Source organism: Sodalis sp. RH21 (assembly GCF_047324175.1).
In the GTDB taxonomy this organism is placed as follows: domain Bacteria; phylum Pseudomonadota; class Gammaproteobacteria; order Enterobacterales; family Enterobacteriaceae; genus Acerihabitans.
Window position 1 is genome coordinate 2590103 of record NZ_CP178732.1, and the last position, 230686, is coordinate 2820788.

Sequence of the window (230686 nt, forward strand, 5' to 3'; positions counted from 1 at the left end):
AATGCAATGCGCGCTACTTTGTGCTGGCGCTGACGCCGCTATCCGTCTCGTCGCGGTTTCATGAGGTGATGTCCGAAAAAGAGGGCACCTGGATCTTTACCTCCGCGACCCTGTCGGTAAACGACCGCCTGGAGCATTTTACCCAGCGTATCGGCCTGGATGACGCCAAAACGCTGCTGCTGCCCAGCCCGTTCGATTACGCCACCCAGGCCCTGCTGTGCGTGCCGCGGTTTTTACCGGAGCCCAACCAGCGCGGCATTGCCGTGCAGCTGGCGCGGATGTTGCTGCCGGTGATCGTCGCCAACCGCGGACGCTGTTTTTTCCTGTGCACCTCCCATCAGATGATGCGCGATTTGGCGGCCGAGTTCCGCGCGTCACTGACCCTGCCGGTGCTGCTTCAGGGCGAAACCAGCAAACGCCAGCTGCTGGATCAGTTCGTCACCGCCGGCAATGCGCTGCTGGTGGCGACCAATAGCTTCTGGGAGGGGGTGGATGTGCGCGGCGAAGCGTTGTCCTGCGTGATCATCGACAAACTGCCCTTCACCTCGCCGGACGATCCGCTGTTAAAAGCCAGGAGCGAGGATTGCCAGCTGCGCGGCGGGGATCCTTTTGCCGAAGTGCAAATCCCCGAAGCGGTGATTGCCCTCAAGCAGGGCGTAGGCCGCCTGATTCGCGACGGCGAAGATCGCGGGGTGCTGATTATCTGCGATCAGCGGCTGGTTACCCGGCCTTATGGCCAGATCTTCCTCAAAAGCCTGCCGCCGGCGCCGCGCACCCGGTCCATACAGCGGGCCATCGATTTTCTGCAACGCCGCTGACCGTACGGCGTATCCCTTTGCCGCGGCGGGTATGCTATGATAGCGGCCCGTTTTGGCAACACATTTTCTTCCTGCCTGAGGTTTGGCATGTCTACGCGAATTTTAGCCCTTGATACCGCAACCGAAGCCTGTTCCGCGGCGCTTTGGATTGACGGTGAAATCAGCGAACGTTTCGATATTTGTCCCCGCGAACATACCCGGCGTATCCTGCCCATGGTCGACAGCCTCCTGGTGGAGGCGGGCATCGGCCTGACCCAGCTTGACGCGTTGGCCTATGGCCGGGGACCGGGCAGTTTTACCGGCGTGCGCATCGGCATCGGCATCGCCCAGGGGCTGGCGCTGGGTGCCGGATTGCCGATGATGGGCATCTCCACCCTGGCGGCGCTGGCGCAGGGCGCCTGGCGCCGAACCGGCATTGACCGGGTGCTGTGCGCCATTGATGCCCGCATGGGCGAGGTGTATTGGGCGCAATACCGGCGCGCCGGCGACGGCGGCTGGCTGGGGGAGGAGAGCGAAAAAGTCATCAAACCCGGGCAATTGGCGGCGATCGCCGGCGAATTCACCGGGGCGTGGGCCTATGCCGGCACCGGTTGGGAAACCTATCCCGCGCTGATCGGCCATGACGATATTGTGCTGACGGCGGGCGATACCTTGCTGCCGGCCGCCCGCGATATGCTGCCGCTGGCGGTGCGGCGCTGGGCGGAAGGCGGGGCGCAAGCGGTGGAATCAACCGTACCTACCTATTTACGTAATGAAGTGGCGTGGAAAAAACTGCCCGGGCGCGAATAGTCGGCAACTTATGCCGCCTGCGCGGGTCCAAGATATACCCTCTATAATTAATTTGGTGGGGTTTTACCTGATGGCAAATCGACCCGATGGCAACAGGTCTTATGGCAGCGGATCTACTGCCAATGTATTGGGGTAACTGTCTATCGCAAGGCTGTGTCGAACCAAGCGTGATGTATCAATATGGGAAAAGATCGCAGCATGTCTATACGTCGTAATCTCAGCGGCGCCCGCCGCCGGAATCCGTGGTGGCCGGTCCTGGCCGTGGTCCTTGCCTTATCAGGCTGCGCAACGGTGCCGGACGCCGTGCGCGGCACCTCTCCCACGCCGCAGGAAGATTTGGTGCGCGTGCTCAACGCGCCTTCGCTATATGTGGGCCAGGAAGCCCGTTTCGGCGGTAAAGTGGTAAAAGTCACCAATCTGTCCGGCCGCACCCGGCTGGAAATCGCCAGCGTGGCCCTCGACGAATCCGCGCGTCCGCGGCTGCGCCAGGTTTCCAGCGGCCGCGTGGTCGCCTATGTTAACGGCTTCCTCGAACCGGCGGATTTCAACCAGCAGTGGGTGACGGTGGTCGGTCCTATTACCGGCACGGAAAAGGGCGCAATCGGCCAGGCAAATTATACGTTTGTGGTGATACGCGCCGACGGGTATAAGCGCTGGCAGCTCACGCAGCAAGTGGTGGCCCCGATGGGGCCGCCCATGTCGCCCTGGGGCTGGGGCGGGCGCTATGGCCGCGGCTGGGGGCCGGGCTTCGGCATGGGGTACGGTTATGATTATGGCCCCGCCCAGGTGCAAACCATCCTCGAATAACGCGGTGTTGTCAGCCAACGCAGGCGGCTATTAGTTTAGTCGCCTTTTTTGTGAACGGCGCTCGGGAATGGTGATGTATCGCCCAAGCCCGTTATTCCAGCGATTTCCAATGCAATACCATTATAGTTGTTGAGCACCGTCAACCAGCCAGGCCATGGGGAACCTCGATGAAAATACCAGACGCCGCCGGGCAGGCCATGCGCAGAGTATGGGCCGGGCGTTACCCGGCCGCCGTACCGCCGGAAATCGACCCGGACCAGTATCCGTCATTACCGGCGCTATTGGCGAATGCGGTGCGGCGCTTTCCCGATCTGCCCGCGTTTATCAACCTCGGCCAGCCGCTGACCTTTCGCCAGCTGGATGAGCAAAGCCGGGCGTTTGCCGCTTATTTGCAACAGGGGCTGCGCCTGAACCAGGGCGATCGTATCGCCCTGATGATGCCCAACATCCTGCAATACCCCGTGGCCCTGTTCGGCATCCTGCGAGCCGGTATGGTAGTGGTTAACGTCAATCCCCTTTATACCCCGGTGGAGTTACGGCACCAGTTGGCCGACAGCGGCGCCAGCGCCATTGTCATCGTGGCCAATTTCGCCCATACCCTGGAACAGGTGGTGCGGGATAGCCCGGTCAGGCATGTGATCCTGACGCGCCTGGGCGATCATTTTCCGCTGCTTAAACGCCTCGTCGTCAATGGGGTGGTGAAATATATCAAACGCAAACAGCCCGCGTTCCATTTGCCGTCGGCCATTGCGTTTCGCCGGGTATTGCAGCAGGGGCGGCGGATGTCCTTTACCCAGCCCGCCATTGACGCCGGCGATTTGGCTTTTTTGCAATATACCGGCGGCACCACCGGCCTGTCGAAGGGGGCCATGCTGACGCATCGCAATATGCTGGCCAACCTGGAACAGGCAAAAGCGGCCTATGGGCCGATCCTGACGCTGGGCGGCGAACTGATGGTCACCGCGCTGCCGCTGTACCATATTTTCGCCCTGATGGTGAATTGCCTGCTGTTCGTGGAAATGGGCGGCTGTAATTTGCTGATCGCCAATCCGCGGGATATCCGGTCGATGGTAAATGAAATGCGCCGGCACCGTTTCACCGCCATTTCCGGCGTCAATACCCTGTTTAATGCGCTCTTGCATAACGAGGCGTTCCGCCGGCTCGATTTTTCCTCGCTGCACCTGTCGGTGGGCGGGGGCATGTCGATCCAGCAGGCGGTAGCGGATGACTGGCAGGCGCTCACCGGCCAACACCTGCTTGAAGGCTACGGTCTGACGGAGTGCTCTCCGCTGGTATGCGGCAATCCCTACGACCTCAAACAGTTCAGCGGCAGCATTGGCCTGCCGGTGCCGTCCACGGATATTCGCCTGGTGGACGCAGGCGGGGAAAATGTGCCCGCCGGGCAGCCCGGCGAGCTGTTAATCCGGGGACCGCAGGTGATGGCGGGCTATTGGCGCCAGCCGGAGGCGACCGCTGAGGCGCTCAAAGACGGCTGGCTTTCTACCGGCGATATCGTTACAGTGGACCAACAAGGCTTTGTCCGCATCATTGACCGTAAAAAAGACATGATCCTGGTGTCCGGATTCAATGTCTTTCCCAACGAAGTCGAGGACGCGGTCGTCCGGCATCCCAAAGTTCTGGAAGCGGCGGCGATAGGCGTTCCCAGCGATGATTCCGGCGAAGCGGTCAAAATTTTCGTGGTAAAAAAAGAGCCTTCCCTTACGCGCGAGGAACTCCTGCACCACTGCCGCCAATATCTGGCCGGTTATAAAGTGCCCAGGCTGGTGGAGTTCCGCGATGAACTACCCAAATCCAATGTCGGTAAAATCCTGCGCAAGCAATTGCGCCATGAAAACCGGTGAATTCAACACCGGTGAATCAGGTTTTGCCGCCATGACAAAATCAAGAGAATGCAGTGTCAAACTACCAATTAATAACCAATGACGATGATTTACAGCAAATATGCGAACGCGCCCGCCAACATGCCCAGGTTGCGCTCGATACCGAATTTGTCCGCACCCGGACTTATTACCCGCAGTTGGGGTTGATTCAATTATTCGATGGCGAAACGCTGTCTTTAATCGATCCGCTGGCTATCGGCGAGTGGCGGCCCTTCAGGGAACTGCTGGCCGACCGCCAGGTGGTGAAAATCCTCCATGCCTGCAGCGAAGATCTTGAAGTGTTTTTGCACTCCTTCGATCAGATGCCGGCGCCGATGATCGACACGCAGGTGCTGGCCGCGTTTAACGGCCGTCCGCTGTCCTGCGGCTTCGCCACGCTGGTGGCGGAGTACCAGCAGGTGGTGCTGGATAAAAGCGAATCCCGCACCGACTGGTTGGCCCGGCCGTTAAGCGAAAAGCAGTGCGACTATGCGGCGGCGGATGTGTTCTGGTTATTGCCGATGGCCGGCCAGCTTATCCAGGAAACCGAGCAGGCGGGCTGGACCGCTGCCGCCGGCCAGGAGTGCGATGCGCTATGCCGGCGTCGCCAGGAAATCGTCGACCCCGAACTGGCCTATCGCGATATCGGCAACGCCTGGCAGTTGCGTACCCGGCAGCTGGCCTGTCTGCAAAAACTGGCCTCCTGGCGGCTGCGCAAAGCGCGGGAACGGGACATGGCGGTAAATTTCGTGGTGCGCGAAGAGAATCTGTGGCAAGTGGCGCGCTATATGCCCGGCTCGCTGGGTGAGCTGGATAAACTGGGCCTGAGCGGGCCGGAAATCCGCTACCACGGCAAAATATTGTTGGCGCTGGTGCAGGAAGCCGAAGCGATGGACGAAGATGCGCTGCCGGAACCGGTGGTCAACTTGATCGATCAACCCGGTTACCGCGCTTTGTTCAAAACCATCAAGGAGCATATCGCTATCGCCAGCCAGCAATCCGGGCTCGGCGTAGAATTGTTGGCCTCTCGCCGGCAAATCAATCAGCTACTTAATTGGCATTGGCGCTTGACGCCGATGCGGCGTACGCCGGAGCTGCTCAGCGGCTGGCGCGAAGCGCTGTTTGGCGAGGCGTTGCGCGGGATATTGAACGGCGATGCGGTCGGTAAAGCGTCAGTGACGTTGTAACAGGCGCGGTAATATACCGGCCATGCGGAATGCGGGGTGAAAGGGGGTGCCGGATACCGGAACGAGTGACATCATCGCGCAGGCGCCGCGTTAAGTATGTCCCCCTGCATAACGCAGGGGGTTTATGGACTTGCGATCATTTCGGTGTTTCTTCCGCTTCCGGCAGCGTCACGTTCAATTCAAGAATAGAGATATCTCCCTCGCGCTGCTCCAACTGGACGGAGACCATTTCCGGGTCAATTTGCACATACTTGCAAATCACCTCAAGGATATCCCGTTTCAACTGAGGCAGATAGTGGGGCTCGCTATCGCCCCGCCGGCGTTCCGCAACGATAATTTGCAGCCGTTCCTTGGCTATATTGGCTGTCGTTTTTTTGCGGGAGAGAAAAAAGTCGAGTAATGCCATGGTTTATCCCCCAAACAGGCGTTTTAAGAAACCCTTCTTCTCTTCTTCAATGAAGCGGAAGGGCCGTTCTTCTCCTAACAGGCGGTCAACCGTATCCGAATAGGCTTGGCCGGCATCGGACTGCGCATCGAGAATCACCGGCTCACCCTGGTTGGAAGCCCGTAAAACCGATTGATCCTCGGGGATCACGCCCAGCAGGGGAATTCTGAGTATTTCAATCACATCTTCCATGCTGAGCATATCGCCACGGTTTACGCGGCCGGGGTTATAGCGGGTCAGCAGCAGATGCTCTTTAATCGGGTCCTGGCCGTTTTCAGCGCGGCGGGACTTGGACGACAATATCCCCAGTATCCGGTCGGAGTCCCGTACGGACGAGACTTCCGGGTTAGTGGTGATGACCGCCTCGTCGGCAAAGTAGAGCGCCATCAGCGCGCCGGTTTCTATCCCGGCCGGAGAATCGCACACCACAAAATCAAAATTCATATCGTTCAGGTCGTTGAGGATTTTTTCCACGCCTTCACGGGTCAGGGCATCTTTATCGCGGGTTTGCGATGCGGGCAGGATATACAGGTTGTCGGTACGCTTATCTTTGATTAACGCCTGGTTCAGGGTGGCGTCGCCCTGGATGACGTTAACGAAGTCGTACACCACGCGCCGCTCGCAGCCCATGATCAAATCGAGGTTACGCAAGCCGATATCAAAATCGATCACCACGGTTTTTTTACCTTTCCGGGCCAGGCCGGTGGCAATGGCCGCGCTTGATGTGGTCTTGCCAACGCCCCCTTTGCCCGAAGTAACAACTATAATGCGTGCCATAAATGGATTCCTTGTCAAGGGCTTAATTTAGAGGTTGAATGGTTAGCGTATTATCTTGCAGGCTGAGTCGGGCGGCTTTGCCCGCATATTCAGCCGGGATTTGATCGCTTAACCAATACTGACCGGCAATTGAAACGAGTTCAGGCGACAAATGCGTACAGAAAATCTGGCACTGCGCGTCCCCGGACGCACCTGCCAAAGCCCTGCCTCGCATCATGCCGTAAATGTGGATATTGCCGTCGGCGATAAGTTCAGCCCCGGCGCTGACGCTGCTGGTCACAATCAAATCGCAGTCGCGCGCATAAATCTGCTGGCCGGAACGTACCGGCACATCAATGCGTTTGGTCTTTAATGCCGCGGCCGGGGGAGCAATCGCCGCCGGGGCGGCGGTGCGTTTTTGCGCCTTGCCTTCGTTCAAAAGGGGCAAACCGCTGCGCACGATGGCCTGTTTGAGCCGATCGTCTTTACACCCGCTGACGCCGACCACGTGCAGGCCGGTGGCGATAAACGCCTGGCGCAGCTGCTCCCAGTCGGTGTCCCGTGTCAGTGTGGCGACGTTAATCACCACCGGCGCGTCCTTCAAAAAGGCGGGCGCCTGTTCGATTTTTTCCTGCAATGCCTGACGAATATCCTCAGGTTGGGCGTCATGAACGTGAATTACCGATAAAGTAAAACTACTGCCTTTTAACTCAATGGGCGTCTGTGACATCTATCCTGACTCAGTCATAACTCATGTATTTTCCCGGTAAGCTACCGGTAAGCGATATTACGAAGCACTGCATGCATGTTATAGTTACTACTATATTCAGGCAAGATAACAAACCACGTAAACCGAGTAAAAAATATGTTTTGTGTGATCTACCGAAGTACCAAACAGGACCAGGCGTATCTTTATATCGAGAAAAAAGACGATTTTTCCCGGGTTCCCCCTGATTTAATGGCCCGTTTTGGCAAACCGGTGCTGGCAATGCTATTCCCGTTAAATGGTAGCAAAAAACTGGTCGCCGCGGATATAAATAACGTAAAACAAAGCCTGAAGGATCAAGGTTTTTATCTGCAATTGCCGCCACCGATTGAAAACTTAATGAAGCTTCACCAAAACGCCAACCAAAAATAACTGATCATTAATCCACTATTTGCGGCGCGTCTCGCTAAACGTATTTAAAAAACGTTACCGGATGACGCAACCCGAAATAATTCGCCCGTACCGGCGAATCGAGGGATAAATGGTGCCCTGCAAATAATCCGTTATGCCGAAGGAAACGCCACGTGAAATTATCTGCCGTCAGTCTCATGGTTTCCGGTTTATTACTTGCCGGCTGTAGTCATCATACCACCGGCCCGCGGGCCGAGCCCGCGGCGGTCGAGCCCCAGGCCGCGGCAGGCCAGGCGAGCGCGCCGCAGCAGGGTAAAACCATGTTGTCGCAGCAACAGCGCGATCCCGCCCAGTTCCCGGCTTATCTCGATCAATTGAAATCCGATGCGCTGGCGCAGGGCATCAATGCCGGGGTGGTCGAGCAGGCGTTCGCCCAAACGCATTTTGTCGATCGGGTCGTGAGCGCCGATCGCAATCAACTGGAAAACAAAGTCACCCTGGACGATTATCTCCAGCGGGTGCTGCCGCCCTGGAAAATTGCCCAGGCGCAGGAAATGTACCAGCGCTATCAGTCCCAGTTGGCGCAGGTCAGCGCCCGCTATGGCGTACCGGCGCGCTATATCGTGGCGCTGTGGGGCATGGAAAGCGGTTTTGGCAAAATCCAGGGCCGCGAAGACGTGATTTCCGCCTTGTCCACGCTGGCGTTTGAAGGGCGGCGCGAAGCCTTTTTCAAGAGCGAGCTATTTGCGGCGCTGCGCATATTGCAACAAAATGAAGTCGGCATCGACCAGCTTAAAGGCTCATGGGCCGGCGCGATGGGGCAAAGCCAGTTTATGCCCAGTTCCTATTTGCGCTATGGCGCCGACGGCGACGGCGACGGCAAAATCGATATCTGGAATAACGTCATGGACGTGTTTGCCTCCACGGCCAACTATCTGGCTACCGAGGGCTGGAAGCCTGGACAGGGTTGGGGCCAAGAGATCCGCCTGCCCGCCGGGTTCGCCCCCGAACTGGCCGGCCTGAAAGATCCCCAGGCGAAAACCGTCGCCGCGTGGAGCGGGCAGGAGATCGCCGCCCTTGACGGCAGCCCGCTGGCGGCGTCCAGCCAGCGCGCCTGGGTGATTATCCCGGATGATAACCAGGGCCGCGCCTTCCTGGTTTATGATAACTTCCGCACCATCATGCGCTGGAACCGTTCCTATTATTTCGCCATCAGCATCGGCACGTTGGCGGACGCCGTGGAAAAAACGTCGCCGCAGTGAAGCCTGATTGCGGATCGGGTATGATAAAGTTGACTAATTGTTATTCGGCTAATTTAATGGCAGGAGATATATCACATGTATCAACATCGAGATTGGCAAGGGGCGTTACTGGATTTTCCGGTAAACAAAGTGGTCTGCGTCGGCAGTAATTATTCCGATCATATCAAGGAAATGGGCAGCGCCACACCAACCGAACCCGTGCTGTTTATCAAACCGGAAACCGCGTTATGCGATATCCGCCAGCCGATAGTCATCCCCACCGATCAGGGAGAAGTGCATCATGAGGTGGAACTTGCCGTGTTGATCGGCATGTCCCTCAAGCAGGCTGATGAGGATCACGTGGCGCGCGCCATTGCCGGCTACGGGGTGGCGCTGGATCTGACGCTGCGCGAACTGCAGGCGAAATTTAAAAAAGCCGGCCAGCCTTGGGAAAAGGCCAAAGGCTTTGATGGTTCCTGCCCGATCTCCGGTTTTATCCCGGTGGCTGAATTCGGCGACGCCCAGCAGGCCTCCCTGACCCTCAAGGTTAATGACGAGGTCCGTCAACAGGGCAATACCCGGGATATGATTACGCCGATCCTGCCGTTGATTGCCTATATGAGCCGTTTTTTCACCCTGCGTCCCGGTGATATTATCCTGACCGGAACCCCGCAGGGCGTGGCGAAATTGCAGCCAGGCGATAAGCTGTCGGTGTCGTTTAATGATTTAACCATCGATACGCGTATTATTTAATACCTGGCGGCGGACCGGCCGTCTTGCCCTGGCGCGGGACGGCAAATAAAGTTGCATCCTGGCGCTGAACGTTTTATAAAGCCCGCCCCTGAGCTAACTGGACCCCATGATGACGACACGCCCTTTCTGGCAGGACAAGACCCTTGCCGAGATGACCGACGAAGAGTGGGAATCTCTGTGCGACGGCTGCGGCCGCTGCTGCCTGCACAAGCTGATCGACGAGGACACGGACGAAATCTATTTTACCAACGTGGCTTGCAACCAGCTCAATATCAAAACCTGCCAGTGCCGCCATTACGCCACGCGCTTCGAGTACGAGCCGGATTGCATTAAATTAACGCGGGAAAACCTGACGACCTTCGATTGGCTGCCGCCCACCTGCGCCTATCGCCTGCGGGAAGAGGGCAAACCGTTGCCGCAGTGGCATCCATTAATTACCGGCTCCAAGGCCGCCATGCACGGCGAGCGAATCTCGGTACGCAATATTGCGGTCAGGGAAAGCGAAGTAGTTGATTGGGAAGAACATATCCTTAACAAACCCGATTGGGCGCGCTAAAGGCCGGCGGCGAAACGGCCAAAAAATAGCCCGCGTTCCGCGAGCCTAAACAGGGTAGATCCACGGCAAGTTTGTACTTGCCTGTAATGATGGTAGTTCAGCCCAGGGTATCCGCTGGGTTAAACATGCTAAACGTGATATTGCCAAGCAAAATAATGAAAATATTAGTTGTGCTTATTATTTTCGTTTTAACGCAAGCTTTCTCCGCTATACACCCCCCACAACGGATTTACCGATCGAATTGCTGCAGATACAATGCAAGCATACCCAAAGTAACGGCGACGGCGACAAGTATGTCGTACCAACCAGCGTACATAACCACTCCTTATATATTGATATAAAGCATGGTCTGCTTTGACAAAATTTGTTGTGACAAATGTTCACTTTCCCTTAAGTTTTTTCCCTGGGTGGAAGAAAGGTTCGGTAATGGGGGCGAATTCTGCGTAGTGCAAACCGGCGGACTCCCGGCTTGATGAACAAGTCTGGCGCACGAAGGGGGCGCCAGACTTGTTCATCGCACGGAAAACCCGGATTTAGCGGTTGAACAGGTCGCGTTTTTTAGGACGAAATGGCTGGGCAATCAATACCAAGATCCCCACCAGCAGATAGGCGCCAAAAATCACGATCATCCACTGCGGCATTTCAAGCGACATAAAATGCCATTGTCTTACAGCGCAATCGCCCGTGGCGCTGAAAATCGAAGGCAGCCATTTATCCAGCGGCAGCCAGGAGGGGAAACTCACGAAGAAATCACAGGTGACGAACGGCGAAGGGTTAAGCTGGATATCAGTATGTTTCATTGCCAATAGCAGGCCTTCCCAGGCGCTGTAGAGCCATATCACCAACGCACCGTAACGCAAGGGGGTGGACGGGGCGATGGCGCCCACGATGCCGGCTCCCATGACGCCATATAACGCACAGCGCTGGTAAATGCACAATACACACGGTTTTAATAACATCACATGCTGAAAATAAAGCGCCACCAGTTCAAGAGCCAATGCGGTGAGCGCCAACAATAACCAGGCACCACGACCCCTAGAGCAGCGGTTAAGAAATTGCAACATACATTATTATCCAGGCCAGTTGCTTTTAAACACGCAGTTTAAATCAATTAAAGGCAGATGCCAGCCTCTTTTTTACGTTATGTGCAGGTTGATATCAGACTTGTTTCCGTTTTATTCAATATCATGCCGAGAATGGTATTATTCATGGGATCTTTTCAGCCGGCGGCGGCGATGGGGCAAGCCGGGGCATGGCATTATGCGCAAGACCGCCGGACCGCCGCCGGGCGCGGCAAGATAGGCGGCAAGCGTGACATTTTATTGCCATCGTTAACAAGGTTTTGCCGTTACTCTCTTCAACTCCCTATATCGGTCCCGCGTGTTCTGCTATCATTAAGCCGTTTTTAGCTAACATACGCATGCTGCTACGGAACATACAATTATGGTCATTAAGGCGCAGAGTCCTGCCGGTTTTGCGGAAGAATATTTGATTGAAAGCATTTGGAATAATCACTTCCCGCCTGGTTCTATTTTGCCCGCGGAGCGTGAGCTTTCCGATGTGATAGGCGTGACGCGCACTACGCTTCGAGAGGTGCTGCAACGCCTGGCCCGTGACGGCTGGCTGACCATTCAGCATGGCAAGCCCACGCGCGTGAACAATGTATGGGAGACGTCGGGACTGAATATTCTGGAAACCCTGGCCCGTCTCGACCACGACAGCGTACCCCAGCTCATCGATAACCTCTTGTCGGTGCGTACCAATATCGCCTCGATTTTCATCCGTATGGCGGTTCGGTTTTATCCCGACAAAGCGCAAAACGTATTGGCCCAGGCCAAAGACCTGGAAGATCAGGCGGATGCTTTCACCGAAATGGATTACCGCATTTTCCACGAGTTGGCCTTCGCTTCGGGCAATCCGATTTATGGTTTGATCTTTAACGGCCTTAAAGGATTATATCTGCGGGTGGGGCGCTATTATTTTTCCAATCCCCAGGCCCGCGAACTGGCGCGCAACTTCTATACCCATTTGGCGGCGCTGTGCCGGGACGGTTTGTACGACCAGGTGATTGACCTCGTGCGCCATTACGGTAACGAAAGCGGCGTCATCTGGAACAGCATGCAGTCAGCCATTCCCCACGATATCGCCGAATTGAGGAAGTAGCCGCGCCGAAGGCCGGTGAAAGCCGGCGGGGCTGACTTTCACCGGTTTGGTTGACTGCCCCGGTAGGCTACAGCGGCATGGTGCGGGGCGGGCAGCGCTCGATCAGCTCCACGTTGCCATCCTCATTCACCTGCTCCATATACACATCGAAATTCCACAGCCGGTGAATATGTTTCATCACCTCACGCCGGCTTTTAGCCAGCGGCGCGCGATTTTGCGGGGTATAACGCAGGGTCAGCGAACGGTCGCCGCGCAGATCCACATTCCAGATTTGAATATCCGGTTCCAGATTACTTAAATTATATTGGGAAGAGAGCTCTTGGCGGATGGCCCGGTAACCTTCTTCATTATGGATGGCGGCGATTTCCAAATAGTTGTTGTGATCGTCATCAAGCACGGTAAACAAACGGAAATCACGCATAATTTTTGGGGACAGGAACTGGCTGATAAAACTTTCGTCCTTGAAATTATGCATAGCGAAGTGCAGCGTTTCCAACCAGTCGCTGCCGGCGATATCCGGGAACCAGTGCTTATCCTCTTCGGTCGGCGACTGGCAAATGCGCTTGATATCCTGGAACATGGCGAAACCCAGCGCATAAGGGTTGATGCCGCTGTAATACGGGCTGTTATACGGCGGTTGGTAAACCACATTGGTATGACTGTGCAGAAACTCCAGCATAAAACGATCGGTGACTTTCTTTTCGTCGTACAGGTGGTTCAGGATGGTGTAGTGCCAGAAAGTCGCCCACCCTTCATTCATCACCTGGGTCTGCTTTTGCGGATAAAAATATTGGCTGACTTTGCGGACTATACGCAAAATCTCACGCTGCCAGGGTTCCAGCAGCGGCGCGTTTTTCTCCATAAAATACAGCAGGTTTTCCTGCGGTTCATGGGGATAGCGGCTGGCCTGGGCCGGCGCTTCTTCCTTTTCGCGCCGGGGAAGCGTGCGCCACAGTTCGTTTACCTGGCTTTGCAAATACTCTTCGCGGCTTTTCTGACGGGATTTTTCTTCCTGCAAAGAGATTTTCTGCGGACGTTTATAACGATCGACCCCGTGATTCATCAGGGCATGGCAGGAATCGAGCAATTGCTCTACTTGTTCGACGCCGTAGCGCTCTTCGCATTTGGTAATGTAATTGCGGGCGAAAATAAGGTAATCAACAATGGAACTGGCATCGGTCCAGCTGCGGAATAAATAGTTATTTTTGAAAAAAGAATTATGGCCGTAGCAGGCATGGGCAATGACCAGCGCCTGCATGGTCATGGTGTTTTCTTCCATCAAATACGCGATACAGGGATTGGAATTTATGACAATTTCATAAGCCAGTCCTTGCTGGCCCTGTTTATAACGCTGTTCGGTCTCGATAAATTTCTTACCAAACGACCAATGGGTATAATTAATGGGCATCCCGACGCTTGAATACGCGTCCATCATCTGTTCGGAGGTGATTACTTCTATCTGGTGGGGATAAGTCTCCAGCCGATAGAGCTTTGCAACCCGGTCAATTTCTTCCAGGTACTCCTGTAGCAGTTCAAATGTCCAGTCGGGTCCATCGCTAAGACAAGTGGTATCCTTAAAACTTTCATCAAGAGAAATCGTCATCAGCGCACCTCATCGTTACAGACAGCACTTCATCATGCTGGCTTATAATTAATCGTAGTGCAAGATGAAATTCACGCGGCCGCCTTTGATGGATATAATCGACGGACGCAGTCAGGACCAGCCGCGTTTCTCCCGGTTTACGGCGGGGAAATCAAAAAAATTAGGATCATATCATCATGCGGGTCATCATTTTAGGAAGTGGCGTGATAGGCGTGGCAAGCGCCTGGTACCTTGCCAAGGCGGGACATGAGGTGCTGGTGCTTGACCGCCAGCCGGGGCCGGCGCAGGAGACCAGCGCGGGCAACGCCGGACAAATATCCCCCGGTTATGCCGCGCCCTGGGCGGCGCCGGGGGTTCCGCTTAAAGCCGTGAAGTGGATGTTCCAGCGCCATGCCCCCCTGGCTATCCGGTTCAAGGGCAGCGATCATCAACTGCGCTGGATGTGGCAGATGCTGCGCAACTGCGACAGCCACCATTATTATATTAATAAAAGCCGCATGGTGCGTCTGGCGGAATATAGCCGCGATTGCCTTAAGTCATTGCGCGCCGATACCGGCATCCAATACGAGGGGCGCCAGGGGGGCACCCTGCAATTGTTCCGCACCGAGCAGCAGTATGCCAGCGCCGCCAAGGATATCGCGGTGCTGCGCGACGAGGGCGTGCCGTACGAACTGCTGGAAGCCGGGCGGTTGGCGTCTGTCGAGCCGGCATTGGCCGGGGTGGCGCATCGGCTGAGCGGCGGCCTGCGGCTGCCTAATGATGAAACCGGGGATTGCCAGTTATTCACGCAGCGGCTGGCCGCCATGGCGGCCGAATTGGGGGTAACCTTTCGTTACCAGAGCAACGTCGCGGGCCTGATGCGTTCGGGTAACCTGATTGCCGGGGTGAAATGCGACGGCGAGCTGTTGCAGGCGGACGCCTATGTGATGGCGTTGGGATCGTATTCCACCGCCATGCTGCGGGATATTGTCAACATCCCGGTTTATCCGTTAAAGGGCTATTCGTTGACCATACCCCTGGCGGATGAGGAGGCGGCGCCGGTGTCCACGGTGCTGGACGAAACCTATAAAATCGCCATTACCCGCTTCGACCGGCGCATCCGCGTGGGCGGCATGGCCGAAATCGTCGGTTTTAATACGCAATTGGAAAAGGCCCGCCGGGATACGCTGGAAATGGTGGTGCGCGATCTTTTCCCCCGCGGCGGCCATATCGAACAGGGAACATTCTGGACCGGGCTGCGGCCGATGACGCCGGACGGCACCCCGATTGTGGGCGGGACGCCGCTGAAAAACCTGTATCTCAATACCGGCCACGGCACTCTGGGCTGGACCATGGCCTGCGGTTCGGGCCGGCTGCTGGCGGATGTCATCAGCGGCCGTCAGCCGGATATTCCCTATGACGACCTGTCCGTGGACCGTTATGCGGATAACTTCAGGGCCGCGATCGAGCCAAGCGTGTCCAGGATGTAGCGGCGGCCCTATGGCCGGGCGGTCCAGGAGGTCAGCCTGCCCGACAGCCGGCGCGTATGCGCCCGGGCGACGCCGGCCAGCACCGCACCCAGCAGCATTACCAGCGCCAGCGCCAAATGCGGCGACAGGGGCAGGGCGATAACAGCCAGGCTAATGGCGGCCGCGCCCGCCATCTGCACGAAGCCGCTGAGCGCCGAGGCTACGCCCGCCTGGTCGGGATAGGGCTCCAGCGCGTAGCTGGCGGCAGGGCCCATCAGAAACGCCAGGCCCGAGCAGGCCACCGCCACCGGCAGCATATAGCCGAGCCAGTGGGCTTGCCAGGGCGCGGGCAGCAGCAGCACGTGCGTCAGCAGCAGCAACCCGCCCAGTCCCATTAACGCCGTGCCGATGGTCAGGCAGGCGGGGCGGCCCGCTTTGCGGATAACCCGGTTGGCAATCACGCTGACAAACATAATCCAAAAACCGTTGCAGCCAAAAGCCACGGAAAACTGCAGCGGCGTCAGTTGCGCATCGCCCATCAACACCTGGGACGACAATGAAACATACGTCAGCGCCATGGCCATGGCGCCGGTATTCACCAGGGAAAACACCAGAAAGCGCCGCTGCCTGAGGATCGCCCAGTAGGCCTGCAGCGGCAGGCCCAGGCTGCGTCTGGTTTGGACGGGCCGGGTTTCGGGCAGCCCCAGCGCTATTAGCGTCAACACGATGAACGAATAGATCGCCAGCGTCCAGAAAGGCGCGCGCCAGCCCAGATCCGCGGCCAACAGGCCGCCCGCCAGCGGGGCCAGCGCGGGAACGATATTCAGCGTGCCGTTAAGAAAGCTGAAAGCGCGCGCGGCGTCGTCGCCGTTAAGCCTGTCCCTGACGCAGCTAAACAACGCCACGGTGGTGCAGCATACCGCCAGTCCCTGCAGGATACGCGAACTGATAAACCATGCCGGCGACGGCGCCAACGCCGCCATCATCGCCCCGAGGCCATACAATGCCGCACCCGCCATGGCCATGGGCCGGCGGCCGAAAAAATCCACCAGCGGGCCGGTAATCAACTGGCCGACGCCCATCACCAGGATAAATAACGGAATAGTGGACTGAATCAAGGATTCGTTACTGCCCAGTCCTTTGGCAATCAGGGGAATGACCGGCAGATAAAGATCGATTCCCAGCGGCCCCAGGAGCACCAGGAGCAGCAACAAAAGAAGAAATTTTCGCATCGATAACCAAATTATTTATAAAGGTCGTAAGAATAATGGCTGGCAACGGGCGTTGTCAGGCGTAAAATGCCCTTTTACCCGCTTATGCCGTTTTTTTTCCGCCAGGGCTGATTTTTTGGCCAATTCCCCCCGTGACGCCCGTTATGGCGGGCGGATTATCCCGCTTTTTAGGCGCCCGTCATTGGTTTTCAGCGGCAATATATGATAATTTTCGTCATATTATTTCTGGGTTGTTGCATCTAAATGAATACTGATTATAAAAATTTCTCAAAATTATTGCACCTGACTTCCCGCGCGTTGCGCATGGCCATCGACCGGCGGCTAAAATATCTCGGCCTCAGCCAGGCAAGCTGGGTCGCCGTAGCGGCGATCGCCAGCGCGCAGGCGCCTTTATCGCAAAGCGAGCTGGCGCAGCTGTTGGGCGTGGAAGGCGCAACGATCGTCTCGATGGTGGACCGGCTGGTCAAGCTGGACCTCGTGCAGCGCGTGCCCACTCTGGCCGACCGGCGCAAAAAACTGCTGTTGGTTACCGCCGAAGGCAAAGCCTTATACGAAAAAGTGCGCAGCGAGGCCGACGCCATCGGCAAAGAAATCCTGGAAAACATCGCCGAGCAGGATATGCAGATTGCCATGCAGGTATTGTCTAAAATCTACGCCGCCACTGATTCCCTGTCCTGAGATCCCGCCAGGGAACCTTGCGGCAGCCCTCTCCACCGGGGACTCCGGGAAAATAGCTAGATGTGCTCTTCGTCGATTTTAATGCCGATTTTACTGACTTGCTGATCTTCTTTTTCGGCGATGGTCCAGACCAACCCTTCCGACACCACGGTATCGCCCACCACCGGCTCACCGCCGCCCAGCAGTTGCATCACAAATGCGCCCAGCGTCAGGCCGCGGTCCTCGCGTTCATCGAGATCAAGTCCATAAATAGCCGCGACATCTTCCAGCTTGGCATTGGCTTCCAGAATAAAATCGCCGAAAAAGCGCTGATCCAGCGCTACCGGCGGGGATTGGCTGAATAGTCGGCCCAGCGCCGGTAAATCCCGCTCGCGCCCGATAACGCACAGGACGTCCCCTTCTTTGAGCCGGGTATTGCCGGTCGGGTGCAGCATGACGTTATCGCGAAACAGCGCGGCGATACGGGTATTCTTCGGCATTTTCATATCGCGCAGCGCGGCGCCGACGCACCAGTTTTCCTTGCCTAATTGATAGATAAATTGTTCCCAGGGGTTTTCCGGATGGATATCCATGCCGACCCGGCTGATAGGCGAAGCGGTGGGCGGTACCACCACCCTGGCCAACTTGGCCGCGTAGCCCAGGGAAGTCCCCTGGAACAACAGCGAGATCAGCACGATAAAAAAGGCGAGGTTAAAATAGAGCCGTGCGTGATCCAGTCCGGCCATCATGGGAAATACCGCCAGAATGATCGGTACCGCGCCGCGTAAACCGACCCAGGAGAGAAAGACCCGTTCGCGGGCGGTAAAGTTGCGAAAGGGCATTAAACCCACCCAAATGGACAGCGGCCGGGCAATCAGCATCAGCCACAACGACAGGAGCAGCGCCGGCACGGCGATAACCCACAAATCGCTGGGGGTGACCAGCAGGCCCAGCACTAAAAACATGCATATCTGGCTGAGCCAGGCCATGCCGTCAAAGGTTTGCAAAATCCCGTGGCGGTTGCGTATCGGGCGATTACCCAATAAAAACCCGCACAGATAGACGGCTAAAATGCCGCTGCCTTCCAGGGCGGTGGTCAGGGCGAAAATCATGATGCCGCCGCTGACGGCCAATAGCGGATACAGGCCGGGCGCCAGGGAAATCCGGTTGATGGTTTGCTGCAGCAGCCAGCCGCCGCCCAGGCCGAACAGGACGCCCAGGCCGAATTGCTGCACCAGATGCACCACGAACATCCAGCTTAAATGGGTTTCATGCCCTTGAATCATCGCGATGAGGGTGATGGTAAGAAACACCGCCATGGGATCGTTGCTGCCCGATTCGATTTCCAGCGTGGAATTAACCCGTTCGTTTAATCCTTTATCCCCCAGCAGGGAGAATACGGCGGCGGCATCGGTGGACCCGACAATGGCCCCGACCAGCAGGCCTTCAATTAAATCCAGATGAAACAGCCACGCCGCCACCATGCCGGTAAGCCCGGCGGTGATCAGCACCCCTACCGTGGCCAGGGAAAGCGCGGGCCACAACGCCACGCGAAAAGAAGAAGCGCGGGTACGCATGCCGCCATCCAATAAGATGACCGCCAGCGCCAGGTTGCTGATTAAATAGGCTACCGGGTAATTATCAAAGCCGATGCCGCCGATACCGTCCACGCCGGCCAACATGCCGATTGCGAGGAATATGACCAGGATAGGAATGCCCAAACGGGAAGAAAAGGAGCTCAGCAGGATGCTGCCGCCAACTAATATGGAGCCAATAATAAATAAACTGATGATAGTGCTGCTGTCCAAACCGAGCTCTCCTTTTTTGATCGTTCTCTGGCCCCGTTCCCACCGATAAAGGTTAAGGCTTATATTCATCCGCTGCCTGAACATAATTTTAGCCGCCGCAAAGGCGAAGAGGGGGGTTTTCTAATCCCTTGCCGACGAAACAGCCTGCCAGAAGCCCGCGCGCCGCGCGTATGAGGAGTGCAAACCTTGTAGACATTTCCAAACCGGACTAAGACAAACTACCCTTTTTTACGCCAATAAAAAAGGCGTTTTTCACAAAAGCTGTGTTTTTAACGATTTGACGACGTTGGGTAGGGATAACCCTCAAAATAGCGGTATTTCCAGTGCGGCTACCCGCGTCCCCCATTTATGGTAATATAAAATCTTGCTAATAATGAGTTTTGGATTGTCATTTCGATGAAATTAAATGAGCAATATTACGACGTTTTGATTATGAGCGAATGGCGCGGACTGATAGCCATTACCAGTGATACCGCTCATAGCTTATTGATTTCATTATCAGATCCCGACATCAGTTTATTGGCCGATGATTTTTACGAATATATGCTGGGGGATGACGACGCCGCGCTGTTTTTATCAAGCCAGCAGGTAAGCGAACGGCTGCACGCCACGCTGTCCCAATGGATAAAGGGCGTGCTAAGCAGCTCAACCGCCGATTTAGCGGCGCTTATCACGCGCCAGCGCAAAATCGGCGATGTGCATGCCCGCATCGGTATTCCCATCGATTTGGTGGCTCGCGGGGCCAGGCGGCTTAAACACACCCTGTACGGTCGGCTGCGACGCGATATTACCGATCTGGCGTTATGCTACGATGCCCTGCGTTTTGCCTCACTGGCCTTGGATATGGCGATTGAGGTCATGACCACGTCCTACTCCCGCGCCCATGAAAGCACGACTAAGGATAAAGAAAATTATCGCTTATTTTCTATTCTGGATAACGTCCACGTCGAGCGCGAACGGCAGTTAGCCGCGCTGCTGAATTGGGAAAACCGCTTTATCTATAATGTGGCCACCGGTTTGCCCATGCTGGAAATCCAGGAATTGGCGGAGTCTGAATTCGGCTTGTGGTTTCAGCATAAAGGGCGGCATGTTTTCGAATCCGTGGACGAAATCGCCATTATCGAGAGCCTGCTGGGCGGCACCGATGAATTTATCGCTTCGTATACCGCCGAGCAGGTGGCGCAGGCCGAGCAACGCTACCTCCTGCTGCGCACGGTGCATAGCCGGTTGCTGAAAATCGGCATGCTGCTGGCGACGCTGTTTGATGAGTTGTCCAAATTCGAGAACGGCAAAGATCCGTTAACCAATCTATTGAACCGGCGCTTTATCCCCACTATCTTGCGGCGGGAAATTGCCCTGGCCATGCGCAGCTCGTCACCGTTTATTCTTGCCATGGTGGATATTGATTATTTTAAGCGGATTAATGACACCTTTGGCCATGATACCGGCGATCGGGCGATAAAAAATATTGCCGCCATATTATATGAAAGCATACGGAGCAGCGATTATGTGTTCCGCTACGGCGGCGAGGAATTTATGTTGCTGCTGGTGGAAACAACGGAAAGCCAGGCGATCAATATCATCAATAATATTCGCGATAAAATCGCGAGCCAGCCCGTTGATCCCTCCCAGGACGAAAAGGTCGACCTTACTATTAGCGTGGGCCTGTGCTTATTCGACGGACATCCCGACTATGAGCGGTTAATTAAAAAAGCCGATAGCGCCTTATACCAAGCCAAACAAAACGGCCGCGATCGCACGGAAACCTATCGCGAGGGGCAGGCGAAATAGCCCAGGGGCAAGAGAGGTGAACGATGAAAGGTAACGAAGGGGATTTCCCCGCAATCAGCCAGAAAACATCCGCCGTCTGGCTGATTTGTCCTTAAGTAACGCCGTTTTTTTGCCAACCTTGCTGTTACGCACCCGGTGGTGCGTTAACCTTATCTTTCATTAACCTGTTTGTGGAACAGTTCGCGGAATACCGGATAAATATCCTCCTGATCGCGTATATGCTGCATGGCGAAATTTTCATATTTGTCCTGCAAATCCTCATATTCGCGCCATAGGGTTTGATGCGCCCGGCGGGTGATTTCGATATAGCTGTAATAACGCACCATGGGCAGCAGGCGATTGGCCAGCAACTCATGGCACAAGGGGGAGTCATCCGCCCAGTTATCGCCATCGGAGGCCTGCGCGGCGTAAATATTCCATTGCGCCGGGTCATAGCGATCCTTGACCACATCTTCCATCAGCTTTAAGGCGCTGGAAACGATGGTGCCGCCGGTTTCCTGGGAGTAGAAGAATTCATGTTCGTCCACTTCCTTGGCCTGGGTATGATGGCGGATATAAACCACCTCGACGTTTTTATACGTGCGGCTAAGGAACAGATATAGCAGGATATAAAAACGTTTTGCCATATCTTTAGTCGCCTGATCCATCGACCCCGACACGTCCATTAAACAGAACATTACCGCCTGACTCGACGGTTCTGCCCGGCGTTCAAAGTTTTTATAGCGCAGATCGAAGGTATCGATAAACGGAACCCGGGCTATTTTCTGCCGCAGTTCCGCAATCTCCTTGTGGATACGCTCTTCTTCCAGCAATTGAACCGGCTCGCTGTTGGCCAGCAGCGCCAGTTCTTCTTCCAGCTCACGGATGTTGCGGCGTTTACCGGCGGTCATGGCGGTTCGCCGCACCAGCGAATTCTGCAACGACCTTACCACGCTGATATTAGCCGGCACCCCGGTCGAAGTATAACCGGAACGATGCGTTTTAAATTCGTTCAGCTGCTTATGCTGGTTTTTTTGCAAATTGGGCAGCGCCAAGTCCTCGAACAGCAGATCGAGGTATTCGTCTTTCGAGATCTGAAAAACAAATTCATCCTCCCCTTCGCCATCCTGGCTGGCATTCCCCTGGCCGCTACCGCCGCCGCCCCCCGCAGGCGGTCGCTCGATGCGATCGTTTTGGATAAAGTGATCGTTCCCCGGATGCACACGATGACGCAGGCCTCCCCGTCCCTGATGGAAAACCGGCTCATTGATATCGGTGTTTGGAATTGACACCGATTCTCCGCTCTCTATATCGGTAACCGAACGCTTATTGATGGCCCCGGCAATCGACTGTTTGATTTGCGACTTATAGCGGCGTAAAAAGCGTTGGCGGTTAACCATGCTTTTGTTTTTGCCGTTAAGTCGTCGGTCAATAAAGTAGGCCATATTTCTCCTCCAGACGACGGTGTCCTCGCGCCGTAGCGTTAATACTCCAACGCTGCGCCAACGGCGGCGGCAGCGTCGACAGCACTTCTACTACGGTTAAGACGATTTCCTGACCCGCAGATACCATTCACATAACAGGCGTACCTGTTTGCGGGTGTAGCCTTTTTCCATCATGCGATCCACAAAGTCGTCGTGTTTTTTCTGCTCATCAGTTGATGTTTTCGCATTAAATGAAATAACAGGCAACAACTCTTCCGTATTGGAGAACATTTTTTTCTCAATTACGGTCCGAAGTTTTTCGTAACTGGTCCAGTTCGGATTGCGGCCGTTATTGTTGGCCCGGGCACGCAGTACGAAATTTACAATCTCATTACGGAAATCTTTTGGATTGCTGATGCCGGCAGGTTTTTCGATTTTCTCCAATTCGGCGTTCAACGCCTCGCGATCGAATAACTGTCCGGTATCGGGATCTCGATATTCCTGATCCTGAATCCAGAAATCAGCATAGGATACATAACGATCAAATATATTTTGCCCATATTCGGAATAAGATTCCAGATAGGCGGTCTGGATCTCTTTGCCAATAAATTCGGCATATTTCGGGATCAGATAACCCTTTAAATGCTCAAGATATTTTTCGGCAATATCCTGCGGGAATTGCTCACGCTCGATTTGCTGTTCCAGGATATAGAATAAATGCACCGGATTAGCGGCCACTTCGCCGTGATCGAAGTTAAATACCCTGGAAAGGATTTTAAAGGCAAAACGGGTGGACAAGCCGTTCATCCCTTCGTCTACGCCCGCGTAATCCCGGTACTCCTGATATGACTTGGCCTTGGGATCGGTATCCTTAAGGCTTTCGCCGTCATAGATCCGCATCTTGGAATAGATACTGGAGTTTTCCGGTTCTTTCAAGCGCGAAAGAATGGAGAAGCGCGCCAGCGTTTCCAGGGTGCCGGGGGCGCACGGGGATTCCGACAGTTCACTATTGATAAGCAGTTTGTCGTAGATTTTGATTTCCTGCGAAACCCGCAGGCAATAAGGCACCTTGACGATATAGACACGGTCAAGGAACGCCTCGTTGTTTTTATTATTGCGGAACTGCACCCATTCCGATTCATTGGAGTGAGCCAGAATAATGCCGTTAAACGGCAGGGCGGCAATGCCCTCGGTTCCGTTATAGTTTCCTTCCTGGGTGGCGGTCAGCAACGGATGCAGCACCTTGATGGGCGCTTTAAACATTTCGACGAATTCCATAATACCCTGGTTGGCGCGGCACAAGGCGCCCGAGTAGCCATAGGCGTCGGGATCGTTTTGCGCGTGATCTTCCAGTTTACGGATATCGACTTTACCCACCAGGGCGGAGATGTCCTGATTGTTCTCATCGCCCGGTTCGGTTTTGGCGATGGCGATTTGTTCAAGAATCGACGGCCAGACCTTTACCACTTTAAAGCGGGTGATATCGCCGCCGAATTCATGCAGGCGCTTGGCCGCCCAGGGCGACATGATGGTACCGAGATAACGACGGGGGACACCGTATTCTTTTTCCAGGATAGTGGCGTCTTCCAATGGATTGAACAGACACAGCGGATGATCGTTGACCGGGCTGCGTTCGCCGTTGGCGCTCAGGATGTAAATCGGCACTTTTTGCATCAATGCCTTGAGCCGTTCGGCCAGCGATGACTTACCGCCGCCCACCGGGCCCAGCAGGTACAGGATCTGTTTCTTCTCTTCCAGTCCCTGGGCGGCATGTCTCAGGTAAGAGACAATTTGCTCAATGGCTTCTTCCATGCCGTAGAATTCTTCAAAGGCAGGGTAGCGTGCGATGACGCGATTGGAGAACAGACGGGAGAGCGGCGGCTCCTGGGCGGTGTCGACCATTACCGGCTCACCGATAGCCATTAATAGTCTTTCCGCCGCGTTAGCGAACGCGCTGCGATCCTGACGACAGATAGTGAGGAATTCCTGCAGGGTGAACTCTTCGTCCTTGGCAGCTTCGTAGCGCTGACGATATTGGTCAAATATGTTCATGGCGATGCCCGTCCTTCGTTATTAGCACAGGTTAAAAAGGAGCCAAGATAAGTATTAAACAGCTCCTGAAAAAAACGGTCTCTCCTTGGGTAGCAACTACATTACAGCAACCACTATGCCAACTTTCTTCGCTGCCAGTGCTACCGCTCGCGGGAAAAACCTTTCTCTATAATAAAGTTTAGTTGGCATCTGGCAAATGTCATTTATGTGTTACAGCTTTTTTTAAGATATATCAATGACTCACTTAACGTTTTTACACTAAAGCCATGTGTGGCGCGGCCTGTAGCGGTGTCAACGTCCTTCGGGCCAGTTTATATAAAATTAGGATATAATTTAGACGTTAATTGTTTGTTTCTGTAAATAATCGGCAAAGCCGGTGGGTTTCCTTTACACTTCACGTTTATATATAGCCAGTACACTCTTTTTTTTACACTACGGGAAGCATCCATTGTGAAAACTCATACCTTTACATTACTGAGTCTCGCGATTACGTCGGGCCTTTGCATGCCGGCCGCCGTTGCCGGTACCTGGTCTTTGGGCGCCTCGGCGCTGCATGCAACCACCCCTTATAAAGGTGCTGACGATAGAACCATACCATTCCCCATCGTGAACTATGATGGCGATAGTGTCTACCTCCAGGGGCTGAGCGCCGGTTATTATCTCTGGAAAGATCCGCAAAACCAGCTGTCCTTAACCGCTGAATATTCTCCGTTCGGATTTAAACCCGGCGATAATGATTATGGTTATATGAAACAATTGGATAAACGGCGCGGCACGGTGATGGCGGGCTTGCGTTATAAATATACCTCTGACTGGGGTATTGTCCGCGCGGCCTACCTCGGCGATATATTGGATAACAGCGATGGCTTCACCGCCGATTTGGCGTACCTCTATCCTTTTACCTTCGATCGCCTGACCTTGCTGCCCGGCATTGGCGCCAATTGGGCCAGCGATAATCAAAACGATTATTACTATGGCGTCAGCGGCCATGAGTCCCGACGCAGCGGGTTAAATGAGTACCAGGCCGACGACGGCTGGTCGCCGTACGTCGAGCTTACCGCCATTTACGCCCTGAACGCCAATTGGAACGCTTCGCTGATGGCGCGCTATACCCGCTTGAACGATGAAGTTAAAGACAGTCCGATGGTTAACGCTAATTCCACGACGCTTATCGGCGTGGGCATGACTTACCGCTTCTAAAGGGTGCGCGCCCCGAACCGGCTTGGTGCAAATGGCTTCGTTTGCACCAATATAGTGCGTTAGCGGTAATTTAGCATAACGAGGAGGAGTAATGGCCAGCAAACAGGTATTTTTCCCCGACGGGCAGGGCGTGCCGGCGATAGGCCAGGGCACGTGGTATATGGGCGAGCGATCCGGCGATAACGCCAGCGAAGTGCGCGCCCTGCGATATGGCCTTGATCTGGGCCTGACCCTGATTGATACGGCGGAAATGTATGCCGATGGCGGCGCGGAAAAAGTCGTCGGCCAAGCCATCAGCGGACGCCGCGCTGAAGCGTTTCTGGTGTCGAAAGTGTATCCGCAAAATGCCGGCGGCCAAAAGGCGATAACCGCCTGCGAAAATAGCCTGCGCCGCCTGCAAACCGATTATCTCGATCTTTATTTGCTGCATTGGCGCGGCGGCATTCCCCTGGCCGATACCATCAGCGCCATGGAGCGGTTGCAACAGGCGGGGAAAATCAAACGCTGGGGTGTGTCGAACCTGGACGTGGCCGATATGGAGGAGCTGTGGTCGCTGCCCGGGGGAAGCGCCTGCATGACCGATCAGGTACTTTATCACTTGGCGTCGCGCGGGATTGAATATGATTTGCTGCCATGGTGCCAGCGCCGCTCGCTGCCGGTAATGGCGTATTGCCCGCTGGCGCAGGCCGGCAAATTACGCAACGGTTTGATGGAAAGCCAGGTCGTGTCGCGTATTGCGCAAGATCTTGGCATTAGCGCCGCGCAGGTGCTATTGGCATGGGTAATCAGTAAACCCGGCGTGATAGCCATTCCTAAAGCCGGCAGCCAGCCTCATGTGAAAGAAAACGCCGGCGCGCTGGCAGTTGAACTGAGCGAAGCGCAGTTGCAGGCGTTAAATCAGGCGTTCCCCGCGCCGCAGCGTAAAACCCATCTCGATATAGTGTGATCCGCTGAGGCGTTGGGCTAAACGGGAGTGGCGTCGGTATCGTTCTCCGGCCCACGCCCGTAATCGCCTGCCTTATCAGGCTTTGCGTACGACAATCTTCTGGGACAGTTTGGCCGGCGCCGATGGGGCGGCCACCAGCAGTTCGTTCACGCGCGCGGTTTCCACGCAAACGTAGGTTTTGTACCCCTCATCGGAAACGTCGCTCATTTTACGGGCTAATTCCGCACCCGGATTCCAGGCCACCACATCGCTGTGGTTGTGATGATGGACTTCAATGATGCGCTTATTGCCCCGATCGTGAATCAGGCTGACGTCCTGCGGCTGGGTATAGACCCGATCCACTTCCCCATTGAATGTGACATCGCCTTCCTGGTGCGCGGTAACGCCGCCGTTGACCTTATCGATATAGCTATCGCCCAGTCCGCCCACGCTGATATCGGCAATATCGGCGATATTAAAATAGCTGTGCAGGGCGGTGGTATTTTGGAAATCACCCTGGGCTTCAATCTCAATGCTACAGGTTTTGCCCAGGATATACGTGGCGCTCAGGGCGAAGGGTTTTGGCCAATATTGCTCGGTGACGGCGCTGTCGCGCAGGGTCAGGCTCAGGGTGACCTGCTGGTCATCTTCCTCATGCGCCGCCAGTTGCCAAGGTAAAATACGGGCAAAACCGTGATTGGGGCTGGCGACTTTGCCAAACCAGGGCCAGCAGATCGGCACGCCGCCGCGGATCGCCACGCCATCTTTAAAATCACTGATATCACTTAACCACAACACCGCTTGTTCACCGGCAGGTTGCCAGGCAATCAGATGGGCGCCCTGTAACGTAACGGCGGCTTTTACCTTGGGGTGATCGATAACGATAACCGGCAATTCATCCAGTTGACGCAGGCTGATCGCAGGGGACAGCTGCTCTTTGACGGGTAACGCAAAAACAGAGTCGTGCATGGTTGGGCCTTCTTGGGTTGTTAATGTGAGTCAAAAAAAAGGGCGACATTGCTGTCGCCCCATCAGTCACTTTTTATCGAAATTATTTCTTGGTGATATGGGAAATCAGATCCAATACTTTATTAGAATAACCGGTTTCGTTATCGTACCAAGCTACCAATTTTACAAAATTCTTGTTCAGCGCGACGCCGGCTTTGGCATCAAACACGGAAGTCAGTTTTTCACCGTTAAAATCGGTGGAAACGACGTCTTCATTGGTATAACCCATAACGCCTTTCAGTTCGCCTTCGGACGCTTCTTTCATTGCCGCACAGATTTCTTCGTACGTTGCGCTTTTTTCAATGCGCGCAGTCAGATCGACAACGGAAACGTTAGGGGTCGGAACACGGAAAGCCACGCCGGTCAGTTTACCGTTCAGCTCAGGGATAACTTTACCCACGGCTTTGGCGGCGCCCGTTGATGACGGAATGATGTTCTGGGATGCGCCGCGGCCGCCGCGCCAGTCTTTGTGAGACGGGCCGTCGACGGTTTTCTGGGTAGCCGTGGTGGCATGAACGGTGGTCATCAGCGCTTCAATGATGCCGAATTTGTCGTTCAGGACTTTGGCCAGCGGCGCCAGGCAGTTGGTGGTACATGAGGCATTGGAAACGATATCCTGGCCATCATAGGAATTGTGGTTGACGCCCATGACGAACATTGGGGTGTTGTCCTTGGAAGGACCGGTCAGGACCACTTTCTTCGCGCCGGCGGCGATGTGCTTACGCGCGGTTTCGTCGGTCAGGAAGAGACCGGTGGCTTCAGCTACCACGTCAACGCCGACGTCGCCCCATTTCAGGTTAGCCGGATCTCTCTCTGCGGTAACACGGATGGTTTTGCCGTTTACAACCAGATGGCCGTCTTTTACTTCCACGGTGCCGTTGAAACGGCCGTGAGTTGAATCATATTTCAACATGTACGCCATGTAGTCAGCATCTAACAGGTCGTTGATGGCAACGATTTCTACATCGTTACGTTCCTGCGCGGCACGGAAAACAATACGGCCGATACGGCCAAAACCGTTGATACCTACTTTGATAGTCATATATTCCACCAGCTATTTAATAGTGAATAAAAGGTTGCTTGTAAACTTACAAAAACCTCACGCAGCGTCAAGCGGAATCGTGTCAATTATTGCTAAAAATCAAACCCAATCACACCTTTTGAACGTTAATTGTTCGTTCCGCTACCCGCGGTGCTGCAAATTATATGGGGGCGATGGCCCGCCATGTAAACCGCACCTGGCAGCTAAATGTGATGTGTATCACACTTACCGCTCACGTTGTTTCTCGTCACCTAGTTTAAGCTAAAAATCACTTCAGCGTTGTTAATTATTTGTTATAATAAGCTGTTTTAAACCTGTATTTATTCATCAATCGGCAGAGAATCGCACTTATGGCTAAAAATGATCCCACCACGTTCACGCCCGATTCCTTAACCGACATGCAGCGCCACGTCACGCAGGAGAGAGGCACCGAGCCGCCATATAGCGGTAAGCTATTGGAAAATAAGCGCACCGGCCAATATCATTGCCTGTGCTGTAATGCACCGCTGTTTTTTTCTGCAACAAAATATGACTCCGGATGCGGTTGGCCGAGCTTTTACGAGCCGATAAACGATACCGCCATCCGCTACCTGGATGACAATTCCCACGGCATGCACCGCGTGGAGATTCGCTGCGGTAATTGCGATGCGCATTTGGGCCATGTGTTCCCAGACGGCCCGCAGCCCGGGGGCGCGCGCTTTTGCGTAAACTCCGCCTCGCTGCGCTTTAAAGATCAGGATAATGGCGAAGAAATCGCCGGTTAGCCGGTCGGTCCGGCCCGCTGCGCCGGTGATGGCATGGGCGAAGGCGGCCGTTTTGCGGCACATGGCGCTTTAACGATTCAGCAAATTATTCGTCCGTATGGAATTTATTGGGGGATGTTATCGTGGAATTTATCGTGACCGGTTCTTGTGGATTCTGTATTTATGGATATTGATGCGCTGATGGCGAATCTGACGCCGGACATCTATGAACGGTTAAAGAGGGCGGTGGAGCTGGGAAAATGGCCCGACGGCGTGGCGTTAACCGCGGAGCAGCGGGAGAATTGCCTGCAAATGGTGATGTTATGGCAAGCGCGCCATAATCATCAGCCGGAGCATATGAGCATCGGCACCGACGGCCAGATCGTCATGAAGAGCAAGCGGCAACTGCTCGATGAGCTTGACGGACAGCCGCAGCCGGTGGCGCGCCTTAAACCGCAATAAAACGCCGCCGGCGCCCAGCGTGCCGTGCTTAGGTCCGGGCCAGGCTGGCGGCGAACTCATCCGCAGTCATCAGCGTAGCCCCGCGATGATGCATGTCCTCCAGCGCCTGGTCGCTATCGGCGGGCGCCAGATTTACCCCGCGGCACCCGTCGGTAATCACGTCGGCGGCATAACCCAGCGACAGCGCGTCCAGCACGGTAAATTTCACGCAATAATCGGTTGCCAGCCCCATCACCGTTAAATGGTCGACGTCCCGCGCGCGCAGCCAGTCGTTCAATTCGGTTTGCCGGCGGTGCCCGTTATCGAAAAAAGCGCTGTAGCTGTCGATTTCCGCCCGCAGGCCTTTATAGACGCGTTTGTCGATCCCCCCGTGGTTAAGCCGGGGATGCAACTGCGCCCCCGGCGTGTGCTGGACGCAGTGCACCGGCCACCATATCTGGGGCAGGCCGTCGAGGGTGCCCGCGCCGCCCGCTTCATGGCCGGCATTGACGGCGAAACTGCCGTGATTGCGCGGATGCCAGTCAAGGGACGCCACTACGGGAATGGACGCCTGCCGGCAGCATTCCATCGCCCGATTGGCCACCGCGATAACCCTGTCGCCTTCGGGCACCGCCAGGGCCCCGCCGGGACAAAAATCATTTTGTAAGTCGATCAGCAATAAAGCTCTGCTCATGGGATGCTCCAGCTTAGTCGTTTGCGGTTAACTCCCCGCGTAAATCCTGCTGCATTAGCCGGCGGATATCGTCGGCGGTCAAGGTCTGGTCCGGCCGCGGCGGCTCCAGCGGCGGCTGGTTCGCCAACGGCGTTCTCGGTAACTGTTTACTGAGTAGAAAGTGCAGCTTGGTCAGCGTCGCCTCCACCGTCATATCAAAGCCGCTGATTACCCCCGCCCGCGCCAGGGCGTTGCCGGTGGCATATCCTCCCATATCTACCCGGCCGGAAAAACATTGAGTCAAATTCACCACCACGCTGCCGCGATCGACGGCCTGTTTAAGTTCGTTAAGCAGCGCCGGATGCTGGGGGGCATTCCCCACGCCATAGGATCGCAGGATCAGCGCCTTAACCGGCTGGCGCAAAAAGTTACCCACCACATCGGCGGAAATGCCGGGATAGAGCGTTACCACTCCCACCGGCTGCGGGGTGATGGGGTGGACAATCAGTTCTTCCCCTTCGTGATGGGAAATCGGCGGGACGATGCGGCGGATATGAATGCCCGCTTCCAGCAGCGGCGGCAAATTGGGCGACGCAAAGGCGTCGAAGCCGTCGGCGTGCGCTTTGGTGGCGCGGTTGCCGCGGAACATTTTATTATTGAAAAACAGCGTTACTTCGTTGACCGGATAGTTTGCCGCCAGGTAGAGCGCGTTAAGCAGGTTGGTCTGGCCATCCGAGCGCAGCTGTTCCAGCGGGATCTGCGAACCGGTGACAATAACCGGTTTGTTGAGGTTTTCCAGCATAAACGACAGCGCCGACGCGGTGAACGCCATGGTATCGGTGCCGTGTAAAATCACGAAACCGTCGTAGAGGTGGTAGTTTTCGGCCACATCCTGGGCGATATGCCGCCAGTCGTCGGGGGTCATGTCGGAGGAGTCGATGAGCGGCGCATATTCGTGCACGGTAAAATCGGGCATTTCCGGCCGGTAAAATTCGGGCATCAGCGCCAGTTGGCGTTGTAAATGTCCCGATACCGGAACATAGCCGTTATCAGAGCGTTGCATACCGATGGTGCCGCCGGTATAGGCTACATAGATGGATTTCTTTGGCATGGGAGGATGGGGTTGACGGGGCAATAGGGGTAATTATACGGCTTAATGACAATAAAACCAGTTGGGTTTGTCATCGGCCGCGGGGCCCGGTTACCGACCTGGACAAGACGGTAACCGGGGAGCGCTTAGCCGCTTGGCTTATTGAATGTCCCCGCAGGACAAACAATAGGCATAGCGGTTTTGCGGGTCATTAAGGTGAGCGAACAGGCCGGGCTGCGCGTTGAACAAGGCGGAGATCTGGCTGGAGGGCACCGGCAGGAACGCCTGGATCATCGACGGCAGGCGGGCATAGATCGACGCGCTGGTTTGGGACAAGACCAGATCGATCAGGCTGGGTTCCTCGATATACCAGTTCAAATGGTATTGATCCAATTTCGCCAGTTCGGCGGCCTTGGTCACGGCATCGTCAAAATCGCCGAGCTGGTCCACCAACCCGTTGGTTTTGGCATCGCTGCCGACCCAGACATGCCCCTGGGCGATTTTATCCACGTCCTCCGGCGATTTATTCCGGGCTTTGCCCACCAGCGTAATAAAGTTTTTATAGCCGTTTTCGATATTGAGCTGCATCATTTGCGAAAACTCAGGCGGCAAGGCCTTGGTTATCGATAAGTCGGCCAGCGGCGAGGTGGCGACGCCGTCGGTATGGACGCCGACGCTGCCCAGGGTATCCTCGAAGGTATTGATCACCCCGAAGATGCCAATCGAGCCGGTCAGGGTGCTGGAACTGGCGATAATATAATTGGCCGGCGTGGAGATCCAATAGCCGCCGGACGCGGCCATGCCGCCCATGGAAACCACTACCGGTTTGCCCGCCGCGCGGGCCGATTCCAGCTCGGAACGGATAAGCTCGGAGGCGCTGACGCTGCCGCCGGGGCTATTGACGCGGAAAACAATGGCCTTGATGGCCGGATCGAGCCGGGCATCGCGGATTTGGCCGGCGGTAGTGTCGCCGCCGACCGATCCCGGGGTTTCCGGCCCGTCGATGATGGCGCCGTTAGCAAAGATTACCGCTATTTCGCCGCCTTTTTCCGGCTGCGGTTTCATAGGGTAGTCATAGATGCTGACCGCGTTGAACGCATTTTTCTGTTTGTTCCAGCCGAACGCCTTGGTCATTTCGGTTTCTATGGAGAAACGCGAGGCCACGGTGTCCACCCACTTATTATGCAGGGCGAACTGGGCCGTGTCGCCGTCCACCGCTTGCAGATCCGCCAGCATGGTTTGCGCGCCGGGGAATAGCTGTTGCGGGGTGATTTGCCGATTGGCGGCGACGGTATCGAGATAGTGCTGCCACAGCTGGCCGAGCCAGCGGGTATCCGCGTCCCGGGCCGCGGGCGACATATCATCGCGCAGGAACGGTTCCACTGCGGATTTATAGGTGCCGACCCGGAAAATATGGGTATTGACTTTTAATTTATCCAGCAGTGATTTGTAGTAAAGATTATTGGTGGCCAGCCCGTGCAAATCCACCGCGCCCTGCGGGGTGAGATAGATTTTGTTGGCGAAGCTCGCCAGATAGTATTGCGCCTGATTGTAGCTGTCGCCCACGGCATAGATGGGTTTGCCGCTGTCGCGGAATTCGCGCAGGGCCTTGCCGATATATTGCAGCGAGGTTTGATCCGTGCCCGCAAAATCCTTCAAAGAGAGTACCAGGCCGGTGATATTGTTATCGGATTTAGCCTGGCGCAGCATGTCTACCACATCAAACAGGGAGTTTTCCTGTAAGCGATTACTGGAAGCTCCCAGAATTTCGCGGCCGATCTGCCGGACTTTATTATTGACCGAAGGCTTTTCCACCACCACGCCGGTCAGATCGACCAGCAGGGCGCCTTTCCCCGGTTCGGGTGCGGAACGATGCACCTGTAAATAAATGCCGACGCAAACGATAACGATGAAAATCATGAAAAGGTTGAGGATAAATTCGCGGATGAAATTCAACAAACGCCAGCACCACCTGAAGGGGCCGGATATTATTCGCCACAATGTGCGCATGTGCTCTCCATAAAAACTACGTTTGCAGGAATCATAATGTAAAATCTACCCGACGCGCTTATTCATCCACGCGTGGGCGGCTAATTATTCGCCATAATGCCGATGAGATAGCAATGTCAGGTATCCTAAAGATCCCCCCGGCAAAAGTCAGCATTAAAGATAATAAAAAAATGGGTTAAAACGCGTCATACTGTTTCCAACATTGGGCATCAATTAACGTGTTCGCAGCCCTCGACCAGCGCCAAAGAGTGCTTAACTTCAGGAGTAAGGTAATGGATGCATTAGAACTTTTATTAAACCGTCGTTCCGCCTCAAGGCTCACCGAGCCGGCTCCCGCCGGCGACAGTCTGGATAATATCATTCGCGCCGGCATGCGCGCGCCCGACCACGGGACGCTGCAGCCCTGGCGATTTGTGATTATCGAGGGGGAAGGCCGCACGCGTTTTAGCGAGCTGCTGCATCAGTGCGCGTTAAGCAACGGCATGGACGAGAAGGGTATTGAAAAAGCCAAAAAGGCGCCTTTTCGCGCGCCTATGATTATCGCCGTCCTGGCATGGTGCGACACCCAGACCAAAGTGCCCCATTGGGAGCAGGTGGTATCCGCGGGATGCGCGGTGCAGGCGATGCAGATGGCCGCCCTGGCGCAAGGGTTCAACGGTATCTGGCGCACCGGTCTTTGGGCGACCCAGGCCGAGGTGAAACAAGCCTTCGGCTGCCGCGAGCATGATGAGATCGTCGGCTTCCTGTATCTGGGCACACCGCAGTTAAAAGCCTCCACCACGCTGATTCCCCCGGCGACGGAACCTTTCGTGCGCCATTTCTGAGCCTTTTCGCCCGGCATGTCCCCGGGGCCACCCCCCGGGTCGTGCCGAATAGCGCGTAAATGTATTGCCCGCCCCGGCCCGTGGCCGGACAAGCGCAACGATGGTATCCTGTTGCCCGCTGATAAAGACCTGCCGAAGAGGTATAGGGTGAAATTTGATGGTGCGTGATGCAGCTTTATATCGCTGAAAAGCCCAGTCTGGCGCGAGCCATTGCCGATGTGCTGCCGCAACCCCACCGCCGTGGCGACGGGTTTATCGCCTGCGGCGCGGATCATGTCGTGACCTGGTGTATCGGCCATCTGCTGGAGCAGGCGCAGCCCGATGCCTATGACGGGCGTTATGCCCGCTGGTCGCTGGCGGACTTGCCCATCGTGCCGGAAAAATGGCAATTGCAGCCGCGGCCGTCCGTTCTCAAACAGCTTAACGTGGTAAAAAAGCTGCTGGCCGAGGCCACGGAAGTGATTCATGCCGGCGACCCCGATCGCGAGGGGCAGCTGTTGGTGGATGAAGTGCTCGACTATCTGGCCCTGGCCGGGGATAAGCGCCGCAACGCCAAGCGCTGCCTGGTTAACGATCTTAATCCCCAGGCCGTGAGCAAGGCTATTTCGCGCCTGCGTGAAAACCGCGAATTTATTCCCCTGTGCGTATCGGCGCTGGCGCGCGCCCGGGCCGATTGGCTATACGGCATTAATATGACCCGCGCCTATACCCTGCTCGGGCGCAATGCCGGATATCAGGGCGTATTATCCGTGGGGCGGGTGCAAACGCCGGTGCTGGGGCTGGTGGTCAAGCGGGACGAAGAGATTGAAAATTTCGTCCCCAAAACCTATTTTGAAGTCAAGGCCCATATCGTGACGCCGGCGCAGGAACGTTTCGTGGCGCTGTGGGTGCCCAGCGAGGCCTGCGAATCCTACCAGGACGAGGAAGGGCGGCTGCTGCATCGTTCGCTGGCGGACCACGTGGTCGCCCGTATCGCCGGACAGCCCGCGCGGGTAACGTTGTATCAGGATAAGCAGGAGGCCGACATTCCGCCGCTGCCGTTCTCGTTGTCCACCCTGCAAATCGAAGCGGCCAGGCGTTATGGGCTCAGCGCGCAGCAGGTGCTGGACGTCTGCCAGCGCCTGTACGAGACGCATAAATTAATTACCTATCCCCGTTCGGACTGCCGCTATCTGCCGGAAGAACATTTCGCCGGGCGCCAGGCGGTATTAAACGCCATCAACGCCCATCAGCCCGATTTGATGGCGCAGGCCGCGCTGACCACCACCCAGAAAAATCGCTGCTGGGATGATAAGAAAGTCGACGCCCACCATGCCATCATTCCCACCGCCCGCGCCGGTAAAACGTCGCTGACCGAAAATGAACAGCATGTGTACGGGCTGGTGGCGCGGCAATATCTAATGCAGTTTTGTGCCGATGCGGTTTTCCGGCGCTGCACCATCAATTTGGATATCGCCGGCGGCAAGTTTGTCGCCAAGGCCCGTTTTTTGGCCGAGGCCGGCTGGCGCAGTTTGCTGGGCGGCAAAGAGCGGGATGAAGAAAATGACGGCACGCCGCTGCCGGTGGTGGCGAAAGGGGATGTATTGCTGTGCGAGTCCGGCGAAGTGGTTTCCCGCGAGACCCAGCCTCCCAGACCTTTCAACGATGCCACGCTGCTGTCCGCCATGACCGGCATCGCGCGTTTTGTCCAGGATAAAGAACTGAAAAAAATCCTGCGCGCCACCGACGGCCTGGGCACCGAAGCGACCCGGGCCGGGATTATCGAATTGTTGTTTACCCGCGGGTTTTTGTATAAAAAAGGCCGGAATATTCTTTCCAGTGCCACCGGCCGCGGACTGATCCATGCGCTGCCGGAGAGCGCGGCCCTGCCCGATATGACCGCCCATTGGGAGGCGACCTTAACTAAAATCAGCGAAAAGCAGTGCCGCTATCAGGATTTTATGCAGCCGTTGACCGACACGTTGCATAGCCTGATCCAGCAGGCGCGCCGGCAACCGGCGCCTGCGTCGCTGCGCGGGTTGCCGCCGGCGGCATCTGGCACCGGCGCGGGCAAACCCAAGGGCGCCAGAAATAAGCGGGCGGGGCCCAAAGCGCCGCGTAAACCGGCCGCCGGCGGATAACGCCGGCGCCGCATTGGCCCGCCATGCCTTTTGACCGCCATATCCTACCGCCACGCGAGCAGGGGGCATGGCGCCGCGGAAAATCAGGCCCGCGGCCGGTATCCAGGCGTTGCCGGTTTTGTGACGCCGTCACTTAAAGTTGAGGAAGGCCCGGAGTAAAGGCTGGTCCGCCGGAGCCAGCGCATACCCCATGGCGGCTGCGGGCAATAGCCAGCGATACTCGCTGTGACAGTGTAACATGATCTCGCCGGTAAACGACGGCACATGCCAGGCATGCAGCGCTATCCGCCGGTCGTTCAGCACAATATCCTGGCTGGCGATGTAGTCGCCGATGCGGGCGGTGATGGCCAGCTCTTCTTGCAGTTCCCGACTCAGCGCTTCAGGCTGGTTTTCGCCGGGTTCGACTTTGCCGCCGGGAAATTCCCACAGGCCGGCCTGATCGCGCCGGTTGTCCCGGCGCGCCAGAAAAATCTCGCCCTGGCGCTCAATGATGGCGGCCACCACGACAACGACGGGCAACGGCCCCGTCATAGCGAGAAGTCGGCCCATACCGGCGCATGGTCGGACGGTTTTTCCATCGCCCGGATGTCATAATCGATGCCGGTGGCGGTGCAGGCCTGCGCCAGAAGCCGGGAAGCCAGCAGCAGATCGATGCGCAGGCCGCGGTTTTCATCAAATCCCCGGGAACGGTAATCAAACCACGAGAAACGGTCGGCGCTGTCGGGGAAGCGTGCGCGGAAGGTATCGACCAATCCCAGGGATTGCAACTGCGCCAGCCACTGCCGTTCTTCCGGCAGGAATGAGCATTTGCCGGTACGCAGCCAGCGTTTGCGGTTCTCTTCGCCGATACCGATATCCAGGTCGGTGGGGCTGATATTTAAATCGCCCATAATCAGCAGCAACGATTCCGCATGATGATTTTGCTCAACGTAGTGGTGCAAGTCCTGGTAGAAGCGTTGTTTGGCGGGGAATTTGGTCGGGTGATCGCGGCTTTCCCCTTGGGGAAAGTAGCCGTTAACCACCGTCAGGATGCCTTGTGGGGTGGCGAAATCGGCCATGATGATGCGGCGCTGGGCGTCGATATCGTCGGTGGAGAACCCCCGGCGGATGGCCAGCGGCTTATCGCGGCTCAGCAGCGCCACGCCGTAATGGCCTTTTTGGCCGTGGTAATAGACGTTATAACCATGTTTTTCCACGTCTTCAAGGGGGAACATATCATCATGGACTTTGGTTTCCTGCAGGCCGATGATATCGGGCTGGTGCTGGTCGATTATCGCCGCCAGCTGATGTGGTCTGGCTCGCAGGCCATTGATGTTAAAGGAGACAAACTTCATTTTAGCCGCCATCGAGGGGAAGGTTGAGTGATGGTAGCAGAAATGGGAATGCTTTCAAACGGAGCCGGGGCAGAGTAATAGATGCTGGCGCATCGTTGCCTCGCGTAGCTCGGCTCGAACCTTGGTCGAAGGTTCTCGTCCTTCCCCTGATGGGAAGTCTGTGAACTTGTCTTTTTGGGGAAATACGGAGGAGCTGCTTGAAATGGTGGTGGGGGAAGGATTCGAACCTTCGAAGTCAGTGACGGCAGATTTACAGTCTGCTCCCTTTGGCCGCTCGGGAACCCCACCTGGCCTACAACAATAATCGCGTTAAGCGGGGCGCATCATATCAAATAAAACGGCGGTGTAAAGAGCAAACTCCCCTGGAATGATTCACTTGCCGCTTTTTTCAACATAAGGCGGCAAAAGCTGCCCCCGGACGCCGGCAACCCGGCGCTAACGCGCCCCTCGACGCGGAATTTACCCACAAGTCTATAAAATAATGGTGCGGTTGCCGTAAACAAACACCCGCTGCGCCAAAACGCGGTATAACGCCCGGCTCAGCACGTTTTTCTCCACGTCGCGGCCCGCGCGCATCATATCCTCGGCCGTATAGGTATGATCGACATTAATCACGTCCTGGCTGATGATCGGCCCCTCGTCGAGATTATCGTTAACATAATGGGCGGTGGCGCCGATGATTTTAACGCCGCGCTCATAGGCCTGATGATAAGGGCGCGCGCCGATAAACGCCGGCAGGAACGAGTGATGGATATTAATCAGCTTGTTGGGGTAATGGCGCACAAACGTTGGCGTCAGCACCCGCATATACTTCGCCAGAACCACATAATCCGGCGCATAAGGGTCGATGTGCTCCGCCATACGCGCATCGTGTTCTTCCCGGCTGAAACCCTCATGGCTGACCAGATGAAACGGAATATCAAAGCGCTCCACCAGGGTGCGCAGGGTTTCGTGGTTGCCGATGACCGCGGCGATATCCACATCCAGCCCGCCGTAGGCGCTTTTCATCAACAGATCGCCCAGGCAGTGGGCCTCTTTGGTCACCAGCACCACAATCCGCCGGCGGCCGGCCTGATTGAGCTCGCGCACCGTGCCCGCCGGCAATACCCGATCGAGATCGGCCAGGAGGCGTTCATCATCGAACACGCCTTCCAGCTCGGTGCGCATAAAAAAGCGGCCGCTGCGGTGATCGACATATTCATTATTCTGCACGATGTTCAAATGATGACTGAAGCAAATGCTGGTGATTTGCGCGATCAAACCCTGCGCATCCGGGCAAATAGTGCGTAATATTTTTCTCTGTATCGTTTGCGACTGCATTAACGTGCCGATCCTGTCCAGGCTGATGATAACAATTGAAATGTGTCCCGGCATACACCGGGCGGGTTATTGTCCGCAACACTTCTTATATTTTTTACCCGAACCGCAGGGGCAGGGGTCGTTTCTCGCGGGCTGCTTATGCACGCCATCCATATAATACCAGCGTTCGGCACTGCGGACAAAGCGCGAGCGCTCATGAATAAACCCCGGCCGCTGCCGCTGCTGGTCAAAAAAGCGGGCGATAAACTCCACATACCCTTCATCGGCATTTTTCCCAGCGGTTTCCTGTAATATTTCCAGGCCGCGCCATTGCGTAGCGGCGAAATTGGCGGCAATCTCGCCACGCCAGCGCGCGGCGTCGCACGCCGGGTGCCAGGTGGCGATCAGGTAATCGACATCATGGCGGGCAAATGCGGTATAACGGGAACGCATCAGCGCCACCGGGGTCGGCGGGACGCTAACGCCGCTGATAAACGGGCCGCAGCAAACGTTCAAGTTCAGGCCGCTGCCGCATGGGCATGGATTTTCCACATCACCTCTATTGATAACTGCTGTTGATGTAAGCGCCGCCGGGGGGAGGCGCGGTTTCGCATAACGGCGCCGTTCATCCCTCCGGCGCGGGTTGCCGGCACCTCTCGCCATAGCGATTCGGCACTAATCGGCACGATCCGAGCCGGCATGAAGAATAAAATATTTACACCCAACCGGGCTAAATGCGGCGCAGACGCAGAAAAAGTTGTCTATCCGGCTCTGGACTGAAGTTTAAGGAAAAAATCAATGATTTTGAACAAATAATGATACGGATTTTCAATGAAAAGGCTATTTATCCTTGTCAAAGGGACGCTAAACCTCCATCATTTTGCCCGGATAAGATGCATTTTTGCCTAATGACGACTACGCTCCTTACTTAAGTAACATCATTTTAACGCTGTCGTTGAGGCGCTCCGGCGGGTTAAACAGGGTATCAGGGGGTCGTCAGAAGAACGGCGCGATATAGGGTGAAATATACGTCAGAATGAATAATAAGCAGCACTAATCAGCCCCTGAAATTTCTTAAAAGTAAAAGTGGCGTGACTGAGCCACTGTTTAGCCGATCGGGAAAAGGGGTCTTTGATGGCAAAGCCGTTAGTAAACAAACAAATTTTGATTGTGGAGGACGAGGCTGAATTCCGGTCCGTGCTGTCTCGATTTCTCAAGTCCCTGGGGGCCGTGGTACACGAAGCGTCCCACGGGGGCGAAGCGTTGAATATGCTGCCATCCGCCAGACCGGATCTGGTGATTTGCGACCTTGAGATGGCCGAAATGAACGGCCTGACTTTCGTGGAACGTTTTCGGGCGGTGGACGCCACTACGCCGGTGCTGGTGGTTTCCGGCACCGATCAAATGACCGATATCGCCAAAGTGCTGCGCCTCGGGGTGCAGGATGTCTTGCTAAAACCGGTGGATGATTTCGTCAGGTTGCGCGAAACGGTGCTCGCTTGCCTTTATCCCGATATGTTCACCTCGCAGGTGGATGAGGAAGAACAACTCTTCCAGGACTGGGACGCCCTCAGCCAGCATCCGGGCGCCGCGGCCAAACTGCTTAAACAGCTCCAGCCGCCGGTACAGCAAAATATTGCCCGCTGCCGGGTGAACTACCGGCAATTAACCATGGCCGAACAGCCGGGCATGGTGCTGGATATCGCCGCGCTGTCCGAACACGATCTGGCCTTTTATTGCCTGGATGTCACCCGCGCCGAGGAAAAAGGCGTACTGGCGGCCTTACTGCTGCGGGCATTATTCAACGGTCTATTGCAGGCGCATTTAGCCAACCGGGCGCATCGGCTGCCTGAATTATCCACTTTGCTCAAGCAGGTTAACCAACTGCTGAGGAAAGCTAACCTGGACGGGCAATTTCCATTATTGGTGGGATATTATCACCGCGGCCTCAATAACCTTATTCTGGTTTCTGCGGGCCTTAACGCTACCCTGACCGCCAATAACCAGCAAATCCAGCTAAATAGCGGCGTGCCGCTAGGCACCATGAATAATGCCTACCTCAACCAGATCAGCCAGCATTGCACCGCCTGGCAATGCCAGGTTTGGGGCGCGGGCGGCAGGCTGCGCTTAATGTTATCCACCGACTGATTTCCTCCCGGTTGTACAAGCAACCGGTTGCCCGTTATTTGACCAGCCAAGTTATTAATTTATAACCCGTTATAAAATGGGTAATTGTCCTAATTTTTTAGCAAACACCTCCTTTCATCAAGCGCCACGCGCGTAAGCTGGTATACTTGATAGGTTTAAAATTAGATAAATAAAATTTATTATCTTGATGATAAGAGAGAGGTGGTTGATGTCTGCTATTAATAATGTAAAAGTCCGAAAAGCGGTAATCCCCGTCGCTGGACTGGGTACGCGTATGTTGCCGGCAACTAAAGCCATTCCCAAAGAAATGCTGCCGCTGGTTGATAAGCCGTTAATTCAATACGTTGTAAATGAATGTATTGCTGCCGGTATCAACGAAATTATTCTGGTCACCCACTCATCGAAAAACTCCATTGAAAATCATTTCGACACCAGCTTCGAACTCGAAGCCATGCTGGAAAAACGCGTAAAGCGCCAACTGCTGGCCGAAATCCAGGCAATTTGCCCGCCGCATGTCACTATCATGCAGGTACGCCAGGGCTTGGCCAAAGGTTTGGGCCATGCGGTAATGTGCGCGCATCCGCTGGTTGGCGATGAACCTGTCGCGGTCATATTGCCCGACGTGATTATCGATGAATTCGAATCCAACCTGAAAACCGAAAATCTCAGCGAAATGCTGGCTCGCTTCAGTGAAACCGGCCGCAGCCAAATCATGGTCGAACCGGTGGACGACGTGACCAACTACGGCGTAGTGGATATCCAGGGCCGCGATTTGCAGCCGGGCGAAAGCGCCCCCATGGTTAACGTGGTGGAAAAACCCGAGGCCGATGAAGCGCCATCCAATCTTGCCGTGGTGGGCCGCTATGTTCTGTCCGCCGATATTTGGCCGCTGCTCGAAAAAACCCCTCCCGGAGCCGGTAATGAAATCCAGCTTACCGACGCCATCGCCATGCTGATGGAGAAAGAAACGGTGGAGGCTTATCACCTCAAAGGATTGAGCCATGACTGCGGCAACAAACTGGGTTATATGGAAGCTTTTGTTGAGTACGGCATTCGCCATGAAAGCCTGGGAGAAGAATTTACTCAATGGTTAAAAGAAACCATCGTGGACTAAAGGCTTTTTTTATTTTTCAGGGGCAATTTTAAACCGGGAACTTCAACATGAAAGTGACTGTATTTGGTATCGGTTATGTGGGTTTGGTACAAGCGGCGGTGCTGGCGGAGGTCGGTCATGACGTGCTTTGCGTAGACGTTGACGAGCGTAAAGTCGAAGACTTGAAAAACGGCAATATCCCTATTTTCGAGCCGGGCCTGACTCCGCTGGTCCAGCAGAACTACGAATCCGGCCGGCTGCAATTTACCACGGACGCTAAAGCCGGCGTCAACCACGGTATTATGCAATTCATCGCGGTAGGTACGCCTCCCGACGAAGATGGTTCAGCGGATCTTAAGTATGTCACCGCGGTGGCGCGGACCATCGCCCAGTATATGGACGATCATAAAGTGGTGCTGGACAAGTCCACCGTACCTGTGGGCACCGCGGAAAAAGTGCGGGCGGTCATGCAGGAAACCCTGCGCGATCGCAACAGTTCGTTGACCTTCGACGTGGTATCCAATCCGGAATTCCTTAAAGAAGGCGCCGCCGTTGCCGACTGCATGCGCCCGGAGCGGATCGTGGTCGGCACCGATAACGACGACGTAGTCGAACTGCTGCGCGAATTATACGAACCCTTTAACCGCAACCACGACCGGATGATCCTGATGGACATTCGCAGCGCCGAATTAACCAAATATGCGGCGAATTGCATGCTGGCCACCAAAATCAGTTTTATGAACGAGATATCCAACCTGGCTGAATTATTGGGTGCGGATATTGAAAAAGTGCGTCAGGGCATCGGCTCCGATCCGCGCATCGGTTACCATTTTATTTATCCCGGCTGCGGCTACGGCGGCTCTTGTTTTCCGAAAGACGTGCAGGCTCTGATTCGCACCGCCGAGCATATCGGTTATCAGCCGAAACTCCTGCAGGCCGTGGAAGACGTCAATTACCAGCAAAAAGACAAACTGCCGCAGTTTATCAAACGCCATTTTGGCGACGACCTGCAGGGCAAGACCTTTGCCGTATGGGGACTGTCATTCAAGCCCAACACCGACGACATGCGCGAGGCTTCCAGCCGCGTCTTGATGGAAACCTTATGGCAGGCCGGGGCGCAGGTGCAGGCATTCGACCCGGAGGCGATGGACGAAACCCAGCGCATCTACGGCCACCGTACCGATCTGAAATTGATGGGCACCAAGGAAGCCGCTTTGCAGGGCGCCGAAGCGCTGGTGATCTGCACCGAATGGCAGAATTTCCGGGCGCCGGATTTTGATACCATTAAAGCCGCCCTGAAGCAGCCGGTCATTTTCGACGGACGCAATTTGTATGATCCCGAGCGCATGGCTTCCCGCGGTATCACCTATTACGGTATCGGCCGTGGTGCCTCTCTCACTTCTTACAAGTAAGGGGGCAGCATGAAACTATTGGTAACCGGCGCCGCGGGATTTATTGGTTATCATGTCAGCGAGCGGCTGCTCGCTGACGGTCATGAGGTTGTCGGTATCGACAACCTCAATGATTATTATGATGTCAATCTCAAACAGTCCCGCCTTGACCGCCTGCAGGAAACCTCCGGCTTTAGCTTCCAAAAACTGGACTTGGCCGATCGCCAGGGAATAGCCGATCTGTTCGCCAGGGAGCAATTTCAGCGTGTCATCCACTTAGGCGCGCAGGCCGGCGTTCGTTATTCGCTGGAAAACCCTCTGGCGTATGCGGATTCAAATCTTATCGGCCATTTGAATATCCTGGAGGGATGCCGCCATCAGCGGGTGCAGCATTTGCTTTATGCCTCTTCCAGTTCCGTATATGGATTAAATCGCAAACTGCCGTTTTCCACCGATGACTCGGTAGATCATCCGGTTTCATTATATGCGGCGACCAAAAAAGCCAATGAGTTAATGTCTCATACTTATTCACACCTTTACCAACTTCCTACCACGGGGTTACGTTTTTTTACCGTTTATGGCCCGTGGGGGCGACCGGATATGGCACTGTTTAAATTCACCGAGGCCATGCTGGCCGGACGCAGCATTGATGTTTATAACCGCGGCGAAATGCGGCGCGATTTTACTTATATTGATGATATAGCCGAAGCCATTATCCGTTTACAGGATGTCATTCCCCAGGCTGATACCCAGTGGATGGTGGAAACGGGGTCGCCCGCCACCAGTTCGGCGCCTTATCACGTATATAATATAGGCAATAGTCAACCGGTTAAATTGATGGAATACATCCAGGCGTTGGAAAAGGCGCTTGGCATTAAGGCCGTGATGAATTTATTGCCCATGCAGCCGGGGGACGTTCTGGAGACCAGCGCGGATACCGGCGCGCTGTATCAGGCTATCGGTTTTAAACCGCAAACGGCGGTTCCCGAGGGAATCCAGAATTTTGTCGACTGGTATCGCGGTTATTATCAACAGTGATTTTTTGCCGCCTTGCTGAGGTGAACGGGCAGGGGATTATGGGATAGCGGTGGAAAAGGGTGGCCTGGGCCGCCTTTTTTTTGCCTACACTATCCGTGGGGATTAGCAGCGGTTATTGGCGGTGATTATTGGTTATGGCATGATGCTAATTATTTGCTCATAATTTATACATATTATCTATGTTGCCAGCAATTGAGCGCAAAAAAATACCCGCTGAGTATTCATACGGGCATTTTATAATAGCGGTATTAATTGGATTACAGCAGGAAATCGTCCAGCGTCTTGCCTTCATCTTCGATCGACTTCTTGATGACGGCAGGAGTACGGCCCTGGCCGGTCCAGGTTTTGCTTTCACCATTTTCGTCGGTGTATTGATATTTAGCCGGACGGGCTGCACGCTTGGTTTTACCCGTCGCTTTAGAAGCGCTCATGGTTTGCAGCAATTCATTCGGATCGATACCGTCAGCAATCAGCATTTCACGATATTGCTGTAATTTGCGCGTACGTTCTTCGATTTCAGCCTGTGCTTGGCTGTCTTCCTCACGGCGTTCGTTGACAACGACCTCAAGTTTCTCCAGCATTTCTTCCAGAGTTTCAAGGGTGCATTCTCTAGCTTGCGCACGCAGAGTTCGGATGTTGTTAAGAATTTTAAGTGCTTCGCTCATTGTCCTAATCTCGAATAATATAAATGGGGCGTCGTGGTAATAATAGAGCGGTAGTTTCTTTTCTGCAATAGCTAGTTTGTAAGTTAGGTAAAAAATAATCTTTTTTTTAAACCCCCGTCACTCCCGCGGCGGTAAATATAAGGGAGGCGCCGGGTAATGACAAATTGATTCGCTTTGTTGCATTTTTCACGCCGCATGCTTTTGGGAGCACATATTGTACCTAGCGTTTCATTATGAGCCGTGTTTATATCCGATGAAAATTGCGGGTTTATAACATCATGATTAAAGCAGGGCGGCTAATGGCGGTATGCCCAATGGACCGGATGCCTTATGGGCAACAAATGGCTAGCGGGTGAATGGTAAACAGGCATAGAAATGATTCAGTAAAATTACTGTGTTAAATTTAGTGCGTTTTTATTCGGCCCCCAGGGCGGCGTTATTAGGCGGCCCGCGGAGCGGCAGGGGCAGGCCGGGCCTTGAATCCGCCCACGAGGAATCGGGGTCTTGGTGTTAAAGAATATGATACACTTATGGTCATATTTATTATGTCGATGGCTTTTGCCGGAGTGACGGGCTGATGGCTCAACTATATTTTTATTATTCTGCAATGAATGCGGGTAAATCCACCGCGCTACTCCAATCTTCGTATAATTATCAGGAACGCGGCATGCGGACCTTGGTATTTACCGCTGAAATAGATAATCGTTTCGCCCGCGGCCAGATCCGGTCCCGCATCGGACTTTCCTCGCCGGCGCGGCTATTCGGCCCGGATACCGACTTACTGGCCGCCATCGCCCATGAGCATCAGCAGCAAACCCTGCATTGCGTGTTAGTGGATGAAAGCCAGTTTTTAACCCGTGAACAAGTGGACGGGCTGTCGGATGTGGTGGACCGTTTGGATATTCCGGTATTGTGTTATGGATTAAGAACGGATTTTCGCGGCGAGTTATTCCCCGGCAGCCTTTACCTCCTGGCTTGGGCGGATAAGTTGGTTGAGCTTAAAACCATCTGCTACTGCGGGCGCAAAGCCAATCGGGTATTGCGCCTGGATGAGGCGGGCAAACCCCTGCATGACGGCCAGCAGGTCGTTATCGGCGGCGACGATCGCTATGTCTCGGTATGCCGCAAACATTACAAACAGGCCCTAGAGCAGGACACCCCCGTGCCGGGATACATCCGCCTGTCGCCGGCCAACTAAAACCCGCTGCGCTTTCCCCAAGCTCCAAGGAAGAATATCCTGCGCCGCGCGCAACCCGGGCGCCAATAGCGTTCATGCCCGCATACGCGGCTTATCACCGCATTGCAGGTCTCGCACCTATATTGGTACCTGCCTTGAGGGCTAAACGCTTACCGGGTCTTTACCAGCTTCTAAGTGGCCATGCCTAAAACCGCCTCTGCGGCGCTGCACGCCCCGGAATCTACTTTCCTGGCCCCTTATAGCGGTAAAATGCAAAAAGCCCCGCTAGGGGCTTTTTAAGACTTCCCCGCCGCGGCGGGGAAGGTTATTCCAGAACAGGGCATCGCCCTGTTCCGTAATTAACGCTATCAGATGGTGACTTTCTTGCCTTTTTTCTCGGCTTTCGCTTCCTGCAGGGCCGCCTTGATATTACCGACCGGAGCCGGGGCAACCGACGCCGCTACGGCATTCTCGAAGGGTTCGACGAATTTGCGTCCATAATACGTATCCAGCAGAATCTGTTTCAACTCGGCAATCAGCGGATAACGCGGGTTGGCGCCGGTACATTGGTCATCAAACGCATCTTCGGACAGTTTATCCACCTTGGCGAGGAAATCGGCTTCCAGCACCCCGGCTTCACGGATAGACGTCGGAATACCCAAATCGGCTTTGATTTCGTCCAACCAGGCCAGCAGGTTCTCGATCTTCTGCGCGGTGCGGTCGCCCGGTTTGCTCAGTCCCAGATGATCGGCCACTTCGGCATAACGACGACGCGCCTGCGGACGGTCATACTGGCTGAACGCCGCCTGTTTGGTCGGGTTGTCGTTGGCGTTGTAGCGGATCACGTTGGAAATCAGCATGGCATTGGCCAGGCCGTGGGGGATATGGAACTCTGAACCCAATTTATGGGCCATGGAGTGGCATACGCCCAGGAAGGCGTTGGCGAACGCGATGCCGGCGATGGTGGCGGCATTATGTACGCGTTCGCGGGCTACCGGATTCTTGCTGCCTTCATGATAGCTGGCGGGCAGGAACTCTTTAAGCAACTTAAGCGCCTGCAACGCCTGGCCGTCGGTAAACTCCGTGGCCATGATCGACACATAAGCTTCCAGTGCATGGGTCACCGCATCCAGGCCGCCGAAGGCGCACAGGGATTTCGGCATGTTCATCACCAGGTTGGCATCGACAATCGCCATATCCGGCACCAGCGCGTAATCCGCCAGCGGATATTTCTGGCCGGTGGCGTCGTCGGTCACCACGGCGAACGGCGTGACTTCCGAACCGGTGCCCGAGGTAGTGGTTACCGCGATCAGCTTGGCTTTAACGCCCATTTTCGGGAATTTATAAATACGTTTACGGATATCCATAAAGCGCAGGGCCAGTTCTTCGAACGGGGTGCCCGGATGTTCGTACATTACCCACATGATCTTGGCGGCATCCATCGGGGAACCACCGCCCAGCGCGATAATCACGTCGGGTTTAAACGACATCATTTGTTCCGCCCCTTTGCGAACAATAGTCAGGGTCGGATCGGCTTCCACTTCAAAGAACACTTCGGTCTCGATGCCGTGGTTTTTCAGTACGGAAGTGATCTGGTCGGCGTACCCGTTGTTGAACAGGTAGCGGTCAGTCACGATAAAGGCGCGTTTGGCACCGTCGCTGGCAACTTCGTCCAAAGCGATCGGCAATGAACCACGACGGAAATAGATGGATTTGGGAAGCTTATGCCACATCATATTTTCAGCTCGCTTGGCCACGGTTTTTTTATTGATCAGATGCTTGACCCCGACGTTCTCGGAAATCGAGTTACCGCCCCATGAACCACAACCCAGCGTCAGGGACGGCGCCAGTTTGAAGTTATACAGGTCGCCGATACCGCCTTGCGATGCCGGGGTATTGATCAAAATACGCGCGGTCTTCATTTTGTCGCCGAAGAAGTTCACGCGTTCCGGTTGGTTATCCTGGTCGGTATACAGGCAGGAGGTGTGGCCGATACCGCCCATTTCCACCAGTTTTTCCGCTTTGATGACCGCGTCTTCAAAGTCCTTGGCGCGATACATGGCCAGCATCGGGGACAGTTTTTCATGGGCGAAAGGTTCGGACTCGTCAACCACGGTCACTTCACCGATCAGCACTTTGGTATTGCCAGGCACTTTGATGCCGGCCATTTCGGCAATTTTCGCCGCGGGCTGGCCAACGATACCGGCATTGAGCGCGCCGTTTTTCAGGATAATGCCCTGGACCGCTTTCAACTCATCGCCTTGCAGCATATAACCGCCATGGCTGGAGAAGCGTTCACGTACCGCGTCATATATTTCGTCAACCACGATAACCGACTGTTCGGACGCGCAGATTACGCCGTTATCGAAGGTTTTGGACATCAGGATGGACGCCACCACGCGTTTGATATCAGCGGTTTCATCCACTACTACCGGGGTGTTGCCGGCGCCGACGCCGATCGCCGGTTTACCGGAGCTATAGGCTGCTTTAACCATGCCCGGTCCGCCGGTGGCGAGGATCAGGTTGACCAGCGGGTGATGCATCAGCTGGTTGGACAATTCAACCGTCGGTTCGTCGATCCAGCCGATAATATCTTTCGGCGCACCGGCGGCTACTGCGGCTTTGAGCACGATTTCCGCCGCACGGTTAGTGGCGTTCTTGGCGCGCGGGTGCGGGGAAAAAATAATGCCGTTACGGGTTTTCAGGCAGATTAGCGCCTTGAAAATCGCCGTTGAGGTTGGGTTGGTGGTGGGCACGATACCGCAGATGATACCGATGGGTTCGGCGATGGTGATGGTGCCGAAGGTATCGTCCTGGGCCAGGATGCCGCAGGTTTTTTCATCTTTATAGGCGTTATAGATATATTCGGAAGCAAAATGGTTTTTAATCACTTTATCTTCCACAATGCCCATGCCGGATTCAGCGACGGCCATTTTGGCCAGGGGGATGCGTGCATCGGCCGCTGCCAGGGCCGCAGCGCGGAAAATCTTATCCACCTGCTCCTGGGTAAAATTGGCATATTCGCGCTGCGCTTTCTTCACGCGTTCTACCAAAGTGTTAAGTTCAGCGACATTAGTAACAGCCATAATGCTCTCCTAATTAATGTTAAATTTTGGGTTAAATTGTTAAACTCTTTAAGTAAAAAGCCTGCTCACATATGAGTATAAGACCTATTTTATACTGAGTAGTCTATCTGCCCAATGGGCTATATGCATAGGCACAAAAGGCTTTTTACTTAACGAGTTTCTTCAATCATTTACCGCAACAAAAAATTTGGTGAAAAATATCGTCTTAAACTGGAACCAAGGTGACTAATTACAGAAATCTTAAAGTGTATTGTAGCAGTTATATGTGATATGCATCACAAATTAGGGATGCTGACTCCATTCAGCTAGCATGATTTGGCGTAAACGTTACAAATTGTCCGTTATTACGTTAACCGATGAAATGCCGGGATAAATCAAAGAACAATTTATTAACATTTAAACTGCGGAACGAAACAAATATTTTACCTTGAGACTATGTTACGGGTTATTCCCGCACCGCACAATGCGAATAATCCGGGTTGCCCATATGGACAAAATAACGCCATTTAATGGCGGCGCCGGGATGCCGGACGGGATAAATTATTATCCGCCGACCTAGGGCGCCAACGGACCCGAGAAAAACGGCCGGAAGGAGGGGGCAGGCTTGTCGATCCTCAGCGGCGCCGGAAGAAAAGGGGGGAACCGAACCGGCCGGATTCCCGCCCCGCAGACGTCTGCCCGCGCGCAAGCATTATTATATGGCAAAACCTGCACTGCTTGGGACAAACCGCACCATTATGCGTCAGCGGTTTATTAACTGTTCACGCGCTTTTCACCGCGACATTCAAGTGAAAACTTCGATAAATAGTTAATTTATTCATGGAGATATAAGCGATGTGAAAAATGGTCCGAATTTTTTTCAATACTATTCTGCAAAGGCTCTTGTCACGATGCAACACAGATGTTATTAGTGTTTAATCATGCATCATTAGGGATTTATCCTCTTTACAGGTGATATATTGACCTTATGTGTTTTAGTGTAACAAATTATTAATTACGAACTATTTTTCTTGTAAGGCCGATATTCCTTGATTTCATTATTATGGTAAATAACTTCTGTCAGGGCCGGCGTCCCGCCCTATTAACATTCCTGTCGGTCCCGGACGGTCTGTTTCCCATGTTTCTTATCTATATTTTCTATATAGATACCGAAAATAAAGAATATCGCTCCTTTACCTTGCGGTTTCGTTCACCGCAATTGGTGGGGGAGTTGTCATACCCGTTGATCGGGAACCTGCGGGCCGCTTGACGCTGCCCTGCAATAATAAAAAAACTGGAGTGCATTAATAATGACCAACATCACGAAAAAGACTCTGCTTGCAGCGGGCGTTATCGCCGCGCTGGGAGCGGTGTCGGTAGGGACTTCCTTCGCCGCTGACGTTCCGGCGGGCGTACAGCTTAATAATAAACAGGAATTGGTGCGTGGCAACGGCGCCGAACTCCAATCATTGGACCCCCATAAAATAGAAGGGGTGCCGGAAAGCAACGTCAACCGCGATGTGCTGGAAGGGCTAACCATTAACGATCTCAATGGCCATACCCAGCCGGGTGTTGCAGAAAGTTGGGAGACCAAAGATTCCAAAGTCTGGATTTTCCATTTGCGCAAGGATGCCAAATGGTCCAATGGCGACCCGGTTACGGCCCAGGATTTTGTCTATAGCTGGCAGCGGCTGGCCGATCCGCAGACCGCGTCCCCCTATGAAAGTTATCCGCAGTATGCCCATATCGTCAATATCGATGAAATCATCGCCGGCAAAATGAAACCCGATACGCTGGGTGTCAAAGCCATTGACGCCAATACCCTCGAAGTCACCCTGAGCCAGGCGGTTCCTTATTTCCCCAAATTGCTGAGCAACCCCGCCATGTCGCCGGTGCCGCAGAAAATCGTGGAAAAATTCGGTGAAAAATGGACCCAGCCGGCTAATTGGGTGGGCAACGGCGCCTTTAAACTTAAAGATTGGGTTGTTAATGAACGCATAGTGCTGGAACGTAACCCGCTGTATTGGAACAATGCGAAAACGGTAATTAATCAGGTTACCTATCTGCCTATTTCTTCCGAGGTCACCGACGTAAACCGCTATCGCGCCGGCGAAACGGATATGACCTATAACAACCTGCCCATTGAGCTATTCCAAAAACTTAAACGCGAAATTCCGAAAGAAGTACATGTCGATCCTTATCTATGTACTTATTATTATGAAATTAATAACCAAAAAGCGCCGTTTAATGACGTGCGCGTGCGCACCGCGCTGAAATTGGGCCTGGACCGCGATATTATCGTCAATAAAGTCAAGGCCCAGGGCGACCTGCCTGCCTTTGGTTTTACTCCGCCTTATACCGACGGCGCCAAATTAACGCCGCCGGAATGGTTTGGCTGGAGCCAGGACAAACGTAATGAAGAAGCGCGCAAGCTGCTTGAGCAAGCGGGCTATACCAAAGATAAGCCGCTGACCTTTGATTTACTCTATAATACGTCCGATCTGCACAAAAAGCTGGCGATTGCCGTTGCGTCTATTTGGAAAAAGAACCTGGGCGTGAATGTGAAGCTGGAGAACCAGGAATGGAAAACCTTCCTGGATACCCGTCATCAGGGAACGTATGACGTTGCCCGTGCCGGCTGGTGTGCGGATTATAACGAACCGACCACGTTCCTGAATATTATGCTGACCAATGGTTCCAGCAATACCGCCCATTACTCCAACCCTGCATTTGACAAGCTGATTGCCGACGCGGTCGATGCCACATCGGAAGAGGCGCGCACCGGCTTGTATCAGCAAGCTGAACAACAATTGGATAAAGATTCCGCTATCGTGCCGGTGTATTACTATGTTAACGCCCGTCTGGTAAAACCTTATGTTGGCGGTTATACCGGCAAAGACCCGTTGGATAATGTCTATGTGAAGGATCTTTACATAATCAAACATTAACCACGCGTAAAGGACGATAACAGGGCATGGCCGTCATCGGCCGTGCCCTGTTTTTCCTGTTCAGTGTGAACGAGATAAGAAGCGTAAGTCATAGGTATCAGGCATGTTAAAGTTCATTATCCGCCGGTTTCTGGAAGCGATTCCGACGTTATTTATTCTGATCACGATTTCATTTTTTATGATGCGGCTGGCGCCCGGCAGCCCATTTACCGGCGAGCGCGGTTTGCCGCCGGAAGTCATGGCCAATATCGAGGCCAAATATCATCTCAACGATCCCATACTGAAGCAGTACGGCGCCTATTTGGTGCAGTTGGCCCATGGCGATTTCGGCCCCTCCTTCAAGTATAAGGACTACTCGGTCAACGATTTGGTGGCGAACTCCTTCCCGGTGTCGGCCAAACTCGGCTTAGCGGCCTTTATCGTAGCCATGGTGCTGGGGGTGTTCGCGGGCGTGATGGCGGCGCTGCGGCAGAATACCAAATGGGATTATCTGGCCATGGGGTTCGCCATGACCGGCGTGGTGATTCCAAGCTTTGTGGTGGCCCCGCTGCTGGTGCTGGTTTTTGCCATTACCCTCAAATGGCTGCCCGGCGGCGGCTGGAACGGCGGCGGCATACGCTTCATCCTGTTGCCGATGATCGCCTTGTCGCTGGCCTATATTGCCAGCATCGCCCGCATAACCCGCGGGTCGATGATTGAAGTGCTGCATTCCAACTTTATCCGCACCGCGCGGGCCAAGGGCTTGCCAATGCGGCGCATTATTTTCAGCCATGCCCTGAAGCCCGCTTTGCTGCCGGTTATTTCTTATATGGGGCCGGCTTTCGTGGGCATTATCACCGGTTCCATGGTGATTGAAACCATCTATGGCTTACCTGGCATCGGACAATTATTTGTTAACGGCGCGCTCAATCGCGACTATTCGCTGGTACTGAGCCTGACCATCCTGGTCGGTACCCTGACTATTTTATTTAACGCGATTGTCGATGTGCTGTATGCGGTTATCGACCCGAAAATACGTTATTAACGCTGGAGCGCTCATATGATCGTAGGAAATAAAAATAGCGAGGCTCTGGAGAAATTCAGCGAAACATTGGAAATAGAAGGCCGCAGTCTTTGGCAAGATGCCCGCCGGCGTTTTATTCACAATAAAGCGGCCCTTACCAGCCTCATTGTATTGGCTTTCATTGTGCTGTTCGTTGCCCTGGCGCCTTCATTATCGCAATTCAGCTATTACGATACGGATTTCGCCATGATGTCGGTTGCGCCGGATATGGCATCGTCCCATTACTTCGGCACAGATTCCTCGGGCCGCGACCTCCTGGTGCGCGTGGCCATCGGCGGGCGCATTTCCCTGATGGTCGGCGTCGCCGCCGCGCTGGTGGCGGTGGTGCTCGGCACTCTGTATGGCGCCATGTCGGGTTATCTCGGCGGGAAAATCGATTCCGTGATGATGCGTTTGTTGGAGATTCTCAATTCATTCCCGTTTATGTTTTTCGTTATTCTGCTGGTGACTTTTTTCGGCCAGAATATCTTTTTGATTTTTATCGCCATCGGAATGGTTTCCTGGCTGGATATGGCGCGTATCGTACGCGGCCAGACCCTGAGCCTGAAACGCAAGGAATTTATCGAAGCGGCGGTGGTGAGCGGCGTGCGGACCCGCAATATTATTTTGCGCCACATCGTGCCCAATGTGCTGGGGGTGGTGGTGGTTTATGCCTCGCTGCTGGTGCCGAGCATGATACTGTTTGAGTCCTTCCTGAGTTTCCTCGGCCTGGGCACGCAGGAACCGCTGAGCAGTTGGGGCGCATTGCTCAGCGACGGCGCCAATTCCATGGAAGTGTCCCCCTGGTTGCTGATGTTTCCCGCCCTGTTCCTGGTGGTTACGCTGTTTTGTTTTAATTTTATCGGCGATGGCCTGCGTGATGCCCTCGATCCGAAAGACCGTTAAGGAGTGCCGTTATGAGCATAATCGACAGTTCCACGCAGGCCGCTGACCGGCCGGCCGGAACCCATGAACCGGCATTGCTGGACGTGAAGGATTTACGGGTCACTTTCGCCACGTCCGATGGCGACGTCACCGCGGTGAACGATCTGAATTTTAACCTGCGCGCCGGCGAGACCCTCGGCATCGTGGGGGAGTCCGGCTCCGGCAAGTCGCAAACCGCGTTTGCCCTGATGGGATTGCTGGCCGCCAATGGCCGCATTCAGGGCTCGGCGATGTTTAACGGCCGCGAAATTCTTAATCTGCCGGAAAAGCAGCTCAATAAACTGCGCGCCTCTGAAATCTCGATGATTTTCCAGGACCCCATGACTTCGCTTAATCCGTATATGCGGGTAGGCGAGCAACTGATGGAGGTGCTGAGGCTGCATAAGAATATCAGCAAGCACGATGCGTTCGAAGAATCGGTGCGCATGCTCGATGCGGTGAAAATGCCGGAAGCCCGTAAGCGGATGCGCATGTATCCCCATGAGTTTTCCGGCGGTATGCGCCAGCGGGTGATGATTGCCATGGCGCTGCTGTGCCGCCCGAAATTGCTGATTGCCGATGAGCCCACCACCGCGCTGGATGTGACCGTGCAAGCGCAGATTATGACGTTGCTTAACGATCTCAAACGGGAGTTCAACACCGCCATTATCATGATCACCCACGATCTCGGGGTGGTGGCCGGTATCTGCGATCGGGTGCTGGTGATGTATGCGGGACGCACGATGGAATACGGCCGCGCGCGGGATATTTTTTATCGCCCCAGCCATCCTTATTCCATCGGCCTGCTGTCCGCGGTGCCGCGGCTGGACGCCGACGGGTCGGCCATGATGGTGACCATTCCCGGCAATCCGCCTAATTTACTCCGTTTGCCCAAAGGGTGCCCGTTCCAGCCGCGCTGCCCTTATGCCATGGATATTTGTTCTACCATGCCGCCCCTGGAGCTATTTGACGACCAGCGCCTGCGCGCCTGCTACAAGCCTTTGGAGGAATTGGTATGAATGCCATGGCCGAGAATAGAAAAGTGCTGCTTGATGTCGAAAATCTGAAGGTATATTTCGAGGTCAAGGGCGATAAGCAGTGGTTCTGGCAGCCGGCCAAGAATCTCAAGGCGGTGGATGGCGTATCCCTGCGGCTGTATGAAGGGGAAACCCTTGGCGTGGTGGGGGAATCGGGCTGCGGCAAGTCGACTTTCGCCCGTGCGCTTATTGGCCTGGTTAAATCCACCAGCGGGCGGATTGCCTGGTTGGGTAAGGAGTTGCAGGGGATGAATAGCGAGGAGTGGCGCGCGACCCGCAATGATATTCAGATGATTTTCCAGGACCCGCTGGCCTCGCTGAATCCGCGGATGACCATCGGCGAGATTATTGCCGAGCCGCTGCATACTTATCATCCGAAAATGCCGCGCCAGCAGGTGAAGGATAAGGTGAGGAATATGATGTTGAAGGTGGGATTATTGCCTAACCTTATCAACCGTTATCCTCATGAATTTTCTGGCGGGCAGTGTCAGCGTATCGGTATTGCCCGGGCGCTGATCCTGGAACCCAAGCTGGTGATTTGCGATGAGCCGGTGTCGGCGCTGGATGTTTCCATCCAGGCGCAGGTAGTGAATTTATTGCAGCAGTTGCAGCGTGAGATGGGGCTGTCGCTGATTTTTATCGCGCACGATCTGGCGGTGGTAAAACATATTTCCGACCGGGTGTTGGTGATGTATTTGGGGCATGCGGTTGAGCTGGGGACTTATGATCAGGTTTACCACAATCCACAGCATCCCTATACCAAGGCGCTGATGTCGGCGGTGCCGATTCCCGATCCGGATAAAGAGCGCAATAAGGTGATCCAGCTGCTGGAAGGGGATTTGCCGTCGCCGATTAATCCGCCGTCGGGGTGCGTGTTCCGTACCCGTTGTCCGATTGCCAGCGAGGAGTGCGCGCTGACCCGGCCGATATTGCAGGGGAGCTTTCGGCATGCCTGCTCATGTATTAAAGTGGATGTGAGTCAGTTGGCGCAGTGAGCGGGGCGCGCTTGCCCTTTGACAGGACCCGCTGCGACCCCTGCCGCACGCCTGCCCTTTAACAAGGCGCGCTGCGGGGGCCCGGTGTTAACGGGCTTGGCTAACGGGCTTAGCGCGCCAAGGGGATGGTGGTTATGCTGGTTATTCTTTCCAGAGGATATGGCAGATTTTTTCTGATTTATCCCGGCAGATTAGCATGCGGGCAAACACATCGTTGACTTCCATGCCGTCCTCTTCCGCCAGGCCTATGACCACTTCAGCGAAAAAATCCGGGTTGAGGTCGAAATCCACCTGTTGGTGCCATTCCTCCGAGGGGTCGAACAGCTCCGCCGCGCCGCGTTGTTCAAATTGCAGGTTAAACAGAATCAGGTCGGCTTGATCGAGATTATCCGGCGCCAGCTCCAGGAAAATATCGTAGGCCTGTTCCAGCGTTTCATCATCCGTCAGGCGATTGTCTAAATCCATAACCCTTGTCCCGTGGTGTCCGTAATCTTGGCTTAAAAAAGATAATGGTGAAATTTGCGCGGCCCCCGTTCGGGGCCACGCCATTACATCATGCCCACCGGCAAAATTACAGCAATGGGCTGAAAAAATAGAACAGGCGTTCGACTATGCGCTGCCAGTAGGGCCGTTTGGCCCATTTGGCCGGGTCGATCAGCCGCGAGCGGGCGATATAATCTTCCTGTACCCGCGCCAGGTCGCTGCCGAAGTCATCATCATCGATCACCAGGGTGATTTCAAAGTTCAGCCACAGGCTGCGCATATCCAGATTGACGGTACCGACCAGGCTGAGTTGTCCGTCTACCAGTACGCTTTTGGTATGCAGCAGGCCGCCTTCGAACTGATGGATATTGACACCCGCTTCCAGCAGCTCGGCAAAAAAAGCCCGGCTGGCCCAGCCGACCAACATTGAATCGTTATAGCGCGGTACGACGATATGCACTTCCACCCCGCGCTGGGCGGCGGTGCAGATGGCGTGCAGCAAATCATCGCTGGGCACCAGGTACGGGGTGGTCATGATCAATTGTTCATGGGAGGCGTAAATCGAGGTGAGCAACGCCTGGTGAATCACGCCTTCAGGAAATCCCGGGCCGGAGGCGATGACCTGGATGGTATGGCCGGTCGCTTGTTCAAACGGCATGATATTGACATCCGGCGGAGGCGGCAGTACCCGCTTGCCGGTTTCGATCTCCCAGTCGCATGAGTAGATAATCCCCATGGCGGTGGTGACCGGGCCTTCCATTCTGGCCATTAAATCGATCCATTGGCCCACCCCGGCGTCCTGCTTGAAAAAGCGGGGGTCGACCATGTTCATACTGCCGGTATAAGAAATATAATTATCAATCAAGACCATTTTGCGGTGCTGGCGCAAATCCATGCGGCGCAGGAATACCCGCAGTACGCTGACATGCAGCGCTTCCACCACATCGACCCCGGCGTTACGCATCATGGCCGGGTAGGGGCTGCGGAAGAACTTTACGCTGCCCGCTGAATCGAGCAATACGCGGCAGCGTACGCCGCGCCTGGCGGCCGCCATTAACGCTTCCGCCACCTGATCCACCAGGCCGCCGGCCTGCCAGATGTAAAACACCATCTCGATATTGGTCTGCGCCAGCCCGATATCTTTGATCAGGGCTTTCAAGGTGTCCTCGGTGCCGGTCAGCAACTGCAGCTGGTTGCCCTTGAGCCCGCCCATGCCCTGGCGATGTTCGCAGAGCTGGAATAATGATTGGGCGACTTCGCTATTTTCCGTGGCGAAAATCCGCTTGCACTGCTTGAGGTCAAGCATCCATTTTGCCGTAGAGGGCCACATGGCCTTGGCGCGTTCGGCGCGCTGCTTGCCCAGATTCAGTTCACCAAACAGCAGATAGGTGATGATGCCCACCAGTGGAATGATATAGATCACCAGCAACCAGGCCATTGCGGAGGGAACCGCGCGCCGCTTCATTAACACTCGCAGGGTGACGCCTGCGATTAGTAACCAGTAGCCGAAGACGAGTAGCCAATTGATTACAGTATAAAAAGTTGTCATAGAGGCGAAAAATCCTGTTCGCAAGGCATTAAGCATGAGTGTACGCATAAGGGGCGAAAAGAGGAAATTGTTTTGCCTCTGCGGCCGGTTTCAGGCATGCGCCGCGGCGGTTTAGCCGATGAATAAAAAAGTTTATAATGGCGTTTTTTAACGCTTAGGCAGAGTTAGTCCGCGCATGAAAAGAAGCAGGAATGAAGTCAGCCGCTGGCGCATGCTAAGGCAAGCGCAGCGCCGGCGCAGCCAGTGGGTGGAAGCCCAGTCCCGCACTTACCGCCATCTGACCCGTTTGCGGCATCTTCAATTGAAACAGCAACGCCGTTCATTGCTGTTTGCCACCACCTACGAACTCTGATCGGCGGGCGGGGCGAATTGGGGGATTAAAAAAACCGGCTTTAGGCCGGTTTACTGTATTTGAATTCCCTGATACAGATTAAATAGGATGATCCCTGTCCTGATGATGTTTACGTCACTGTGTGGCGGTGGTCGTTGACGTTGATGTCGAGGTGGACGACCCGCTATCCTGTGGATCGCTGGCCGATGCCACCGCTGCCACCGATCCGGAAACAAAACCCGGATCGCTGGTAGTCGCGGCGCCGGAAGCGCTTTGCGTGGCCGCTTCGGTCGTTCCCGCCGCACCCGCTGCAAACGCAGCAGTGGCGCCAGCGGCATACACTACGAGTCCTGCCATAAAGATTTTCTTAAACATACATACCTCCGGTTGTTAACTTCTTAACGGGGAGTACAGCATTTACAAGGTATTAGATTATGGAGTGAGCCACAAATGCGGATGTTAAGGCGCATAAGGGATTTAACGGCCTATGTGCGCGACCGAGGTTTTTAAGCCGTTGATTGCCGGCTGCTTATTTTTCATACTAAGAAAAATCCTAAATGATATTTTTCTTTTATATCCGTCACGGTAATATTTTTTTCATATCAGATTTATTTACTTTCCAAAGGGCTATTTTCCCGGCGAATAATAATTTTTACTTAAGTATTATAAATATGCGTTTTTATTATTGATAAGCTTTGCTGTTTAAAATGGCCCACTGAACAATCATGCACTGCTCAATTATTGGCGTATTAAAGCCTGTTTATGTAAATTTGGCGATAAATCACTTCAATCGAGGGAGCGAAAGTTAAGCCGCGTGAATTTATTTTCCGTCGCCAGGAAAAGTTTTCTTGCGCGTGGTTCATTATAAAGTTAAGTAAAAATGATGAATGCCATTTTTCTGCTAAGCTTACTTTGACATTTCGTCGTATAAGGAGACAACCGATGAGTTTATTGAGTTTTGTGAAAGAAGCGGGCGAAAAAGTCTGGGATACCCTGTCTGGACACTCTGTCGACCAAAGCGCGAAATTGAAAGAGCATATCCAGAAAATAGGATTACCTGGGGCGGATAAAGTCGATATCAACGTGGCTGACGGCAAGGCCACCGTATCAGGGGATAATATCAGCCAGGAATTAAAAGAAAAAATTTTGGTGGCCATAGGCAACGTGGCCGGCATTAGCGGCGTTGAGGATAAAATAAACCCTGCTGCGGCACCAGGCGCAGCGCAAACGCCCACCGCGACCGACGCAAAACCCGCCAGCAAATTTTATACCGTGGTTTCCGGGGATACGCTGAGCAAAATTGCCAAGGCGCAATACGGCAATGCCAACGAATATATGAAAATTTTCGAGGCGAATAAGCCCATGCTGAGCCAGCCGGATAAAATTTATCCCGGACAGACATTGATTATTCCGCAATAAATTGAGTCGGGCATTAAAAAAGGTCGCGTTATGCGACCTTTTTTAATGCCCGAAGCGCCGGGATCAAAACGTTTTGCGGTAAGGTTTTACCGATACGGTTTTATACACCCCCGCGGCCACAAAGGGATCGGCATCCGCCCAAGCCTGCGCGCCTTCCAGGGAATCGAATTCGGCAATAATAGTCGAGCCGCTAAAACCCGCGGCTCCCGGATCATGACTGTCTATGGAGGGCATCGCTCCTGCCGTAAGCAAACGCCCCTGATCGCGCAGCAATTGCAGACGCGCGATGTGCGTGGCCCGTACGGATTGACGTTTTTCGAGGGAATCGGCTACGTCTTCAGCATAAATTACATAGAGCAAGTGCATTACTCCCGAAGGATTGGATTCGCATAAAGTAATTCACGTTAAGACATTGACCCCACAAGCGCAATGAAAAATTTTATTCGGCGCCGATCGGCGGCCCGGGCGGGGATGGGGCGGTTTTTTTCACTGCGGATGAACAAGAGTTTGTTTTGAGTTATTGAATATGATTGCTATTTGCATTTACACTTCACCCTTATGAAAATTTTTGTTGAAATGGCGTAGATAATTTTGAATCCGACTCGTCGATTTTCGTGGTCATTTGTCCTGTCAGCAGGACTGCATACATCGTTGGTGGCGGGTTTGCTATATGCTTCGGTTAATCAGATCTCCACTCCGACCGCGATCGAACAGCCTATGAGCGTCACGCTGGTGGCCCCGGAACCGGAACCGGCCGTTGCTCCCCAGCCGCCCGTGGAGCCCCCTAAAGCAGAACCGGTGGTCGAACCGCCGCCAGTGCAACCGGAAACACCGCCGGAAGTCCAGCCGGAGCCGGAACCCATACCCGAGCCTCCGGCACCGGTCCAGCAGCCCAAGCCGCAACCCAAACCTAAGCCCAAGCCGGTGCATAAACCGGTGGTCAAACCGCGGCCCAAAGAACCGGTGGCCGATCCTCAGCCGGCGCCCGTCGCCAGCGTGCCCCGTGAGGCCCCCGTACGGCCCGCCGTGGCTCCGCCCGCGGCCGCGGCCGCCCCCAACGTCAATACCGGGCCAAAAGCGGTTAGACGCGATAACCCGCCTTATCCGGAGCGGGCCAGGGCCCTGGGCATTGAAGGAACCGTAAGGATTCAGTTCGATGTGAACAACGACGGCCAGGTTGAGAACCTGCGGGTGATCTCCGCCACGCCGCGCAATATCTTCGAGCGCGAAATCCGCCAGGTGACCCGGCGCTGGCGCTACCAAAGCGGTAATCCCGGCAAAAATGTCAATGTGACCATCCAGTTTAAGCTCACGGGCGTCAGCAGTAACGCCGAATAGCCCGTAAAAGATGCCAGGAGGGCGCTGGCAAAGTGGCGCCGTCATTCGCTTTATGTAATGGAATGATGCGCTGGATGGTGACGAGGCCGTAAATGCATCCCGGCGGGGGCGCTTACGGCGCACCCGCGGAGTTAAACGGTTTATCGATAACGGGTCAAAGGACGAGACCAGGGAGAGGCTACTTTTTCAGACGCTGCCGGGGGCGAAATGTCGCTTGCCGTCGGGCAGCGGCCGGGCTTTGCCGTCGTCGTCCACCGCGACATAGGTGAATGCCGCCTCGGTAGCGCGATAGCGCTGCCCTATGGGGGCGGAAGAGACCTTTTTCACCCAGACCTCCACAAAAATATTCAGCGAGCTGTTGCCGGTACCGGTGCAGCGGGCATAACAGCAGACCACATCGCCCACCGCCACCGGCTTAAGAAACGTCATGCCGTCGACGCGCACCGTGACCACCCGGCCTTCGGCAATCTCTTTAGCCAGGATCGCGCCGCCCATATCCATCTGCGACATCAGCCAGCCGCCAAAGATATCCCCGTTGGCGTTGGTATCGGCAGGCATCGCCAGGGTACGTAACACCAGCTCGCCGGTGGGTAATATCGAACTTTCAGTCATAGCGTCTTTCACCGTCCAGGGTTACGGCCCGCGCCTTCGGCGTGGCCATGGGGAGCAAAACCGTCGGGATCAATGGGAGTTCTTTTGATCTTCCGTCATGTGACGGTAAACATAAACCCCGCTCAGCAAGGTAAAGACGAGGGTCAGGCCGGTGAGGCCGAATACCTTGAAATTAACCCAGACGTTTTGCGGCAGCCAGAACGCAATATAAATATTGGCCGCGCCGCAGATTAAAAAGAACAGCGCCCAGGCGACATTAAGGTTGTTCCAGACGTGCGGCGGCAGGGTGAGTTCTTTGCCCAACATGCGCTGGACCAGCGGCTTGCCCATAATGAATTGGCTAACCAGCAGCGCGATGGCAAACAGCGAATAAATGACCGTGACTTTCCATTTGATGAACTCGGCATTGTGGTAATACATCGTCAGCGAGCCGAAGATAGCCACCATAACGAACGTCAGCAAGGTCATTTTTTCGACTTTGCGGTATTTGAACCAGGTATACGCCAGCACCAGCGCCGACGCGGCAATCAGCGCGCCGGACGCGACATAAATGTCGTATAACTTATAAACGACGAAAAACACCACTAACGGCAGAAAATCAAGAAACTGCTTCATAGAAAAATCCGTGGTTGGTTAAGTGGCGCCTATACGTGCTTCAGGCCTGACGCAGCAACATGTATAGACGATACAGATAAATCAGTAATAAAGCGGAAATAACATTACTTAACCCATTAAGCAATACCGCGGCTACCAAAGATGACACCTGGGTAAATTGCGCCGCCAGCAGCAGCACCGCCGCCTTGGCCAGCAGCCATATCAATACGGCCGGCATAATCAGCCGCAAATTGGCGAACGCCAGTTTGCTACTCAGGCGCATGGACTTGAATACCCCCAGGTTTTCGCTGGCGGTAATCACCGGCGCCAGGCATAGCGCAATGGCGATGAGAATGCCGGGTATTACGATTAATATTAGTCCCAACTGTACCAATAGCGTGGTAATGAAAATTAATAATAACAGCCGCGGCAATATCGGCGCGGACAGGCCGATAGCGCGCAAAACGCTCACCGGCTGCCGGTCGGAAACCAAGCGGATCATGGTCAGCAGCGCGCCGGCCAGCAATACATTACCCACCAGCCCTGCAAAGGTCCCGGCGGCGGAAGCCTTCAACAGCACCCGCTGCTGTTCCGGCGTCATTTGTTGCACCAATTCCTGCAGGCTCATGGTAGACGCATCCGCTACCTCCGCACCTTCACCGCTGAGGATCACCAGTTGGTCGCTACTGGGCGACAGGGCGTGGCCCAGCGCTACGCTGACCAGCGCCGCCAATAAGGCCAGCAAAATGATGCTGGTAAACTGATTACGGGTAAAATTCAACATATCGCGGTACAGGGTACTTGCCATAATTGGCATGAGGGCTCCTTGGCAAAGCGTTCTAAAATATCAGCCCGGTATTCTACCCTGTTAATCGGCCGGTTGGCACCCCGGCGCGGCATCATGGCGCATTTCAGACACAATTAATCCATTTGCGCGCCGCCGGGTGGCAGCGGCGCCAGCCCATAATGCGCCCTGGCGCGGTCGCAGGCCGCATTGGGCCGGCCGTCTTCGCCGGACTTATCGAATTCCCGGCAGGTGGAGGGGCGTGCGGCGTAGATAGAACACGCAACGGTTTTCCCCACCTCTCCGGATAATGCGTTGCAGCGCGGCGATCGCTGGTTGGTGCCGATCATACAGCGCAGGAAAGGGGATAGGGGTTCGGTTAATTCAACGGGCACCGCGCCGCCGCCATCGGTACCTTCCGCCCAATAGAAGGACACGCGAAAGCAGGCGCAGCAAGCGCCGCAACTCATGCAAGGATTGTCATTTCCGCTCATTCGGATACCCGCCGACGCTACGGCTTCAACCAGAACCCACCTGAATCGAACTTACGCCAGGCCCGGCCAAAAGCAATCGGAATTCGCCGGCTGCGTTTTTTTTGTACTCATTCAGGCCTGATTGATATGGATCAATCCTTAATATCCCTCCCTTGATATAAAAACACCTTAAACAAGTTTCAGCTCAATTTTACCCTACGCTGTGGCAGAGTCGTAGTTGTAATCGGGATCAACTTTGCGACGGCAAAGATACTATCTCAACAAGGAGCAGGGAATGAAAGCATTATACATTGGCATGGCGGTAGCCGCCGCGCTGCTGTCGGCGACGGCGCAGGCGCATCAGGCGGGCGATTTTATATTTCGCGCGGGCAGCGCGACGGTGCGGCCGGATGAAAGTTCCGGCAATGTCCTGGGACTGGGCGGGTTTAATGTGGATAACGATACCCAGCTGGGATTAACCTTCACTTATCTGGTGACTGATAATATAGGGGTGGAGTTGCTGGCGGCGACGCCGTTTCGCCACAACGTCGGCCTGAAAAGCACCGGTGATATCGCGTCGATAAAACATTTGCCGCCGAGTCTCATGGCGCAGTATTACTTCGGGGATGCGCCGGATAAATTCAGGCCCTATCTGGGGGTAGGGATTAATTACACCACATTCTATGATACCCATTTTAATCAAACCGGTCGCGACGCCGGGCTGAGCGATTTGAGCCTGAAGCATTCCTGGGGCATCGCCGGCCAGGCGGGACTTGATTATAACGTGGATGATAACTGGCTGGTGAATATGTCGGTATGGTATATGGATATTGATACCGATGTGCGATTTAAGGCGGGGGGACAACAACAATCGGTGCATACCCAAATCGATCCCTGGGTCTTTATGTTTGGCGTCGGCTACCGTTTTTAACGCGCTAGCGGCACAGGCGCCAAGGCGCCTGTGCCGCTATGGACCGGCAGTGCTTATTTGATGCTGATATCGTTTTCCACCGAGCGTACGCCCTTCACGCCGCGGGTGAGGGTCACGGCACGGCTGGCTTCGGCCGCCGAACTGACAAAGCCGCTCAGCTGAACGCGCCCTTTAAAGGTTTCAACGTTTATTTCTCGGGCTTTCAGATGGTCGTCTTTAAGCAATTCGGCCTTGACCTTGGTGGTCACCACCGTATCGTCGATATACCCGCCCGTGCCTTCGGATTTGGCGGTGGGCGCGCAACCGGTAATGGCCACTGCCAACATTGCGGTGACCGCCAGGGCGGTAATGGCTTTCAATAATTTCATTTTATCACTCCGTTATTTTAATCTAATTATCATCGTTTTTTATGTCACAGCCGACCTGAAAGCATCGGCGTCATTACGCCTGCCCAGAGAGTGTTGACGATAAAATGAATTTTATCAACGTCAACCGCGCGTCGCGGCCTTCATTTTACTGACGAAAGCGCCGAGCCGGGTCAGCATAAGCGCCGGATCCGCCAGATTTTGTTCAATGATCTTAACGATGGCCGAACCGGATATCGCCCCGGCCGCGCCCGCCGCCAGCGCTTCGCGTACCTGCGCCGGCTCGGAAATACCAAATCCCTGCAGCGACGGCGCGGCGTTGAATTCCTTGAGCGCCGATACCAGGTGGCCCAGCGGCACGTGGCCGTGATTTTCGCTGCCCGTTACCCCGGCGCGGGATAATAAGTAGGTATAGGCGCGGCCGAAGGAAGCGATTTCCCGCAGCAAATCCTGGCTGGCGTTGGGCGGACAGATAAAGATCGGCGCGACGCCGTGGCGCATCGCCGCAGTGCGAAACGGCAGGCTCTCTTCCAGCGGTACATCGGCCACCAGCACCGAATCCACGCCCACCTGCGCGCAGCGGGCGTAAAATTCATCAATGCCCTTGTTAAACACCAGGTTGGCATACATCAGCAGGCCAATGGGAATATCCGGGTATTTACGGCGAATGGCGGCCAGCATATCAAAACAGCGATCGGGCGTGACGCCTGAGGAGAATGCCCGCAGGGTGGCGCTTTGGATGGTGGGGCCGTCGGCCAGCGGATCGGAAAACGGAATGCCGAGCTCCAGCGCGTCGGCGCCGGCTTCGATCAGGGTATCGATAATCTGCAGCGACAGTTCGGGGTTCGGATCGCCCAGGGTGACGAACGGCACGAATGCGCCTTCTTTGCGCTGGCGCAGCGTAGCGAAAAGGTGTTGATAGCGTTCCATTAGATCTCTCCTCGCGCTTTCAAAATATCATGAACGGTAAAAATATCTTTATCGCCGCGGCCGGAAAGATTCACCACCAGAATCTGCTCTTTTTCCGGTTCCGCTTTGATCATTTTCAGCGCATGCGCCAGCGCGTGGGAGGATTCAAGCGCCGGAATAATCCCTTCATGGCGCGACAGCTCTTTAAAGGCTTCCAGCGCTTCATCATCGGTAATCGAGACATATTCCGCCCGGCCGATGCTGTCCAGATAGGCGTGTTGCGGTCCTACCGACGGAAAATCCAACCCCGCGGAAATAGAGTAGGACTCTTCAATTTGGCCGTCCGACGACTGCATCATCGGCGATTTCATGCCGAAGTAAATGCCGATGCGGCCGTGCTTGAGCGACGCCCCGTGCTGGCCGGATTCAATGCCCAGCCCGCCGGGTTCGACGCCGATCAGCCGCACCGATGGCTCATCGATAAAATCGGCGAACATGCCGATGGCGTTGGAGCCGCCGCCGACGCAGGCCAGAACCGCATCCGGCAGGCAGTGTTCACGCTCTTGCATCTGTAGTTTGGTTTCTTCGCCGATCATGCGCTGGAATTCGCGCACGATAGTGGGGAACGGATGCGGACCGGCGGCGGTACCCAGCATATAGTGGGCTTTCTCGTAGCTGCCGGACCAATCGCGCAGGGCCTCGTTGCAGGCATCTTTCAGGGTTGACGAACCGCTGTGTACCGCAATGACCTCGGCCCCCATCAGGCGCATGCGAAAGACGTTCGGCGACTGGCGTTCGATATCCTTGGCGCCCATGTAAATACGGCATTTCAGCCCCAGCAGCGCGGACGCCAGGGCGGAGGCCACGCCGTGCTGGCCGGCGCCGGTCTCGGCAATGATTTCGGTTTTGCCCATGCGTTTGGCCAGCAGGGCCTGTCCCAATACCTGGTTGGTCTTATGCGCGCCGCCGTGCAGCAAATCTTCGCGTTTGAGATACAGCTTGGTTTTGGTGCCGGCGGTGAGATTGCGGCACAGGGTCAGCGGCGTGGGCCGGCCGGCATAGTTGGTCAGCAGGTCGCTGAATTCCGCCTGGAATGCCGGGTCGCTCTGGGCGCTGACGAAGGCCTCTTCAAGCTGCAGCAAGGCCGGCACCAGAATTTGCGGCACATACATGCCGCCGAATTCGCCAAAGTAGGGATTAAGTAATGTCATGCTTTCCAATCTCTTAGTTGTCTGGACGGTGAATCAATAGGCGCGCAGCGTCTGGAATACCGTTGCCAGTTTATGATGATCTTTAATACCCGGGGCGCTTTCCACGCCGGAGTTGAAATCCAGTCCGAGGCAGCCCAGCTGTGCGGCGTCCACGCAATTATCCGCCGCCAATCCCCCCGCCAGCATCACATTGTCCAGCGTCTGGCCGGCCAGCAGCGACCAATTAAAGGGTTGGCCGCTGCCGCCGCCGTTATCCAGCAGGTAACGGTCCACGTCGGCTAAATCGCGGCGCGGGGAATGGGTGCGCATATCCAGCGCTTTCCAGATCCGGCAGCCGGCCGGCAGCGCTTGGCGCAGGGCGGTAATATAGTCCTGGTCCTCATCGCCGTGCAGCTGCACGGCATGCAGGGATAGCGCGGCGGCGCTGGCGGCCACATCGGCGGCGGGGGCGTCGCGAAACACGCCCACGTAACGCAGGGCGGCGCCCGCCATTACCTCACGGGCGCGGGGAATATCCACCCGGCGCGGCGAGCCATCGACGAAAATCAGTCCGCCGTACAGCGCGCCCGCGTCTTTAGCCGCCCGGGCATCCTCGGGGCGCGTCAGGCCGCAAACTTTGTTGTCGCCCAGTAATACCCGGCGTACCGCGTTGTCCAGATCCGGCTCGGACATCAGCGCGCTGCCGACTAAAAACCCGTTGGCGAAGTGGCTGAGTTCGCGGACGTGGCGATAAGCGGTAATACCCGACTCGCTGATTACCGTTACCCCCGGCGGCAACAGCGGCGCCAGTCGTCGGGTGCGGTTCAAATCGATGGATAAATCGCGCAGGTCGCGGTTATTGATCCCTACCACTTTGGCTCCCAGCGCCACGGCGCGCCGGCACTCTTCCTCGGTAATCGCCTCGGTGAGCACTCCCATGTCCAGGCTGTGCGCCACGGCGGCCAGCTCGCGGTATGTCTCGTCGTCCAGTACCGACAGCATCAGCAAGACGGCATCCGCCTGGTGATACCGGGCCAGGTAAATCTGGTATGGATCGATAATAAAATCTTTGCACAGCACCGGCTGAGTAATCACGGCGCTGATTTGGCGCAGGAAATCGAAACTGCCCTGAAAATATTTCTCGTCGGTGAGCACCGACACCGCGGCGGCATACTGCTTATATACCCCGGCAATCGCCGCCGGATCGAAATCCGCGCGGATCAGGCCCTTTGACGGCGACGCTTTTTTGCACTCCAGGATAAACACCGTGCGCGTGCCCTCCAGGGCATGGTAGAAACTGCGCGCGCTCGGTTCGATCGCCGCGCTGAATCCGGCCAGCGGCTGGCGCTGTTTTCGCTCGTCCACCCAGATTCTCTTATCGGCGACGATTTTTGTCAGTACCGTATCCTGCATGTCTTATCCTCTTGCTGCCAATGCCGTAACCCGTTCATAAGCGCTGCCGCCGCGAATGACCGCCAACGCGCGTTGGGTATTGTCCCGCAGATCTTCCTGGCCGAATAATTTCAGCAGCAGGGCCACATTGGCGGCGACGGCGGATTCATGGGCAGGCTCTCCTTTACCTTGTAACAACCGTGCCAGAATGTCACGATTTTCTTCCGGCGAGCCGCCCAGCAGCGCTTCCACCGGCTGGCTTTCCAGTCCGAAATCGGCCGGGACGAGCTGGTAGCTGGTGATGTCGCCGTGATTCAGCTCCGCCACCTGGGTCGGCGCATGCAGCGCCACCTCGTCCATGCCGCCGCCGTGGATCACCGCGGCGCGCTCATAACCCAGCACCCGCAGCGTCTGGGCGATGGGCAATACCAGTTCCGGACTATAGACGCCGATCAGCGCCAGCGGGGGGCGGGCGGGGTTAATCAGCGGCCCCAGGACATTAAACAGGGTGCGGGTTTTCAGCTGTTGGCGTACCGGCATGGCATGGCGAAAACCGGTGTGGTATTGCGGCGCGAATAAGAAGCAAACGCCCAGTTCGTCGAGTGCCTGGCGGGACTGCTCCGGCGGCATATCCAGCCGGATGCCGAAGGCCGCCAGCAGATCCGACGACCCGGAACGGCTGGACACGCTGCGATTGCCGTGTTTGGCGACCCGCGCGCCGCAGGCGGCGGCGACGAACGCGCTGGCGGTGGAGATATTAATGCTGTTCGAGCCGTCGCCGCCGGTGCCGACAATATCGGCAAACGGATAATCAGGACGCGGAAACGCCACGGCGTCGGCCAGCAGGGCGCTGGCGGCCCCGGCGATTTCATCGGGGTGCTCGCCGCGTATTTTCATACTGATTAATGCCGCCGCCAACTGTACGGGTTCCAGCCGCCCCTGGATAATGGCGCTGAACAGCTGTTCGCTTTCCTGACGGCTGATGCGCTCGGCCCGGTATAATTTGTCCAATATCTGTTGCATGGTGATATTCCTGTAAATTAAGCCAGCGCCCAGGCCAGGGTTTGGTTGAGTAAACGCGCGCCCTGGGTGGTCAGAATGGATTCGGGATGGAACTGGAAGCCGCAGACGCGATCGGCGTCATGACGCACCGCCATCACCATCTCGTTAAAGTGCGCGTTGATGGTTAATCCGGCCGGGATCTGGCTGCCCACCAGCGAATGATAACGGGCCACCGGCAGGGGGTTGGGCATGCCGGCGAACATGCCGACGCCGTCATGGGTCACCAGCGACGCCTTGCCGTGCAGGATTTCGCCCGCCTGGCCCACATATCCGCCGTACGCCTCGACGATGGCCTGGTGCCCCAGACAGATGCCGATGATCGGCATCTGTCCGCGCAGCTGCGCCAGCAATTGCGGCATGCAGCCGGCTTCGGCGGGCGTGCCCGGCCCCGGCGACAGCATCAGGATGGGATTTTCCATTTCCCGCAGGCGGTCGATAATGGTTTGCGCCGCAAGCTGGTTGCGGTAGACCACGACCCGGTGTCCGGTGGCGCGCAGTTGATCCACCAGATTGTAGGTAAAGGAATCGATATTATCGAGTAACAGGATATCGGCCATCAGAACACCTCCCCGGCATGATGGGCGCTGGCGATGGCGCGCAGTACCGCGCGCGCTTTGTTGCGGCTTTCATCGGCCTCGGCCTGGGGAACGGAGTCCAGCACCACGCCGGCGCCCGCCTGTACGGTGGCGATGCCGTCCTCCACATAGGCGGAGCGGATCACGATACAGGTATCGAGCATGCCGCTGCCGGTGAAGTAGCCGATGGCGCCGCCGTAGCTGCCGCGCCGGGTGCCCTCGGCCGCGGCGATCAGCTGCATGGCGCGCACTTTCGGCGCGCCGCTCAGGGTGCCCATATTCATGCAGGCGCGGTAGGCGTGCAGCACATCCAGATCGGCGCGCAGGGTGCCCACCACCCGGGATACCAGATGCATCACAAAGGAATAGCGGTCCACTTTGGTCAGGTCGGCGACATAGCGGCTGCCCGGTTCGCAGATGCGCGCCAGATCGTTACGCGCCAGGTCCACCAGCATGAGGTGCTCGGCCAGTTCTTTATGATCGGTGCGCATTTCCAGCTCGATGCGGCTGTCGAGATCGGCGTCCAGGGTGCCGTCCGGCCTGCGGCCGCGCGGCCGGGTGCCGGCGATGGGATAGATCTCGATTTGCCGGTTGCCGGCATCGTATTTCAGCGAGCTTTCCGGCGAGGCGCCGAACAGGGTGAAATCATCATCCTGCATAAAAAACATATACGGGCTGGGATTATGCTCTTTGAGCGTGTGGTAAGCGGCCAGCGGCGACGGGCAGGGCAGCGAGAAGCGGCGGGACGGCACCACCTGGAAAATTTCTCCGGCCCGGATCGCCTGCTGCATCTGGCCGACCACCCGGCCGAACTCTTCGTCGCTTTGATTGGTTTCAAGGGTCATATGGCTGATGGCCTGGTGGGGAATGGGGCCGGGCGCCTGCTGCAACTGATGCTGGAGCTGTTCGATACGGGCCTGCAACCGCTGTTTTTCCGCGGCGATGGGGGTAAACAGGCTGCCCTGGAGCAGGCAACTGCGCTGTTGATGATCGATAATCAGCAGGGTTTCCGCCAGATAGAAACAAAAATCCGGGCAGCGTTGGCCCTGGCTCACCGGCGGCAGGGACTCGAACCCGGACACCAGATCGTAGGCGAACAGGCCGCCGAGAAACAGCGCCTGCGGATGCTCCGCGGGAAAGGGCACCAGCGTCAGCAGCAATCGCAGGCAATCGAACACCGACAGGGCGCGCAGACGGGCATCTTCGTCCATTTGATCGCCGCCGGCCGGGAACAGCAGCTCGCGGCGGTTGGGATGCGTTTCAATCGCCACTTCCGGCGGCAGGGCGGCGTCCAGCAGCGGCAGCAGCGCCGCGCCGTTGACCGTTAATGCCTGGATGGTGACCCGCTGCCCCAGGGCGGTAATGCGCAGGGCGCTGTCGAGCACCATCAGGCTTTGCAAATCGCGCTTATTGTCGATTTCGGCGGATTCCAGCAGCAGCGTGGCCGTACGGGCGCCGCACAGCTGATTGAACAGCGCGGTGGGGTCGCCGCGATAGGTGGCCGTGGCCTGCAGAACTTCTAACTGTGGTTGTGTGGCTTGCATGATTGTTTCCCTGATTATCGCCCATAAAAAAGCCCGCTTGAAAGGCGGGCTGCTGGGATCTTGCTCTGTCTGACGACAGCGACGCATGATAACACCACCCGCTAAAGGGAAGTGCGCCACCAGCGAAGCGTTACCACGGTTAAGGTTATCATCAGCAGATTCTCATTGGTTGTATCGATGCGTACTAGTAAACTAGTTCAGCAATGAAAAGTCAACAGCCGGCGCTTAAAAACCGTTAATTATTTAACAGGTTCGATTAACGCGCGTTTGACGTTATGATAGGGACGTTGATTCTTTATAGGTAACTTACCGTTGACCGGCACTTACGTTAAATCATCGCTGCTGACCATTTACGACCTGCACAGCCACACCACCGCCTCGGACGGGGTGTTTTCGCCGGCCGAACTGGTGGCGCGCGCCGTGGCCATGGGCGTGGACGTGCTGGCCATTACCGATCACGATACCGTCGCCGGGCTGCCTGCCGCGCGGCGGGCGGTGAGCGACGGCGCGCTGCCGTTGACGCTGGTGGCCGGCGTGGAGATTTCCACCCTGTGGCAAAACCATGAAATCCATATCGTCGGACTCGGCATTGATGCCGAACATCCGGCCATGGCGGCGCTGCTGGCCGCCCAGCGCGAAAAACGGCTGGCGCGGGCCAGAACCATCGCGGCGCGCCTGGAACATGCGGGCATCGCCAACGCCTGGGAAGGGGCCAACCGGCTGGCGGAGGACGAACTGGTGACGCGCGGCCATTTTGCCCGTTATCTGGTCAGCATCGGCGTCGCCGACAACGTGGCCAAGGTATTTAAAAACTATCTTTCCCGGGGTAAAACCGGCTATGTCCCGCCCCAGTGGTGTACAATCGAAGAAGCCGTTCGCGCCGTCCAACAGGCGGGCGGGCAGGCGGTGGTGGCCCATCCGGGGCGCTACCGGCTCTCCGCGAAATGGCTGAAACGCCTGCTGGACCATTTTGCCGCGGCGGGCGGGGACGGGATGGAAGTGTCGTTATGCCAGCAAACGCCGCAGGAAAAAACCGTGCTGGCGGGTTATGCGCGCGAGCGCGGCCTGCTGGCATCGCAGGGGTCGGATTTTCACCAGCCGTGCGCCTGGATCGAGCTGGGACGCAAACTCTGGCTGCCGGGCGGCGTGGAGCCGATATGGCGCGACTGGCCGGTCGCGCGCGATCCGGCACCGGTAATGTCTTCAGAAGGATAATGCGGTTTGCCGGGGGCATCCCCCGATAGACGATATAAGGAGTATTAATGAGCCAGTTTTTCACTATTCACCCTGAAAATCCGCAGCCGAGATTGATCAACCAAACCGTCGATTTGCTGCGCAAGGGCGCGGTCATCGTCTACCCGACCGACTCGGGTTATGCCCTTGGCTGCCGCCTGGAAGACAAGACGGCCATGGAGCGGATTTGCCGCATCCGGCAATTGGACGGCAACCATAACTTCACGCTGGTCTGCCGCGATCTGTCCGAATTATCCACCTACGCCCACGTGGATAATCAGGCATTCCGCCTGATGAAAAACAATACCCCGGGCAAATACACCTTTATTCTTAAAGCCACCAAGGAGGTCCCCCGCCGCCTGATGAGCGATAAGCGTAAAACCATCGGCCTGCGCGTGCCGTCCAACGCCATCGCCCTGGCGCTGCTGGAAACGATGAACGAACCGCTGATGTCCACTACCCTGATGCTGCCGGGCAATGACTTTGCGGAATCGGACCCCGAAATGATCAACGATCGCCTGGGCAAGCTGGTGGATTTAGTGATTCACGGCGGTTTTCTCGGACAACAGCCCACGACGGTTATTGATTTAACCGATGATACGCCGGTGGTGGTGCGCGAAGGGGTGGGTGATATCTCGCCGTTTCTTTAAGTTCGGTGCGGCTGCCGCGCCCGGCGTGGCCCGGGCCGGCAGGGGCCATGGCGCCATTATGCGCGCCGGATAAACTATGGATTGTTATACGTCCGGGCATAGTGTAAAATACCCAGATAGCTTTCAGTTAAGTTACTGATAACACTGAAAAAATATGGCGAAAGCCACCATTCGACGCCTGTGAAGGCGACAGCCGAGGTTGCTCAATGAGCGAAAAGCTGCAAAAAGTCCTGGCCCGCGCCGGGCATGGTTCCCGCCGTGAAATTGAATCCCTGATCGAGCAAGGCCGCGTCAGCGTTGATGGCAAAATCGCCACGCTGGGCGATCGGGTCGATGCCGTCAGCTCAATGAAAATCCGCGTTGATGGCCGGGTAATCTCCATCACCGCGTCCAGCGAGTCGGTATGCCGGGTACTGGCCTATTATAAACCGGAAGGCGAACTCTGTACCCGCCGCGACCCCGACGGCCGGCCGACGGTATTCGATCGCCTACCCAAACTCACCGGCTCGCGCTGGATCGCCGTGGGCCGCCTGGATATCAATACCTCCGGCCTGCTGCTGTTCACCACCGACGGCGAACTGGCCAACCGCCTGATGCACCCCAGCCGCGAAGTCGAACGCGAATACGCGGTCCGGGTCTTCGGCCAGGTGGACGACGAAAAACTGCGCCTGCTGACCAAAGGCGTCACCCTTGATGACGGCACCGGCGCGTTTCGCACCCTCAGCTTCCAGGGCGGCGAAGGCCTCAACCAGTGGTACAACGTCACCCTCACCGAAGGCCGTAACCGCGAAGTCAGGCGCTTATGGGAAGCGGTGGGCGTGCAGGTCAGCCGCTTGATCCGCACCCGCTACGGCGCCATCCCGCTGCCGAAAGGCCTGCCGCGCGGCGGCTGGGCCGAACTGCCGCTGGCCGAGATCAACTACCTGCGCGAACTGGTGGAAATGGCCCCCGAAACCGTCACCAAAGTACCGGTGGAACGCGAACGCCGCCGCATGAAGGCCAACCAAATCCGCCGGGCGGTCAAACGCCACAGCGTAGTCACGCCGACCCGCCGCGGTGGCCAAAGCAGCAAACGCAACTCAGGATCGTAACCGCTCCCGGCCCCTCACCCTACTGACACCGGGCAGACGCCATGCCCGCCGGTGCGGCGGCGATGCCAAATGGCGGGGAAGCGTGCCGTGGGGGTTGAGGCGGCCATTTCCCTGGCCGTCCGAACGCCCCCAGGTGCGGTAAACCCGCCTTTCACCCTACTGACACCGGGCAGACGCCATACCCGCTGGCACGGTAACAATGCCGACTGGCGGGGAAGCGTGCCATCACAATTACCAATCCACTCCCTGCTGCGCTTTAATCCCCGCATCAAACGCATGCTTCACCGGCCGCAGCTCGCTCACCGTATCCGCCAACTCCAGCAACTCCCGGTGACAGGCGCGGCCGGTAATAATCACCGTCTGCTGCGCCGGACGCTGCTTCAGCGCCTCGATCACCTCGGGCAAATCAATATAATCATACGTAATCATATACGTCAGCTCATCAAGCAACACCAAATCCAGCCGCTCATCCCGCAACATCCGCAAACCGTGTTGCCACACTTCCTGGGCCGCCGCCCGATCGGTTACCCGGTTTTGGGTATTCCACGTAAACCCGGTAGCCATCACCTGAAACTCCACGCCGTGCTGCTCCAGCAGATTTCTCTCGCCGTTCGGCCACTGCCCCTTAATAAACTGGATCACCCCGGCATGCAACCCGTGTCCGATGGCCCGGGTCACGGTGCCGAAACCGGCGGTGGTTTTACCCTTGCCATTACCGGTAAATACAATCACGATGCCGCGCTGCTCATTGGCCGCGGCGACCCGGGCGTCCACTTGTTCTTTTAATCGTTGCTGGCGCTGCTGGTGGCGATCTTCACTCATGGCGTTCATCCTGGTTTAATAGGCCGGACCGGGTTTACGGTGCGGCTGGGCATCAAAACTGATACCGGTTTTGCGGCGACTGTCGTCACCCATCAGATAAAGATAAATCGGCATAATATCCGCCGGGGTCTTGAGCTTTGCGCTGTCCTCCTCCGGAAAAGCATGGGCGCGCATGCCGGTGCGCGTACCGCCGGGGTTGATGCAATTCACCCGCAGCGTGGCGGCCGGATACTCCTCGGCCAATACCTGCATCATGCCTTCGGTGGCGAATTTCGACACCGCGTACACCCCCCAGTTGGCCCGACCCTGGCGCCCGACGCTGGAACTGCTGAAAATCAGGGACGGCCGCTCCCCCTGCAATAGTAGCGGCAGCAGCGCCTGGGTCAGTAAAAATGTGCCATTCACATTTACTTCCATCACCCGGCGCCAGCTGTCGGGGGATTGCTGCGCCATCGGCAGCACCTCGCCCAGCAGGCCGGCATTGTTAAGCAGCCCGTCCAGCCGGGGAATCTCGGCTGTCAGATAAGCCGCCAGCCGCCGGTAATCCTCATCGACGGCAGAAGATAAATCCAGGGTATAAATCCGCGCCGGCTGGCCGCCCTCGGCGGCAATCTGCTGCTGCACCGCGGCCAGTTTGGACTCGGTTCTCCCTAACAGCAACAACGATGCGCCGTGGCGGGCATAGGTCAGCGCCGCTTCACGCCCGATACCGTCTCCGGCACCGGTGACCATGATAATGCGCTGTTCCAGTAAATCATGCTTGGGCTGATAGTACACGGGAGACTCCTTTGTTAACCTAAACGGTCACCCCGGGATGATAAGTGATGGCTATTTTACCCGTCGGCCCCTCATTTTATGCATGAAACGGACCTCGTTTTCAATCCGTAACTCTTCCCCGGGCGGCCTTGGCGCTATTCCCTGCGGTGTCGCGGCCGGCAAGGGGTGAAAACCGGGCCTTTCTCCCAATTCGCCGGCGTAATATTCTGATTTATCAGGCGACGGAAACCCGGACCTTAGCTAGAATAGAGCGTAACGGAAATCACTTTCAGCAAGGCGGCAGCGTGGAATTTATTACTCTATATGGGCTATTTCTGGCAAAAACCATCACCGTGGTGTTGGCCATCGGCGCGATACTGCTGTTGATTATGGGATTACGCCAGCGGCAGCGCCGGCGCAAAGGCGAAATCCAGATAACCGACCTGGGTAAACAGTACCGTGAAATGCAGCGGGAAATGAAACTGGCCCGCATGGGGGAGGCCGAGCAGCGCATCTGGCACAAACGTTATAAAAAGCAGGAAAAAAGCGAATCCAAAGTGGCCCGCGCCCGGGCGAAAAATGGCGAAAAATCGCCGCAAAAATCCTGCCTTTACGTACTTGATTTCAAAGGCAGCATGGATGCGGGCGAAGTCACGTCCCTGCGGGAGGAAATCACGGCGGTGCTGGCGGTAGCCAAACCTGAAGACGAAGTATTGCTGCGCCTGGAAAGCCCCGGCGGGGTGGTGCATGGTTACGGCCTGGCCGCGTCGCAGTTGCAGCGGCTGCGCGATCGGGGCATTCGCCTTACCGTCGCGGTGGATAAAGTGGCTGCCAGCGGCGGTTATATGATGGCCTGCGTCGCCGACCGCATCGTCGCCGCGCCATTTTCCATTATCGGTTCCATCGGCGTAGTGGCCCAGATTCCAAACTTTAACCGTCTATTAAAGCGCAACGACATTGATATGGAGCTGCACACCGCCGGCGCCTACAAGCGCACCTTGACCCTGTTCGGCGAGAACTCGCCGGAAGGGCGGGAAAAATTCCAGCAGGACCTGAACGAAACCCATGAGTTGTTTAAACGGTTCGTCCATAAAATGCGGCCTTCGCTGGATATCGAAGCGGTAGCCACCGGCGAGCACTGGTACGGCACCCAGGCGCGGGAAAACGGACTGGTGGACGGCGTAGGCACCAGCGACGATCTGCTGATTGCCGAAATGGATAACCATGAGGTAATTAGCGTGCGTTTCGCGCGGCGTAAACGATTGCTTGCGCGTTTTACCGACAGCGCGGCGCTAAGTATCGAACGGCGGATGCTTTATTGGTGGCAACGGGGGGAGAAGCCCCTGCTGTAATAAATGTGCGTGAGACGGGCCCGCAACCCGCGATGACGATAATGGGTTGCCGGTCTGGTCAAGTTGTCCTATACCTTAATCTTCTAAATGGTATTTGTCCGACAGCACGACGGCGAGATGTTTAAACATATTAAACACCGCCGTGGTTTTCCGGGTGGGTATTCCATCCTGGTCAAAAAAGAACTCGCCGCGGAAAATCAGCACGCCGCCTTTTTGTTCCACTTCGGTCGCTTCCATACCGTGTAAATATTCATCATGCGCCCGAATAATCCTATTTGCTTCGATGAGCAGGCTCTGGCGATCAATGGGAATGGTGTTACCTTGCATAAGTTTTGCTCCTGGTTGGCTATGGGGACTATTGTAATCCCCGGTTGTGTTTGGCTGCAAACAGACTAAGGTTTATTCGGTCAGCGGCCGGTTTTTAAATTGCCCGGCGGGCCGGGCTCGTTCTTTGTGCCGCTAATAAGTTGCGCCAACTTTTTTATCATGTAGAGTGTGGGCCTTCGTAAGTCCGGGGGGTAAGTACACCCGAAACAATAGTTGATTTATCAATATTTAATAGCAATATTGATAAATTTATATTATTTTTCAATGGGTTGTTCTAATGGTGAAAGCGAAAAAGCAGACTGGCTGAAAAGAGGTTGATTTTTGACGGTGCTGCCGCAATATAAAATTAGAGTATGCCCAGCCAGGGTCTGGCGCACAAAAAGCTTCTTATTACAGAAGACATCATTCAGGTAAAGGTAAAAATGGGTAAAGCTCTCGTTATCGTTGAATCCCCGGCAAAAGCCAAAACGATTAATAAATATTTAGGTAATGACTACGTCGTTAAGTCAAGCGTAGGTCACATCCGCGATTTGCCCACCAGCGGTTCAGCCAGCAAAAAAAGCACCGACGCGCTCAAAAAGAAAAAAGTGAAAAGCGATGCGCAAACCGCGTTGGTCAATCGCATGGGGATCGATCCCTACCACGGCTGGGACGCCCATTACGAAATTTTGCCCGGCAAGGAAAAAGTCGTCAACGAACTGAAAGCGCTGGCGGAGAATGCAGACCATATTTACCTCGCAACCGACCTTGACCGCGAAGGGGAAGCCATTGCCTGGCACCTGCGGGAAGTGATTGGCGGCGATGATAAACGTTTTAGCCGGGTGGTGTTTAACGAAATTACCCGCAATGCCATTGCCCAGGCGTTCAAGCAGCCGGGCGAGCTCAATATCGACCGGGTCAACGCCCAGCAGGCGCGGCGTTTTATGGACCGCGTCGTGGGCTATATGGTGTCGCCGCTATTGTGGAAAAAACTGGCCCGCGGCCTGTCCGCCGGCCGGGTGCAGTCGGTTGCGGTCCGCCTGGTGGTCGAGCGCGAACGGGAAATCAAAGCCTTTGTTCCCGAGGAGTACTGGGAATTGCATGCGGATCTCAACGTCGCCCCCAAAACGCAGTTGCAGATGCAGGTCACCCATTACGCCGACAAGCCGTTTAAGCCGGTTAACCAGCAGCAAACCCAGGCCGCGGTCGCGCTGCTGGAAAACGCCCGCTACGTCATTGCCGATCGCGAGGACAAACCGACCAGCAGCAAGGCCGGCGCGCCGTTCACCACCTCGACCTTGCAACAGGCCGCCAGCACCCGGCTGGGCTATGGCGTCAAAAAGACCATGATGCTGGCGCAGCGCCTGTACGAGGCGGGGCACATCACCTATATGCGTACCGACTCCACCAACCTGAGTCAGGATGCGCTGACCATGGCCCGGGATTATATCGGCGCGGAATTCGGCGCCAAATATCTGCCCAAGCAGGCCAATGAATATGCCAGCAAGGAAAACTCCCAGGAAGCCCATGAAGCGATCCGTCCTTCGGACGTGGGCAACCTGGCCGAACAGCTGAAAGATATGGAACCGGACGCGCAAAAGCTCTATCAGCTGATTTGGCGCCAGTTCGTCGCCTGCCAAATGATGCCGGCGCAGTACGATTCCACTACCCTGACGGTAAAAGCCGGCGATTACTCGCTGCGCGCCAAAGGCCGCATCCTGCGCTTTGACGGCTGGACCAAAGTCATGCCGGCGCTGCGCAAGGGCGATGAAGATCGCACCCTGCCGCCGGTTGACGTGGGCCAGACGCTGGAACTCAATAAGCTGCTGCCCAGCCAGCATTTCACCAAACCGCCGGCCCGCTATAGCGAAGCCTCGCTGGTGAAAGAACTGGAAAAACGCGGCATCGGCCGGCCGTCCACCTATGTCTCTATCATCTCCACCATTCAGGACCGCGGTTACGTGCAGGTGGAAAACCGCCGTTTCTACGCCGAAAAAATGGGCGAAATCGTCACCGACCGCCTGGAAGAGAATTTCCGCGAACTGATGAACTACGATTTTACCGCCCGCATGGAGGATAAACTCGATCAGGTGGCCAACAACCAGGCGGAATGGAAAGCGGTGCTGGACTCGTTCTTCGAAGAATTCAGCCAGCAGCTTGAGACGGCGGAAAAAGATCCGGAAGAGGGCGGCATGCGCCTGAACCAGATGGTGATGACCAGTATCGATTGCCCCACCTGCGGACGAAAAATGGGCATTCGTACCGCCAGCACCGGCGTATTTCTCGGCTGTTCGGGGTATTCCCTGCCGCCCAAAGAGCGCTGCAAGACCACTATCAACCTGATTCCCGAATCGGAAACCCTCAACCTGCTCGAAGGCGAGGATGCCGAAACCAACGCCCTGCGCGCGCGCCGCCGCTGCCCGAAATGCGGCACCGCCATGGACAGCTACCTGATCGATAATGGCCGTAAGCTGCACGTGTGCGGCGCCAATCCGCTGTGCGACGGTTATGAAATCGAGCAGGGCGAGTTCAGGATCAAAGGCTACGACGGGCCGGTGGTCGAGTGCGAGAAGTGCGGCGCCGATATGCACCTCAAGCTGGGGCGTTTTGGCAAATACATGGCCTGCACCAACTGCACCAATACCCGTAAAATCCTGCGCAACGGCGACGTGGCGCCGCCGAAGGAAGACCCCGTGCCGCTGCCGGAGCTGCCGTGCGAGAAGTCCGATGCCTATTTTGTCCTGCGCGACGGCGCCGCCGGGGTATTCCTGGCCGCCAATACCTTCCCCAAATCCCGGGAAACCCGGGCGCCGCTGGTGGAAGAGCTGGCCAGGTTCAAAGATCGCCTGCCTGAGAAACTGAGCTATCTGGCCGATGCGCCGGCTAAAGACCCCGAGGGCAATAAAACCCTGGTGCGCTTTAGCCGCAAGACCAAGCAGCAATACGTCTCGTCGGAAAAAGACGGTAAAGCCACCGGCTGGACGGCGTTTTATATCGACGGCAAATGGCAGGTTGCCAAAAAATAAGCGCCGGCTGCGGCCAATTGAAACCAACCTTTGCGGTTGGTTTTTTTTTGTCTTATAAATAAGTTATATATAGCGATTTTTTATGATTAAATAGTATTAATTGCAAGATATGCTTTCCCGTCGCTAAATGCCGGGGAACGCCCGCTGCCTGCCGACAGCGACCCGGAACAGCGCTTTAATGCCCTGTTCATGCCAGGATGACAACCAATGAAATTGCAGCAACTTCGTTATATTGTGGAAGTGGTTAATCATAATCTTAACGTTTCTTCCACCGCCGAAGGGCTTTATACCTCCCAACCTGGCATCAGCAAGCAGGTACGGATGCTGGAGGATGAGCTGGGGATTCAGATCTTCGCCCGCAGCGGCAAACATTTGACGCAGGTGACCCCGGCGGGGCAGGAAATCATCCGTATCGCCCGGGAAGTCCTGTCCAAGGTGGACGCCATCAAAGCCGTGGCCGGCGAGCACACCTACCCGGACAAAGGCTCGCTCTATGTCGCCACCACTCATACCCAGGCGCGTTACGCGCTGCCTGAAGTGATTAAGGGCTTTATCGAGCGCTATCCGCGGGTGTCGCTGCATATGCACCAGGGCTCGCCCACGCAAATTGCCGAAGCGGTATCCAAAGGGGTGGCGGACTTCGCTATCGCCACCGAAGCGCTCCATCTGTATGACGATTTGGTGATGCTGCCTTGCTATCACTGGAACCGGGCGATTGTCGTGCTGCCCACGCACCCGCTGGCGGGCAAGCATCACATTACCATTGAAGAACTCGCGGCCTATCCCCTGGTCACCTACACCTTCGGCTTTACCGGCCGTTCGGAGCTGGATACCGCCTTTAACCGGGCGGGGCTGACGCCGCGCATCGTGTTTACCGCCACCGACGCCGACGTGATTAAAACCTACGTGCGCATGGGGCTGGGGGTAGGGGTCATCGCCAATATGGCGGTCAGCGAGGAGGCCGATCCGGATTTGGTGAAAATCAATGCCGACGCCATGTTTGCCCTGAGCACCACCAAAATCGGCTTTCGGCGCAGCACCTTCCTGCGCAGCTATATGTACGACTTCATCCAGCGCTTTGCGCCGCATTTGACCCGCGATGTGGTGGATACGGCCATCGCCCTGCGTTCCAATGAAGATATCGAAGCGATGTTCAAGGATATTAAACTACCGGTTAAGTGACGGCGTCACGCGGCGGGCGCCAATCCGCCGCTAACAACACGATATGTTATAAAAAAGTTACCTTTTCTTGTATATTGTTTACAGCAATGCCTCAACCTATATAGGGTTATGACTATAATGAAATAAAAGTCTGGAGGAATTATGCCGTTTACTATTCGAGAAGCCAGTAAAGATTCCCTTGTCGTGCTGGATAAAACCTACCGCTATTACAGCCTGCCGTTAGCCGCCCAACGCCTGGGTTCCCTTGACGCCCTGCCCAAATCCATGAAAGTCCTGCTGGAAAACCTGCTGCGCAATCAAGACGACGAGATCGTCACCGAAGCGGATCTGCGCGCCCTGGCCGGCTGGCTGGAGCATGCCCATGCGGAAGGGGAAATCGCCTATCGTCCGGCGCGGGTGCTCATGCAGGACTTCACCGGCGTACCGGCGGTGGTGGATTTGGCGGCGATGCGCGAAGCGGTCAAACGCCTGGGCGGCGATGTGAATAAAGTGAACCCGCTGTCGCCGGTGGATCTGGTAATCGACCACTCGGTAACCGTCGATAATTATGGCAATGAGGACGCCTTCGCCGAAAACAACCAATTGGAAATGGAAAGGAATCTCGAACGCTATAAATTTCTGCGCTGGGGGCAGCAGGCGTTCAGCCGTTTCCGCGTCGTGCCGCCGGAAAATGGCATTTGCCATCAGGTTAACCTGGAGTATCTGGCGCTGACCGTGTGGCATGAACAGCAGGACGGCGAGGCGGTGGCCTATCCCGATACCCTGGTCGGTACCGATTCCCACACCACCATGGTCAACGGCCTGGGCGTCCTGGGCTGGGGCGTGGGCGGTATCGAGGCCGAAGCGGCCATGCTCGGCCAGCCGGTGTCGATGCTGATACCCGACGTGGTCGGGTTTAAGCTGGTGGGTAAATTGCATGAAGGCATTACCGCCACCGATTTGGTGCTCACCGTTACCCAGATGCTGCGTAAACACGGCGTAGTAGGCAAGTTCGTGGAATTTTATGGCGATGGGCTGGACGACCTGCCGCTGGCGGACCGGGCCACCATCGCCAATATGGCGCCGGAATACGGGGCCACCTGCGGCTTTTTCCCGGTGGACGCCATTACCCTGGATTATATGCGTCTGACCGGGCGCAGCGAGGAACAGATCGCCCTGGTGGAAGCCTATACCAAGCAGCAGGGATTATGGCGCCAACCGGGGGAAGAGCCCCGTTTTACCAGCACCCTGACCCTGGATATGGGGACGGTGGTGGCAAGCCTGGCCGGCCCGAAACGGCCGCAGGACCGGGTAGCCCTGCCGGGCGTACCCGCCGCGTTTCGCGCCAGCGACGAACTGGACTTCACCCGCCGCACGCATCATCCCGATTTCCAGAATGTCGAGCAGGACGGCCAGCAGTATGAACTGCATCAGGGGGCGGTCGTCATCGCCGCCATTACTTCCTGCACCAATACATCCAATGCCAATATCTTGATGGCCGCCGGCCTGCTGGCCCGTAATGCGGTCAACAAAGGCTTGCGCACCAAGCCCTGGGTAAAAACCTCCCTGGCCCCGGGGTCCAAGGTGGTTACCGACTATCTGGCCGCCGCCGGGCTGACGCCTTACCTGAATCAACTGGGGTTTAATCTGGTGGGGTATGGCTGTACGACCTGTATCGGCAACTCCGGCCCGCTGAAAGAGTCGATTGAAGCAGCGATAAAATCCGGGGATTTGACGGTGGGCGCGGTGCTGTCCGGCAACCGCAACTTCGAGGGGCGCATCCATCCGCTGGTGAAAACCAACTGGCTGGCCTCGCCGCCGCTGGTGGTGGCCTACGCCCTGGCCGGGAATATGCTGATCAACGTCAGCGAAGATCCCCTCGGGACCGACCCGCAGGGCCAACCGGTCTACCTGAAGGATATCTGGCCCACCTCGGCGGAAATCGCCGATGCGGTGGCGCTGGTCAACAGCGCCATGTTCCATAAAGAATACAGCGAAGTATTTAACGGTAACCAGGAGTGGCAAAATATCGAGGTTAACCGCACTCCCACCTATGATTGGCAGGACGACTCCACCTATATTCGCCTGACGCCGTTTTTCGAGCAGATGCAGCACCAGCCCAAACCGGTGGAAGATATCAGCGGGGCGCGCGTGCTGGCCATGCTGGGCGATTCGGTGACCACCGACCATATCTCCCCGGCCGGCAACATCAAAGTGGATAGCCCCGCGGGACGTTACCTGCGTGAAAACGGGGTCGAGGCCGGCAATTTCAACTCCTATGGTTCACGCCGCGGCAACTATGAAGTGATGATGCGCGGCACCTTCGCCAATATCCGTATCCGCAATGAAATGGTGCCCGGCGTCGAGGGCGGGATTACCCGGCATATTCCCTCCGGGGAAGAATTGGCCATCTACGATGCCGCCATGCGCTATCAGCAGGAGAAAGTGCCGCTGGCGATTATCGCCGGCAAGGAGTACGGGTCGGGTTCCAGCCGGGACTGGGCGGCTAAAGGGCCCAGGCTATTGGGTATCCGGGTGGTGATCGCCGAATCTTTCGAGCGTATCCACCGTTCCAATTTAATCGGCATGGGTATCCTTCCCCTGGAATTCCCGGCGGGGGTGACCCGCAAGACCCTGGGGCTGACCGGCGACGAAAGTATCAGCGTCAGCGGCCTGAGCGAACTGGCGCCGGGCCAGACGGTCATGGTGAGCATTACCTATGCCGACGGCCGCAGCGCGGGGGTGCCGGCCCGTTGTCGCATCGATACCGGCAATGAGCTGACCTACTATCGCCATGACGGCATCCTTAATTATGTGATCCGCAAAATGCTGTAATCCGCGGCGCTCTTCGTTCTCCTACGGAGACGAAGAGCGCACGGGAGTAAAATGTTCGTGACAATAAAACGCTCAGGTATATTATTTAACGGGCATAAATAATACCGCACCGGCGGAATGATGAAATGCATTGGTCTTTAAGCGTAATTCTGTTATTATTGCCGAATATAAAGTATCAATATAGAAACCTTATAAACAATGAGAGTTAAAATATCATTATTGATGTTTTAATTTTAAATAACTTTCCCGCCGTTATTATTAATCCCTCCATTTTTGTGATCCCTACAGGGTTCTTATTATTTTTGTTTGATATAGAATGCCGCCACTGCAAAGATAGCGTCACAATGAAAATACGCACATATTTTCGAAGAGGGTTATTGTTAACCTTCACGCAATATCTTTAACAAAATTTGGTTTTTATTTAAGCGTCCCCTTAGGAGAACACAATAATGAATAGCATGACTGAGAGTGCGTCGGTAATCGAGGCGTCCTCCGTATCCACCTGGCACAAAAGCGATACGATGTGGATGTTGGGTCTCTACGGCACGGCCATCGGCGCGGGCGTACTGTTTTTGCCGATTAACGCCGGCATAGGCGGCATCATCCCCCTGATCATCATGGCACTTATCGCCTTTCCGATGACGTTTTACGCGCACCGCGGATTATGCCGATTTGTATTATCCGGCAAGAATGGTGGCGAAGATATAACCGAAGTGGTCGAAGAACATTTCGGCGTTGGGGCGGGTAAATTAATCACCGTACTGTATTTTTTTGCAATATATCCCATTTGTTTGGTTTATGGCGTGGCCATTACTAATACCGTTAACAGCTTTATTACTCATCAGCTCCATTTGAATGCGCCGCCGCGCGCCATATTATCGCTGATATTAATTGTCGGCCTGATGACCGTGGTGCGTTTCGGTAAAGAAATGATCGTCAAGGCAATGAGTGTGCTGGTGTTTCCGTTTGTGGCAGCGTTAATGTTGTTGGCGTTTTATTTAATTCCCAACTGGAGCACCGCTATTTTCGATAGCGCCACCGTGGCCAGCAGCATGACCGGCAATAGTTTGATGGTCACTTTGTGGCTGGCGATTCCGGTGATGGTGTTTTCTTTCAACCATTCGCCGATTATCTCTTCGTTCGCGGTGGCCAAGCGCCAGGAATATGGCGTGGGCGCCGAGAAAAAATGCTCCCGCATCCTGGCCTATAGCCATGTGATGATGGTGGTGACGGTGATGTTTTTTGTCTTCAGCTGCGCGCTGAGCCTGTCCACCGTCGATCTGATGGAAGCCAAGGCGCAAAATATTTCCATCCTGTCTTACCTGGCGAATCATTTTAACAACCCGCTGATTGCCTGGATGGCGCCGATAATTGCCACGGTGGCTATCAGCAAATCCTTCCTCGGCCACTATCTTGGCGCCCGTGAAGGTCTCAACGGCATCATGCTCAAATCCTTGCGCAGCCGGGGTAAAACCGCCTCGGAAGAACGGCTTAACCGCATTACCGCCATCTTCATGCTGCTGACCACCTGGCTGGTGGCGACGCTTAATCCCAGTATCCTGGGCATGATCGAAACGCTGGGCGGCCCGATTATCGCCATGCTGCTGTTCCTGATGCCGATGTACGCCATCCAGAAAGTACCGGCCATGAAGAAGTACAGCGGAAAAGTCAGCAACGTGTTTGTCGTGCTCATGGGCCTCATCGCCATGTCGGCGATTATCTATAGCCTGATGGGGTAATCCCTTCGGACCAACCCGCTTTATGCGCCGGTGATTGCAGGGTAAATGACCGGCGCAGTACTCTAAGGATATGGTTATGGTTAGCGTTTTTGACATCTTTAAAATTGGCATCGGGCCTTCCAGCTCACATACCGTCGGCCCCATGAAGGCCGGGAAAATGTTTACCGACGACCTGATGGCCAAAGGATTGGCCCCCGCCGTTAGCCGTATTGCGGTAGATGTCTATGGTTCACTTTCATTAACCGGCCGCGGCCACCACACCGATATCGCGATTATCATGGGCCTGGCCGGCAATCAGCCCGATACGGTGGATGTCGATGCCATTCCGCAATTTATCAACCAGGTGCGCCAGCTCGGCCGGCTGCCCCTGTCGGACGGCCATGAAGTGAGTTTTGCCGTGGCGTCCGCCATTACCTTTCGTGATGAAAACCTGCCGCTGCACGAAAACGGCATGATGTTCAACGCCTACGACCAGGACGCCCTGGTGTATAGCAAAACCTATTACTCCATCGGCGGGGGATTCGTGGTCGATCGCGAAAGCTTCGGCCAAAAAGAAACCACCGAGCAAACGGTGCCGTTTCCGTTCTTCTCGGCGCAGAACCTGTTGCGCCATTGCCGCGATAATTGCCTGTCGCTGTCGGCGGTGGTGATGAAAAATGAGCTGGCGCTGCACAGCCGCGAGGAGATTGAAAGCTACTTCGGCGCGGTGTGGAGCACGATGCAAAGCGCCATGCGGCGCGGCATGAATACCGAAGGCGTACTGCCGGGACCGATACGGGTACCGCGCCGGGCTTCCAGCCTGCACCGGCTATTGTTCACCGGCGACCGCTTTTCCACCGATCCCATGAACGCCATGGACTGGGTCAATATGTTCGCCATGGCGGTAGCGGAAGAAAATGCCGCCGGCGGGCGGGTGGTTACCGCGCCCACCAACGGCGCCTGCGGCATCATTCCCGCCGTACTGGCCTACTATGACCACTTTATCCAGCCGGTGACGCCCGAAGCCTATCTGCGTTTCTTCCTGGCTTCCGGGGTAGTGGGGGCGCTGTACAAAATGAATGCCTCGATTTCCGGCGCCGAAGTCGGCTGCCAGGGCGAGGTGGGGGTCGCCTGCTCCATGGCGGCGGCGGGGCTGGCGGAACTGCTTGGCGGCAGTCCGGAACAGGTATGCATCGCCGCGGAAATCGGCATGGAGCATAACCTAGGCCTGACCTGCGATCCGGTCGCGGGTCAGGTGCAGGTGCCTTGCATCGAGCGCAATGCCATCGTGGCGATGAAAGCGATAAACTCCGCGCGCATGGCGATTCGCCGTACCACCGAACCCCGGGTCTCGCTGGATAAAGTGATTGAAACCATGTATGAGACCGGCAAGGATATGAATGCGAAGTACCGCGAGACGTCGCGCGGCGGGCTGGCGATAAAAGTGGTGTTGTGCGAATAAACGGCCTACCGGCGGGCTGACGCCGCCGGTCACCAGATAACGTTGTTTTCCGCGGCGGAGATATACCAGTCCACCGCCGTGGAATCGGCGCTTTTTTCCAACAGCGGTTTTTCCGTCCCGTCGGCCGCGGCGGTGACGGCTTTTTTCCGAATGCGCAGGGGCGCGTTTTGCCGATCGCCGCTAATCTGCGCGTTAAATGACCGGACCTCCGCGTCAAACAACACCCCTTCAAGCTGATGCAGGCGATTTAACCCGCGCAGGATGCAGATCAACGTACTCAAGGTCACCGAACCGCCCATTTCGGCGCGTTTAATGGTGGCGATGCCCAATCCCGCACGTTCGGCCAGGTCGATTTGCGACAGGCGCTGCTCAATGCGCGCGTCTTTGATTCTGCAACAGAGATCGGCGATGATTTCACTGTCGCTCATGGTACTGAACTTCATGGCGTATGACCCTATAAAATAAAAGGCTATTGTAGCCTATCACCCCCGCGCGATCTCCGTTACCGATCGCACCACGATCACGTTTTGCTCATATATCGATCAAAAAAGGGGGATGGACAGGTTTATTTAATATCCAGCAAATGGCCCATTTTGGCCGCTTTGGTATCAAGGTAACGGGCATTGAGCGGATTGCGTCCGACGATCAGCGGCACCCGCTCGGTAATATTGATGCCGGCCTCGGTAAGGATTTCCACTTTTTGCGGATTATTGGTCAGCAAACGCACCGCCCCGACGCCCAGCAGCTTGAACATATCGGCGCATAACGTGAAATCCCGCTCGTCGGCGGCAAAACCCAGCTGATGGTTGGCTTCCACGGTATCGGCCCCTTTATCCTGCAGGGCATAGGCGCGAATCTTGTTGAGCAGACCGATATTGCGCCCTTCCTGGCGGTGATAGAGCAATATGCCCCGGCCTTCCTCGGCGATATGCGTCAGGGCCGCTTCGAGCTGGAAGCCGCAATCACAGCGCAGGCTAAACAGGGCGTCGCCGGTCAGGCATTCGGAGTGAACGCGCGCCAGCACCGGCAGTTCGCCGGTAATATCGCCGAATACCAGCGCCAGATGATCGTGTCCCGTGGCTAATTCCTCGAATCCGACCATCAAAAAGTCGCCCCAGGGTGTTGGCAGTTTGGCCTCTGCCACACGTTTAAGCTGCATGTTTCTCTCCAAAACCGAAATAACGACGCACCGCCTGCCGTCGGTAAAGCTACCGCCGGTATAACCGCTGCCGGTATGGCTGATAGGCAGACCGATGCGCAAAGATCCATTAATAGGGTATTTTGCCATAACTTTACCGAAAACTGACGGTTGAAAATTCTGTTCAATGGCAAAATAGTCATTTGATTGTCACAATTGCTTACTAACGCGCACTTTGCGTTTGGCGCTATCCAAGCCGTATCGAGGGTAAACTCTTCAGCGGTAATGGAAATTTAACGGAATGGCTATTCATGTTCGAAATCGCAAAACGTACCGGCCTGGGCGCGATGGTGCTTATGATAATACCACTTTTGGTTTGGGTCAGTGGCTGGCAGTGGCATCCGCAAAATGAAGCCGACTGGTGGCAGGGCATGTTTTGGATGACCCAGACCGTGACCTCGCCCTGGGGCGCCTTGACCAGCGCGCTATTATTAAGCTGGTTTCTCTGGTGCCTGCGCTTTCGCCTGAAACCGGCGGTGGGCCTGGCCTGCATCCTGGGCGCGACGCTGTTTATCGGCCAGGGGCTGAAGTCGGTTATTAAAGACCGGGTACAGGAACCGCGCCCCTACGTGTTATGGCTGGAGCACGCTTACGACATCGATGACCGGGCTTTCTACTCCCTGCCGCGTAAACAGCGCGCGCAGCTGGTAAAGCAAGAATTGCAGGACCAGGCCAATATTCCCCCGTGGCTGCGTAAACACTGGCAGCACGAAACCGGCTTTGCCTTTCCCTCCGGCCATACGGTTTTTGCCGCCAGCTGGGCGCTGCTGGCCCTGGGGCTGCTTTGGCCGCGCCGCCACTTCGCTTCGGTGGCGATTATCATGGCCTGGGCGATGGTGGTCATGGGTAGCCGCATGATCCTGGGCATGCACTGGCCGCGGGATCTGATTGTGGGCACTATCCTCAGCTGGCTGATTATTACCCTGGCCTGCTGGCTGGTACAGCGCTGGATCGGCCCGCTAACCCCCAAACCCGACGAAGCCCGGGATATTAAATCCCGCGCCTAGCGACCCCGCCCGGCCTGGCGGCGCCATAACGCAGCGGATGCCGCCCGGAGAATTTCTTTCCCGAACATTACCCGCCGCGCAACGCGGCGGGTAATGCCCGCCCCCGATGTAATCACTTTGTTGCTTTTTGTGACAGCACTCGCTATTCCCAATAATCTCCATGGACATTCAGCCGGGGACTTGCGACACTCAGGTTGAATATAAAATCAAAAGTGAATATATATTCATACGATGTATTCATCCTGGAGAATAACAATGAACAACTTCCTAGTGAAACCCTGTCTCGCCGCCGTTCTGTTATCCCTGTCGCTGGCTTCTTTCGCCGCCGACAAGGGACTGATCGCCATTATCACGCCGTCCCATGACAACCCATTCTTCAAGGCGGAAGCCGATGCGGCCTCCGCTAAAGCCAAAGAACTCGGCTACACCACGCTGGTGGCGTCCCATGACGATGACGTCAGCAAACAAAACCAGCTGATTGAAACCGCCATTGCCCGCAAAGCCAAAGCCATCGTGCTCGACAACGCCGGCTCCGACGCTACCATCGGGCCGTTGAAAAAAGCCAAAGAGGCGGGCATTCCCGCTTTTCTGATCGATCGTGAAATCAATGCCACCGGCGTGGCGGTAGCGCAAATCGTCTCCAACAACTATCAAGGCGCACAGCTCGGCGCTGAAAAATTCGTCAAACTGATGAACGGCAAGGGCAAATATGTCGAACTGCTGGGCAAAGAATCGGACACCAACGCCCACGTTCGTTCCCAGGGCTACCACGACGTCATCGATGAATATACCGACCTGAAAATGGTTGCCCAGCAAACCGCCAACTGGAGCCAGACCGAAGCCTTCAGCCGCATGGAGTCCATTTTGCAGGCCAATCCGGATATCACCGGCGTGATCTCCGGCAACGACACCATGGCGCTCGGGGCGGAAGCGGCGCTGAAAGCCGCCGGCCGCAAGGACGTGATCCTGGTGGGTTTTGACGGCAGCGACTATGTGCGCGACTCCATCATCGCCAAAGGCAATATCAAGGCCACGGTGCTGCAGCCGGCCGCGGCGCAGGCGCAAATGGCGGTAGAGCAGGCCGACGCTTACCTGACCACCGGCAAGGCGCAGAAAGAAGAGAAACAGCTGATGGACTGCGTGCTGATTGATGAAACCAACGCCAAGAACCTGAAAATGTTCGACCTGAAAAAATAGTCATCCACACCGTGAAGGGGCCGCAGGGCTCCTTCCACCAGGAGAAGATATGCAGCTCAGGGTAATTCGTAAAGCGGCAATAGGGTGCCTGGCCATTCTGCTGGCGGCCTGTACCGTGGTCGATCTGGACAGCGACGGCAATCCCATTATCCCCGCCGATCCGTCGGCCGGGCCCGACTATTCCAACCAGACTCCGGCGCAAATCGCGCAAAGCCTATGGGCAAGCAAAATCCTGCCCGCCGCCCATGCCCAGGCGCTGGACTGGACGGCGCTCAAACAGGCCCAGGGAAAGCTCAATCCCACGGAAAATAAAAGCGTCTATGGCAAATTTACCGGCAAAATCAGCGCGCTGGATAAAGAAGGGCTGGAGCGCAATCTGACGGTGGTGGTCAACGGCGAACCGGTGATCCTGCAATTGGGGCCGATTATCAAAGGTAATGCCGTGCGCGATGCCGCCGGGTTTATCCGCTTTGAAGATTTTAAAAATCAAGTGCAGTTCGCGCAGGTGGCCAGGGCGCTGAACAAACAGGCGTTAAGCGGTCTGCCGGCGCTGGACGCCGGGTGGATCGGCCAGAACGTCGAGATAGTGGCGGCCTTTACCCTGCGCCCGGACGGCCTGGCCGACGGCGTGGCGCTGGAGATTAAACGGGGAGCGGCGCAATGAGCGAAAAACCTGACATCATCCTGCGCGCCACGGGCATAACCATGCTTTATCCGGGCACGTTGGCGCTGGATAATGTGGATTACAACGTTTATCGCGGCAAAGTAAATGTGATTATCGGCGAAAACGGCGCGGGCAAATCCACCCTGATGAACGTGCTGGCCGGGGTGCAACGGCCGACCTCGGGCCAGATACTGCTCAACGGGGAGCCGGTCAGCTTCGGCAATACCCGCGAAGCGGCGGCCAAGGGCATCGGCATGGTGCACCAGGAGTTGAATCTCTCGGAAAACCTCAACGTGGCGGAAAATATTTTTCTGGGCCGTGAGCTCCAGTCCGGCCTGCGGCCTATCAATCAGGCCGAGCAGGAGCGTATCACCGCCGAATTGATGGCCAGGCTTGATCAGCCGATTTCGCCCCGCGAACTGGTTTCCAACTTGAAAGTAGGCCAGCAGCAGCTGGTGGAAATCGGCAAAGCCCTGGCGGAGCAGGCCGATATCCTGATCCTGGACGAACCCACTTCGGCCCTAAGCAAAACCGAAGTGGACGTGCTGTTCCGGGTGATCCGCGAACTGACCCGCCAGGGCGTATCGATTATCTATATTTCGCACCGCCTGGAAGAGCTGATGGCCATCGGTGATTACATTACCATTTTGCGCGACGGCCGCTTTCAGGCCGAGGCGGTGGTGAGCGACATCGACGTGCCGTGGATCGTGCGGGAAATGCTTGGCGGTGACCCTGTCACGACGTTTCTCAAGCCCGGGCGCGTCTTCGGCCTTCCGGTGCTGCAGGCGGACCATATCACCTGCGTCAACGACGCCGGCCATCCGGTGGTCAACGACGTCACCTTCAGCGTGCGTGCCGGCGAAATCGTGGGCATTTATGGCCTGATGGGCGCCGGGCGCACCGAGCTGTTTGAATGCTTGCTGGGCACGCAGAAAAATTATCTGGGCAAAATCTGGCTGGGGGATTTACCTATTTCCACCGGCATGTCCACCGCCAATCGCATCAAACTCGGCATGAGCCTGGTGCCGGAAGATCGCAAAAAAGCCGGCATTTTCCCCGCCTCGTCGGTGGCGATCAACCTGACCATCGCCAGCCTCTGGCGGCGCTTGCAGCACGGCGTAAGCATTATGCGCAGCCAGGAAGAGCAGGTCGTGGCCTCCACCATCGGCGATCTCTCGATCAAAGTGTCCTCGCCGGATGTGGAAATCCAGGCGCTGAGCGGCGGCAACCAGCAAAAGGTGGTTATCGGCCGTTCGCTGCTGACCAGTCCGAAGCTGCTGCTGCTCGATGAACCGACGCGCGGCATCGACGTGGGCGCCAAGGCCGATGTGTTTGAAATGATGGTGGCGTTATCCGAACAGGGGATCGGCGTGCTGTTTTCCACCTCGGATTTGAAAGAAATCATGGCGGTCTCCGACCGTATTCTGGTGATGTCGAACGGTCAGTTGACGGCGAATGTCGAGCGTCAATCGGCCCAGGAGTCGGCATTGGTCTCGGCGAGTGCAAAAGGGTTTTGATATGAAAGCAACCAACACCGCGACATTGGCGCCCCTGACCCTAGGACAGCGTTTCCGTTCGCGCGAAAATCTGCTGCTGATGCTGCTTAAACTGCGCACTTTTATCGCGCTATTCCTGATCCTGGGTTTTTTCACCGCCACGGTGCCCGGGTTTCTCGATACCGGCAGCATCATCATCATGATGAAACATATTTCCATCAACGCCTTCCTGGCGCTCGGCATCACGTTTGTGATCATTACCGCCGGGATTGACCTGTCCATCGGCGCCACCCTCGGCCTGTGCGGCATGTTCGCCGGCTGGATGATTGCGCACGGCATCGTGCTGCCCATGTTCGGCATCGCTATTTTCCCCAGCGTCTGGGTCATTATTCCCCTGGTGCTGTTGCTGGGCGCGCTGATCGGCGCCATCAACGGCTGGATTATCACCCGCTACAACGTCGCGCCGTTTATCTGCACGCTCGGCACCATGTACATCGTGCGCGGCGCGGCGATGCTGTTGTCCAACGGCGAAACCTTCCCCGGCCTGGACGGCAATCCGCGCCTGGGCAATACCGGCTTTGACGCCATCGGGGCCGGATCGCTGCTGGGGGTACCCTACAGCATCTGGATGATGTTTGTGCTGGCGCTGGCCATCGCTTATGTGGCCCGGCGCCTGCCGTTCGGCCGCCATGTCTACGCCATCGGCGACAACGAACGGGCCGCCGAGCTGTCGGGCATTAAAGTCAAACAGGTCAAGGTGTGGGTCTATATCATTTCGGGTTTGTGCGCCGCCGTGGCGGGGATCGTGGTCTCCTCCCAGCTGGTCGCCAGCCACCCGGCTACCGGCACCGCCTTTGAAATGAACGCCATCGCGGCGGTGGTACTGGGCGGGACATCCCTGGCCGGCGGGCGCGGCACCATTGTCGGTACGCTGATTGGCGCGTTTGTCATCGGTATTTTGGCCGACGGCCTGGTCATGATGGGCGTCAGTGAATTTTGGCAGATGGTGATTAAAGGCATGGTGATTATCGTGGCGGTGATTATCGATCAGATGCAAAACCGCATGCAGCACAAGGCCGCCATCGTGTCGCAGAAAATCATCAAAGAGGGAACGACGGAGTAATATCCCGTTGGGGTCGCAGGTATGCACGGCCCATTTTTTGGGCCGGATATGAATAAATATTCTTTTGTGAGTAAAAATTCAAAATTGAGAGAGGTGAAGTCATGAATCCCTATGCATTGTCCGTGGATGAGCTGGTCAGTAAGGCGCGCCAGATCCGCCGCCGCATTGTGCTGCTGAACGCCGGCAGCCCGGCGGGGGGCCATACCGGCGCCGACCTCTCCGAGGTGGAAATTTTGACGGCGCTTTATTTCCGGGTGCTCAACTGTGCGCCCGACCGGCTCGATAGCCCGGAGCGCGATATCTATATCCAGTCAAAAGGCCATGGCGTCGGCGGATATTATTGCACGCTGGCCGAAGCGGGGTATTTCCCCGTTGACTGGCTGCCGACCTACCAGCACGCCAACTCGCATTTGCCCGGCCATCCGGTGCGCCACAAAACGCCGGGGATTGAACTCAATACCGGCGCCCTTGGCCACGGCCTGCCGGTCGCGGTGGGCATCGCCCTGGCGGCCAAACGCGACCACAGCCCGCGGCGGGTGTTCGCCCTGACCGGCGACGGCGAACTGGCCGAGGGCAGCAACTGGGAAGCCGCGCTGGTGGCCGCCCACTATGGCCTCGATAACCTGATCATCATCAATGATAAAAACAAACTGCAATTGGCCGGCTTGACCTGCTCGATCATGAATACCGATCCGCTGGCGGAAAAATGGCTGGCGTTCGGCCTGAATGTTACCGAATGCGCCGGCAACGACATGCAGTCGGTGGTGAATACGCTGGAGAATCTGCCGGCCAACGGCAAACCCAACGTGATCATCGCCAATACCGAAAAGGGCGCGGGGATCTCGTTTACCCAGGGACGTGCCGAGTGGCACCACCGCGTATTTAAAGGGGATGAAATCGCCCTGGCGTTGGAGGAATTAAAAGATGAGTAATGCTGAACACTTGGCCAGCGTAATGGTTGAACGGTTTATCAAAGCGGTGGATGACGGCATGGATCTGGTGCCGGTGCTGGCGGATTCCACTTCGACGGCGAAGATTGGCCCATTCGTGGCCCGCTTCCCCGATCGTATCGTCAACGTCGGCATCGCGGAGCAGACCATGGTCGGCACCGCCGTCGGCCTCTCCATCGGCGGCAAGATCGCCGTGACCTGCAATGCGGCGCCGTTTTTGATTTCCCGCGCCAACGAGCAGGTGAAAATCGATGTTTGTTACAATAACTGCAATGTAAAACTGTTCGGACTCAACGCCGGCGCCAGCTATGGGCCATTGGCCAGCACCCATCACAGCATCGATGATATCGCGGTGCTGCGCGGTTTTGGCAATATCCAGATTTTTGCGCCGTCTTCACCGGAGGAATGCCGCCAGATGGTGGATTACGCGCTTTCCCATGTGGGGCCGGTTTATATCCGGCTCGATGGCAAAGCATTGCCCGCGCTGCATGATGCGGACTATCGCTTCGCGCCGGGACAGATCGATATGCTGCGCCAGGGCGGCGACGTGGCGCTGGTGGCCATGGGGTCGACGGTGCACGAGGCGGTTGACGCCGCGGCGCTGCTGGCGGAGCAGGGGATTTCTGCTGCGGTCATCAACGTATCGTCGATACGGCCATGCGATACTCGCGAATTACTTGCGCGGCTAAAAGAGAGTAAACAGGTGATCACCGTGGAGGAACATAATATCAACGGCGGGTTGGGCAGCCTGGTGGCGGAAGTGCTGGCCGAGGGGGGCAGCGGCATTCCCCTGGTGCGCTTGGGCATCGGCGACGGCGAGTACGCCATTGCGGCGGATCGGGCCGCGATGCGCGCCCATCATGGCTTTGACGCCGCCGGGGTGGTGCGCACCGCGCTGCGCGTCTGCCGGGGAGAGCTATCATGACCACGCCCATAATCCTGGCGATTGACGAGGGAACCACCAACGCCAAGGCGATCGCCGTGGATCGTGAAGGACGGATTATGGCCAAGGCGGCGGTGCCGCTCACCCTTGAACATCCCCGTCCCGGCTGGGCCGAGCAGGACCCGGCGGCCATTTGGCAGGGGGTATGCCGGGCCATTGACGAGTGTTTGGCCCAAATGCCCGATGCCGAGGTGGCGGGGCTGGCCGTCAGCAACCAGCGCGAATCGGTCTTGATCTGGGAGCGCGCCACCGGCCGGCCGCTTACGCCGGTGGTCAGCTGGCAGTGCCGGCGATCGCAGGATTTTTGCCGCGAACTGGCCCAACGCGGCCAGGCGGCGCTGATTTACCAGGCCACCGGCCTGCCCATCGATCCGCTGTTTCCCGCCGCCAAAATCCGCGGCATGCTGGCGGCGCTGCCCGCGGGCTATGAGCGCGCTTCCCGCGGCGAACTCTGCGTCGGCACGGTCGATAGCTGGCTGAACTGGCAATTCACCGGCGGGCGGGCGTTCACCACCGATTATGCCAACGCCTCGCGCACCCAGCTATTCAATATTCACCAGTGCCGCTGGGACGAGGCGCTGCTCGCCCTGTTCCAGGTACCCGAAGCCTGCCTGGCGGAAGTGAAGCCGTCGGCAGCGATACACGGCGTAACGCTTGCCGGCCAGGTGCCCCAGCTTGCCGGCGGCATCCCCATCGCCGCCATGATTGGCGACTCCCATGCCGCCCTTTACGGCCAGGGCGGCAATCAGGCCGGGGATGTCAAAGCCACCTACGGCACCGGTTCTTCCCTGATGCTGGCGGTGGACCGGGCGGCGGCGCAGGGGCAGGGGCTGGGTTCCACCTTGGCCTGGCACGACGGGCAGATCCGCTATGCGCTGGAGGGTAATATCACCCATACCGGCGCGGGCCTCTCGTGGGTGGCGCGGCTGCTGGGGGTTTCGTCCCTGGCGCGGCTGTCCGAAATGGCGCTCACACAGTCGGGCAATCAGGGGGTGTTTTTTGTCCCGGCGTTATCGGGCCTGGGCGCGCCCTATTGGGACAGCCAGGCGCGGGGCCTGATCTGCGGGTTGACCGATGCCGCTACCCCGGAGGTGCTGGCACGGGTCGGGCTGGAATCCATCGCCTATCAGGTGGCCGACGTGTTTTTCGCCATGGAGCGGGCGGCGGGCCGCACTTTGCCCGCGCTGCGGGTCGACGGCGGCGCCACGCAAAACCGCTGGCTGATGCAGTTCCAGGCCGACTTGCTGCAGCGCCGGCTGATCCGCAACCTTAATGCCGAAGTTTCAGCGCTGGGAGCCGCCTATCTGGCGGGCAAAATCCTGGGCTGGTGGCGTGATAACCAACAGATCGCGGCGCTGCCGCGAGAAGTGGAATACATCGAACCGCGCGCTGAGACCGCGGAGATGCATGACAATTATAATCTCTGGCAGGCGGCCGTCGCACGGGCCCGCTATCAGCCGGAACAACCCTACCGGGAGTGAAGCAATGTCGAGAAAAATAGTAGAACAGCTTACCTTTGCCGTGATTGTCGGCAACCGGGGCTTCTTCCCCAGTTATCTGGTGGCGGAAGCCCGCCGCGACGCGCTGGACGTATTCGGCCGCCTGGGCATCAATACCGTGATGCTCGATGAACAGCAAACCAAGCTGGGCGGGGTCGAAACCTGGCAGGATGCCAAAACGTGCGCGGACCTGTTTCGCCGGCATCGCGATGACATACACGGCATCGTGGTGCTGCTGCCCAACTTCGGCGACGAAAAAGCGGTGGCGGACGCCATTCGCCTGTCCGGCCTCGCCGTGCCGGTATTGATCCAGGCGGAGCAGGATAGTTTGGACAAAATGGGGCTGGCCACCCGGCGCGACAGTTTTTGCGGCAAAATCTCCTTGTGCAATAACCTGCGGCAATGCGGCATTCCCTTTACCCTGACCGGACGTCACGTATGCGCCCTGACCGGCGAACCCTTCGCGCGCGACCTGCGGCAGTTTACCCAGCTTTGCCGGCTGGTGCATGCCATGAAAGGGGTGCGGATCGGCGCGATTGGCGCGCGTCCCGCCGCGTTTAATACCGTGCGTTACAGCGAAAAATTGCTCGAACGCATGGGCGTGTCGGTGGAAACGCTGGATTTATCGGAGGTTTTCACCCGCGTCGGCCACCTTAGCGATCAAGACCTGCGGGTGGGGGAAAAACTGGGGCTGCTCAGAGAGAATGCCGATACCGCCGCCATCCCCGCCGACAAGCTGCATACCATGGCCAAGCTATTCGTGGTAATCAGCGAATGGGTGCTGGCCAATGATATCGACACCACCGCCATTCAGTGCTGGACGTCGCTCCAGGAAAACCTGGGCATTAACGTCTGCTCCATCATGAGCGTGATGTCGGGGCAATTAATGCCCAGCGCCTGCGAAGTGGATGTCATGGGCGCGCTGTCAATGTATGCCCTGGCCAGTTGCACGCTATCGCCGGCGTCCATTGCCGACTGGAATAATAATTTCGGCGAGGAGCAGGATAAATGCGTACTGTTCCACTGCGGCAATTTCCCCAGCGAAAGCCTGGAAAACCCGGTAATGGGCACGGCGGATATCATCGGCACCACCGTCGGCTGTGAAAATACCTGCGGCGCGGTGCACGGGCGGATGAAAGCCGGTCCGTTGACCTATTTCCGCTTATCATCGGATGAATTTACCGGCAAGGTAAAGGCCTACGTGGGGGAAGGAACGGTGGTGGACGATCCGCTGGATACGGTAGGGTGCCGCGCGGTGGTGCAAATCCCGGCGATGGAACCTCTGCTGCGCTATATCTGTGAAGAGGGTTTCGAGCACCATGTGGCCATGAACCATTCGGCCAGCGCCGCGGTACTGCATGAAGCGTTCACCAAATATTTGGGGGTCGAGTGCTACTGGCATGAAAAACCCTGATGCATAAGGCTTCTGCCGGGCGCGCCGGCCCGGCGGGAGATTTGGGCGGCAAGTCATGGCAGGGGCGCGTCGGGCGACCCCGGGCGTGTGGGATCGTGCCGACGGCATCGCGCCGTTAAATCAACCGTTCCGCCACCAGGCGATCGGTAATCAGTACGTCGATATAGCGTCCTTCCAGCGCGCCTTTTACCGCCGCCACTTTTTCCTGTCCTCCGGCCAGCGCCACCACCCGGGCGCATTCGCGCACCTGCGGCAGCGGCATGCCGATCACCGGATCTTCATCATCCGCCAGCACGGCTTCGCCCCGGGCGTTGAAATAATGCAGGCAGATATCGCCCACCGCGCCGCGCCCGGCCAGCAGCCGCAGCATGTCTTCCTGATAGTAGTTGCCCGAATTCATCAGCAACTGCGACGGTTCCAGCGCGCCGATACCCACCAGCGCCACGTCCACTTCGCCGAATTTCGCCACCACCTCCGCCACTTCGCTGCTGTTGACCAGCCGCAGGCGATCGTCCACCGACCGCTCGATGCTTTGCGCCGGCAACAGGTAGGCATGGCAGTTAAGCTGATCGGCCAGCATCTGGGTCAGCAGAGTGGCCTGCACATTGCCATTGGGGCCGACGCCCCCCAGCAGTTGGATCACGCCGCTGGCCTTGACGGACAGGGGGTGCAGATTGTCCACCATTGCACGCAGCGTGCTGCTCCAGGACGAAATGCCGACCAAATCATCGGGCCGGATACTGGTCTGCATGTAATGCGCGGCCGCCGAGCCGATGGCCTGTTTGATCTGCTGGGCGCCGGCGTTGTCGGATACGTCCACCACGATGGCCTGATCGATGCCATAGCGTTGCTGGATGGCGGATTCAAGCCCCATAAACATATTCGGCGGCTGTATCACGCTGATTTTTACCACCCCGTCCTTGATACAGCGGTTGATGGCCCGGGAGACAAAGGATTGGGACAGATGCAGGGCGGAGGCGATATCCGCCTGCTTTTTATTTTCGGCGTAATAGAGCGTCGCAATCTTGATAAGTAATCGCTGTTCGTCTTGCTTGGACATGCGACGTCTCCTGACGTATCGGTATGATGGAGACATTTTTATGCATATCTGAATAAATAACAAGACGGGTAGCCGGCAGGTTGGGTTTTATCTCCGGGCCGCCTATAGTCATTAAGCCGCGGCGAAGCAGATAATGCCCATATGTTGTCTACAGCATTTCCTTCGTAACGCGGGAAATGCTAATTTATACAGTCTTGGTGCCGGAGTATCGGCGTGATCCATTCGAATAACGCTGTTTGCGGGAAAAAATGTGAAATATGTACTGATATTTTTGCTGGTTCTGGTGATTTTTATTATTTCAGTCACCTTTGGGGCGCATAACGATCGGGTGGTCACCTTTAATTACTTACTGGCCCAGGGCGAATACCGCGTCTCCACCCTGATGACGGTATTGTTTGCGATGGGATTTATTCTTGGCTGGATTATCTGCGGCCTATTTTATCTGCGCGTACGTATCGCGCTGATGCGCGCTGAACGTAAAATCAAGCGCCTGGAGCAGCAGCCCGCTCCCGCGGCCCAGGCTGATATCGTCACGCCCGCGCCCGTCGTGCCCGTCGTCAGTAAGGAATAATCGGTTATGTTAGAACTGCTGTTTCTGTTGTTGCCCGTGGCTGCCGCATACGGTTGGTACATGGGGCGCAGGAGCGCGCAGCAGGATAAGCAACAGAATGCCAATCGCCTGTCGCGCGAGTACGTCGCGGGGGTTAACTTCCTGCTGAGCAATCAGCAGGACAAGGCGGTGGATCTGTTTCTGGATATGCTCAAGGAGGACAGCAACGCCGTCGAGGCGCACCTGACCCTGGGCAATCTGTTTCGCTCGCGCGGCGAAGTGGACCGGGCCATCCGTATCCACCAGGCCCTGATGGAAAGCACCGCGCTGAGCTTTGAACAGCGTCTGCTGGCCGTCCAGCAACTGGGCCGGGATTATATGGCGGCCGGTTTTTATGACCGCGCCGAGGAAATGTTCAACCAGTTGGTGAACGAAGACGATTTTCGCTCCGGGGCTTTGCAGCAGTTATTGCAAATCTACCAGGCCACCAGCGAGTGGGCCAAGGCCATTGACGCCGCTGAAAAGCTGGTGAAAATGGGCAAGGAGCACCGCCGGGTGGAAATCGCCCATTTTTACTGCGAGCAGGCCTTGCAGGCCATGGGCAGCGACGATCTGGATAAAGCCATGGCGCTGCTGAAAAAAGGCGCGTCGGCGGACAAAAATTGCGCGCGGGTATCGATTATGATGGCGCGGATTTTCATGGCGCGAACCGACTACGCCGCGGCGGTTCCCGTATTGCAGCGGGTGCTGGACCAGGACAAAGAAATGGTCAGCGAAACCTTGCCTATCCTGCAAACCTGTTATCAGCACCTTAACCAGCCGGAAGCCTGGGCTGATTTCCTGCGCCGCTGCGTGGAGCTCAATACCGGCGCCGCGGCGGAACTGCTGCTCGGCGAGGTGATTGAACGCGATGAGGGCAGCGAACAGGCCCAGGTCTATATCAGCCAGCAGCTGCGCCAGCACCCCACCATGCGGATGTTCCACCGGCTGATGGATTTCCATCTGGACGAAGTGGAAGACGGCAGGGCCAAGGAAGGGTTCCAGGCGCTGCGCGACATGGTGGGCGAACAGATCCGCACCAAGCCCCGCTATCGCTGCAATAAATGCGGTTTTACCTCCCACAGCCTCTATTGGCAATGCCCCTCCTGTAAATCCTGGGCGTCCATCAAGCCGATTCGCGGTCTCGACGAGCAGTAAGTGAGCGCGGCGATCTGGGCTTTTAGGCCGGCGGCGGGTAACATTCACGAATCAAGGCCATCATCCCCGGATGAGCCGTTTATTAAGCAAGGTTTTTAGCCATGACAAGCGATTTTTCGTCGACTGCCGCGTCAACGCCCGTCTCACCGGTTATCGTCGCGCTGGATTATGCCGAGCGGCGGCAGGCCCTGGCATTCGCCGACCGGGTTGCGCCGGCGGACTGCCGCCTGAAAATCGGCAAAGAGATGTTTACCCGTTTCGGCCCCGGGCTGGTGTGCGAGCTCCAGGATAAAGGCTTTGATATTTTCCTCGATCTCAAATTCCATGATATTCCCAATACCGTGGCCAAAGCCGTCGGCGCGGCGGCGGAGCTGGGGGTTTGGATGGTGAATGTCCACGCCAGCGGCGGCGAACGCATGATGAGCGCCGCCAAAGCGGCGTTGGCGCCGTTTGGCGCTGATGCACCCCGGCTGATTGCCGTGACGGTGTTGACCAGCATGGCCGATGAAGATCTGGCGGGGCTGGGCATTCCTTATACGGCGACGCAGTACGCCGGGCGGCTGGCGGAGTTGACCCAGCGCTGCGGATTGGACGGCGTGGTCTGTTCCGCGCACGAAGCGGCGGCGTTTAAAAGCCGCTTTGGCGCGGATTTCATCCTGGTCACGCCGGGCATCCGTCCCGCGGGCAGCGACGCCGGCGATCAGCGGCGCGTGATGACGCCGGTGCAGGCCCGGCGCGCGGGGGTGGATTACATGGTGATCGGGCGTCCGATCACCCAATCCGCCGATCCCGACGCCGCGCTGCGCTCGATTTTACTTTCTTTACGTAATGGAGCTGACTGATGGACGATAACAGCCGGTTAGTTTATTCCACCGACAGCGGTCGTATCGACGAAAAGCCCCGTCCCGCGGCCCGTCCCGCCGGGGACGGGATTGTCCGCATCCAGCGCCAGACCAGCGGCCGCAAAGGCAAGGGCGTGTGCCTGCTTACCGGACTGGCGTTGGATGACGGCGCGTTGAATGTGCTGGCCGCCGAGCTGAAAAAGAAGTGCGGCTGCGGCGGGTCGGTAAAGGACGGGGCGATCGAAATTCAGGGTGATAAGCGGGAGTTGCTAAAACAGCTGTTGGAAGCCAAGGGCATGAAGGTCAAACTGGCCGGCGGCTGACAAACTGCCGGACATCGCGGCGTCCTGTGAGAAAGCAAATATCAGACGAATCCGAGCGTCCGGCAACCTGTATTGAATGTAATCGCGCGTTTACGACCCCAATGACCCGCCTTTCGGCAGGTCATTGAATCAATTAATGGACCTGATGGCCGATAATCCCGCCGACCGCCGCGCCTCCAACCGTACCCAAGCCGCTGCCGTTGGTCAGAACGGCGCCACCCACTGCGCCCGCGCCGGCGCCGATAGCGGTATTACGATCCCGTTTGGACCAGTTGGAGCAGGCGGTGAGAGACAGGGCGAGGGTGACCGCCAAGGCCGCGGCGGCAATACGTTTTGTTGAGCTTTTCTTCATCATCAACTTCTCCATTTGTGGCGTTATTATTAATAATGATTATAGTCCCGACCCGCTTGTTTAGCCTGTAATGATTTGAAAAAAGCTGCGCCGGCGCCCAAGGGTCCCACCCCGCCGTTGACCGGTCGCTAAAAATGGTCAATAGCAGAAGCCAACACGGTCTTTAGCTGTTTACGCCATACCGGATGCCGCCGCCTGCCGGGACAATGTCTTCTGGGGTATAAGAGGACAAACCAATGCTTAACGAATTAAAACAACAGGTGCTGGAAGCCAATCTGGCCCTGCCGCAGCACCATCTGGTGACATTCACCTGGGGCAACGTCAGCGCGGTGGACCGCGCCCAGGGACTGCTGGTGATCAAGCCTTCCGGAGTCAGCTATGACAACATGACCCGCGACGATATGGTGGTGGTGGAGCTGGAAACCGGCCGCGTGGTCGAAGGCAGCAAAAAACCCTCTTCCGATACCGACACCCACCGGGTGCTTTATCTGGAATTCTCCGGTATCGGCGGTATCGTACATACCCACTCCCGCCATGCCACCATCTGGGCGCAGGCAGGTTTGGACATTCCGGCCTGGGGCACCACCCATGCGGACTATTTCTACGGCGCCATCCCCTGCACCCGGCTGATGACCGCGGCGGAAATCCAGGGGCGCTATGAATGGGAGACCGGCAAGGTGATTGTCGAAACCTTTAGCCGCCGTAATATCGAACCCGCCGCCGTCCCCGCCGTGCTGGTCAATTCCCATGGCCCCTTCGCCTGGGGGCCCGATGCCGAAACCGCGGTGCATAACGCCGTGGTACTGGAAGAACTGGCCTATATGGGCATTTTTTCCCGCCAACTGACGCCGGATCTGGGCGCCATGCAGCCGGAGTTACTGGATAAGCATTATCTGCGTAAGCACGGCAAGAACGCCTATTACGGTCAATAAGCCACGCCCCTGATTTGCCCCCTGGCGCCTGGACCTCCCCCGGTCCCGGCGCCAGGGGTTTTTTTTGCATCCCGCCCACTCGCCGCCAAACATGTCGTCTGTGCTTTAAGCCCGTCACGTTTACTTAATTTTTTTGCCTGGCCACTCCCGCGATCCGTATGGGCAGGGCAGCGCTTGACATAAGGAAATGTGATCGGTATCGCATTTTGAAACCGCATGCCTGAACAAATAAAATGATCTTCTTTTAAAAAAGAAACATTGTTTCATTTTATGCTCCAGATCACTGAATTTCAGGATGTAACCGGTTACTTTAGCGCTCAACTGACCCCGTCACTGAACGGGGCATGGCCAGGGAATGGCACCCTACGAATCATGGGAATTAATTCGAACTTAGGTGGAATCACGATGCAAATCAAACGTGCAATTGACAAAATCCCTGGTGGTATGATGCTGGTGCCCTTATTTATTGGCGCCCTTTGTCATACCTTCGCTCCTGATGCGGGTAAATATTTCGGTTCGTTTACCAACGGTCTGATTTCCGGCACCGTGCCTATTTTGGCGGTGTGGTTTTTTTGTATGGGTGCGTCAATTAAACTCAGCGCCACCGGTACCGTCTTACGCAAGTCCGGAACGCTGGTTGTAACAAAAATTGCCGTAGCCTGGGTTGTGGCGGCGGTGGCATCACGGTTGTTGCCGGCCAACGGCGTTGAAATCGGCTTTTTCGCCGGTTTATCCACGCTGGCGCTGGTGGCCTCCATGGATATGACCAACGGTGGATTGTATGCGTCCATCATGCAGCAGTACGGCACCAAAGAAGAATCAGGCGCGTTTGTCCTGATGTCGCTGGAATCCGGCCCATTGATGACCATGATTATTTTGGGCACCGCCGGTATCGCTTCTTTTGAACCGCATGTGTTTGTCGGCGCGGTATTGCCTTTCCTGATTGGCTTTGCGCTCGGCAATCTGGACCCCGAACTGCGTGAATTTTTCAGCAAGGCGGTGCAGACGCTGATTCCGTTCTTCGCTTTCGCGCTGGGTAATACCATCAACCTTAATGTTATCGCTCAAACCGGCTTGCTGGGCATCCTGCTGGGCATTTCGGTTATCATCGTCACCGGTATTCCGCTCATCCTGGCCGATAAGTTTATCGGCGGCGGCGACGGTACCGCGGGTATTGCCGCCTCCAGCTCCGCTGGCGCCGCGGTCGCGACCCCGGTGCTGATAGCCGAAATGGTGCCGGCCTTCAAACCGATGGCGCCGGCGGCAACCGCCCTGGTGGCCACCTCGGTGATTGTGACCTCAATCCTGGTACCCATTATCACCGCGCTGTATTCCAAACGGGTGAAAAAAGGCCGGGCCATTGTTGAGCAACAGGCCGTAATCAAATAATAATTAACGTCATCAAATAAGCAGTGCATTAGAACCCCCCGCTTGCGGGGGGTTTTTGCGTTATGCGGGGCATAAAAAAAGCCAGGGATAATCCCTGGCTGGTCTGCGGGTAGCGGGAACTAAGCGGGGCGGGCTATCACCGAGCGGGTTTCCTGTCGCACTTCGGCGATGGTCACCTCGATGGCGTCGCCCTGGCGATAGCGCTCTTCGCCTTTAACCTGCACGGTGCCGGTTTCCTGGCTGCACGCCAGTTCATCGCGCACGCTGTGGATAAAGGGCGCCGGGATAAACGCCACGGCGCCGTTCTCGATCAGGCGTACCCGCATGCCGCCGCGGGAAACGTCGATGATTTCGGCTTTATAGCGGGTGTCGCTGCCGGCCCGATCCTTGAGGAAGCGGGCATAGAGCCAGTCGCCCACATCACGCTCCGCCATGCGGTTGAGACGCCGGCGTTCGGACATCTTGAGCGTGATCTCTTCCGACGGGCGGCTCGCGGTGCCGTGGCTTATCAGCGCCTTGAGCAGGCGGTGATTAATCATATCGCCGTATTTACGAATCGGCGACGTCCAGGTGGCATAGGCTTCCAGTCCCAGGCCAAAATGCGGCCCCGGTTCGCTGCTGATTTCCGCGAAGGTCTGGAAACGACGAATGCGGCTGTCAAGATACGTGGTCGGCAGGGCGTCCAACTGGCGGCGCAGGCGGCAAAAACCGTCCAGGGTCAGCAGCGCTGCGGCGTCGGCCTGCACATCGTTATTGGCCAGCACCGTCACCGCCTGATCGACCAGGGCCTCGTCAAAGCCGTTATGCACGTTGTATACGCCATAACCGAGGCCGCTGCGCAATACCTGCGCGGCGCAGATGTTAGCCGCAATCATCGCTTCTTCCACCATGCGGTTGGCGATGCGCCGCGGTTCAATCTGGATAGCCAGCACATCGCCCTGGTCATCAAGCACAAAGCGATAATCCGGCCGGTCTTTAAATACCAGGGCGTTAGCCTGGCGCCAGGCCGCGCGGGCCAGGCAGACGCGCTGCAACAAACGGATCTGGTCGGCGACGGCCTGGTTGCCGGGCTGCCAGTCGCCGGTTTGTTCCAGCCAGTCTGAAATGTCGTCGTAAACCAGCTTGGCTTTCGATTCCACCCAGGCGGCAAAGAAGTGCGGCTCGCCGCCGAGCGAACCATCGCCGTTGACGGTCACGCGGCAGGCCAGCGCCGGACGGCGCTCATTGGCGCGCAGCGAGCAGATGTTATCGGACAAATCGCGCGGCAGCATGGGAATATTAAAGCCCGGCAGATAATTGGTGAATGCGCGCTCGCGCGCAATCATATCCAGCGGACTGTCGGGCAACACGTATGCGGTGGGATCGGCGATGGCGATAGTCAGCACCAGCGCGTCCCCTTCGCCCGCCGCCACATAAAGGGCGTCATCCATATCTTCGGTGCTGGCGCTGTCGATGGTGATGAAATCCAGCGCGGTGAGATCCTCGCGGGAAAGGTTTTCATCATGCAACGCCAGGCCTTCCGGCATCAGCGGCGCTTCACGCTCCAGATTGTGCCGGGCCAGGGTTACCCACCACGGGGCGAAATGATTGTCGCCGGTGGTTACCAGATGGGTGATTTCGGCATAAAACTGGCGATCGCCCTTGAGCGGGTGGCGGCGCATTTCCGCGACGGCCCAATCGCCGGTTTGAAATTCATGTTCCACGCCGCGCAGCGGCCGGCAGGGAATGACTTCCCGGATCAGCGGATGGTTGGGCACGATGGATAACCGATCGTCTTTTTGCTGGACGCGGCCGACGAAGCGCGACAGGAAGGGTTCAAGCAACTCTTCCGGCTCGGCTATCTCCCGATCTTTTTCGGATCGCACCGTGGCGGTGATCCGATCGCCGTGCATCACTTTTTTCATAAACGGCGGCGGGATGAAATAGCTCTTTTGAGCATCGACTTCAAGGAAGCCAAACCCTTTCTCAGTACCTTTGACCACGCCTTCGACACGCGGCGTCTGAGAGTGAAGTTGCTGTTTTAGCTGCGCAAGCAGCGGGTTATCTTGAAACATAATGTCCAGAAATATGAGTGTAAAAGGCTTCAATAACGGCAGACAGTTTTACGCGAATCGTCAGGCTGCGGCAAGTATAACGGCCGATTCACGGCAGAAAAAAGCCGCCCGCGCGCAAAGCGCTCGGGCGGCCAGGGTAAAAAAAATTAAATAATGCGGTTATCGACGGTGATTTGGCTGGGTACCAGCCGTACCGGCACCGATTTCGAGGTGGGGGTGTGGGTGCCGTCGCCGAAGCTCGACAGCGGAACCAGCGGATTGGTTTCCGGGTAATAAGCCGCCAGATTGCCGCGCGGGATATCATAACCGATAGCCTTGAACCCGCTGACTTTACGGCTCACGCCGTCGTGCCACAGCGTCTCGATATCCACGCGGTCGCCGTCCTGCAATCCCAGCGCCGCCAAATCGTCCGGATGGATAAACACCACGTCCCGCTGGCCGTAAACGCCGCGGTAGCGATCGTCCATGCCGTAGATGGTGGTGTTGTACTGGTCGTGGGAACGCAGGGTTTGCAAGGTAAAGGGCACCGCCTGGCCGCCGATTTGCGGGAACAGCGTGTCCGGCAGCGCGGCCGCGCTGAACCGCGCCTTGCCGCCTGGCGTATTAAAGCGCAGCCCGGCCGCGGCATTACCCAGATAAAAGCCGCCCGGTTCTTCGCAGCGGCGGTTGAAATCGGTAAAACCGGGCAGGGTGGCGGCGATATGGTTGCGGATCAGATCGTAATCTCCCGCCAGCTCAAGCCAATCCAGCTTATCGCCGCCCAGCACCGCATTGGCGATACCGGCGACAATGGCGGTTTCAGAGCGCTGCTCGCTGGAGATCGGCGGGTTTACCCCTTCCGACGCGTGCACCATGCTAAAAGAGTCTTCCACCGTAACGTACTGGCTGCCGGTGGCCTGCATATCGCGCTCGGTGCGCCCCAGCGTCGGCAGGATCAGCGCATCGGCGCCGGTAATCAGATGGCTGCGGTTGAGCTTGGTGGCGATATGCACCGTCAGCGCGCAGCGCCGGATAGCTTGTTCGGTACGGGCGGTATCCGGGGCCGCGGCCGCCAGATTGCCGCCCAGGGCCAGCAGCACTTTTATCTCGCCGCGCAGCATGGCTTCCAGCGCCTCGACGGTGCTGTGACCGGGCGCGCGCGGCGGGGTAAAGCCGAAATGCGCCCCCAGGCTGTCAAGCATCGCGGCCGGGGGTTTTTCATCAATCCCCATGGTACGGTTGCCCTGGACATTGCTGTGCCCGCGCACCGGGCACAGGCCCGCGCCCGGCTTGCCTATCTGGCCGAACAGCAGTTGCAGGTTAACGATTTCCCGCACGGTGTCCACGGAGTGCTTGTGCTGGGTAATTCCCATGGCCCAGGTGCAAATAACCCGTTCGGCGGCGCGGTAAATATCCGCCGCTTCGCGCAGTTGCTGCTCGCTCAGCCCGGATTGGCGGACAATATGCGTCCATGAGGTCGCGTCCACCGCCGCCAGATACTGCTGCGCTTCCTGGGTATGCAGGCGGATAAAATCGGCGTCGAACAAACCCGGCTGATTATCGGCCAGGCGCTGGCGATGGATTTCCAGCAGGGCCTTGACCATGCCGCGCACCGCCGCCATATCCCCGCCCAGGTTAGGCTGGAAATAACGGGAACTGATGCGTCCGGATTTGGGGGTCAGCAGCTCCAGCGGATTTTGCGGATCGGCGAAACGTTCAAGTCCGCGTTCGCGCAGGGTATTAAAGGTGACGATGCTGGCGCCGCGATCGGCGGCATGGCGCAGGCTATGCAGCATACGCGGATGATTGGTGCCCGGATTCTGGCCGAAGACGAAAATGGCATCCGCCCGTTCAAAATCGTTCAGGTGGATGGTGCCTTTGCCGACGCCGATACTCTGCTTGAGGCCGCTGCCGCTGGCTTCGTGACACATATTGGAGCAATCGGGGAAGTTATTGGTGCCGAACATGCGGCCGAATAGCTGATACAGATAAGAGGCTTCGTTGCTGGCGCGTCCCGACGTATAGAGTTCCAGCTGATTGGGATTATCCAGGCCGTGCAAATGCTGGGCGATCAGTTCGAACGCCGCTTCCCAGCTCACCGGCGCATAGCGATCGGTTTGGGCGTTGTAGCGCAGGGGCTGCGTCAGCCGGCCCTGGTACTCCAGGAAGTAGTCGCTTTGCTGGTAGAGTTTATTGACGCTGTATTGCTCGAAAAACGCCGCGTCCAGCCCTTTGCGGGTGGCTTCCCAACTAACCGCCTTGGCGCCGTTTTCGCAAAAACTGAAGGTGCTGGTATTGTCGTCGCCCCAGGCGCAGCCGGGGCAATCGAATCCTTTTGATTTATTGACCCGCAGCAGGTTGCGGATATTTTTGAACGCTTGCTTGCTGTCCAATACATAACGGGTCGTGGCTTCCAGCGATCCCCAGCCACCCGCCGCCCCTTGGTAGGGTTTTATCGCAGGTTTAAATTTCATTATCAGTATTCGCAGGTGAATGGTGATGTGTCAATGTTAAATAATTTTTAACGTCTTGGTCTTATGAGGTTAAGTTTAATCGGTTGCATATGTTGCGTCTAATCGAATGCGGTTATCGCAGGATAGACGGCGGCTATGGCGGCATGGGCAGGCCATGGCGGCCGGCTAAGTGTGATCCCGTTCAAGAATCCGGCCATAACGCGCCGCGCCGGGCTGTCGGTTTCTGCTGCTGATGCATAATTAACCTCTTGAAGATATAAAGAGATCGACGCTTATGAAAGAATTAGCCAGCAAGATTCATGGATTTGGCAAAGCGTTAATGATGCCAATTTCAGTCATTGCCGCCGCCGGCATTTTCCTGGGACTGGCGGCGGCGATGCAAAACCCGGCGGTGACCGGCGAGGCGTTTGCCAGTCTGAAATATCCGCAATTGGTGATTGGTTTTATCCGCCAGGTGGCCGGCGCGCTGTTTACCAACCTGCCGCTGTTTTTCGCCGTGGCCAGCGCCATCGGCTTGGCCAAGGCGGAAAAGCCCACGGCGGCGTTTGCCGCGGTCATCGGTTTTATCGCCATGCACGTCGGCGTCAGCGCCAGCCTGGCGGCGCAGGGCCTGACATTGGCCACCACCACGGTGCCCGCCCTGACCGGGCGCGGCATGGCCATGGATGATGCGCTGATTTATTCCGCCCAATTCGCGCCGACGCTCGGCATCTTTACCTACAATATGAGCGTGCTGGGCGGGGTGATCGCCGGGCTCATCACCGTGGCGCTGCACAACCGTTTCTATACCACGGTGCTGCCGACGGCGATTAGCTTTTTTGGCGGCCGGCGTTTTGTGCCTATCGTTACGGTGGTGGTGCTGCCCCTGGTGGGGCTGGGCCTGTCGTTTGTCTGGCCGACCATCGGCGCGGGTATCGCCTGGGTCGGCCAACTGATCGGCAAAAGCGGGCAGTACGGGATGTTTTTATACGGCTTTGCCGAACGCCTGCTGATTCCCACCGGCCTGCACCATATTCTCAATGAAACCGCGCGCTTCACGCCGATTGGCGGGACAGTCACGGTGGATAACCAGACCATCGTCGGCGCGCTGAATATTTTTAATACCGCGCTGACCCATCCGGGGCTGCTTAGCGATCGGGTGGTGCGCGAGGCCACCCGGTTCCTGGCGCAGGGTAAAATCCCGGTGATGATGTTCGGTCTGCCCGGCGCGGCGCTGGCCATGTATCACTGCGCCCGCCCCGAGCATAAAAAACGCGTCAAGGCCTTGATGATGGCGGGGATGCTGGCGTCGTTCACCACCGGCATTACCGAACCGCTGGAGTTCTGCTTTATTTTCGTCTCGCCGGTGCTGTACCTGTTCCATGCCGTCATGAGCGGCCTGTCGTTTATGCTGATGGATATCCTGCAAGTGATGATTGGCAATGTGCAGGGCGGCGCCATCGATCTGGTGGTGTTCGGCATGCTGGGCGGGGCCAAAACCCGATGGTGGTATCCGGTCATGCTGGGGATCGTCTATTTCCCGCTCTATTATTATGCATTTCGTCTGGTGATTACCCGCATGGCGGTGAAAACCCCCGGGCGCGAGGAGGATGAGCAGGAAGCGCCCGAGCGCAAGGCGGTCACGGCGGACGAGCGGGCGGAGAATATTATTACCGGCCTGGGCGGACAGCCCAATATCGCCGATGTGGACTGCTGTTTTACCCGCCTGCGGGTGCGGGTGAAGGATATGCGGCTGGTTATCGATCGCACGCTGATGCTTACCGGCGCCAGCGGGGTGAAGCGGGTCAGCGAGCATGATATCCAGGTGATATACGGCCCGCAGGTGGAAAAAATCGCCCAGGATGTCAAAACCACCCTGGGGGTGAGCACCTGACGCCGGGGCCGCGGGCGCCGATCATCGCCGGGCGCGATGGTGATATACTGCTTTTATCGCCCTGAGCCGGACCCAGCCCCAGAACGCACTATGGATATCAAGCAGCTTATTTATTTATGTAATCTCGAACGCGAGCGCCATTTCGGCCGTGCCGCCGAGGCCAGCTTCGTCAGCCAACCCACGCTGTCCGCCCGCCTGAAAAACCTGGAGCGGGAGCTGGGGGTGGATCTGATCCACCGCGGCAACAGCTTCAAGGGATTTACCGCCGAAGGGGAGCGCGTGCTGACCTGGGCGCGTGAGATTGTATCGGTGTACCAGGGGCTCAAGCTGGAAGTGGCATCCCTGAAACATGGACTGGTCGGGACGCTGCGCATCGGCATCGTCCCGCAGTGCGGCATTCCCCTGGCGCAGCTGTTATATGACGCCCGGCAGCATTATCCCACTCTGGAATACCAGGTGACGGTGCTCAGCGCCGATGCCCTGCTGGAAGCCCTTACCAATCACAGCGTCGATATCGCCATCGGTTTTTTCGAGCTGGGCCTGCTGCAAGAACTGCATTATCAGGTGGCCTGTTTACCCGATGAGGGGATAGATCTGGTCTTTCATCCGCGCCATTTCCCGCAGTGGGTAGCCCCGGGCGAGGGAGGTGCCCCCCTGGCGCTGAGCGACGTGGCGGCACTGCCGCTGTGTCTGGCCGAACCCAGCCGCTATTTCAGGCGCTACCTGGACGAGCACTTTCGCGCCGCCGGGTTGCATCCGCATATCCAGCTGGAAAGCGCGTCGATATTTCAACTGTTGCAGGGGATATATGTCGGGCTGGGCTGCGGCATCATGCCGCGCGGGCATTTGCTGCCGGGCATGACCCCGGAGCTGCGTGCGCGGGCCATCGCCTTGCCCGCCATGAAGCGCCAGGGCGCGATAGCCATCGCCGAAGCCGGCCGGGCCACGCCGCTGGCCGCCGCGCTGTTTGATTTTGCCCGCGGCTGGCTGGCGCAGCGTTCGGGGCCGGCCCTGCCGGCCCTGGCGGAAAGTTAAGTTATGACTCCGTCGCTGCGCCAGGCATCGGCGGTAAGCGCTTCGCCGAAGTGGCTGGTAATCAGCCGCTTGGTCAGGTCATGGAGCGGGGCGGCCAGCACGTCGGCGGTATTGCCGCGCTCCACCACTTCGCCGTTTTGCATCACCATGATTTGATCGCTGATATGTTTCATCATGCCCAGGTGCTGGGTCACGTAAATATACGCAATGCCGTGTTTGGCCTGTAGCTCCAGCATCAGGTTGATGATCTGCGAGCGCATGGACATATCCAGCGCCGCCAGCGCCTCGTCCGCCACGATCACCTTGGGTTGCAGGATCAGCGCCCGCGCCAGGCCGACGCGCTGTTTTTGTCCCGGCGCCAGCATGTGCGGATAATAAAAAGCGTGATCGGGGCGCAGACCCACCTGGCGCAGGGTTTTATCTATGGCGCGCTCGCGCTCCGGCGCAGCCATATCGGTATTGAGCCGCAGCGGCACATCAAGTAGCTGCCCTATGCGCTGGCGGGGATTAAGGGCATTGCTGGCATCCTGGAAGATCATGCGGATGCGCTGGCTGCGATAGCGATAGTCGCCGAAGGTCAGGAGATGATCGTCAATCAGTAACTCGCCGCCGGTGGGCTCCAGCGTGCCGGCCAGCATTTTGGCCAGCGTCGATTTGCCCGAACCGTTTTCCCCTATAATCGCCAGGGTTTGCCCTTCGCGCAGAATAAAACTGATGGGCTTGACCGCCTCCACCTGATGTTTGGTGAACAGCCCGGTACGGTAGCGGAAGGTTTTGGTCAGGTTGCGCGCTTCCAGTAAAGTTTCCATGCTTATTGCCCTTCCATATTGAGCGGGAAATGACAGGCGAACCAGTGGTTTTTCACCGGCTCAAGGGGCGGCATCTGGATGCAGGTTTTCTGCGCGTAGGGGCAGCGCGGCCCCAGGCGGCAGCCGATGGGCAAATGCTCCAGGGACGGGATGCCGCCGGGCAGGGTATTGAGGCGGCTTTTCGGCGGCATGGAGCGCCCAAAATCGGGGATGGCGCGGATCAAGGCCTGGGTATAGGGATGATGGGGCGTGGCGATCAGCTCTTCGCAAGTGGCGCTCTCCACCGTCTGGCCGCAATACAGCACGTTAATCCGGTCGGCCCATTTGCTCATCATTTGAATATCGTGGCTTATCAGCAAAATGGTGGTGTTGTTGTTCTGGTTAAGTCCGGCCAGCAAACGGAAGATTTGCGCCTGGGTCGTGGGTTCCATGGCGTTGGTCGGTTCGTCGGCGATCAGCAGCCGGGGCTGGTTGGCCAGCGCAATGGCGATCATCACTTTCTGGCATTCGCCTTCGGTCAGTTCATAAGGATAACTGCCCATGATGTTTTTATGATCTTTAATGCCGACCCGGTGCAGCAGTTCGATGGTACGGCGCCTGCGCCAGCCGAACCGCTGCCACCATTTGCCTTTATAGGTCCAGCCCGGAATGGCCTGGATCAACTGGCGGCCGATGGTTTCCGACGGATCGAGGCAGGATTGCGGTTCCTGGAAGATCATCGAGACATTGTGGCCCACCAGCCGGCGCCGCTGGCGGGGCGTCAGTTGCAGCAGGTCGATATCGTTAAAGCGGAAACGGTCCGCCGTTACGCGCCAGTTATCCTTGGTGACGCCGCAGATGGCTTTGGCGATCAGGCTTTTGCCGGAGCCGGATTCCCCCACCAGGCCGCGTACTTCGCCTTCCGTCAGGGTAAAGCTGACCCGGTCGACGGCTTTGACCGGCCCTTCGGCGGTCATGAACTCAATGGTTAAATTACGGATATCCAGTAACGGCATTATTCGACTCCTGCAATCAGGGCGCGGCGGATGCCGTCGCCCAGCACATTCACGATTAACACGCTAACCATGATGGCGCCGCCCGGCAGCATCACCGTCCAGGGGGCGACATAGACCAATTCAAGGGTATCGCCCATCATCGCGCCCCATTCCGGCGAGGGGAGCTGGGCGCCCAAATCAAGAAATCCCAGCGCGGCGATATCCAGGATGGCCATCGACAGCGAACGGGTGAATTCGGAAACCAGGACGCTGGCGATATTGGGCAACACCGCATAACGCAGGATATGCAGCATCGACGCGCCGTCGATGCGCACCGCCAGCACGTACTCTTTATCCAACTCGTCATGCACCGCGTCGTAGACCGTACGCACGATGCGCGGCAACAAGGCCAGCCACACCGCCAGCATCGCATGCTCCAGCTTCGGTCCGAGAAACGCCACTACCACGATGGCCAGCAGCAGGGACGGAATGGACAGCAGGGTGTCGAGCACATGGTTCAGGGCCGCCGAGCGCAGGCCGCGGGTAATGCCCGCCAGCACGCCGAGGGTCACGCCGAACACCGAGGCGGCGACGGTCACCACCAGCGCCGACCCGAAGGTGGGCGCGGTGCCGGTCAACAAGCGGCTCAACACATCGCGGCCCAAGTCGTCGGTGCCCAGGAAAAAGGACACATCGCCGTAGCGCGACCAGGACGGGGGCAACAACTGGTAGCCCAGGAATTGTTGATCGAGCGCGTACGGCGCCACCCAGGTACCCAACAGGCACAGCAGCACCAGTATGATAAAACCGTAAAAGCCAATCATCGACATGGCGTCATGATAGAAAATGCGCCAGATGTAACGCAGCGGACTGGGCATGCGTTTTTCACGGTAAATATTATCTGAGAGCATACCATTCCTTATGGCGCAGCGGGTTGGCCAACGCGCCTATCACATCCGCCAGCACGTTGATGGCGATCACCAGCGCGCCGACCACCATGACTCCGGCCGAAATGGCGGCGTAATCCTGCTGGCGGATGGCGTTGACCAGCCAGCGCCCCAGCCCCGGCCAGCTGAACACCACTTCGGTAATCATCGCCAGCGTCAGCATGGTGGAAAATTGCAGCCCCAATTTGGGTATAATCGGCGGCAGGGCATTATGCAATACGTGGCGGCGGATAATAGTACCCACCGTAAGCCCGCGCGTCGCCGCGGCTTTGACATAATTGCTGCCGAACACGTCGGCGGTGCTGATCCGCATCAGCCGGATCACCTCGGTGGTGGGCGCCACCGCCAGGGCGGTAATAGGCAGCACCATATGGCGCAGGGCGCTGGTCATGATCTGGTGCCGATAAGGCGAGTCGGACAGCCAGGCGTCCAGCAGGGTAAAGCCGGTGATGGGCTTGACCTGATACAGCAGGTCGTAACGGCCGGACACCGGCAGCCAGCCCAGGTGCAGCGCGAAAAACAGCGTCAGCAGCAGGGCCAGCCAGAATACCGGCATCGACAGCCCCATCAGGGCGAACACGCTGATACTGATATCCGGCCACTTGTTGCGCGTGACCCCGGCGATAATACCCAGCGGGATACCGATGGCCAGCGCCAGGATAAACGCCAGGATACACAGCTCCAGGGTGGCCGGAAATACGTCGCCCAACTGCTCGCCGATGGACTGGCCGTTAATGCTCGATACGCCGAAATTCCAGTGCAGCAGGCTGTTGAAATAGTATAAATAGGCATCGGTGATAGCCGCGCCGCCCAGCGGCGCGTTGGGGGTGAAATAGCTCAGGCTGAACCCTACCAGCGTCAGGAAGAACAGCGTAATCAGCAGTAGGACTAATCGGCGCAGGGTAAATATAATCATGGTTTTTCGTCCTGATTATCTTCGCGGTATACCCCGGCGAACGAGGCATTGCCAAAGGGGCTGAGCACTAAACCTTTAATGTCGTAACGGTATGCCTGCAAGCGCAGGGATGACGCCAGCGGTAAAATCGGCAGTTGCTGTTCCAGCATTTGTTGTACGTTGCGATAGGTATCCATCCGGCCGGACAGCTGTTGCGACAATAGCGCCGAATGGAGTAAATCATCGAACCGGGGCTGGCACCAATGCGCATAGTTGGTCTGCGAGCGGATGGCGGCGCAGCTGAGCAACGGGCGGAAGAAACTGTCCGGGTCGTTACTGTCGGTCGACCAGCCCGCCAGGGTCAGGTCATGGTTCATCGCCATGAGCCGCGCCTCCTGGAACCGGCCTTCCACCGGCACGATGGTAAGCGTAATGCCCACCAGCGCCAAATCGGCCTGGATCAGCTCGGCGGTTTTCAGCGGGCTGGGATTATAGGACTGGGAGGCGGTGGGCACCCATAAACTCAGCTCCAGGCGATCCTTGCCCAGGGAATGCAGGATCTCACGCGCTTTGGCGGGATTGTATTCGGTGACTTTGGCGTCGTTGTCATAGGCCCAGGACGCCCGCGGCAAAATGGATGCCGCCGTTTCGGCGGTGCCGTAGTAGATGGATTGCATCAGCCGCTGGTTATTGATCGATAATGCGATGGCGTGGCGGACCTGCACATCGTTTAGCGGCGGCTTGGCGGTATTAAACGCCAGATAGGCGATATTCATGCCGGGACGCAGGGTGAGCCGCAGGCGGGGATCGTCGCGCAGGATGGTGAGCTGGCTGGCGGCCGGGTAGGCCAGTACGTCGCATTCGCCGGTCAGCAGCTTGGACAACCGGCCGATGCCGCCGGCGCCGAGATCGATAACCACCTGCTCCATGCGCGGCAGGCCTTTCCAGTAATTATCATGACGAATCAGCCGGATAAACTGGCCGGCCCGATATTCATTAAGCATAAACGGGCCGGTGCCCACCGGCTGGCGGTCGATTTGTTCCTGGCGATCCGCGGCGCTGAGCTGTTCGGCATATTCCGCCGACAACACCGGCGCATAATGGGTGGCGATATGCCACAGGAAAGACGCATCAGGGCCGTTAAGGCGAAACTCCACCGTATCGTTGTCCAGCTTACGGACGCTTTGCACCGAGTCGGGGAATTGCAGGCTGTCGAAATAGGGGTAATCGCCGCCGTTCACCTCATGATAGGGATGATGTTTATCAAACATGCGCGCAAAGCTGAACACCACGTCGTCGGCGTTAAGCGCGCGGGTAGGGGTAAACCAGGCGGTGTGCTGGAACGCGACGTTTTTACGTAAATGAAAGCGGTAGGTAGCGCCGTTATCCAGCACTTCCCAACTTTGCGCCAGTTCGGGGATCAGCCGATAGGTATAAGGGTCTACCGCCAGCAGGCGGTCGTATAGCTGGGCGGACAGCGTATCCACCGTTAATCCGCTGCTGGCCATCTGGGGGTTGAAGGTATTGAGCAATCCGTTGACGCAGTAAACAAAGCCGCTCTGGTTGATATCCCGCAGGGGGGCGGGCAAGGGAGCGGGCATAGCGGCGGCAGCCGTGTGCGCACTGGGTAATGCCGTAACGAGGCCCAAAGACAGCGCCAACCCTATAATACGTTTAATTGCCATACACCACTTAAATCCCGCCGGTCGATCGTTCCAGTTTACCTTACTCTGCCTTGACACCCAATTCGCGGCGCGAATAAACCTGCCATAGGCCCTGAAAACGCGCCTAACCGATGAAAAGAACCCCAATAACCGTATGGTAATGAGAATAATTATCAACAAAAAGCTTTACAGGCGATAGTGATAACCATTATCATTGTTTTGCCGATGACCGCCGGGCCTCTTGTCCGGCGTTCCAGGCACGACATTGCTCACATTGCTTCCAGTATTATTTTAGCCAGCTTGGGTGCTGGCTTTTTTTTGCCCGTAATCCGGCGAGGTCCGCATATGCGCAGTCGCGGGTTATTCCAGGTCCGCGCCGCCGATCTTAATGGCGTGTTTTTTCATTACGCCGCGCAGCTGGTGATATGTCAGCGACAACAGTTCCGCCGCCTGGCGCTGGTTGTAATGCGCCTGCGCGAGGGCGCGCTCTACCCATTGCCGTTCCTGCTGTTCCAGCCATTGCTTCAGATCCAGCGGTAATGCCGTCGGGGTGTCCGCCGCCGTGCCGGTGGACGTTGCGCAGGAGGGAATCTCCGCGGCCAGCGTCACCGCCGCAAACGGATCGAGTAAAATCTCGTCCAGCGGCCATTCGCTGCTGTCATGGCGGTAAATGGAGCGCTCCACCACGTTCTTCAACTCGCGGATATTGCCCGGCCACGCATAGCCCAGCAGAGTCTGGCGCGCCCTGGGGGTAAAGCCGGGAAACAGCGGCAGGTTGATTTCGCGGCACATCTGGATGGCGAAATGCTCGGCCATCACCATGATATCCGGCTGCCGCTGGCGCAGCGGCGGCAGGGCGACCACATCAAACGCCAGCCGATCCAGCAGGTCGGCGCGGAATTGGCCGGCTTTGGCCAACCGGGGCAGGTCGGCGTTGGTGGCGCAGACCAGCCGCACATCCACCTGCAGCGGCTGGCTGCCGCCGACGCGCTCCAGCTCGCCATATTCGATCACCCGCAATAATTTTTCCTGCACCATCATGGGCGCGGTGGCCAGCTCATCCAAAAACAGCGTGCCGCCGTCGGCCCGCTCAAACCGCCCCTGGTGGCGTTTTTGCGCGCCGGTAAATGCCCCGGCTTCGTGGCCGAACAGCTCCGAATCAAGCAGGTTTTCGTTGAGCGCCGCGCAGTTAAGGGAGATAAACGGATTTTGCCAGCGCGGGGAGAGATAATGCAGCCGCCGGGCAATCAGTTCTTTGCCGGTGCCGCGTTCGCCAATCACCAACACCGGCTTGGTCAGCCGCGCCAGCCGGGAAACCTGTTCGAGCACTTCCAGGAAGTTATTGGACTGCCCGAGCAGGTTATCGTGGTTTTCGGTCATGGTAAATTTCGCCAATTATTAGTATTAATAATCACTATAGGGGAAGCTATCCCAGAGTCAATTTTAAAAGTTATTTAAAATCAATAAATTAAGAATATAACAATCTTGGCATGATAATTGTACTTATTCTTGGCAGAAAGTTTAAACGGCCTTACAGCCCCCCACTGCCAAAGAGGACTACATCATGGGTATCTTTTCTCGTTTTACCGATATTGTTAACGCCAACATTAATGCGTTGCTGGATAAAGCGGAAGATCCAGAAAAATTGGTGCGCCTGATGATTCAGGAAATGGAAGACACCCTGGTTGAAGTGCGTACCACCTCGGCCCAGGCCCTGTCCGAAAAGAAACAGCTGCTGCGCCGCATTGAGCAGGCCGAAACCCAACAGGCCGACTGGCAGGATAAAGCCGAGCTGGCGCTGGCCAAGGATAAAGAAGATCTGGCCCGCGCCGCGCTGATGGAAAAACAGCGCCTGACCAAGATTATCGCCACGCTGCGCCAGGACGTCTCGGTCATCGAAGAGACGCTGGAACGTATGAAACGCGAAATCGGCGAGCTGGAAAACAAATTGTCCGAGACCCGCGCCCGCCAACAGACCCTGACCCTGCGCCACCAGGCCGCCGCCTCGTCGCGGGACGTCCGCCGCCAGTTGGACAGCGGCAAGCTGGATGAAGCCATGGCGCGTTTCGAGCAATTCGAACGCCGCATCGATCATATGGAAGCGGAAGCCGAAAGCGTTGGCTTCGGCAAACAGAAATCCCTGGACCAGCAGTTCGCCGAATTAAAAGCGGATGATGAAATCAGCGCCCAGCTGGCGGCGCTTAAAGCCCGCATGAACAAAACGGAATAACGTGCCTATCCGTCGTCCGGCGACGACGGCAGCGGAGGAGGCCGGCGCCTGACAGGCCGCGGCCTGTCTCCATAAAAAGAGAATACGATAAGGAGCAATCATGGAAGCCCTGTTTATTGTGCTCGCCATTCCGTTAACCATTTTCATCCTGTTCGTCGCACCGGTGTGGCTGTGGTTGCATTATAACAGCCAGCGCCAACAGGGTTCGCAGCTCAAGGCGCAGGATGTGCGGCGCCTGGCGCAGCTTAGCGAAGAAGCGGATCGGATGCGCGCGCGCATCCGCGCCCTGGAAGATATTCTGGATACCGAACATCCGAACTGGAGGCAATGACATGGCTAGATTTAACCAGCCGCTTTATCTCCGTCCCGAGGAAGGCATGTTCAAAGGCGTTTGCGCCGGCGTGGCCCGATATCTCGATGTGCCGGTAAAACTGGTGCGGATCATCGTGGTGTTGTCCATGTTTTTCGGCCTGTTTTTACTGACCATCATCGCTTATGCCATCCTGGCGTATTGGCTGGAACCGGCGCCGGCGCAGGAATATGCCGGGGAAGGCGCGGCGGGCCGCACCCGCATGCCGCCGGCGCAGCAATTGGAATTAGTGGAACTGCAACTGCAAGACAGCGAGCAGCGCCTGCGTCAGGTCGAGCGCTACGTGACTTCCGAGGCCTTTGGGCTGCGCAACCGGTTTCGCCAGCTATAGGTCCGCCGGTTTCCGGTGTATTATCGTGATACCTTTAGGGACAGCTGAATCAACCGCCTATGCTAAATCTGCAAGATAATATCAGCGCGCTGATGAACCGTGGACTGGATCGCCACCTGCGGCTGGCGGTAACCGGCCTGAGCCGCAGCGGCAAAACCGCCTTTATCACCTCCATGGTGAATCAATTGCTGATGGTCAATAACGGCGCGCGCCTGCCGATGTTCTCCCCGGTGCGCGACGGGCGGCTCTTGGGCGCCAAACGGGTGCCGCAGCGCCATCTCGGACTCTCCCGCTTCGCCTATGACGAAGGTATGGCTTCGCTTTACGGCACGCCGCCCGCCTGGCCGGTTCCTACCCGCGGCGTCAGCGAGATGCGGCTCGCGCTGCGCTACCGGTCCAGGGACGCCCTATGGCGCCATATAAAGGATACCGGCACGCTTTATCTGGAAATCGTCGATTATCCGGGGGAGTGGCTGCTGGACCTGCCGATGCTGGAACTCGATTATCTGACCTGGTCGCGGCAAATGGACGGACTGCTGCTGGGCGACCGGGCATTGTGGGCCGCGCCCTGGCGCGCCAAATGCGCCGCCCTGGACCCGCTGGCTCCCGCCGATGAACGCGCTCTGGCGGATATCGCCCAATCCTATACCGATTACTTATTGCGCTGTAAACGCCACGGCCTGCATTTTATCCAGCCGGGGCGCTTTGTCCTGCCCGGGGATATGGCCGGCGCGCCGGCCCTGCAATTTTTCCCCTGGCCTGAAGTGGAGCGCGATGGGGACGCCCGGCTGGCGCAGGCGGCTAAAACCTCGAATATCGGCATGCTGCGCGAGCGTTATCGCTATTACTGCCAGCACGTGGTCAAAGGTTTTTACCAGCAGCATTTCAGCGGCTTCGATCGCCAGATCGTGCTGGTGGATTGCCTGCAGCCGCTCAATAGCGGACCCCACGCTTTCAACGATATGCGCCTGGCCCTGACCCAGCTGATGCGCAGCTTTCATTATGGTAAACGCAGCCTCTACCGGCGTTTGTTTTCGCCCTGTATCGATAAGCTGATGTTTGCCGCCAGCAAAGCCGACCATGTGACCACCGATCAGCATGCCAATCTGGTGTCGCTGCTACAGCAACTGGTGCAGGATGCCTGGCAGAACGCCGCCTTTGAAGGCATCGCCATGGATTGCGCGGGCCTGGCGTCGGTGCAGGCCACCCAAAGCGGCATGGTGGCGCACCAGGGCAAGAGCATCCCCGCGCTCAAAGGCCACCGGCTGGCGGATAATCAGCCGCTGACTTTTTATCCCGGCGACGTGCCGGATCGGTTGCCGGGCGCCGCCTTCTGGCAGCAACAGGGGTTTCAGTTTGAAAACTTCCGTCCGCGGGAGATGGATGCGGATAAACCGCTGCCCCATATCCGCATGGATTCGGTTATGGAATTCTTATTGGGAGACAAATTACGATGAGCGACCCCGTAAAACCCCGCATCGATTTCGATCGCCCCCTTGACCAGCCCCTGGAACATATGCCGCAGCCGGAGCTGCGGGGGGCGCAGAACTTTGATCCGCAGGACGCCGGTTTCCAGCCGCTCCAGCCCGCTGAGCCGGATGAAGAGGGGCGGGCGGAACAGGCGCTGTCCAGCGCGCTGCGGCCCAGGCGCAGTCTCTGGCGGCGCGTGGCCGGCGTCGGGGCCGGCCTGTTTGTGCTCAGCGCCGCCGCCCAGGGGGCGCAGTGGTTTGTCCGCGCCTGGCAGCAGCAGGACTGGTTCGCCTTGGGCTCCATTACGGCGGGCGGCCTGATCGTACTGGCGGGGGCCGGATCGCTTATCACCGAATGGCGGCGCTTGTATCGGCTGCGCCAGCGGGCCGACGAGCGGGACCGGGCCGGCGAATTACTGCGCAGCCACGCCTTGGGCCACGGGCGGCAATTTTGCCAGCGGCTGGCCGGCCAGGCCGGCATAGATGATAACCATCCCGCGCTGCGGCGCTGGCAGGCGGCCCTGGCGGAAACCCATAGCGACCGGGAAGTGGTCGAACTGTACGCCCGGATGGTGCAGCCGGTGATCGATGTCCAGGCGCGCCGCGAAATCAGCCGCTCCGCCGCCGAGTCCGCCCTGATGATTGCGGTCAGTCCGCTGGCCATCGTGGATATGGGGTTTATCGCCTGGCGCAACCTGCGGCTGATTAACCGCATCGCCGGATTATACGGCATCGAGGTGGGTTATTTCAGCCGCTTGCGGCTGTTCCGGCTGGTGCTGCTGAATATCGCCTTTGCCGGCGTCAGCGAATGGGTAAGGGAAGTGGGCATGGATTGGATGTCCCAGGATCTGACCGCGCGCCTGTCGGCCCGCATCGCCCAAGGCATGGGGGCCGGCCTGCTGACGGCGCGCCTGGGAATTAAAGCCATGGAGCTGTGCCGGCCGCTGCCCTGGCTCGACGGCGATAAGCCGCGCCTGGGGGATTACCGGCGAGAAATCATCGGCCAGCTGCGCGCCATGATGGATCGTAAATCCGCTTCCTGACCGCTTTGGCGCGGCTTATCGCCGCGTAGCGGATCGGAGCGATCGCAAAAAACTTTCCATACTGTCAACTTTTTGTGACAGATAGCTTCATACCTGGCGCCGCTCCACGTATTATGTGCCTATTATCGTAATGGCACCCCCTATGAGGCGTTACATGCGTTTGGAAGTTAGTTGTGAAGACCGCCTCGGTTTAGCCCGGGAATTGCTGGATTTACTGGCGTCGCGCGGCATCGACCTGCGGGGGATTGAAATCGACCCCGCCGGCCGCATCTACCTGAATTTTTCGAAGCTGGAGTTTGACCCGTTTCGCACGCTGATGGCCGAAATTCGCCGCATCCACGGCGTCACCGATGTGCGTACCGTGGCGTTTATGCCTTCCGAGCGCGAGCATCGCGCCCTCGACGCTATACTGGCGGCCATGCCCGAGCCGGTGCTCTCCATTGACCTGAAAGGCAAAGTGGAGTTGACCAATCCCGCCGCCCTGGCGCTGTTCGGCCAGCGGGCCGACGAGATCCGTCACTTGCCCGTCAGCCAGCTGATTAGCGGCTTTAATTTTGTGCGCTGGCTAGAGAGCGAGCGGCAATCGCCTGACAGCCAGCTGGTGGTGATTATGGGTCAGGATTTCCTGCTGGAAATCATTCCCGTCCAGCTAACCGGCGAAAACGGCAAGCTGGCCACCGTGGGCGGCGTGGTGCTGCTTAAATCCGCGGTGCGCATGGGGCGCCAACTGCAAAATCATGGGCCGAACGATGACAGCGCATTCGGTCATATCATCGCCGCCAGCGATAAGATGCGCCAGGTCATCGAGCGGGCGCGTAAATTGGCCATGCTTGACGCTCCCCTGCTGATCGTCGGGGAAACGGGCACCGGCAAAGATTTAGTGGCCCACGCCTGCCATTTGCGCAGCGCGCGCGGTAAACAGCCGTTTTTGGCGCTCAATTGCGCCGCATTGCCGGATGATGTGGCGGAGAGCGAACTGTTCGGCCACGCCGCGGGGGCGTATCCCAATGCCCTGGAAAGTAAAAAAGGCTTTTTTGAACAGGCCCACGGCGGATCGGTGCTGCTGGACGAAATCGGCGAAATGTCGCCGAATATGCAAAATAAGCTGCTGCGCTTTCTCAACGATGGTACGTTCCGGCGCGTGGGCGAAGATCGGGAAATGCATGTGGACGTGCGGGTTTACTGCGCCACGCAGAAAAACCTGCTGGAGCTGGTGCATAACGGCCATTTTCGCGAAGATCTCTACTATCGCCTGAACGTATTGACGCTGAACCTGCCTCCCTTGCGCGAGCGCCCGGATGATATCATGCCGCTCGCCGCGCTGTTTATCGCCCAATTCTGCGATGAACAGGGCATCGGCCGGCCCAGGCTTGCGCCGGAATTGGTCGCTATGCTCACGCAATATGCCTGGCCGGGCAATGTGCGGCAGCTTAAAAACGTGCTGTATCGCGCCATGGCGCAGCTGGAGGGCGCCGAGCTGACGTCCGGGGATATCGACCTGCCGGATTTCGCCCTGTCGCTGGCGCTGCCGATGTCCGACGAACTGCTCGACGGTTCCCTGGATGAGATTAGCAAAAGGTTTGAACGCTCGATCCTGACCCGGCTTTATCGCACTTATCCCAGCACCCGCAAACTGGCAAAAAGGCTGGGCGTATCCCATACTGCCATCGCCAACAAGCTGCGCGAATACGGATTAAGCGCCAAAAAAGCCGGCGAAGAGGGCGAAGAGTGAACAAGCGAGCAAGCCCCGGCGCCGGTTCGCTTACCGGATGATCCCGGCGCGCCATCCGGCGAATCGGGTAGTTATCATCAGCTAATACTGATAAGACGCATTTTTCCGGCCTTGCCGGGTTATGACGCTAATGCTGCGATTTTATTATTGATAATTTGAGGGTTGATAATGAGAGTAATGCGTTTTTATCCGGAGGCCTGGCCGCTGCATACCCCGTTTGTGATATCGCGCGGTAGCCGGACCGAGGCCCGGGTAGTGGTGGTGGAGATCGAGCAGGACGGTATCACGGGTATCGGCGAGTGTACCCCTTATCCCCGTTATGGCGAAAATGAGCAATCGGTGATGGAACAGCTCGCCAGCGTGCTGCATCCCATCGAGCAAGGCGTTTCCCGCGACGTTTTGCAGCAACTGCTGCCGGCGGGAGCCGCGCGCAACGCCGTCGATTGCGCCCTGTGGGAAGTCGAGCGCCAGCTTAGGGGACAAACCCTGGCGCAACGAGCCGGGGTTGAGCTGCCGTCGCGCATTGTCATGGCCCAGACCCTGAGCATTAACGAGCCGGAGTTAATGGCCGCAGCGGCGCTGCGTTATTGGGAGGCCGGCGCGCGGCTGCTGAAAATCAAACTCGACGATCGGCTGATCACCGAGCGCATGGTCGCCATCCGCACCGCGGTGCCGGATGCGACATTGATCGTTGATGCCAACGAAGCGTGGCAACCGGAAGGGCTGGCGACCCGCTGCCAGCTGCTGGCGGACTTAGGCGTGGCCATGCTTGAGCAGCCGCTGCCGGCCGAGCAGGACGCCGCGCTGCAACATTTTATCCATCCCCTGCCGATCTGCGCCGACGAGAGTTGCCATACCCGCCAGCAGCTACCGGCGCTGAAGGATAATTATGAGATGATCAATATCAAACTGGATAAAACCGGCGGCCTAACCGAAGCCCTGCTATTGGTGCAGCAGGCCCGGGAACAGGGGTTCGGCATTATGCTGGGCTGCATGTTATGCACTTCGCGCGCTATCGCCGCCGCCTTGCCGCTGGCTCCGGCGGCGCGGTTTATCGACCTTGACGGACCGACCTGGCTGTCAATGGACGCCGATCCGCACCTTAACTTCGGCTGCGGTTCCATTACCCTGGGTTAAACGCCTACCGTACGGCATTCGCCGCCGCGGCGGGAGGGTATGCTCAAGCCGGGTCCGGCCGATAGCCCAGCAGATCGACCAGGGCGTCGAGGTATTGAATGGTGGCCGCATCGGCCGATACGGCGGGGAATTCGGCGGTGATGCAGGCAATGGCGTTTTCCGCGCACCAACTGCCGAATGAACCGGGGGTGTCGTAACCGACGCTGCCGACCAACGGCAGGCCCAGCCGCTGCGCCAGCCACTGCGCCAGGGATGAGCGCGCGGCTTGCTCCACGCAGGCCAGCGGTTCATGGAACGACACCACCCAGGCCGGGGCCAGATCCTTGATAAGCCGGCATAGCGCGGCGGTTTCCGGTTCGGAACCCGGTCCGGCGCCGGTGGACAGCAGCACGTCGCGTTGCGTCGCCGCGCTGGTCCAGCGATATACCGTTTCCTCCGGCAGCCAGTTGCCGGCGGGAAAGTTACGATTCAGATCGACGCCGTTGGCATTGGCCCGCAATCCCAATTGGCAGCCGTCCGGGTTTACCGCCAAAATGACGTGGTGGCGCAAGCCGCCCGGCGCCAGCGTGCGCAGGGCGCACGACAGCGCCACCACGCTTGCGGTTTCGTCGCCGTGGGTGCCGGCGATCACCAGCCCGGTATCCGGCCCGGCGGCGTGGGCGGGAAAATACAGCAGGGGGGCGCCCAGGACCGAGTGCCCGTACGGCTGGCCAAGGGAAGCTAATCTTCCCCGCTGCGAACGTGGGTGAAATGACTGCATGCTGTTTCCTGACCGAAAATAATACGTTACATTGACCCATCTACTTTATCGCAAAAAGCCCGGCGTTTTTACTTTCGGCTGATTTTTTTGCCGGTCAAGCGCTACGCGGCTATCTGCCCTGGGAACAAGAACAAGGATAACGCTATGACGCAGTTCACTATGCCGCAGTTCAAATACACTTGTTGTGCGTCGTTGATCATCGCCCTGAGCGGCAATCTCTGGGCCGCGACGGTCCCTCCCGGGACGCAGTTGGCGGACAAGCAGCAAATCGTGCGCCATATCAAGGATGAACCCGCGTCCCTGGACCCCATCAAGGTGGTCGGCCTGCCGGAGGCCCAAGTGGTGCGCGATCTGTTTGAAGGCCTGGTCAATGAAGATGCCAACGGCAAACTGATTCCGGGCGTAGCCACCCGTTGGCAAACCACCGATAACCGCAATTTCGTGTTCCATCTGCGCCGGGATGCGCGCTGGTCCAATGGTGACCCTGTCACGGCCAATGACTTTGTCTACAGTTGGCGCCGCCTGGCCGATCCTAAAAATCTTTCCGCGTTTGCCTGGTTCACCGAACTGGCGGGACTGGAAAACGCCGGGGATATCATCGCCGGTAAAAAAACCGCTGAGCAATTGGGCGTGAGCGCGCCGGACGATTACACGCTGAAAGTCCAGCTTAGCAAGCCGGTGCCTTATTTTGCCAGCCTCACGGCCAATTTCAGCCTATTTCCGGTACACCGTGCCACGGTGGAAAAATATGGGAACGACTGGACCAAAGTCGGCAATCTGGTGGGTAACGGCGCCTTTCAATTGCAGCAGCGGGTGGTGAATGAAAAGATCGTCCTGACCCCTAAGGAGCATTATTGGGATCACCAGCATACGGTACTGACCCAGGTGACCTTTATTCCCATTAACCAGGAGTCGTCCGCCCTGAATCGCTATCTTGCCAATGATATCGATATCACGGAATCCTTCCCGAAGAACATGTACCAAAAACTGCTCAAAGATATTCCCGGGCAGGTGTATACCCCCGATCAATTGGGCACCTATTATTATGCTTTTAATACCCGGCGCGCGCCTACGGATGACGTGCGGGTGCGCAAGGCGCTGTCTTATGCCATCGACCGGCGCATTATCGCGGAAAAAGTGGTGGGCACCGGCGAAAAACCCGCCTGGCATTTAACCCCCGACGTAACCGCGGGTTATCAGCCGGCGCCCAATTTCCTGCAACAGCATTCGCAGGACGAGCTGGACAGCGAGGCCAAGATATTGATGAAGGCGGCGGGTTACGGCCCCGATAAACCCCTGACCCTGAGCTTGTTGTACAATACCTCGGAGAGCCACGAGAAAATCGCCATCGCCGTGGCGTCCATGTGGAAGAAAAAGCTGGGCGTCAATGTCAAACTGGTGAACCAGGAATGGAAATCCTATATCGACAGCCGCAATACCGGTAATTTTGACGTGGTGCGGGCCTCGTGGGTAGGGGATTACAACGAACCGTCCACGTTCCTGTCGTTATTGACCGCCAGCCACAGCGGTAATATCGCCAAATTCAACGATCCACAGTATGACAAATTGCTCCAGCAGGCCAGCCTGCAAACCAACCCCCAGCAGCTCAGCGCGGATTATAATAAAGCCGAGGCGATTATTGCCGACCAGGCGCCTATCGCGCCGATTTATCAATATACCAACGGTAGGCTGATTAAACCCTGGGTGCAGGGCTACCCTATCACCAACCCGGAAGATGTCGCTTACAGCCAGACGATGTACATCCTCAAGCATTAGGCTCAAGCACCAGGCTCAAGCACCGGACCCCAGGTCCGGTAATAAGCGGTTAGCCGCTGTGGCGGCACATAACCTCACCCCCATGGACCGTGATGGGAGTGAGGCTTGGCCAAGATGACGCTATCGCCCGGCCAGTAAATGCCGCTTGGGCCCTAGGCGCGCCTTTCCTTGGGCTGCATGGCGCTTAACGAAATCATTAATCCGGTTAGTGCTGCAATTATTAATGGAAATATAAACGCATCCGACATTCTTAAGGGATTTTTTAGATCAAATAAAATAACGATAAAAAATAAGCTGGTAGCAAAGGTAGCCGATGAATAAACTTCGCCAATCTTATATTGCAGTACGGCCAGGGAAAATTTTGGTGACCCGGGGAAATGATGATCCCAGATTAGATGTATAAGCAAATAGAGTATCGAAAACAAGAAATAAAATCGGCTAAGCTGGTCCTCGTCCTGAGGAAAAAAGAAGGCTTCCATGTCAGTATCATCCGGCCATTTCCTGACGAACGTACAGCGCTACCATGCCTATACTGCCCAGGATAGGCAAGATCACGGCCAGAGTGGCTGTGGCGGCCGGAATGATAAATGATATGGCGCCGGTGATGGCGTATCCGGCGCCAGCCCCGGCAATCAATGATTTTAGCAACATGGTGATATTCATGAGTCCTCCAGGTATAAGGGTGAGGGTGATATTTATTTATGGGTATAGATATTAAATAAATCAATTGCTCCGCTTATTTATATCTTGGAAAATTTTTTATTTTAACTAAATTTTGCTTAACTATTTATTATATTTACTTAGCTATTTAATTACATTTAATCATATAACTATATTTTCATTTAAATAATTTGATGAGGCATGTTTTTTCTTGCTGGAGATGACGGTTAAATGGTTATTTCGGTGTTCATGGTAAACGGGATTTTTAAGATTTTCAACGATAAGTTAATTATAATTTTTTTGATTCGATCCTTATCGGCGATCGGTTTAATATTGATTTAATTGATGGGCGCCGTTGCGCGATCGCGGCTGGGGGGATGCCGCGGTTCATCCGTTTGGTCGGGCAGAGGATTTTCCCATCGTTTAGCGCTAAACTTGCATTTTAACTTTTATAAAAGGGTTAACCGTTGGAAGGGATTGATCGCGAAGCCTTAAGTATCGAAGGGGTGGCCTATGCCGGCCAGTTGGACGGCGCAGGCGGAATTACGCCAATCGAGGAGTCGGATATCGCGCATTGCATCCATCCTTGCTGGTTGCACCTGGATACCGCCCACCAAGCCAGCAGGGAATGGTTAAACACGTCCGCGCTGATTCCCGATCCGGTGCGCGAATCCTTATCCGGCGATAGCACCCGGCCCCGGGTAAACCGCATACCCGAAGGGGCGCTGATTATATTGCGCAGCATCAATTTCAATACTGAAGAGTATCCCGAGGAACTGATTGTGCTGCGCATCTATATTACCGAAAAACTGATTGTGTCCACCCGGCGCCAGCCGATCCAGGCGGTGGAGGAAATGCTGGACGAGCTGCATAAAAAACAGGGCCCCGAAGACAGCGGATCCTGGCTGGTGGATATGTGCGACACGCTGACCGATCATACCAGCGAATTTATCGAAGATATGCACGATCGGATTATCGTATTGGAAAACGACTTGCTCGATCAGTTGATTCCGCCGCGGGGAGAATTGTCGCGGCTGCGCAAACAGCTCATCGTCCTGCGCCGCTATATGGCGCCCCAGCGGGATGTGTTCGCCCGTCTGGCCAGCGAACATCTGCCCTGGATGAGCGACGACGACCGCCGGCGCATGCAGGATATCTCCGATCGCCTGGGCCGCGGCATCGACGATATCGACGGAGGCATTGCCCGCACGGCGGTGATTGCCGATGAAATTAATTGGCTAACCGCCGAGTCCATAAATCGCCGGGGCTATACAATGTCGCTGATGGCCATGATTTTTCTGCCCACGACTTTTCTGACAGGATTATTCGGCGTCAATTTGGGCGGTATTCCCGGCGGCAATATGCGGTTTGGCTTTAGTATCTTTTGCCTGTCGCTGGTGGTATTGGTGCTGGGCGTCGCCTTTTGGCTAAAACGGCGCAAATGGCTTTAGGCCGTAAAATAATAAAAAAACCCTAAAAGGGCCATTATTATTGAGCAATATCAATAAGTGGCTGCTAAGGATAGGGCATTATCAATCCCGCAGGTGAATGCAACGTCAAGCGATGGGCGTTGCGCTCCATATTGTCTTACTTCCTTTTTTGAATTATTGCATAGCATATTTAATTCATATAATGCCGGATTATAACTCCGGCATTTTTTTTGCCATATTTCCGCCGCGCCGCTGCGTTGGACGGCGCCAAATCCGTTAGTTCCGCTTATCATTTGTCCTGCCGCCGATTGCCTTCTATGCTTAATGAGTGGCACATCCTTTAGCCTTTCTTCAGCGAGGTGGACAGAATGCTTTCGACCCTGATAACTGCGGTATACGGCAAAACCAGCGTATACCGATTAACCATACCCAATGAGCCGCTCCCCAGCGAACCTATTCCGACCGACCCGCCGCCCATCCCGAACCCATTGCCCGATCCGCCATTGGAACCCCCTTATAACCCCGATCCGAAACCAATCCAGGACCCCCCGCCGCATATGCTGTAAGCGGGCACAGGACTATTTACCGTCGTCCGCGCACCGCTTCCCGCATGGGCCAGCGATATCGATTGCGGGGACATAGTGGACTATTTGAGTTCCACCACCGGCAGCCGTTCGCCCGGCACCGGCGCGGGTTCCGCCTCGTCTTCCAGCCAGGCGGCCGGCCGGGCGGGCATGGGCATGGGATCGAATGCCAGATCGCCGCCGTCGACAACCTCGTCGCCAATGCTCAATTGCTTGAAATCAAACAGCCGGCTATCGGCCAAATGCGACGGCACGACATTTTGCACGGCGCGGAACATGGTTTCTATGCGTCCCGGATACAGCTTATCCCAGTCCTTGAGCATGTTGCCGATGACCTGGCGCTGTAAATTAGGCTGCGAGCCGCAAAGATTGCAGGGGATGATGGGGAATTGGCGGGCCGCGGCAAAGCGCTCGATATCCTTTTCCCGGCAGTAGGCCAGCGGTCGAATAACGATCTGCTTGCCGTCGTCGCTCATCAGCTTAGGCGGCATGGCCTTTAATTTGCCGCCGTAGAACATATTCAGGAACAGCGTTTGCAAGATATCGTCACGATGATGGCCCAGGGCGATTTTGGTCGCCCCCAGTTCGGTGGCGGTACGATACAGAATGCCGCGTCGCAGGCGCGAGCAGAGCGAACAGGTGGTTTTATCTGCGGGGATCTTATCTTTCACGATGCCGTAAGTATTTTCTTCGACGATTTTAAACTCGACGCCCAGCTCGGTCAGATAAGCGGGCAGGATATCTGCGGGAAAACCCGGCTGCTTTTGATCAAGATTCACCGCAATCAACGAAAAATCAACCGGCGCGCTTTGCTGCAAATTGCGCAGGATCTCCAGCATGGTGTAGCTGTCCTTGCCGCCGGACAGGCAGACCATAATCCTATCGCCTTCTTCAATCATATTAAAATCGGCAATGGCCTGGCCCACATTGCGGCGCAGGCGCTTTTGAAGCTTATTAAGATTGTACTGCTCTTTTTGGTTGACCACGGTGGGGATACCCTTAACTTATTCTGGCGCTGGCGACAAACCGCCGCGGCGCGATGTCCCGATGCTATATTTGGCTCTATGGTTCGGATTGTACGCGATTATGGCGGAAGGGTTGAATATTTTCCGGGGAAAAATCCTGCATCAATTGCTCGTTTATCAGCATTACCGCCAGATTACCGCGCTTGATATGGCTAACCAGAATTTCGCTGGATTGGGTAAAGCGGTGTCCGACGCGGACGTGGTAGGATTTGGTCAGCCAGCTGATAAAGCCGGCGTCATAAGTGGCTTCATCGATATCGCGCCACTTTACGCCGCCAATACCTCTTTTCCACGGCAGGATGCCCCGGTAGACCCATACGCCGTCTTGGTTATAGTAAAACCTGAAGCGGCGGCGCCAGGCGATATCATAAATCACCTTGAGGATGCCGACCAACAAAATGCCGTAGCCGACCAGGATAAAATTAGCGTCCCGGGCGGACTGCGAGACAATCAGGCCGATGGCCGTCAAGGCCAGAAACAGTATTATCGGCCGGATATAGGCCACCCATGAAAGAACAAAAACGTCCTGTACGCTATGACGAGGCGTAGCTTGCATCGCGGAATTAACGTCGCCCTGATCCATTATTCACCTGTGTTAACCCAACGGCAGGCTCAAGCATAACTCCCCGGCCGCCGGGTGAAAAGTCCTGAAGCGGCGGCTACCGGAAGAAGCGCAGCCGCCGCGCGCCGCGCCGGTTACTCGGCGCCATCCGCTTTTCCCGCCATCCTGGCCAGGAAGTCGTACTTCACCTTGAGATCCTTTTCCGCCGCCTGGTATAGCGCGCTGGCCACTTCCGGCTGCTGGGTATTCAACCGCCGGAAGCGCTGTTCGTTAAGCAATGTCGCGCTTAAATCGCTGCTGGGCGGACGTGAATCAAGGGATAGCGGCAGTTTGCCTTCGTCCGCGCGCCGCGGGTCGAAGCGATAGAGCGGCCAGAAGCCGGTGGCGGTCAGTTGGCGCATTTGATCGTGGCTTAACGCCAGGTCATAACCGTGCTCTTCGCAAGGACTGTAGGCGATGATCAGCGATGGGCCGGGATACGCCTCCGCCTCCTGGATGGCTTTCACCGTCTGGTTAAGCTGCGCGCCCAATGAGATTTGCGCCACGTACACATGGCCGTACATCATCATGCTGACCCCCAAATCCTTGCGCGCTTTGCGTTTGCCCTGCTCGCCGAACTTGGTGACCGCCCCCAGCGGCGTGGCTTTTGACTGCTGGCCGCCGGTATTGGAATAGCATTGGGTATCCAGCACCAGGATATTGACGTTTTCGGTCAGGCTCAGCACGTGATCCAGGCCGCCGAAACCGATATCGTACGCCCAGCCGTCGCCGCCGATCAGCCAAATGGATTTATCCACCAGGTAATCCGCATCGTGGGCCAGTTGTCCGAGATCGCCGCTCGCGTCCTTGGCGCCGATGCGATCCCGCAGCTCGGCGCGCAGCTGGCCGATTTGCCGGCGGCGCTCCTCCACCGCTACGCCGTCGGCCTGCAGGCCGGCCACCAGGGCGGGGGGCAGCAGATCGGCATGTTGATTGAGCAGCCGCAGGACGCGCTGCCGGTGATGATCCACGGTCAGGCGAAATCCGAGACCGAATTCCGCATTATCCTCGAACAATGAATTGGCCCAAGCCGGGCCACGGCCTTCGGCATTGGTGGTGTAGGGCGTAGAAGGCAGGTTGCCGCCGTAAATGGATGAGCACCCCGTGGCGTTGGCAATCAGCAACCGATCGCCGTAAAGCTGGGTCAGCAATTTGATATAGGGGGTTTCGCCGCATCCGGAGCAGGCGCCGGAATATTCAAACAGCGGCGTAATCAGCTGCGAAGTGCGGATATCGATGCGTTCCAACTGGGAAACCGCCATTTCCGGCAGATCCAGGAAAAAGTCGTAATGCGTTTTTTCCTCTTCCACATGTTCCAGACGCGAAGCCATATTGATGGCTTTAATCTCCGGATTCTGCCGGTCCTTGGCCGGACAGACTTCCACGCACAGATTACAGCCGGTGCAATCTTCCGGCGCCACCTGCAAGACATATTTCTGGCCGCGCATGTCGCGGGATTTAACATCCAGCGACGCCAGCCCGGCCGGGGCCGCGTCCAGGGCTTCGGGGGCCACTACCTTGGCGCGGATGGCCGCGTGGGGGCAGGCGGCGACGCAGTGGTTGCACTGGGTGCATAGCTCCGGCTTCCACAGCGGGATTTGTTCGGCGATATTGCGTTTTTCCCATTTGGTGGTGCCCACCGGCCAGGTGCCGTCCGGCGGCAGGGCGGAAACCGGCAGCGCGTCCCCCAGTCCCGCCAGCATGGCGGCGGTGACGGTTTTGACAAAATCCGGGGCGGCGTCGGACACCACCGGCGGGCGGAGCGGGCTATGCTCGTCGACCGGCCGCAGCGGCACGGCGTGCAGGGCTTCGCGCGTGGCCGCCAGGGCCTGCCAGTTGCGCTCCACCAAATCTTGTCCTTTGCTGCTATAGCTGCGGGCAATAGCCGATTGCAGGGCGGCCAGGGCGCTGTCCTGCGGCAAAACGCCGGCCAGCTGGAAGAAAGCCATTTGCATTACGGTATTAATCCGCGCGCCGAGCCGGCATTCACGGGCGATTTGCGCCGCGTTGATGATATAAAAACGCGCTTGGCGCGCGTTAAGCAGCGCCTGCACTTCCTGCGGCAGACGCGCCCAGATCTCATCGGCGCCATAGGGAGTATTAAGCAGGAATATGCCGCCGGTGCGCAGCCGTTCCACCATCTGGTATTTGTCGATAAACTGCGATTGATGGCAGCCGATAAAATCCGCCTGGCTGATTAAATAGGCGGAATTAATCGGATTTTCGCTGACCCGCAAATGGGAGACCGTCAGGCCGCCGGCCTTTTTGGAGTCATAGACGAAGTAACCCTGGGCGAACATCGGCGTGCTGTTGCCGATGATTTTTATATTATTTTTAGTGGCCGAAACCGACCCGTCGCTGCCCAGGCCGTAGAACAGGGCCTCCAGCTTGGCCAACCGCGGCAGGTCGGCCTCCGGCAGCGGCAGGGAAAGATTGGTGACATCATCATAGATGCCGACGGTAAAGCGCGGTTTGGGCTTCGGCGCCGCCAGCTCATTGAAAATGGCCAGGACGCAGGCCGGGTCGAATTCTTTGGATGATAAACCATAGCGGCCGCCGATGGTGCGCGGCAGGGTATCGCGCAGGCCCTGGCTATAGGCCTCCGCCAGGGCGGTCATTACGTCGAGGTAAAGCGGTTCGGCCAGGGCGCCCGGTTCTTTGGTGCGATCGAGCACGGCGATGCTGCGCACGCCGGCGGGAATTTGCGCCAATAAATGCTCGGCCGAGAAGGGGCGATAAAGACGCACTTTGACCACGCCGACTTTCTCGCCGCGGGCGAGCAGGGTATCGATCACTTCTTCACAAGTGCCGATGGCCGACCCCATCAGGATAATAATGCGCTCCGCCTGCGGATGGCCGTAGTACTCAAACGGCCGGTATTGCCGCCCGGTGGCGCCGGCAAAGGCATCCATCGCCTGTTCCACGTGGGAGTAGGTCTGGTTGTACCAGGGATTGGTGGCTTCGCGCGACTGGAAATAGGTGTCGGGATTGGCAGACGTGCCGCGAATTACCGGATTATCGGGGGTCAGGGCGCGGCTGCGGTGGGCGTCGATGGCGTCCTGGGGCAGCAGGCGTTTTAGCGTATCGTCCGATAACGGCGCGATTTTATTGATTTCATGGGAGGTGCGGAAACCATCGAAAAAATGAATAAACGGCAGGCGGCTGTTCAGGCTGGCTATTTGCGATATCAATGCAAAATCCTGCGCTTCCTGGACATTGCTGGCGCACAGCATGGCGGAGCCGGTCTGGCGCACCGCCATGACGTCGGAATGGTCGCCGAAAATCGACAGCGCGTGGGTGGCCACGGTACGGGCCGCTACGTGTAATACAAACGGCGTCAGTTGCCCGGCCAGTTTATACAGGGTCGGGATCATCAGCAATAATCCCTGGGACGAGGTAAAAGACGTGGATAACGCGCCGGTTTGCAAGGCGCCGTGCACGGTGGCGATGGCGCCCCCTTCGGACTGCATTTCCATCACCCGCGGCACATCGCCCCAAATATTGGTGGTGCCTACCTCCGACCAGGCATCGGCCTGCTCCGCCATGGTGGAGCTCGGCGTAATGGGGTAGATGGCGATAACTTCATTAATTCGGTAGGCTACCGATACGACCGCGTTATTACCGTCTGTGGTGATCATTATTTACCTTTTGTTCTGCGACATCCGCTCAACGACTGATAACCGACAAATCATTGGGTTATCATAATTTGCAGCCAGTATACCAGTAGGAACCCTGGGGTATTTTTGCTTTTGTGCGATGTTTTCCCCGTCTAAATTTGTAAAAGGTAGTCAATGGTTCTCGACGTTAACTTTTTGTGCGGCTACACTGACAATCCTCAGAACATTCCTAACCCGTTAAGTCCGGAGTCGAACGATGACGTTTTCACGGTGGTTTATGGCATTCTCAGCGCTGCTGCTGGCGGCATGCAGCAGCACTCCCGATGATGAACCGCAACAGATGGCGCAGCAGGCGTCCTCGGCCCATTTGTCCCAGCAATTGTCTATTCCCGCTACCGCCAGTTGCCAGAACGCGGGCGGCACCATGACGCTGGCCCAGCAGCTTGACGGCAGCACCGTGACGATGTGCCAATTGGCCAACGGCAAGCGTTTTTAAGCCATACGTTACCGGGGCGGCCCCTACCATAGGCCCGCAACGTTATCCGGCCCCGCCGCTGCGGGATCGGTGCGGCTATTTATATACAAAATCATTATATTCCTGAGAGTAATGCCCATAACCTGAAAATTAATAAACCCCCTCGAAACAAATCCCCGAATCAGCTGCAACAAAATAAGTTATGTCGCAATATAACGCAGGTATTGTTCCGGCGTTAATTCCCAGCAATCCAATGTCGCTGCTGCGGGTCTGCCCTGCCGTAGTTAATGTTCTAATCAATATATTATCGGCTCATCGTTACATTGCTTTTAAGGATAAAACGGTATGATGACTCATTCAAACCTGTCACCCGGACCCGCGGTTATACATGGCAGGCGCGCTTGTCCGGTATTGCAGCGCCTGGCTAATAATCCTCAGTTCAAAGAGGCCTTGCTGGGGGTGGGCAATATTGCCGATACGCCTAGCGTTATAAATGCCGGCAACAGCGGCGGCGGGGCAAACGCGCTAGGGGCGGCGGCACCCCCGGGGGATGGCATGCCCGGACCGCTTCCCCAGGCACCGGCGCCGCCAAAACCGCCCGGTACCTTCGCTTATCGGTGGGCCCTTCAGCACCTGGGGCCGGCGCAGCTCGCGCAGCGCGCCGTTGACCCGTTTGCTGTGTACCAGCCGGCAGCCGTACAGTCCCCCGGGGCTTCCCTGTACACAATCCATGAACAGGCGCCGCCAAAACCGCCCAGGACTTTCGCCTCGCGGCAGGCCATAACGGTATCTCCCGGCGGTTTATCTGCTGGCGACGCGGCCGCTGCGCCAACGTGCGCAAGCATCGACATCCCCCGGAATCAGTCGCAGCCGGTTACCATTGATGACGATAAATGCAGGACGGCGGAGAGTTCTAAAATAGCTAAGCAGTTGAGCGAACCTGTCAATATACATGGCTATTGCACGGCCGAATTATACGATCATACCTTAATAGCCCTTTATAAAGATGATGCAAAATTCAAGGAGTTTGCGCTAAAGCATTTTTTAGCTACTACGGAAGAGGATTTTGATGCCGGGGAGTTGCTCGATAATTTCAGTGAACCTCTTGGCGAACATTACAGCACACAACGGCGATTCGGCGGCCATATCGAAATATCGTTAAAATTAATTTTATTAGAAATCTATGCTAACCGTAAAATTTTTACACTCTGTTGGGCGTATCCAAAAATACTAAACATTGCCCTTGCCTTTGATTTGTTAACCGGGATAAAGGACTTCTATGAACAAGTGCAAAAAAAATATCGGTTTAAAACTGAACAATTAATCATTTATTATGCCTCGGCCGCGGTTAGGGCCGGCATAGACTGCCTGACGGTGGCGCGAGTATTCAGAATAGCCAATCGGGGGTTATTGCACCTGTTGAACCATGATTCGTTTCAATACCGGCTTATCTATGGCAGGGCCTCGCAGTCCCACGACTATCGGCATCCCGCGCTTAAGGGGGCGGTAGCGCTCGATAATATCGATTTTATTGGCGCTTTGCATACTTCCACTCCTAAGTTTTTAACCACATGCATCAGTTATCCTACTGAAAAGCCAAATATCAAAAAGGATTATTTTATTCCGCTGGACGCCAGAATAACCCGTTGGCCAACGGCGGAGGATATGCGAACTGCGCTGGCTATGCTTGAAAGTTGCGCCGAGTCTGACAAAACCAAGGTGCTGGAACGCCTCGATACTTTACCTGACTCGGCGATCGGTTGGCTGGTGTTGAAACACTGGGATATGTCCGGGTTTTTATATACCGATGCCGTGGGTAAAAGACGATCCATGTTTATGCCAGACCTCCAAACCATGAAATATTTTATCAATAAAAAAGAAAGATATTTTTAAACAACAATCAAACCACAATCGTAGCTATTAAGGATGAATGTTATGATACCACCAACTCTTGTTTCTACGGCGCCCGCCCCTGTTTTACCCAGGCGCGCCAAGACAGTGCTATCGATCCTGGCCAACAATCCGCATTTCAGCGGCGAGTTGGCGCGCGCGGGTAATATTCCCAGTGCAGCGTTTTCAAACAGCGGCATAAGTGAAAGCCGCGCCGGCGGGCCGCCGGTGCCCGCGAAACGTTATAGTCTACGGCCGTCGGCGGCGAATATCGCGGCGACGGCGGCACAATACGGGGCCGTTGCCAATACGCCGGCGGCGGTCATCAAACCGGTACCGGCACCGAGAGCGGGTCAGGCCTCTCATTCATGCTATGCGGATGGGCCGCCAAATTCCCCGGCGGAAAATAATGTGCCTGTTCCCTCTGCGGTCCCGGACAATTCCTCAAAACGGCCGTGGCCTACCACTTTGCGCCATGGTATTAACGATATTATTCCCGCCAAATTTCTTTGTGCTGAAAGTGAAAAACTCATAGCCGAACTTGAATCAATCAAGAATTATGGGGATTTGAATGAATTTATTTCTTCAGCTTCAGAGAGGCAAATTCAACCTGAAATATTTTTTAAACTTTGCGTCATAAAATTAATTGTGGAAATTAATGGGTATTTTGTACATGATTGTATGATGTTACTCGGAGAAGCCGAAAAATTTAATTTGCGCCCGATGCTTAACCGGTTTATAAAATATATAATTGTTCGATTTGGTCCAAGTCTGGAAAAGCTTAAGCTGATGCTTGCAATGAAGTCCATATTCGATAAAAAACACGTTGATGTAGTAATGGAAGCGTTTAAATTACCGCCTACCGCTAGAAATATATTGCTCTACTACTCTATCAAGGGTGGAACAATAAAAAGCGAGCTTGAATTGCATGGCAATTGTCTCGAGATCGCAAAAAAATATAATATTACTTGTAAATTATTGATTGAAGACATGCAAAAATACAGTTTGAAATATGTAGTATTACCATCATGCAAAAATTTTAAAATTAGCCATAGGGCAGGGGTTGAGCTGGCGTTAGAACGGCACGGTATAAATAATGAAGAGCTAAGGAAAAAATATATCGACTTTATGACTCATAAAGCCGATGCGGATTGCATAAAATATATTTTTCACCATGACAATAACGAATGCGACAATGTGGAATTAACAAAACATATGAGAAAGATGTCTGTTCATTCTTTATCAATTGAGGCCAATTTTGTTGTGCCGGGCTTATTACCTTATTATCAAAATCGCCCTTTTAAAGCATTTTATTTTTACAAGGATATCTTTTCAGCCGATTAAGCGGTAAATTTTGTCCAGAGGGAAAATCAATTTCCGTCAGTCCGGCTCCTTTTTGATTGCCTGTCGGAGCCGGAAAGTGAAGCAAGAACTAAATTGCTACTGCGCGCCGATCACATTAGGGCAGTGTTCCCCTTTACTTAATTGCAGCAGATTCTGCAAAGTCACTTCACCAATGCTGGTCAGCGCTTCTTCGGTAAGAAATGCCTGGTGGCCGGTAAACAGCACATTATGACAGGCGGACAGGCGGCGGAACACATCATCCTGGATCACGTCGTTGGAGTTGTCTTCAAAAAACAGATCCCGTTCATTTTCATAGACGTCCATTCCCAGCGCCCCGATTTTTTGCTGCTTGAGCGCTTCGATTGCCGCCTGTGAGTCAATCAGGCCGCCGCGGCTGGTATTGATCACCATTACGCCGTCTTTCATTTGCGCAAAGGCCGCCTGATCGAGCAAATGATGGTTCTCCGGCGTTAACGGACAGTGCAGGGTAATCACATCGGATTGGGCGAACAGCGTCTTGAGATCCACATACTCGGCGCCCAGTTCCAACGCCTGGGCATTAGGGTAGGGGTCAAACGCCAGCAAACGCATGCCAAAGCCCTTCAGGATACGCATGGCCGCCACGCCGATTTTACCGGTGCCGATAACGCCGGCGGTACGGTTATGCATATTAAAACCGATCAGTCCCTCCAGGGAAAAGTTGGCGTCGCGGGTGCGCTGGTATGCGCGGTGGATGCGCCGGTTCAGGCACATCATCAGGCCGATGGCGTGTTCGGCCACCGCTTCCGGCGAGTACGCCGGCACCCGCGCCACCTGGATACCCAGCTCCTTGGCCGCCGCTAAATCCACATTATCAAAACCGGCGCAGCGCAGCGCCACGATCTTCACGCCCAAATCAGCCAGCGCCTGCAATACATCCCGTCCGCCGTCGTCGTTGACAAAGATACAGACCGCATCGCAGCCTTCGGCGGTTTTGGCGGTGCGCGGGGTTAATTGAAACTCGAAAAACTCCAGTTCAAAACCGAAATCCTCATTCACCTGCGATAAATATTTATTATCGTAGTTTTTGGTACTATAGACAGCTAGCTTCATATGTTTCCCCATAAGTTTGGCCCAAGGTTACCGGCGCGCGGCGCGTTTCGTTTCGTCCCCGTTCTTGCCGGCACGAATTGCCGATACGGAAAAATGTGCGGGTCGGCGCCGATGCACCAAAATATTGACTTGTTTATAAGTATGGTATCTTGCAGGCATTGGGACAATAAAGGAATGTCATGACCAGCGTATCAGGCACTTTTTGGCACGGAATCAGGCGGGTAGGCGTTTTTTTACGCAAACCCGGCCGTATTATCCTGGTTATGCCGGCGGCGCTCCTGATAACGCTGGCCGCCGGCTGGTATTTTTTGCCGTTCTGGCTGCCGGTGGTCGCCGGCCTGGCCCTGCCTGCCGATGTGCGGGTGGTTCTTGACGGCCGGCCCGGCTGGCAAAACGGGGCGATCACCCTGCCGGGTCTCTCGCTCAACCGGCCAACCTGCGTTTGGCTTACGGGCCAGGATCTCAGCGCCCGGCGCCGCGGCGGCGTGTGGCGCCTTACCACCGGCCAGGTCACGCTGGATACCGCCTGCGCGGCGAGCACGCCCGCGCAGGCGGGCAGTGCCCCGCTGACCTGGGCCTCCCTCGATCGCATCGTACCGCAGACCGAATTACATATCGATCGCCTGACGGTAGCCCCCTGGCAAGGGTATGCGGGCAGTCTGGACCTGGCGCACCTTGCCGGCCGCACGCAGCTGCGTTATCACAATGAACGCCTGACGCTGGCCGCGCAATTACGGGAACAACAGCTAACCATCGATGAATTTACCCTGCGCGCAGAGGCGGCGCCGCTTGCCGCGGTAGCGCAAGCCTTGCCGGAATCCATGGCCGGCATTAGGCCTGCTACCTCGGCGGCAAGTATCCGCGGCGCTTTGCCCAGCGCGCTGCCAAGCACGATATTGGCCACGGTTGCGCGTTTTATTCCAGGCGGCGCCCCGGGCCGGCCAGGCGCCAGTCCTGCCACTATCCCGGGCAGCGCGACGGATATTCCCGCTGGCGCCATGCCTGGGAATATCCCATACGCTTTGCCTGTCGCCGGCCCCGGCAAGGCGGGCGCGGATAACCCCGCGGTCGGCGGCGGCTCCGGCGCCTGGCAGATAACGCTGCGCGGCGCCATGACGCTGTCGCCGCAGGTAGCCATGCCGCCGCAACAAGGGCAAATCTATGCGGCGCTGATACTGCCCGGCGGCATCCCCCTTGACGCCACGCTGAGCTGGCGGCAAACCCAGGGAGTGCTGCAGGTCGCCGAGCCGCACAGCGGGATTATGCTGGCGCGCTTGCCCTGGCGGATCGCCGGCGCGGATTTGCTCATTACCGACGGCGATTGGCGCTGGCCTTACGCCACCCAACCCCTGTCGGGCCATATCGCCGTCACCTTGAATAACTGGCTGGCGGGGGAGCAGGCGCTGGCGATCACCGCCCGCATGAATATGCTGACCCAGGGACTGCGCGGCAAGGCCAATGCGGTGCTTACCGTCGGCCCCGGCCCGCTGCGCCTGGTCGATAATGCCCTCGACTTCCATTTTACCGGCACGGCCAACCAGGGTGACTTAGCGCTGTACGCGTCGATTCCAGGCCAGCTGCGCGGCCTGCTTACCGACCCGATCCTGGCCATGCTGCCCGGCGCTTTGCTGCGGGTGGTGGGACCGGTCTCCCCGTTGCTCAACATCAACAGCGCCCGTCTGCCGCTGGCGGGCGTGCAGCTCTCGGCGCGCGGCCTCAGCGGCCGGCTGCAGGCCATCTTGCAGGCGGACGCCACCGATTATGGACGCTTTACCCTGCATATGGACGGCCGGGCGACCGACTTCCTGCCGGATAAAGGGCAGTGGCGCTGGCGATACTGGGGCGGCGGCTATTTGGCGCCGTTTAGCGCGCAGTGGGATATCAGCGGGCGCGGTTCATGGCTGGCGCAAACCATCGAACTGAGCGAACTCTCCAGCGGGCTTAATCGCCTGAGTTATGGTTTGGTCAACGTGGTGACGCCCCGTTTGTCGCTGCTGTCGCCGTTGCGCTGGGTCCGGGACGAACGGCAACCGGCCCTGGCCGGCGCGCTGCGCCTTGATGCGCGCCGCATAGACATTACCCGCGGCGGATATTTACCGTGGCCGGCCCTAACGCTCCAACTGGCCGGGCGCGATCCGCAAAATTTCCTATGGCGCGGCCAGATACAGGCCCGCGTGCGACCCGGCGACCCGGAGGCCAGCGGCGCGGCGGATAATAACCCCGCCCGGGCGGGGCAAACCATTGGCCCGGTGCGCCTGAATGGCCGCTGGGACGGCACCCGCCTGCGCGGCCAGGCCTGGTGGCCGAAACAACCCCTGGCGGTATTTCAAACATTGCTCGAACCGGATTTAAAAATTACGCTGCGCGCCGGGGAATTTAATGCGCAAAGCGCGTTTTCCGCCGCCGCCGGCCAAGGTTTTCTGGCCGGCGGCCACGCCACGGTGAGCCGCGGCGATATCTGGATGGATGAAAACCGGCTGCATGGGGTGGCGCTCGATCTCTCCTACCGCCTGCAGGACCAGCGCTGGCTGTTGGGCGTTAAACAGCCGATCTCGTTGCGCATTGACTCGGTCGCCACGCCGGTAGCGCTCAATAACCTGGTGGTGGGACTGCGCGGCTATTATCCTTATGACCAGCGGCGGCCGCTTACCCTGACCGGAGTGGATGTCGATACGCTGGGCGGCAGTATTCATCTTACGCCGCTTAGCCTGCCGCAGCGCGACGCCGCGGTGCTGAAAGTCGATTCCATCGAAATGAGTCAACTGATCACCGCCCTCAAGCCCAAGCAGTTTGCCATTTCCGGTCGCGTCAGCGGCGAATTGCCGCTACATTTCGACGATGCGCGCGGCTATATCCGTCACGGCTGGATAGCCAACGACAGCGTCATGGCCCTGCGCTTGGATAAACAGTTCGCCGATGCCATCGGCAGCCGGAATCTTGCTACCGGCGCGGCCATCGGCTGGCTGCGCTATATGGAAATAACCCGACTGCGGGCCGACGTGGACGTCGGCCGAGAGGGCGAAATGGTTATGCTGGCGCATATTATCGGCACCAACCCGCAGATTAACGCCCAGCGCGAGGTTAGGCTTAATTACCGCCATGAAGAAAACATCTTTCAGCTCTGGCGCAGCCTGCGTTTTGGCACCAATGTGGAGCAAGTCTTGGAAAAACAAGCCACCGTGCCCGTCCGGCCAGCAAGGGGAAATCAATGAAATCAGGATATAAGCTTACCGGATTATTGCTGGCGGCCAGCGCCAGCGCATGCGTACCGCGCATAGAACTGGCGATGCCAAAAGAACCGATCACCATCAATATGAACGTCAAAATCGAGCATGAAATCACCATTAAGGCGGACAAACAAAGCACGGCGCTACTGCAACCCACCCTCTGCCAAACCGCTCAAAACTGCCCCGATACCCCGGCGGCCGACCACTGAACCCGCAGACACCGGACCTGCGGCAAGCCGCATTCGAGGGAGAGCGTGCCGTAGGGGTTGAAGCGGCCATGGTTTTCCTGGTCGCCCGAACACCCCTTGGCGCGCTAGGCCCGCAGGCACCGGACCTGCGGCAAGCCGTGTTCAAGGGAGAGCGTGCCGTAGGGGTTGAAGCGGCCATGGTTTTCCTGGCCGCCCGAACACCCCTTGGCGCGCTAGGCCCGCAGGCACCGGACCTGCGGCAAGCCGTGTTCAAGGGAGAGCGTGCCGTAGGGGTTGAAGCGGCCATGGTTTTCCTGGCCGCCCGAACACCCCTTGGCGCGCTAGGCCCGCAGGCACAGGACCTGCGGCAAGCCGTGTTCGAGGGAGAGCCTGCCGTAGGGGGTGAAGCGGCCATGGTTTTCCTGGCCGCCCGAACACCCCTTGGCGCGCTAGGCCCGCAGGCACCGGACCTGCGGCAAGCCGTGTTCGAGGGAGAGCGTGCCGTAGGGGTTGAAGCGGCCATGGTTTTCCTGGCCGCCCGAACACCCCTTGGCGCGCTAGGCCCGCAGGCACAGGACCTGCGGCAAGCCGTGTTCGAGGGAGAGCCTGCCGTAGGGGGTGAAGCGGCCATGGTTTTCCTGGCCGCCCGAACACCCCTTGGCGCGCTAGGCCCGCAGGCACCGGACCTGCGGCAAGCCGTGTTCGAGGGAGAGCGTGCCGTAGGGGTTGAAGCGGCCATGGTTTTCCTGGCCGCCCAAACACCCCTTGGAGCGCTAGGCCCGCAAGCACCGAACCTGCGGCAAGCCGCATTCGAGGGAGAGCCTGCCGGCCTCCCGTTGTCCGGAATAAAAAAACGCATCCGAAGATGCGCTGGCGCTGTGCTACAATTTTGCCAATTTGAGGGTAGGCAATAACATCTGTTATCAGGCGGCGATAAACTGGCCGATAGCCGCTTTGGCTTCATCCTGCGCCTTGCCGGCCACTTCAGGACCGTAGGCCACGCCTTCGGCAAACACGAACTGCACATCGGTCATGCCCAGGAAACCCAGGAACAGACGCAGATAAGCGGTAACCAAATCGCTCGGCGTATCTTTATGAATGCCGCCGCGGGTGGTCAGGATAACAACACGCTTGTTTTTAACCAAACCTTCCGGGCCTTGTTCGCTATAACGGAAGGTGACGCCGGCGCGGGCCACCAAGTCAAAATAGTTCTTTAATTGGGTAGGAATATTGAAATTGTACATGGGCACCGCCATAACAATCACATCGTTATCCTGCAATTCATTAATCAGTTCGTCGGACAAATCCAACGCTTCCTGCTGGCGCGGAGTCAACGTGGCATCAGCGGGGCGCAGCGCGCCGACCAATTCCCCATCCAGCACCGGAACCGTTTGTGCGGCCAAATCCCGCACGGTAATCCGATCGTCGCTATGGGCTTTTTGCCACTCTTCGATGAAAAAATCGGCTAGCTGGTTGGACTGGGAAAAAGTGGCCAAAATACTTGATTTAAGAATTAATACTTTGCTCATGTTTCGTTCCTTATTCTTTTTTAGGTCATTGACCTTTAGGCGATAACAAGCACTCTATGGTGTTACCCCGCGCAGTGATAGCGTAATATTTCGAGCTGTTTGTTCGAATTTATTGAATGACCCGCAAGCCGCGCAAAGTCGCCGCCGGGGATATGGTAAACTACCTGCAACAATTAACAATCTCCGGGCCGGGGCATTATGCGTAAGCCGGCCGCAGAGGAAGGAAAGCTATCGTGAAGTCATCGCTGGCGGCACTGTCCGCTTCGCTGGAGTCAGTCATGCTCCGCGATAAAACAGTTTTACGTCGCCGCTTGCAGGGGGCGCTGAAAGTCAACCCTCCGGCGGCACAATCCGCCATCGCCGAACAAATCGCCGCCGATATCGCGGCTTCGGCCCAGCGCGCGGCCAACCGGCGGGCCGCCTGTCCGGCCATTACATACCCGGAAAACCTGCCGGTCAGCCAAAAACGGGCCGATATATTACAGGCGATCCGCGATCACCAGGTGGTGATTATCGCCGGTGAAACCGGCTCGGGCAAAACCACCCAAATACCCAAAATCTGCCTGGAGCTGGGCAGGGGCATTACCGGCCTGATCGGCCATACCCAGCCCCGCCGCCTGGCGGCGCGCAGCGTCGCCGATCGCATCGCCCAGGAGCTGGCGACGCCTTTGGGCGCGGCGGTCGGTTATAAAGTGCGTTTTAACGATCAAATCAGCGAACAAACCCTGGTTAAGTTGATGACCGACGGTATCCTGCTGGCGGAAATCCAGCAGGATCGCCAGTTGCTGCAATACGATACGTTAATCATCGATGAAGCCCATGAACGCAGTCTGAATATCGATTTTATCCTCGGCTACCTGCATCAGCTATTACCGAAACGCCCGGATTTGAAGGTGATCATCACCTCGGCCACCATCGACCCGCAGCGCTTTTCCAAACATTTTAATAACGCGCCGATTATCGAAGTGTCCGGGCGCACCTATCCGGTGGAAGTGCGCTACCGGCCCATGGTGGAAATCGAGGACGAAAACGAGCGCGACCAGTCCCAGGCTATCTTCGACGCGGTGGACGAACTAAGCCGCGAAGCGCCCGGCGATATCCTGATTTTCATGAGCGGCGAGCGTGAAATCCGCGATACCGCCGACGGCCTGAATAAGCTGGACTTGCCCCATACGGAAGTGCTGCCGCTCTATGCCCGGCTCTCCAACAGCGAACAAAACCGCGTATTCCAGTCCCACAGCGGCCGGCGCATCGTGTTGGCCACCAACGTGGCGGAAACCTCGCTCACCGTACCGGGCATTAAATATGTCATCGATCCTGGCACCGCGCGCATCAGCCGGTACAGCTTTCGCACCAAGGTACAGCGGCTGCCCATCGAACCCATTTCCCAGGCGTCCGCCAACCAGCGCAAAGGGCGCTGCGGTCGCGTGTCGGAAGGGATTTGCATCCGGCTCTATTCGGAGGAGGACTTCCTCTCGCGTCCGGAGTTTACCGACCCGGAAATTCTGCGCACCCATCTGGCCTCGGTCATCTTGCAGATGACCGCCCTGGGGCTAGGGGATATCGCCGCGTTTCCCTTTGTGGAAGCGCCGGACAAACGGCATATCCAGGACGGGGTGCGGCTGCTCGAAGAATTGGGCGCGCTGGCGGAGGAATCCGCCCATGGATACCGGCTCAGCCCGCTGGGACGGCAACTGGCGCAGCTGCCGCTGGACCCGCGTCTGGCCCGAATGGTGCTGGAAGCGCGCAATAACGGCTGCGTGCGCGAGGTCATGGTGATTGCCGCCGCGCTGTCCATCCAGGACCCCCGCGAGCGGCCGCTGGATAAAAAGCAGGCCTCGGACGAAAAACACCGCCGTTTTGCCGATAAAGAATCTGATTTTATCGCCTTCGTTAATTTATGGGACTATCTGCAAGAGCAGCAAAAAACGCTGTCTTCCAGCCAATTCCGGCGCCAATGCCGCACGGATTTCCTCAGCTACCTGCGGGTGCGGGAATGGCAGGACGTTTATACCCAGCTGCGCCAGACGGTAAAAACCCTCGGACTGCCGGTGAATACCCAGCCCGCGGATTATCGCGGCCTGCATTGCGCGCTACTGTCCGGCCTGCTTTCCCATATCGGGCAAAAAGATGTGGATAAGCAGGAGTTTACCGGGGCGCGCAACGCCCGGTTCTCTATCTATCCCGGGTCCGGCCTGTTTAAAAAACCGCCAAAATGGACCATGGTGGCCGAACTGGTGGAAACCACCCGCCTGTGGGGGCGCATCGCCGCGCGCATCGATCCGGAATGGATCGAGCCGCTGGCGCAGCATTTAGTCAAACATAGCTACAGCGAACCCCATTGGGAAAAAGCCGCCGGCGCGGTTATCGCCATTGAAAAAGTGACGCTGCTCGGCTTGCCGATCGTCACCGGCCGCAAAGTTAATTATGGCCAGATTGACCCTGAATTATGCCGGGAGCTGTTTATCCGCCATGCGCTGGTGGAAGGGGACTGGCAGACGCGCCACCCCTTCTTCCACGCTAATCGCCGATTATTGGGGGAGGTGGAAGAGCTGGAGCATAAATCGCGCCGCCGGGATATCCTGGTGGACGACGAAACGCTATTCGCGTTCTACGATCGGCGCATCGGCCAGGAGGTGGTGTCCGCGCAGCATTTCGACACCTGGTGGCGGCAAGAGTCCAGGCAGGACCCCGAGCGCTTGAACTTCGAAAAGAGCATGCTGATTAAGGAAGGGGCGGATGACATCAGCGCCCTGGACTACCCGAATTCCTGGCAACAGGGCAATCTCAAGCTGAGGCTGACGTACCAGTTCGAGCCCGGTGCGGACGCAGACGGCGTGACGGTGCATATTCCCTTGCCGGTGCTTAATCAGGTCACCGGCGCCGGTTTTGACTGGCAAATCCCCGGCGTCCGGCGGGAATTGATCATCGCGCTGATAAAATCCCTGCCTAAACCGTTACGCCGTAACTTTGTCCCGGCGCCAAATTATGCCGAAGCCTTGCTGGGCCGCGCCTCGCCTGCCGACGGGCCGTTGCTGGACGTGATGGAGCGCGAACTGCGGCGCATGAGCGGAGTAACCATCGACCGCGATGCCTGGCAATGGGACCAGGTGCCGGACCATCTGAAAGTGACTTTCCGGGTCATCGATGATAAACGCAAAACCCTCGGCGAGAGCAAGGATCTGGATGCGCTCAAATTAAAGCTGAAGGATAATGTCCAGCAGACCCTCTCCGCGGTGGCGGATGACGGGCTGGAGCAGCGTGATCTGCATATCTGGAGTTTCGGCGATTTGCCGGAGCGCTACGAGCAGAAAAAAGGCGGTTACTCGTTAAAAGCGTATCCGGCCCTGGTGGATGAAAAAGACAGCGTCGCCATCCGCCTGTTCGAAACCGAGCACGATCAGCGCCGGGCGATGTGGCTCGGCACCCGGCGCCTGCTGCTAATCAATATCCCTTCGCCGATAAAATATCTGCATGAAAAACTGCCCAATAAAGCCAAGCTGGGACTCTATTTCAATCCCTTTGGCAAAGTGATGGACTTGATCGACGACTGTATCACCTGCGGCGTCGATAAGCTTATGGAGCAGCAGGGCGGGCTGGTCTGGCGCGAAGAGCAATATGCGGCTCTGCAAGAGTACGTGCGCGCCAATCTCAATCCCACGGTGGTGGAGATAGCCGGGCAGGTTGAACAAATCCTGACGGCGGTATTTGCCATTAACAAACGGTTGAAAGGCCGCGTGGATATCGGCCTGGCCCTTGCGCTATCCGATATCAAGGCGCAAATGGGCGGCCTGGTATACCGGGGCTTCGTTACCGGCAACGGCTGGAAACGCTTGCCCGATACCCTGCGTTACCTGCGGGCCATTGAGCGCCGTCTTGAGAAACTGGCGAACGATGTCCACCGCGATCGCGCGCAGATGTTAAAAGTCGAACAGGCGCAGCAGGCCTGGCGGCAATGGCTGGATAAATTGCCGCAGATCAGGCGTGACGATGGGGATGTCAAAGAGATTCGCTGGATGCTGGAGGAACTGCGGGTAAGCTATTTTGCCCAGCAATTGGGCACGCCTTATCCCATCTCGGAAAAACGCATCATGCAGGCGATGGAGCAGATACAGGCATAACCAACGGCGCTTGACGCTAAAACCGCCAGGCGCCGCGATGCCCGCCAGGGTGGCGCGGACGTATCCGCGCCGGGCTATTTTGCGCCGGCGACGGATGCCGCTCCGCCGGCCGGGTTAGGCCGGGTTTCCCGGCTATCGATGGCCAGGGCCTGCAATTCATTGCCGATTGCGGTTACCGCCAGCGCGCGATTATCCGCCCGATAGCGATCTTTAGGCAGGGGAGCCGAGCTTTGGATGGCAATCAGCCGCCAGCCGGTGAGCGTGTACAGCATCAGCGGCGAACCGCTGTCGCCTGGCAGAGTATTGCAGCGATGGGACAGAACGGCGGTTTGCGCCCAGCCCGTTACCTGGCAATTCTGGTGACGATAGAGCGTGTCCAGGTGATCTTCAGGATAGCCGGCCTGCGTCACCTGGCGATTGGCCTGCTGCAACTGCAGCGTCAGTTCCTGGGTATCCCCTTGCCACAGGGGCAGCGGTTTGATTTTTTTAAATACTTTGGTCAGGCGGATTAAGGCGAAATCATAGGCGGCGGCATCCGGCGGCACGATCCATCCGTCCCCGGATGCTTTAAGCCGCTGTCCCAGCTTTCTATCCACCAGGGTTTCGATGGCGTTGGTCTGATAACGCCAACGCTGGTCTTCGGCGACAAAACGCAGCATCACCGCTTTATCGATATTACCGCCCGGGGCCAGGACGCAATGGCCGGCGGTCAATGCCAAATGGGGGGAAATCAGCGTGGCGGTGCAAAGATTGCCGCTGGCGGTTTCCACCTGGCCAATGGCTTGCCACGGCCATTCGTTGGGATCGGTAATGGCCTGACGGTGATCGTGGCCGAAAAACAGGGCCTTCTGCTCTTTAGTCAAGGCAGCTGAGGCGACATTGTTGACGGTCAAAGGTAATAGACACAGCAGCAACAGCGGGACAATTCGCATAAACAAGCTTGCCTTATGATAAGAACAGATATCATCCATGAAAAAATATTATCTTAATATAGCTTATAAAGGGTTGTTCAGAGAGAAAAATCGTTGCGTTTCAGCACGCTAAAAGTACTGGCCGCGGCACCTGCCGGTGATACGACAATCAATCGGGGAAGGGGGCTAGATAAAAAAGAAGGCGCAGATTAGGGCGCAAACGATTAGGCAACCCAGGATGATTTCATATAAGTAGCGGCGCAGCATAGACGAAACCTTAAGAAACCGACACCCGGATAACCGGGTGTCGGATAGTCAAAAATAATGCGCTAGAATTACAATTTCATCAGCTCTGACAGCCGCATACTTCGTGCAGATCCTGAACGGCGCGAATCGGCCGTTTCAGGGGCGGCGCGTATTATGATGCCGGAGTAGTGGTCGCTGCGGCAGCGGCAGGTGCGGCTTTCTTATGTTGCACTTTTTTCACGTGTTTTTTAGCGGCTTGGGCAGTCTGAGCCGGAGCTGCTTTCTTATGCTGTACTTTTTTCACGTGCTTTTTAGCGGCCTGGGCAGTTTGCGCAGGGGCGGCTTTCTTCACTTTCTTCACGTGTTTCTTGTGAGTGGTTTTAGCCGGAGTCGTGGTGGTAGTGGTGGTAGCAGTAGTTGCCGGAGCGGCAGCTGGTGCGGTAGTAGAAGTAGTAGTGGTATCAGCGGCAAAAGCAGCGCTAGACAATCCCATGGCGGCAGCAATAACCAGTGCAAGTACTTTTTTCATTGTCAAATCCTCAGAATTGCGGTTTCTATTTACAACCCCGAAACGGGGCCGGTAGACACACAATAAGGATTTAATACCGTGCTGTAAGTGAGTGTTTGGTTTCGGCGTGTAACAGAATGTACAAGGTTTCGGGCGCGCCATTAGTTACAACATACAATGTAATGGATTATACCTTGCATCAGCCCCGGCATGCGCACATCGGTACAATTGTCCGGCAGGTCAAAAAGGACTTTTAATATCCAGGGGGTCCCGTGAACCGCGGTTAAGCGGCCAGCGATACAAAAAACGGGCCCCGCCGAGCGGGCTGGCGTCGGCAATGACCTGGCCCTCATGGGCCTGGGCGATGGATCGCACGATCGCCAGCCCCAGTCCGCAACCGCCGGTGCTGCGGTCCCGGCTGGGATCGAGGCGGACAAACGGCTCGAATACCCGCAGGCGCTCGTTTTCCGGAATGCCCGGCCCATCATCATCCACCTGCACGTAACCAAATCTGCCCGCCACTCCCAGCCGTACGCTGACCTTATGCTGGCTGTAGCGCAGCGCATTATTGACCAGATTATCCAGCACTCTTTCCATTAGCCGCGAATCCACCTGGCCGAAATCGCCGTCGGCGGTGATGTCCTGTTCGATAGTCCGTTCGGGGTGCACCAACCGTATATCATCCAGCTTTTCCGCCAGCCAGCGGGGCAGATCCATGGGTGCCAGGTTCAGGGTGACCTGCGGACGATCCAGCCGGGCAAAGGTCAGCAATTCGTCAATCAGTCCTTCCAACTGGCTGATGTCATGATTGAGTCGTTCCTGTTCTTCCGTCGACAGCCCCTCGCTCATGGCGAGCCGATAGCGCAGCCGTACCAGCGGGGTGCGCAATTCGTGGGCGATATTATCGATAAGCTGCTTTTTACTGGCGATCAGCGTATTGACATTGTCGGCCATTTGGTTGAAAGCCACCCCCAGGCGGAACAAGCTGGAGGCGTTGTCAAAATGAATGCGCTCTTCGAGAAATCCCGCCCCCAGGCGCTGGGCGGCCATTTCCAGCTTCAGCATGTCTTGCCAGTGCGGACGCATCCAGATAAATACCGGAAAGGCCAGCGACAAGCCGATAAAAACCAATAGCGCCAGATCCAATAGCCGCATTTCATGTATGAAAAACAAATAAGGGATCGGACCTACGGCCAAAACATAATTGCTGCGGGGAATCCGCTGGATAAAGGTATATTCATCATCAAGGGCGACGATTTCACCCCGGCGCAGCCGCTGGTCATCGTGGGGATTAAGCTCGTATTTTTTCAGGGATTCGATATGCAGTTTAAACGAGAGATTCAGATCCAGCTTGTTGATGGTTTTATTCCAGTCCCGCGGCGGGATGGTCCGCAGCTCGTTGCGCATTAAGAAGAGGGAGCTTTTCATCAAATCATCCATGGACTTTCTGCCGGCGCGTTCGGCCGTGACTTTGTAAACCAGCCCGACTAACAGCGTCATGACCAGAAAACAGACGAACAGCAGCAGATAGAATTGTATGAACAGCTTCCTCATGAACCGGCGTTCTCCCAGGCATTCGGCGCAAACAGATAGCCTTTGTTGCGCACGGTTTTAATCCGGAACGGCTCCAGGGCATTATCATAGAGTTTTTTGCGCAGGCGGGAGATGGCCACGTCGATACTGCGATCCAATCCATCGTAACTGACGCCGCGCAGGTTTTTCAGCAAGGCTTCCCGGTCCATGATATGCCCGGCATGGGTGGCCAGTTCCCACAGCAGCTCAAAATCCGATGTCGACAGCAAAATGGTTTCCGAGCCCAGGATCACCTCGCGGTTGGTCAAATCGATGCTGAGCTGTCCGAAATGCAGCACGCTGCCGGAAGAGGGCGGCGCATGGGGAATATCGCGCGGCATGGACGGGGTCTGCCGGAGGTGCAACCGCAGGCGGGCCAGCAGCACCGCGGGGGGCGTGGTTTTCAGGATATAATCATTCGCGCCCATTTCCAGCGCCAGGACATGGTTCATATCGCTGTCCAGGGACGTGAGCAGCACAATCGGGCCGCTATACACCGGGCGTAGATCCCGGCAAATCGTCATACCGTCCTTGCCGGGCAATAAAATATCCAGCAAAACCAGATCGGGATTCTGGCTTATGATGACGTCCTGAGCGCGGTCGCCCCGCGGTTCGATAATCACCTCGAAATCATGTTTACCCAGCCACGCGGCAATGAGATTACCGACTTCGGTATCATCTTCAACAAAAACGATCTTATTCATTGGGCAAATTATCTGCGTAAAGTAATGAGGACAACCGGCATGAGCATACCGCCAGTCCGGCCGTTATACCATCGGAGAAGCGGGTTAACCGGGCGGCGGTGGAATAAAATTTTACCATTGATTTGTCAACCAACCCCCGGCCCATTCGCCATTTATTCATAGCGGTATGCTATAGTATTCGCCAATTTAGTGGCATGGCTTACAACTTCGGTAAGGCGGCCACATGTGGTAAACCGGGGATGTTAAACAGGGGAACGGGCAAGATGACGAAACACATGCTTGCGGCTGCCGGTGAAAACGAAAAGCTGTCCTTTGATTATACGCACTATTTATTGGCAAGCTGTAAAAAACGCTGGAGTTTCATCGATGCCATTTATGGCGTGATGCCGTTCTTCGGTATTGTCACTAAAACGCTCCCGCACGAAAACCAATCTCACCAGGATCGGTTGAAAACATTAGCACTGCAGGTGCTGTCCACCCAGGTAAACGACGAAACCAATATCATGCGCCTGATTGCCCTGGCGCAGCGGCAAAGCATCTACCGGTTTGATATTCAACTTCCTTATTCCCTGGCCCCGGCCCAACTGGTCGCTATTGAGCAGGAATTCGGCGTCAATTTACAGCTGACGCAGCAAAACGAATGCCTGAGCGTATTGCTGGTACCCTATAGCGAAACGCCCGCCGCCTGATTGCGCGGCAAAAAAAGGGGCAAGTTTCCTTGCCCCTCAGGCTACTGCTAAACGTCTACATAAATTTGAAGTGGGCACGATGGGCAAGAAGAGTAAAGCGTAGCGCGCCAGGGATGGCGCGCTCGAGCCTACAGGGAGGTATTTACGGCGTCTTTACGATCTGGTCCATCATGTCCGCACGTATGGTTTTGTCATCAAACTCAGAGGCAAGTCTCCTTGCCCCTATTAGCTGCGGCCCCAACGAGATGGAAACCGTGGTTATTTAAATAAATCCGCGCTCACCGTCAGGTTACCGCCGCTCTGGTTTTGTTCCCACTGGCGGGTAATATGATAATATTTCGCGCCTTTTTTAGCCCCTAAACGGGCAACTTCATGGGAAACATCCGCCGAGCTATTGTAATGGCCCGTAAAGGTGACGGAATCGAACGGCACCATTTGCGCGGCGGTGATTTTATTCACTTCCTGCACGGTGGTGCCGTCAGGTAAGGTTACAGTGTAACGCTTGCCGGTGGTCGATTGCGTTTCGAAGAAGCGTCCCACGTCGCGGCTCGGCGAAGCGGAAGACGCTACGCCCGGTATTTCAACCTTGGATGCGGCGACACCGCCGGCGGCCAGGGCAGCTCTACCCGCTTCGGAATCCGCGGGAATGGCGTCGGGGCTTTGCACGACGCGTTTGGGCGCATCGGCTTTATAAATAAACGCGGTTATATACTGGTTGCCGCCTTCGTTGGCATCCACCTGGCGTACGATGGAGAAGGCCGCTGCCCCTTTAGCCTGGGCGGCTTTGGAGATGGCGTCGTTTATATCGGGCTGGCTGTGGTAAAACCCTTTGATGGTGACCGTATCATAAGGCTCAAGCTCGTTGGCTTCCTGGCGCGGCAACTCTTTCACCCCATTGAATACCCGGTACTGCACGGCCTGTGACGCGGCCGGGGCATCTTTGTGGTATACATCCGCAGTTACGCGCCAATTACCGCTATTGTTGGCGTCGTTAATACCTTGAATATAAAAGGCATAAGCACCCATGGAATCGGCACGCCGTGAAATCGCATCGGCGGCGTCATTAATCGCATTGAATCGACCGGTAATGGTAATTCTGTCAAATGGCTGCAGGCTGGCTGCTTTTTCCGGCGTCAGCTCAACGGCGGCCTGCGCGGATAACGCGGTCAACGTCAGTAACGCAGATGCCAATAATGTGTTCTTCAGCTTCATAAAAAATCCTTTCGACATACGCTTTCACGCTAAACATGCTGAACTGTTGATGTATAAAAGATTAGCTGCCGATTATGGCATGTAATAATAGTGAGTGTCTCAGCAATTTATGTCACTGTGAATAACATTTGATTGAGCGGGGGTAAATGACTCGCGTTTTGGGCCGAAAATGGCGTTTGTCGGCACAAAATATAGACCGCCGATTGTATTTTGAGTAGGTTATTGTATGACTCTGGTAGGGTGATCCCTGGGTCTGCCGTATGACACATTTGACACTTGGGTCAGGATGACGGTTATTTTCTAAAAGAACTGATTAAAAAGGGAATGCTATGCGTATTGGTGTACCAAAAGAGCGCTTGGCCAATGAGGCCCGCGTTGCCGCAACCCCCAAAACGGTCGAACAGTTGCTCAAACTCGGGTTTACCGTGGCGATTGAAAGCGGCGCAGGCAAGTTGGCGAGTTTCGAGGATTCAGCCTTTCTGGCGGCTGGCGCGTCGATTACTGATACAGCCGAGGTCTGGCAATCCGATATTATCCTGAAGGTGAACGCACCGGCGGATGATGAAATTGCCCTGATCAAACCCGGCGGCACCGTGGTCAGTTTCATCTGGCCGGCGCAAAATCCCGAGCTGCTGGAAAAACTGTCCGCCAACAATATTACCGTGATGGCGATGGATTCCGTGCCGCGCATCTCGCGGGCGCAGTCCCTGGACGCGCTCAGTTCCATGGCCAATATCGCCGGCTATCGGGCAATCGTCGAAGCCGCTCATGAGTTCGGCCGCTTCTTCACCGGACAAATTACCGCGGCGGGCAAAGTCCCGCCGGCCAAAGTGATGATTATCGGCGCGGGCGTGGCCGGCCTGGCCGCCATTGGCGCCGCCGGCAGCATGGGCGCCATCGTGCGCGCCTTTGATACCCGCCCGGAAGTAAAAGAGCAGGTCCAGAGCATGGGCGCGGAATTCCTCGAACTGGATTTTGAAGAAGAGGCGGGCAGCGGCGATGGGTATGCCAAGGTCATGTCCGAAGCGTTCATCAAAGCGGAAATGGCGCTGTTCGCCGCCCAGGCGCAGGACGTCGATATTATCGTGACCACCGCCCTGATTCCCGGCCGGCCGGCTCCCAAACTTATCACCAAAGAAATGGTGGCTTCCATGAAGCCGGGCAGCGTGATCGTCGATCTGGCGGCGCAAACCGGCGGCAACTGCGAGTTGACCGTACCCGATGCCATTACCGTCACCGACAACGGCGTGCGTATCATCGGCTACACCGATTTGCCCAGCCGTTTGCCGACCCAGTCGTCGCAACTCTACGGCACCAACCTGGTCAACCTGCTGAAATTGCTCTGTAAAGAGAAAAACGGCGAGATCGTGGTGGATTTTGACGATGCCGTGATTCGCGGTGTTACCGTGGTGAAAGAGGGTGAACTGACCTGGCCGGCGCCGCCGATCCAGGTCTCGGCCCAGCCCCAACAGGCCAAGGCGGCGGCCCCGCTGCCCAAACCCGCAGATAAGCCTGCTTCGCCGGTGATGAAATATGGGTTGATAGCCTTGGCCATCATCTTGTTTGGCTGGTTGGCCAATGTCGCTCCCCGCGATTTCCTGTCGCATTTCACCGTCTTCGCCCTGGCCTGCGTCGTGGGTTATTACGTGGTCTGGAACGTCAGCCATGCGCTGCATACCCCGCTGATGTCGGTAACCAATGCCATTTCAGGGATTATTGTTGTTGGTGCGCTGCTGCAAATTGGCCACGGCGGATGGGTTTCTTTCCTCTCTTTCATTGCCGTGCTGATTGCAAGTATCAATATTTTCGGTGGTTTCACCGTGACTCAGCGCATGCTGAAAATGTTTCGTAAAAATTAAGGGGAAAACCCATGTCTGAAGGATTAGTGACGGCGGCGTATATAGTTGCCGCTATTTTATTTATTTTCAGCCTGGCGGGATTGTCCAAACACGAAAGTTCAAGACAAGGCAATCTGTTCGGCGTCAGCGGGATGGCCATTGCGCTTATCGCGACGATCTGCGGGCCGCATGCGGGCAATATCGGCTGGATTATTGTCGCCATGGCGATCGGCGGCAGTATCGGGGTATACCTGGCGCGTAAAGTCGAAATGACCGAAATGCCGGAACTGGTGGCCATACTGCATAGTTTTGTCGGCCTGGCCGCGGTATTGGTCGGATTCAACAGTTATCTCGATCACGGCGACATCATTAATCCGGTGATGGAAAACATCCATCTGACCGAAGTGTTCCTAGGTATCTTTATCGGCGCCGTGACCTTTACCGGGTCGATCGTGGCGTTTGGCAAACTGCGCGGCAAGATTTCCTCCCGTCCGCTGATGCTGCCTTACCGCCATCATATGAATCTGGCGGCGCTGGTCGTGTCGTTCCTGCTGCTGGTGTTGTTCGTCAGAACCGACAGCGTGGCGCTGCAGTCCATTGCGCTGTTGCTGATGACCATTATCGCCCTGGTATTCGGCTGGCATCTGGTGGCCTCCATCGGCGGCGCCGATATGCCGGTGGTGGTTTCCATGCTCAACTCCTATTCGGGGTGGGCGGCGGCGGCAGCCGGGTTTATGCTCAGTAACGATCTGCTGATTGTCACCGGCGCGCTGGTGGGGTCATCGGGCGCTATCCTGTCTTATATTATGTGCAAGGCGATGAACCGCTCCTTTTTCAGCGTGATTGCCGGCGGTTTCGGCACTGACGGGTCCGGCGGCGGTGAAGATACCGAAATGGGCGAATATCGCGAAACCACGGCGGAAGAAGTGGCCGATCTGTTGAAAAACTCGTCGTCGGTCATCATCACTCCCGGATACGGCATGGCGGTGGCGCAGGCGCAATACCCGGTGCATGATATTACCGAAAAGCTGCAGGCGCGCGGCATCAAGGTGCGTTTTGGCATCCATCCGGTGGCCGGACGCTTGCCGGGGCATATGAATGTCCTGCTGGCCGAAGCGCGGGTGCCCTATGACGTGGTGCTGGAAATGGATGAAATCAACGACGATTTCACCGACACCGATACCGTGCTGGTGATTGGCGCCAACGATACGGTTAACCCGGCCGCGCAGGAAGACCCGCGCAGTCCGATTGCCGGTATGCCGGTACTGGAAGTCTGGAAGGCGCAAAACGTAATTGTCTTCAAGCGGTCGATGAATACCGGTTATGCCGGCGTGCAAAACCCGCTGTTTTTTAAAGAAAATACCCAAATGCTATTTGGCGATGCCAAAGCCAGCGTAGAAGCGATCCTGCGGGCGCTATAAGCGCAAGCCAATAAAAAAGCCCCGGCATCCGGGGCTTTTTTTTATCCGCTGTGCCTGGGACCAAGGCGCGATGGATTTGGGCAGGGTGCGGCTATTCGTACCGATCGCCCGCTTCCAGCGTCACCGGCGAGACGTAATCGTCCGGTTTAATCGCCAGCAAATCGCATTTGAGATGATCGATCACCAGTTCCGTGGTATTGCCGATAAACGCCGCCGAAAAACCGGTGCGGCCAATGCTGCCGATAACCACCACGCCGGCGTCCAGGTGCTCGGCTAAATCGGGAATGACTTCTTCCGGCAGGCCTTTTTCCACATGGGTGAATTTTTCATCCAGTTGGAATTTCTGGCGCAGGCTCTTCATGGCGATCAGGTGCTGGCCGCGGATGGCGTCGTTATAGACGCTGGGATCAAAATCCGGCAGTTCGATGGCGATATTAATCGGGGTGACGGGATAGGCGCCCACCAAATGAACCTCGGTTTGGTTGACCTGTTTGGCCAGTTCCAGCGTTTCGGTTACCAGCTTGATATTGAGCGGATCGTGATAGGGTTCTTCGCCCGACAGGTTAACCGCCACCAGGGCCTTGCCGCCTTCCGGCCAGGGCTGGTCCTTGACCATCCAGACCGGGCACGGGCACTTGCGCAGCAGATGCCAGTCGGTGGGGGTAAAAATTACCGATTCGAACCGATCGTGCTGATGGGCCATTTTCAGCACCAGGTCGTGTTTATAGGCCAGCACTTCCTGAATAATGGCTTCAAAAGGGCGGTTATGCCATACCACTTTGATATCGATGGGGACGCCGCTGCTGATATAGTGCTGGCACTGTTCTTCAATCCAGGCGGTACGCTGATCGATCACCCCTTTACGCATTGCGGTGCGTTCATCGGGGGAGAGCAGCGTAGTCATTTCGTAGGAAAAATCATAAATCGGCAGAAAGGCTTTGATCGAGCCACCCAACTGATGCACTAAATAGACTGCCCGGCGCAGTGCGGGCTGATCGTCCTGATCGGGGTCGATTGCGACTAACAGGTTGCGGTACTTTGCCATTAGAAACTCCTCATTTCTGCAATTCGACAGAATGTTAAAATAAGAGTAACTCATTGGGGCAATGACGGACAGGGGATAAATGAAGCCGGATCAATAAAATAAAAATTAAATTTCCGGCCGGGCGGTCAGGGCGCCGTCAGTTCAGCATACCTTTTGCGGGGTGCCGGCGAGTTCGGATAAGGCGTCGCCGTCCTCAATCGTAATGTATTTGCCCTTCACCGCCAGCATGCCGCTTTTCTGGAAACGTCCCAGCAGGCGACTGATGGTTTCCACGGTCAGACCGAGGTAATTACCGATATCGCCCCGGGTCATGGTGAGGCGGAATTCCCGCGGCGAGAACCCACGCTGGGCGAAGCGGCGGGAAAGATTATAGACAAAGGCCGCCAGGCGCTCCTCGGCGTTCTTTTTGGAAAGCAGCAGGATCATGTCCTGATCGCCTTTAATTTCGCCGCTCATCAGGCGCATCATTTGCTGGCGCAGATTGGGCATCTTGCCGGACAAATCATCGAGCGTCTCAAACGGGATTTCACAGACCATGGACGTTTCCAGCGCCTGGGCGAAGCTAGGGTGCAGGCCCGCGCCGATGGCGTCGAACCCCACCAGGTCGCCCGCCAGGTGAAAGCCGGTAATCTGCTCGTCGCCCTGCTCGGTGATGGTGTAGCTTTTGATGGTGCCGGAGCGGATGGCGTACAGCGACTTAAGTTCGTCGCCGGCCTTGAACAGCGCCTGGCCTTTCTGGATCGGTTTTTTGCGCTCGATGATATTGTCGAGCTGGTCCAGCTCGTGCTCATTAAGCGTAAAGGGAATACACAATTGGCTGATACTACAATCCTGGCAGTGGATGGCACAACCGCCAGACTGGATTCGTCTGATAATACGCTTTTCCTGGATGATCATATGTCGCCGCTCATGCATTACTTGATTTGGGTCAATTTTAACATCAATTGGTGTCGTTGATAAAGTGTCCAGCGCCATCGGTGCACATTTAGCTAAAACATCGCTGCCGGGGACAGGGATATTGCCTGTGGGTTTTGCTTTTTAAAAGGTGTAAGGTAAAAAAAACATCATGGCTAAACGCCTTAAAAATCAGGGGAGACGGTAATGAAACGGATCGTGGGGATTGTCGGCGCCGGCCACGTGGGCGCCGATACTGCTTTTTCATTGGTGACCCAGGGATTGTGCGATGGGATTGTCTTAATCGACAATAACGAAGCCAAAGCCCGGAGCCAGGGGTTGGAATTGCGCGATATGGCTTCTCTGGTGCCCTCGCGCGTGCATATCGTGGTAAATGATTACGCCGCATTGCGGCAGGCGCAGGTGGTCGTGATGGCGATCGGCCCCCAAACCCTGCTGCGTGAAGATCGCATGGAAGAATTATTGGAAACCAGCGGCACGGTCAAACACGTGGTGCCGCAGATTATGGCCAGCGGGTTTAACGGCATTTTTATCAGTATCACCAATCCTTGCGATGTCATTGCCCAGGTGATCCAGCAGGTCAGCGGGCTTCCCACCGCCCAGGTATTCGGCACCGGCACCTCCCTGGATACCGCGCGGATGAAACGGGTGGTCGGCGAGTTCTTTGATGTCGATCCCAAAAGCGTCAGCGGTTATGTGATGGGGGAACATGGCGAATCCCAGTTTGTCGCCTGGAGTACGGTACGCATCGGCGAACGTCCCATCAGCGCATGGGAAACCGATAAACCCCTCGATCTGCCGGCGCTGAAAGATCGGGTGCGCGGCGGCGGATGGGAAATTTTATTGGGCAAGGGCTGGACCAGTTTTGGCATAGGTACGGCCACCGCGCGCCTGATCGATGCGGTGCTCTCTGATGCCCGCACGGTATTTCCCGTGTCGGCCTGGGATGAACGGGAAGGGGTCTATATCGGGCAACCGGCCGTCGTCGGCGCCCGGGGCGTCGCGCGCACTTTGCCGGTAGCGCTCACCGCCGGGGAACAGCAGGCCTACAGCGCCTCCGCCGCCGTGATTGGCCGCGCGTATGCCTCCCTGTGACGGGCGAATGCCCGGAAAAAAACCGGGAAATACCCGCGCGGCCAAGTTATATTAAACGGGCTATATTAAAAGGATGTGTGCCAAGGGAATAGCTGGAAAGACGGTATCGACGACTACCAAAGGGCGAGTCCGGCCTCGCCCTTGACGCGCGAGTGACAAACAATGACCTGTGATGATGATGAGCTGTTCAAAGAGGCCATGGACGATGTCAAACCGCTGAAAAATGCCGCCAACGTGGTTTTTTTGCAGCAGAAATCAGGCCGGGCTCCCTGCCGGCCGCAAGAGAACGCCGTGCCCGACAATTTCCTCACCACCGGTTTTCTGGAGGTGATACCGCTCGATACGCCGTTGTCCTACAAACAGGACGGGATTCAGCAAGGCGTACTCGATAAGCTGCGCGCCGGCCGCTACCCGGTGGAGGCCAGCCTGAATCTTACCCGCGCCCCGGTGGAAACTTGCCGGCAAAATCTGTTCGAGTTTATGCTGATAATGCAGCGCCAGCCTATCCGTACACTATTGATTATTCACGGTAAAGGCCGTCATCACGATAGCCATGCCAATATTGTGCGCAGTTTTGTGGCGCGCTGGCTGGCCCAGTTCACCCACGTACAGGCGTATTGCAGCGCCCAGCCCTGCCACGGCGGTGCAGGCGCCTGTTATGTGACGCTGAAAAAATCTGAAATCGCCCGCAGTGAAAACCGTGAACGGTTCGCCCGGCGGGTCCGCTAATGCCCAACCTCCGTGAGGACATCGCAATGAAAGATTGGAATCCGCAGCTTTATCGTCAATTTGAGGCGGAAAGGACGCGCCCGGCGCTGGAATTAATCGCGCGCATCGGATTATCCGCACCGGCTTTGATTGCGGACCTCGGCTGCGGCCCCGGCAATTCCACCCAAGGATTATATGAACGTTTTCCCCAGGCGGTGATAACCGGTGTCGACAGCTCCGCCGCCATGTTAAGCCATGCCAGGGAGCGTCTGCCTCATTGCCACTTTCAGCAGGAGGATGTCTCGCGCTGGCAGCCGGCGGCATTGCATGATGTGATATATGCCAACGCTTCGCTGCAATGGGTCGGGGATCATGAAACGCTATTTCCGCGCCTGTTTTCCCTGGTGGCCCCGCACGGATACCTGGCGGTGCAAATGCCGGATAATCGGGAAGAACCCAGTCATCGGGCAATGCGGCAAGTGGCTCAGGACGCGTTATGGCGCGATCGGATCGGCGATGCGGCGCAAATAAGGGTGAAAATCCTAAGTGCGACGGACTATTACGATCTGTTGGCCCCCGCCGCCGCGGAGGTGGATATCTGGCGCACCACCTATTTTCACGTGATGCCTTCGGTGGACGCCATCATTGAATGGCTGCGGGCCACCGGACTGCGTCCCTTTATTGAGCCATTATCCCCCCAACAACAGCCGGTTTTTATCGAGCAATATCGGCAGGCTATTAGCCGTCAATATCCGGCCAGAGCGGACGGAACGGTGTTGCTGGCATTTCCGCGCTTATTTATCGTGGCTAAAAAGGCGCCTTGACCCGGCAAATTAAACACCGAATTGCGACAGTGATCAAAATATTTTTATAGCTCATACCAGATAAAATGCTGATAATTACTTTAGCCGATTTTCATGAAGGCAATACACATTGTCTTTAAACAATAATTGAATCGGCCGTAGATTTATTTGCAAAGGGAGGGTTATGAAATTAGCGGCACAAGCGTATCCGGAATTTGAGGGCGACGTTAAAAATATATCTGTTTCATTTTATGATAAAGTTCATGTTGCTGAATGCGATGCAATATACCAGTCATTACAGAAAATCAGAAATTCTAAAAGACTTTTCCCGCAGCGCCGTAGTTCATTACCGGGGTTGCACGATCGAACCGAAGACCGGCTTGCGCCCGGCGCGGGTTCATCTTCTTTCGCCCTGCGCCGTAGCAGCGCCTTCGCGTCTCTGCACCGGGGCCTGGGCCAGACGCTGTCGGTGAAATGTGTACTCACTTATCATTGCATCCATTCCGCGGACTCCCTTGATGCCGATAACTATATATACCTTGGCAGTGTTTATAACGGTCCATTTTTGCAGCAGGGACTGACTCTTGATCCCCAAGGCAGGTTATTATTGATTAAAGGCAAGCCCAGTGACTTATTGACATGCACGTGGTCTGTCGTGAAAGGCGCCGAAAAATACCAGGTCGCAGGTATTGACTTGGGTGAATATACTGATTTGGTATTTGAAAATATCCGGATTAATGACGATGGAGCGGTCATCGTCAAACAAAAACTTAGAGAAAACTATTATCAGGTTAATATTAGCACCGAAAATCTCATTAGCCGTTTCGACCTGGATGACGGCGATGATATGCCAGCCAGGGTAGTTATTACGCTTAAAAAAATCGTCCAGGCGCCTCGCAAGAGGGAGAATCTTGATTTTGAATTGGGACCTGGCCGATCCATTTCCCTGCATTTTTGCCAGGGCCGGTTGTGCCTGAAACAGTTACAGCGCAAAGCGCAAGGCACCGGCAACGCTTTAGTGCTTCACCCGCTGGCGCTGCCCCTATCGTCCCATATAAAACTATTGTCGGCTACGCCCTATTTCACCAGGGTTAAACTGGTCGCCAGCGATGCCGGCCGGCTACGCATCTTTTATTTGTCCGCACATCATGTGGATATCGCCCGCCGCCGGGTTACCCACCTAAGCCATAAACCGCCCCAGGGATTATATTCCGGTACCGGCGGCGATCCCCATGAAAGAGTCTCGTCAGGCCAGCCATTCGATAGCCGCCGCTGGGGAAATTTCAGTAGTCGCCATATTCCGCTCTTTTCTTCGGTGGTCGATAACTTTCGCATTCACCTGAAACGCGCAAAAAATCATCATCACCGGGGCAATAAGCGCAGCGCCGCGGTAGCGCTGGCGCAGGCGGTAGATCCGGGCTTCCAATGCCTGGTACAAACCGTAAAAGCGAGCCTGTCGAACCCTGTTTCCGTTACCGCGGGGCATAAACCCGAGCGCCTGGACCAAGGCATCGAGGACATCAGGCGCTTTATCCACCTCAACGCCAACAACAAAACAATGGCAGGAGCCAGCAGTTATCTTGACGGCAAGTCGCCGGCAATCGACGTGTTTCGTTCCGTTATCGCCATGCTTGGAAAAAACGACTCCATTACCTTGAGCGATATTTTTGATATGTCGTGTTTTTTTGGGGTCGCGGCGGCGGGTTTGCCCTTTATGCCGGGGTGGTTCGCCGGCGCGTTGGCCCGGTTTAACCGGCAGTTCAGCTTGTCTGTCGCTAAGCTGGACAATAACAATATAAAGTTCTGCTATCAAAAGATCACCGCTAAATCCGCCGTAGCGCTGGGGGGAACCGGTCAGGGGCTGGAAGACCGCTGCAAGATTTATAGCCGTGACAATATTGATTACGGCACAATTCTGCCCTTGGAGGTCAATGCTATTTTTGTTAGCAATGTATTTTCGCTGCGGAGTTTTAGTTTTGATCTTGCCCAGCAACACCTTGACGCATTATTCACCGCTTTTTCACCCACCGTTCGCGGCGCCGGCGATGCCAACCTTGAACATATTATTGAAAATGCCGCCCGGGTTCGCGAAAAAAAAAGCGGAGTGTCGCTACTTGCGGAAGCGAAAAGTGAAATCCGCGCACAGGTGGGGTTCATGGCCGATCCGGCCACTTTCCTGGTATTGCCCAGGGTAGGGCTGGGGGTGGCCGGAACGCTGAGTATATTTGATATTCAAAAAAATAAGCAAGAAACGAGGACCTTCGTTGATAATAAGGGCGTGAGCGAGGAATATTCTTCGCGCCAGCAGGCTTTTTTCGCGGCTTCGCTTTATGCGTATCAAGAAAGCAAGATCATGCCTATTGAAATGGCCTCGATTCCCGCTGACAGCAAGCAACTTTATTGTTTTCCATTACCTCTAGTCGAAGAGTGTCGGCAAAATCTGCCTACCACGCGGCATCCGCTGGCCCGGCACTACCGCATGGATGGCGCGGTCCTTAAATTGACCGGTCAGCCATGCTATATCAGCGGCGCTACTGAATTGCCGGCAATGAAAAATGAAACGCCGTTGCCTGCGGCCGATGGCCTGGACTATGGGATTGATGAAATAATCGGTCAATTATTGGAAAAATTGCCGCTGCCATTGATGGACCTTGTTCTTGCCACCCATGAACGGATTAAACATGCCGCGGCGAACGATATAGGCTACCAAATCCTCAAGCCGGCCGCCAATTTGAGCATGTTTGTCGTATCGCGCGGAGATGATAAGCGCGGCCTGCTGGCTGTTGCCCAGCAAGGCATGCCCAATATTCAACGCTGTCGTAAAGAAAACAAGGTATCGTTTCAAAGTAGCCTTAATAGACTGCTGATGCCATGGAAGAGGGACACGACCCTAGGGGAATATCTGGCGGAAAAGAACCTGGCCAGTAGGATGAACCCCCAGGCGCGACGGAGGACGCCGGCTAACGCTTTTGATTTTATCCAGGCGTTGGAGCGTTATGTCGTCAGGAACACGCGCCATAGCTTGGGTAAACAGGCCGCGATAACGGCATTGGCCACCTACAAATTACAACCTGGAGTATTAAAACGGGTCGCGGATGATTTTTGCTCGCTGTTGCGGGAAATCCAGGACGAACTGAGCCACGGCAGGAGAGTCGATCGGTATGTTGCCGCGGTGGCCGATATTGCCACGGTATTCAATATCCAGCGGCCACAGGGCAATCCCTTTTTGCAGTTGGACAGCATTTCGCTGATTAAGCATCACACTCTCACCCGGCGGGTAGGTACTATCCCCTGCACAGTGTTGAACGTTGCCCGCAAGCGGGAGCTAACTTATTCCACGCCGCTGGACGCCATCAGATTTGAATATCGCGGCATGGAATTGTTTCCATGCCGCATGGTGTCGTCATTGGCGATAATGCCGGATCTTTTTCAGTTCAACAGAGAATATGTTCCCTGAGTTACGCGATCCCGGAGGGATGGCATAATTGAAAAAGTAGCCCCTTTCTACCTTGACTGACTACGTTAACCGCGGGCAGAAAGGGGAACGCCTCGCGCGGAGCGAGCCTCAGCTCCGCAGCAGAGGATTTTTTGTCTTTGTATGGACCATTTAGTTTAAATGGTATACGATAAGACCATATTGATATATGGGGGACGTTATGGCGCTGGCGCAAAAGTTACGACCGGAAGAGGATAAAAAACACCAGGCCGCCATCGGCCTGAAAGCCGTTATGGCAATCCTTGATAAATGGGGCGCGACTCCCGATCAGGCCCAGGCCATCTTACAAATCTCGAAAGCGTCATTTTATAAATTCAAAAGGGAGCCGGGAGCCGCCCAGCTGTCGAACGATCAGCTCGAACGGTTAAGCTACCTGCTTAATATCCATGCCGCACTGCGTACGTTATTTGAAAACCCGGAAAACGTGTATGGCTTTATGGGACTTAACAATCACAATCCCTTTTTTAATGGCCATGCGCCGCTGGAGCTCATCAGTTCCGGGCATTTTGGCACCCTGTATGAGGTCTACAAACATATTGATGCGCTGCGTGGTGGCCAATGGTAGCGCTCAATCAATTAAACTTGCCGGAAATTAACATCAGCCAGCAGCGCGGCTACCGCCTGATCAATTCCAAATATCCCCCCATTGCTTTATTTGATGATGTTGCCGATGAACAGGATTTCGAGGCGCTGTATGCGCTGCAGGCGCTGACCAATCCGCGGCTGAAAAAGGTCGCCGGCGATCTGGACCGCCTGCCGGCGGGTGATATCCCCTTCGGTATCCCCGGCTGTTCTTACGCGGTGGCGCCCTTTACCCATGTCAATGTGCAGGGTAGCCGTTTTTCCGATGGCTCATTCGGCATATTATATATCGCCGACGAAATGGCTACGGCGCTGGCGGAAGTCACTTATCATCAGGAACGTTATTGGCAATTGATCGAAGGTTTAAAATACGATCGCCTGGTCATGCGCGGATTGCTGTTTATTTTTGATGCCGGACCGGCTTACGATGCGGGCGGCCTGCCGGCTTCAGATCCCATTTACCACCCCGATGACTACGCCGCGGCGCGGGCGCTGGGGCAACAGTTGAAAACCGGCGGTTCGGCGGCCCTGCGCTACCGGTCGGTGCGTCATCCCGGCGCTGTTTGCTGGGGGCTTTTTACACCCCGGGGTGTGCGCAGCGTCCAGCAAAGCGCGCATTATGAATTGATCTGGGATGGCAGCTGTATCGCCAAGATAGCTAAAATTGTTTCCACCCCTTACCGCCCGGGCGAGCGGCGGTAGCGGGCCCGCGGCCGCGATCGGCCAAGGCGTGTTGACCGGACTGGCGGCCACTTGCCATTGCGGCGCCCTAGCGCACGCCCCCCGGTACCATACGGCTGATATGCTGACGGGGATAGTGCCGTAAAATTCCATAGGCCGCCAGGGCCGCTAACAGCCGCTCAACGTCATGATGCCGGGGATCGAGCAGCAGTCCGACCACCGTTCCGCTGTGGGCGACGTTGATGCCATACAAATCCTCCCTTTCCACCAGCCGCAGTAAAGCGTCGAAAGCCGGCTTGGGCAAAAGCTGATTGCGCGCTTGCGCGCTAAGGGTAGCGGCTTCACCGAGCAGGCGGGGGGATTCAGTGCTGCAAGCCCGCTGGAACAGGCGCCAGGCGCGGTCCAATTGATCGGCCTGGCGGAGTAAACGATCGTTGCCGATGCGCCGGTGGAAAGCGGCGGTGGTCAAGGTATCGGGGCTTTCCAAAATGATAATGCCGAGCGCGGGTTGCCAGGCATGGGTGATATGGCAGGCGCCGGTATGGTGATCAAACAAGGTCAGGGCCTGGAAAACCGTACTGTCGGTCGGTTCCAGCCGCAGGCAAAGCTGCGCCAGGGTAACTTCGTCCAGCGATTGGCGCAGCAGGCGGGCGGTGGCGACGGCGGTGGCGGCAATATCCGCGGTGCTGCTGGCTAAACCTTTGGCGATGGGGATGGTGGAATGGCAATCGATGCGCAGCGGCGGCAAATCGCCGGGACGGTAGCCGAAATGGGCGACCACCTGGCTCAGCATGCGGCGGCTTAAAGGACGTTCATCCCGGGCGGGAGGCCCTTCGCCGACGCTCACATCGCTGTACCAATCAATGGGGCATGAAACCAGCTTCTCGCCGCCGGCGATCCAGCCCTGGATCAGCTCGCCGCAGGATGCCGGGCAGCGGGCTTCAGCCATGGGGGAAAACCTGGGCAAGGGCGGCCAGCAACCGCTGGTTATCCTCATGCCCTTTAATGGCCACGCGATAATAGTCGGCGTTTAGCCCCGGATAGTTGGCGCAGCTGCGAATAAGCAGACCCGTGCCGCCGCCGGCGGGTCCCAGCAGCGCGGCCTGCAGATCCAGCCCCGGTTGCCGGCAGCGGAAAAAAATATAATTGGCCGCCGGCTGCCAGACCCGCAGTTGCGCGAACGCGCGCAGACCCTGGGTCAGAAAGGCCTGCTCTTGCCCTAGCCAGCGCCGGGTGGCCTGGAGATAATCGTCATCATCCAGCATGACATCCGCCGCCAGGGCGGCAAAAGCATTGATGGTCCAGGGCGGGCGCCGCAGGCGCAATTGCGCCATGGCCTCGGCGTTGCTACTGACCACATAACCCAGGCGCAGGCCGGGGATGGCGTAGAATTTGGTCAGCGAACGCAGCACGAAAACGCGGGGGAAGCGCATTAGGCTGGAGATTAAACTCACGCCCGCGGGAATAAAATCCATGAAGGCTTCATCCACCACCAGCATAATATCCAGCTCGCGGCAGCGCCGGGCGACGGCCAGAAGCAGTTCCGGTTCAATCAGTTGCCCGGTGGGATTATTGGGCGTACAGAGAAACAGGCAATCCAGGCCGGGGCGCAGGGCCGACAGGAGACGGCGATCGGGGCGAAAATCATCCGCTTCAGACAAGGGATAATCCTCGATGCGGCAGTCCATCCATTGCAAGGCGCGGCGGTATTCCGCAAAACCCGGCGTCAACAGCAGGACGGTTTTTTGGCGCAGCAGGCTGGCAAGATCGAAAATCAATTCAGTGGCGCCGTTGCCCGCCAGAATCCAGGATGCCGGGCAGCGGTGATGGGCGGCCAGGCGCTCATGCACGCGGCGATATAGCGGGTCAGGGTAGCATTCGGCCAGATCCAGCCGGCTGGTTATCGCCCGTTTGAGGCTGGGCGGCATGCCGAGCGGGTTGATATTGGCGCTGAAATCCACGATTGCCGCTTCATCCAGCCCCAGTTTTAACGCTATCTCCAGTACGTTGCCGCCGTGCTGTCCAAGCTCCGTCATATTCGCTCCGTTGCCCGCATTTGCGTCCGATGTTAGCACGTCATAGCTTATGCGCCGGCGTTATTACAGTGATTGCAATAACGCCAGCGAGGTCACTTCGCCGATCGCGATCAGCGACGGGGCCGCCAGGCCGGCCAGCCGCGCCCGTTCCGGCAGATCCGCCAGGGTCGCCAAAACCATGCGCTGTTCGGGATGGCTGGCGTTCATGACCACGGCGGCGGGGGTATCGGCGCTGCGGCCGTGCGCGATCAACTGCTGGCAAATGTCCGCCAGGCGCGACATGCCCATCAGAATCACCAGCGTTCCGTCCAGCTGCGCCAGCACCTGCCAATTGTGCGGATCTTTGCCGTCGCGCAAATGACCGGTGATGACATGGAACGACGAGGCGAAATCACGATGGGTTACCGGAATGCCGGCCCTGGCCAGTCCGCCGATGGCGGAGGTGATCCCCGGTACCACTTCGCAGGGAATGCCGGCGCGGATCAGCGCCTCGGCCTCTTCGCCGCCGCGGCCGAAGACGAAAGGATCGCCGCCTTTAAGGCGGACCACGCTGCGTCCCAGCTGCGCTTGCTCGATCAGGATGGCGTTAATCCGATCCTGGGGGATCGGATGATGATCGGCGCGCTTGCCCACATCGATCAGCACGCAATGCGCCGGGGCTTCCGCCAGCAGCAGGGGATTGACCAGCCGATCGTAGACCACCGCATCCGCCTGGCGCAGGCATTCCATGCCCATGACCGTAATCAGCCTGGGATCTCCCGGGCCCGCGCCCACCAACCATACTTTACCGGACATGTTGCACCTCTTGCGTTTGCGCCAGACCGACGCGCATCACGTCGCGGGCGATCATTAATTCTTCATTGGTCGGAATCACGGCCACGATGACCGGCGAGCCGTCCTGCTGAATAAAGGTTGCGTGGCGCTGGTTTTTATTCTCATCCAGCCGGATGCCGAGGAAGCCGAGCTTCCGGCATACCCGCTGGCGAATCACGGCGGAATTCTCGCCAATCCCGGCGGTAAAAATCACCGCATCCACCCCGTCCATCTCCGTGGCGTAAGCGCCGATAACGCTGCGGATACGATCGGTAAACATGCCCAGCGCCAGGTCGGCGCGGTGGTTGCCGGATTCGGCGGCGCTTACGATATCACGACAATCATTGGAGATCCCAGAGATGCCCAGTAAGCCGGACTCGTTATTCATGATCTCAAGCAATTGTTGTGCAGATTTATTTTCGTGTTCGGCGATAAACGGCAATATCGAGGGGTCGATGTCGCCGCAGCGGGTGCCCATCATCAGCCCGGCCAGCGGCGTGAATCCCATTGACGTCGCCACCGATCGGCCGCCGTCGATGGCGCAAATGCTGGCGCCGTTGCCCAGGTGGCACGAGATAATCCGCAGGTCGGCGCGTCCCAGCAGGGCGGCGCAGGTTTCGCCCACGTATTTATGGCTGGTGCCGTGAAAACCGTAGCGACGGATGCCGTAATCCTGGTAATAGCGATAAGGTAGGGGATAGAGATAACCGGCTTCGCTAATGGACTGGTGGAACGAGGTATCGAACACGCCGACGGTTACCGCGTGCGGCAGGCGCAGTTGGAACGCCTTGATGCCCTTGGCGTTGACCGGATTATGGATGGGCGCAAGCGCGCTGAGCTTTTCGATTTCAAGCAGCGCGGCGGGGTCGATCGGGCTGGAATCTTTAAAATACTCGCCGCCGTGGGCCACCCGGTGGCCGACGCCGTCGATCAGGGTCAGCGAGGGAACGATACCGCTTTCCAACAGGGCGTCCAACAGATAATCCGCCGCCTGCTGGTGGTCGTTCAGCGCTACGGTGGTCTGGTGTTTAGTGTCGCCGACGCGCAGGGTAAACGCGGCGCTGCCGCTGCCCAAGCGTTCGAACAGTCCTTTTGCCACGGTTATTTCTTCCGGCATGGAAAACAGCTCGAATTTGAGCGATGAACTACCGGAATTAACGGCCATAATAAGGTGTGTCATCTGTTACTCCGAAAATATTATTCCAGATACGTCAGCAGAGGCGTAATACCTTCACGCTGCGTGGCCGAGACGATAAACAATGGGTCCGCGCCGGCCTGCTTTAATTGATTAATAATAAAATCTCTTTGTTTTTCACTGACCGGGATGTCGGCTTTGGTAATAATGCCGATCACCGGTTTATTAAACAGGGTGGCGAACATAGGCGAAAAATAGCTATTTTCGCTGTCCAGATTTTGCACCAGGCCGACGATATCCGCCTCATAGGAACTCGACAGCAGGGCGCTATAAAAATGACGGTTCTCGATATATTCGCCCGGACTGTCTATGGCGTCGGGCAGATAAATCATCGACTGCGTCTTATGGTATGCCAGCGGATCGCCGCGCAGACACTGCAACAGCGTGGTTTTCCCGCCCTGGCTGGGACCGAGCAGCATCAGCCGTTTCATGGTTCAGGTCCGCGTCAGCGCGCAGGGGGTGAATTTCATTACTTCACCCAGGGTATATAGAACCTGTTTCAGGGCCGATTCCACCGATGATACATCTCCGCAAATAATTACCGCGCCGGTAAACCGATCGATAAAACCGATTTTTACGGCACCGGATTTAGTGGCGATATCGCTGGCGATAATCGACGCTTCGCTGGGCGTAATGGTCAGAATGCCGATGGCATTATCGTCTTCGTTCAGTCCCAGCTTTTTATAAATATCTTTATTTGGATTAGCGATTAAATGCGCCAGCGTAACTTGCTTGCCCGGAACATATTCCTGGATCACGCGTTCCGTTTTGATGTCATTATTCATGGTGACCTGCTTTTAGGCTACTCAATGGCATTTAGGATGGCCCCGATATCTTTCGCCGTCGCCCGGCGCGGATTGGTGGCCAGCGTCGAATCATTCAATGCCGCCGCGATCATCGCCGGGGTGACCTGGCGGATCTTTTCGGCGCCGAGGCCCAGGCCGCCCAGGGCGGCGGGAATGCCAATCTGGCGCTTTAACCGGCCGATATGATTGAGCAGCTGTTGCAGGGCGGCCCGATCCTCGCTTTGATACGTCGCCAACCCGCAGATCCTGGCCAGGCGGGCATATCTTTTGGCCGCCCGCGCATCCTGGCTGTTGAAGCGAATCACTTCGGTGAGCAGCAGGGCATTGGCCAGGCCGTGGGCCACATGCAGCTGCCCGCCCAATTGATGGGCGATGGCGTGATTCACGCCCAGCCCGGCCTGGCTAAAGGCCATGCCGGCCAGGGTCGAGGCGTTGTGCATTTTTTCGCGGGTTTTCAGGCAATCGCCCTGGCTACAGGCTGCGGCCAGGTAGCGAAACACCAGCTGCGCCGCTTTCTCCGCCAGCGCATCGCTGAAATCGCTGGCATTGGTGGAAACATAGGCCTCCACGGCGTGGGTTAATACATCCATGCCGGTATTGGCCGTAACCGCCGGCGGCACCGATACCACCAATTGCGGGTCCAGCAGGGCGATATCGGGGTAAATGGCGTCGTCGAACAGCGGATATTTGATCCCTAGCGCCGGATCTCCGATCACGCTGGCGCTGGTGACTTCCGAACCGGTGCCGCTGGTCGTGGGGATGGCGATAAACCGGTCGATGGTGAGGCCAAGTTTGCGCCCGAAAAATACCATGGCCTTGGCGGCGTCGATGGCGGAACCGCCGCCAAACCCGATGACCACCTGCGGGCGTATCGCCTGGAGCTGCAAGATGCCCGCCACCACGGTGGCGATAGGCGGATCGGGCATGATATCGCTGAACAGGCTGACCCGATCGGCATCCAGGTGTTCCAGCAGGCGCGCGATGGCGCCGCCTTTTGCCAGGAAACTGTCGCAGACCACCCAGACATCTTTGCCCCGGTAGCGCTCCAGCCGTTGCAGGCAGTCGGTGCCGCTGTAAACGCGGGTAGGGATCACAAAACGGTTCATCGTCTTTCCCTTTTACTCAACGGATTGAAAACGCATTGGCCAATACACAGCGGCGGTGGCGGGCAAAATTGCGCGCCGACGTGGTGCCTTCGCCGGTGGGCGTGGCGATGGTAAAGGTGGCAAAACCTTCAGAACCCACGCCGATGCCGGCATAAGACGGGCCGTTTTTAACAAAAATGGAGGTTTGCAGCAGCTGCGCCGCCTTGTTCAGCCGCGAAACGTTCTGCGAATGCATAGTGGCGGTATGGTGCAGGCCGCCTTCCACCTTCAGCGCCAGTTGCAAACCGGTTTCGAAATCGCGGACCCGCACCACCGGCAGGATCGGCATCAGCTGTTCCACCATGACAAACGGGTCGTCGGCGGGCACTTCCACCAGCAACAGGCGCGGCGCTTTGTCCGGCGCGGGCAGGCCGGCGGCTTTCAGCAAGGCCACGGGGCTTTTACCGACCAGCGCTTTATTGGCATGGCCATCGATAATCGCCGCTTTACGCAGCTTGTCGATATTGTCGGCGCCGGTGACGAGCAGGGCCCCGCATTTTTGCATTTCGGCCAGCAGGGCCGGAGCGACGCTTTCCACCACGATCAGGCTTTTCTCAGCGGTGCAAGGCAGGTTGTAATCAAACGACGCGCCGCTGACGATATCCTGCGCGGCTTTATCCAGCACCGCGGTTTCATCCACCAGGCTCGGCGGATTGCCCGCGCCGGCGCCAAGGGTTTTCTTGCCGCTTTTCAGCGCCATATTCACGATGCCGGGGCCGCCGGTAATGGCCAGCATGGCGATCAGCGGGTGCTTCATCATTTGCTGGGTGGATTCGAAGCTCGGTTCGCGCACGCAGGTCACCAGATTATGGATGCCGCAGGCGGTGAAAATAATGGCTTCGATCTGCTCGATCAGCCATAACGAGACATTTTTGGCGCCCGGGTGCGGGCTGAAAAAGATCGCGTTGCCGGCGGCGAGCATGCTGATGCAGTTATTGATAATGGTTTCGGTGGGGTTGGTGCTCGGCGCTACCGAGCCTATGACGCCAAACGGCGAGTATTCGAACAGCACCATGCCTTCATCGCCGGTCAGGGCCTCGGTCACCAGGTCTTCCACGCCGGGGGTTTTTTCCAGCGCGACGCGGTTTTTCAGCAGCTTATCCTCCACTTTACCCATGCCGGTTTCTTCGGCGCCGCGCTCGGCCAGGACTTGCAAATGGGGCACCAGCTCGCGGCGAACGGCGGCGATGACGTCTTTACGGGTTTTCAGCGGGCGCTGCTGATAGGTCAGAAACGCCTTATGGGCGGCCCCGACGGCCTCATCCACCTGGTCAAACAGCGCCGAGGTGGCGTTTTCCCGGCGCGCCGGTTCGAGTTTTTCACTCAGGATGGTCCGGATCAGCGATTCCAGTTCATTACTATTCATTACTCATTCCCCACATTACAGTGCGTGATGGCCCGTTGGGCGATTTGCCGATCCTGGGCGACGGTTCCGCCGCTGATGCCCAGCCCGCCGATCAGTTGGCCGGCGCGGTAGAGCGGATATCCGCCGCCGAAGGTGACAATCTTGCCGCCCGACGAGGCTTCCAGTTGATAAAGATCGGCTCCGGGTTGGACTGCCGGACCAAGGTTGTGCGTGGCGGTTTTCAGCGCCACGGCGGAAAAGGCTTTTTTCGGCGCCAGATCGAGGGAGACCAGCAGCGCGTCGGTCATGCGGTAGGTCATGACCGGATTGCCGTGGCGATCCACTATGGCGATCACCACCGGCACCGCCAGTTCCCGCGCCGATTCCAGCGCCGCCCGCATCAGGTTGTGCACCAGGATAAAGTCCAGGCCTTCTTCGGACTTGCGCCGCGGTTCAGCATCGGTTGCGCCGGCCGCGGTTTGCGCCTGGTAGCGCCGGGCCACCTCGCCGATGATGGCGTCGGTTCTGGCGGCGGCGTCTTCGCTGCGCGCCAGGGCATAGAGGCAGTCGGACAGGCGGTTGAGATAGCGCAGCACTTCTGCGCGTACTTCTCCACGCACCTCTCCACGTACTTCTCCACGCACGTGCAACTCATCCGCCAGCTCCACCGCCCGCCGCTCCGCGCGCCGCGCCACGGTGCGCGCCAGATGCAACTGGCTGCCCGCGGCGCTGTCGCCGGGCAGGACAAAACCGGTCACCGGCGGCAGGGCGGCCATGCAGCGATCGATGGCCCGCTCAAGCTGAGCGATATGATCGGCATTGATCCGCTGCACCGTCGCGTCGCGCCGTTCAGGCCGGTCGTCGGCCAGTTCGGCGCCGAGCCAGAACAATTGGCGCTGTATGTCCAGCAACAGCTGGCGATTAAGCCCGTCATGCACCAGATGTGTCGCCACGCTGAGATTGGCATTCAGTTCATCCACCGTGCCGTAGGCCTCGACGCGGGGATGGTATTTTTTGATGCGTTGTCCGCCGATAAGCGACGTGGTGCCTTTATCGCCGGTTTTGGTATAAATGCTCATGACTGTTCCTCGCGTCGGCGCCGGTTAAGGCACAAAACTGTCGATGATGCCGACAATCGCCAGGTCGATGGCCTGATTAGGTTCGGCAAAGACCCAGCGCGCCGACGCGCCCCGGGCCAGCAGGACAATTTCACCTTCGCCCGCGCCCACCGAATCCACCGCCACTTCCTGCAGCTTGATGCCGTTGGGGGCAGAACCGTCGCTATTGACCGGTTCGACCACCATCAATTTTTTACCCAGCAGCGAAGGCGCTTTTTGTGTCGACACCACCGAACCGATTACGCGAGCCAATTGCATGAGTTAGTCCTGCCTATAGAGTTGAAGACCACGTTTAACGATTTCATCCCTGGCCAGCGCGGTGAGCAGTACCCTGCGCGCCAGCACCAGATAACCCGCCGGCAAGGGCTTGATATCGGCATAACCGGCCACCGGCCGGGCCAGCAGATGCACCGGCTGGCGGTCATGGGTACTGAATTTCAGCGGCAAGCGCAGCAATTCGGCTACGGGCAGCAGGCCGAAGCAGGACCGCTCGATTTCCAAAACCACCCGCATCCCGTCGCGCCAGGCTTGCCGCAGGCGGTCGAAGGCGGCATCGCCATCCCCGGCGGCGGCCAGTTGCCGTAGAAAAGCCGGCGTAGTTTGCGTGACCCGCAGAGTGGCGTGGCGCAGGGCGGCGTCCGCCGGCCAGTCGGTGTCCAACGAACGCTGGCTGAGAACCAATTCGGCCAGTTGGCGCTGTTGCAGCCGCAGGATCACCTGGGCCACGCATTCGGCTATCCAACGTTCCTGCATCAGTTCCTGACCCATGCTTAACGCTCCATTAATACCGCGGTGGCGCCCTTGGCCCCGGCGTCCGCCGCGTTGGCTTCGTCGGTGTCGATATGCATTTCCAGGCGCATATGCTCGCCCACCCGTACCACCACATCGTCGAATATCAGCTTGCGGCCGGTGCCGCGCAGGGCGACCCGTACCAGGTCCCCTTGCTTGACCCCGAACAGCAGCGCATCCAGCGGCGACATATGGATATGCCGCTGCGCCACGATCACGCCGTGGGGCAACTGCAATTCACCGCTGTTGCTGACCAGCAGCAGGCCCGGGGTATCGTTCAGGTTGCCGGATAGGCGCAGCGGCGCGTCCACGCCCAATAACCGGGCGTCGGTACGTGAAATTTCCACCTGCGACTGGCCGCGCAGCGGGCCGAGAATCCGGACATTTTTCAAGGTGCCTTTCGGCCCGACCAGATTCACCACCTGTTCAGAGGCGAACTGTCCGGGCTGGTACAGATCCTTTTTAAAGATCAACGGGCGGCCGGGAAACAAATGTTCATAATCCTCAAGGGATAGATGTAAATGCCGGTTCGATATGCCGAGCGGAATAGGGCGCCGTTGCATATCGAGCAGTACGTTTTCCACCAGGGACTTCAGTTCCAGGGTTTCCATCAGACTTCGCCTCTTTCTCCGTTGTGAATGCACGCCGCGCGCGGTTCGCCTTTACGGCGCGGACAGGCCGGGTCATGACATAAATTGCAGGTTCCCGCCTCTACTCCCGGCAGGCCGGAGAGGATTTTTGGCGTATATCTCGCCATGGCGGCCGCCTTCGCCTCGCCGGCCGCGGCCGGCGAGGGCGTAACCACGCTTGCCGATTCCGCCGCCTCGCCGGCGGGCGCTTCGGTGATAGGCGCTACATCGCCGGCGGCCGGGTTAGCGTCATTAGCCGATTCCGCCGCCTTGCCGGCGGGCGCTTCGGTGATAGGCGCCACATCGCCGGCGGCCGGGTTAGCGTCATTAGGCGATTCCGCCGCCTCGCCGGCGGGCGCTTCGGCGGCCGCCAGCTGTTCGCGGGTGGTTAGCCAGGCGGCCAAAGCATCGGCGGGGCGGGCGATAACCCGATCCGCTACCCAGCCGTTTTCCCGCCGCGCCAGTTCCGCACCGTTGTTGACCGCCGAGCTGACCGCCGCCACATCACCGGTAATCGTGACGAGCATCCAGCCGGAGCCATTGGTTTTTTCAATGCCGGCAATCTCGACGTTCGCCGCCTTGGCCATGGTGTCCGCCACCTTGATGGCCAGCGCCAGACCGGCGACTTCAAGTAAACCCAGTGAGGTTTTCACACGGTCACCTTCCGGTTATTCACCCAGCGCCGGGGTGGATTTTGGCAAAAAGCCTTCGACGTCCGAATGCGGACGCGGGATGACATGGGTAGAAACCACGTTACCGATGCCCTGCGCCGCGGCGGCCCCGGCATCAACCGCCGCTTTTACCGCGCCGACATCGCCGCGTACCATGACCGTCACCAGACCGGAGCCGATTTTTTCATAGCCCACCAATTGCACGTTGGCCGATTTGACCATGGCATCCGCCGCGATAATGGCGCCGACCAATCCTTTGGTTTCGATTAATCCCAATGCGTTATTCATTACTTCTCTCCTGTTCAGGGCGTCTTGGAGCCGGATAGATTGCCGGCATTGCGTTACATAAAACTAAAGACCAAATTCAAACGGTAAATTTAAACGGCAATCCCTTGACCAGCCGGGCCGCGTTGCAACCCAGCCGGCGTATTTCCTCCGCCGCCAGCCGCGGATAGTCCTCCAGGACAAACAGCGGCCCGTCGGCCGGCAGGTGGGGGTCGTGTACCACCAATTCCCGCGCGCCCACCGCTACCCCCACCGCCAGCGGCGAGGCGGACGCGGCCTGGTGCGCCAGGGTCACCGGCGACGTATCGCCGTTGCCGCGTTCGACGCGATGCAGAACAAACGGAATGCCTTCCTCCTCCATCCCCAGCAGTAGCTGCCGCCAGCTCCGCCGGTCCGCGTCGGGGTCCACGGTGATAACGATGGCCGGCTGGCTGATATCAGGCAGTTCCATATTTCGCCTCCCCGTTCCATGACAGCACCAATCCCGTCGCCACGGCGTTGCGCGGGCCTTCGCAGCCGCGGACATTGCCCTGGCCCGCCACCAGGTGGTAATGGGCCAGCGCGTCGGTAATCAGCTGCGGCACCTCGAAGTCCAGGGACGAGCCGCCCACCAGTACCACGAACGGAATATCGCGAATGCTGCCGGTGGGGCTGACCTGGGCCAGGGCGCGCAGGGCGTTGGTGACGAATACCCGCTGTTTGGCGCTGCGCCGCACCATCCGCACTTTTTCCAGCGCCAGATCGCCCGGCAGCGGCACCAGGCCGTCCTCCTTGACCACCACCACCCGGGCAAATACTTCCGGGGGCAGGGACTGGTTGAAAAACTGCACGCTGCCGTCTTCATGGCGGATATGGAACAGGCTCTCCACCTTGGCCAGAGGGTATTTTTTGATCTCCTCCGCCAGTTGGCGCTGCTCCAGCCCCAATTCCGAATTAATCAGTAACGTGACCATGTCACCGGCACCGGCCAGATGGGTGGCGACGATGCGTCCGCCGGCGTCGATGATCGAGGCGTCGGTGGACCCGGCGCCCAAATCAAGAATGGCCAGCGGCCGCTGGGTGCCCGGCGTGGTAAGCGCGCCGAGGATGGCCGCTTCCGCTTCCGCGCCGCCGATAGTGACCTCGACGCCGGTTTGCTGATGCAGCACGTCGGCAATCTCCATCATTTGCAGGCGGTCCGATTTCACCATGGCCGCGATGCCCACCGCCTGTTCCATAAAGAACTCGCCGGCCAGGCCGCCCTTGACGTTAACCGGCACAAAGGTATCCACCGCTAGCAAATCCTGGATGGCGACGGACGCCGGGTCCTTATTGGTCAGTTCCGCCATGGTCTGGCGCACTTGCTCCAGCATGCCGCCGATATGGGTACCGGACTCCCCGCTGGCGTTATCCAGCTTGCCCAGCGCGGTCACCGCGCTCATGATTTTGTCCGCCCCCTGGTGGACGTCGATGCGGGTGACCCGGTTACCGGCGTACAGTTCCAGATGTCCGGCCGGGATGGTGCGCGCCTTAACGTCCCCTTTAGGGGTTTTCACCACCACGGCCGAGCGGGTGCCGATGAGCGAGCGCGCCACCGGAACGATGGCGCGGGTTTCGTCGGCGGTAAGCTTGAACACGGTGGCGATGCCATAGGGATTTGATAGTTGGGTAATCACCTTGCCCTGGGCGGCAACTTCCACCGCCGCGGGCATGCCCAACGGGATACGCTCGATATAGTGCACTTCGTCGACAATGGGAATAGGGTGGTCCAGCCGGTTGCTGACCAACACGCCGTCGTCCCGCTGCAAGATCGCCGCCGTAATCCGGAACCCGGCTTTGGCGGCCGCGTTAATCATCGCGGCGATATCGGCGAAATCGAGCGCGGCGGGGGCGATTACGATATACGGCTCGTCGGCGGAGCGCGTAAGCAACTCGTCGAAACCGATGGTAATACCGGCGCCCAGCCCCAGGCCCCCCGGCGTTTTGGGGTTATGGCCGATCATGGTGGATTCGGTGATGACGGTTTCCGTGATGGTTTCCATCGCCACGTCGCCAATTACCGGCGTCGCCTCGTTGAGCCGGATAAGCGTCAAGTCGCCAAGGCTGATGCCGGCTCGATCCACCACGTCGTTCAGGGCGTGCATAATCCCGAAGACGTTGCGTTTGGTGCCCTTGATACCGGTGGTTTCCGTCAGCGAACTGGCGATAAATGTCAACTCCCCGGTGGAGGCGGTCTTTGCCAGCGCCGCCTCGGTGGAGGAATTACCGATATCCACACCTACGATATAACCCATGTGCCGCTCCCGCCTGTCCCGTTCCCTAAGATTAATCGTCGCCTTTGAGCTTCTTGCGCTGCACGTAATAACCCGCGGCCTCGCGGACAAACCCGGCGCAGATGGTGGCCTGGTAGCGCGTTTGCAGCTCTTCGGCGATGGCCAGCAGCTCCTCTTTGCTGGAACGGAACGGGCGCAGGGCGTTGTAGATTTCCAATACCCGTTCATCCGGCACGGCGGTCAGTTCGGCGGCGCGCTCGAAGTTCATGGCCAGCAAATCGCGGCCGGCGGCCCGGGCGATATCCGCCTGGATGCGCAGGATCTCCGGCGTGATGCGCACGTCCTGCGCGGTCACGCGGCCATTTAGCACATTGGCCAGCGTCAGATCGTCAAGGGTTTTACCGGTGCCGGTCTTCACCCATTCCGGGTGTTTATTGGTCAGCGGGTAATCCGCCACGCCGGCTTTGATCCGGTTGGCCGCGGCGGGCGCGGAGACTGGCGCCGCTGCCGCGTCCGGGTTGTTCATGCGTGCCAGCACGTCACGCACCATGGTTTCAATTGCATCAGCATTCATCGTCGTTACCTTAATTCGCGAGCCGCCGAACGCGGATCGCGTAGAGACAGTCAGCTAGAAATCGTCACGCTTACAGCGCTACGCTCAGTTCCTGCGGCAATTTCCCGGTCACCACGTACTTGGTTTCCTTGATATGCAGCACCGCGGACTTGGCCTGGTATTTTGGCCGCGCCATCTGATCGTTTAGCGTCGGCACCGGATCGGGCGATTCGCCTTTGGCATAGCGGGCCGCGTTTTTACCGATGTGCCGGTAGGTTTCCAATGTCAGCAACGGCGCCTGGGGGAACAGTTCCAGATTCGACAACGGCGGCAGCCCGCGTTGATGAATCACCGTCGTGCCTTTCGACTGCAGGCCGATCGAGATGCCCGAACCGCTCAGACGATTGCCTTCCACCGCCACAAACGCCACGTCGGACGACTTAAAGCAGCGGATTACCCTGGCCCTGACGCCTTCTTCTTCGATACCGGCAATCAGTTCACGCAGGATCTGTTTATGGGGCAAACCGATGATATTGACCGTCTGCGACAGGCCGAACGCCGGTCCGACGGCGATAACCACTTCGTCTTTGTGGGCGCCCGGTTTGGCGTCGCCCACCACCTTGAGGAAATCACAAGTCTGGTTGTCGCCGTTGGCCGCCGGGGCGGATGAAGGCGCCGCGGCGGGGGCGAAACTGACCTGGTTATCCTGGGGCTTCATCTGGCTCAGCACATCGCCGATGATTTGCCGTAATAGTGTTTCATTAATTTCCATCGTGGCCGCCTTTTAACCCAATTCACTGGGGTCGAGCGCATTGGGGATATTTTTGATTTCTTCCCAACGAGCGCCTTCCAAACGGTATCCGGTGGCCGGACCCGCATAGTCATTAATGTCATTCACCGCCGACAGCACCTGGCCGTTGCCGACGATAATGGCGGAGGTATGCAAATAGTCGCCGGCGATCTTGGCTTTCTGGATATCCAGCACGCTTTGCGCCACATCGGGGAAACCGCCTTCGGCCAGCGCCTTGACCACTTCCAGCCCGGTACGGTTTTTCTCGATGATTTCCTGGGCGAACTTCATATCTTCCACCTTGTTGCGCGCGGGCATATCTTTCGACCCGTGGGCATAGGTGGCGGCGGTGACTTCTTCGTCGGTAATGGGCGGCAGGCCCATGCCGGCAAAGGCCGCCTGCAGCGCGCGCGCCGCTTTATTGCGGATGGCGACCACATCTTCTTCGCGAACCGGACGCAGGCCGCCGTCCACTTTCAGATCCCGCTGCAAGATGTTGTAGTCGTCGAAATCCTCGGCGTCTTCATTGGAGCCGGCGAACATATTGTCGTAGTTGGGCACCGCGGAATAACCGGAGGAGATAAAGTCGGTCCCGGGCAGGAACTGCATCAGCAGGCGGGCGGTGCGGCGCATATCGGAATGGGTAAAGGTCTGGTCGTTACTGGAGGCGCATTCCAAATCCAGCGACGAGCAAATCAGGTTTTCCGCCAGCACGGCGCGAATCCCCGACGGTACCGCCGACGGAATACCGATACAGCTTACCGAGCCGTTTTGCAGCCCTTGCACCCCGGCCGCGCGGGTAATAAAGATACAACGCGCTTCCAGGTACAGCATGGATTTGCCTTCGGCGTAACCCATCTGCACTTCCGAACCGGAGCCCGAGGTAAACCGCATTTTCAGGCCGCGGGACGCGTAAGAAGAGGCGAGAAAGCCTTTGGACCAGGGGGTATCGTCACCGTCGGTAAACACCGGTTCGGTACCATAAACCGAGATGGTTTCCGCGTAGCAGGTGTGTCCCAGCATACCCAGCTTCAGCTCGGTGGCTTCTTCCAGCGAGCATTGGGTCAACACGCCCGGACGGCCGACCTGCGAGCCGACAAGCAGCGCGATGGCGTTAAACGGCGCATAGCGCGCCACCGCCACGGTGGTTTCCTGTTCATCGAAGCCGCGGTAGGCGCCTTCGGCCGCATCGGCGGCAATCTGTACCGGATTGTCCTGGATATTGGTGACGTGAGCCTGCTGCGAAGGCGTGCGGCGGGCGCGCATCTTCTGCATCGACATCATCATTTCCACCACGTTCATCTGCGACATGACTTCGACAATTTTCGCCGGCGTCATGGCGGTGGTCAGCGGGATAATCTCGGCGCGCGACACATTGGGGTCGCACAGCATTTTCGCCAGTTTGACCGAATCCATCGCCATTACTTCTTCGGAACGCGACAGGTTGATGCCGTAATTGGCGATAAAGTGATCGATCAGATCGAACTGGGCGCGGGCTTTACCGTCCAGTTCCGTGACCTTGCCGTCGACGATCTTGATCGACGGTTTGGGATCGTTCGGGCTTTCCATGGCTATAAAGCCTTCCTCGACCCATTCTTTGACAAAACCGTCCTGGTTGACCGGACGTTTCGCCAGCGCTTCAAATCGCTTGGATTTCATGCCATCCCCCACAAGGAGTTAAATATAAGACGGACGATCGTTATGCGGCACCGAGCCGAGCGTACCGAGCAACGTCTTACCGATTTCGCGGGCGGAGGTCACCGCCTGGCGTACCGCGCCGGAATCGCCGGAAACCACCAGGATCACTTCATTACTGAAGCTGGTGCCCTTGGACGGGGAACTGTAGGCGACCACGTCGACATTGGCGGATTTAACCGCCGTATCGGCCATGACCACGCCGATGGCCGCGGGCGCCCCGACAATAACGCCGCAGGCCTTGCCGATAGGCGCGCCGAAGGCTTTTTCCAGCGCATAGCTGGCGCGGGCGCTGTATTGCAATTCGATATGGCCGGCTTCGTTGCTATAAACATCGCCGAAGGTGCGGTCCAGCTCTTTTAACGCCACTTCCACCGCGCGCTTGACGTCGGAAACGTCTTCGCCGCCGAAGATAATCAGTGAACCGTGGCCCGCGCCGCCTTTGGTATCGCGCGGTAGTTCAATACTGACCACTTCGGTATTGGTCGCCTTGACCGCTTCGTCCGCCGCCATGATGTGCGGGCCGGCGCCGATGCGGGTACCGAGAATACCGATGGAGCGGTAGCGTTTTTCTAATTTCATGGCCGTCAGCACAGCGCTGTCGACATTGGCAATCACTAAACCAATAGTGTCGCCCATGGCCGTGCCGACGAATTCCGTCAGGTTACAGGTGTTTTCCGACATATCCGGACCTCGATCCAATGGAGAGTGAGAAGGGGGCACCGCGGTGGCGCCGTCACCGATTTTTGCCATCACCTGAGCTAAAATCTGGTCGATGACCTTATCGGTGTTCATTCGCGGATTCCTTTAGGCAAGAATTTCTCCACATCCGCATGGGGACGTGGAATTACGTGGGTAGCGACTACTTCGCCTACATTCGCCGCCGCCATGGCGCCGGCATCCGTCGCGGCCTTAACCGCACCGACGTCGCCGCGCACAATCACCGTTACCAGACCGGAACCAATTTTTTCATAACCGACCAACAACACATTGGCCGATTTCACCATGGTATCGGCCGCTTCGATCGCGGCGGTCAGACCTTTGGTTTCAACCATGCCCAGGGCTTCTTGTTGCATTTTTATTACCTCGACCAATCATTAAAATTCTGAGGATGTCCGGTAGAAAATATACGCGGAAGCGATAAAAAATAATGGCTTAATTAGTATGAAAATATGAGAAATGATTAGCTTTGGCATAGCAAAAAATTGCTATTTTTATTTAATGATTCCAAGCCCTGCCTGGGTTTTATCCGCTTTCCTGATAGCAATTATTAACTTTCGCTACTGCAAAATAACAAACCTGTTCTTGATGAAATAGTTGATTTGTGATTTGCAAGTTAGCGCGATGGGAACAATGCAATTGCTGTATGACGAAAGATTTGCATCAGGCAAAAAACGCCAAACCCACGCCAGGAGAGGCTTGCAGGCCTGGAGGTACTGAAAAAATATCAATAATGCCAATTAATTCACACTCAATAAAACGATATTTTATGTCCTGATTTTGTTGCATAAAAAGATAATTGCAAGCGAGATCTCATTTGATCAAAAAATAATTATGCCAAAATGTATGTCGACATATAGCTTATTGCCATTCAGGTCCGTTTTATATTTATTCATTTTGACGTCATACAGGAATAATACAATGAGCGACACGTTAAGGTCAGTGACAGGGCAATGTACCGCCGAACTGCTGGGTACCGGCCTCTTTATCTTTTTTGGTACCAGCGTGCTGTGCGCGGCGAAACTTGCCGGCGCCAGTTTCGGCCTATGGGAAATTTGCGTGGTATGGGGGCTGGGCATCGCGCTGGCGGTCTATTTGACCGCGGGCATTTCCGGCGCCCATCTCAACCCGGCGATCACCATCGCCTTATGGCTATTTGCCAGTTTTGATAAAAGAAAAGTCCTGCCCTATATCGTGGCGCAGGTGGCGGGGGCTTTTGGCGGCGCGGCGCTGACCTATCTGCTGTATCATAATATGTTTGACCTTTATGAACAGGCCCACCAGATGGTGCGCGGCAGCCAGGAAAGTTTGTTCCTCGCCAGTATATTTTCCACGTATCCGGCGGCGGCCATCAGCGTCGGGCTGGCGGCTTTCGTGGAAATCGTCATTACCTCCATCCTGATGGGGCTGATCATGGCCCTGACCGATGACGGCAACGGCGTGCCCAAAGGCCCGCTGGCGCCCCTGCTGATCGGTATCCTGGTGGCGGTCATTGGCGCCTCGACCGCGCCGCTAACCGGGTTCGCCATGAACCCCGCCCGTGATTTCGGTCCAAAACTGTTTACGTTTTTTGCCGGCTGGGGCAACGTTTCCATGACCGGCGGCCGGGATATTCCCTATTTCATCATACCGATTATCGCTCCGATCATAGGGGCCATGCTGGGCGCGGCCATTTATCGTTTCCTTATCGCCCGGCATTTGCCCGGCAATCTGAACCAGCCGCCGGTAAGCAATTAAGTCGCCGGACTCGTCCGCCTGGCCGTAGCTTGTTTGCCGAGACGGCCAAGCGTCCGGCTTCTCCAGCGGCGCTATCGATCGGACCGCATGTCGATCGATAGCGCCGTATTCTTTTTTAAACTTTTTTTTGAACGTATTGTGCGCCCAAAGCATCGTGGTTCACGGATGATTAAATAATTGTGTGATAGAGCACGGTTTTAAATTATGGAAAAATGATTAAATCCGCAGTAGCTTTAAGATAATTTTTGGAGAGATGACAGGGTATATTTTGGCTAGTTGTAAGATATTAAGTCGTTATCGCTGCATCTTTCACCCGTACGTGACGATCAGATGAAATATATCTTTTTTGTTACTGATTTATTAAAAATAAGTAAAGCGCGAGAGGGCCTAATATGAATTCCGATAATTTTATGGATTCAGAGCTGATTAATAAAATCGCGCGGGACTTCGCAAACGCCACCAGTTTGGCGGTTGTGGTGGTGAATATTCATGGTGAAGAGGTATCGGATTTATATCATTTCACTCCTTTTTGCCAACTCATGCGCCAAGATCCTGAAATGAGCCGCCGTTGCCGCATGAGCGATCGCTGCGGGGGCCTGGAGGCATCCAAATCCAACCAGCCTTGTATCTACCGCTGTCACGCCGGCTTGACCGACTTTTCCATTCCCCTGGTGATTGGCGGCCATTTGGTCGGCTTCGTCCTGTGCGGCCAGGTGCGGTTGCATGATACCGTTCAACTGCCCGAAGTGCAGGAATGCAGCTCTTATGCCTGGCGGCAGGATTTCCAATTTACCGAAAATTTCGAAAAAATTCCGGTAATTAACTACGACCGCTTGCTGTCTTCCGCCGAGCTGCTGAAGATAATCGTCGATAACTATCTAAAACAGCAGCGTGATTTCGTGGTGATTAAAGAGCATGCCCCGACCAACGCTGAGCGGCGGGTGGCTATCCCCAGCCAGCACGACAGCAAAATGAAAAAGGCCCTGCGTTACATCGACAGCCATTACTCCGAGGACCTGCGTCTGGAGGACGTGGCGGCCATGGTCTATCTAAGCCCTTATTATTTCAGTAAATTATTTAAAAAATACCAAGGTATTGGTTTTAATGCCTATGTCAATCAGCAGCGTATGCAAAGCGCGCTCCAGATGCTGGAACAAAGCGACTGGTCGATCGCCGTCATCGCCCGCAATCTCGGTTTTTCCCAAGCCAGCTATTTTTGCAAAGTATTTCGCCAGGCCTATCGTATTACTCCGCAGGCCTATCGCGAACAGCGCCTGGCGTCTCCCGATATCAGCATAAATAAAAATATCGCGCTGCAGCGAAATTAATCATTTTATTCCTCGTGAAGACATTTTCCCGCGTAAGCATTATTTCCCGACGATCGGGATCTCATTTCTCTCATTTAGCCAACGCTATTTTATGTTATCTTCCAATCCCCGGAAAATGCTCCCTGATGACCTATGCTACAGGATTGGCTAATTTCCAATAGCTAAAAAGTGTTATCCTGTGGCAATAAATTTCAATCAAAGCGCTGCTCGCAGACATTTTTTTTGATCCAATACGGGGTATATTTCCCATAGATACTTTAGATTAGTAAAAAATAATTGTTATCAGGTCAAACGCGCCGCAAGGCCGTCAGGGAAGGAGGTGAAAATCCTCCGCAGCCCCCGCTGCTGTAATGCCGACAAATCCGGAGTTACCACTGATCGCTATCGATTGGGAAGGGCCGGAGGAGGATGACGCTCAGCCAGAAGACCTGCCTGATAATACGTAGCCCGACGGGCTCGGACACAACTCCTTCGGAGGGAAGAGGGTTGTCCTAACAGTGCCGCTGGGTTGCAGGATGCCCCACCGCCATTGCTTATGACAATCCCGCTCGCTTCCCCCAGGCATAACGGGATGATGATGAAAGCGATACTCATCGGCGGCGCGCAAAGCGGGACAGGAAAAACATTGCTTACCCTCGGGCTGCTGCGCGCGCTGGCGCTGCGCGGCCAGCGGGCACAGCCGTTCAAATGCGGGCCGGACTATATCGATACCGGCTGGCACCAGGCGGTCAGCGGCATTCCCTCGCACAATCTGGATGCCTATATGCTGGCGCCGGATACGCTTTGCGGCTTATTCACCCGGCACCTCGCCCAGGCCGATATCGGTATTATCGAAGGCGTGATGGGGCTGTACGACGGGCTGGGGGACGACGGCGCGTGCAGCAGCGCGGCGCTGGCCAAACAGCTGGGCGTGCCGGTGGTGCTGATTATCGACGGCAAGGCGGTGTCCACGTCGGCGGCGGCCACGGTGCTCGGTTTTCAACTGTTTGATCCCGCCGTTAACATTGTCGGTATTATCGTTAACCGCGTGGCTTCCGAACATCATTTTACCCTAATCAAAAATGCCATTACCCGTTATTGCGATCTGCCGGTGCTGGGCTATCTGCCGCCGCTCAAGGACTGGGAACTGCCGTCGCGGCATTTGGGCCTGATCCCGTCGCAGGAGAGCCACCGCCTCGAATCCCAATGGGACCAGTTGGCCGCCTGCGTCGAACGCCATATCGATCTCGACCGGCTGCTGGCGGTGGCCGACTGCCGCCCGGCCGCCGGCCATTTACCCGATCCCCCCCGGGACCCGCGCTATCGGCGATTGACGCTGGCGCTGGCCAAAGACGAAGCATTCCATTTTTATTATCCCGACAACCTCCAGCTGCTGCGGGATATCGGCGTGAACATCGTCCCATTCAGCCCGCTGCGCGATAGCGGGCTGCCGCGCTGCCAGATGGTCTATATCGGCGGCGGGTTTCCCGAAATCTTTGCCGAACAACTGGCGGATAACCGCGCCATGCGGGCCTCGCTGCTGCGCGCCGGCAACAGCGGAACGGCGATCTACGCGGAATGCGGCGGCTTGATGTATTTAGGCAAAGCGCTGGAAGATCGCGCGGGGCGGTCGTTTTCCATGGTCGGCCTGCTGCGCGGTACCAGCCGCATGAGCGAAGGTCTTAAGCGCTTTGGCTACTGCGAGGGGGAAGCGCTGTGCGACAATCTGCTGGGGGCGCGCGGGGAAACCCTGCGCGGCCATGAATTCCATCACTCCGAATATATTACCGACGAAACCCCGCTGTTTACCCTGAATAAAACCACTTCCGGCGGCGAGGTCAAGCGCTGGTTCGGCGGATACGGCGATGACCATATCCTGGCCAGCTACCTGCATGTGCACTTTTATCAGCGTCCGGCATTGCTGCGCCGCTGGCTGGACAAAGGATGTGCGCAGTTATGAGCATCAGCGCCTTTATCGTCGGCTATTTGCTGGATTTATGGCTGGGGGATCCGCCGCACTGGCCGCATCCGGTACGCTGGATTGGCCATGCCATTACCGTCGCCCAGCGTGGGGTCCGCCGCTGTTGCCGCAGCGAACGCGCGCTCTATATCGGCGGCGCCGTGCTGTGGGTGGCGGTGGTCGGCGCCACCTGGCTGGCCACCGCCGCGCTGCTCAAACTCCTGGCGTTCAATCCCTGGTTGCATTGGCTGGCCGAAGCGTGGCTGACCTATACCCTGCTGGCCACCCGCTGCCTGCGGGATGCGGCCATGGCGGTCTACCACGCGCTGCGGGCGGGCACCCTGGAAGAATCGCGCCGCCAGCTTTCTTATATCGTCGGGCGCGACACGCAAAACCTGACGCGGCCGCAAATTATGCGCGCGGTGGTGGAAACGGTGGCGGAGAACAGCGTCGACGGGGTTATCGCGCCGCTGTTTTGGCTGTTTATCGGCGGCGTCCCCCTGGCGATGGCCTATAAGGCGGTTAACACCCTTGATTCCATGGTGGGCTACCGCACGCCGAAATACCGGGCCATCGGCTGCGTATCGGCGCGGCTGGACGATGCGGCCAACTGGCTGCCTGCGCGCCTGGGGTGGGTGATGCTCGCGCTGGCGGCCTGGGTGCTGCGGCTGGACGGGCGCAACGCCTGGCGCATCGGCTGGCGCGATCGCTACCAGCATAAAAGTCCTAATTGCGCCTGGTCGGAAGCCACCGTGGCCGGCGCGCTGGGCGTCAGGCTGGGCGGGCCGAACACCTATTTTAATGAACGGGTGGAAAAGCCCTGGATCGGCGAGGCGCGGCGCGATATCGGCCTGGAGGATATCACCGCCAGTATCCGTTTGATGTATGTGGCGTCCGCCCTGACCCTGGCGGCGATGTGCCTGCCGGGTTTACCGGGCCTACTTTAACAGGGCGTATGCCCGGAGCCGAAACGCGAATGAGCTATATCAAGCAACCACAGCAAATCGAAAGCGCCAGCTTTGACATTATCCGCGGGATTATCGCCCGGGAGCGCCCCGGGTTTCGCTTCCAGGATATCTGGCAGGAAAAAATCATCCTGCGCGCCATTCATACCAGCGCGGATTTCGACTGGCTGGATATTTTGCATTTCTCGGCCGGCGCGCCGCAGCGCATCGCCGATACGTTGCGCCAGGGCTGCACCCTTTATACCGATACCACCATGGCGCTGTCGGGCATCAACAAAACCGATCTGGCCCGCCTGGGCTGCGATATCCGCTGCTTTATCGCCGATCCGGCCGTGGCGGCGCAGGCGCGCGAGCAGGGGGTTACCCGCTCCATGGCGGCGGTGGATCGGGCGATGCGCGAGCCGGGCAAACGCCTGTTTGTGTTCGGCAACGCTCCCACCGCGCTGTTTCGTTTGCTGGAACACTGCGCCGCCACCGGCGAGACGCCTGAAGGCGTGATCGGGGTGCCGGTAGGTTTTGTCGGCGCCAGCGAGTCCAAACAGGCCCTGGCCGACAGCGCGCTGACCTGTATCGCCGCCCTGGGCCGCAAAGGCGGCAGCAATATCGCCGCCGCCATTATCAACGCCATTCTTTATCAACTGCGGGAGGCGTGATGGAAGACGTGGTTTGGTATAACGGCAAAGCGTTGCGCAAAGGCTACACCACCGGATCGTGCGCGACCGCGGCGGCCAAAGTCGCCGCCCTGATGCTGCTGCGCCAGCAGGTGATTGACAACGTCTCCATCGTCACCCCCTCCGGCGTGACGCTGCGCCTGAACGTGGAGCTGCCGCTGATAAGTCCGGGCGAGGCCACGGCCGGCATCCGCAAGGACGGCGGTGACGATATCGACGCCACCGACGGCATGATGATTTTCGCCCGGGTCAAGCTGCGCCCCGATACCGCCATCACCATCGACGGCGGCGTGGGCGTCGGGCGGATTACCCGTAACGGCATCGGGCTGGATATCGGCCAGGCGGCGATTAATAAAACCCCGCGCCACACCATCGAAACGGCGGTGCGCGAGGCCATTGGCCCGGAACGCGGCGCGGACGTGGAAATTTTCGCCCCGGAAGGAGAAGCCCGGGCGCGCAAAACCTATAACTCCCGGCTGGGCATTCTGGGCGGCATCTCCATTATCGGCACTACCGGCATCGTGACGCCGATGTCGGAGGAGAGCTGGAAAAGCTCGCTGTCGCTGGAGCTGGGCATGAAACGCGCCGAGGGTATGGAACGGGTGATTCTGGTGCCAGGCAATCATGGCGAGCGCTTTGTGCAGGAGCAATTGAACATCGATTCACGTTACGTTGTCACTATGAGCAACTTTGTCGGCTATATGCTCAAAGAGACCGAGCGCCTGGGCTTCAGGCAGGTGTTGATGGTGGGCCACTTCGGCAAGCTGGTCAAAGTGGCCGCGGGCATTTTCCACACCCACAGCCATATCGCCGACGGGCGCATGGAAACCCTGATTGCCTGGCTGGCCTTATGCGATGCCCCCCACGTCCTGATGCATCAAGTGGCGGCCTGCGTCACTACCGAAGAGGCGATGGCGCTGATCGACGCGGCCGGCTGGCAGCGGGTCTATCCGGCCATCGCCCGGCGCGTGGGGGAACGCATGGCGGAACTGCTGCGATTCTCCGCCCAGCCGCCGGCCTGCGACGCGCTGCTGTTTTCGTTTGACCAGCAGGTGCTGGGCAGCAGCCGCCCGGTGGCGGAATTGACGGCGGCGTTTCGATGAACCGGCATGGAGCGGCGCCCGCGGTAAGCGTGGTCGGCCTTGGCCCGGGGGACAGTGATTATCTGGTTGCGCGCGCCAGGCGCCTGATCGACCAGTGCGCGGTGCTGGTCGGCAGCCCGCGGCAATTAGACTGCTTCCCGGATTTCTCCGGGGAAAAACGGCCGCTCGGCGCCCTGGCGGAGCTGGCCGGCTGGTTGGCGCAGCAGGGAGAACGGGCCGTGGTGGTGCTGGCTTCGGGGGACCCGCTGTTGTACGGCATCGGCGATTATCTCAGCCGCCGCCTGGCCCCCGGCCGGTTGCAAATCGTACCGGGCATTAGCGCGGCGCAATACCTGTTTTCTCGCCTGGCGCTGTCGATGAATGATGCCTATCTCACCAGCAGCCACGGCCGCGCGCCGGATTTTGATTTTTTGCTGATGCATCCCAAGGTGGCCATGGTTACCGACGACCGGATCGGCCCCTATGAAATAGCCAGGCAGATTCTGATACGCGGCCTGCGCCGCACCATGATTATCGGCGAAAACCTGTCCTATCCCGATGAGCGCATCCACCGGCTGTCCCCCGCACAGGTCGCGCCGCATTATGCAATGAACGTAGTGGTGATCCTTGATGAGAGATGAAGAATTTATCCGCGGCCCGGTGCCGATGACCAAACGCGAGGTGCGCCTGATATCCCTCGAACGGCTGGAGCTGGCGCAGGCGGGGGTGTTGATTGACGTGGGCGCGGGCACCGGCAGCGTCGGCATTGAGGCCGCCTGCCGTTATCCCCATCTGCGGGTGGTGGCCATCGAGCGCAACCCGGAGGCGCTGGCGCTGATCCGCCAAAACTGCGATCGCTTCAATCTGACGCGCGTGGATATCCTGGCCGGCGAGGCGCCGCTGCCCGTGGCGGTGCGGGCTGACGCGGTGTTTATCGGCGGCAGCGGGGGCAATCTGCAACAGATTATCCGCTGGGCCGGGGCGTTGCTGTTACCCGGCGGCCGCCTGGTGATTAACCTGATTTTATTGGAAAACCTTAACGAAGCGTTGCGGTGCCTGGCGATGGGCGGTTTTGGCGCGGCGGACTGTATTCAGATGCAGGTCTCCGCGCTGACCGGACTTGGCAGCGGACACTTTTTTAAACCTAACAATCCCGCTTTTATTATTTCCTGTCACAAGGAGAACACGAATGACAGAGCCCTTTGACCGCCGGCTGGTCTGGTTTGTAGGCGCCGGACCGGGTGACCGGGAATTAATCACCCTAAAAGGCTACCGGCTGTTATGCCAGGCGGACGTGGTGATTTACGCCGGTTCGCTGATTAATCCCGCCCTGCTGGACTATTGCAAACCGGATGCGGACCGTTATGACAGCGCCGGCCTCAATTTGCAGCAGATTATCGGCCATATGACGCAGGGCATAGCCGACGGCAAACTGGTCGTGCGGCTGCAAACCGGGGATTTATCCCTATACGGCTCCATCCGCGAACAAATCGAAGAACTGGGCGGCCGGGATATCGGTTTTAGCACCGTGCCTGGCGTCAGCGCGTTTCTCGGCGCGGCGGCGCAGCTGGGGGTGGAGTATACGGTGCCGGAAGTGTCGCAAAGCCTGATTATCACCCGCATGGCAGGGCGCACGCCCACGCCGGAGCTGGAATCGCTGGAAGCCTTTGCCGCGCATCGCACCTCGATGGCCATTTTTCTGTCGGTGCAGGCCATCGATCGGGTGGCGCAGCGGTTGATCGACGGCGGTTATCCCGCCGACACGCCGGCGGCGGTGATCTTCAAGGCGACCTGGCCGGAAGAAAAAACCGTGCGCGGCACGTTAACGGATATCGCCGGCAAAGTGCGCGCGGCGGGGATCGGCAAGACGGCGCTTATCATGGTGGGGGCCTTCCTGGGCGATGAATATCATTACTCCAAACTTTATCACGCCGGATTCTCCCATGAATATCGTCAAGCCTGAGTCGGTCGCCCTGTTTTGCCTGACGCCGGGCGGCGTCAGGCTGGCCAAAAGATTATCCGGCCAGTTGCCCATGACCTGTTTTACCAGCCAAAGCCTGCTGGAAGAGGGGTTCGAACCTTTTCACGGCACGCTGGCGCATACGGTGGCGGAAGTCTTCAACGCCTATTCGGCGCTGATTTTTATTTGCGCCACCGGCCTGACGGTGCGGGTGATTGCGCCGTTGATTAAAGATAAATTCAGCGATCCCGCCGTAGTGGTGATTGACGACCAGGGGCAGCACGCCATCAGCCTGTTGTCCGGCCATATGGGCGGCGCCAACGCGCTTACCCGGTATATCGCCGGGCTGATGGGCGCCGAACCGGTGATCACCACCGCCACCGATGTGAACCAGCTGGCGGCGGTGGATATCCTGGCCCAGCAGTTGAACGCCACCATGATCGACTTTCGCCAGAACGTGAAAAAGCTTAACCAACTGATGGTCTGCGGCGGCAAGGTCGGCCTGTTTTGGGATCAGACCTCCCTGGCCACGATAAAAATGCACTGGCCCGAAGAGTATTGCGATACCCGCGGCCTGGTGCTGGTTACCGATCTGGACGATTTGCCCGAGCTGGATGCGCTGCTGTATGTCAGTTTGCACGATACGGTGCCGGACGTGCCGGTGCCGGTCTACAAACTGGTGCCGCGCTGCGTGGTGGCCGGCATCGGCTGTCGCCGCGACACGCCTCCGTCCACCGTATCGCGCCTGCTGGCCCAGCAGTTGGCCAGCCAGCATATCGATCCCCTGGCGCTGCGCGCCATCGGCAGCGTATCCATTAAAAGCGACGAACCGGCGCTGCGCAACCTGGCCAACCAGTGCTGCGTGCCGTTCGAAACTTATTCCGTCGAGATCCTTAAACCCGTGGCGGCGCATTTCCCCGTCTCGGATTTCGTGCGCCGAGTCGTGGGCATCGGCAGCGTTTCCCAACCGGTCGCATGGCTGATGAGCAACGGTCGCCTGGTGGGCGATACCCTGCGCACCCAGGGCGTGACCATTACCTTAGGAGTTTCCTGCTGATGCTGTACGTAATCGGTATCGGCCCGGGCAGCCAGGCCGCGATGACCATTGAGGCGCTCGACGCCATCCGCGACGCCGACATTATCGTCGGCTATAAAACCTATACCCATCTGGTTAAGCACCTGACCGGCGACAAACAGGTGATTAAAACCGGCATGTGCAAAGAGATCGAACGCTGCCAGGCGGCCTTGGATCTGGCGGCGGGCGGCCAGAAAGTCGCGCTGATCAGCAGCGGCGACGCCGGCATCTACGGCATGGCCGGGTTGATCCTGGAGCTCACCACCCAGCAGCAGCTGGACGTCCAGGTCAAATTGATTCCCGGCGTGACCTCCAGCACCGCCGCCGCCTCGCTGCTGGGCGCGCCGCTGATGCATGATTTTTGCCATATCAGCCTGAGCGACCTGATGACGCCCTGGCCGGCGATCGAAAAGCGCATCCTGTGCGCGGCGCAGGCGGATTTCGTGATCTGCTTTTACAATCCCCGCAGCCACGGCCGGCCCGATCATTTAGCCCATGCCTTCGAGCTGATGCGCCGCTATAAGTCGGACGCCACCCCGGTGGGCGTGGTGCGCGCCGCCGGGCGCAAAAAGGAAGAAAAATGGCTGACCACGCTGGGGGACATGGATTTTGCGCCGGTGGATATGACGTGTCTGGTGATTGTCGGCAACCAGGCCACCTATTGCCGGGACGGTTTGATGATCACCCCCCGTGGTTATCAGCTCGCCGATCCGGCGCAAGCGTGAGCGGGCGGCGATGAATCAGCTAAGCGGAACGCCGATGACCGGCCGTGCGGCGATGCCGGTCGGCGAACAATGCCCGGCGGATGGCCGTGGGATGTCTGCCGGTGCGCGCGTTAATGTGCTCGGCGGCACCTCCGACGCCCTGGCCCTGTGCCGCGTGTTAAGTCGGCGCGGCGTGCCTTACAGCCTGTCGGTGGCCACGGCCACCGGCGAGGCGCTGGCCGCCGGCGTAGGCGGCGCCCGGCAGGTAGGGCGCCTGGACGCCGACGGCCTGGCCGACTGGCTGCGCGGCGCGTGCTGGGCCATCGATGCCTCCCATCCCTATGCCGAGCTGGCGTCGCGCAACCTGGCCGCGGCCTGCGCCGCCTTGCGCCTGCCGCTCACCCGTTACGAGCGCCCCAGCGAAATCGCCGCCATTACTCACCCTCTATTATTGCAGGTGGACACCGTGGAGCAGGCCTGCCATACGGCGGCGGGGCTGGGGGATCGTATTTTACTGACCACCGGCAGCAAGCAATTGGCCGATTATGTGCGGCTCTTGCCCGGGAAAACCCTGATAGCGCGCGTGTTGCCGCTGGCCGGGATTCTCGGCCAGTGCGCGGATCTCGGCCTGGGCGTCAATCAGATCATCGCCATGACCGGGCCATTCAGCCACGAGCTTAACCGGGCGCTATACCGCCAGTACCGGCCGCAGGTCATGATCACCAAAGAGTCCGGCCGGGAAGGGGGCTACGCCGAAAAAGTTCTGCCCTGCCTGGAACTGGGCATTCCCTGCGTGGTCATCCGCCGCCCGGCCATGCGCTGGGACGACATGATTTCCACGCCGGAAGATTTTGAACACCGCCTGGACCAGTGGCTTGACGCCGCCAACGCGTCCTTGTCGCGGCCATCGAGGAATCACCCATGAACAAAGCGCTTTTGACCATCAGTTTCGGCACTACCTATACCGAAGCGCGCATCCGCAATATCGAGGCCTGCGAGCGCCGGCTGGCCGATGCCTTTGGCGACCGCACGCCGTTTCGCGCCTTCACGTCCGGCATGATTATGCGCAAGCTGGCGCGGCGGGACGGCCTATTTATCGACTCGCCGGCGCAGGCGCTGGAAAAACTCTGGCAACAGGGCTACCGGGATGTGGCGATCCAATCGCTGCATGTCATCAACGGCGACGAGTACGAAAAAATCCTGCATCACGCGGCCCCGTGGCGCGAACGTTTCGATGCGCTGTATATCGGCGCGCCGCTGCTTAACGGCGAGCAGGACTATGGGCGGCTGATCGGCGCCCTGCAGGCGCAGATGCCGCCGCTGGCCGGCGACGAACGGGTGGTATTTATGGGACACGGCACCAGCCATCATGCGTTTGCCGCCTATGCTTGCCTGGATCATATGCTGGCCGCGCGCCGCATCCCGGCGTCGATCGGCGCGGTGGAAAGCTATCCCGATCTGGCGGGGGTCATCGATCGGCTCAAGGCCCAGCGGGTACGCAAGGTCCATCTGATGCCGCTGATGCTGGTGGCCGGCGATCACGCTATCAACGATATGGCCTCCGATGAGCCGGAGTCCTGGAAAAGCCAGCTACAGCGCGCGGGTTATGAGTGCCGGTGCTGGGTGCAGGGCCTGGGCGAGAATCCCTTGATCCAGCAATTATTCGTGGATCATCTGGCGGAATGCATGACCGCGGAGGTGGCCTGATGAGCGGCAAACTTTACGCCATCGGCACCGGGCCGGGCGCCGCCGATTTAATTACGGTGCGGGGCGCCCGTATCCTCGGCGAGCTGGATGTGCTGTATGCCCCGGCGGGGCGCAAAGGCGGCGACAGCCTGTCTCTGGGTATCGTACGCGATTATCTTGGCGCCGGCGTGGCGCTGAAAACCCGGCACTTCCCCATGAGCCAGGACGCGGAGGAAAAAGGCGCCGCCTGGGACGCGGTGGCGCTGGAAATGGCCGCCGACGCGGAACAGGGCCTGCAGGTCGGTTTTATCACCCTGGGGGACGCCATGCTCTATAGCACCTGGGTATTTTTGCTGGCGCGTCTGCGCGGGCGCATCGAGATCGAAATTATTCCCGGCGTCACGTCGTTTGCCTGCATCGCCGCCCGCGCCCAACTGCCGCTGGCGATGGAGAACCAGTCCCTGGCGGTAATGGCCTGTACCGATGACGAGCGTGCGCTGGAAACGGCATTGCTGACCCATGACTGCGTCGTGCTGATGAAGGTTTACGGCCGGTTTGCGCGCATTCAGGCCCTGCTGCGCCGTCTGGGGTTGATCGACCACGCCCTGCTGATGGCCAACGCTTCGCTGCCGGATGAGCAGTGTTTCCACGCCCTCGGCGACCTGGCACCGGATCGGGCGTTGCCGTATTTTTCCACGATAGTGGTCAATAAAAGCTGGGCCAACGCTTTTGAGAATAGCGATTTATAACCTTAAACAGAGGATCTGATCAATGAACCTACACGTAGGGAAGGGGTATTCCGCCTTCGGCGCCGGCATGGCGATATTGCTGCTGGTAGTGCCGCAGGATGCGTATGCCATGCATATTATGGAAGGTTTTTTGCCGCCCATGTGGGCGCTGGCCTGGTGGCTGCTGTTTTTGCCTTGCCTGGCCATCGGCCTGACGCGCATGCGGCAAATCGTCGCGGAAGACAGCAATCGCAAGGTGCTGCTGGCCTTATGCGGGGCGTTTATTTTTGTGCTCTCGGCGCTGAAAATTCCTTCGGTGACCGGTAGCTGTTCCCATCCCACCGGCGTGGGCCTGGCGGTCATCATGTTCGGTCCCTGGGTGCTGTCGGTGCTGGGGGCCGTGGTGCTGCTGTTCCAGGCCTTGCTGCTGGCCCATGGCGGTTTGACTACGCTGGGCGCCAACGCGATTTCGATGGCGGTGGTCGGGCCGATGGTGGGTTATGTGGTCTGGCGGCTGTCGCTGCGTATGGGCCTGCGGCGCGATGTGGCGGTATTCCTGTGCGCGACGCTGGCGGATCTTTCCACCTATATGGTCACGTCGTTGCAGCTCGGGCTGGCGTTTCCCGATCCCACCTTTGGTTTTACCGGCTCGGCGCTGAAATTTATGGGCGTATTTTGCCTGACGCAAATCCCCATCGCCATCGCGGAAGGGCTGCTGACGGTAATGATTTATGACCAGTTAACCAAACGGCAGTTAATTAGCGTGGGGAGTCATTAATATGAAAAAGATGCTGATCTTGCTCTCGCTGGTGGTGGCGCTGATGGTGATGCCGTTTTTTATCAACCATGGCGGTAGCTATGGCGGTTCGGATAACGAGGCGGAAGGGCTGATTGGCCTTATCGCCCCGGACTACAAACCCTGGTTCGCGCCGTTTTACGAGCCGGCCAGCAGCGAAATCGAAAGCCTGTTGTTTACCCTGCAAGGCTCGCTGGGTACGGCGGTGATCTTCTATATCCTGGGCTATTACCGGGGCCGGGATTATCGCGGCAAAAACCGGCGCGACGACGATAATTCGGACAGCGGCAAACGCGCCCCGGACGGTCACCATGTTGGAAATTGATCGCCTGGCCTGGCAAAACCGCTGGCAGACGCGGGATCCGATGCTGAAATTCGTGGCCTACGTCGGTTTACTGGGCGTCGCGCTGCTGACCACGCCGCTGTATCAGTGCGTGACGCTGCTGCTGCTGATCCCGCTGACCTGTTATGCGGCGCGCGTGAGCTGGGCGCGTTACCTGCATTGGCTCAGCCTGCCGCTGGGTTTTCTGGCGGTCAGCCTGCTGAGCATCGCGGTCTCGTTCGCCTGGTCCGCCGAGGGCATGATCTATAGCGTGCGGCTGGGGGGCTTGTCCCTCGGCCTGGATAAACATGGCCTGGTGCTGGCCAACCAGGCCATGTGGCGCAGCATGACCGCCCTGGCGGCCACCTATCTGTTTGTGCTGACCACGCCGTTTACCCAGATTATCCAAATTCTTAAACGATGCCATTTGCCGCGGCTGTTGATCGAGCATACGTTGCTGAGTTATCGCTTTATCTTTATTTTTCTCGACGAGGCGATGGCCATTCGCCAGGCGCAATCCCTGCGTTTCGGTTATCGCTCGCTGCGCACCGGTTACCACTCGCTGGCGATGCTGGTAGGAATGCTGATGCTGCGGGTGATGACCCGCTATCGTGAAATGTCCGTGGCGCTGGACGTTAAGCTGTATCAGGGCGATTTCCATTTATAAAGCGCATTTATACCGAGCCACCACTAAGGAGCCAAGATGTTAGCTACCGAGGCACTCAGTTTTTCCTGGCAGCAGGATGAGCCGGCGCTGCGTGATTTAACCCTGGATTTCGGCCGCGGCCGGGTCACCGGGCTGATTGGCGCCAACGGTTGCGGAAAATCAACGCTGTTTATGAATTTGCTGGGCCTGCAAAAACCGCAAAGCGGGCGGGTCTTATGGCAGGGCGAACCGCTGCGTTATGACAAACGCAGCCTACTGGCGCTGCGCCAGCAATTGGTGCTGGTATTTCAGGAACCCGATCATCAGCTGTTTTATACCGATATCGACAGCGATATCGCCTTTGCCCTGCGTAACCTGGGGGTGGAGGAGTCGGTGATCCAGGGGCGACTGGAACAGGCGCTGGCCCTGGTGGGGGCGGATTCGTTTCGCCACCGGCCGATTCAATATCTCAGCCACGGGCAGAAAAAACGGGTGGCCATCGCCGGCGCGCTGGTGATGCAGTCGGAATATCTGCTGCTCGATGAACCGACCGCCGGGCTGGACCCCCAGGGCCGCGAGGCGATGATCCGCATCATCCAGCGTATCGCCGACCAGGGCCGACACGTGATTATCGCCAGCCATGATATCGACCTGATCTACCATATTTGCGATTATATCTATGTCATGGCGCAAGGGCGCCTGTTGGCCCAGGGCAGCGAGCGCGAGGTGTTTTTGCAAACCTCCATGCTGGCGCGGGCCGGGCTCAGCCAGCCGTGGCTGGTGAAAGCCCATACCCGTCTGGGAATGCCGCTGGTTAAAACCGAAGAAGCGTTGTTCGCCTATGCCGGACAATCGCTGGGGACGCCGTTATGACTCTGTCCATTATGATTCAAGGTACCGCTTCCGACGTCGGTAAAAGCGTCCTGGTGGCGGGGCTGTGCCGTATTTTCGCCCAGGACGGTTATCGCGCCGCGCCGTTTAAAGCGCAGAATATGGCGCTGAACTCCTGGATTACCCGCGACGGGGCGGAAATGGGCCGGGCCCAGGTGTTCCAGGCCGAAGCGGCGGGCATCGAGCCTGACGTGCGCATGAATCCGGTGCTGCTCAAACCCACCAGCGACCGCAAATCCCAGGTGATCGTCATGGGCGAGGCGTTATGCCATATGGACGCCATGGATTACCATCTGTATAAGCCGCAGCTGCGTGAGCGCGTGGGCGAGGTCTATCGCAGCCTGGCGGCGGATCATGACATTATCGTCATCGAAGGCGCCGGCAGTCCGGCGGAAATCAACCTGCGCGATCGGGACATTGTCAATATGGGCATGGCGGAACAGGCCGATGCGCCGGTGCTGCTGGTGGCCGATATCGATAAGGGCGGGGTGTTCGCCGCCATCTACGGTACCCTGGCGCTGCTGCGGCCCCAGGAAAAAGCCCGCGTCAAAGGCGTGATTATCAATAAATTTCGCGGCGACCTGGAGCTGCTCAAGCCGGGGATCGCGCAAATCGAAGCGCTGACCGGCGTCCCGGTGGTGGGGGTGATGCCCTGGTTCGACGAACCGCTGGAAGACGAAGACGGCGTGGCCCTGCAAGGGGACAAATATCGCCAGGGCGGCGACCGCGAGCTGGATGTGGCGGTGCTGCAACTGCCGCATATCGCCAATTTTTCCGATTTTAACGCCCTGGCGTTCCAGCCCGACGTCCGGCTGCGCTATGTGAAACGCGGCGAATCCCTGGGCGTGCCGGATTTACTGATTATTCCCGGCAGTAAGAATACCCTTGGCGATCTGGATTATCTGCGCGACAACGGCATCGATGCGCAAATCCACCAGGCCCATCGGCAAGGCGTGCCGATCCTGGGGATCTGCGGGGGATTCCAGATGCTGGGGCGGCGCGTCACCGACGGTATCGAGTCCGGTATCGCGCATACCGACGGCCTGGGGCTGCTCGATTGCGCAACCCGTTTCGAGCCGCTGAAAACCACCACCCAGGTGGAAGCCGCCGTGCTGGCGTTGCCGGCCGGGGTATTTGCCGCCGGCGGCGGTTTAACCCTCAGCGGCTATGAAATCCATATGGGCCAGACCACCCTGGGGGCCGGCGTGCGGCCTTTTGCCCGCCTGACGCGCAAGAACGGCCGCCCGGTTGAACAAAATGACGGAGCCATCAACGACGCCGGCGACGTGGCCGGCAGTTATATCCACGGCCTGTTTGACCGTCCCGAATTCACCCGCGCGCTGCTCGACGCGCTGCGCCAGCGGCGCGGGCTGGGCGTACTGGATACGCCGGCGATGGGCTGGCGCGAGCGCAAACAGCAGTCCTTCGACGCGCTGGCCGCCCAGATGCGGACGAATATCGATATTCCGCTGCTGTATCGCCTGATGCGCCAGCACGCCGCAACCGGGAGCGCCGCATGAGACGGCCACCGGCTGCACAAGGAGCCCCATTATGATGTTGATTACCGGCGGCGCGCGCAGCGGCAAGAGCCGGCTGGCCGAAACCCTGGCGCAGCGGGACGGCGGCGCGGTGCTGTATATCGCCACCTCGCTGGTGACCGACCCGGAAATGGCCGCGCGGGTGGCCAGGCACCGCAGCGAGCGTCCCGCGCACTGGATAACCTGGGAAGGGCATCGCGATCTCGACGTCGTGATCCGCTGCCATGGCGATCGGGTCGGCGCGGTACTGCTGGAATGCGTCACCACCCTGGTTACCAATCTGCTGTTCGATGTGGCGGGGGATACGCCGGCGGAGCAGATGGATTTCGCCGCCATCGAACAGCAGATCGCCGCTCAAATCGACCGGCTGGTGGCCGCCTGCGCCGCCGCCCCCTGCCAGGTGATCCTGGTCACCAACGAACTGGGCATGGGCATCGTGCCGGAAAATCTGCTGGCGCGCCGTTTCCGCGATATCGCGGGCCGGGTCAACCAGCGCCTGGCCGCCGCCGCCAGCGACGTCTGGCTGGTGGTGTCGGGGATTCCGGTGCATATCAAGGGCCGCGACGGCCTGGGGGCGGCGTGATGAAACAGTTTCTGGCCGCCCTGCAATTCCTGACCCGGGTGCCGGTGCCGGCGCGCTGGACGGCGGATCTGCCGCTGGATACCTATGCCCGCGGCGTTATCTGGCTGCCGGTGGTGGGGCTGGTGGTAGGGGGCATCTGCGCGCTGGTTTTCGCGCTGGCGCAGCCCGCGTTAGGCACGCCGCTGGCGGCCTTGCTGACGGTAATGGCCAACGCCATGGTGACCGGCGCCTTTCATCTTGATGGTTTAGCCGATACCTGCGACGGCATTTTTTCGGCGCGCAAGCGCGAGCAGATGCTGGAAATTATGCGCGACAGCCGTATCGGCACCAACGGCGCGCTGGCGATGGTGTTCGCCATCGGCCTGCGGCTGGCGGCCATAGCGGCGCTCGCCCGGCATCCCGGCGGCGCGCTGCCCTATATTATCGCCGCCCCTTGCCTGAGCCGCGCCCTGATCGGCATCTTGATGTACCGCCAGCGTTATGCCCGCGACAGCGGGCTGGGCAATGTCTATATCGGCCAGATCGGCGGCCATGATTTCGCCGTGATGCTGCTGGTCGGGCTGCTGCTGACCCTGCTGATCGCCGGTATTCACGGCGCCATCGCGGCGCTGGTGGTGCTGGTTATCGCCTACGGCTACCGCGCCAGGATCAACGCCGTGCTGGGCGGACAAACCGGCGATACCCTCGGTTGCGGCGTGGAGGTTTTCGAATGGCTGTTTTTACTGGCGGCGCTGGCGGTGCCGCTATGAACCTGTTTTTAGTGCGCCACGGCGAAACCCAGGCCAACTGCGATGGCGTGTACTGCGGTGCCAGCGATCTGCCGCTGACGCAGCGCGGCCGCTGGCAGGCGCATCGGGTGGCATGGCAACTGGCGGAAATCCGCTTCGACCGGATACTTATAAGCCGGCTTAAGCGCAGCCGCGAAACGGCGCAGATCCTGCGCCCGCAGGTCGAGCCAGAATGCTGGGCGCAGTGGGACGAAATGGATTTTGGCGAATGGGAACTGCGCCACCACCGCGATCTCAGGCTGGATGACGCCGAACGCTACGCCGCGTGGTGCGACGACTGGCAGCACGTCTTGCCCCCCGGCGGCGAGGGGTTCCAGTCTTTCTCCCAGCGGGTGGTGGCGGCCACCGGCCGTTTGCGCGGGCAGGAGCAGCCAGGCGATATTTTGCTGGTGGCCCATCAGGGCGTCCTGGGCATCGTATTGGCGACCCTGCTCGGGTTGCCTCCAACCGCCATGTGGCACTTCCCGTTCCAGCAAGATGCTTTCACGCAGGTCTCCCTCGATGAGGGATTTTGTGTCCTCAAACATGTAAACGACAGCGGCCGGGCCTTGGTCGCCGGGCGTTAGACCGTCAACCCATTTCGTCAGGAGAAGTAATGTAATGAAGACGTTACAACAGGTTATCGATGCCATCCGTCCCCTGGACGCCGCCGCCATGACCCGGGCTCAACAGCGGCTTGATAGCCTGCTGAAACCGCCGGGCAGCCTGGGACGTCTGGAAACCCTGGCCGTGCAGCTGGCGGGCATTATGGGCGACCGGCCGCTGGCGTTTACCGGCAAACAGTTAATGGTGATGATCGCCGACCACGGGGTCTACCAGGAAGGCGTGGCGGTTTCTCCCCGGGTGGTCACCGCGGTCCAGGCGGCCAATATGGTCAAAGGCATTACCGGCGTATGCGTGCTGGCGGCCAATGCGGGGGCGGGGGTGACGGCGGTGGATCTGGGCATTGACAGCGAACAGCCTTTGCCGGGGTTGGTGAACCGGCGCATGGGGCGCGGCAGCGGCAATATCGCCTGCGAACCGGCCATGACCGCCGCCCAGGCCCGCCACGTGCTGGAAGTGGGCGCGGATCTGGTTTGCGGATTGGTGGGACAGGGCGTGACGCTGTTTGGCGTGGGAGAACTGGGCATGGCCAATACCACGCCCGCCGCCGCGCTGGTCAGCGTGCTGACCGGTTCGCCGGCGGCGGATGTGGTGGGACGCGGCGCCAATCTGCCGGTATCGATGCTGCAAAATAAAATCGACGTGGTCGAACGCGCCATCGCCTGTAATCGCCCCGATCCGCAAGACGGCGTGGACGTGCTGGCGAAAGTCGGCGGTTTTGATCTGGGCGGTATGGCCGGGGTCATGCTGGGCGCCGCCGCCCAGGGCGTGCCGGTTATTCTGGACGGATTTTTGTCGTACGCCGCCGCGCTGGTGGCCTGCCGCATCGCTCCACAGGTACGTCCTTACCTGATCCCTTCGCACCTTTCGGCGGAAAAAGGGGCGAAGATCGCCCTGGCACATCTCGATTTGCGCCCTTATTTTGATATGGAAATGCGCCTGGGCGAAGGTAGCGGGGCGGCGTTGGCCATGAACCTGGTGGATGCCGCCTGCGCCGTTTACCATAATATGGGTACGCTGGAAGCGAGCGCCATCGTCCTGCCGACGCCTTAGTCGCCATCATTCTGCCAGCGCGGGGCCGCAGCCGCCGGCCCCGCGGGGGATTACCCCCATCGCCCCGCGCGCCGTGAGCGGCGTACCCTCGTTCTTAATCGCCAATCGCGTCATTTGCGCAATAATCACCCCAAGTGACAAAAAAGTGCCTTTCACGCCGGACCCCCATTGACCCTCGCGCCGTAACCGGGCATGCTCATTTTTTTTAATACGACCGGTCGTATTATTATAATTTCACCTGAGGATGTTCCCCATGTCTACACCCTTGCGCACGACGCGTTTTGCACCGGTGTACCCGATATTCACGCTGGCGATACTGTTTATCGCCGGCTGTAAACCGGCGGTTCCTGCCGCGAATACGGCGCCGGCCGTCGCGGTTACGGTGGCCACGGTGACCTTCCAGCCGGTACGCGAGTGGGACGACTTTACCGGTCGGCTCGAAGCCATGCAGAGCGTGGAAATCCGGCCGCGGGTGGGCGGATTTATCGATTCTATCGCTTTTGAGGACGGCGCAAGGGTTCAAAAGGGCCAGGTGCTGTACCAAATCGACCCCAGGCCCTACCAGGCGGAGGTGGACCGGCTGGAAGCGGGCCTGCAGCAGGCTACCGCCAGCGCCGTACTGGCCAGAACCAATCGCGATCGCAATCGCCGGCTGATCGCCTCAAGCGCCATCTCCGGCAGCGAGATGGATGCCCAGGATGCCAACGCCAAAGTCACCATGGCCAATGTGGCCGCCGCCCAGGCGGCGCTGACCGCGGCGCGGCTGGATCTCTCTTTTACCCGGGTTATCGCGCCGATTGACGGGCGGATTTCCAAGGCCCTGATTACCGGCGGCAATCTGGTGACCACGTCCAGCCTGCTGACCACCATTGTCTCCGATAGCCCCATTTATGCCGCTTTCAATGTTGACGAGCAGGCCTATCTGAAATATGCCGCCGCCCAGCGCGGCAAGGATAATTCGGTGTATATCGGCCTGATGGGCGAAACCGGTTTCCCCCACCTAGCCCGACTGCGTTTCCTGGATAACGTGGTGGACCCCCACAGCGGAACCCTTGCGGCCCGGGCCATTCTGGATAATGCCGACGGCAGCCTGACGCCGGGTTTGTTCAGCCGGGTGCGCCTGGTGTCCTCCACGGTGGAGCAGGTGGCGCTGCTGCCGGAGCAGGCCCTGGGCACCGATTTGGGCAAGCGTTATGTGCTGGTGCTCGATAAAGACAACCGGGTGCAGTACCGGGCCATCACGCTGGGGCAGGCGGTGGGCGAATGGCGCATCGTGCGCGGGGGACTTAATCCCGGCGAGCGGGTGGTGGTGAGCGGGCTGCAAAAAGTACGGCCGGGAGACGTGGTGGCGCCAAGCGCCGCGCCGGCGGCGTCCCCCGGCGAATTGGCGGCGCTGATACCCCATGACTAATCAATATTGCGTGCGGGCCACCCCGCGGCAAACGTTGCCCGCCCACGGCCGGTGCTTGAGGTTTAAATGAATATTTCACGGTTTTTTGTCAGCCGTCCGCGTTTTGCCGTGGTGCTGTCGCTGGTGATTTTTGTCGCGGGGTTAGTGGCCCTGCCTTTATTGCCCATCGCCGAGTATCCGGAAGTTGTGCCCACCACCATCGTGGTCAAGACCACTTTTGCCGGGGCGGACCCATCGGTGATCGCCGAAACGGTGGCCTCGCCCATCGAGCAGGAAATTAACGGCGTCGAAGGCATGCTTTACCAGTCTTCCCAGGCCACCAGCGACGGGGCGCTGACCATTACGGTCACCTTTGCGCTGGGCACCGACGGCGACAAAGCCCAGGTGCTGGTGCAAAACCGCGTGGCGCAGGTGCTGTCGCGCTTGCCCCCCGAAGTGCAGCGGGTGGGGGTCACCACCAATAAATCGTCCCCTACGCTTATCGAGGTGGTCCATCTCACCTCCGATGACGATCGGTACGATATGCTCTATCTCGCCAGCTATGCGCAATTGCACGTTAAAGATGCGCTGGCGCGCGCCTACGGCGTGGGAGATGTGAGCGTATTCGGGCTGGGGCCTTATTCCATGCGCGTTTGGCTTGATCCGGAACAATTGGCGGCGCGCGCCCTGACCGCCGGCGACGTGGTGGCGGCGCTGCGCGAGCAAAATATCCAGGTGGCGGCCGGCCAGGTGGGGGGATCGCCCGGCACCGCGCAGGCGCAATTCCAGATTTCCGTGGTCACCCAGGGCCGGTTGGAGTCCGAGGAGCAGTTCGGCGATATCATCCTGCGGGCCGACGATCGCGGTAAAGTAATCCATTTACGGGATGTGGCGCGCGTGGAACTGGGCTCGGATAATTATTCGCTGCGCTCGCTGCTCGACAATCAGCCGGCGGTGGCGCTGGGGGTGTTCCAGCGTCCCGGCACCAACGCCCTGCAAATGGCCGATAGCGTGCAGGCCACCATGGATAAGCTGGCGAAAGATTTTCCCCAGGGCATTAAATACCATATCGTCTATAACACCACCGGGTTCGTGCACCAATCCATCAGCGAAGTCGTGCATACTTTGTTTGAAGCCATTATTCTGGTGGTGCTGGTGGTGATCCTGTTTTTGCAGAACTGGCGCGCCTCGGTGATCCCGCTGGTCGCCGTGCCGGTGAGCCTGGTGGGAACCTTCGCGGTGATGCTGCTGATGGGCTTCGGGCTTAACGCCCTGACCATGTTTGGCCTGGTGCTGGCCATCGGCATCGTGGTGGACGACGCCATCGTCGTGGTGGAGAACGTCGAGCGCAATATCGCGCGCGGCTTGCCGCCGGTGGCGGCGACCCATAAAGCCATGAGCGAAGTGACCGGCCCGATTATTTCCACCGCCCTGGTGCTGTGTTCGGTCTTTATCCCCACGGCGTTCCTGAGCGGGCTGACCGGGGAGTTTTATCGCCAGTTCGCCCTGACCATCGCGATTTCGACGGTGATTTCCGCCTTTAACTCCCTGACCCTGTCGCCGGCATTGGCGGCGCTGCTGCTTAAACCCCACCACGGCGCCAAAGATGGCTTCCAGCGCTTCATCGATCGGGCGTTCGGCTGGCTGTTCCGGCCGTTTAACCTGGCGTTTGTGCGGTTATCCCATGGTTATGTGGGGGTCGTCAGCCGGGTGCTGCACCGATCCCCGGCGGCGCTGCTGATTTACGGCGGCCTGCTGGCATTAACCCTCTTGCTGTTTATGCGCACGCCCGGCGGGTTTGTGCCGCAGCAAGACAAACTGTATCTGGTTTCGGTCATTCAGTTGCCCGATGCGGCCACCCTTGACCGCACCGAAGCGGTGGTGCGCAAGGTGAGCGATATTGCCCTGCATACGCCCGGGGTCAGCCATGCGGTGGCCTTTCCCGGCCTGTCGATTAACGGCTTTGTGCGCAGCACCAATTCCGCGGTGATCTTCCTGACGCTGAATGATTTTGATGTGCGCCGGGATAAGTCGCTGTCGGCGGGGGCCATTGCCATGAGCCTGAATCAGCGGCTGGCGGGCATCGCGGATGCCAATATCGCGGTATTTCCGCCGCCGCCGATCCTGGGGCTGGGCTCATTGGGCGGTTTCCGGATGCAAATCGAGGACCAGTCCGATCGGGGGCCGGCGGCGGTCTATCAGGCGACCCAAAAACTGATTGCCGCCGCCGCCAACGATCCCCGGCTCACCGGCCTGTTCTCGTCGTATCAAATCGGCGTGCCCAAGATCCATGCCGATATCGATCGGGAGAAAGCCAAGGCCCAGGGCGTATCCCTTACCGATTTATTTGAAACCATGCAGGTGTATCTCGGTTCGCTTTACGTCAACGATTTTAATCGCTTCGGCCGGACGTATCAGGTGAATGTGCAGGCCGACCAGCGCTTTCGCATGCATGCGGAGGATATCGGTCATTTGCAGACCCGCAATGCGGCGGGGCAGATGATCCCCATAGGCGCCTTCGTGACCACCTATGACACCACCGGCCCGGATCAAATCAGCCACTATAACGGCAGTTTAACGGCGGAAATCAACGGGTCCCCGGCGCCGGGCTATAGTTCCGACCAGGCGCAGGGCGCTCTGGAGGAGCTGGCCCGCCAGCAATTGCCCAACGGCATGAGTTTTGAATGGACCGAACTGACCTACCAGCAGATCCTGGCGGGGAATACGGCGATTTATATTTTCCCCATCTGCGTACTGCTGGCGTTTCTGGTGCTGGTGGCTCAATACGAAAGCTGGACCTTGCCGCTGGTGGTGATTCTCACCGTACCCATGTGTTTGTTATGCGCATTGATCGGCGTGCAGTTAACCCAGGGGGATAATAACGTCTTTACGCAAATAGGCCTGGTGGTGCTGGTGGGACTGGCCTGTAAAAACGCTATCCTGATCGTGGAATTCGCCCGCGATCGGGAGCTGGAGAACGAAACGCTGCTGCAGGCGGTATTAAGCGCCTGCCGGCTGCGGCTGCGTCCGATCCTGATGACGTCGATGGCGTTTATTATGGGCGTGGCGCCGCTGGCCATATCCGTGGGCGCCGGATCGGAAATGCGGCGGGCGATTGGCATTGCGGTGTTCGCCGGCATGCTGGGGGTGACGCTATTCGGTTTCCTGCTCACGCCGATGTTTTACTGGACCATCCGGCGGATGACCGGCGGTACGCTTAAACGCCAGCCGGCGGCGGATGAACCTCCGTTTCCGGCGCGCGGCGAACCGGCAGCCGGCGCCGCCCTGGATACGCCCAAACCGGGGGCGCCAACCAACCCTTGATCTCCGCGGCGCGCGCCTCCTATTATTCCCCTGGCGAGGGAAAAGGGGCCGCCGCCGTCATGGCCATGGGCAAAAACGCCTATATCGTGCGGGCGGCGGGCGGCCACCGGCGCGCCGGCTTGCAAAATACGACCGGTCGTACGTATAATTACCGGTAATTTATCAACCTACAGGAACCCTTGATGGCCAAACCAAGCGTACGCGATAAAATTGTCGATGCCGCACTGGAGCGTTTTCACACGCTCGGTTTCAGCGCATGCAGCGTACAGGATATCGTCGACACCGCAGGGGTGCCAAAGGGGTCTTTTTATAACTACTTCAAGGCCAAGGAGCTGCTGGCGCTGGAGGTGTTGTCCATTTACGGACAAGACTCCAACCGGGAAATCCTCGACGATCCCAGCCTGCCCCCTCTTGAACGGCTGCGCGCGCATTTTGAGTACATGGCCGCCTACTACGCCGAATTCGGCTATGAGAAAGGGTGCCTGATCGGCAATCTGGCGGCGGAGATGACCGATAATACGCCGCTGCTGCGCCAGGCCATCAAGCAGTCCCTGGAAAAATGGACCGGCGCGGTTACCGCCACCCTGCGCGAAGGGCAGGCGGACGGCAGCGTAATCGCCACGCTCGACGCCGAAAAGGTCGCCCGCTTTCTGATTAACAGCTGGGAAGGGGCCGTGGTGCGCATGAAAATAGCCTGTTGCCGGCAACCGCTGGACGATTTTTTTGCCGTTGCTTTACCTTTATTGAACCGCTCGCCGGGCGGACAGCCGGCATCGCCTGATACGACGGTTTGACGCCGGTCCGATCTTGGCTCCGGCGCTTAGCTGGCGCCAAGATTATTGTCTGCTCTATTCCTCTGTCACCATGATAAAACAGTGTTTCACCCTGTATAAGACGGCCGGTCAGATTTATATTGACGCCATTAATACGCACGTACATACTGATTCAATGTTAAATAAAATCAATCAGCGCCATGCATTATGGGTGCATTGCCTGCCAAAGCGAGCCATACCATGACCGGAAGGACTCATACCCTGGGGCAACGGGCCAGTTTCTGGGTTGCCGCCGCCGTTGTCGCCCATACCATCTGGACCAGCGCCGCGCCCGCGATGACCTATCCGCTCTATGCTTCAGAATGGGGATTGAACACCACCCAGACCGCCACGATATTCGCCATTTATCCCATCGTGGTGGTGGCGATCCTGATTTGCTTCGGCAATGTCTCCGATTATATCGGGCGCCGTACGACCATGCTGCTGGGGTTGGGGGCGTCGTTAATCGGCGTGTTGCTATTCGCCGTCGCCCCCAGCCTGGGCTGGGTATATATCGGCCGGGCGTTTATGGGCATCGGGGTAGGGCTGTCGGCCGGGCCATCCACGGCGGCGGTAATCGAATTCAGCGCTCCCGGGCAGGCTAAAAAAGCCAGCGCCATCACCACCGTCGCCCAGGCGGTGGGATTGGCCCTGGCGACCCTGATCGGCGGCGCGCTGATCCAATACGCCCCGTTTCCCACCCGGCTGAATTTCTGGCTGCTGCTGGCGATTATTATGCTGATTTTCATCGCCACCTGGTTTTTGCCGCGTCATAACGGCAACGGCGGCGCGGGCCGCTGGCGTCCGCGATCTCCGTCGGTTCCGCCAGGACTGGGCAACGTCGTGCTGGCGGCGGTGGCGGCGGTAGTGAGCGCCTATGCCATCGGCACCGTGGGATTGTCGCTGGGCGCGCAGATTGCGCGGGATTTGATAGGGTCGGGCAACGTGCTGCTCAACGGCGCCACCATGTCGGTTTTCGCTATTGTTCTGGGCGCGGTGGGACTCTTATGCAAAAGCATGACGTCGCGCGCGTCGATTGCCGTCGGCGGCATCTGTACCGTGGTGGGCATGGCTTTTTTGACCGCCTCGGTCGCCCTGCATTCGCTGTTGATCTTCCTGGGGTTCCTGGTGGCTGCGGGCTGTGGCTACAGCCTGCTGTTTATGGGCGGGCTGGGCCTTATCAATACCTATGCCCCGACCCATAACCGCGGCGGCACGTTGTCCACGGTGTATCTGGTGGCCTACCTGGTACAGGGGGGATTGGCGCTGCTGCTGGGAGCCCTGGCAACGGGGTGGGGGCTGGCGCGGGCCATCGATCTGGGCGCCATCGCCATCGTCTCGTTATGTATTATTACCGGCGCCATCGCCCTGTTAATCACCGTTCCCCATCCTTGCCATCTCGCCGTGCGCTGTAACAAAGAACAATCGTTAGCGCCGGTACGCCGGCTCTGAGAGTATGATGAAAATCGTTCACGCTGGTGATAACGCTGAAAGAATGCGCGGTTTTGGCCGGGATATGATAATATTATCGTTCATTAATAAAAAGAGGTTGACTAAAAATACGACCGGTCATATTGTAAATGCAAGGTTATCATTTGTGGAGAATGTCTATATGAATCAGAATGTCATTATTAAGGACCTGATAGATTGGTTGGAAAACAATCTGGACAAGTCATTATCGCTGGATCACGTAGCGGCTAAATCAGGTTATTCCAAATGGCACTTGCAGCGTATGTTCCGTAATGTCACCGGTGATGCGCTGGGTACCTATATCCGTACCCGCCGCCTGTCCCGCGCCGCGTCGGAATTATGCCTGAAGGATCAGAGCATCCTGGACATTGCTTTACAAAGTGGCTTTGATTCTCAACAGTCTTTCAGCCGTGCGTTTAAGCGCCAGTTTAGTCAAACCCCTGGTGCATATCGTTCCAAAATGTCCTATACCTGTCGGCAGGCTGCGGCCAGGGAAGGGAATTTTACCCCGGCCAAACGTCCGGCGGTTGCCACTGAGTTGGCCTATTAATCGGTTTTGGTTGCCGGCGGCTGTCGACAGACAGCCGATCCGGCCGGCGGTATTACGCGGATAAATAATCCGGGTCAATAAGCCGAAGTATTTCCCCCAGCCGCACGCATGCTTCCGGCCCGACTTTTCCCGCTCCTGAATACCCCGCGTTTTGCAAAATCATGGCCTTTAACGCCACCAGCCAGTCAAATATATAAAACGCCGTGGTATTAATCGGCGTCTGGTTCAGGCGGGTCAGCCGCTGCGGCGATCCCCAGTTCTCCGCCGGAATTTCCATACGGGCAAAGATTTTATGGCCGGGATTGACCCGGCTGTCGGGACGCTGCGCGAGAGGTGCCCGCTGAAAACCCAGCCAGGCGACAAAATCCCCCAGCACGGTGAGCGCCCTGGCCACCTGGCGGTCGGCTTGGTTTGCCAACGGGCCGTCGCCGGCGCGCTCCCGGGGGATATCCTCAATCAGCGCGTTTAATAATACGCTTTCGATATCCAGCCGCTGGCCGGCGATAATTAATTCGGCCAGCAGCATTTCCAGCGTGGGTTTCGCCAACCCGAGCAGCGCCAGCAGCGGGCCGTTTTCCGGCAGGTCGCGCAAATAATTGATCCAGCAGCGCATCACGCGGCGCGCATACCCCGCCTCGACATCATATTGCGTCCCGCTGCGGGGTTGCTGGCCGGCCGGAGTGGGGGGCGGCATCTTTGCCGTCACTTCTGTCGTCACTTCTGCCAGCAGGTCGATAAATATGCCGACGCCAAAATCATCCCGTTGCATCAACGGCAGGGGGGACGCGGACTGGGCAGCAAGGGCAGGCTGCGGCGACGGCGAAGCGAGATAAAGCCGGCGCAGTTCGCCGCGGGAGGGGAGCAGTTTCTCCAGCAGTTCGCCATGTACGCCGGCGCGGGTCTGCAGCACTTTGATCAGGGTATCCGCGATACGCGGTTTTTGCCGCGAGTCTTCCGCGCCGGCCGGCTGGTACCAGCCGCCAAGCAGGTTTTCCGCCAATTCGCGGCGCAGCTCGGTATATTGTTCGCTTAACCGCCCCAGGCGGGCATCCGGTCGCAGTTCGGCCAGCAGATAATCGGCCATGCGCTCGACCCCGCCCGCATCCAATACCAGCATCGTGCCCCAGGCATAGCCGGGAAACCCCACGTAACGCTGCACGGCGTCATCATGGTTTTGCCCCTGGACGAGACGCCGATCGAAAGGGGTCACGGCCCAAATCAGCCCGGGTTTGCGGCGGTTACGAACCAGGGGCGTTGCGCCCTGGGTCTGTTTGACCCAATAATCCAGCGCCCGGGCTACGCACTTGATTTCCGACGGTTTGCCCGCAGCGTTGCACACCATCAGCAGGCTTATCTCACGACTATCGGTGTAACGCGCCAGCAGATAAGCGCGCTTGGCGCGCGCGATGCGCCGCATCCACGGGTCGGGCTGCGTTTTATCGTCCGCGTCCGCAACCTCCGGGGGTTCGCCGGGGAAATCCAGCAGGTCAATCTGCTCGAATACCGGTCTGCGAGGGGAGCTTTGCAGCGGTATCAGCCGTTCAACCGTCAGCATCGCCAGTTCCGCCAGCGTCAGTTCCACCGGGCGGCCCGCTCGCCCGTCGTTTAGCGGACGCGCCTTGATAATCCGATCCGGCGGCGCGTCGTCCAGCGTTTTATCAACGGGGGCCAGTGCGGCGGGCGCGCCGGCAAAAGCATGCAGGGCATGGGCAAACCGGCGGTAAGCCGCGGTCAGTTCCGGCTCTTCATCCCATAATACCGCAAACAGCCGGGCGCGATCGTCCACCCGCAAGAAAGGCGCCAGCTCCACCGCCAGCGGCCAGAAGTGCGCGGATAAAAACCGGTGGGGTTTACCATCATGGCGGGCCAGATAGTCCCATAATGCCACCACTTCGTCGCTGGTAATGCCCGCCACCGCTTCCGGCTGTCGAAGCCGCTGCAAGTGATCAAGCCGATCGGCGAACTCCTGCGGGCCCGGCGCGGCCAGCGCGGACGGCGCCGTATCGCGATAAGCCGTGGCCAGAATTTTGGCGATTTCCACCTCGGTCAACAACAGCAGGTGTCGTGGAAAGTCCTTATCCTCCATGCCGGCGCGGCGGCTAAACCGGGTGACAACGTCACTGGAGAACGGGCCGGGCGGCATATCCCCCGCCAGGGCCGGGGCTTCCCCGCCCATTACGTTCGTTAACCGGCCGTTGGCGTCCGCGGCCAGCGCCGCGATCAGATAGCTCTTCCCCGCCTGCGACTGGCCGTAAAAACCCAGCGTCATGGGGCTTAACGCCGCCGCGGACAAAGCCCTGGCCCGGGTACGGCAGCGGCGCAATTTTATGGTCAGTCCATCCGCTTCGATGTCCAGCCGCGCTGCCTGCCGCCGGGTCGCGGCGATCCAGTCTATTCCCTGGCCAATGCCTTGTTCCATAGCCAAGAGTTGCTGATATAAGGGGAGATGCGGCGGAGTTGACATTGAGTCGGCCGTTAAAGTTTTCATTGGTTATATACGCTCCCGCTATCGATCCAGTAGTGGGTCGCGCCCGAAGAACTGCCGGCCAGAGTATTGAGTTTGAGTTGCAGATGATGGGTAGGGACCCGCCCGCCGTCCAGCAGCGCCGCGTCGGCAATTTCGAAACGCTCGGGTTCGTCCAGGTTATTGTTTTTGGCCACCCTCAGCCTGACATGCACAATACCGTCGCCGGCGACCTTGCGCGCCAACTGCGGGTCGACAATGGTCAGGGTATACAGCGGGGATGCCGGCCAGCGTTCATTATCAAGCTGGCGAAAGCCCAGGCACAGCGGGCCGCGCATCTGGAAACCGCCTTTGCGATCCAGCGCGAAATCCGGCGTATCCAAATCGATATCGCGGTAATAAACGTGCTCGGCGCTCAGGGTGTTGTCGCTATCCAGCATACCGAGATAACGGACGGTGGAGTAAGGCTGGAAATCCCCGGCTTTAAACAAGAACCCCGCCAGGCGCAGGTCGAGCGCCAGCAAACAAAGCATGGCGCCAACCGCGGCGGTGGATTTGGGATTATCGATACGCCCGTGTTGGTTAAACGGATACCAATCGCTGGTATGGTATCCGTCCAACGCCACCATGCGTCCGATGGGCAGTGGTTGCAAATGCCGCAACAGCGCCTGGATTCCCGGGAAACGCGACGGCCGGCCGGTGAGCAGCAATACGTCGCACTCATACAGCGCCACCACTTCGGCGAGCGAACGCACGGCACGGGTAATGCCCAGCCGATTGGCTAAAAATTCGCCGTGCAATTTGCCCAGGTTAACCAGCAGCGGCACCCGCAGCAGCGCAAAGGGGACGGCATCCGCCGGTAGGCCGCGGCGCACTTCGCTTTCTATATAATTCAGCACCTGCGCCGTTGGCGGCTGCGTCAACAATTCGCCAAAGGTACTGGCTATCTCGGCGCCGGCATCCAGGGGATCGTAGCTTTCATACGCCTGCAGAATCGACCGGCCGATGGGCATAAAAAGCTGCAACGTGGCCTGCTGGCGCAGCACTGATTGGCCGTTGATCCGTCCTTCGCTGCCAAACAGCCTGGCCATCAACAGGTTTGGGGTGGCAACGCCGGCCTGTTTCAGCCCCTCCTCCAGGGCCGGTAAGACATAAAGCTGGATCACCTCCAGCAAAATATCGTCGCCGGCCACTTTAAACCCTTCCCGGAATAACAGGCGCGGCGTAATTTTCATCTGGTTACCGACGCCGTCATCCAGCCGGTATTGGGTGATCGCCAAATCGGTGGTGCCGCCGCCAATATCAATCGACGCGATGCGCAGGCTTTTGCCGGCGGGTTCCTGCGCCGTAGGCGTTTTATCCGGCCTGGCCATGCCGGCGAAAAAGGCTTCGGTACGCCCGCCGAAGTTGAGCTGGGTTTCGTTATACAAATAGACCATCTGGCCGCAGGTGGCTTCGTCCCATTCCATCTGCACGTCAGGCACCGGCACCAGGCTTTTAGCCCGGTCCGAGGCCGAAGTGAAATCATCATCCGCCGGATGCCAGCCCATCGCCTTCCAAACCAGGCCGAGGGCTTCCTGCATGCGTTGCAGAAAAATGGCGCGCTCGGGCGTGGACATCGCCGAGGGCAGGGTCAGGACAATGGTGCGCAATTGGCGCGGCGCCGAGGGACGCATCATTTTTAACCGCTGCGCCACGCTGTTTATTTGCATCAGCGCCTGCGCCAGCAGCTCGGACAGCATAAACGTCATCACCGAACTGCGGCTGTAATGGGCGCAAAACACCGGCATGCGCTCATCCAGGGGCAGGCCGGACAGCGGCTGCCCTTCATCATTAAGCAAATGGATCAGCGGCGCCGCGATGGCCTGGGGTTCGTTGTCGCCGTTGACCCCCTGGCGGCTGAAACGCCAGCCAGGAGCATAACTCTCCGCGTCCCACAGGTAGCGACGCGGACTGGAAATGCCGGTGGCGCCTTCGCTTCCCCGGCGTTCGGCGGCCATGCGCCCGGCTTCCCGGCCAACGCGGATAATCGAGGGCCAGATAAAAGCGTCATCACGTCCGCTTTCCACGGAAAAGTTCTGTTTGCCAAAGCGCGCCTCGGCAAATTCCACCCGGCTCTCAAACAGCTCGTTATAGAGATACTGGGGCTGGCTCAGATCGCGGATGTGCAGTTCATAGGTTTGTTGCAAACCGTTGGTTTCATCCGCATGGTCTTCAATCAAAATGCCGCAGGTATGGGAGTTGCCGACATCCAGGATCAGATCCACGTTTATTGCAGGCTCTTGCAAGGTGCCGGCGGCGATTTTGACCTCGGGCACGCACAGCTGGGTTCCCAGCATGTCCAGTAAATTCAGATAGTGCGCCTGATATTCGAAGGTTCTGAGCGCGGCGGCGATTTCCCGTTCGGGACGCTGCTCAAGGCTGCCCGCCTGCTGGGTAAATACTTCCCGCAGCCAGCCGTCCACCCAGGTCAAATCCAGGAATTGCCCCAGTTCGTCGCTGCGGTGCGCCAGGGCAAAGCCTACGCCGGTTTTACCGTCATTGGCATTGGGCGCCAGGGATTCATTATCATGGCCCGCCGGATACACCTTGGTATCAAAAGCGAGACAGACCCGATGGGTGGCGCCGTTTTGGTCCGGCGCCGCCAGGGCTAATACCTGTATTCGCGCCCAGTTATCCGGCCCGCCGGTAAATACCCGCGGCGGGTTAAAACGGAAAAAAGGCAGCGGCAGCCAGACTTTATCCAGCAGCCGCAGCGACTGCTCCAACGGAAAGCTGTATTCCGGTTTAACCACTTCCTGCGGTTTTCCCGCCGGTACCGGTACCGAATATTTACCGTTAAGCGCATTGTAATCCAGGCGCAGCAGCGGGCCATTAGCGCTTTGGCGCACAAACTTACCGGGCAATTGCTGGTCCATCACCGGCCTTAAGGCAAAATCCAGCAATTGGATACCGCTATCCTGAATCAGCGTTATTCTTTGTTTATAATCCGTTATGGTGGCCAGCATAAATTATTCTTTCTCGCGCTTGATGGTCATGGGAAACGCCGTAGCGGCGTTATAACGCCCCTGGCATTCAGCCGTGCCGTTGGCGCCCTGTTTACAGATGATTTCCGGCATTTGATAGCGGGAACCATCGCTGCACCGGGCCTTGTTGCGGCTGTTGATCACCAGGTTGCCCGATTTCATCAGTCCCGCGCCGGCGGATGCCCGGCACGTGATCCCATCGCCATAGGTGATTTTCACCGTTCCCTGGCCATGATTAAGCTGGTATCGCAGGCTCGGCGGCTTACCGGTGAGCGGGTCTTTAATCTCCGGGATGGCGCGCCAGTTGCCGTTGAGAAAATCCGTCGAGCCCTGTTTTACCGCCTCGGCGGAAAGCGACAGGGCATTTTTACCGGCGGGCGGGACGGGCTGGATCGCCGCCGCCGCGTCGCCGGCGCCGTCGTTGCGCGTTTCACCCGCCGCCGCGGCGGTTATGGCTGGAGAAGCTGGCGCGCTATTGTCCGCAGCCATCTGATTTACCGCTGCGGCCGGCGCGACGGAAACCGGCTGCGCGGTAGGTAAATCCGCTGGCACCGGCTGGGCCGCCGCAGCCGGTAATGGCATCGCGGATGGCGCAGGGATCAGCGCGGTGGACGGCCTGTTGGCGCCCGGCGGGTTGGGTTTTGCCGCCGCTACCGGCGCTGCGGCGCTATCAGTCTGGGAGCTATCATTCCGCGCGATGGCGGGCAAGGCCGGTTCTCGCGGGGTTAGCGCCTTCAACGGCGCGACGGGGGAAGATGCCATACCCGTCACCCAATCGCGGATTTGCAGCGCGAGAAACAACAACAGCAAAATGCCCGCGAGCCAAACCGCATGCCGCCAGCGTCGGCGCCCGGTTATGCCGGCGGCGGGCAAGGCCCGCGCCTGCACCGGCGATTCCGGCGCCAGATCCAGGACAGTATCCGCAATAGGCGGTGGGGCGGTGATATTGACGGACGACGACGCGGGCGGATCGCCATCGGCGGGCAGGGCGGTGAACCGTTCGTCCTCACCGGCTTCATCCGCCATCAGTTGCAAACACGCCAGGGCATCAGCGTCGGTTTTATGCTCCGGGCTGACAAAGCCCCAAAAAGTGATCACCGGTTTGCCGCCCACCAGATAGACATAATTCCGATCGGGGAATCGGATAGTTTTTGCCAACAAAGCGCCAAACAACCGCCTGGCATTTTTTTCGGCGTTTTGCGCCCGTTGGCTAAGCTCGGCCGCGGCTGCCTGGCATCGTTGCAACTCGCGCAGCGCCGATGTGCGCTGGACGAGGCTGGCCATGGCCCAGGAGATTACCTTGCCCTCAATGGGAGAGTACCAATCAATACGATCGCCGGCCTCGTTGGGCTGGGGAATGGCCAGGCACTCGGCGATCTGCCGCTGTTGCCTCAGGCGCAAGGTTTCCCTGATTTGCAGCGCCGAGGCATAGACCGGCTGGCCATTTTCACCCAACGCAAAAATATCATCTAAACTGCCGCTTCGTAAAAAAGATTTCGCCACGCCAAAGGCACCCTTTGTCATCAATATCCCAGGCAGAAAATAGTGTGTTATCTGCGACTGCGTATACTTTAATGCGCCCGGCGGCAAATCAAACGCTTAAACAAAGGGTATAACTGGCGATTATTCATGGGTTACCCGCCGGCAGGGGAATCTCGCCGCGCCTTATGCCAGCCCCTTGGCGAGAGTGGTGATAGCGTTGCGCAGCCACTTTTGCGACGAACTATGGTCATTCCTGCGGTGCCACATTAAATCAAATTGAATTGACGTGAGCGCCACCGGCGGCGGGAAAAAAACCAACCGGTCACGGGCGGACGACAATAACGCCACGCGTTTCATCAGCGTAGCGGTAAAATCGCTCCCGGCAATAATGGCCGGCACCGCAAACATCTGCGATAAAGTTAGGGCCAGTTGGCGCGAGTGGCCCGATCGGGCAAGAGCCTGATCGACCAGCCCGTATCGGTCTCCCTCCGGGGAAACCAGAACGTGTTTTAACGCCAGGAAGGTATTTAGGTCCATACCCTGTGCCACTGCCGGATGGTCATGCCGCACGAGAGTAACGAACTCATCCATTAGCAGGGGGCAACTGAGAATGCGGCTTTCGAGAGAGGTGGATGGAACGCCGATTGCCGCATCAATAGTGCCTGCATCAAGAAGATCAATCGCACTGTCGCGGGCGGTAAAGGCGTGGAGATGAAGCGTGACCCCGGGTGCCTGGATAGCGATATAACGCGCCAAAGCGGGCAGCAGCACAAAAGCCGGATAATCTGAAACCCCGAGCGTAAACGAGATAATTTCCTCATCTGGCCGAAAGGTTCTCTCTTCAACCAGGATAAGTTCCATACTTCGCAGCGCGCGGGCAATGGGTTGTGCGATATCCCTGGCTTTTGGCGTGGGCACTAGCCCCCCGGCGCTCCTGACAAACAGGCGGTCGCTAAAATGTATGCGTAATCTTGCCAGGGCGGAACTCATCGCCGGTTGACTGACCCCCACCAACGCCGCGGCGCGGGTCACATTACGTTCGTTCATTAACGCATCAAAGGCGGCAAGCAGATTGAGGTCGATACCATGAAAATTCATGAAACAAATAATCCTGTATATCGTTTATTTGTTATACAAATATAGGAGAATCATTCAGGATGCAAGCATCATCCTTATTCATCTGCAAAGAGACTATCATGACCACTGTACAAAACGACGATCCAACAGAACGTCTCCTGGCGGCGCAACGCCTGGCAGTAAACACCCTGTATCGGGCATTTAATGATAAAAACCCGGATCTGCTGGATAACGTACTGACCGCGGATTGGGAAGACATTCCGCTGGCGCCGGGACAAGCGCCGGGAGTGAAGGGAATGAAACCATTGGTGGCCGGCTTTATTACCGTCTTACCCGATATAAAAATCGTTATCCATGACCTCCTCCAGGTCCCCGGCAGAATTGCGGTACGGGCAGAAATTACCGGTACCCATCGGGGCGAAATTTTTGGTATTCCGGGTACGGGAAAACCGGTGAATTTCAGTATTCATGAGTTCCATGAAATGGAGGGGGATCGGATCAAACGTACCTGGCATCAGGAAGACTGGTTCGGTTTTTTCCGGCAGGTAGGGCAATTCCCCTCCATTAAATAAGTAACAGCGGCGCGAATTATTGCGCCGCTTCCCCTCTCTATTTCACTTCAATAAGCGTGACGCATGGCTTTCCTGTCAAAATGGCAGCAATGCATGAATACGGCGGCCAGAAAGCCGCTAATATACGCGGACGCATAGAAACCGCTTGATGGTTGCTATAGAAAAGTAGAACCATACGCATGAATTTTTCACGAAATGGCTTGGAGAAAGGGTAAAAAATGAAAGTATTAACGTTTGGAGAAATGATGCTTCGATTGAAGCCGCTCGCCAACAATCGCATTATGCAGTCAGATGTTTTTGAAGCAACCTATGGCGGCGCCGAAGCCAACGTCGCCGTATCGCTGGCGCTGCTGGGCAATGATGTGGCTTATTTAAGTAAGCTGCCGGCTAATTTGCTCGGGGAAACCGCGCTGTCGACTTTACGCAAATATGGCGTAGACACCGCGAAAATTTTGCGCGGCGGCAACCGTCTGGGGATTTATTTCCTTGAAAAAGGCGCCAGCGTACGCTCCACCAATGTTGTCTACGATCGGGCGGGCAGCGCATTTGCCGAAGCGAAACAAACGGAATTCCATTGGGAAGGCCTTTTGCAGGAGATTGATTATTTCTATTTCTCCGGCATTACCCCGGCCATTTCTGACGAATTGGAACAGGTCGTCACCGCCGCGTGCGTCTATTGCCAGGCGCATAATATCCCCGTGGTTTGCGATATGAATTACCGCGCCAAGATGTGGTCCACTGAAAAAGCCCAGGGCGTCATGTCTAAATTAATGAACTATGTCACGATTTGTATTGCCAATGACGAAGATTTTGAAGCTACGCTCGGCATTAAAGCCTTCGACGGCGATATGTCCCGCGGCATCGACCAGATAACATCATTTAAAGAAGGCATGCTGGCGGTAACCAAAAAATATCCGAATTGTAAAGTGGTGGCCAGCGTCTTACGAAATATTCGCTCCGTAGAGGAAAGCGAATGGATGGGACTGTTGCTAAAAGACGGTAAGTTTTATGAATCTCCCCGCTACCAGATGCATGTCATGGAAGGCGTCGCCGCCGGAGATGCTTTTGGCGCCGGTTTAATGCACAGCCTGCTGCATAAAGCGGAAGCCCAGGAATGGATTGATTTTGCCATTGCCGCCAGCGTATTAAAACTGACTATCACCGGCGATTTAAACCTGGTGCAAGAGTCCGATATTCGTTCAGTGATGAAGAAGGGCGGCGGCGCCAGTCTCAATCGGTAAAATATCACGGCCATTGCCAGGCCCCGGATGGGACTGGAATAGATAGAATCGTCGCTGGACATACAAAATAGCGCCAAGGCCAGGCTGTATGTCCGGCAACAGAGGTTATCCATCCTTTACTCGTTGCGTAAAACCGCCGTACCAGCCCATTCTCTACCCCGATACCTGATATCTGGTAACCCCCCCGAATCCCTGGATAATATTCCGCTTTTTTCATTTGCCCGACATTTTTCTGCCATCTCGCCGTCACACGCACTGCTTAAGGTCGGGGTAATTAAAACCGGAGGACATCCTATGTTCAGTATGGATACCGTACTTCAGGAGCTTCACCCGCAGCGTAAAACACCCCCGTGGCAGCTCAGTATCTTAAAACTGCTTTTTCGCGAGAAAGAGTTCCGCCGGCTGGGAGAGGAAAACCGGCATCTTAAAGGCATGGATATGGTCGAACAGGTGCTCGACTATTTTGACGTACGCTGCGAACTGACCGAGCGTGACCTGGAACAAATCCCCAGTTACGGCCCGGTGGTGGTGGTGGCCAACCATCCGATTGGCACGCTGGACGGGCTGGCGTTACTGCACGCGGTAGGTTCGGTGCGCTCTGACGTCAAAGTGGTGGCGAACCGCTTGCTGTCGCAGGTTAAATCCCTGAACAGCCTGATGCTGCCGGTGGATAATATGGGCAATCGTACCCGCCGTTCGCAGGTGGCATTAATGCAGGAGCACTTGGAAAATCAAGGGGTCTTGATCGTGTTTCCTGCGGGTGAAGTCTCGCGCTTAAGCGCCAAAGGCATCCGGGACGGCCGATGGCATACGGGCTTTTTGCGCATGGCGGCCAAAAGCCGTGCGCCGATTATCCCGGTACATATCAGCGGCAACAATAGCGCGCTGTTTTATTTCAGCTCGCTGCTTTATCGCCCGCTGTCTTCACTATTATTGATCCACGAAATGTTTGGCCAGCAGGGAAACCGACTGAAAGTGCGGATTGGCGCGCGAATTCCTTATTCCAGCTGGCACGACGGCCATACGCAGGCCAATGATTTAGCCGCGCGGTTTCGTAAGCACATCTACCGTATCGGCGCGGGAAAAGCGGGACTGTTCCAGTCTGAATCCGCCATTGCCCGGGCCGAAGATCGCGCGGTATTAAAACATGCGCTGGAGAATACCGAAACGCTGGGCCATACGCCGGATGGTAAAATCATTTATTTATACCGCCGTCACGGCGAAGACCATGTGCCGATCCTGCGGGAACTCGGGCGGCTGCGTGAAATCGCATTTCGCGCCGTGGGCGAAGGCAGCGGCCGCCGCCGCGATCTGGATGGTTACGATGACAGTTATTATCATCTCGTATTATGGGACCCGCAGGCGCTGGAAATCGTCGGCGCCTATCGCTTTATTCCGACCGCCGGGCATGCCGGTTGCTACAGGCAGGACAGTATTTACAGCCAAAGCTTATTCCATTATGGACAGCAGATGGATGCTATTTTGGGGCAGGGGATTGAGCTGGGCCGCAGTTTTATTCAGCCGGCCTATTGGGGTAAACGCGGGCTGGATTATTTATGGCTGGGGATTGGCGCCTATCTGGCAAAATATCCGCAGACCCGGTATTTGTTCGGGCCCGTGTCTATTTCCGGCGCGCTGCCAATGGCGGTGAGGGATTTGCTGGTCGCATTTTATCGGCTATATTTTGCGCCAACCTTACCGCTGGCGACGTCCCGCCGCCCTTATCCAGCCTCACTGCCCAACGTGCTGGCGCAGTTTTCCGGGGATAATTATAAGGAGGATTTAATCCGCCTGAAACGTCTGCTGGCAAATTTTGGTTGCAGCATTCCACCGCTCTATAAGCAATATTCTGAACTATGTGAGCGGGGCAGCGTGCAGTTTATTGATTTTGGCAGCGATCCGGCGTTTAACCACTGTATCGACGGGCTGGTATTGGTGGATATCAGCAAATTAAAACCGGCGAAGTATGAGCGTTATATTGCGGTACATCAATGAGTTGTGTTACTAACGGATCTAAATAGTAACCATTGTGCTCTAATTGTCGACGCGGTGCAATCTGCTGGTATTCCACCAGGAAGCAACAATATAGCCGATAAGGGAACGGCTATATTGCTTGGCTGGATCAGACCGCGAAATCTTCCAGAGATTTGCCGCTATCAAGCAATGCTTTCATTGCTTTTGGCGTACGGCCCTGGCCGGTCCAGGTTTTTGATTCGCCAAATTCATCCGTGTATTTATATTTGGCAGGGCGCGGATCGCGCGCTTTTTTAGCCTTGGTGGCAACTACGCTGGCAAGCAGTTCAGACGGGTCAATTCCATCTTCCTGCAACTGCTGGCGATACTTTTCAAGTTTAGCCAAACGGCCTTCGTTTTCAGCGCGAAAAGCTGCTTCTTCAGTACGGCGGTCTTCAGTAATTGCCGTAAGCTTTTCCAGAATTTCTTCTAACGTTGAAAGTTCCAGCTCACGAGCTTGCGCCCGCAACGTACGAATATTGTTCAGTGATTTAAGCATTTCTGACATTGGGGACCCTGCCTGTTATATTAGATTAAGACGTGCATTTAATAATAACCAAAAGTATATAGCATGAATGTAAAAGCGCATAACATTTTAAACGACTTAGAGAACAAAAAATTGGTTTTTGTTATTCGCATAATACTTATAAAGTTAATCATCAGCTATAAAAGACTTAATTTAATCGGCGGAATTTGCAGTTCCAGCGCATAGCGCAACCCCTTGTGCGCGGACATTTCATAACGTTACTTCCAGTAAATATCAGAAATACTTGCCAGCAATTTTATAATCGCCTCCGGCCGCCGTTTTGATACCGAATCCACAAGGACAGCGGCATCAAGGGAGTGAGCCGCTGACAGGCAGAATCGGTACGATCTTCTATACTTATGGCTTATTCTGGTAATTAAGGAGAAAAAACATGACCATTCATAAGAAGGGGCAGGCCCATTGGGAAGGCGATATTAAACGCGGCAAAGGTACGGTCTCGACCGAGAGCGGCGCGCTGCAACAGCAGCCCTACGGTTTCAATACCCGCTTTGAAGGCGCTGCGGGCACCAATCCGGAAGAATTGATTGGCGCGGCCCATGCCGCCTGTTTCTCTATGGCTCTATCTCTGATGCTGGGCGAGGAAGGCTTTACGCCTGAAAGTATCGACACCACCGCGGATGTCTCGCTGGACAAAGTCGATGGCGGATTCGCCATCACCAAAATAGCGCTGAACAGCACGGTGAAATTGCCGGGCGTTGATGATGCGGTATTCGATAAAATTATTCAAAAAGCGAAAGCCGGGTGCCCGGTATCGCAATTGTTGAAAGCCGACATAACGCTTGATTATCAGCTTAATTAAACCACCCGCCGACTAAAACCACCGGTATCAACAGACCATCCCGCTGCTTCCAGAGGCCACTCCGGAGGCAGCGGGTCATGGAACATTTATAGAAGCTAGAAGGCGATGCGGGCAGTTGGCCGTTGGCAGTCTGTGCTGCTTTGATTCCGTGGTTTCCCCGTGGTTACCTGGTATCCTTTGAGTTCCTGATTGACACCAGGTATACGAAGTATACTATGGTTTCATCGATCCAAACTGGAAAACCATACTGTGACCACATCCAATGTAGATGCCTTATTTCAGCCCTTTCATTTAAAGAACCTGTCGTTGAAAAATCGCATCGTTATGGCTCCCATGACGCGTAGCTTCGCGCCAGGCGGCATTCCGGGCGAAAATATTGCGGCGTATTATCAACGGCGGGCGGCGGGCGACGTGGGCTTGATCCTGTCCGAAGGCACGGTCATCGACCGTCCCGCCTCCAGAAACGACGAAAATATTCCTTTATTTCATGGCGATGCCGCACTGGCGGGCTGGAAACGGGTCATTGATGCCGTTCACGCCGCAGGCGGCAAGATGGGCCCGCAACTCTGGCACACCGGTTCAGTGGCCAGTTTTATGACCGAGTGGGTGCCTGCCGCGCCGGTCGAGAGTCCGTCCGGACTGATTGCGCCAGGCCAGCCTCGCGGTGAGGTAATGAGTGAAGAGGCCATTGCCGACACGATCGCCGCTTTCGCCAGCGCGGCGGCCAATGCCAAACGGCTGGGTTTTGATGTCGCTGAAATTCACGGTGCGCATGGTTATCTGATTGACCAATTTTTCTGGGCCGGTACTAACCAGCGTACCGATCGATATGGCGGCGCCACATTGAAGCAGCGTGCCCGCTTTGCGGCCGAAGTTGTCAAGAGCATGCGCGAGGCGGTCGGTCCCGACTTCCCGCTCATCCTGCGCGTCAGCCAATGGAAACAACAGGACTTCGCGGTGAAGCTTGCTCCATCGCCCGAAGAGATGGGCGACTGGCTTGTGCCCCTGGTCGAGGCCGGGGTGGATATTCTGCATTGTTCGCAACGGCGGTTCTGGGAGCCGGAATTTGCCGAACTTGACGGAGAGGACGGGTTGAACTTCGCCGGCTGGGCGAAGAAGCTGACCGGCGCAGCGACCATTAGCGTGGGGTCGGTAGGACTTTCGGGCGACTTCATGGGGTCTTTTGTCGGCGAGGGTTCAAAACCCGCCGGTCTGGATAACCTGATCCAGCGGCTGGAGCGTAACGAATTCGACCTGATTGCAGTTGGCCGCGCGTTGCTGACCGACCCGAATTGGGTCACAAAAATCCGTCACGGCGAACAAGGCGCACTGCTGGATTTCAACGCCGCTGACCTGGGCGAATTGATCTGAACATGGCCGGACC

General features: G+C 57.3%; 206 protein-coding genes, 1 tRNA gene, 2 pseudogenes, 1 riboswitch and 1 other annotated feature (1 of these 211 only partly in view). Of the genes and pseudogenes, 116 read left to right on the forward strand and 93 right to left on the reverse strand.

What is annotated here, in order from left to right; genetic code table 11:
• The 5 genes from ACL2XP_RS11900 to rnd all read left to right on the forward strand — a co-directional run.
• Positions 1-818 carry the final stretch of an ATP-dependent DNA helicase gene (locus ACL2XP_RS11900; RefSeq protein WP_413738709.1) on the forward strand. It extends 1084 nt beyond the left edge of the window, so 818 of the gene's 1902 nt are visible here — the last part of the coding sequence; the start codon falls outside the window, past its left edge; it ends in the stop codon at positions 816-818.
• Positions 819-905: 87 nt separating this feature from the next.
• On the forward strand, positions 906-1607 hold the full coding sequence (gene tsaB, locus ACL2XP_RS11905; protein WP_413738710.1) for a tRNA (adenosine(37)-N6)-threonylcarbamoyltransferase complex dimerization subunit type 1 TsaB: 702 nt from the start codon (positions 906-908) through the stop codon (positions 1605-1607).
• 198 nt (positions 1608-1805) lie between these two features.
• The gene (locus tag ACL2XP_RS11910; protein WP_413738711.1) at positions 1806-2414 is read left to right on the forward strand and encodes a Slp family lipoprotein; all 609 of its coding nucleotides are present in this window, start codon (positions 1806-1808) and stop codon (positions 2412-2414) included.
• Between the two features lie 197 nt (positions 2415-2611).
• Complete coding sequence (gene fadD, locus ACL2XP_RS11915; protein ID WP_413739135.1) at positions 2612-4276, forward strand: long-chain-fatty-acid--CoA ligase FadD; 1665 nt, start codon at positions 2612-2614, stop codon at positions 4274-4276.
• Positions 4277-4329: 53 nt separating this feature from the next.
• On the forward strand, positions 4330-5481 hold the full coding sequence (gene rnd, locus ACL2XP_RS11920; RefSeq protein WP_413738712.1) for a ribonuclease D: 1152 nt from the start codon (positions 4330-4332) through the stop codon (positions 5479-5481).
• Positions 5482-5617: 136 nt separating this feature from the next.
• Here the strand turns inward: rnd and minE are convergent, their stop codons facing one another.
• From minE to minC, 3 genes are read right to left on the reverse strand one after another with little or no spacing between them, the layout of a single operon-like run.
• On the reverse strand, positions 5618-5887 hold the full coding sequence (minE, locus tag ACL2XP_RS11925; RefSeq protein WP_413738713.1) for a cell division topological specificity factor MinE: 270 nt from the start codon (positions 5885-5887) through the stop codon (positions 5618-5620).
• A gap of 3 nt (positions 5888-5890) precedes the next feature.
• Positions 5891-6703 carry a septum site-determining protein MinD gene (minD, locus tag ACL2XP_RS11930; RefSeq protein ID WP_413738714.1) on the reverse strand — a complete coding sequence of 271 codons (813 nt, stop codon included), beginning with the start codon at positions 6701-6703 and terminating at the stop codon, positions 5891-5893.
• 22 nt (positions 6704-6725) lie between these two features.
• Positions 6726-7412 (reverse strand): septum site-determining protein MinC, encoded by a 687-nt coding sequence (gene minC, locus ACL2XP_RS11935; RefSeq protein ID WP_413738715.1) that lies wholly within the window; start codon positions 7410-7412, stop codon positions 6726-6728.
• 135 nt (positions 7413-7547) lie between these two features.
• Between minC and ACL2XP_RS11940 the strand changes: the two genes are divergently transcribed.
• The 4 genes from ACL2XP_RS11940 (at position 7548) to ACL2XP_RS11955 (ending at position 10349) form a co-directional block, all read left to right on the forward strand.
• Positions 7548-7820, forward strand: a complete 273-nt coding sequence (locus ACL2XP_RS11940) for a YcgL domain-containing protein (RefSeq protein WP_413738716.1) — start codon at positions 7548-7550, stop codon at positions 7818-7820.
• A gap of 152 nt (positions 7821-7972) precedes the next feature.
• A complete protein-coding gene (locus ACL2XP_RS11945; protein ID WP_413738717.1) occupies positions 7973-9061 on the forward strand; it encodes a lytic transglycosylase domain-containing protein in 1089 nt (362 codons plus the stop codon).
• A 75-nt stretch (positions 9062-9136) separates the two neighbouring features.
• Positions 9137-9793, forward strand: a complete 657-nt coding sequence (locus tag ACL2XP_RS11950) for a fumarylacetoacetate hydrolase family protein (protein ID WP_413738718.1) — start codon at positions 9137-9139, stop codon at positions 9791-9793.
• Positions 9794-9902: 109 nt separating this feature from the next.
• Complete coding sequence (locus ACL2XP_RS11955; RefSeq protein WP_413739136.1) at positions 9903-10349, forward strand: YcgN family cysteine cluster protein; 447 nt, start codon at positions 9903-9905, stop codon at positions 10347-10349.
• Positions 10350-10882: 533 nt separating this feature from the next.
• On the opposite strand, the gene dsbB is transcribed toward ACL2XP_RS11955, so the two are convergent.
• A complete protein-coding gene (gene dsbB / locus ACL2XP_RS11960) occupies positions 10883-11413 on the reverse strand; it encodes a disulfide bond formation protein DsbB (RefSeq protein ID WP_413738719.1) in 531 nt (176 codons plus the stop codon).
• A gap of 379 nt (positions 11414-11792) precedes the next feature.
• Between dsbB and fadR the strand changes: the two genes are divergently transcribed.
• Positions 11793-12512, forward strand: a complete 720-nt coding sequence (gene fadR, locus ACL2XP_RS11965; protein WP_413738720.1) for a fatty acid metabolism transcriptional regulator FadR — start codon at positions 11793-11795, stop codon at positions 12510-12512.
• A 67-nt stretch (positions 12513-12579) separates the two neighbouring features.
• Here fadR and ACL2XP_RS11970 read toward each other — a convergent pair whose 3' ends face one another.
• Complete coding sequence (locus ACL2XP_RS11970) at positions 12580-14115, reverse strand: SpoVR family protein (RefSeq protein ID WP_413738721.1); 1536 nt, start codon at positions 14113-14115, stop codon at positions 12580-12582.
• A 176-nt stretch (positions 14116-14291) separates the two neighbouring features.
• Here ACL2XP_RS11970 and ACL2XP_RS11975 point away from each other — a divergent pair, with 176 nt between their 5' ends.
• Positions 14292-15584, forward strand: a complete 1293-nt coding sequence (locus tag ACL2XP_RS11975; protein WP_413738722.1) for a D-amino acid dehydrogenase — start codon at positions 14292-14294, stop codon at positions 15582-15584.
• 8 nt (positions 15585-15592) lie between these two features.
• On the opposite strand, the gene ACL2XP_RS11980 is transcribed toward ACL2XP_RS11975, so the two are convergent.
• Complete coding sequence (locus ACL2XP_RS11980; protein ID WP_413738723.1) at positions 15593-16795, reverse strand: multidrug effflux MFS transporter; 1203 nt, start codon at positions 16793-16795, stop codon at positions 15593-15595.
• Between the two features lie 243 nt (positions 16796-17038).
• On the opposite strand from ACL2XP_RS11980, the gene ACL2XP_RS11985 reads away from it, so the two are divergent.
• Complete coding sequence (locus tag ACL2XP_RS11985) at positions 17039-17473, forward strand: MarR family winged helix-turn-helix transcriptional regulator (RefSeq protein ID WP_413738724.1); 435 nt, start codon at positions 17039-17041, stop codon at positions 17471-17473.
• Positions 17474-17529: 56 nt separating this feature from the next.
• Here the strand turns inward: ACL2XP_RS11985 and ACL2XP_RS11990 are convergent, their stop codons facing one another.
• Positions 17530-19260 (reverse strand): potassium/proton antiporter, encoded by a 1731-nt coding sequence (locus tag ACL2XP_RS11990; protein WP_413738725.1) that lies wholly within the window; start codon positions 19258-19260, stop codon positions 17530-17532.
• Between the two features lie 396 nt (positions 19261-19656).
• Here ACL2XP_RS11990 and ACL2XP_RS11995 point away from each other — a divergent pair, with 396 nt between their 5' ends.
• A complete protein-coding gene (locus tag ACL2XP_RS11995) occupies positions 19657-21051 on the forward strand; it encodes a diguanylate cyclase (protein WP_413738726.1) in 1395 nt (464 codons plus the stop codon).
• A gap of 149 nt (positions 21052-21200) precedes the next feature.
• On the opposite strand, the gene ACL2XP_RS12000 is transcribed toward ACL2XP_RS11995, so the two are convergent.
• Together ACL2XP_RS12000 and ACL2XP_RS12005 are read right to left on the reverse strand one after the other, a co-directional pair.
• A complete protein-coding gene (locus ACL2XP_RS12000) occupies positions 21201-22475 on the reverse strand; it encodes a YeaH/YhbH family protein (RefSeq protein ID WP_413738727.1) in 1275 nt (424 codons plus the stop codon).
• 96 nt (positions 22476-22571) lie between these two features.
• Positions 22572-24506: a PrkA family serine protein kinase gene (locus ACL2XP_RS12005; RefSeq protein WP_413738728.1), complete on the reverse strand. Its 1935-nt coding sequence runs from the start codon at positions 24504-24506 to the stop codon at positions 22572-22574.
• A gap of 504 nt (positions 24507-25010) precedes the next feature.
• Here ACL2XP_RS12005 and ACL2XP_RS12010 point away from each other — a divergent pair.
• Positions 25011-25706 carry a MipA/OmpV family protein gene (locus ACL2XP_RS12010; RefSeq protein WP_413739137.1) on the forward strand — a complete coding sequence of 232 codons (696 nt, stop codon included), beginning with the start codon at positions 25011-25013 and terminating at the stop codon, positions 25704-25706.
• Positions 25707-25797: 91 nt separating this feature from the next.
• The gene (locus tag ACL2XP_RS12015) at positions 25798-26652 is read left to right on the forward strand and encodes an aldo/keto reductase (protein WP_413738729.1); all 855 of its coding nucleotides are present in this window, start codon (positions 25798-25800) and stop codon (positions 26650-26652) included.
• A 75-nt stretch (positions 26653-26727) separates the two neighbouring features.
• Here ACL2XP_RS12015 and ACL2XP_RS12020 read toward each other — a convergent pair whose 3' ends face one another.
• Both ACL2XP_RS12020 and gapA read right to left on the reverse strand, forming a co-directional pair.
• Positions 26728-27600: a D-hexose-6-phosphate mutarotase gene (locus ACL2XP_RS12020; protein ID WP_413738730.1), complete on the reverse strand. Its 873-nt coding sequence runs from the start codon at positions 27598-27600 to the stop codon at positions 26728-26730.
• Positions 27601-27682: 82 nt separating this feature from the next.
• Positions 27683-28681 carry a glyceraldehyde-3-phosphate dehydrogenase gene (gene gapA / locus ACL2XP_RS12025; protein WP_413738731.1) on the reverse strand — a complete coding sequence of 333 codons (999 nt, stop codon included), beginning with the start codon at positions 28679-28681 and terminating at the stop codon, positions 27683-27685.
• Positions 28682-29031: 350 nt separating this feature from the next.
• On the opposite strand from gapA, the gene msrB reads away from it, so the two are divergent.
• Both msrB and ACL2XP_RS12035 read left to right on the forward strand, forming a co-directional pair.
• Positions 29032-29445, forward strand: coding sequence for a peptide-methionine (R)-S-oxide reductase MsrB (gene msrB, locus ACL2XP_RS12030; RefSeq protein ID WP_413738732.1), 414 nt, complete (start codon positions 29032-29034; stop codon positions 29443-29445).
• Between the two features lie 162 nt (positions 29446-29607).
• The gene (locus ACL2XP_RS12035) at positions 29608-29886 is read left to right on the forward strand and encodes a YeaC family protein (RefSeq protein WP_413738733.1); all 279 of its coding nucleotides are present in this window, start codon (positions 29608-29610) and stop codon (positions 29884-29886) included.
• A gap of 28 nt (positions 29887-29914) precedes the next feature.
• Here ACL2XP_RS12035 and pncA read toward each other — a convergent pair whose 3' ends face one another.
• The 3 genes from pncA to sppA all read right to left on the reverse strand — a co-directional run bounded on the left by pncA (position 29915) and on the right by sppA (position 33638).
• Positions 29915-30559, reverse strand: a complete 645-nt coding sequence (gene pncA, locus ACL2XP_RS12040) for a bifunctional nicotinamidase/pyrazinamidase (RefSeq protein WP_413738734.1) — start codon at positions 30557-30559, stop codon at positions 29915-29917.
• 13 nt (positions 30560-30572) lie between these two features.
• Complete coding sequence (gene ansA / locus ACL2XP_RS12045; RefSeq protein WP_413738735.1) at positions 30573-31649, reverse strand: asparaginase; 1077 nt, start codon at positions 31647-31649, stop codon at positions 30573-30575.
• A gap of 138 nt (positions 31650-31787) precedes the next feature.
• Complete coding sequence (sppA, locus tag ACL2XP_RS12050) at positions 31788-33638, reverse strand: signal peptide peptidase SppA (protein WP_413738736.1); 1851 nt, start codon at positions 33636-33638, stop codon at positions 31788-31790.
• A gap of 272 nt (positions 33639-33910) precedes the next feature.
• On the opposite strand from sppA, the gene ACL2XP_RS12055 reads away from it, so the two are divergent.
• Together ACL2XP_RS12055 and ACL2XP_RS12060 are read left to right on the forward strand one after the other, a co-directional pair.
• The gene (locus ACL2XP_RS12055; protein WP_413738737.1) at positions 33911-34462 is read left to right on the forward strand and encodes an NAD(P)H nitroreductase; all 552 of its coding nucleotides are present in this window, start codon (positions 33911-33913) and stop codon (positions 34460-34462) included.
• A gap of 167 nt (positions 34463-34629) precedes the next feature.
• On the forward strand, positions 34630-36582 hold the full coding sequence (locus ACL2XP_RS12060; RefSeq protein ID WP_413739138.1) for a DNA topoisomerase III: 1953 nt from the start codon (positions 34630-34632) through the stop codon (positions 36580-36582).
• Between the two features lie 129 nt (positions 36583-36711).
• On the opposite strand, the gene ACL2XP_RS12065 is transcribed toward ACL2XP_RS12060, so the two are convergent.
• The 5 genes from ACL2XP_RS12065 to ACL2XP_RS12085 all read right to left on the reverse strand — a co-directional run bounded on the left by ACL2XP_RS12065 (position 36712) and on the right by ACL2XP_RS12085 (position 39767).
• A complete protein-coding gene (locus ACL2XP_RS12065; RefSeq protein ID WP_413738738.1) occupies positions 36712-37131 on the reverse strand; it encodes a pyrimidine (deoxy)nucleoside triphosphate diphosphatase in 420 nt (139 codons plus the stop codon).
• Positions 37110-37916 carry an exodeoxyribonuclease III gene (xthA, locus tag ACL2XP_RS12070; protein WP_413738739.1) on the reverse strand — a complete coding sequence of 269 codons (807 nt, stop codon included), beginning with the start codon at positions 37914-37916 and terminating at the stop codon, positions 37110-37112. Before xthA ends, ACL2XP_RS12065 begins: the two co-directional genes overlap by 22 nt.
• 203 nt (positions 37917-38119) lie before the next feature.
• Positions 38120-38204: transfer RNA gene (locus ACL2XP_RS12075), tRNA-Tyr, on the reverse strand.
• Between the two features lie 183 nt (positions 38205-38387).
• Entirely contained in the window at positions 38388-39236 is an 849-nt protein-coding gene (gene purU / locus ACL2XP_RS12080) for a formyltetrahydrofolate deformylase (RefSeq protein WP_413738740.1), read from the reverse strand.
• Between the two features lie 66 nt (positions 39237-39302).
• Positions 39303-39767, reverse strand: coding sequence for a YchJ family protein (locus ACL2XP_RS12085; protein WP_413738741.1), 465 nt, complete (start codon positions 39765-39767; stop codon positions 39303-39305).
• A 582-nt stretch (positions 39768-40349) separates the two neighbouring features.
• On the opposite strand from ACL2XP_RS12085, the gene rssB reads away from it, so the two are divergent.
• The 4 genes from rssB (at position 40350) to ACL2XP_RS12105 (ending at position 44885) form a co-directional block, all read left to right on the forward strand.
• On the forward strand, positions 40350-41363 hold the full coding sequence (gene rssB, locus ACL2XP_RS12090; RefSeq protein ID WP_413738742.1) for a two-component system response regulator RssB: 1014 nt from the start codon (positions 40350-40352) through the stop codon (positions 41361-41363).
• Positions 41364-41571: 208 nt separating this feature from the next.
• On the forward strand, positions 41572-42477 hold the full coding sequence (gene galU, locus ACL2XP_RS12095) for a UTP--glucose-1-phosphate uridylyltransferase GalU (RefSeq protein ID WP_413738743.1): 906 nt from the start codon (positions 41572-41574) through the stop codon (positions 42475-42477).
• Positions 42478-42524: 47 nt separating this feature from the next.
• Positions 42525-43868, forward strand: a complete 1344-nt coding sequence (locus ACL2XP_RS12100; RefSeq protein ID WP_413738744.1) for a UDP-glucose dehydrogenase family protein — start codon at positions 42525-42527, stop codon at positions 43866-43868.
• 9 nt (positions 43869-43877) lie between these two features.
• The gene (locus tag ACL2XP_RS12105) at positions 43878-44885 is read left to right on the forward strand and encodes an NAD-dependent epimerase (protein WP_413738745.1); all 1008 of its coding nucleotides are present in this window, start codon (positions 43878-43880) and stop codon (positions 44883-44885) included.
• A gap of 257 nt (positions 44886-45142) precedes the next feature.
• On the opposite strand, the gene hns is transcribed toward ACL2XP_RS12105, so the two are convergent.
• Positions 45143-45550 carry a histone-like nucleoid-structuring protein H-NS gene (hns, locus tag ACL2XP_RS12110; protein WP_132921376.1) on the reverse strand — a complete coding sequence of 136 codons (408 nt, stop codon included), beginning with the start codon at positions 45548-45550 and terminating at the stop codon, positions 45143-45145.
• A gap of 577 nt (positions 45551-46127) precedes the next feature.
• On the opposite strand from hns, the gene ACL2XP_RS12115 reads away from it, so the two are divergent.
• Positions 46128-46748 carry a thymidine kinase gene (locus ACL2XP_RS12115; RefSeq protein WP_413738746.1) on the forward strand — a complete coding sequence of 207 codons (621 nt, stop codon included), beginning with the start codon at positions 46128-46130 and terminating at the stop codon, positions 46746-46748.
• Positions 46749-47095: 347 nt separating this feature from the next.
• Here ACL2XP_RS12115 and adhE read toward each other — a convergent pair whose 3' ends face one another.
• Positions 47096-49813, reverse strand: coding sequence for a bifunctional acetaldehyde-CoA/alcohol dehydrogenase (adhE, locus tag ACL2XP_RS12120; protein ID WP_413738747.1), 2718 nt, complete (start codon positions 49811-49813; stop codon positions 47096-47098).
• Between the two features lie 1289 nt (positions 49814-51102).
• Here adhE and oppA point away from each other — a divergent pair.
• The 5 genes from oppA (at position 51103) to oppF (ending at position 56738) form a co-directional block, all read left to right on the forward strand.
• The gene (gene oppA / locus ACL2XP_RS12125; protein WP_413738748.1) at positions 51103-52740 is read left to right on the forward strand and encodes an oligopeptide ABC transporter substrate-binding protein OppA; all 1638 of its coding nucleotides are present in this window, start codon (positions 51103-51105) and stop codon (positions 52738-52740) included.
• 103 nt (positions 52741-52843) lie between these two features.
• A complete protein-coding gene (gene oppB / locus ACL2XP_RS12130) occupies positions 52844-53764 on the forward strand; it encodes an oligopeptide ABC transporter permease OppB (protein ID WP_413738749.1) in 921 nt (306 codons plus the stop codon).
• Between the two features lie 15 nt (positions 53765-53779).
• Positions 53780-54688 carry an oligopeptide ABC transporter permease OppC gene (gene oppC, locus ACL2XP_RS12135; RefSeq protein ID WP_413738750.1) on the forward strand — a complete coding sequence of 303 codons (909 nt, stop codon included), beginning with the start codon at positions 53780-53782 and terminating at the stop codon, positions 54686-54688.
• 11 nt (positions 54689-54699) lie between these two features.
• Positions 54700-55725: an ABC transporter ATP-binding protein gene (locus tag ACL2XP_RS12140; RefSeq protein WP_413738751.1), complete on the forward strand. Its 1026-nt coding sequence runs from the start codon at positions 54700-54702 to the stop codon at positions 55723-55725.
• Complete coding sequence (gene oppF / locus ACL2XP_RS12145; RefSeq protein ID WP_413738752.1) at positions 55722-56738, forward strand: murein tripeptide/oligopeptide ABC transporter ATP binding protein OppF; 1017 nt, start codon at positions 55722-55724, stop codon at positions 56736-56738. The genes ACL2XP_RS12140 and oppF overlap by 4 nt, the downstream gene beginning before the upstream one ends.
• 141 nt (positions 56739-56879) lie before the next feature.
• Here oppF and ACL2XP_RS12150 read toward each other — a convergent pair whose 3' ends face one another.
• Together ACL2XP_RS12150 and cls are read right to left on the reverse strand one after the other, a co-directional pair.
• Positions 56880-57203, reverse strand: coding sequence for an HI1450 family dsDNA-mimic protein (locus ACL2XP_RS12150; protein WP_413738753.1), 324 nt, complete (start codon positions 57201-57203; stop codon positions 56880-56882).
• Between the two features lie 106 nt (positions 57204-57309).
• Positions 57310-58770 (reverse strand): cardiolipin synthase, encoded by a 1461-nt coding sequence (gene cls / locus ACL2XP_RS12155; RefSeq protein ID WP_413738754.1) that lies wholly within the window; start codon positions 58768-58770, stop codon positions 57310-57312.
• Positions 58771-58945: 175 nt separating this feature from the next.
• On the opposite strand from cls, the gene ACL2XP_RS12160 reads away from it, so the two are divergent.
• Positions 58946-59122, forward strand: a complete 177-nt coding sequence (locus tag ACL2XP_RS12160) for a YciY family protein (protein WP_413738755.1) — start codon at positions 58946-58948, stop codon at positions 59120-59122.
• Between the two features lie 114 nt (positions 59123-59236).
• Here ACL2XP_RS12160 and ACL2XP_RS12165 read toward each other — a convergent pair whose 3' ends face one another.
• A complete protein-coding gene (locus ACL2XP_RS12165; protein WP_413738756.1) occupies positions 59237-59458 on the reverse strand; it encodes a hypothetical protein in 222 nt (73 codons plus the stop codon).
• A 585-nt stretch (positions 59459-60043) separates the two neighbouring features.
• On the opposite strand from ACL2XP_RS12165, the gene lysM reads away from it, so the two are divergent.
• Positions 60044-60520 (forward strand): peptidoglycan-binding protein LysM, encoded by a 477-nt coding sequence (gene lysM, locus ACL2XP_RS12170; RefSeq protein WP_413738757.1) that lies wholly within the window; start codon positions 60044-60046, stop codon positions 60518-60520.
• 63 nt (positions 60521-60583) lie between these two features.
• Here the strand turns inward: lysM and ACL2XP_RS12175 are convergent, their stop codons facing one another.
• A complete protein-coding gene (locus ACL2XP_RS12175; RefSeq protein WP_413738758.1) occupies positions 60584-60880 on the reverse strand; it encodes a YciI family protein in 297 nt (98 codons plus the stop codon).
• Positions 60881-61105: 225 nt separating this feature from the next.
• Here ACL2XP_RS12175 and ACL2XP_RS12180 point away from each other — a divergent pair, with 225 nt between their 5' ends.
• Positions 61106-61858: a TonB family protein gene (locus ACL2XP_RS12180; protein WP_413739139.1), complete on the forward strand. Its 753-nt coding sequence runs from the start codon at positions 61106-61108 to the stop codon at positions 61856-61858.
• A gap of 186 nt (positions 61859-62044) precedes the next feature.
• On the opposite strand, the gene yciA is transcribed toward ACL2XP_RS12180, so the two are convergent.
• The 4 genes from yciA to ACL2XP_RS12200 form a co-directional block, all read right to left on the reverse strand.
• Positions 62045-62470: an acyl-CoA thioester hydrolase YciA gene (gene yciA / locus ACL2XP_RS12185; protein ID WP_413738759.1), complete on the reverse strand. Its 426-nt coding sequence runs from the start codon at positions 62468-62470 to the stop codon at positions 62045-62047.
• A gap of 69 nt (positions 62471-62539) precedes the next feature.
• A complete protein-coding gene (locus tag ACL2XP_RS12190) occupies positions 62540-63085 on the reverse strand; it encodes a septation protein A (RefSeq protein ID WP_413738760.1) in 546 nt (181 codons plus the stop codon).
• Positions 63086-63125: 40 nt separating this feature from the next.
• Positions 63126-63881, reverse strand: a complete 756-nt coding sequence (locus ACL2XP_RS12195; RefSeq protein ID WP_413738761.1) for a YciC family protein — start codon at positions 63879-63881, stop codon at positions 63126-63128.
• A gap of 104 nt (positions 63882-63985) precedes the next feature.
• Positions 63986-64342 (reverse strand): YkgJ family cysteine cluster protein, encoded by a 357-nt coding sequence (locus ACL2XP_RS12200; protein WP_413738762.1) that lies wholly within the window; start codon positions 64340-64342, stop codon positions 63986-63988.
• A 274-nt stretch (positions 64343-64616) separates the two neighbouring features.
• Here ACL2XP_RS12200 and ompW point away from each other — a divergent pair, with 274 nt between their 5' ends.
• Entirely contained in the window at positions 64617-65252 is a 636-nt protein-coding gene (gene ompW, locus ACL2XP_RS12205; RefSeq protein WP_413738763.1) for an outer membrane protein OmpW, read from the forward strand.
• A 53-nt stretch (positions 65253-65305) separates the two neighbouring features.
• Here ompW and ACL2XP_RS12210 read toward each other — a convergent pair whose 3' ends face one another.
• The 6 genes and pseudogenes from ACL2XP_RS12210 to ACL2XP_RS12235 all read right to left on the reverse strand — a co-directional run bounded on the left by ACL2XP_RS12210 (position 65306) and on the right by ACL2XP_RS12235 (position 72289).
• On the reverse strand, positions 65306-65620 hold the full coding sequence (locus ACL2XP_RS12210) for a BON domain-containing protein (protein WP_413738764.1): 315 nt from the start codon (positions 65618-65620) through the stop codon (positions 65306-65308).
• Between the two features lie 120 nt (positions 65621-65740).
• A complete protein-coding gene (trpA, locus tag ACL2XP_RS12215) occupies positions 65741-66547 on the reverse strand; it encodes a tryptophan synthase subunit alpha (protein ID WP_413738765.1) in 807 nt (268 codons plus the stop codon).
• Positions 66547-67737, reverse strand: coding sequence for a tryptophan synthase subunit beta (trpB, locus tag ACL2XP_RS12220; protein WP_413738766.1), 1191 nt, complete (start codon positions 67735-67737; stop codon positions 66547-66549). Before trpB ends, trpA begins: the two co-directional genes overlap by 1 nt.
• A 33-nt stretch (positions 67738-67770) precedes the next feature.
• Positions 67771-69129 (reverse strand): bifunctional indole-3-glycerol-phosphate synthase TrpC/phosphoribosylanthranilate isomerase TrpF, encoded by a 1359-nt coding sequence (gene trpCF, locus ACL2XP_RS12225; RefSeq protein WP_413738767.1) that lies wholly within the window; start codon positions 69127-69129, stop codon positions 67771-67773.
• A 3-nt stretch (positions 69130-69132) separates the two neighbouring features.
• Positions 69133-70727: pseudogene (gene trpD, locus ACL2XP_RS12230) on the reverse strand (bifunctional anthranilate synthase glutamate amidotransferase component TrpG/anthranilate phosphoribosyltransferase TrpD).
• Positions 70727-72289 (reverse strand): anthranilate synthase component 1, encoded by a 1563-nt coding sequence (locus ACL2XP_RS12235; protein ID WP_413738768.1) that lies wholly within the window; start codon positions 72287-72289, stop codon positions 70727-70729. The pseudogene trpD and the gene ACL2XP_RS12235 overlap by 1 nt, the downstream one beginning before the upstream one ends.
• A 23-nt stretch (positions 72290-72312) precedes the next feature.
• Positions 72313-72417: a sequence feature (Trp leader region), on the reverse strand.
• 184 nt (positions 72418-72601) lie between these two features.
• Here ACL2XP_RS12235 and rnm point away from each other — a divergent pair.
• The 3 genes from rnm to rluB all read left to right on the forward strand — a co-directional run bounded on the left by rnm (position 72602) and on the right by rluB (position 75263).
• Positions 72602-73504: an RNase RNM gene (rnm, locus tag ACL2XP_RS12240; protein WP_413738769.1), complete on the forward strand. Its 903-nt coding sequence runs from the start codon at positions 72602-72604 to the stop codon at positions 73502-73504.
• A 47-nt stretch (positions 73505-73551) separates the two neighbouring features.
• Positions 73552-74172, forward strand: coding sequence for an L-threonylcarbamoyladenylate synthase (locus tag ACL2XP_RS12245; protein ID WP_413738770.1), 621 nt, complete (start codon positions 73552-73554; stop codon positions 74170-74172).
• Between the two features lie 206 nt (positions 74173-74378).
• The gene (rluB, locus tag ACL2XP_RS12250; RefSeq protein ID WP_413738771.1) at positions 74379-75263 is read left to right on the forward strand and encodes a 23S rRNA pseudouridine(2605) synthase RluB; all 885 of its coding nucleotides are present in this window, start codon (positions 74379-74381) and stop codon (positions 75261-75263) included.
• 231 nt (positions 75264-75494) lie between these two features.
• Here the strand turns inward: rluB and cobO are convergent, their stop codons facing one another.
• Both cobO and ACL2XP_RS12260 read right to left on the reverse strand, forming a co-directional pair.
• Positions 75495-76085 carry a cob(I)yrinic acid a,c-diamide adenosyltransferase gene (cobO, locus tag ACL2XP_RS12255; RefSeq protein ID WP_413738772.1) on the reverse strand — a complete coding sequence of 197 codons (591 nt, stop codon included), beginning with the start codon at positions 76083-76085 and terminating at the stop codon, positions 75495-75497.
• Positions 76086-76100: 15 nt separating this feature from the next.
• Entirely contained in the window at positions 76101-76862 is a 762-nt protein-coding gene (locus ACL2XP_RS12260) for a YciK family oxidoreductase (protein WP_413738773.1), read from the reverse strand.
• Between the two features lie 284 nt (positions 76863-77146).
• Here ACL2XP_RS12260 and sohB point away from each other — a divergent pair, with 284 nt between their 5' ends.
• Entirely contained in the window at positions 77147-78193 is a 1047-nt protein-coding gene (gene sohB / locus ACL2XP_RS12265) for a protease SohB (RefSeq protein ID WP_413738774.1), read from the forward strand.
• A 75-nt stretch (positions 78194-78268) separates the two neighbouring features.
• On the opposite strand, the gene ACL2XP_RS12270 is transcribed toward sohB, so the two are convergent.
• On the reverse strand, positions 78269-78520 hold the full coding sequence (locus ACL2XP_RS12270; protein WP_413738775.1) for a YciN family protein: 252 nt from the start codon (positions 78518-78520) through the stop codon (positions 78269-78271).
• Between the two features lie 422 nt (positions 78521-78942).
• Here ACL2XP_RS12270 and topA point away from each other — a divergent pair, with 422 nt between their 5' ends.
• The 5 genes from topA to ACL2XP_RS12295 all read left to right on the forward strand — a co-directional run bounded on the left by topA (position 78943) and on the right by ACL2XP_RS12295 (position 88701).
• Positions 78943-81525, forward strand: a complete 2583-nt coding sequence (topA, locus tag ACL2XP_RS12275; RefSeq protein ID WP_413738776.1) for a type I DNA topoisomerase — start codon at positions 78943-78945, stop codon at positions 81523-81525.
• Between the two features lie 207 nt (positions 81526-81732).
• The gene (cysB, locus tag ACL2XP_RS12280; protein ID WP_413738777.1) at positions 81733-82707 is read left to right on the forward strand and encodes an HTH-type transcriptional regulator CysB; all 975 of its coding nucleotides are present in this window, start codon (positions 81733-81735) and stop codon (positions 82705-82707) included.
• A gap of 141 nt (positions 82708-82848) precedes the next feature.
• A complete protein-coding gene (gene acnA / locus ACL2XP_RS12285) occupies positions 82849-85521 on the forward strand; it encodes an aconitate hydratase AcnA (RefSeq protein WP_413738778.1) in 2673 nt (890 codons plus the stop codon).
• Between the two features lie 458 nt (positions 85522-85979).
• Positions 85980-87260: an HAAAP family serine/threonine permease gene (locus tag ACL2XP_RS12290; protein WP_413739140.1), complete on the forward strand. Its 1281-nt coding sequence runs from the start codon at positions 85980-85982 to the stop codon at positions 87258-87260.
• Positions 87261-87336: 76 nt separating this feature from the next.
• The gene (locus ACL2XP_RS12295) at positions 87337-88701 is read left to right on the forward strand and encodes an L-serine ammonia-lyase (protein ID WP_413738779.1); all 1365 of its coding nucleotides are present in this window, start codon (positions 87337-87339) and stop codon (positions 88699-88701) included.
• Between the two features lie 29 nt (positions 88702-88730).
• Here the strand turns inward: ACL2XP_RS12295 and ACL2XP_RS12300 are convergent, their stop codons facing one another.
• Both ACL2XP_RS12300 and ribA read right to left on the reverse strand, forming a co-directional pair.
• Positions 88731-89144 (reverse strand): helix-turn-helix domain-containing protein, encoded by a 414-nt coding sequence (locus ACL2XP_RS12300; RefSeq protein ID WP_413738780.1) that lies wholly within the window; start codon positions 89142-89144, stop codon positions 88731-88733.
• A 122-nt stretch (positions 89145-89266) separates the two neighbouring features.
• Positions 89267-89860 carry a GTP cyclohydrolase II gene (gene ribA / locus ACL2XP_RS12305; RefSeq protein WP_413738781.1) on the reverse strand — a complete coding sequence of 198 codons (594 nt, stop codon included), beginning with the start codon at positions 89858-89860 and terminating at the stop codon, positions 89267-89269.
• Positions 89861-90150: 290 nt separating this feature from the next.
• Here ribA and pgpB point away from each other — a divergent pair, with 290 nt between their 5' ends.
• From pgpB to ACL2XP_RS12350, 9 genes are all read left to right on the forward strand, one after another.
• Positions 90151-90906, forward strand: a complete 756-nt coding sequence (gene pgpB / locus ACL2XP_RS12310; RefSeq protein WP_413738782.1) for a phosphatidylglycerophosphatase B — start codon at positions 90151-90153, stop codon at positions 90904-90906.
• A gap of 255 nt (positions 90907-91161) precedes the next feature.
• Entirely contained in the window at positions 91162-92103 is a 942-nt protein-coding gene (locus ACL2XP_RS12315) for a D-ribose ABC transporter substrate-binding protein (protein ID WP_413738783.1), read from the forward strand.
• A 49-nt stretch (positions 92104-92152) separates the two neighbouring features.
• Positions 92153-92767, forward strand: coding sequence for a DUF2291 family protein (locus tag ACL2XP_RS12320; RefSeq protein ID WP_413738784.1), 615 nt, complete (start codon positions 92153-92155; stop codon positions 92765-92767).
• Positions 92764-94284 (forward strand): sugar ABC transporter ATP-binding protein, encoded by a 1521-nt coding sequence (locus ACL2XP_RS12325; RefSeq protein WP_413738785.1) that lies wholly within the window; start codon positions 92764-92766, stop codon positions 94282-94284. The genes ACL2XP_RS12320 and ACL2XP_RS12325 overlap by 4 nt, the downstream gene beginning before the upstream one ends.
• 1 nt (position 94285) lies before the next feature.
• Entirely contained in the window at positions 94286-95386 is a 1101-nt protein-coding gene (locus ACL2XP_RS12330; protein ID WP_413738786.1) for an ABC transporter permease, read from the forward strand.
• A 101-nt stretch (positions 95387-95487) separates the two neighbouring features.
• Positions 95488-96318, forward strand: a complete 831-nt coding sequence (locus ACL2XP_RS12335; protein WP_413738787.1) for a transketolase — start codon at positions 95488-95490, stop codon at positions 96316-96318.
• On the forward strand, positions 96311-97261 hold the full coding sequence (locus ACL2XP_RS12340; protein WP_413738788.1) for a transketolase family protein: 951 nt from the start codon (positions 96311-96313) through the stop codon (positions 97259-97261). Before ACL2XP_RS12335 ends, ACL2XP_RS12340 begins: the two co-directional genes overlap by 8 nt.
• On the forward strand, positions 97258-98760 hold the full coding sequence (locus tag ACL2XP_RS12345) for an FGGY family carbohydrate kinase (RefSeq protein ID WP_413738789.1): 1503 nt from the start codon (positions 97258-97260) through the stop codon (positions 98758-98760). The genes ACL2XP_RS12340 and ACL2XP_RS12345 overlap by 4 nt, the downstream gene beginning before the upstream one ends.
• A 4-nt stretch (positions 98761-98764) precedes the next feature.
• Complete coding sequence (locus tag ACL2XP_RS12350) at positions 98765-100192, forward strand: L-fucose/L-arabinose isomerase family protein (protein ID WP_413738790.1); 1428 nt, start codon at positions 98765-98767, stop codon at positions 100190-100192.
• 115 nt (positions 100193-100307) lie between these two features.
• Here the strand turns inward: ACL2XP_RS12350 and ACL2XP_RS12355 are convergent, their stop codons facing one another.
• On the reverse strand, positions 100308-101252 hold the full coding sequence (locus ACL2XP_RS12355; protein ID WP_413738791.1) for a sugar-binding transcriptional regulator: 945 nt from the start codon (positions 101250-101252) through the stop codon (positions 100308-100310).
• Positions 101253-101502: 250 nt separating this feature from the next.
• On the opposite strand from ACL2XP_RS12355, the gene ACL2XP_RS12360 reads away from it, so the two are divergent.
• The 4 genes from ACL2XP_RS12360 to yciH all read left to right on the forward strand — a co-directional run bounded on the left by ACL2XP_RS12360 (position 101503) and on the right by yciH (position 104164).
• Positions 101503-101823: a LapA family protein gene (locus tag ACL2XP_RS12360; protein ID WP_413738792.1), complete on the forward strand. Its 321-nt coding sequence runs from the start codon at positions 101503-101505 to the stop codon at positions 101821-101823.
• A 6-nt stretch (positions 101824-101829) separates the two neighbouring features.
• Positions 101830-102999: a lipopolysaccharide assembly protein LapB gene (gene lapB / locus ACL2XP_RS12365; protein WP_413738793.1), complete on the forward strand. Its 1170-nt coding sequence runs from the start codon at positions 101830-101832 to the stop codon at positions 102997-102999.
• Between the two features lie 101 nt (positions 103000-103100).
• Positions 103101-103841 carry an orotidine-5'-phosphate decarboxylase gene (pyrF, locus tag ACL2XP_RS12370; RefSeq protein ID WP_413738794.1) on the forward strand — a complete coding sequence of 247 codons (741 nt, stop codon included), beginning with the start codon at positions 103101-103103 and terminating at the stop codon, positions 103839-103841.
• On the forward strand, positions 103838-104164 hold the full coding sequence (yciH, locus tag ACL2XP_RS12375; protein ID WP_413739141.1) for a stress response translation initiation inhibitor YciH: 327 nt from the start codon (positions 103838-103840) through the stop codon (positions 104162-104164). Before pyrF ends, yciH begins: the two co-directional genes overlap by 4 nt.
• 133 nt (positions 104165-104297) lie before the next feature.
• Here the strand turns inward: yciH and osmB are convergent, their stop codons facing one another.
• Positions 104298-104516: an osmotically-inducible lipoprotein OsmB gene (gene osmB, locus ACL2XP_RS12380; RefSeq protein WP_413739142.1), complete on the reverse strand. Its 219-nt coding sequence runs from the start codon at positions 104514-104516 to the stop codon at positions 104298-104300.
• 236 nt (positions 104517-104752) lie between these two features.
• On the opposite strand from osmB, the gene araD reads away from it, so the two are divergent.
• A complete protein-coding gene (gene araD / locus ACL2XP_RS12385) occupies positions 104753-105448 on the forward strand; it encodes an L-ribulose-5-phosphate 4-epimerase (RefSeq protein WP_413738795.1) in 696 nt (231 codons plus the stop codon).
• 405 nt (positions 105449-105853) lie between these two features.
• Positions 105854-106837 carry a 2-keto-3-deoxygluconate transporter gene (kdgT, locus tag ACL2XP_RS12390; RefSeq protein WP_413738796.1) on the forward strand — a complete coding sequence of 328 codons (984 nt, stop codon included), beginning with the start codon at positions 105854-105856 and terminating at the stop codon, positions 106835-106837.
• A 119-nt stretch (positions 106838-106956) separates the two neighbouring features.
• Here kdgT and ACL2XP_RS12395 read toward each other — a convergent pair whose 3' ends face one another.
• Both ACL2XP_RS12395 and ACL2XP_RS12400 read right to left on the reverse strand, forming a co-directional pair.
• A complete protein-coding gene (locus ACL2XP_RS12395; RefSeq protein ID WP_413738797.1) occupies positions 106957-108891 on the reverse strand; it encodes an exoribonuclease II in 1935 nt (644 codons plus the stop codon).
• A gap of 146 nt (positions 108892-109037) precedes the next feature.
• On the reverse strand, positions 109038-111344 hold the full coding sequence (locus tag ACL2XP_RS12400) for an FdhF/YdeP family oxidoreductase (RefSeq protein WP_413738798.1): 2307 nt from the start codon (positions 111342-111344) through the stop codon (positions 109038-109040).
• Positions 111345-111618: 274 nt separating this feature from the next.
• On the opposite strand from ACL2XP_RS12400, the gene ACL2XP_RS12405 reads away from it, so the two are divergent.
• The gene (locus tag ACL2XP_RS12405) at positions 111619-113217 is read left to right on the forward strand and encodes a PTS transporter subunit EIIC (protein ID WP_413738799.1); all 1599 of its coding nucleotides are present in this window, start codon (positions 111619-111621) and stop codon (positions 113215-113217) included.
• Between the two features lie 90 nt (positions 113218-113307).
• Positions 113308-114252, forward strand: a complete 945-nt coding sequence (locus ACL2XP_RS12410) for a LysR family transcriptional regulator (RefSeq protein WP_413738800.1) — start codon at positions 113308-113310, stop codon at positions 114250-114252.
• On the opposite strand, the gene sapF is transcribed toward ACL2XP_RS12410, so the two are convergent.
• The 6 genes from sapF to pspF form a co-directional block, all read right to left on the reverse strand.
• Positions 114249-115061: a putrescine export ABC transporter ATP-binding protein SapF gene (gene sapF, locus ACL2XP_RS12415; protein WP_413738801.1), complete on the reverse strand. Its 813-nt coding sequence runs from the start codon at positions 115059-115061 to the stop codon at positions 114249-114251. The two genes, ACL2XP_RS12410 and sapF, sit on opposite strands and share 4 nt — an antisense overlap.
• A 2-nt stretch (positions 115062-115063) precedes the next feature.
• Positions 115064-116056, reverse strand: a complete 993-nt coding sequence (sapD, locus tag ACL2XP_RS12420) for a putrescine export ABC transporter ATP-binding protein SapD (protein WP_413738802.1) — start codon at positions 116054-116056, stop codon at positions 115064-115066.
• Complete coding sequence (gene sapC / locus ACL2XP_RS12425) at positions 116056-116946, reverse strand: putrescine export ABC transporter permease SapC (RefSeq protein ID WP_413738803.1); 891 nt, start codon at positions 116944-116946, stop codon at positions 116056-116058. Before sapC ends, sapD begins: the two co-directional genes overlap by 1 nt.
• A complete protein-coding gene (sapB, locus tag ACL2XP_RS12430) occupies positions 116933-117898 on the reverse strand; it encodes a putrescine export ABC transporter permease SapB (RefSeq protein WP_413738804.1) in 966 nt (321 codons plus the stop codon). The genes sapC and sapB overlap by 14 nt, the downstream gene beginning before the upstream one ends.
• Positions 117895-119562, reverse strand: a complete 1668-nt coding sequence (gene sapA / locus ACL2XP_RS12435; protein ID WP_413738805.1) for an ABC transporter substrate-binding protein SapA — start codon at positions 119560-119562, stop codon at positions 117895-117897. The genes sapB and sapA overlap by 4 nt, the downstream gene beginning before the upstream one ends.
• 339 nt (positions 119563-119901) lie before the next feature.
• Complete coding sequence (gene pspF / locus ACL2XP_RS12440; RefSeq protein ID WP_413738806.1) at positions 119902-120921, reverse strand: phage shock protein operon transcriptional activator; 1020 nt, start codon at positions 120919-120921, stop codon at positions 119902-119904.
• 184 nt (positions 120922-121105) lie between these two features.
• Between pspF and pspA the strand changes: the two genes are divergently transcribed.
• From pspA to ycjG, 7 genes are all read left to right on the forward strand, one after another.
• Positions 121106-121771, forward strand: coding sequence for a phage shock protein PspA (pspA, locus tag ACL2XP_RS12445; RefSeq protein ID WP_413738807.1), 666 nt, complete (start codon positions 121106-121108; stop codon positions 121769-121771).
• 100 nt (positions 121772-121871) lie between these two features.
• Entirely contained in the window at positions 121872-122102 is a 231-nt protein-coding gene (gene pspB, locus ACL2XP_RS12450; RefSeq protein ID WP_413738808.1) for an envelope stress response membrane protein PspB, read from the forward strand.
• Position 122103: 1 nt separating this feature from the next.
• Complete coding sequence (pspC, locus tag ACL2XP_RS12455; RefSeq protein ID WP_413738809.1) at positions 122104-122472, forward strand: envelope stress response membrane protein PspC; 369 nt, start codon at positions 122104-122106, stop codon at positions 122470-122472.
• Positions 122473-122531: 59 nt separating this feature from the next.
• Positions 122532-123929, forward strand: a complete 1398-nt coding sequence (locus ACL2XP_RS12460; protein WP_413738810.1) for a YcjX family protein — start codon at positions 122532-122534, stop codon at positions 123927-123929.
• The gene (locus ACL2XP_RS12465) at positions 123926-124984 is read left to right on the forward strand and encodes a YcjF family protein (RefSeq protein ID WP_413738811.1); all 1059 of its coding nucleotides are present in this window, start codon (positions 123926-123928) and stop codon (positions 124982-124984) included. The genes ACL2XP_RS12460 and ACL2XP_RS12465 overlap by 4 nt, the downstream gene beginning before the upstream one ends.
• 154 nt (positions 124985-125138) lie before the next feature.
• Complete coding sequence (tyrR, locus tag ACL2XP_RS12470) at positions 125139-126716, forward strand: transcriptional regulator TyrR (RefSeq protein WP_413738812.1); 1578 nt, start codon at positions 125139-125141, stop codon at positions 126714-126716.
• A 168-nt stretch (positions 126717-126884) separates the two neighbouring features.
• Entirely contained in the window at positions 126885-127853 is a 969-nt protein-coding gene (ycjG, locus tag ACL2XP_RS12475) for an L-Ala-D/L-Glu epimerase (protein WP_413738813.1), read from the forward strand.
• 43 nt (positions 127854-127896) lie between these two features.
• On the opposite strand, the gene mpaA is transcribed toward ycjG, so the two are convergent.
• Positions 127897-128613, reverse strand: coding sequence for a murein tripeptide amidase MpaA (mpaA, locus tag ACL2XP_RS12480; protein WP_413738814.1), 717 nt, complete (start codon positions 128611-128613; stop codon positions 127897-127899).
• A gap of 144 nt (positions 128614-128757) precedes the next feature.
• Between mpaA and ACL2XP_RS12485 the strand changes: the two genes are divergently transcribed.
• Positions 128758-130389, forward strand: a complete 1632-nt coding sequence (locus tag ACL2XP_RS12485) for a peptide ABC transporter substrate-binding protein (protein WP_413738815.1) — start codon at positions 128758-128760, stop codon at positions 130387-130389.
• Between the two features lie 152 nt (positions 130390-130541).
• Here the strand turns inward: ACL2XP_RS12485 and ACL2XP_RS12490 are convergent, their stop codons facing one another.
• Complete coding sequence (locus ACL2XP_RS12490) at positions 130542-130868, reverse strand: hypothetical protein (protein WP_413738816.1); 327 nt, start codon at positions 130866-130868, stop codon at positions 130542-130544.
• Positions 130869-130875: 7 nt separating this feature from the next.
• Positions 130876-131052 (reverse strand): hypothetical protein, encoded by a 177-nt coding sequence (locus ACL2XP_RS12495; protein ID WP_413738817.1) that lies wholly within the window; start codon positions 131050-131052, stop codon positions 130876-130878.
• A gap of 464 nt (positions 131053-131516) precedes the next feature.
• Here ACL2XP_RS12495 and zntB point away from each other — a divergent pair, with 464 nt between their 5' ends.
• A complete protein-coding gene (gene zntB, locus ACL2XP_RS12500; protein ID WP_413738818.1) occupies positions 131517-132500 on the forward strand; it encodes a zinc transporter ZntB in 984 nt (327 codons plus the stop codon).
• Positions 132501-133125: 625 nt separating this feature from the next.
• On the opposite strand, the gene ttcA is transcribed toward zntB, so the two are convergent.
• From ttcA to nifJ, 3 genes are all read right to left on the reverse strand, one after another.
• Positions 133126-134049 carry a tRNA 2-thiocytidine(32) synthetase TtcA gene (gene ttcA, locus ACL2XP_RS12505; protein ID WP_413738819.1) on the reverse strand — a complete coding sequence of 308 codons (924 nt, stop codon included), beginning with the start codon at positions 134047-134049 and terminating at the stop codon, positions 133126-133128.
• 76 nt (positions 134050-134125) lie between these two features.
• Positions 134126-134671, reverse strand: coding sequence for a hypothetical protein (locus ACL2XP_RS12510; RefSeq protein ID WP_413738820.1), 546 nt, complete (start codon positions 134669-134671; stop codon positions 134126-134128).
• 113 nt (positions 134672-134784) lie between these two features.
• Complete coding sequence (gene nifJ, locus ACL2XP_RS12515; protein ID WP_413738821.1) at positions 134785-138327, reverse strand: pyruvate:ferredoxin (flavodoxin) oxidoreductase; 3543 nt, start codon at positions 138325-138327, stop codon at positions 134785-134787.
• A gap of 235 nt (positions 138328-138562) precedes the next feature.
• On the opposite strand from nifJ, the gene ACL2XP_RS12520 reads away from it, so the two are divergent.
• The 3 genes from ACL2XP_RS12520 (at position 138563) to ACL2XP_RS12530 (ending at position 142015) form a co-directional block, all read left to right on the forward strand.
• A complete protein-coding gene (locus ACL2XP_RS12520) occupies positions 138563-138802 on the forward strand; it encodes a DUF333 domain-containing protein (protein WP_413738822.1) in 240 nt (79 codons plus the stop codon).
• 324 nt (positions 138803-139126) lie between these two features.
• Positions 139127-140674 (forward strand): hypothetical protein, encoded by a 1548-nt coding sequence (locus ACL2XP_RS12525; protein WP_413738823.1) that lies wholly within the window; start codon positions 139127-139129, stop codon positions 140672-140674.
• 42 nt (positions 140675-140716) lie between these two features.
• The gene (locus tag ACL2XP_RS12530) at positions 140717-142015 is read left to right on the forward strand and encodes a hypothetical protein (protein ID WP_413738824.1); all 1299 of its coding nucleotides are present in this window, start codon (positions 140717-140719) and stop codon (positions 142013-142015) included.
• Positions 142016-142111: 96 nt separating this feature from the next.
• Here ACL2XP_RS12530 and ACL2XP_RS12535 read toward each other — a convergent pair whose 3' ends face one another.
• On the reverse strand, positions 142112-143107 hold the full coding sequence (locus tag ACL2XP_RS12535; protein ID WP_413738825.1) for a 2-hydroxyacid dehydrogenase: 996 nt from the start codon (positions 143105-143107) through the stop codon (positions 142112-142114).
• A gap of 179 nt (positions 143108-143286) precedes the next feature.
• Here ACL2XP_RS12535 and ACL2XP_RS12540 point away from each other — a divergent pair, with 179 nt between their 5' ends.
• Together ACL2XP_RS12540 and ACL2XP_RS12545 are read left to right on the forward strand one after the other, a co-directional pair.
• Positions 143287-146319 (forward strand): YdbH domain-containing protein, encoded by a 3033-nt coding sequence (locus ACL2XP_RS12540; RefSeq protein ID WP_413738826.1) that lies wholly within the window; start codon positions 143287-143289, stop codon positions 146317-146319.
• A complete protein-coding gene (locus tag ACL2XP_RS12545; RefSeq protein WP_413738827.1) occupies positions 146316-146543 on the forward strand; it encodes a YnbE family lipoprotein in 228 nt (75 codons plus the stop codon). Before ACL2XP_RS12540 ends, ACL2XP_RS12545 begins: the two co-directional genes overlap by 4 nt.
• Before the next feature lie 902 nt (positions 146544-147445).
• Here the strand turns inward: ACL2XP_RS12545 and ACL2XP_RS12550 are convergent.
• Positions 147446-148051: an FMN-dependent NADH-azoreductase gene (locus ACL2XP_RS12550; protein WP_413738828.1), complete on the reverse strand. Its 606-nt coding sequence runs from the start codon at positions 148049-148051 to the stop codon at positions 147446-147448.
• A 233-nt stretch (positions 148052-148284) separates the two neighbouring features.
• Between ACL2XP_RS12550 and hrpA the strand changes: the two genes are divergently transcribed.
• Entirely contained in the window at positions 148285-152172 is a 3888-nt protein-coding gene (gene hrpA / locus ACL2XP_RS12555; RefSeq protein ID WP_413738829.1) for an ATP-dependent RNA helicase HrpA, read from the forward strand.
• 74 nt (positions 152173-152246) lie between these two features.
• Here the strand turns inward: hrpA and ACL2XP_RS12560 are convergent, their stop codons facing one another.
• From ACL2XP_RS12560 to rstA, 4 genes are all read right to left on the reverse strand, one after another.
• Positions 152247-153104: a trypsin-like serine peptidase gene (locus ACL2XP_RS12560; RefSeq protein WP_413738830.1), complete on the reverse strand. Its 858-nt coding sequence runs from the start codon at positions 153102-153104 to the stop codon at positions 152247-152249.
• 397 nt (positions 153105-153501) lie between these two features.
• Positions 153502-153858, reverse strand: coding sequence for an acid resistance repetitive basic protein Asr (asr, locus tag ACL2XP_RS12565; RefSeq protein WP_413738831.1), 357 nt, complete (start codon positions 153856-153858; stop codon positions 153502-153504).
• Between the two features lie 219 nt (positions 153859-154077).
• Positions 154078-155391: a two-component system sensor histidine kinase RstB gene (gene rstB / locus ACL2XP_RS12570; protein WP_413738832.1), complete on the reverse strand. Its 1314-nt coding sequence runs from the start codon at positions 155389-155391 to the stop codon at positions 154078-154080.
• A complete protein-coding gene (gene rstA, locus ACL2XP_RS12575; RefSeq protein ID WP_413738833.1) occupies positions 155388-156113 on the reverse strand; it encodes a two-component system response regulator RstA in 726 nt (241 codons plus the stop codon). Before rstA ends, rstB begins: the two co-directional genes overlap by 4 nt.
• 263 nt (positions 156114-156376) lie before the next feature.
• Here rstA and ACL2XP_RS12580 point away from each other — a divergent pair, with 263 nt between their 5' ends.
• Positions 156377-156802 carry a hypothetical protein gene (locus ACL2XP_RS12580; protein WP_413738834.1) on the forward strand — a complete coding sequence of 142 codons (426 nt, stop codon included), beginning with the start codon at positions 156377-156379 and terminating at the stop codon, positions 156800-156802.
• Positions 156803-157060: 258 nt separating this feature from the next.
• On the opposite strand, the gene ydgH is transcribed toward ACL2XP_RS12580, so the two are convergent.
• Positions 157061-158014, reverse strand: a complete 954-nt coding sequence (gene ydgH, locus ACL2XP_RS12585) for a DUF1471 family protein YdgH (protein ID WP_413738835.1) — start codon at positions 158012-158014, stop codon at positions 157061-157063.
• Between the two features lie 329 nt (positions 158015-158343).
• Between ydgH and pntA the strand changes: the two genes are divergently transcribed.
• Positions 158344-159873 (forward strand): Re/Si-specific NAD(P)(+) transhydrogenase subunit alpha, encoded by a 1530-nt coding sequence (pntA, locus tag ACL2XP_RS12590; protein ID WP_413738836.1) that lies wholly within the window; start codon positions 158344-158346, stop codon positions 159871-159873.
• Positions 159874-159884: 11 nt separating this feature from the next.
• Positions 159885-161273, forward strand: coding sequence for a Re/Si-specific NAD(P)(+) transhydrogenase subunit beta (pntB, locus tag ACL2XP_RS12595; protein WP_413738837.1), 1389 nt, complete (start codon positions 159885-159887; stop codon positions 161271-161273).
• 91 nt (positions 161274-161364) lie between these two features.
• Here pntB and uspE read toward each other — a convergent pair whose 3' ends face one another.
• Both uspE and fnr read right to left on the reverse strand, forming a co-directional pair.
• Positions 161365-162318 (reverse strand): universal stress protein UspE, encoded by a 954-nt coding sequence (gene uspE, locus ACL2XP_RS12600; protein ID WP_413738838.1) that lies wholly within the window; start codon positions 162316-162318, stop codon positions 161365-161367.
• 141 nt (positions 162319-162459) lie between these two features.
• Positions 162460-163212 carry a fumarate/nitrate reduction transcriptional regulator Fnr gene (gene fnr / locus ACL2XP_RS12605; protein ID WP_413739143.1) on the reverse strand — a complete coding sequence of 251 codons (753 nt, stop codon included), beginning with the start codon at positions 163210-163212 and terminating at the stop codon, positions 162460-162462.
• A 207-nt stretch (positions 163213-163419) separates the two neighbouring features.
• Here fnr and ACL2XP_RS12610 point away from each other — a divergent pair, with 207 nt between their 5' ends.
• The 3 genes from ACL2XP_RS12610 (at position 163420) to tam (ending at position 165860) form a co-directional block, all read left to right on the forward strand.
• Positions 163420-164328 carry an L-lactate dehydrogenase gene (locus ACL2XP_RS12610; protein ID WP_413738839.1) on the forward strand — a complete coding sequence of 303 codons (909 nt, stop codon included), beginning with the start codon at positions 163420-163422 and terminating at the stop codon, positions 164326-164328.
• Positions 164329-164490: 162 nt separating this feature from the next.
• Positions 164491-165057, forward strand: coding sequence for a DNA endonuclease SmrA (gene smrA, locus ACL2XP_RS12615; protein ID WP_413738840.1), 567 nt, complete (start codon positions 164491-164493; stop codon positions 165055-165057).
• 26 nt (positions 165058-165083) lie between these two features.
• Complete coding sequence (gene tam / locus ACL2XP_RS12620; RefSeq protein ID WP_413738841.1) at positions 165084-165860, forward strand: trans-aconitate 2-methyltransferase; 777 nt, start codon at positions 165084-165086, stop codon at positions 165858-165860.
• A gap of 1225 nt (positions 165861-167085) precedes the next feature.
• Here tam and ACL2XP_RS12625 read toward each other — a convergent pair.
• Entirely contained in the window at positions 167086-167652 is a 567-nt protein-coding gene (locus ACL2XP_RS12625) for a hypothetical protein (protein ID WP_413738842.1), read from the reverse strand.
• Between ACL2XP_RS12625 and ACL2XP_RS12630 the strand changes: the two genes are divergently transcribed.
• The 3 genes from ACL2XP_RS12630 (at position 167578) to ACL2XP_RS12640 (ending at position 170619) form a co-directional block, all read left to right on the forward strand.
• On the forward strand, positions 167578-169296 hold the full coding sequence (locus ACL2XP_RS12630; protein ID WP_413738843.1) for a hypothetical protein: 1719 nt from the start codon (positions 167578-167580) through the stop codon (positions 169294-169296). The genes ACL2XP_RS12625 and ACL2XP_RS12630 overlap by 75 nt on opposite strands.
• 199 nt (positions 169297-169495) lie before the next feature.
• On the forward strand, positions 169496-169900 hold the full coding sequence (locus ACL2XP_RS12635) for an MbcA/ParS/Xre antitoxin family protein (RefSeq protein WP_413738844.1): 405 nt from the start codon (positions 169496-169498) through the stop codon (positions 169898-169900).
• Entirely contained in the window at positions 169894-170619 is a 726-nt protein-coding gene (locus tag ACL2XP_RS12640; RefSeq protein WP_413738845.1) for an RES family NAD+ phosphorylase, read from the forward strand. The genes ACL2XP_RS12635 and ACL2XP_RS12640 overlap by 7 nt, the downstream gene beginning before the upstream one ends.
• 67 nt (positions 170620-170686) lie before the next feature.
• Here ACL2XP_RS12640 and ACL2XP_RS12645 read toward each other — a convergent pair whose 3' ends face one another.
• The 21 genes from ACL2XP_RS12645 to pduA form a co-directional block, all read right to left on the reverse strand.
• Positions 170687-171547, reverse strand: coding sequence for a GHMP kinase (locus ACL2XP_RS12645; RefSeq protein WP_413738846.1), 861 nt, complete (start codon positions 171545-171547; stop codon positions 170687-170689).
• On the reverse strand, positions 171540-172634 hold the full coding sequence (cobD, locus tag ACL2XP_RS12650; protein ID WP_413738847.1) for a threonine-phosphate decarboxylase CobD: 1095 nt from the start codon (positions 172632-172634) through the stop codon (positions 171540-171542). Before cobD ends, ACL2XP_RS12645 begins: the two co-directional genes overlap by 8 nt.
• Before the next feature lie 63 nt (positions 172635-172697).
• Complete coding sequence (gene cobA, locus ACL2XP_RS12655; protein WP_413738848.1) at positions 172698-173429, reverse strand: uroporphyrinogen-III C-methyltransferase; 732 nt, start codon at positions 173427-173429, stop codon at positions 172698-172700.
• A complete protein-coding gene (locus tag ACL2XP_RS12660; protein ID WP_413738849.1) occupies positions 173419-174627 on the reverse strand; it encodes an acetate/propionate family kinase in 1209 nt (402 codons plus the stop codon). Before ACL2XP_RS12660 ends, cobA begins: the two co-directional genes overlap by 11 nt.
• 17 nt (positions 174628-174644) lie before the next feature.
• Entirely contained in the window at positions 174645-175073 is a 429-nt protein-coding gene (locus ACL2XP_RS12665) for a EutP/PduV family microcompartment system protein (protein ID WP_413738850.1), read from the reverse strand.
• Between the two features lie 3 nt (positions 175074-175076).
• Positions 175077-175427, reverse strand: a complete 351-nt coding sequence (eutS, locus tag ACL2XP_RS12670) for an ethanolamine utilization microcompartment protein EutS (protein ID WP_413738851.1) — start codon at positions 175425-175427, stop codon at positions 175077-175079.
• A gap of 17 nt (positions 175428-175444) precedes the next feature.
• Positions 175445-176554, reverse strand: a complete 1110-nt coding sequence (locus ACL2XP_RS12675; RefSeq protein WP_413738852.1) for a 1-propanol dehydrogenase PduQ — start codon at positions 176552-176554, stop codon at positions 175445-175447.
• 16 nt (positions 176555-176570) lie between these two features.
• A complete protein-coding gene (locus ACL2XP_RS12680; protein ID WP_413738853.1) occupies positions 176571-177959 on the reverse strand; it encodes an aldehyde dehydrogenase family protein in 1389 nt (462 codons plus the stop codon).
• On the reverse strand, positions 177959-179017 hold the full coding sequence (locus tag ACL2XP_RS12685) for a cob(I)yrinic acid a,c-diamide adenosyltransferase (protein WP_413738854.1): 1059 nt from the start codon (positions 179015-179017) through the stop codon (positions 177959-177961). The genes ACL2XP_RS12680 and ACL2XP_RS12685 overlap by 1 nt, the downstream gene beginning before the upstream one ends.
• A 24-nt stretch (positions 179018-179041) precedes the next feature.
• Positions 179042-179314, reverse strand: coding sequence for a EutN/CcmL family microcompartment protein (locus tag ACL2XP_RS12690; protein WP_413738855.1), 273 nt, complete (start codon positions 179312-179314; stop codon positions 179042-179044).
• 3 nt (positions 179315-179317) lie between these two features.
• Positions 179318-179824 carry a PduM family microcompartment protein gene (gene pduM / locus ACL2XP_RS12695; RefSeq protein ID WP_413738856.1) on the reverse strand — a complete coding sequence of 169 codons (507 nt, stop codon included), beginning with the start codon at positions 179822-179824 and terminating at the stop codon, positions 179318-179320.
• Between the two features lie 2 nt (positions 179825-179826).
• Complete coding sequence (locus tag ACL2XP_RS12700) at positions 179827-180456, reverse strand: phosphate propanoyltransferase (RefSeq protein WP_413738857.1); 630 nt, start codon at positions 180454-180456, stop codon at positions 179827-179829.
• On the reverse strand, positions 180456-181127 hold the full coding sequence (locus tag ACL2XP_RS12705) for a BMC domain-containing protein (protein ID WP_413738858.1): 672 nt from the start codon (positions 181125-181127) through the stop codon (positions 180456-180458). Before ACL2XP_RS12705 ends, ACL2XP_RS12700 begins: the two co-directional genes overlap by 1 nt.
• Before the next feature lie 15 nt (positions 181128-181142).
• On the reverse strand, positions 181143-181433 hold the full coding sequence (locus tag ACL2XP_RS12710) for a BMC domain-containing protein (RefSeq protein WP_413738859.1): 291 nt from the start codon (positions 181431-181433) through the stop codon (positions 181143-181145).
• Between the two features lie 76 nt (positions 181434-181509).
• Positions 181510-181881, reverse strand: coding sequence for a glycerol dehydratase reactivase beta/small subunit family protein (locus ACL2XP_RS12715; protein WP_413738860.1), 372 nt, complete (start codon positions 181879-181881; stop codon positions 181510-181512).
• The gene (locus ACL2XP_RS12720) at positions 181868-183703 is read right to left on the reverse strand and encodes a diol dehydratase reactivase subunit alpha (RefSeq protein ID WP_413738861.1); all 1836 of its coding nucleotides are present in this window, start codon (positions 183701-183703) and stop codon (positions 181868-181870) included. The genes ACL2XP_RS12715 and ACL2XP_RS12720 overlap by 14 nt, the downstream gene beginning before the upstream one ends.
• A gap of 31 nt (positions 183704-183734) precedes the next feature.
• Entirely contained in the window at positions 183735-184256 is a 522-nt protein-coding gene (pduE, locus tag ACL2XP_RS12725; RefSeq protein WP_413738862.1) for a propanediol dehydratase small subunit PduE, read from the reverse strand.
• Positions 184257-184326: 70 nt separating this feature from the next.
• Entirely contained in the window at positions 184327-185007 is a 681-nt protein-coding gene (locus ACL2XP_RS12730; protein WP_413738863.1) for a propanediol/glycerol family dehydratase medium subunit, read from the reverse strand.
• A gap of 12 nt (positions 185008-185019) precedes the next feature.
• Complete coding sequence (gene pduC / locus ACL2XP_RS12735; protein ID WP_413738864.1) at positions 185020-186684, reverse strand: propanediol dehydratase large subunit PduC; 1665 nt, start codon at positions 186682-186684, stop codon at positions 185020-185022.
• Positions 186685-186702: 18 nt separating this feature from the next.
• Entirely contained in the window at positions 186703-187515 is an 813-nt protein-coding gene (gene pduB / locus ACL2XP_RS12740) for a propanediol utilization microcompartment protein PduB (protein WP_413738865.1), read from the reverse strand.
• Complete coding sequence (gene pduA / locus ACL2XP_RS12745) at positions 187512-187796, reverse strand: propanediol utilization microcompartment protein PduA (RefSeq protein ID WP_162365898.1); 285 nt, start codon at positions 187794-187796, stop codon at positions 187512-187514. The genes pduB and pduA overlap by 4 nt, the downstream gene beginning before the upstream one ends.
• A 565-nt stretch (positions 187797-188361) precedes the next feature.
• On the opposite strand from pduA, the gene ACL2XP_RS12750 reads away from it, so the two are divergent.
• The 23 genes from ACL2XP_RS12750 (at position 188362) to cobT (ending at position 208535) form a co-directional block, all read left to right on the forward strand.
• Positions 188362-189177 carry an MIP/aquaporin family protein gene (locus ACL2XP_RS12750; RefSeq protein ID WP_413738866.1) on the forward strand — a complete coding sequence of 272 codons (816 nt, stop codon included), beginning with the start codon at positions 188362-188364 and terminating at the stop codon, positions 189175-189177.
• 392 nt (positions 189178-189569) lie between these two features.
• The gene (pocR, locus tag ACL2XP_RS12755; RefSeq protein WP_413738867.1) at positions 189570-190505 is read left to right on the forward strand and encodes a transcriptional regulator PocR; all 936 of its coding nucleotides are present in this window, start codon (positions 189570-189572) and stop codon (positions 190503-190505) included.
• A gap of 267 nt (positions 190506-190772) precedes the next feature.
• Positions 190773-190956: riboswitch (cobalamin riboswitch) on the forward strand.
• Between the two features lie 126 nt (positions 190957-191082).
• Positions 191083-192444, forward strand: a complete 1362-nt coding sequence (locus ACL2XP_RS12760) for a cobyrinate a,c-diamide synthase (protein ID WP_413739144.1) — start codon at positions 191083-191085, stop codon at positions 192442-192444.
• Positions 192441-193391 (forward strand): adenosylcobinamide-phosphate synthase CbiB, encoded by a 951-nt coding sequence (cbiB, locus tag ACL2XP_RS12765; protein ID WP_413738868.1) that lies wholly within the window; start codon positions 192441-192443, stop codon positions 193389-193391. Before ACL2XP_RS12760 ends, cbiB begins: the two co-directional genes overlap by 4 nt.
• 29 nt (positions 193392-193420) lie before the next feature.
• Positions 193421-194062: a cobalt-precorrin-8 methylmutase gene (locus ACL2XP_RS12770; RefSeq protein ID WP_413738869.1), complete on the forward strand. Its 642-nt coding sequence runs from the start codon at positions 193421-193423 to the stop codon at positions 194060-194062.
• Entirely contained in the window at positions 194062-195183 is a 1122-nt protein-coding gene (gene cbiD, locus ACL2XP_RS12775; protein WP_413738870.1) for a cobalt-precorrin-5B (C(1))-methyltransferase CbiD, read from the forward strand. Before ACL2XP_RS12770 ends, cbiD begins: the two co-directional genes overlap by 1 nt.
• A complete protein-coding gene (locus tag ACL2XP_RS12780; RefSeq protein WP_413738871.1) occupies positions 195180-195803 on the forward strand; it encodes a cobalt-precorrin-7 (C(5))-methyltransferase in 624 nt (207 codons plus the stop codon). The genes cbiD and ACL2XP_RS12780 overlap by 4 nt, the downstream gene beginning before the upstream one ends.
• The gene (locus ACL2XP_RS12785; RefSeq protein ID WP_413738872.1) at positions 195793-196368 is read left to right on the forward strand and encodes a decarboxylating cobalt-precorrin-6B (C(15))-methyltransferase; all 576 of its coding nucleotides are present in this window, start codon (positions 195793-195795) and stop codon (positions 196366-196368) included. The genes ACL2XP_RS12780 and ACL2XP_RS12785 overlap by 11 nt, the downstream gene beginning before the upstream one ends.
• Positions 196352-197125: a cobalt-precorrin-4 methyltransferase gene (locus tag ACL2XP_RS12790; RefSeq protein WP_413738873.1), complete on the forward strand. Its 774-nt coding sequence runs from the start codon at positions 196352-196354 to the stop codon at positions 197123-197125. Before ACL2XP_RS12785 ends, ACL2XP_RS12790 begins: the two co-directional genes overlap by 17 nt.
• A complete protein-coding gene (cbiG, locus tag ACL2XP_RS12795) occupies positions 197106-198179 on the forward strand; it encodes a cobalt-precorrin 5A hydrolase (RefSeq protein ID WP_413738874.1) in 1074 nt (357 codons plus the stop codon). The genes ACL2XP_RS12790 and cbiG overlap by 20 nt, the downstream gene beginning before the upstream one ends.
• Positions 198179-198922: a precorrin-3B C(17)-methyltransferase gene (locus ACL2XP_RS12800; RefSeq protein ID WP_413738875.1), complete on the forward strand. Its 744-nt coding sequence runs from the start codon at positions 198179-198181 to the stop codon at positions 198920-198922. Before cbiG ends, ACL2XP_RS12800 begins: the two co-directional genes overlap by 1 nt.
• A 91-nt stretch (positions 198923-199013) precedes the next feature.
• On the forward strand, positions 199014-199826 hold the full coding sequence (gene cobK, locus ACL2XP_RS12805) for a precorrin-6A reductase (protein ID WP_413739145.1): 813 nt from the start codon (positions 199014-199016) through the stop codon (positions 199824-199826).
• The gene (cbiK, locus tag ACL2XP_RS12810) at positions 199823-200608 is read left to right on the forward strand and encodes a sirohydrochlorin cobaltochelatase (RefSeq protein WP_413738876.1); all 786 of its coding nucleotides are present in this window, start codon (positions 199823-199825) and stop codon (positions 200606-200608) included. Before cobK ends, cbiK begins: the two co-directional genes overlap by 4 nt.
• Entirely contained in the window at positions 200608-201336 is a 729-nt protein-coding gene (locus tag ACL2XP_RS12815) for a cobalt-factor II C(20)-methyltransferase (protein WP_413738877.1), read from the forward strand. The genes cbiK and ACL2XP_RS12815 overlap by 1 nt, the downstream gene beginning before the upstream one ends.
• Before the next feature lie 22 nt (positions 201337-201358).
• Positions 201359-202093, forward strand: coding sequence for an energy-coupling factor ABC transporter permease (locus tag ACL2XP_RS12820; protein WP_413738878.1), 735 nt, complete (start codon positions 201359-201361; stop codon positions 202091-202093).
• A 1-nt stretch (position 202094) separates the two neighbouring features.
• Positions 202095-202436, forward strand: coding sequence for an energy-coupling factor ABC transporter substrate-binding protein (locus ACL2XP_RS12825; RefSeq protein ID WP_413738879.1), 342 nt, complete (start codon positions 202095-202097; stop codon positions 202434-202436).
• Positions 202423-203100 (forward strand): energy-coupling factor ABC transporter transmembrane protein, encoded by a 678-nt coding sequence (locus tag ACL2XP_RS12830; protein ID WP_413738880.1) that lies wholly within the window; start codon positions 202423-202425, stop codon positions 203098-203100. The genes ACL2XP_RS12825 and ACL2XP_RS12830 overlap by 14 nt, the downstream gene beginning before the upstream one ends.
• A 36-nt stretch (positions 203101-203136) precedes the next feature.
• On the forward strand, positions 203137-203952 hold the full coding sequence (locus ACL2XP_RS12835; RefSeq protein ID WP_413738881.1) for an ATP-binding cassette domain-containing protein: 816 nt from the start codon (positions 203137-203139) through the stop codon (positions 203950-203952).
• Entirely contained in the window at positions 203949-205490 is a 1542-nt protein-coding gene (locus tag ACL2XP_RS12840) for a cobyric acid synthase (RefSeq protein WP_413738882.1), read from the forward strand. The genes ACL2XP_RS12835 and ACL2XP_RS12840 overlap by 4 nt, the downstream gene beginning before the upstream one ends.
• Positions 205491-205521: 31 nt before the next feature.
• Positions 205522-206091, forward strand: a complete 570-nt coding sequence (gene cobU, locus ACL2XP_RS12845; protein WP_413738883.1) for a bifunctional adenosylcobinamide kinase/adenosylcobinamide-phosphate guanylyltransferase — start codon at positions 205522-205524, stop codon at positions 206089-206091.
• Positions 206091-206840 carry an adenosylcobinamide-GDP ribazoletransferase gene (gene cobS, locus ACL2XP_RS12850; protein ID WP_413738884.1) on the forward strand — a complete coding sequence of 250 codons (750 nt, stop codon included), beginning with the start codon at positions 206091-206093 and terminating at the stop codon, positions 206838-206840. Before cobU ends, cobS begins: the two co-directional genes overlap by 1 nt.
• Complete coding sequence (locus ACL2XP_RS12855; RefSeq protein ID WP_413738885.1) at positions 206837-207445, forward strand: histidine phosphatase family protein; 609 nt, start codon at positions 206837-206839, stop codon at positions 207443-207445. Before cobS ends, ACL2XP_RS12855 begins: the two co-directional genes overlap by 4 nt.
• Before the next feature lie 34 nt (positions 207446-207479).
• Positions 207480-208535 (forward strand): nicotinate-nucleotide--dimethylbenzimidazole phosphoribosyltransferase, encoded by a 1056-nt coding sequence (gene cobT / locus ACL2XP_RS12860; RefSeq protein ID WP_413738886.1) that lies wholly within the window; start codon positions 207480-207482, stop codon positions 208533-208535.
• A gap of 6 nt (positions 208536-208541) precedes the next feature.
• Here the strand turns inward: cobT and ACL2XP_RS12865 are convergent, their stop codons facing one another.
• A complete protein-coding gene (locus ACL2XP_RS12865; protein WP_413738887.1) occupies positions 208542-208691 on the reverse strand; it encodes a hypothetical protein in 150 nt (49 codons plus the stop codon).
• A gap of 97 nt (positions 208692-208788) precedes the next feature.
• On the opposite strand from ACL2XP_RS12865, the gene ACL2XP_RS12870 reads away from it, so the two are divergent.
• From ACL2XP_RS12870 to ACL2XP_RS12890, 5 genes and pseudogenes are all read left to right on the forward strand, one after another.
• Positions 208789-209946 carry an efflux RND transporter periplasmic adaptor subunit gene (locus ACL2XP_RS12870; RefSeq protein WP_413738888.1) on the forward strand — a complete coding sequence of 386 codons (1158 nt, stop codon included), beginning with the start codon at positions 208789-208791 and terminating at the stop codon, positions 209944-209946.
• A gap of 66 nt (positions 209947-210012) precedes the next feature.
• Positions 210013-213249 (forward strand): efflux RND transporter permease subunit, encoded by a 3237-nt coding sequence (locus ACL2XP_RS12875; RefSeq protein ID WP_413738889.1) that lies wholly within the window; start codon positions 210013-210015, stop codon positions 213247-213249.
• A gap of 182 nt (positions 213250-213431) precedes the next feature.
• On the forward strand, positions 213432-214043 hold the full coding sequence (locus ACL2XP_RS12880) for a TetR family transcriptional regulator C-terminal domain-containing protein (protein ID WP_413738890.1): 612 nt from the start codon (positions 213432-213434) through the stop codon (positions 214041-214043).
• 219 nt (positions 214044-214262) lie between these two features.
• Complete coding sequence (locus tag ACL2XP_RS12885) at positions 214263-215513, forward strand: MFS transporter (RefSeq protein WP_413738891.1); 1251 nt, start codon at positions 214263-214265, stop codon at positions 215511-215513.
• A gap of 160 nt (positions 215514-215673) precedes the next feature.
• Positions 215674-215985 (forward strand): annotated as a pseudogene (locus ACL2XP_RS12890) (helix-turn-helix domain-containing protein); the annotation flags it as partial.
• Positions 215986-216133: 148 nt separating this feature from the next.
• Here ACL2XP_RS12890 and ACL2XP_RS12895 read toward each other — a convergent pair.
• From ACL2XP_RS12895 to ACL2XP_RS12910, 4 genes are all read right to left on the reverse strand, one after another.
• Positions 216134-218500 carry a virulence factor SrfC family protein gene (locus ACL2XP_RS12895; protein WP_413738892.1) on the reverse strand — a complete coding sequence of 789 codons (2367 nt, stop codon included), beginning with the start codon at positions 218498-218500 and terminating at the stop codon, positions 216134-216136.
• Positions 218501-218565: 65 nt separating this feature from the next.
• The gene (locus tag ACL2XP_RS12900) at positions 218566-221553 is read right to left on the reverse strand and encodes a virulence factor SrfB (RefSeq protein WP_413738893.1); all 2988 of its coding nucleotides are present in this window, start codon (positions 221551-221553) and stop codon (positions 218566-218568) included.
• A 3-nt stretch (positions 221554-221556) separates the two neighbouring features.
• Positions 221557-223095, reverse strand: a complete 1539-nt coding sequence (locus ACL2XP_RS12905) for an SrfA family protein (RefSeq protein ID WP_413738894.1) — start codon at positions 223093-223095, stop codon at positions 221557-221559.
• Positions 223096-223236: 141 nt separating this feature from the next.
• Positions 223237-224151, reverse strand: coding sequence for a LysR family transcriptional regulator (locus ACL2XP_RS12910; protein WP_413738895.1), 915 nt, complete (start codon positions 224149-224151; stop codon positions 223237-223239).
• A 98-nt stretch (positions 224152-224249) separates the two neighbouring features.
• Between ACL2XP_RS12910 and ACL2XP_RS12915 the strand changes: the two genes are divergently transcribed.
• The 3 genes from ACL2XP_RS12915 to ACL2XP_RS12925 all read left to right on the forward strand — a co-directional run bounded on the left by ACL2XP_RS12915 (position 224250) and on the right by ACL2XP_RS12925 (position 227938).
• Positions 224250-224702: an ester cyclase gene (locus tag ACL2XP_RS12915; RefSeq protein WP_413738896.1), complete on the forward strand. Its 453-nt coding sequence runs from the start codon at positions 224250-224252 to the stop codon at positions 224700-224702.
• Between the two features lie 218 nt (positions 224703-224920).
• Entirely contained in the window at positions 224921-225943 is a 1023-nt protein-coding gene (locus tag ACL2XP_RS12920; protein WP_413738897.1) for a sugar kinase, read from the forward strand.
• Between the two features lie 294 nt (positions 225944-226237).
• Complete coding sequence (locus ACL2XP_RS12925; RefSeq protein WP_413738898.1) at positions 226238-227938, forward strand: lysophospholipid acyltransferase family protein; 1701 nt, start codon at positions 226238-226240, stop codon at positions 227936-227938.
• A gap of 127 nt (positions 227939-228065) precedes the next feature.
• Here ACL2XP_RS12925 and ACL2XP_RS12930 read toward each other — a convergent pair whose 3' ends face one another.
• The gene (locus tag ACL2XP_RS12930) at positions 228066-228464 is read right to left on the reverse strand and encodes an H-NS family nucleoid-associated regulatory protein (RefSeq protein WP_413738899.1); all 399 of its coding nucleotides are present in this window, start codon (positions 228462-228464) and stop codon (positions 228066-228068) included.
• Positions 228465-228873: 409 nt separating this feature from the next.
• Between ACL2XP_RS12930 and ACL2XP_RS12935 the strand changes: the two genes are divergently transcribed.
• Together ACL2XP_RS12935 and ACL2XP_RS12940 are read left to right on the forward strand one after the other, a co-directional pair.
• Positions 228874-229302 (forward strand): OsmC family protein, encoded by a 429-nt coding sequence (locus tag ACL2XP_RS12935; RefSeq protein ID WP_413738900.1) that lies wholly within the window; start codon positions 228874-228876, stop codon positions 229300-229302.
• Between the two features lie 249 nt (positions 229303-229551).
• Entirely contained in the window at positions 229552-230673 is a 1122-nt protein-coding gene (locus tag ACL2XP_RS12940) for an NADH:flavin oxidoreductase (protein ID WP_413738901.1), read from the forward strand.
• Positions 230674-230686 lie beyond the last annotated feature (13 nt).

Bases quoted from the DNA above. Each gene is read 5' to 3' on its own strand.
- ACL2XP_RS12780 (WP_413738871.1), top strand. From the start codon at position 195,180: ATGAACCGGCATGGAGCGGCGCCCGCGGTAAGCGTGGTCGGCCTTGGC.
- oppA (WP_413738748.1), top strand. From the start codon at position 51,103: ATGACCAACATCACGAAAAAGACTCTGCTTGCAGCGGGCGTTATCGCC.
- osmB (WP_413739142.1), bottom strand. From the start codon at position 104,516: ATGAAGAAAAGCTCAACAAAACGTATTGCCGCCGCGGCCTTGGCGGTC.
- sapB (WP_413738804.1), bottom strand. From the start codon at position 117,898: ATGATTATATTTACCCTGCGCCGATTAGTCCTACTGCTGATTACGCTG.
- tsaB (WP_413738710.1), top strand. From the start codon at position 906: ATGTCTACGCGAATTTTAGCCCTTGATACCGCAACCGAAGCCTGTTCC.
- ACL2XP_RS12785 (WP_413738872.1), top strand. From the start codon at position 195,793: ATGAGAGATGAAGAATTTATCCGCGGCCCGGTGCCGATGACCAAACGC.
- pyrF (WP_413738794.1), top strand. From the start codon at position 103,101: ATGACAAGCGATTTTTCGTCGACTGCCGCGTCAACGCCCGTCTCACCG.
- sapC (WP_413738803.1), bottom strand. From the start codon at position 116,946: ATGCTCTCAGATAATATTTACCGTGAAAAACGCATGCCCAGTCCGCTG.
- ACL2XP_RS12350 (WP_413738790.1), top strand. From the start codon at position 98,765: ATGTCGAGAAAAATAGTAGAACAGCTTACCTTTGCCGTGATTGTCGGC.
- ACL2XP_RS12870 (WP_413738888.1), top strand. From the start codon at position 208,789: ATGTCTACACCCTTGCGCACGACGCGTTTTGCACCGGTGTACCCGATA.
- ACL2XP_RS11940 (WP_413738716.1), top strand. From the start codon at position 7,548: ATGTTTTGTGTGATCTACCGAAGTACCAAACAGGACCAGGCGTATCTT.
- ACL2XP_RS12645 (WP_413738846.1), bottom strand. From the start codon at position 171,547: ATGGCTGAAGCCCGCTGCCCGGCATCCTGCGGCGAGCTGATCCAGGGC.
- ACL2XP_RS12510 (WP_413738820.1), bottom strand. From the start codon at position 134,671: ATGGATCAGGGCGACGTTAATTCCGCGATGCAAGCTACGCCTCGTCAT.
- ACL2XP_RS12190 (WP_413738760.1), bottom strand. From the start codon at position 63,085: ATGAAGCAGTTTCTTGATTTTCTGCCGTTAGTGGTGTTTTTCGTCGTT.
- ACL2XP_RS12880 (WP_413738890.1), top strand. From the start codon at position 213,432: ATGGCCAAACCAAGCGTACGCGATAAAATTGTCGATGCCGCACTGGAG.
- ACL2XP_RS12885 (WP_413738891.1), top strand. From the start codon at position 214,263: ATGACCGGAAGGACTCATACCCTGGGGCAACGGGCCAGTTTCTGGGTT.
- cobT (WP_413738886.1), top strand. From the start codon at position 207,480: ATGAAGACGTTACAACAGGTTATCGATGCCATCCGTCCCCTGGACGCC.
- pntA (WP_413738836.1), top strand. From the start codon at position 158,344: ATGCGTATTGGTGTACCAAAAGAGCGCTTGGCCAATGAGGCCCGCGTT.
- cbiB (WP_413738868.1), top strand. From the start codon at position 192,441: ATGAGCATCAGCGCCTTTATCGTCGGCTATTTGCTGGATTTATGGCTG.
- ACL2XP_RS11910 (WP_413738711.1), top strand. From the start codon at position 1,806: ATGTCTATACGTCGTAATCTCAGCGGCGCCCGCCGCCGGAATCCGTGG.
- ACL2XP_RS12825 (WP_413738879.1), top strand. From the start codon at position 202,095: ATGAAAAAGATGCTGATCTTGCTCTCGCTGGTGGTGGCGCTGATGGTG.
- ACL2XP_RS12545 (WP_413738827.1), top strand. From the start codon at position 146,316: ATGAAATCAGGATATAAGCTTACCGGATTATTGCTGGCGGCCAGCGCC.
- cbiD (WP_413738870.1), top strand. From the start codon at position 194,062: ATGGAAGACGTGGTTTGGTATAACGGCAAAGCGTTGCGCAAAGGCTAC.
- cls (WP_413738754.1), bottom strand. From the start codon at position 58,770: ATGACAACTTTTTATACTGTAATCAATTGGCTACTCGTCTTCGGCTAC.
- ACL2XP_RS12675 (WP_413738852.1), bottom strand. From the start codon at position 176,554: ATGAACCGTTTTGTGATCCCTACCCGCGTTTACAGCGGCACCGACTGC.
- ACL2XP_RS12160 (WP_413738755.1), top strand. From the start codon at position 58,946: ATGAAAAGAAGCAGGAATGAAGTCAGCCGCTGGCGCATGCTAAGGCAA.
- ACL2XP_RS12485 (WP_413738815.1), top strand. From the start codon at position 128,758: ATGACGCAGTTCACTATGCCGCAGTTCAAATACACTTGTTGTGCGTCG.
- pduA (WP_162365898.1), bottom strand. From the start codon at position 187,796: ATGCAACAAGAAGCCCTGGGCATGGTTGAAACCAAAGGTCTGACCGCC.
- ACL2XP_RS12195 (WP_413738761.1), bottom strand. From the start codon at position 63,881: ATGCCAATTATGGCAAGTACCCTGTACCGCGATATGTTGAATTTTACC.
- ACL2XP_RS12300 (WP_413738780.1), bottom strand. From the start codon at position 89,144: ATGAAGTTCAGTACCATGAGCGACAGTGAAATCATCGCCGATCTCTGT.
- ACL2XP_RS12905 (WP_413738894.1), bottom strand. From the start codon at position 223,095: ATGACAAAGGGTGCCTTTGGCGTGGCGAAATCTTTTTTACGAAGCGGC.
- oppB (WP_413738749.1), top strand. From the start codon at position 52,844: ATGTTAAAGTTCATTATCCGCCGGTTTCTGGAAGCGATTCCGACGTTA.
- ACL2XP_RS12535 (WP_413738825.1), bottom strand. From the start codon at position 143,107: ATGAAGCTAGCTGTCTATAGTACCAAAAACTACGATAATAAATATTTA.
- ACL2XP_RS12065 (WP_413738738.1), bottom strand. From the start codon at position 37,131: ATGGGCCGACTTCTCGCTATGACGGGGCCGTTGCCCGTCGTTGTCGTG.
- oppF (WP_413738752.1), top strand. From the start codon at position 55,722: ATGAATGCCATGGCCGAGAATAGAAAAGTGCTGCTTGATGTCGAAAAT.
- cobS (WP_413738884.1), top strand. From the start codon at position 206,091: ATGAAACAGTTTCTGGCCGCCCTGCAATTCCTGACCCGGGTGCCGGTG.
- ACL2XP_RS12270 (WP_413738775.1), bottom strand. From the start codon at position 78,520: ATGCAAGGTAACACCATTCCCATTGATCGCCAGAGCCTGCTCATCGAA.
- pduE (WP_413738862.1), bottom strand. From the start codon at position 184,256: ATGAATGCTGATGCAATTGAAACCATGGTGCGTGACGTGCTGGCACGC.
- tyrR (WP_413738812.1), top strand. From the start codon at position 125,139: ATGCGTTTGGAAGTTAGTTGTGAAGACCGCCTCGGTTTAGCCCGGGAA.
- ACL2XP_RS11975 (WP_413738722.1), top strand. From the start codon at position 14,292: ATGCGGGTCATCATTTTAGGAAGTGGCGTGATAGGCGTGGCAAGCGCC.
- tam (WP_413738841.1), top strand. From the start codon at position 165,084: ATGAAAGATTGGAATCCGCAGCTTTATCGTCAATTTGAGGCGGAAAGG.
- ACL2XP_RS12875 (WP_413738889.1), top strand. From the start codon at position 210,013: ATGAATATTTCACGGTTTTTTGTCAGCCGTCCGCGTTTTGCCGTGGTG.
- hns (WP_132921376.1), bottom strand. From the start codon at position 45,550: ATGAGCGAAGCACTTAAAATTCTTAACAACATCCGAACTCTGCGTGCG.
- msrB (WP_413738732.1), top strand. From the start codon at position 29,032: ATGGCTAAAAATGATCCCACCACGTTCACGCCCGATTCCTTAACCGAC.
- purU (WP_413738740.1), bottom strand. From the start codon at position 39,236: ATGCAGTCGCAAACGATACAGAGAAAAATATTACGCACTATTTGCCCG.
- cysB (WP_413738777.1), top strand. From the start codon at position 81,733: ATGAAATTGCAGCAACTTCGTTATATTGTGGAAGTGGTTAATCATAAT.
- ACL2XP_RS12895 (WP_413738892.1), bottom strand. From the start codon at position 218,500: ATGGAACAAGGCATTGGCCAGGGAATAGACTGGATCGCCGCGACCCGG.
- xthA (WP_413738739.1), bottom strand. From the start codon at position 37,916: ATGAAGTTTGTCTCCTTTAACATCAATGGCCTGCGAGCCAGACCACAT.
- ACL2XP_RS12335 (WP_413738787.1), top strand. From the start codon at position 95,488: ATGAATCCCTATGCATTGTCCGTGGATGAGCTGGTCAGTAAGGCGCGC.
- ACL2XP_RS12020 (WP_413738730.1), bottom strand. From the start codon at position 27,600: ATGCACGACTCTGTTTTTGCGTTACCCGTCAAAGAGCAGCTGTCCCCT.
- ACL2XP_RS12115 (WP_413738746.1), top strand. From the start codon at position 46,128: ATGGCTCAACTATATTTTTATTATTCTGCAATGAATGCGGGTAAATCC.
- ACL2XP_RS12105 (WP_413738745.1), top strand. From the start codon at position 43,878: ATGAAACTATTGGTAACCGGCGCCGCGGGATTTATTGGTTATCATGTC.
- ACL2XP_RS12210 (WP_413738764.1), bottom strand. From the start codon at position 65,620: ATGAAATTATTGAAAGCCATTACCGCCCTGGCGGTCACCGCAATGTTG.
- ACL2XP_RS12760 (WP_413739144.1), top strand. From the start codon at position 191,083: ATGAAAGCGATACTCATCGGCGGCGCGCAAAGCGGGACAGGAAAAACA.
- pncA (WP_413738734.1), bottom strand. From the start codon at position 30,559: ATGAGCAGAGCTTTATTGCTGATCGACTTACAAAATGATTTTTGTCCC.
- smrA (WP_413738840.1), top strand. From the start codon at position 164,491: ATGACCTGTGATGATGATGAGCTGTTCAAAGAGGCCATGGACGATGTC.
- nifJ (WP_413738821.1), bottom strand. From the start codon at position 138,327: ATGATCACCACAGACGGTAATAACGCGGTCGTATCGGTAGCCTACCGA.
- lapB (WP_413738793.1), top strand. From the start codon at position 101,830: ATGTTAGAACTGCTGTTTCTGTTGTTGCCCGTGGCTGCCGCATACGGT.
- ACL2XP_RS12340 (WP_413738788.1), top strand. From the start codon at position 96,311: ATGAGTAATGCTGAACACTTGGCCAGCGTAATGGTTGAACGGTTTATC.
- ycjG (WP_413738813.1), top strand. From the start codon at position 126,885: ATGAGAGTAATGCGTTTTTATCCGGAGGCCTGGCCGCTGCATACCCCG.
- pspB (WP_413738808.1), top strand. From the start codon at position 121,872: ATGGAAGCCCTGTTTATTGTGCTCGCCATTCCGTTAACCATTTTCATC.
- pspC (WP_413738809.1), top strand. From the start codon at position 122,104: ATGGCTAGATTTAACCAGCCGCTTTATCTCCGTCCCGAGGAAGGCATG.
- ACL2XP_RS12165 (WP_413738756.1), bottom strand. From the start codon at position 59,458: ATGGCAGGACTCGTAGTGTATGCCGCTGGCGCCACTGCTGCGTTTGCA.
- eutS (WP_413738851.1), bottom strand. From the start codon at position 175,427: ATGAATAATGACATCAAAACGGAACGCGTGATCCAGGAATATGTTCCG.
- ACL2XP_RS12715 (WP_413738860.1), bottom strand. From the start codon at position 181,881: ATGGAACTGCCTGATATCAGCCAGCCGGCCATCGTTATCACCGTGGAC.
- sapD (WP_413738802.1), bottom strand. From the start codon at position 116,056: ATGCCGTTACTGGATATCCGTAATTTAACCATTGAGTTCATGACCGCC.
- minE (WP_413738713.1), bottom strand. From the start codon at position 5,887: ATGGCATTACTCGACTTTTTTCTCTCCCGCAAAAAAACGACAGCCAAT.
- oppC (WP_413738750.1), top strand. From the start codon at position 53,780: ATGATCGTAGGAAATAAAAATAGCGAGGCTCTGGAGAAATTCAGCGAA.
- uspE (WP_413738838.1), bottom strand. From the start codon at position 162,318: ATGGCAAAGTACCGCAACCTGTTAGTCGCAATCGACCCCGATCAGGAC.
- ACL2XP_RS12495 (WP_413738817.1), bottom strand. From the start codon at position 131,052: ATGAATATCACCATGTTGCTAAAATCATTGATTGCCGGGGCTGGCGCC.
- ACL2XP_RS12520 (WP_413738822.1), top strand. From the start codon at position 138,563: ATGACGTTTTCACGGTGGTTTATGGCATTCTCAGCGCTGCTGCTGGCG.
- acnA (WP_413738778.1), top strand. From the start codon at position 82,849: ATGCCGTTTACTATTCGAGAAGCCAGTAAAGATTCCCTTGTCGTGCTG.
- cbiG (WP_413738874.1), top strand. From the start codon at position 197,106: ATGAATATCGTCAAGCCTGAGTCGGTCGCCCTGTTTTGCCTGACGCCG.
- ACL2XP_RS12465 (WP_413738811.1), top strand. From the start codon at position 123,926: ATGAGCGACCCCGTAAAACCCCGCATCGATTTCGATCGCCCCCTTGAC.
- ACL2XP_RS12530 (WP_413738824.1), top strand. From the start codon at position 140,717: ATGATACCACCAACTCTTGTTTCTACGGCGCCCGCCCCTGTTTTACCC.
- ACL2XP_RS11950 (WP_413738718.1), top strand. From the start codon at position 9,137: ATGTATCAACATCGAGATTGGCAAGGGGCGTTACTGGATTTTCCGGTA.
- ACL2XP_RS11985 (WP_413738724.1), top strand. From the start codon at position 17,039: ATGAATACTGATTATAAAAATTTCTCAAAATTATTGCACCTGACTTCC.
- ACL2XP_RS12680 (WP_413738853.1), bottom strand. From the start codon at position 177,959: ATGAATAGTAATGAACTGGAATCGCTGATCCGGACCATCCTGAGTGAA.
- ACL2XP_RS12920 (WP_413738897.1), top strand. From the start codon at position 224,921: ATGAAAGTATTAACGTTTGGAGAAATGATGCTTCGATTGAAGCCGCTC.
- ACL2XP_RS12035 (WP_413738733.1), top strand. From the start codon at position 29,608: ATGGATATTGATGCGCTGATGGCGAATCTGACGCCGGACATCTATGAA.
- ACL2XP_RS12610 (WP_413738839.1), top strand. From the start codon at position 163,420: ATGAAACGGATCGTGGGGATTGTCGGCGCCGGCCACGTGGGCGCCGAT.
- ACL2XP_RS12665 (WP_413738850.1), bottom strand. From the start codon at position 175,073: ATGAAACGGCTGATGCTGCTCGGTCCCAGCCAGGGCGGGAAAACCACG.
- ACL2XP_RS12690 (WP_413738855.1), bottom strand. From the start codon at position 179,314: ATGCAATTGGCTCGCGTAATCGGTTCGGTGGTGTCGACACAAAAAGCG.
- ACL2XP_RS12835 (WP_413738881.1), top strand. From the start codon at position 203,137: ATGTTAGCTACCGAGGCACTCAGTTTTTCCTGGCAGCAGGATGAGCCG.
- galU (WP_413738743.1), top strand. From the start codon at position 41,572: ATGTCTGCTATTAATAATGTAAAAGTCCGAAAAGCGGTAATCCCCGTC.
- ACL2XP_RS12660 (WP_413738849.1), bottom strand. From the start codon at position 174,627: ATGACACACCTTATTATGGCCGTTAATTCCGGTAGTTCATCGCTCAAA.
- ACL2XP_RS12750 (WP_413738866.1), top strand. From the start codon at position 188,362: ATGAGCGACACGTTAAGGTCAGTGACAGGGCAATGTACCGCCGAACTG.
- ACL2XP_RS12000 (WP_413738727.1), bottom strand. From the start codon at position 22,475: ATGGCCTACTTTATTGACCGACGACTTAACGGCAAAAACAAAAGCATG.
- ACL2XP_RS12140 (WP_413738751.1), top strand. From the start codon at position 54,700: ATGAGCATAATCGACAGTTCCACGCAGGCCGCTGACCGGCCGGCCGGA.
- minC (WP_413738715.1), bottom strand. From the start codon at position 7,412: ATGTCACAGACGCCCATTGAGTTAAAAGGCAGTAGTTTTACTTTATCG.
- ACL2XP_RS12925 (WP_413738898.1), top strand. From the start codon at position 226,238: ATGTTCAGTATGGATACCGTACTTCAGGAGCTTCACCCGCAGCGTAAA.
- ACL2XP_RS12720 (WP_413738861.1), bottom strand. From the start codon at position 183,703: ATGGGTTATATCGTAGGTGTGGATATCGGTAATTCCTCCACCGAGGCG.
- ACL2XP_RS12915 (WP_413738896.1), top strand. From the start codon at position 224,250: ATGACCACTGTACAAAACGACGATCCAACAGAACGTCTCCTGGCGGCG.
- ACL2XP_RS12290 (WP_413739140.1), top strand. From the start codon at position 85,980: ATGACTGAGAGTGCGTCGGTAATCGAGGCGTCCTCCGTATCCACCTGG.
- ACL2XP_RS12935 (WP_413738900.1), top strand. From the start codon at position 228,874: ATGACCATTCATAAGAAGGGGCAGGCCCATTGGGAAGGCGATATTAAA.
- sapF (WP_413738801.1), bottom strand. From the start codon at position 115,061: ATGGAAACTTTACTGGAAGCGCGCAACCTGACCAAAACCTTCCGCTAC.
- pduM (WP_413738856.1), bottom strand. From the start codon at position 179,824: ATGGGTCAGGAACTGATGCAGGAACGTTGGATAGCCGAATGCGTGGCC.
- ACL2XP_RS12060 (WP_413739138.1), top strand. From the start codon at position 34,630: ATGCAGCTTTATATCGCTGAAAAGCCCAGTCTGGCGCGAGCCATTGCC.
- ribA (WP_413738781.1), bottom strand. From the start codon at position 89,860: ATGCAGCTTAAACGTGTGGCAGAGGCCAAACTGCCAACACCCTGGGGC.
- ACL2XP_RS12330 (WP_413738786.1), top strand. From the start codon at position 94,286: ATGAAAGCAACCAACACCGCGACATTGGCGCCCCTGACCCTAGGACAG.
- ACL2XP_RS12540 (WP_413738826.1), top strand. From the start codon at position 143,287: ATGACCAGCGTATCAGGCACTTTTTGGCACGGAATCAGGCGGGTAGGC.
- ACL2XP_RS12560 (WP_413738830.1), bottom strand. From the start codon at position 153,104: ATGCGAATTGTCCCGCTGTTGCTGCTGTGTCTATTACCTTTGACCGTC.
- ACL2XP_RS12015 (WP_413738729.1), top strand. From the start codon at position 25,798: ATGGCCAGCAAACAGGTATTTTTCCCCGACGGGCAGGGCGTGCCGGCG.
- fadR (WP_413738720.1), top strand. From the start codon at position 11,793: ATGGTCATTAAGGCGCAGAGTCCTGCCGGTTTTGCGGAAGAATATTTG.
- ACL2XP_RS12315 (WP_413738783.1), top strand. From the start codon at position 91,162: ATGAACAACTTCCTAGTGAAACCCTGTCTCGCCGCCGTTCTGTTATCC.
- ACL2XP_RS12550 (WP_413738828.1), bottom strand. From the start codon at position 148,051: ATGAGCAAAGTATTAATTCTTAAATCAAGTATTTTGGCCACTTTTTCC.
- pspF (WP_413738806.1), bottom strand. From the start codon at position 120,921: ATGACCGAAAACCACGATAACCTGCTCGGGCAGTCCAATAACTTCCTG.
- cobA (WP_413738848.1), bottom strand. From the start codon at position 173,429: ATGTCCGGTAAAGTATGGTTGGTGGGCGCGGGCCCGGGAGATCCCAGG.
- pntB (WP_413738837.1), top strand. From the start codon at position 159,885: ATGTCTGAAGGATTAGTGACGGCGGCGTATATAGTTGCCGCTATTTTA.
- ACL2XP_RS12460 (WP_413738810.1), top strand. From the start codon at position 122,532: ATGCTAAATCTGCAAGATAATATCAGCGCGCTGATGAACCGTGGACTG.
- ACL2XP_RS12800 (WP_413738875.1), top strand. From the start codon at position 198,179: ATGCTGTACGTAATCGGTATCGGCCCGGGCAGCCAGGCCGCGATGACC.
- cbiK (WP_413738876.1), top strand. From the start codon at position 199,823: ATGAACAAAGCGCTTTTGACCATCAGTTTCGGCACTACCTATACCGAA.
- ACL2XP_RS12820 (WP_413738878.1), top strand. From the start codon at position 201,359: ATGAACCTACACGTAGGGAAGGGGTATTCCGCCTTCGGCGCCGGCATG.
- ACL2XP_RS12840 (WP_413738882.1), top strand. From the start codon at position 203,949: ATGACTCTGTCCATTATGATTCAAGGTACCGCTTCCGACGTCGGTAAA.
- ACL2XP_RS12200 (WP_413738762.1), bottom strand. From the start codon at position 64,342: ATGAGCGGAAATGACAATCCTTGCATGAGTTGCGGCGCTTGCTGCGCC.
- ACL2XP_RS12295 (WP_413738779.1), top strand. From the start codon at position 87,337: ATGGTTAGCGTTTTTGACATCTTTAAAATTGGCATCGGGCCTTCCAGC.
- cobO (WP_413738772.1), bottom strand. From the start codon at position 76,085: ATGAGTGAAGATCGCCACCAGCAGCGCCAGCAACGATTAAAAGAACAA.
- ACL2XP_RS11980 (WP_413738723.1), bottom strand. From the start codon at position 16,795: ATGCGAAAATTTCTTCTTTTGTTGCTGCTCCTGGTGCTCCTGGGGCCG.
- ACL2XP_RS12830 (WP_413738880.1), top strand. From the start codon at position 202,423: ATGTTGGAAATTGATCGCCTGGCCTGGCAAAACCGCTGGCAGACGCGG.
- ACL2XP_RS12525 (WP_413738823.1), top strand. From the start codon at position 139,127: ATGATGACTCATTCAAACCTGTCACCCGGACCCGCGGTTATACATGGC.
- ACL2XP_RS12815 (WP_413738877.1), top strand. From the start codon at position 200,608: ATGAGCGGCAAACTTTACGCCATCGGCACCGGGCCGGGCGCCGCCGAT.
- ACL2XP_RS12355 (WP_413738791.1), bottom strand. From the start codon at position 101,252: ATGTCCAAGCAAGACGAACAGCGATTACTTATCAAGATTGCGACGCTC.
- adhE (WP_413738747.1), bottom strand. From the start codon at position 49,813: ATGGCTGTTACTAATGTCGCTGAACTTAACACTTTGGTAGAACGCGTG.
- trpA (WP_413738765.1), bottom strand. From the start codon at position 66,547: ATGGAACGCTATCAACACCTTTTCGCTACGCTGCGCCAGCGCAAAGAA.
- gapA (WP_413738731.1), bottom strand. From the start codon at position 28,681: ATGACTATCAAAGTAGGTATCAACGGTTTTGGCCGTATCGGCCGTATT.
- sppA (WP_413738736.1), bottom strand. From the start codon at position 33,638: ATGCGCACATTGTGGCGAATAATATCCGGCCCCTTCAGGTGGTGCTGG.
- ACL2XP_RS12055 (WP_413738737.1), top strand. From the start codon at position 33,911: ATGGATGCATTAGAACTTTTATTAAACCGTCGTTCCGCCTCAAGGCTC.
- ACL2XP_RS12635 (WP_413738844.1), top strand. From the start codon at position 169,496: ATGGCGCTGGCGCAAAAGTTACGACCGGAAGAGGATAAAAAACACCAG.
- rstA (WP_413738833.1), bottom strand. From the start codon at position 156,113: ATGAATAAGATCGTTTTTGTTGAAGATGATACCGAAGTCGGTAATCTC.
- ACL2XP_RS12910 (WP_413738895.1), bottom strand. From the start codon at position 224,151: ATGAATTTTCATGGTATCGACCTCAATCTGCTTGCCGCCTTTGATGCG.
- rluB (WP_413738771.1), top strand. From the start codon at position 74,379: ATGAGCGAAAAGCTGCAAAAAGTCCTGGCCCGCGCCGGGCATGGTTCC.
- ACL2XP_RS12490 (WP_413738816.1), bottom strand. From the start codon at position 130,868: ATGGAAGCCTTCTTTTTTCCTCAGGACGAGGACCAGCTTAGCCGATTT.
- ACL2XP_RS12400 (WP_413738798.1), bottom strand. From the start codon at position 111,344: ATGAAATTTAAACCTGCGATAAAACCCTACCAAGGGGCGGCGGGTGGC.
- fadD (WP_413739135.1), top strand. From the start codon at position 2,612: ATGCGCAGAGTATGGGCCGGGCGTTACCCGGCCGCCGTACCGCCGGAA.
- kdgT (WP_413738796.1), top strand. From the start codon at position 105,854: ATGCAAATCAAACGTGCAATTGACAAAATCCCTGGTGGTATGATGCTG.
- ACL2XP_RS12700 (WP_413738857.1), bottom strand. From the start codon at position 180,456: ATGGAAACCCTGGAACTGAAGTCCCTGGTGGAAAACGTACTGCTCGAT.
- ompW (WP_413738763.1), top strand. From the start codon at position 64,617: ATGAAAGCATTATACATTGGCATGGCGGTAGCCGCCGCGCTGCTGTCG.
- pspA (WP_413738807.1), top strand. From the start codon at position 121,106: ATGGGTATCTTTTCTCGTTTTACCGATATTGTTAACGCCAACATTAAT.
- ACL2XP_RS12900 (WP_413738893.1), bottom strand. From the start codon at position 221,553: ATGCTGGCCACCATAACGGATTATAAACAAAGAATAACGCTGATTCAG.
- rstB (WP_413738832.1), bottom strand. From the start codon at position 155,391: ATGAGGAAGCTGTTCATACAATTCTATCTGCTGCTGTTCGTCTGTTTT.
- cobD (WP_413738847.1), bottom strand. From the start codon at position 172,634: ATGACGGAGCTTGGACAGCACGGCGGCAACGTACTGGAGATAGCGTTA.
- trpCF (WP_413738767.1), bottom strand. From the start codon at position 69,129: ATGCAGGATACGGTACTGACAAAAATCGTCGCCGATAAGAGAATCTGG.
- ydgH (WP_413738835.1), bottom strand. From the start codon at position 158,014: ATGAAGCTGAAGAACACATTATTGGCATCTGCGTTACTGACGTTGACC.
- mpaA (WP_413738814.1), bottom strand. From the start codon at position 128,613: ATGCAGTCATTTCACCCACGTTCGCAGCGGGGAAGATTAGCTTCCCTT.
- ACL2XP_RS12770 (WP_413738869.1), top strand. From the start codon at position 193,421: ATGAGCTATATCAAGCAACCACAGCAAATCGAAAGCGCCAGCTTTGAC.
- lysM (WP_413738757.1), top strand. From the start codon at position 60,044: ATGAGTTTATTGAGTTTTGTGAAAGAAGCGGGCGAAAAAGTCTGGGAT.
- cobU (WP_413738883.1), top strand. From the start codon at position 205,522: ATGATGTTGATTACCGGCGGCGCGCGCAGCGGCAAGAGCCGGCTGGCC.
- ACL2XP_RS12855 (WP_413738885.1), top strand. From the start codon at position 206,837: ATGAACCTGTTTTTAGTGCGCCACGGCGAAACCCAGGCCAACTGCGAT.
- asr (WP_413738831.1), bottom strand. From the start codon at position 153,858: ATGAAAAAAGTACTTGCACTGGTTATTGCTGCCGCCATGGGATTGTCT.
- ACL2XP_RS11970 (WP_413738721.1), bottom strand. From the start codon at position 14,115: ATGACGATTTCTCTTGATGAAAGTTTTAAGGATACCACTTGTCTTAGC.
- ACL2XP_RS11995 (WP_413738726.1), top strand. From the start codon at position 19,657: ATGAAATTAAATGAGCAATATTACGACGTTTTGATTATGAGCGAATGG.
- pgpB (WP_413738782.1), top strand. From the start codon at position 90,151: ATGTTCGAAATCGCAAAACGTACCGGCCTGGGCGCGATGGTGCTTATG.
- minD (WP_413738714.1), bottom strand. From the start codon at position 6,703: ATGGCACGCATTATAGTTGTTACTTCGGGCAAAGGGGGCGTTGGCAAG.
- ACL2XP_RS12320 (WP_413738784.1), top strand. From the start codon at position 92,153: ATGCAGCTCAGGGTAATTCGTAAAGCGGCAATAGGGTGCCTGGCCATT.
- ACL2XP_RS12235 (WP_413738768.1), bottom strand. From the start codon at position 72,289: ATGCAAGCCACACAACCACAGTTAGAAGTTCTGCAGGCCACGGCCACC.
- pocR (WP_413738867.1), top strand. From the start codon at position 189,570: ATGAATTCCGATAATTTTATGGATTCAGAGCTGATTAATAAAATCGCG.
- pduC (WP_413738864.1), bottom strand. From the start codon at position 186,684: ATGAAATCCAAGCGATTTGAAGCGCTGGCGAAACGTCCGGTCAACCAG.
- ACL2XP_RS12150 (WP_413738753.1), bottom strand. From the start codon at position 57,203: ATGGATTTAGACAATCGCCTGACGGATGATGAAACGCTGGAACAGGCC.
- ACL2XP_RS11955 (WP_413739136.1), top strand. From the start codon at position 9,903: ATGACGACACGCCCTTTCTGGCAGGACAAGACCCTTGCCGAGATGACC.
- ACL2XP_RS12730 (WP_413738863.1), bottom strand. From the start codon at position 185,007: ATGGAAATTAATGAAACACTATTACGGCAAATCATCGGCGATGTGCTG.
- ACL2XP_RS12395 (WP_413738797.1), bottom strand. From the start codon at position 108,891: ATGTTTCAAGATAACCCGCTGCTTGCGCAGCTAAAACAGCAACTTCAC.
- ACL2XP_RS12930 (WP_413738899.1), bottom strand. From the start codon at position 228,464: ATGTCAGAAATGCTTAAATCACTGAACAATATTCGTACGTTGCGGGCG.
- ACL2XP_RS12710 (WP_413738859.1), bottom strand. From the start codon at position 181,433: ATGAATAACGCATTGGGATTAATCGAAACCAAAGGATTGGTCGGCGCC.
- cobK (WP_413739145.1), top strand. From the start codon at position 199,014: ATGTCTGCCGGTGCGCGCGTTAATGTGCTCGGCGGCACCTCCGACGCC.
- ACL2XP_RS12345 (WP_413738789.1), top strand. From the start codon at position 97,258: ATGACCACGCCCATAATCCTGGCGATTGACGAGGGAACCACCAACGCC.
- trpB (WP_413738766.1), bottom strand. From the start codon at position 67,737: ATGACATTACTTAATCCCTACTTTGGCGAATTCGGCGGCATGTATGTG.
- araD (WP_413738795.1), top strand. From the start codon at position 104,753: ATGCTTAACGAATTAAAACAACAGGTGCTGGAAGCCAATCTGGCCCTG.
- ACL2XP_RS12245 (WP_413738770.1), top strand. From the start codon at position 73,552: ATGAGCCAGTTTTTCACTATTCACCCTGAAAATCCGCAGCCGAGATTG.
- ACL2XP_RS12580 (WP_413738834.1), top strand. From the start codon at position 156,377: ATGACGAAACACATGCTTGCGGCTGCCGGTGAAAACGAAAAGCTGTCC.
- ACL2XP_RS12410 (WP_413738800.1), top strand. From the start codon at position 113,308: ATGGATATCAAGCAGCTTATTTATTTATGTAATCTCGAACGCGAGCGC.
- topA (WP_413738776.1), top strand. From the start codon at position 78,943: ATGGGTAAAGCTCTCGTTATCGTTGAATCCCCGGCAAAAGCCAAAACG.
- ACL2XP_RS12010 (WP_413739137.1), top strand. From the start codon at position 25,011: ATGCCGGCCGCCGTTGCCGGTACCTGGTCTTTGGGCGCCTCGGCGCTG.
- yciA (WP_413738759.1), bottom strand. From the start codon at position 62,470: ATGACTGAAAGTTCGATATTACCCACCGGCGAGCTGGTGTTACGTACC.
- dsbB (WP_413738719.1), bottom strand. From the start codon at position 11,413: ATGTTGCAATTTCTTAACCGCTGCTCTAGGGGTCGTGGTGCCTGGTTA.
- ACL2XP_RS12640 (WP_413738845.1), top strand. From the start codon at position 169,894: ATGGTAGCGCTCAATCAATTAAACTTGCCGGAAATTAACATCAGCCAG.
- sapA (WP_413738805.1), bottom strand. From the start codon at position 119,562: ATGGCAATTAAACGTATTATAGGGTTGGCGCTGTCTTTGGGCCTCGTT.
- rssB (WP_413738742.1), top strand. From the start codon at position 40,350: ATGGCAAAGCCGTTAGTAAACAAACAAATTTTGATTGTGGAGGACGAG.
- ACL2XP_RS12005 (WP_413738728.1), bottom strand. From the start codon at position 24,506: ATGAACATATTTGACCAATATCGTCAGCGCTACGAAGCTGCCAAGGAC.
- ACL2XP_RS12790 (WP_413738873.1), top strand. From the start codon at position 196,352: ATGACAGAGCCCTTTGACCGCCGGCTGGTCTGGTTTGTAGGCGCCGGA.
- ACL2XP_RS12325 (WP_413738785.1), top strand. From the start codon at position 92,764: ATGAGCGAAAAACCTGACATCATCCTGCGCGCCACGGGCATAACCATG.
- ACL2XP_RS12685 (WP_413738854.1), bottom strand. From the start codon at position 179,017: ATGAGCATTTATACCAAAACCGGCGATAAAGGCACCACGTCGCTTATC.
- ACL2XP_RS12100 (WP_413738744.1), top strand. From the start codon at position 42,525: ATGAAAGTGACTGTATTTGGTATCGGTTATGTGGGTTTGGTACAAGCG.
- ansA (WP_413738735.1), bottom strand. From the start codon at position 31,649: ATGCCAAAGAAATCCATCTATGTAGCCTATACCGGCGGCACCATCGGT.
- ACL2XP_RS12405 (WP_413738799.1), top strand. From the start codon at position 111,619: ATGAAAGAATTAGCCAGCAAGATTCATGGATTTGGCAAAGCGTTAATG.
- pduB (WP_413738865.1), bottom strand. From the start codon at position 187,515: ATGAACACCGATAAGGTCATCGACCAGATTTTAGCTCAGGTGATGGCA.